Below are 230,686 nucleotides of genomic sequence, written 5' to 3' on the forward strand. Positions count from 1 at the left end.
TTCGTAATATGCCTCTTTAAAATACCATAACTTATGAGTGAGAATGTTTATGATGCCATTGTTGTCGGCTCGGGTATTAGCGGAGGCTGGGCAGCAAAGGAACTTTGTGAAAAAGGACTGAAGGTGATTATGCTGGAACGTGGCCAGAATATAGAACACGTGAAAGACTACACACAGACCAATAAAGCGCCCTGGGAATTTCCCCATCGCGGCAAAGCACCCCTGAGTCTTGTGAAGGACTATCCTGTGCTGAAGCGCGATTATCCGCTGAACGAAATAAATACCGACTGGTGGGCAAGCGACAAAGACTGTCCCTACACAGAAGTGAAGCGCTTCGACTGGTTTCGCGGCTATCACGTGGGAGGACGCTCACTGATGTGGGGCAAGCAAAGCTATCGCCTCAGCGATCTCGACTTTGAAGCCAATGCTAAAGAAGGCATCGCCGTAGACTGGCCCGTGCGCTACAAAGAAATTGCCCCCTGGTATGACTACGTAGAAAAATTTGCCGGCATCAGCGGGAACAAAGATGGCATCGACCACCTTCCCGACGGACAGTTCTTGCCTCCTATGGACATGACCTGTGTGGAGAAGGATGTCGCCGCCCGCATCAAAGAAACCTACAAAGGCAAACGCCACATGATTATCGGCCGCGCCGCGCACGTGACGGGTCCCTTGGCCGGACGCACGCAGTGTCAATACCGTAACAAATGCGGACTGGGCTGTCCCTTCGGTGGATATTTCAGCACACAATCGTCGACCTTGCCGGCTGCGGTGAAGACGGGCAACCTAACCCTGCGCCCCTGGAGCATCGTCACCAAAGTGCTCTACGACAAAGACAAGAAACAAGCAACCGGAGTGGAAGTGCTCGATGCACAGACCAACCAAACCTACGAATACAAAGCCAAAATTGTGTTCCTCAACGCTTCCACGCTAAACACAGCATGGATCATGATGAACTCTGCCACCGACATCTGGCCCGACGGATTGGGCAGTGCCAGTGGCACACTGGGCCACAACCTGATGGACCACCACCTTGGCGTGTGGACCGGCGGCGATGTGGATGGCTATGAAGACAAATATGTTTTCGGAAATCGTCCCAATGGAATTTACATTCCACGCTACCGGAATATGTATGGCGAGAAGCGTGACTATCTGCGTGGCTTTGGCTACCAGGGAGGCGCAAGCCGCGAAGGCTGGGGTCGCAATGTGGCGGAATACAGCATCGGCGCCGAATATAAAGAGGCCCTGAGTGAACCCGGAAAATGGACTATGGGCATGGGTGGCTTCGGCGAAATATTGCCGTATCACGAAAACAAAGTGACGCTCGACAAAACCCGCAAAGACAAATGGGGATTGAATGTTCTCGCCATCGACTGCGAACTGAAAGACAATGAGAACAAGATGCGCAAAGACATGCTGGACGACGCCAAAGAAATGCTGGAAGCGGCCGGTGTGAAAAATGTGAAAGGCCACATAGGCGACGGCACTCCCGGACGTGGCATCCACGAAATGGGAACGGCCCGCATGGGCAAAGACCCGAAAACGTCGGTGCTCAACAAATGGAACCAGGTGTGGGATGCCAAGAACGTGTTCGTTACAGACGGATCGTTCATGACCTCAGCCGCATGTCAGAACCCTTCGCTTACCTACATGGCGTTCACCGCTCGCGCGGCTGACTATGCAGTGAGTGAGTTAAAGAAAAAGAACATCTAATTTTTTAAGAAGCATTATGAACAGAAGAGATGCCATAGCCCGCGTAGGCCTTATCCTCGGCGGAACCGTGATCGGCTCCGAGGTATTCCTCAGCGGATGCGCAAAAAAATCGGAAGTGGCTGCCACCGGCACAACGTTCACGCCGGAAACCATTTCGTTCCTCGACGAAGTGGGCGAAACCATTCTGCCCACCACGGCCGCATCGCCCGGCGCAAAAGAATCGAAGATCGGCGAGTTCATGAAGACCATCGTATCGGACTGCTATGAAGAAAAAGATCAGAAAATCTTTATGGAAGGCATTGGCAAACTGAATGCCGCCGCCGAGAAAAAATTCGCCAACGGTTTCATGGACCTTTCGGCCACCGAGAGACATGACCTGCTGGTGGACGTTGACAAGGAAGCCAAAGACTATGCCGCAGCCAAAAAAGAAGAAGACCCTGCACACTATTTCACCATGGTGAAACAGCTCACGCTGTGGGGATACTTCACATCTGAAGTAGGCTCAACAAAAGCGCTTCGCTTCCTGCCCGTACCCGGAAAATACGACGGCTGCTACCCTTACAAGAAAGGCGACAGAGCCTGGGCTGCAACCTGATCACAGAACTTGACCACAAACAAAATGCTTGATGAGGGATAACTTCATCAAGCATTTTTTTTGCTCTTCCATTTTTTGCTTAGTCTTTCTTAGCAACCATGTGTGTTGCCACGGCCAGGCGATTCCAGGCATTGATGGTGACGATGGTGAAAATGATTTGCGCCACGGTTTGTTCACCAAACAGTGTCACGGCGTGGTTGTAGGTTTTCTCCGAAACACCCTTCCGCGTCATGCGGGTCACTTCTTCTGTAAGCTTCAGGGCTACCTGTTCGGCTTCAGAAAAAAATGGTGTTTCCCACCATGCGCTCACGGCATAGACACGTTGCTCTGTTTCGCCGCCAGCCCGGGCGTCTTTGCTGTGCATGTTGATGCAAAAGCCACAGCCGTTCAGTTGTGAGGCGCGGATACGAATCAGCTCCGCCAATTTGGGATCGATCGAAAATGTTTTTAGCGCTTCTTCCGCAGCATCCATGGCCGTATAAATGCGCGGTTCAATTTTGCCGATGTTCATTCTGGATTTCATGGTGTATTCTATTTGTTTGAATTTTGAATTGTTGGTGATCTCGAATGGTCTGTAAAAATCATGAACGGTTCTGCCATTCATCAAGGCTCCACCGGTAGGCAGGCATGGTGGCCAGCAGGAAGGCGGAAGTGCAGTCTACAAAAACAGCATAGTCAAGAGGAGCCTTCACGCCAAAGGAGTAGGTCATGGCCAGCGCAAACAATAGTGTCAACACAGATGCTCCCACCGCAGCCCATCGCGTCTTGTAGCCCACCAGCAAGAGCAACGCAAACACAACCTCCAGCGTGGTGGCCACTACGGCAAGCAGGGGTACAACGGCCGTTGGTGCAAATGAATTTACTTCGCCTGTGTAGGCCACAAAATTCTGCCACGCATTTGCGTCACCATCCCAAAAGCCCAGCCGGCTGGCCACGGGCGACAGAAAGTTGGCCGCAGTGGCGACTCGCAAAAGCAAGATGGCGAGGTCCTGATATTTTTTCATAGTGTTCATGTTGTGGACTCAAAAATCTATCTTTATTGGACTATTTGAATAGTCCAGGGTAAAGAAGAAAGGTAGTCCAGTCATGAACGTCTTCCGCGAACTCATCACCATCGACAAACACCAGGATGTGCCGGTGTATCTGCAGATCAGCAACGCCATCATTCACAACATCCGCCGGGGCACATTGCGCCGTGGGATGAAACTGCCGGGGTCGCGCGAGCTTGCCGGTTTGCTTAGCATTCATCGCAAGACCATGCTCGCCGCCTACGACGAGCTGATGGCCCAGGGATGGATTGAAATGATTCCGCGCAAAGGCACGTTTGTGGTGCGCGACCTGCCCGACATCAAACCCAAAAAAATAAAGGCGGGCGAAGACGTGGGACAATACCCCACCAAAACACTTTTCGCCATCGACGAAAAAAGCATCGTTCATTTTCCACAGGGAAATTTTCCCGACCCCAACATACTCTGCATCAACGACGGCTTCCCCGACATACGACTGGCGCCCACAGAATTGTTTCTGCGCGAATTCAGAAGCCTGGCCCGGTTGCGTGCGTATAAAAAATATTATCAATACGGAAGTGCGAAAGGTCCCACCTACCTGCGCGAAACACTCGCCCCATACCTGAGCGACACACGTGGACTCCCCATCACGCCCGCCAATGTGCTGGTAACAAAGGGCGCGCAAATGGGAATCTACCTGACGGCACGGCTGCTCATTAAACCCGGCGACAACGTGGTGGTGGGCGAACCCAGCTACTTCGCGGCAACCCGCACCTTCCAGCACGTGGGCGCCCAGATCCTGCGCGTGCCGGTAGACGAAAATGGGATGGATGTGGAAGCCCTGGAGCGACTCTGCAAAAAGAAAAGAATCCGGCTCATCTATGTCATACCCCACCACCATCACCCCACCACGGTGACCCTACCGCCCGACCGGCGCATCCGGTTGCTGGAGTTGGCTGCTCACTATAAGTTTGCCATCATTGAAGACGACTACGACTATGATTTTCATTATGCCAGCAACCCTATTCTGCCCATGGCAAGTCTCGATCATCATGGCAACGTGATCTACATCGGCACACTCAGCAAAACGCTGGCGCCATCCATTCGCGTGGGGTTTATGGTGGCTCCCGAAAATTTTATCAACGCCGCCGCGCATTTGCGGCGGGCCATGGACTGGCAAGGCGACAGCATGATGGAGGTTGCCATTGCAGAATTATATCGCAACGGCGTGATGGGACGACACATCAAGAAAGTGGTAAAAATCTATCACGAACGACGCGATCATTTTTGCCAGCTCATGAAAGACTCGCTTGGCGAAAAGGTGACATTCAAAATTCCAGACGGCGGCATGTCGATCTGGACAACCTTCAACAGTGGCAAACTGACACAGATTGCAGAGAAGGCGGCAAAGAAGGGATTGGTGTTTGCGGATGGAACGCTCTACAACACGCACAAAACAGATTATAATGCTTCGCGAATGGGATTTGCTTCGCTACAGCTGAAAGAACAGGAGAAGGCGATTGCCATTCTCAGCGAGGTGTTATCCTAACCTCAACACAAACTCTCTTCGATCACTTCCATAAAGAGCCTGTCAACATCGATGGTGACGCCCTTGAGCCGGCGGTAGTGTTCGGCCGTGTGATCCATCCAGCAGCGCAGCGCGGCCGAGGGCACGTGATGCACCAGCCAAAAAACGACCTTGCGGTCAACGGTTTCGAGTTTGAAAAATTCGGTGCGCATGTATTTTTTAAGTACTCCTCACCCTACGCAACCGCCGTGCCATGGAATTTTACCGTCTCAGCGAAAGATCTGGTTCATTCGGACCGGGGTAGGGCTGTTTATCAACCCCGAATCGAACAACACGTGCCTAAAGTGTACTAATCCCCCGATATTCAGGGCAATTTTCCAAAAAACAGGGCCACCAACCCCGCAATACGGGTTTCCCTTAGGCCAAAGGCGTCCCTTTGCCGGGTACGAAGAACCTGGATACGCTTTTGACAAATCGAACAACGGTAGTTTTTGCCGACGAAATGCACGGCCTCGAAACAAACAACGCCGGCAGAACTTCAAGACCTTCTCACCAAGGGAAAACGAATTCCCGGAATCGACCTTAAGCCCCGAAACAGCGTTCCCTTTCATCACGTACTCGCGCTTCTGATGCGAAAATACTATCTTCCCCCTCAACAAAATCCAGCGTATAGTCCCCAACCTTACCTCACCCATGAAAACACTCGTCGGCGTCACCTTTATGTTGATCACTGCGTTTGCCGTTTCGAATGCGCAGACCCGTTCCCTTTTTAACGGGAAAGATTTTACGGGATGGCACATCGATGTTCCGGCCATGGACAACAACGACACCACCCGAAATCCATTCATTGTTCGCAACGGCATGCTGGTGAGCCTGGCCGATCCGCAGGGTCATATCATAACCGACGCGGTCTATAAAAACTACAGGCTTCGGGTGGAGTATCGCTTTGCGGGTGTGCCCGGCAATTGCGGCGTGCTGGTGCATGCCTCCACACCGCGGGCGCTCTATGGCATGTTCCCGAAATCGATCGAAGCCCAGTTGATGCACGAAAACGCCGGCGATTTCTGGTGCATTGTGGAAGACGTTGCCGTGCCCGACATGGAGAAACGACGCGGTCCCAAAAAAGACTGGGGCATCACCGAGGGCAAAGAAAGAAGAATCAAAAACCTGACCGACAAGTCTGAAAAGCCGTTGGGCGAATGGAACACCATGATTGTGGAATGCGTGGGCCGCGCCATAAGAGTGTGGGTGAACGGCGACCTGGTGAACTCCGGTTTCGACTGCACCGCCACCGAAGGCAACATTGCCCTGCAAGCCGAAGGATCGGAAGTGGAATTCCGGAAAGTGGAACTGACCCCCATCACAAAACTGACGGAGGGAAAAATAAAATAAACGCGCATGCGTCTTGTGAAGCAGGCTGAAAGGACTCCAGCGCAAACTTTAAAAGTCGTTTGCCTGTTTGTCGTTCTATCGGGCCGAATCTCTTCCACCTATCAGACTAACGCCATGCGCAGCGAACAAATTTTCAACGACTACCTGTCCCTTCTCGATCGCCATCTCAACGATGTGCTGAACGGCACTTCTGAAGATATGTTTGAGCTTCGCGAACTGGCGGGGCAACTCTTCATTCATCCCACACACCTCAGCAACGTTGTGAAAGCGTTGACGGGCAAACATCCATGCTATTTCTACGAACAAAAAATTCTCGCCATCGCCAAAGATCTTTTGCAGAACCCCGCCCTTTCCATCAATGAAGTGGCGCGCAAGCTCACCTACGATCCGTCCAATTTCACCAAATGGTTCAAGACCTATGGTGGCATGAGCCCTTCACAGTATCGCAAACAAATCCCGTTAGGGTCCATGAATCTGCGGGCCGTGGCCTGATATTTTTCTACTCCCTCGCGGGTTAGAACCACGCGCGGAATGACGTTTTGAATTTCGCTTTCCCCGCATTGCGATTCCAACCTTCTTCTTACCTTTAGCCCGGCTTTAGGGGTGTTCTGACGAGGAACTGAGATTAGACCCTTTGAACCTGATCCGGCTAATACCGGCGAAGGGAAAAGTAATTCTTGAAACAATTGGTTTCCCGTTCCGGGGAACTCCTTCTGCCACATACATTCTATACCCTTGTAAAAAGCATGAAGGAACAATTCTGGAAAAACATTTTGGCCGTACGGGAAACATCGCCCCTCGTGCACAGCATCACCAACTTTGTGGTGATGAACAATACTGCCAACGCCCTATTGGCTGCCGGCGCGTCGCCCATCATGGCGCATGCGCATGGCGAGATGCGCGACATGGTTTCTATCGTTGGCGCAGTCGTGATCAACATCGGCACGCTCGACGAATATTTTGTGAAGAGCATGTACCTTGCCGTAAAGCAGGCGCATGCGCTCAACAAGCCTTGGGTGCTCGACCCGGTGGGTGCAGGCGCCACACCCTATCGCGACGAAACATTGCAAGCCCTGTTGTTGCTGCGACCCACGGTGATCCGCGGCAACGCGTCGGAGATCATTGCCCTGGCAAAACACAACCACAACAAAACAAAAGGCGTAGACAGCACACACCGAAGCGATGAAGCGCTTGATGCCGCCGCGTTTCTGCACAGCAAGTTTGGAAGCGTGGTTTGCATCTCGGGCGCAACCGACATCATCACAACACCAACCCAAACCATCAAACTTTCCAACGGCAGTCCGTTGATGGCAAAGGTGACGGGTTTGGGTTGCTCGGCCACGGCGTTGATTGGTGCATTTCTCGCCGTCAATCCGGACCAGGCACTGGAGGCAACCGCGTCGGCCATGGCCTTGCTCGGTGTTGCCGGCGAACTGGCAGCACTGGAATCGAAAGGGCCAGGAAGTTTGCAGGTGAATATTCTCGATAAACTTCACACGCTGACTGCCGCTGAATTTTCTTCGCATGTGAAGGTGAGCGCATGACCCTGGCCTCCATCGCATTTCCCTATTCACTATACCTCATCACCGACGAAGCCGCGTGCCGCGGCCGCGACGTGATGGCGGTGACCGAAGCGGCCGTGAAAGGCGGCGTGGACCTGGTGCAGCTTCGCGAAAAAAATCTGGCCGACGATGCATTTCTGACGCGCGCCCTCCGCATGAAAGACATGCTCGATCGCTACGACGTGCCCCTCATCATCAACGACAACCTCGCCATTGCGCAGGCCTGCCACGCTGCGGGCCTGCATGTGGGAAACACCGACATGCCCCCGCGAACGGTGCGTGCGCGATGGCCTGCCTGCACAGTGCTGGGCTATTCGCTGGAATATGAAAAACAAATTCAGAATGCCGAGGCCATGTGTTCCGACTACCTGGCCCTGAGCCCCGTGTTTGCCACACCAACCAAAACCAACACCATCACCGAATGGGGTCTTGCCGGCACACGAAAAGTGCGCGCACTCACCACCACACCGCTTGTGGCCATCGGTGGCATCAACCTGCACAACGCTGCCGATGTGATACGCGCCGGTGCCGACTGCCTCGCCGTGGTGTCGGCCATTTGTTCGGCCGACGATCCGGCGCGGGCAGCCGAAAGACTGAGAGAAGAAATAGAGAAATCAAAACAGAAACGATGACACCGGAAGACACAACATACATCAGAAGAACCCACACCTACCGCAGTGTGCTCACCATCGCCGGCTCCGACAGCGGTGGCGGCGCAGGCATTCAGGCCGACCTCAAAACATTTTCGGCGCTCGGTTGCTTTGGCACCAGCGCCATCACGGCCATCACGGTGCAAAACACACGCGGCGTCACGGGCATTCACAGCGTGCCACCCGGCATTGTTCAACAGCAAATTGTGGCCGTGATGGACGACATCAAACCCGCGGCCATCAAAATCGGAATGGTGCACACCGCCGAGCTGGCGTTGGCCATTGCGTTTTCCATTATGCCCTACACGGTGCCCGTGATCTTCGATCCCGTGATGGTAGCCACCAGCGGCGACCGGCTCATCGAAAAACAAACCGTGAACGCGATGGAGCGAAGCCTGTTCCCCCACGCCACCCTGGTGACGCCCAACCTCGACGAAACCGAATGGCTCACCGGCCTGAAAGTGAGCAACCTGGAGGACATGAAAGTAGCCGCCACCAGGCTTCTCCAAAAGGGATGCCGCGCCGTGCTGGTTAAGGGTGGCCATTTGAAGGGCGAAACCCTGCACGACTACTTCCTCGACAACACTGGTCGCGAAGAAGTGTTCACCTCTACAAACATCAACACCCTCAACACCCATGGCACGGGTTGCACGCTGGCATCGGCCATTGCCGCGTTCATGGCACGTGGTGCTGACCTTGTTCAGGCCATTGCCGCAGCACGATCGTATGTGCACGCTGCGCTCGACGAAGGCAAAGATGTTCAAACAGGCCTGGGTATTGGCCCGCTCAATCATTTTTACAATCCACATAAACTGATCAAATATGACCTGGAGTGTTAGTGCCTGGAAAACCGCAGAGCCCATCTATGCCGCCATCACACGCATGCCGTTCATTGAAGAACTGATGGCGGGCTCGCTGGCGCAGGAAAAATTCAAATTCTACATCGCACAGGATTCGCACTACCTTGAACATTTTGGCAGAACCCTGTCGCTCATTGCCTCGCGGGCGCATGGCAAAGACACTGTGCTCGAATTTATTCGTTTTGCCGAAGGTGCTTTAGTAGTGGAAAGCGCGTTACACGCCGGCTACTTCGAACAACTGGGCATTGCCGATAAGCCCGCGGTTTCTCCCTCCTGCCATCACTACAATGCTTTTCTGTATAGCACTGCTGCACAAGCTCAGGTAGAGACGGCCATGGCAGCGGTGTTGCCTTGTTTCTGGATCTACAAAGCTGTGGGCGATCACATTCTGCAGCATCAAAACAAAAACGGAAATCCCTATCAGCAATGGATCGATACCTATGGTGGCGAAGCCTTTGGTGTGCTGGTGCAAAAGGCCATCCGCATGTGTGATGAAGCAGCCGAAACCTGCACCCCGGCACAACGCGATGCCATGACCGAAGCGTTTGTCACGGCATGCCGGTTGGAGTGGTTATTTTGGGATAGCGCATGGCGACTGGAACACTGGAGCGTGTGAGACAACCGTTGTTTTATTGCGGAAGCTCCCACGCATGCTGGTCGGGAAAGGGTTGACCTTTGCCGGTTTCGTGATACCGTTTCAGGCTTCGCAGAAACATTGCCCAGTCGTAGCTGCACTGGTAGAACATCCGTGAATAGGCCACCCACTTGTCGTGATTGAAGACCAGCGTGCACGCCTGCTCTGATGTTTTTATGATCTGAAACGTGATGATGGTGTCGATCCATTCCTCTACACCTTCGGTGCAGCGCCACACCACTTTTTCGGCAGGGTCGTTTTTCATCACCTGCATTTCCTTGTAGTAGTCGTCGAAGTAAAAACGGATGGTGCCACCTTCGTCGGGTTCGCCGTTCACATTGGGCGTCCACCATTGGGCGAGGCCATCGAGGGTGGTGAGCGATGCGTAGACAGGCCACGCTTGCTGTTGAATTGTGAGCAGGTGTTTGATGCTGCACATGGCGATGAACGTTTGGGGTTGTCTAAAAAGAAGGGAGATGTTTGCATCATCTCCCTGGTATACTAAGATACATCTTCCCGAAAACCTTTTCGCCTGTTATCGTCTCATTCCCGTTTTGAGGGACGAATAATCATACGCAGCGACTGATCGCGGGTGAAATAGGCCGCCGTCCAGTTGTAGAGTGTCTTCAGGCGGTTGCGATAGTTGATAAGCGACAGCAAGTGTATGAACAACCACATGGCCCATGCGATGAAGCCCCTGAAGAACAGACTGCCCGGCAAATCGGCCACGGCCTTGTTGCGCCGGATGATGGCCATGGACCCCTTGTCGTTATAGGCAAATGCTTTTAAGGGCTTCTGATGAAGTTGAGCTTTTAGATTTTTAGCCAACAGCTTTCCTTGCTGAATGGCCACCTGTGCCAGCTGCGGATGTCCTTCCGGAAAATTGGCGTCGGTGGTCTGAATGCTGGTGTCGCCAATGGCATAGATGGCATCAACACCGGTCACTTTGTTGTGTTCGTCCACGATGAGCCGGCGGCCGCGGCCATAACTTTCTTTGGGTATTCCTTCAAACACTTTGGACGTGACGCCGGCCGCCCAGATGAGAATGCGGGTTTCAATTTTTTCGCCGTTGCCCAAAATCACCGCGTTGTCCACATAGTCTTTCACTTGTGTGTTGAGCTTCACCACCACACCACTTTTCACCAGGGTGTCGTAGGTGTATTGCTGCGACTTCTTGCTCATGGGTGGCAGCAGGGTAGGCGATGAATCGATGAGGTATATTTTGATTTCAGCGCCGCGAAGTTCGGGATAGTCCTTTGCAAAAATATACTTCTGCATCTCGGCCAGCATGCCCGATATTTCTACACCGGTTGGTCCGCCGCCCGCGATGACAATTGCCCCCAAACGCTTTCGCTGTATCAGGTCGGTGGAGCGTGTTGCCTGCTCGGCCACCTGCAACAGGTAGTTTCGCATTTCGATAGCGTCGTTGATAGTTTTCATGGGCATGGCGTTTTTCTTCACGTTTTCCATGCCAAAGAAATTTGTTTCGGTGCCAGTGGCCAGCACCAGATAATCGTAGTCTACCTCACCGGTAGACAGCACGATCTTCTTCTGATCGGGAACAATTTTTTGAAGTTCGCCCATGCGATAGAACGTGTTCCGCTTTCCCTGAAAAAGCTTGCGGAAAGGGAAGCTGATGTTTGACGTTTCCAGAAAGCCCGTAGCCACCTGATAGAGCAACGGAGGAAAAAAGTTGTAGTTGTTCTGATCTACTACGGTGACTTTGAACTCGGGATTGTTGTAGAGCGACTGGGCAAGGTTGATGCCGGCAAAGCCTCCGCCGACGATCACGACATGTTTGCTATATTCTTTCATATCAATACAAAATATATACTATAAATCCGGTGAACACGTCAACGGACGAAACAAAATTCTCCTCTAACAGAAGCACATCTCACATTGCTTAGGCGTCACGTTGACACCCGTCTTGATAACGTTTTGCATGGTGATAAGATTTAGAAAACAAGATAATTTACCCACTCTTTTCACGCACGAATGCCCCGTCAGAACAAAGGTTGCATTGCTATCGTTAGCAATGAACAATGGCTGAACACACCGAAGTTGAGCAAGGTCAAGTCACGCTATAGGCAGGAATTTTCTTCTGTAAAATGGCCAAATCCTGCTACCTTCCGTATATATCCATCGTGATGTTTTCCCATACGAAAACCTTTATGGCTTTCGTTTTGTTATCCACGCGAGAGGAAGATTACGCGTCCAGTTCCCTGAAGCCTTTTCGCCGCGAGCGAACAATCTGGCCCCAAAAACACGCCTCCCCTTTCTCGACACCTCACTTGAGCTCCCTGGTCACAGCATAAAACCGGCGGTATCTTTCACAAAGAAGATGCCCGGGCCGAGGCAAAGTGTGTCTTTTGAGCTACCTTATGAAGCAGAATAAAAAAAGAAAAAAGATAGATGAGACAGTTAAAAATCAGTAAACAGATCACCAACCGTGAAAGCCAATCGCTCGACAAGTATTTGCAGGAGATTGGGAAAGTGGATCTGATCACCTCCGAAGACGAGGTGGAGTTAGCCAAGCGTATCCGCCAGGGCGACCCGATAGCCCTCGAAAAGCTCACCAAAGCCAACCTTCGTTTTGTGGTGTCGGTGGCCAAACAATATCAGAACAACGGCATGACCCTCGGCGACCTCATCAATGAAGGCAATGTGGGCCTCATCAAGGCGGCAAAGCGTTTCGATGAAACCCGTGGTTTCAAGTTCATATCCTATGCGGTGTGGTGGATCCGTCAGTCCATTCTGCAGGCACTGGCCGAGCAGTCGCGCATTGTGCGTTTGCCCCTGAACCGTGTGGGATCGCTCAACAAGATTTCGAAAACCTTATCGGAGCTGGAACAGAAATTTCAACGCGATCCGTCGAACGAAGAAGTGGCCACGGCCCTGGAAGTGTCTACAAAAGACGTGACCGACGCCATGATGCTGTCGGGCCGCCACGTGTCGATTGATGCGCCGTTTGTGCAGGGCGAAGAAAACAGCCTGCTCGACGTGATGGTGGATGGCAGCGAAGAAACCCCGGACTCGGGGTTGCTGGCCGATTCGCTGCAACGCGAAGTCGCCCGCGCGCTGGCCACGCTCACCGAACGCGAGTCGCAGGTGATCTCCTTCTACTTCGGCCTCAACGGATCGAATGCCATGACGCTGGAAGAGATCGGCGAGATGTTGCACCTCACCCGCGAACGCGTGCGACAGATCAAAGAAAAAGCCACCCGACGCCTGCGACATACATCACGCAGCAAATCGCTGAAAGCCTATCTGGGATAACATGCGAAATGTGCCTGGAATTCCGGAGGATTAAATAGTATTCTTACCATAACGCATAGCCGGTTTCTATAGAACCGGCTTCTTGCTTTTTATCTATCTTTGAAACCATCGGGCATTTCCGGTCGAAGAAAAATTATGAAGCGTATTCAAATCAACAAGCTGCACCTTTGGCAATTCGACACACTTACAAAAGAAAACGGTATCCGTCATTTTGTTACCGACCGCAGCACGAACGAAAACGGCGCCGAGTTCACCCTGAGTTATTCCAGCACACCCGACAAAGACCTGGTGCGTCGCAACCGGCACTTGCTGGCCGATGCCATGGGCGTGGCCGATGATCGGTTGTATATGCCCTCACAAATACACAAGACCAACATTGTTCGCGTTACGTCACAAACACCCAAGGAAACATTGCTAGACACCGACGCACTCATCTCCAACGAGCGCGGGGTCTGCATTGCCGTGATGTCGGCCGACTGTGTGCCCATTGTGCTGTTCGACAGAACGAACAACGCAGTGGGTGCTGTCCATTCGGGATGGCGCGGAACCGTGGCGCACATTCTGGAAAAAACTTTGCATGCCATGCACGAAGCTTTTGGCACCACGGGAGCAGATCTGGTGGCGGGCATTGGTCCCTCGGTGAGCCAAGATGCCTATGAAGTTGGCGAAGAAGTGGTGACGTCGGTGCACGCGGCGTTTGGCCACGAAAGCGGCCTCATGATTCCACAGCCCGAAGCCAAAGCCAAGCTGGACCTGTGGCGCGCCAACGAGCTGCAACTGCTGGCCTTTGGTGTGGCGCCTCACAACATCGAAATCTCGAACCTTTGTTCGGTGAAAAACAACGTTCACTTTTTCTCGGCCCGCAAAGGCGACGCCGGGCGTTTTGCCGCCGGCATCATGTTGGTTTAGGATGTCCCATAAATGAATAGTTAACCGCAGCCTGTCACGATAAGGTCAATGAATTTACTCGCTACAGATCACACGCCTGTCTACTGCCTCGACTCGTTCAGCAAAAAAGCAAACGATGCGTTGTTCTATATCGAAGACCTGCAAACCCACCTGCGCGAACATGCTTTTGTGAGCGAGCCACACCGGCACGATTTCTACCTGCTGTTGTATGTGACCCACGGCGGCGGCGAACACGTTATCGATTTTGAGAAATACACCGTGAGCCCCGGATCCTATTTTGTGATGACACCCGGGCAGGTTCACGCCTGGAACCTGGAGCCCGGCACCGACGGCTACATTCTTTTTTTTGTGCCCGAGTTCTATCGCATGGCGTGGTCTGAAAACAGTCTGCTGGAATTTCCTTTCTTTCACTCGCTGCATCCCCACCCCCACATACTTTTGTCGCGCGATGCCGACGCGATGCCACATACAGTGATAACAGAAATGCACCGCGAGTTTCACCGTACTTCACCGGTTGACCTGCGACTCCTTAGAAGCTATCTCGATGTGGTGTTGCTGAAACTCTCACAACACTACCGCACCGAAACAAACCAGGTCGCGTCGCAGGGACTAACGTTCAAGCTGCGGAAGCTTGAAGAGATGATCGACGCACACTACACCACCCTGAAACAACCCCGCGACTATGCCGAAAGCATGCACCTGTCGGCGTCCTATCTCAACAATCTTTGCAAGAAGGCATTGGGCAAAACCCTGAGCGACCTCATACACGAGCGTGTCATTCTGGAAGCGAAGCGCTACTTCGCTTATTCCGACCTGACGGTGGCCGAGATTGCCGCTGCCCTGAAGTTTTCGGAAAGCTCGTATTTCATCCGGTTTTTCAAAAAAGAGACCGGCCTCACCCCCGAGCAATTCAAAGAAAGTCTGATTCGTGCTATAAAATAGCTAAACTGTCTTGCGCAAAAGTGGCCCATGGCCGTTTCATTTGTAGAACCAAATCATCATCGCCATGCGCTTCAAGGATTCCACACTGTTCAGCATGCTCGCCATCCGGTGTCCCCGGTGTCACGAGGGCAAAATGTTTCCTGCGGGAACGCTCTATCATCCAGCCAAATTCATGGTCATGAACAAAACGTGTGCTTGCTGCAGCCAGCCGTTCGAGCCAGAACCGGGCTATTATTTCGGGGCGATGTTTGTGAGCTACGCCATCAACACAGCGTTCTTTGTGGCGGTGTGGGTAGCCTTGTCTGTTCTCACCAAAGAAGTGACCACAGCACAAATGATTGCCGTGTTGTTGATTGTTGTTTTTGGATTATTGCCCATCACCTTCCGCCTCTCGCGCGTGTTATGGATCAACATTTTTGTTCATTATGACCTGACGGCCGGAAAGCAGAAATGCTAATGCCACGCTTCTTAGCACGTCGTTAAAAAACAAGAACGCCCGAGCGCAATCCCCGTATTGAGAAATTGCCTCGGGCGTAAAAAAAAATACTAGCCTAACTATTACAAGAACATTCCGCCCGACGCTTCGATACGTTGCGCCGTGATCCAGCGGGCATCCTCCGAACATAGAAACGCAACCACAGTACCAATGTCGTCGGGCACACCGGTGCGACCGAGGGCCGTGTGGGCTTCAATGTATTGAATGGCCTGGGGTGCATGTTCAAAGATGTGTTTTGTGAAATCGGTTTGAATAATGCCGGGGGCCACAACGTTGGCGTTGATGCCGCGGGGTCCCACTTCTTTTGCCAGGTAGCGTGTGAACACCTCGATAGCACCTTTCATAGACGCATAGGCCGCGAACCCCGGTGTGGAGAAACGCGCAAGGCCCGTGGAGATGTTAACAATGCCGCCCTTGTCGTTCAGAAAGGGCAATGCCTTTTGCGTGAGAAAATAAACCCCTTTGAAGTGCACATTCAGCAAGGCGTCGAACGCTTCTTCTGTGGTGTCGGCGATGGACGCGTTTGACTCGATGCCCGCGTTGTTCACCAGGAAATCGAACCGCTCGTGCCCCGTCTTCTCTTTCAGGTGCGTTGACACAGCCCCGAAGAAGGCATCGAACGAATGGATGTCGGCCGTATCCAATTGAAAGGCGACAGCGTTTCTGCCGAGGGCCTTGATGTCGCCCACCGCGTTGTCTGCTTCTGCTTTGTTGCTCTTGTAGGTGATGATGATGTCGTTGCCTTTTTCGGCCAGTCGCATCGCCATGTTCTTGCCCAGCCCGCGGCTGCCGCCGGTAACGAGCGCAATCTTCTGTCTTGATTCCATGTGATCTGATCTTTAAATGATGACACAAAGATCGACGGCACCAGCCCGGGCAGAATGGTGACAGTTTCAGGAAAAATGGTGAGCATTTCAGTATTTTGACAGAAGCCCATTGAACCCGCGCTCAAAACACGGACGTTATTGCAGGCTTGGGATGGTCAGAAAATCAGGATGGTGTGATAGTGTGAAGTCACACTTATGCCATAGCATCTTCCATGAGGCGGTGTATGCGCATCAGGCCATCAAACTCCTTCCGGATGGTGACGGTTATCTGCTCGGCCGAAAGATCAGCATCGCCGGGGCCAAAGTTTTTTCCGACTCTGAACGTGAAATAGCGGCCGTCGTCGCCGCGGGTGAATTCCCACAAGGCGTCTTCGTTGGGAAATGTATCGACATGGCGCACATCGCCGGCCACTTCAATCCAATGCCCGGCGCCAAGTGCGACAAGTTGTTTGAAGAAGTTGGCACGAAACAACGGGTCCTTCAGTTGATCGTGCAGGTAGCGCCTCACTTCCACGCCGGGCGTTAACGGCTCAGACACCAGCCATATTCCAAAATCGCGTTGGCGGAGCACAAGCTGCAATTGCAGGCGCTCCACGGAGCTTCCCGAGCCATAGCACAACCAAAGTGTACGCAGGCGTTGGTCGCTGTGTTGATGCGGGTCCAGACTGCTCACGGCCTGCGGCGCGTCGTCATCCTGTATCTTCAGCGTGGCCACGTGTGCCTTTACGGACTCATGCAGTTGAAGCAACTTCGACAACACACTCTCGCGTTGCGCGCGCAACTCGGTGGTGTCGTGCAACGCGCTGGCACTGGACAGCACCATGAAATCATCCTTCTTAAAATACTGAAGCTTGAACCGGATGCCCTCCCATTGAAATCCATAGGTGGTCAGGTCCATGAATTGTTTTTTATCGCGACGGTTGGCAATCTCGCGTTGCTTCATCATCGGATAGACCCGTTCATATTCGTCGATGATCGCTTCCGTGAGGGGCTCGGCAAATTCGAAATAGCCCACAAACCACGACTTCAGGTTTTCGATTTCTTTGGCGTCGGTAATTTTATAAAACGCTTCCTCCTGGTCTTTCAACCCTTCGAGCGTGAACGCACCGGAGCCGATGAAGGCCACAGACTTGCGAAAGGGAAGGTCGAAGATGTAGACATTGGCGTGGAAAGTATTGCGCGAATAAATCCGCGCTTCGATGCGGTCCGAAAAATGTGCCCATGTTCTGCGCAGCACGGCCGGCGACGTCAGCACATCGAGGCCGGTCACCAACTCCACTTTGCACTTTACCGGCAAACGGCCGATCACAAAATCAAAGGCAGGCTCCGAAACGGCGGCTGTGCCAATGAAGGCGCGTTCGGCTTGAACCAGAATTTTTTCATTGATGAGCGGAGCAGCAAGTTTCTTAACCAACATAGGCGTATACACAAAACTAAAAACCAAATGTACTACAGCAACCGTTGATTACGACAACCCGTGTAGACATAATTCCTCAAACGCGATCTCATAGCGCGCTCCAGCGCTACGTCCACAATTGCTCCGGGCACCTCACACCAACCTTGCACGGGTGCTGGCTTTGGCATGAAATTTTGACGTGCATCGAAACATGTCCGACGAAGACGCGACGGCAAGTCGTCCTTCACCCATCCGCTTATGACTCCAAAAAAGAAACGAAACATTCGCATCATCATCCTTGTCGTGGTGGTCCTGATTGTGGTCGCACGGGTAATCTTGCCTTATGTGGTGCTGACCTATCTCAATAAAACCTTGGCGGACATGAAAGGCTATCGCGGCCATGTGGAGGATGTTGACATTGCACTGGTTCGCGGCGCCTACACCATCGACAGCATTTATCTGAACAAGGTGGATACGGTTCACAACCGGGAAACCCCATTCTTTGCCGCGAAGGCAATCGACTTGTCTGTAGAGTGGAAAGCGCTCTTTCATGGTTCCATTGTGGGCGAGCTGATTTTTGAACGCCCCATGGTTCGCTTCACAAAAGACAAAGTGGAACCCAAACAAATCCGGAACGACTCCTCCGGCTTCAAACAACTGCTCGACGATTTCATGCCGCTCGAAGTGAACCGCGTGGAAGTGAACGACGCGCAGCTTCAATACAAAGACGAGTTCTCGAAACCGAAGGTGGACATCTCGCTCACGCATGCCTATGCGCTGGCCAAGAACCTCCGGAACAGCTACGACTCCACAGCGTTGCTACCGGCTTCGCTTGCGCTTCATGCCGATCTCTATGAAGGCAAACTTTCGGTGAATGCCAGGTTGAATCCGCTGGCGGACGAACCCACATTTGACGTGAACGCCGAACTGAAAAACACCAACCTGGTGAAGCTGAATGAATTTTTTCAGGCCTACGCAAAAATTGACGTGAACAAGGGCCGGTTTGGACTATACATCGAAGTGGCAGCCAAGCAGGGAAAATTTACCGGCTATGTGAAACCGCTCATCCAGGACCTCGATGTGTTGGGAAAAGAAGATCGGAAGGACAATGTTTTTCAGAAGCTCTGGGAAGGCGTGGTGGGCACCGTGGGCACCATTTTCAAAAATCAATCGAAAGACCAGATCGCCACAAAAGTCGAATTTAAAGGCAATCTCAAAAATCCCGACACCAACGTGTGGACGGCGATTTACAACGTGCTGGAGAATGCCTTCATCCAGGCCCTTCAACCCTCCATCGATCGTGAAATAAACATCGCGTCGGTCGACACAAAAAAGGAAGAAAAGAAAAATTTTCTTCAGAAAATATTCGGTAAGAAAGACGATAAGGACAAAAAAGAAGACGAGAAAAAAGAGAAGAACAAAAAGAAGAGCTGACACTCCCAATCATCCTAATTCAACAGAACCTTTATGCAAAAGCAAGGCAAACCCAAACCTCTCCGCAAGCCACAGGCTCAACCCAGACCTGGCCATCAGGCCAGCATGAAACCGGTGCCCGATTCGATGCCCCGAAAATTCAGACAAGGAAAATTGGCCGGCAAGGTAGCGCTCATCACCGGTGGCGACAGCGGCATTGGCCGCGCCGTAGCAATGCTCTTTGCACAGGAAGGGGCGCGCGTAGCCATTGCCTATCTGAACGAACATGCCGACGCACGCGAAACCAAACGTCAGGTGGAAGTCCACACAGAATGCCTGCTCATTGCCGGCGATTTGCGTAAGGAAACGCATTGCAAAAAAGTGGTCGCCGAAACTGTGAAACGATTCGACAAAATTGACATACTGGTTAACAATGCGGCATTGCATTATGAAAAACAGAAGCTCGAAGAAATTTCGTCCAAACAATTGATCAACACGTTTTCATCAAACATCTTCCCCTACTTCTGGGTCACGCAAGCGGCGTTGCCCCACATGCGCAAAGGCAGCAGCATCGTGAACACATCATCGGTCACGGCTTACCGCGGAAGCGACGCGCTCATTGATTATGCATCCACCAAAGGTGCCATCGTTTCGTTCACACGAAGCCTTTCATCAAACCTGGTGAAGCGTGGCATCCGGGTAAACGGTGTTGCACCTGGCCCCATCTGGACGCCACTGATTGCCTCGTCGTTCAAACCCAAAAAGATCGCGAAGTTTGGAAGCGATGTTCCCATGGAACGCGCCGGCCAACCGGCCGAAATCGCTCCCTCCTACCTCTTCCTCGCCTGCGAAGACTCGGCATACATGACCGGACAATTTCTTCATCCCAATGGCGGCGAAATTGTGAATGGCTAATTGAATCAAAACCTTTTCGGATACCTTCGCGTATAATAACTGCAATTACGAATAATATAAACTATCTTTAGACGAACTGGATTTCCAACCCTCATCTATGGACCTGAAAGCGATATGAGCGAACTCCCTATTGCCCCACCAAAATGGCCCCGCAAGCTCCTGAGATTCTTCCTGAAAGAAGAGTATATCGAAGAGGTTGAAGGCGATATGGAAGAACTATTCTACGACAACGTAGAACACCTTTCGCTGAAAAAAGCTAAGCGGATCTATACGCTGGAGATGATAAGCCTGCTCAGGCCCATTCTGCTAAAGAACATCAAGCACGCATCCCCCCTAACACAATATCCTATGTTCAAAAACTACTTCAAGATCACTTCCCGGGTACTTTTAAAAAACCCGGTCAGTTCCTTCATCAATATTTTTGGATTGGCCATTGCCATCGGTTTTTGCACGCTCATCTATGCCTTCACGCAGTGGACATTGACAAAAGACGAATTTCACAAGAACAAAAATGAAGTCTACCTGGCTACTCATTTTGCCGACATGGACGGCACACTCCAACAGATCGGATCTTCGCCAAGACCATTGGCCGAAATGCTGAAACAGGATTTTCCCGAAATCAAAAAAATCTGTCGCATCGACGAGGGCAACATCGTCATCAAATATAATGACAACGTGTTCCATGAACGCGCACAGTTTGTGGACCCCACCTACCTGGAAATGCTGACGTTCCCTTTAAAATGGGGCACACAGCAATCGCTGGCCGACATCAATAGTATCATCATTAGCGAAGAGATGTCGGTTAAATATTTCGGACAGGAGAACCCGGTTGGGCTGGACGTTATGGTGATTTTTAATGAACACTATAGTAAACCTTTCAAAGTGACCGGTGTCGCAGAAACGTTTCCCAAAGCGAGGGCTATTGAATTTTCTTTTCTGATACCCTACGAAAATCTGCACCTTGCAGACCCGGCCTACAACATGACCGACTGGAGCACGTCGTTGCAAGCCACCCTCATTCAAGTTGACAACCCGTCTGACCTGCACCGCATTGAGGCAAAAATGACAAAATATAAAGGCCTTCAAAATGAAACGCAGAACGACTGGAAAATCTCTTCCTTCGCCTTTGAACCCCTGGCAACGCTCTATGAAAAATCGGACAACATTCGAAACAGCATCTCGGGAAAAGGATACAAAAGCAACCTCAGATCCATTTTCTTTCTGTCGTTCATTGGCACGTTCATGCTCCTGCTGGCCTGCTTCAACTACATCAACATTGCCATCGTTTCGGCAGCAAAACGCTTAAAAGAAATTGGCATCAGAAAATCGATTGGCGCCACCGATGGAAAAGTGACGATACAATTCCTGTCGGAAAATATCCTGCTCACGTTCTTCGCCATGTTGCTGGGTGTGGCGCTGGGAAAATTTGTGGTCATTCCATGGTTTGAACAGCTCAACGATTTTCAAATGGAGTTTGCCTTGCTCGACAAAAATCTGTGGCTGTTCTTTTCCGCTGTGTTGCTGCTCACGGGCCTGATGTCGGGACTTTATCCGGCATACTATATATCCAGATTTCAAACGGCCAGAATTTTTAAGGGCACCGTGCAGTATGGCAAACAAAATCCCGCCACCAAAGTCTTCCTGGGATTTCAGTTGGTGCTGGCGTGTATCTTGATTGTTAGCGCCGTGATGTTCACCCAGAACAGCGACTTCATAGCACAACAACCCTGGGGATACGAACCCGACAATACGCTATACGTGAATGTGCACAACGACTTTGCCTTCGAACAAATGAAAGCCGCGATGGAGCAAAACCCGAACGTTACGCTTATCGCCGGAGCCGATCAACACATCGGCAAGAATCACAACACGGCGGTGATCGAACTGCCGGAGCGCAAATATGAAGTGCAGGAGCTGGCGGTCGGCGCCAACTATATGGAAACAATGGGGCTACAATTTTTGGAAGGTCGCGCGTTCACCGATCACGATGGAAGCGATCTGCAAAATGTTGTCGTGAACGAGCTTCTCGTAAAAAACATGGCCTGGAAAAATCCCATTGGCCAACAGTTCAAAATGGACAGCATGACCTACGAAGTGATTGGCGTGGTGAAGAATTTTCAGAGCTATAGTTTCCGAACTCAAATCCAACCCACAGTATTAAAAGTTGCCCGTAAAGAAGATTTCCATTTCCTGGCCGCAAAAGTTCAGAACGGCACAGCCGTGGAAACTTACAAATCGCTGCAGGCACAATGGGCCAAACTTTTTCCGGAGATTCCCTTTCAGGGAGGACATCAGAAAGACGTGTGGGGTGGCTATTTTGAAACGATGAAAGTACATGGAAAATTCTGGCGCACCATTGCCTTCGTCGCCATCCTGCTGGCAAGCCTGGGGCTATACGGTTTGGTGACGCTCAACATCTCCGGCAGAATAAAAGAATTCAGTATCCGAAAAGTGCTTGGCGCAGAGATATCAAACATCACCTACGCTATTCTAAAACAATACGCCTTGCTGTTTTCCGTTGCCTTGCTCATCGGGGCTCCCATCAGCTATATACTGACAAAAAATCTCATCGATCTGGCCTACATCTATCATGTGCCCATGAACAGCGCGGGCGTGGTTGTAGCCGTCACGATTTTGTTGCTGGTTTTGCTTACCGTGGTTCTCACACAAGTTCGCCGGATTGCAAAATCCAACCCCGTGAGTGGATTAAAAACTGACTAGGTATTGAAGACCCTGGATTGTTCAAGGGCTCTTCAATAGTTGCCGGAGCGACACTGTAATACAAAATCCATCGAACGGCTATAACAAAGGCCTGGCTTTTGTTTATTTGGTATGCAAATCCAAATAATCCTACTGCTATGAACAATCTCTTTCGCGGACTTATTGCCGGCTATGGCGCTAAAAAACTGGGTGGCGGTTGCCTGGGAACAGTTTTAGTTTTCATCGTCATCTGGGTCGCCCTCGGTCAATGTCAATAGAATCATCTCGCGCAGACAACCCTATGAACCCGGGGTTGTAGAAAAAATTCTACCCTGTTGCGTATTCTTCTTCCCAAATATCCATCCCGCTTTCAACCGGGATGGGTATTGAGTTGATGTCTCCACTCGCCGTCATTGCTCCTTGAGGCATTGGGTTGGGTTGACCTTGGCTGCGCGAATGGCCTGGCTTCCCACCGTGAGCCACGCAATGAACAACGCCGCCACGCTGGCGCCGGCAAAATAATACCACTCCAGGTCGATCTTGTAGGCAAAGTCCGACAGCCAGTTGCGCGTCATGAAATAACTCACAGGCACCGCCATCACAATGGCCGCCAACACAATTCTGGTGAAATCGCCCGACAACAAATAGACAATGCCGAATTCGCTTGAGCCCAGAATCTTTCGGATGCCAATCTCCTTTTGCCGACGCTCGGCCGTGAACGCCGCCAGACCAAACAAGCCCAGGCATGAAATGAGAATGGCCAGTGCCGCAAAATAACGCGACAGCTGCGACACACGCTGCTCCGACGCATAGAGCGCCTGATAGTCGTCGTCCAGAAACTTGTAGTCAAACGCGAGTCCCGGGTTTTGGTCCTGGTAGAGTGCTTGAAGCTGGGAAAGCGTCTCCGCTTCCTTGCCCGGTTTAATTTTCACCATGATGTTGCCGGGGCGTGTTTCCAATTGCAACAAGCAGGGTTTCATTTCTTCGAAGAGTGACTCGAAATGAAAATTTTTCGCGACACCAATAATCTCCCGTTCTTCGCCCCACACTTTTATGGTTTTGCCAACGGGTTCTTTCAACCCCATCATTTTTATAGCCGCTTCATTTAGTATTATCTTCTTGCGCTCACCGGTAAGACTTCGCGAGTATGAACGTCCCTCGGCGATTTGGATGCCCAGGGTTTCAATGAAGTCGAATCCAATTTCAAGATTCGAAAAACTTTTCTTGCTGTCTTCGTCGCCCGGCTCCCAATCCACACCGCCCATACCGCCGTGCGCACCCACAACGTCGTGATAGAAATTGGCCGCCGACGTAACATTGGGCAATTTGCGCACGCGTGTTAAAAACGTTTCAACGGTCCGCTCCATTCTACCACCCTCGTCAAAGAAAGCCGGATCGCCCGGGTTCTTCACCATAATCTCGAAGTGCACAACGTGCTCGCGGTCGTATCCCAGGTTTTTCGACTGCACATAATCAATCTGCTTATACACTACCACCACCGACACAATGAGAATGATGGACATAGCAAACTGAAAAACAACAAGGCCCTTTCGCGCCCACACCTCGCCCACCGAACTATTGAGCCTGCCCTTCAGCACCGTGGCCGGTTTGAACCCGGAGAGATACAAGGCCGGATAGCTGCCTGAAAGAAGACCCGTAACAAACGTGATACCCGCCATGGTCAGGATCAGGTTGGTATCTAAGTTCAGGGAAAGGTGTTTCCCGGTAACGATATTAAATTGTGGCAGCAGAATGTCGACCACCAGAATGGCCACCGCCAGCGACAGGAAGGTCATGAACATGGACTCGCCCAGATACTGCAACACCAACGTGCGTCGTGCAGCACCCACCGCTTTCTTGATGCCAATTTCCTTCACCCGTCGCGATGCCTTTGCCGTGGACAGGTTCATGAAATTGATACAGGCAATGGCCAGAATCACGATGGCGATCACGGAAAACAACCTCACATATTCAATACGCCCGCCCACAGGCACGCCGTTTTCGAAACGACCGTATAAATAGCGATCGGCGTAGCGCTGAATCACCAGGGTGTTTTTGGTTGCTTTGTCTTTTCGCTGAATGAAGCCGGCAATTTTTTGCTGGAACGCCGTGGGGTCAACGCCATCGCGCAGCAACACAAAGGTGCTGGGGTCGCTGTTGGTCCACAAGTCAAGACCTGTGCGCGTGTCGAAAAACAAGGTGTAGTTCAACAGCATGTCGAACTTGCTGGAAGCGTTGGCAGGTAGATTCTTAAAAACGCCCGAGATGTGAAAGGATTGTGTGAACTGATCGCGCTCCCACGTCACAATTTTTCCCAAGGCATTCTCGGGCGACTGAAACAACTGCATGGCAAGGTCTTCGGAGATGGCGATGCTTGTCTTGTCGGCAAACAAATCCTTTTTTTCGCCTGCCACATAGGGAAGCGGAAACAATTTAAAATAATCGTTGCTCACAAACTGACCGCCCGCTTTCAGGGTGTTGGCCTCATAGCTCATGATGCCTTTTTCTGTGAACCACTCCGCCGGCACCACGCTGGCGGCATACTCCACTTCCGGCATTTCGTCGGCCAGGGCTTTTGCCAGAATACCTTGAGTGCCGGGGCCCGTTGCTATCTCGCGCGAGTCCACAAAGTTTTGCAGCACCTGATACAAACGCGTATCGTTTGCATTGCCCTTGTTCACCTGCCACTCGTCGTTCACCCAAAGGTAAATCATGAGCGCGCACGCCAATCCCGACGACAGGCCCACCAGGTTAATGAAGAATGTGCTCTTAAACCTTTTGAAATTCCGATAGATCAGAAGAAAGTTGTGGCGTAACATAGGATGAATTTAGAATCAGTTTTTAGTTCGCAAGGTTATGCTGTCGACTTATTGTTCCTTCAAACATTTTGTAGGATTGACCCGGGCCGCTTTCATCGCCTGCACACCCACCGTGAGCCAGGCAATGCAAAGCACCATCACACCGGCCGACACAAAATACCACACGCTCAACGTTGTGCGATAAGCAAAACCTTTCAACCAAGTGTTTGCCATAAAAAAGCTTATCGGCAGTGCGATCACCACCGAAGTGAGTACAATCTTTGTAAAGTCTTTCGACAACAACATAACGATGCCCGTCACGCTGGAACCCAATACCTTTCGAATGCCAATCTCTTTCACCCGACGCTCCGCAGTGAACGTCACCAGCCCAAACAGACCCAGGCAGGAAATGAGAATGGCAAGTGCCGCAAAATATTTCGACAGCGTGGCCACCCGCTGCTCTGACGCATACAGCTTTTGATAGTCTTCGTCCACAAAGCTGAATTCGAACGTGAAGCCAGGGTTGATGCGCTGATGAATCGCTTCAAGTCCTTTTAACGCCTCCTTTTCTTTTGCGGCGTCAACTTTGATCATAACATTCCACGTGCCGCCCGGCGCGACGCGCAGGAAAAGTGGTTTCACATTCACGTGCAACGATTCAAAATTAAAGTCCTTCACCACGCCGACAATTTCCATTGGATCGCCCCACAACTTCACGGTTTGACCAACCGGATTCTGCAGCCCCATGAACCGGATCGCTGCTTCATTGAAAATGATGCGCGCCGTGTCGTTAAAATTTTTGGAGAAAAAACGACCCTCGGCCATGGTAAGACCCATGGTCTCCATCATGCCATAATTCACCGTCATGTTTTCAAATTCCGTCTTGTCGTCGGGGTTTCGGGTGGGCCATTCCACGCCATACGTTCCGCTGTTGTGGCCCATCAGGTTGTGGCCAATGCTGGATGCGTTAATTACGCCGGGAACATTTTTCACTTCCGTCAGAAACGTTTCAAGCGTGTTGTCATCATAAAGCGAACCGGTGCGTGTTATGTTAATGATGTTGTCTTTGCTATAGCCCAGGTCTCTGCTTTGCACATATTCAATTTGTTTGTAGACTACCACAACCGACACGATAAAAATGATGGAGAGCGAAAACTGAAAAACCACAAGGCCCGTGCGTGCCCATTGTTCGCCCAGCGACGACACCATTTTTCCCTTCAATACCAGCGCCGGGTTGAAGCCCGAAAGATAGATGGCCGGATAACTTCCCGCCAGCAGCCCCGCAAACAACGCAATGCCCAACAGCGAAAGAACCAACGGTACATCAAACTGAAGGACAATATGTTTTGCCGTGATGATGTTAAACTGTGGCAACAACAGGTCCACCAACAACACCGCCAGCAGCAACGAAAGCAAGCTCATCAATATAGATTCGCCAAGATATTGCATCACCAGCACGTTGCGTCCCGCGCCGACGGCCTTTTTAACGCCCACTTCCTTGATGCGGCGTGAAGCTTTGGCCGTTGACAAGTTCATGAAGTTGATGCAGGCAATCACGAGAATAAAGATGGCAATGATGGAAAATAATTTCACATAGGTTATTCTCCCCCCGGCCTGCACACCGTTTTCATACTTTCCATAGAGATACACATCCCGGAACGGAACCAGGAACGGTGTGCGGTGTGTGATTTTCTTCTCTGTCTTTTTCGAAATGTAGTCTGCAAACTTGGCGTTGAAGGCATTCACGTCTGCGCCTTTTTTCAGCAGCACATAGCCAAACGTTCCCGTGTTTCCCCATTCGCGAACCCATTCGTTGTTGTCTCTGAATTTCTCGAACGGAATTATATACTCCATCTGGAGTGTTGAGTTTGCAGGCATCTTTTTAAAAACTCCCGTCACCAGGTAGGTAGCGTCGTGATCATACAGAATCGACTTGCCCACCACGTTGTCGGTAGTATTGAAGAGTTGAACGGCGAGCGCGTCGCTAATCACAATGGAATTTTTGTCAACAAGCACCTGCCCTGCATCGCCCTGCAGCAACGGAAAGGAAAACATTTTGAAGATGTCTTTTCCGGCGAAGCCACCCTCCACCTGTATGGATCGTTCACCCACGGTGAGCAAGGAGCGATTCGACGACGTGAGGTTAACGGCATACTCCACTTCGGGCATGTCCTGCGGAATGGTCTCCCCCAACGAACCAGACGTGGTGTAGGATGTCCAGATACCTTCCGACTTCACGCGATTTTCAATCACATGATATAGCCGGTCCGATTTTTCATGAAAGGCATTCATGGCCCATTCGTCTTTCACCCACAGATAGATCAGCACGGTGCACGTCAATCCTGTGGAAAGGCCAATAAGGTTTATGAAGAATGTATTTTTAAAACGTTTGAAGTTCCGGTATATGAGAAGTAGACTGTGCTTTATCATGCGATTCAGTATTTAAAATCCGTAATGATGAAATGTGTACGCGTTGCTTTGATGAACGCCATTATTGTTCTTTCAGACAATTCACGGGATTGATACGTGCAGCTTTAAAAGCTTGCGCGCTCACCGTGAGCCACGCCACACCCAACGCCAGCGCACCGGCACCAATGAAATACCACCACTTCAGTTCAATGCGATAGGCGAATTCATTGAGCCAGTAGTTTGCCAGCAGGTAGCTCAACGGCAACCCGATAATGATAGACAGCAACACAATCTTTGTGAAGTCGGACGTGAGCAAGTAGATAATGTTCGCCTCGCTGGAACCCAACACTTTCCGGATCCCCATTTCCTTACGACGACGTTCGGCGGTGAATGTGGCAAGTCCAAACAACCCGAGACAGGAAATGAGCACCGCCAGGCCCGCGAAATAGCGCGACAAAATCGACACGCGCTTTTCAGCCACATAATGCACCTGATAGTCCTGGTCGAGAAATTTATAGTCGAATGAAAATCCAGGATTGAATGTCGCATAGAATTTTGAAAGTCGCGACAGCGCTTCCTGCGTGTTCCCGTTTTCCAGCTTCACCATGATGCGTAAATTTTCTTCAGGGTTATAGCGAAACAGCAAAGGCTTCACGTTTTCATGCAACGACTCGAAATGAAAATTCTTCACCACACCAATGATCTGCATTTTCTTTCCCCACATCTCGATGTCCTTGCCCACAGGATCGTTCAGCCCCATCACATCGATGGCGGCTTCGTTGAAGATGATCTTGGAGCGTTCGTCGCCAAAGCGTTCGGAGAACGAGCGACCGGCAACAACGGTCACGCCCAGCGTTTCCAGAAGATCGTAGTTCGCGCTCACGTTTTCGAACGGGATGATGTCGGCCGGATTTTTTCCCTCCCATTGCAGCCCGGTGGTATAGTTTTCGGAACGCACAATGCCATGCGATGTGCTGGACGCATTTGCCACACCGGGTATTTTCTTTACCTCCGCCAAAAAGGTCGACAGACTCTCGTTCACTTTGCCTTCGGGCTTGAAGAAGATCAGATTGTTTTTATCGTATCCCAGATTTTTATTTTGAACGAATTCAATCTGCTTATACACCACCAACACGGCAACAATGAAAATGACGGATAGTGAGAATTGAAAAACTACCAGTCCCCGGCGTGCCCACAACTCGCCGACCGACGTGTTCAGCTTTCCCTTCAACACTGTGGCGGGATTGAAACCGGAGAGGTACAAGGCAGGATAACTGCCGGCCAACAATCCGGTCATCACAGCGATGCCCGTCAGGCCGCCCACCATGGTCCAGTTAAAACTCAGCGACAGTTGTTTGCCCGTCATGTTGTTAAACAACGGCAGCAACAAATCGACCGCAAGAATTGAAACTGCGAGGGCCAGAAATGTCATAAGCATAGACTCTGACAAATGTTGAATGATCAGCGTTTTGCGGGCCGCACCAATGGCCTTTCTCACGCCTACTTCCTTGATGCGCGTGGCCGCTTGTGCCGTTGACAAGTTCATGAAATTGATGCACGCAATAACCAGAATAAAAATAGCGATGATCGAAAACAATCGCACATACTCGATGCGACCACCGGCCTCCACACCACCTTCATAGCGACCGTGCAGATAACGATCGGAGTAGCGTTTCAAAAACAACGTGACATGCGACTCGGGATCTTTCTTTTTTATGAAGCCTGCTATCTTTTCGCTTACGGCTTCGTTATGTGTGCCTTCCTTCAGCAACGCATAGGTGTTGCTGCCGAAGTTTCCCCACGACAATCCATTTTCGCCCACCACGTCCTTGTAAATTTCAAACGATAGGGCAAATTCAAATTTATCAGAAGCATTCAACGGCAACGTTTCAAAGACACCGCTCACGGTGAATTGTTTCTTCATGCCCATCAGCTCCCAGTCAATCGTCTTTCCCACCGCACCCGCGATGCTGCCGAATAATCTCTTTGCCAGAACATCAGAAACAACTACGGCGCTTTTGTCGGCGAGAACCGTGTTCCCGTCACCTTGCAGGAACGTATAGGAAAATAATTTGAAATAGTTCACGCTCACAAACTGGCCCACGGCGCTCACGTGCTTTGAGCCAGTGCCAATAGAAAACTCATACGGATCTTTGAAGCCAACTGAAGAGGCGATGTATTCCATCTCCGGAATTTCCTGCTCCAGAGCGGCACCCAGAATCGCCGGCGTAGACGACGATGTTTCAATGCCTTCGGCCATTTTCTTGAACGTCATCACCGAAAATATGCGGTCATCGTTTGCCCGGAACTTGTCGAATGCCAGCTCGTCGCTTACCCAAAGAAAGATGAGAATGGCGCACGCCAGCCCTGCCGACAGACCAATGAGATTGATGAAGAACGTGCTTCTGAAGCGTTTGAAATTACGGAAGACGAGGAGCAGATTGTGTCGTATCATAAAAATGCTTTTGCAGGAAAGTCAACGCCGGCGTGTTCATCCACACCGCGTCGGGGTGATGGTAAACACGGGCCGTGCCATGATAATAATGGCGGATTGCGGGCTAAATTTCAACGTTTTTCTGGCCATCCCTGCATTCACTGCCCATCCATAGAAAAGATTGTGTCCAATTATGGGCACTTTTTATGGTTTTTTGATGACAGGGCAATAGTTTTATTCTTTCTAGAAGCAGACAAGAGAATGTGTAAATCCGCAGGACGCATATTGCTGGTCGACGACGACGAATTTGTATTGCTGTCTGTTAAACTTTTGCTGGAGCCGCATTTTGCCAGCGTGAAAACCACAAACAACCCCGAACGCATCCCGGCCTTGTTCGAACAGGAACAGTTTGATGTGGTGGTGCTCGACATGAACTTCCGGCACGGCGACACCACGGGCAACCAGGGTTTGTTCTGGCTCCGAAAAATTCTGAGCCTTCACCCCGACACACAAATTATCCTGCTCACGGCCTACGGCGACATCCAACTGGCCGTTGACTCTATTAAAGAGGGCGCATTGGATTTTATTGTGAAGCCCTGGCAAAACGAAAAGCTTCTCACCACCGTGAAGACGGCCAACGTGGTGAGCCAGGAGAAAAAGAATGTGAAGTTGCTGAAGTCACAACAGAAGTCGCTGGTCTCGGCCTTGCGCCAGGCTCATGAACCGCTCATTGGAAATTCGCCAGCACTCAACGCCATTCGCAAAACCATCGACAAGGTGGCACCCACCGAAGCCGAAGTGCTCATCCTGGGTCAGAACGGCACGGGCAAAGAAGTGATTGCCCGCGAAATACACGCGCGCTCCAAACGCGCCGACGGAATTTTTATGGCCGTAGATGTGGGATCGCTCAGCGAATCATTATTCGAAAGCGAATTGTTCGGCCACCGCAAGGGCGCGTTCACCGACGCCAAAGAAGACCGCATCGGCCGCTTCGAAGCCGCCGCGGGTGGCACGTTGCTGCTCGACGAAATCGGAAATTTATCATTGCCGCTGCAAGCCAAACTGCTCACCGTCTTGCAACATAAAAAGGTGACCCGTCTCGGCACGCACGAGCCCATCGCCCTCGATGTGCGCATCGTCTGCGCCACCAACTGCAACCTGCACGCCATGGTGAGCGACGGAAAATTCCGAGAAGATCTGCTCTATCGTATCAACACCGTGGAGATGACCGTGCCACCCCTCCACGATCGTGCAGAAGACATTCCCCTGATCGCGACACATTTTCTGAAAAAGTTTTCGGCAAAATACCAGAAGCCCTATCTCAAACTTTCCGAAGCCGCGCTGGCGCAACTGCAAGGCTACCGGTGGCCGGGCAACATCCGTGAACTGCAACATGCCGTGGAGCGCGCCGTCATCATGTGCGAAGGAGAAGAACTTCTTCCCGACGACTTTGGCCGCGATCCGCAAAAGGTGCAGGGCGAGTTTTCGTTCGAGCGGCTCAACCTCGAACAGCTTGAAGCGTGGGCTATCCGAAAAGCCATTGCCAAACATCATGGCAACATCAGCCATGCGGCCGAAGAATTGGGTCTGTCGCGTGGCGCACTATACCGGAGAATTGAAACCTATGGTATTTAAAAAATTCAGGATCAACATCGTTCTTCGTGTGGCGCTGCTCACCGCGTGCATTTTGTTGCTGGCGTGGTGCGTGGTGCAGCAGCGATACCTGCGCAGTGCTTACCTCGGCGTCGCGCTTGTCGTGATCCTGGTGGAATTGGTGTGGTACATCGACCGCTTCAACCGCGACATGAAGGTGTTCATGACCAGCCTGCTGCAACGCGACTTCACCACCCATTTTCAATCGACCGGACGCGGCAAAAGCCAGGACGATTTGTATGAAACATTAAATCAGATATCCGAAGCCTTCAAAAAGATCAGCACCGAACGCGAAACGCAATTCCGCTACCTCGAAATGCTGGTGGAACACGTGCGCGTCAGCATCCTCAGCATCGACGCCGACGGGAATGTGCATCTCGCTAACCAGGCGCTAAAAAATCTGCTACAGAAAAACATTCTCCCCAACATCAAAGCGCTGGAATTGTTTGGAGACGCGTTTGTGAACACGCTGCGCGAAATTCGCTCGGGTGAAACCTTGCTGGTGAAACTGCGGGTGAATCAGGAATTGCTTCAATTGTCGCTGCACGCCGCAGAGTTCAAACTGCAGGGGCGCTACTACAAACTCATCTCCATGCAAAACATCCGCAGCGAACTCGACGCGCGCGAAGTAGAAGCCTGGCAAAAGCTCATCCGCGTGCTGGGTCACGAAATCATGAACTCGGTGTCGCCCATCACATCGCTCAGCGCCACCCTGCACGGAATGGTCACACAAAATCAACAGGTTCTGGAAATACCCGGAAACACCTTGTTCGAATCGTTAGACAAAGGGTTGGAAGCCATCAAAATCCGTAGCGAAGGGCTTTACAATTTCACACAAACCTATCGCAAGCTCACAGGCATTCCCAAACACGCGCCACTGCAAACCGATCTCAAAAAAATTGTGGCCCGTGTGCAATTGCTGCTGCAATCCAAACTGGCTGACAACGGCGTGACGCTCTCCGTACACCAGGTCGATGTCAGCGTTTTTGTTGACCCCGAACTAATGGAACACGTGCTCATCAATCTTATCCTGAACGCCATCGACGCTTTGGCCAACACAAAAAATCCCGTCATCGAAATCAAAACATCACAACACCAAAAAGGAAACACCTGCATCCACGTGATCGACAACGGCGAAGGCATGGACGACGCCACGCTCGAAAAAATATTCATCCCCTTCTTCACCACGCGCAAGCATGGATCGGGCATCGGCCTGGCCATCACCAAACAAATCCTACAGCTGCACCGGGCCGACATTCAGGTGATCAGCGAAGCCGGCAACGGCACGGAATTTAAGATTCTTTTATAACGGAATTCACTACACCACTTTTTCCCACGTAACTGTAAACACGGTTTCGCCGGTTTGGGTTGGAACAGGAGGCGTGCTCACCTGCAAAATATTGTCCTTCACCGTAGCGAAGCGAACCTGTTCCATTCCCAGCCAGTTGGGAAAGAGGCTGCCTTCCACCACGTGCACAATCTCGCCGGGCTGTCGTTCAAAATATCTTCCGAAGTAGGCGAGGTAGCTGAGAAAGGCGCCCTTCGCCTCCTCAGCCGTCCCGCTGTTAATACCATCGGATGCAAATCGTTTTCGATCGTTGCGCATCAATTGCGCATTCATGTTGCCTGCTTCGTCATACATCAACACCCCCGTAGCGTCTTTTCCAAAGTAGTCAATCAGTTCGCCATGTTCTCCTGTGAACGTCCACGAGATCAGCTTCCAGGTGCCCACCACCTTGTCTTTCACCGACTCTCGCATGGCCTATGCTGGTTGGTTGATGGTTTGCAACGAACCTTGATGCGCCAACGTTTTTTGAATCGTGGCCGTAACAAACGCAGCGTCCTGCTCAACGTAACGGTGTCCTCCGGGACGCGACACCAGGGCAAACGACTTGGTCGTCTCCTGCTCCCACTGTTCCACTTGCTGATGTGTTACACGCGGGTCGCTCTGACCGTGAAAGGCGACAATCGAAACGGGCAATGCATCTTCACGCACATAGTGATAGTTGTTGAGCAACTCCAGGTCTGCGCGCAGAATGCGGATGAGTATTTGTTGCAACTCCAGGTCCTCCACATTTTCGATGGCCACGTGCGGGAACATTTCCGCCAATTCGCCATCCGACAACTGGTGATTCACCGTGCGTTTGTCGTACGAGAAAAGACTGGGTGTGGATGACACAAAAAGTTTTTCGGGCAGGGCAAGTTTATTTTTGCGCAGGGCGCGGATGGTTTCGAATGCCACCAGTCCGCCCATGCTATGACCAAAGAAGGCAAAGGGCTTATCCATCAGTGCAGTCAACGCGGGCAACACACCTTGCAACAGATCTTCCAATCTGCGGTAAGGCTGCTCCGCCCAACGCTTGCCGCGACCGGGCAATTCCAGCGCTACAATTTCGAATGTGTTGTCAAATTGTTCTTCCCATCCATGATAAAGCGACGCACTGCCGCCAGCGTCGTGGAAACAAATCAACCGGCGTGTGGCCGAAGGGTTTGGCCGTGTCACTACGAACCACTCGTGTTCCACGGCAGGCTTGGGTTGGGCTACCGCGCTGTGTTTTACCAGGTCTTCGATCAGGCGCTGCTCCGCGGTCTGGGTACGCAGGTTGCCAAAGAGGAACGTGGCATATTCGCGGATGCTGGGGTGCGACCAGAACATGGCCACAGACAGTTTCAGTTCCAGGCTCTTCTCCAACAAGTTTCTCAATTGGATGGCCATGAGCGAATCCACACCAAGTCCTTTAAAGGTCATGGTGTTGCCGATGCGCGATGCAGGCATCTTGATAATCTTGCTCACGTGGCGCGTGATCAGTTGTTCGAGTGCGTCCTTGCGTTCGCGTTCGTCGGCCAGCAGCGTGTAGGTTTCCAGGAAGCTGGTTTCTTTTTGTGACACCACGTCCTTGGTCTCCATGAGGCCTTTGAAATAGTTGGTACGTGCCAGGGCCGAGTAGTACGATCCCATTTGCGCCGCGTCAATTTTCATGATGCCGATTTGTGTGAGGTCGTGTGCGGCAATGGTGTCGTAGACCTCCATGGCATCCTGCATCACGATGGGTTCGAAGCCTTCGGCGCGTGCATATTTTTCAAGCTCGGTTTCGTTGGCCACCATGCCCACGTCTTTGATCACACCCCAGTTGATGCTTTGCGCCGTAAGGCCGCTTTGTCTGCGGCGATGTGCCAGCACATCCAGGAAACTGTTCGCTGCCACATAGCTTGCCTGACCGCTGAGGCCGATGAGCGAAGAAGCCGACGAGAACAGGATGAAACATTCCAACGGCAGGTGCTGTGTGAGCATGTGCAAATTCCAGGCTCCTTTCACTTTTGGCGCCAGGGTTTCCATAAATTCAATCTCTGTTATTTTGTCGATGGCTTTCGCCTCGATAACACCGGCGGCATGAATCACACCCTTCAGCGGCGGCATGGTGTCGCCTATATTTTCGATAACCGATTTCAACTGGTCGGTGTGGCTGGTGTCGGCCTGGAATATTTTAAAATGACAACCTTGCGATTCGTAAGCAAGCATTTTGTTCATTACCGAATCAGACGCCGCACCGGTGCGACTCAGCAACGCGAAGTGACGGGCACCGCGTTTGATCATCCACTCAATGAACACAAAGCCAAGTCCTCTGAAACCCGTCACAAGGTATGTTCCGTTTTCCGAGAAGCGTGCCGGCGACTGTTGTGTGGCTGGCGTCATGGTTCCGGTAAAGGTTCTCAGGCGGGGCACATATTGCGTGCGGCCACGCAGGGCGATTTCGCGCTCTTCGGTAAGGTCTTCCTGCATCAATTGAAGAACCTGATCCAGCTCTTCCATCATCGGGTTAAAGCTGAGGTCGTAGCGCTTGCCTTCATACTGCGGCAATTCGTTGCTGATCACGCGCACCAGACCCGAAAGGGCACCGTGCACCACTTGCGTGTGATGCTTGTCGTTGCCCACCATCTGCATGCCGTTGGTGACCACGGCCAGCTTCGGCGTTTTGGACACAATGCGCGACGTGATCTCCTGCATCGTATAAAGCAAACTGATGCTGCCGTATACCTGTTCGCCTTCCAACTCGTCGGCGGTTAATTCACGCTCACTTGAAGGATAGTAGATACCTCCCATGTGTAGGATACCGTCTATGGCCTGACCGTCGTGCAAAAGATCTTTCACCAGGCGTGCGTAGTCTTCTTTGTCGGCATAGTTCAGTTTGTATTCAACACTACCCGTTTCGTCTTGCGCTTTGCCAAAGGCGCGATCGGGTGTTACGTGAATGAGGTGCAAGCCTGCGGGGTCGATCTTTTCAAGAAGGATGCGGCTCAGTCCATACACATCGCCAAACACAATCCAGCTTTCGGGTTTGCTTTTCACCGCCATTGGTTTTTTCGCGAAGGTGCGTTCCGTCCACGCGATGTCATAGAGCCAGTTCTTCACTTTCTCGTTCTCGCGGCGGATGAGGTCTGCATCAAGAATTTTTCCTTGCAGTCCCGACACTTTCAGCACCACACTGTCTTGAGCACCAAAAATCACGAGGTCGGCTTTCACGGTCAATGTGCCACGCTCGTTGTCGATCTTGGCAGGATAAAGCCGCGCTTCACCACGAACCGGCAAAGAATAGTCAACCTTGCCCAACAATTGCACCTCGTCTACCGAAGTGAGAAACGTGGTGCGATCGGACGACGCGTTCTGCTGTTGCGCCACCGTGAGGAACAACGGTTGGAAGCAAGCATCCAGCAACGCGGGATGCAAGGCATAGCGATGGCCATTCTGACGAATGCTGTCTTCGGGCGTCACAACAAACGACACATAGGTGTCTTCGCCATGCTGTTCCGTCGCCAATTCGGTCAGGCCTTGAAAATATTTTCCGTATTGCAGACCCAGACTGGTCAGTGATTGGTAATAAGCTTTTATGTCTACGGGTGCTGCCGCATCGGTGAAGTGCACCAAGCGGTCTTTGTTCACCAGCGATCCGGTATACATGGTCAACTCGCCATCGGCCAGCAATGTCCATCCCGATTTATCGCCTTGTGGTGCTTTGGCAAAGAACTTAAAAACGTTGTTGCCGTTTTCGTCTTCCACCATGCGCAGCTGCACGGTTTTGCTCTCCCCTTCTTCGAGGCTCACCGACTGAATGAAATTGAGCTTGCGAATAACAGGAATGCCGGCGCCGTGAATTTCCGATGCCGCTTCCAGAATAATTTCCACATAGCCGGCGCCTGGGAACACAGGGGTAGCGTTCACCTGGTGGTCGGCCAGATACGGATATTTGCCCAGGCTGACCTGTGTCTCCCAATACCGAAGATGATCCAGACCGGCCAGCGTTAAATGTTGGCCCAGCAAGGGGTAGCGAAGGCCGGAGTTTTTGTCGCGTTGTTCGGCCGAGCGATCTTCCAGCGCATAGGTGTCGCGTTGGAATGGGTAGTGCGGCAGCGTGATGTCGGGAGCGGTTTCGGTTCCATAGAAATCACTCCAGTTCACGGTAAAGCCTTTTGTATAAAGCTCACCCAGGTTTTTGACTAACGTTTCCTGCTCGGGTTTTTCGCGTAGCAACGAGGGCACCGTGATCACTTTTGCTTTTCCAAATTCTGCACATTCGTTCACCGCGTTGGTCAGCACAGGGTGTGGGCTGCATTCAATGAACACCACATGCTGGTCTTCCATCAGTTGCTGCATCACGGCCGAGAACTGCACAGTGTTGCGCAGGTTGGTCACCCAATAGTCGGCGTTCATTTCCTGGCCTTCCATGCGGCGCGCCTGCACCGTGGAGTATACCGGAATTTCACCGGCCATCGGCTTCACAAAATGCAATGCCTGACGCAGGTCTTCTTTCAACGGATCCATCTGCTGACTGTGTGATGCCACGTCAACTTTCACCATGCGACCAAAGAGCCCTTTGCTTTCAAGTTCGTGCAAAAGTTGTTCGATCGACTGCTTGTCGCCGGCCACTACGGTTGACTTGGGACTATTGGACACGGCCACCGACAATGCGGGGTAGCGTTGAATCATTTCTTCGGCCGATGCTTTATTCAGTTCGGTCACCGCCATGGCACCCCCTTGTCCACTCACTTTTTTCATGAGACGGCTGCGGGTGCAGATAATGTTAGCAGCATCATCAAGGCTGATGGTTCCGGCAACACATGCTGCGGCCACCTCCCCCATGCTGTGACCAACCACAGCCTGCGGGCGAATGCCCCACGACATCCACATTTTTGCCAAAGCAATCTGCACGGCGCACAACGCAGGTTGAATCACATTGATTTCATTCAGGCGGCTCTTCTCGGCCGTGGCCTGCAACTGTTCAATGAGCGACCAGTCGGTGAATTTGGCAAATGCCTTGTCGCACGCCTCAATGGTCTTGCGGAACACGGGTTCCTTCTCCATAAGTTCTTTGGCCATGCCAAGCCACTGCGATCCCTGACCCGGAAACACAAACACCACTTTGTCTTCAGCCGTGAGCGCTTGTGCACCGGTGAGTTCTTGTTCCTCCTTCAGGAAGTCGTCGAGCGCTGTGAGCACTTCTTCCTTTGTATCGCCCGAAATGTTGATGCGCAGATCGAAGTTGGGTTTCAGCAACGCCGTGGCCACACACAGATCGTGGAAGGCTTCGTTGGAAAGTTCTTTTATTTTATCGCTATATTCCTTCGCCAGGTTCTTCAGCGCTTTGGGCGACTTGGCCGACAGCGGAAGGCTGTAGCGGATGTTTTCAAGATCGATAACTTTCGCCGAAGGTTCGTCTCTGTATTCTTCAATGATGGTGTGGGCATTAGTGCCGCCCCAGCCAAACGAGTTCACACCGGCTTTCAGTTTCTCGCCGTTCTTCACGGGCCATTGACCCAATTCGTTTTGAACCTGCAACTTCAGCTCGTCGAACGCGATGGCCGGGTTGGGGTTCTTGAAGTTCAAACTTGGCGGCAACATTTTGTTTTGAATCGACAACACCACCTTGATAAGTCCGGCCATGCCGGCGGCGGCTTCGAGGTGACCGATGTTGGTTTTCACCGAACCCACGCGAAGTTTGTTTTTGCGATTGGATCTGAAAAATTCTCCCAGCGCGCGCGTCTCGGTGGGGTCGCCCAGCTTGGTGCCCGTGCCGTGCGCTTCTATATAATGTATGTCTTCCGGAGCAATGCCCGAACCGGCATAGGCCTCCGTGAGCACTTGCTTTTGACCGGCGATGCTGGTGGCGGGCAAGTTGACGTTGAAACCATTGTTGTTCATGGCCGAGCCTTTCACTACAGCGTAGATCTTGTTGCCATCGCGCTCGGCATCGGACAGGCGCTTCAACAGCAACACTCCGGCACCTTCGCCACGCACAAAACCATCGGCGCCTTCATCGAAGGTGCTGCACTTTCCTTTTTTAGATAGTCCGCCAAACTTCGAGAGCAAAACGTTTTGATCGGGATCGAGAATGTGGTTGATGCCGGCGGCGACAGCAAGTTCGGTACTGCCATCCCACAGACTTTGACACGCCAGATGCAAGGCCACAAGCGACGATGAGCAGCCGGTGTCCATCACCAGACTGGGACCTGTGAACCCAAACGCAAACGACACGCGGTTCGCGATGATGTTTGAGGATTGGCCCACGGCAGAGTGCGATGTGACCGGCGCATTTTTATGTTTACGCAGATGTTCGAAGTCGTTCCAGATGTTGCCCACATAAACGCCAACCTTTCCACCCTGCACCTGCTGGTATGGGATGGTTGAGTTCTCGATGGCCTGCCACACCAATTCAAGCATCAGTTTTTGCGAGGGGTTCATTTCGGCTGCTTCGGCCGGCGAGATATTGAAGAACAACGAATCAAAGTCATGAATATCTTCCAACATCGACGCGTGGCGTTGGTGGGACTTACCTTGTGCGCTGGGATCCGGATCGTAGTAGTCGTCGTTGTTCCAGCGCGACTTTGGTATTTCGGTGATGGTATCCCTACCTTCACAAAGAAGTTTCCAAAAGGCTTGCAAGGTTTCAGCTTGGGGGAAACGGCACGACATGCCGACGATGGCGATGGGGTCTTTCATAACTTGGGGTTGATGGTGATGAGGTGTCTTCATATAAAATATCTTGCTATCGTGAAATAATAATCGAATGTACTTACACCTATGACATCAGTTTTTTTAACAACCGGCGAAACATTACCCCCAAACCTTTTTCAGTGAATTGGCTGCTTCATAAAATATTTTTAATCGTACTCCCCGAATCCGGGGGTACATCAATGACCACCCCAAACCATTGCATAACCCGTTCGTGTTAACATCATGATAACTGCTGCCATCTTCGATTCGAGAGTGTATTCTGAATTACCACGGGTTCAAACGCTTAAGGAAAAACTCCATCCCATGTTGTATCCTGAAACTGAATACGCGTTTGAGAATGAGTTACTTATTAGCCTTGTCTCGCGATTGCTCTTGCAGCGGCTTTTGGAAAAAAAAGGTATTTCAATTCAAAAGTTACATATTCACAAAGGACGCTATGGCAAGCCGCTGCTTACTTCTTCCCTGGAATTCTCAATCGCGCATGCCGCAGGTGTGGCGATATGCCTGGTTTCGGATGAGGGCGCCGTGGGGGTTGACGTGGAACTGATCCGCAGCATTCCTGTTGACGAGTACAAGACAAGCTTCACGCACGACGAGTGGCACCTGATACAGGAAGATCCAACCCCCCAATCATTTTTCAACTTGTGGACACGCAAAGAGAGCTTGTTGAAGCTGCATGGCTTCGGGATGCAGGTGCCCTTGCGCCAGGTGGATGTGCTCCACCTCACGGGCAGTATTTATGCGGAAGACATTATATATAGAGGCGTGTTCGTGCGCCTTGACATCGAGGACTACGTATGTCACGCCTGTGTCCCGGAAAAAGACAGTATTCCGCGCATCGAGATTGTGGCTGTAGAATTATAACCCCACTCCCATCTTCAGACCTCATCCCAATCCTGATTGTGGAAAACTTTTTTGGGCTTCGCTTTTTTTTGTTTCTGTTGAGTACGCTATCTTCCCTCGTTATTATAAATTTTCTTGGCCATTATTTTATTAGCTGTAACCCAACAAACAATTATGCAGTCTTTATTTAAAGCAAAGAACATTGAGATCAGTTACGATCCACAGAACAAGTATCTCTATTGTAACTGGCTTGGATTTCAAAACAAGGAATCCATTGTAAAATCCGGTGGCATTATCCTGGAGCTGTTGCAGCAGAAAGGGGTAAGCAAAGTTCTGAATGACAATTCCCAGGTCACAGGCCCCTGGCAGGAAGCAGCCGACTGGACAGCGTCGGTGTGGTTTCCACAAATGATCGAAAGTGGTCTACAGCATTTCGCCTGGGTTTTCTCTCCCAACATCTTTTCCGAACTGTCGGCAAAAAAAGCCATGCCGTCGTCCGGCATTGTCAAGTCTTTTAACTCGTACAACGACGCTTTGAGCTGGCTGTTGCTACAAAAGTAGGTCGTCACGAGACAGGTGCTGCGGCGATTGGAGTGTCTTGCGAATACACGGCACCTTCTCGTCGCAGTATTGATTTTTAATCTTACGCGTTTGTTTTCTCTCATCCTCAATTCCAACTTGATGGATAACGATATTTCTATGTCGTCACAGAATACATTACACCACGCAGTTGTTGGTCATCCTCTAGGCCACGGCACTACACAAGAAAATAGTCAGTTCTCATAATCCCTTGTGCACACATGCTTCACCAGACTATTGTAGGTCGTGGATGCTCTTTCATTTTTTTCCTTACGATAGTCATGGATAAAAAAAGCCCAGCGTGCTGGGCGAGCACGCTGGGCTGGGAAGGATCATGAAAATGCCGGTGAGCGCCGGACTAACGTTTCAGGATACACATTAACTTCTTTGGGTTGAAGGGAAGCCATCCACTTATCGGATAAGATCTTTCCATTTGTTGAGAACGTGCTGTTTCTTCAGCTTGAGCTTGGTCTCGTCCAGATACTCAACATGTTTATCAGCACTGATCTCCACTTTAAACACTTTGGCAGGCATTTGGGTAACCAGCTCAAGCACGGTTCCCTCTCGTCCGTCAAGAAGTGTTATCGTGTCTCGTTTGCGAATGAGTTGTTTCATTTGTTCGGTTTTTCTTTTAGTGAGCACCATGGGGTTGGAGCTTTCTAATCGATTTACCTGGTTCATTCTCTCTCAAACAGGTTCAAAAATTGTACCGTCTACACGGCTAGTAGTGATGCGTGAATTAGGGATCGTTCATAGTGTTAGGATTTAGGGTTCAGTGCTATAGCACACGATTTTCACCCTACCCCCAACATGACCGAAAAGAATCTAATATTCCCAAATCAGAACGAAGTTTATCCAGTATTGGGAATACTTCAAGCTGTTGCGTTCAAAACTTAAAACCCAAAGCCGGTGAAAAATTCATCGATCGAAGAATTTCAAAACATTTTCCGCAAGCACCACAAAGGGATGTGCGACATGGCTTGCAACATCGTGGGCGATGCCGATGCCGCCAAAGATATTGTGCAGGAAGTGTTTATGAAGCTGTGGACCAACCGCGAACGCCTGGACCTTGACGGCCCCATTAAACACTACCTGGCAAAAGCCACCGCACACACCGCCTACAATCACCTGCGCTTCAATAAGAAAATACATCGCCTCGACGACCACATCACCGAAGATACGCTGGTGGCCTACACCGGCACCGAAACCCTGGAGTTCCAGGAATTTGAACGAAAAGTCAAAGAAGCCATCGATAAGCTTCCACCCCAATGCAGAACCGTGTATGTGCTGAGCCGCCAGGAAAATATGAAATACCAGGAGATTGCCGACGTGATGGGGCTTTCACTCAAAACGGTTGAAAATCAAATGGGCATTGCACTCGACAAGCTCCGGGGTGCATTAAAACCCTTCATGACCATCAAATCGCTGGCGGTCGTCATCCTCATTGTATTGACATTTTGCCTGGCGAAAGCCTATTAAAAAAATATATTACCCCCACCTTTGGGGGTAACCCCTCCTTAATGTGCTATTGATCAGAAGGGTTGAATCACCATGAACACGGACCTTAACTTAACGTTGGAAAAAATATCCGCCTATCTGTCGGGGCAACTCACCGCGGCGGAACGCGAAACGTTCGAAACATGGCTGAACGCCTCTGACGAAAACCGCCAGCTTTTTCACGACACCAAGATTATCTGGGAGGCGTCTAACATCCGGCACACCGTGCGCCACGCCGACACCGAAGCAGAGCTGACGAAGTTTATGCAACGTATTCGCGAGACCGACGCAGCACGCGACAGCAAAATCGTTCACCTCTTTAAAGAACGTCCCTGGATTTGGAAGGTCGCGGCCACCCTGCTCTTCACGGTGCTGGCTTCTTACGTGCTTTTCTTTCACGGCTCCACAACCGAATTTGACTTGTCGAGTGGCAATCGCGTGATGATGGTCTATCTGCCCGACAGCACCAAAGTATGGCTCAACACCAACAGTCGCATTTCATACACAAAAGATTTCCATGGACCGCTGCGGTGGGTATACCTGGAAGGGGAAGCCTATTTTCAGGTGACGCCCAACCCAAACCGACCGTTTGAAGTAATCACCAAAAACACCCTGACGCGCGTGCTGGGCACTTCCTTCAATGTGAACGTAGAAGATACGCTCACCACCCTGTCGGTGGCGGAGGGGAAAGTGCTTTTCGGAAACGTAGAAAATCCCAAAGGCGGCCTGGTGTTGACAAAGAAAGAGTCGGCGTCCTACAGCTCAACGTCTCACATGCTGGAACGGTCGTCCACCCCGGCCCTGCACATCGGTGCCTGGCGGGAGAAAAACAATCCAGACTATGAACAGGAAGCACGTGGCATCGCCACCTATCTCAGCCATCGCCACACTTGGAAGAAAAACCCCATCCACCAATCGGTGATTGAGGGTGAGCTCAAAAACACGGCGGCCATTGTGACCTATAAAAACATCGTGCTCCGGGTCTCATATGCCAAAGCCGGCGGCGCCGAAAGAACCACGCACCTCACCATTTCAGAACCGGTACACCCGGGCGAAACGATTGACTATAAACGACGCCTGCTCGACATCTTCACCGAAACAGCCTACGTGAACATCACGATAGAGTCGGCGGAAGTTGTGCTGGACGATCGCACTCCATAAGCACAACCTGATTACGCCATGGCTATACGCCACGGGGACATGTAACAGAGCATCCCAAGCCTGCATCGGGAGCCGTGCGTCAACATCACTTGACCACGTTGTCATTCACGATCTGTCCTCCATTGCCCCGTGAGGAAAAGCAAAACGTAACATTTTGTTAAAATGCCCTACAACTGCCTCTTGCACGGTGAGCCGTAAGAGATGTTTCTGACGTAGATTATCGTTTGCACCCGCCCTGAATGGCTCTTCCCTGTTTTCCGTATTCGTGCATCCTTCTGTGTGCACGTCGCGTTGAACGTGAGGCTCCGCCGGCCCTTTTTTGGATTTTGCGTTGAAATAGGCTGGTCAATGGGGCAAAATCACGGGCGAAGCTTTATTTTTAAGCTGTAAAAACTACCCTCACCGCAATGTTTGAAATTTTGAACAGGCTTCCCGATCGGTTGAAACGGATCACTACCGGCACCGAGCTTATCCGGGAAATTGACGGCCTTCGTTTCATTGCCATCTTCACGGTCCTCATCCAGCACCTTCACGAGCGTTTTGTTCGCAACACGGTTATCCAGTTTGCCACCCCCGTAGAAGACAACGTGCTTGCTTTTGTGGCCACCCGCGGTTTTGTTGGGGTTTATGTTTTTTTCATCATCAGCGGTTTCATCCTCTGCCTGCCCTTTGCCGCCAAACGTATGGCCGGGGCCACCGAGATGAAACTGAAAAACTATTATGTGCGTCGCCTCACCCGCCTCGAACCTCCCTACATCATCTGGATGTCGATCATGTTTGTCGCGTTCATCTTTTTCAAGCACCAGAGCTTTACCGAGTATTTGCCCCACTATTTTGCCAACCTCACCTATACCCACGGTCTCATCTACCAGGGCTGGTCGCTCATCAACCCGGCCACGTGGACGCTGGAAGTGGAAGTGCAATTCTATGTGCTGGCGCCGTTCATGGCCTGGGGATTTTTCTCCATCAAAAACAAAGTCGTGCGCCGTGCGACCATGGTGGCATTCATCTTCGTGTTCATGGTGGTGCAGCAATATTTTGAATTCTTCCGCCTGCCGTGGTACCTGACCGTGCTGGGATATCTTCACTATTTTCTCACCGGCTTCATCATTACCGACATTTATTTGTGCGACTGGAAAGTGCGCCCCCGGCGAAACACGATCTACGACTTTGTGGCCCTTGCCGCGCTGGTGATTGTGATCATGATCTGGGACTGGGAGTTTAACTTTGTGGACCGCCTTGCCGAAGCAGTACTGTTCTTTGTGTTCTTCTATGCCGTGTTCCGCGGAAATTACGCCAACCGCTTTGTGACCAACCGCTGGATCATGTCCATTGGAGGCATGTGCTACACCATCTATCTTTTGCACTTGCCCCTGGCCGAGTTCCTGATGATTCTCACACGGAAACTGCAAATCACCAACTACTATGAAGTGAACATCCTGGTGCAGGCGCTCATCTTCCTGCCGCTGGTGTTTGTGGTGAGTGTGATCAGCTTCCTGCTGTTCGAAAAACCATTCATGAACAAGGACTGGCCCAAAGTGGTGCTGGACCTTTTTAAATCAAAAACCCGGAGCACTTTATAAAAGCTTTCCGGCATTGAGTCGCCAGCCAAATCCTGATAAAAGCAGCTGAACCAGGTTGGTCGGGCAAGCCGCCGCGTGGTTTTCGGGAATGAAGGCCGTTGATTAAGTGCGGGGCAAATCGTTATCTTTGAAGGCTGCATACCAGCCGGTCCTTTGGAGGACCGAACACAAACTCTCCGCAACCACCGGGAGCCCGACACGCGAAACGCACATGAACGACGAGAACAAAATCGGCTTTGATAAAATACACAAGGTTGTCCTCATTGTGGTGGGTGCTGCCACGTCGTTGTTTTTCTTCTATAAAATTCTGTTCGGCTAATGTCAACCCGGTTCTATACGCTCAAGGATTCCTGGATCGTGCCATGCCTGCTGATCCTGGCCAACGTGGGGTTGCTGTTTCTCACCAATCTTTTTGGTATTGTCATCAACGTGCTAGTGATTGGCATCATTGGTTTCATCTCCATTTTCTACTTCTCTTATAAATATCCGCGCTACAACATATTCTTTCTGCTGGGCGCTGCTTTTCTCATACCGTTTTTTATCAAAGCCTTTGGGCTTTTTGGCATTCCGGTGGGTGAAGCCATTCAGGGACTTTGTTTTGTGATTCTGCTCACCCTCACGTTGAACGGGCGCATCGGGGGCATAAAAACTCTTCCGGGCATTCTGTTGTGCATTTGGGTGTTCTACCTGTTCCTCGAACTGCTCAACCCCAGTGCCACGTCGCGTGTTGCCGGGGCGTTGGCACTGCGGGGCTACATCCCGCTCATCTCGGCATTCTTCATCGTCTATGGCTCAACCGAAACCAAAAGCGATGTGCATCTATTTTATATCGCCTGGTTCAGCCTTGGCCTGATCTGCGGCATGTATGGACTGTATCAGGAGTTTGCCGGCCTGCCGGGGTTTGACTATGCGTGGGCCAGCAGCGACGAAAACCTGTACGGCGCATTGTTCACCTGGGGTCGTCTTCGAAAATTCTCATTCTTCTTTTCACCTTCCGAGTTCGGCATGGTGATGGCCATCACGGGCGTGGCGGCGTTTATCATCTTCTTCTACGAGACAAAGCTGCGGCTGCGCATTTTGTCGGCCGTGACGTGTGTGGTTTGTTTGTGGTCCATGCTCTACACCGGATCGCGCACAGCTATGGTGATGTTGCCGTTGGGCATGGCGATCTTTGCCGGCATCACATTGAACCGGAAAGTCATCATCGTGGTGATGTGTTTTATGCTTGCAGGCACGGCCGTCATGTTTGGCCCTTCGTCGGGCGCCGTCTATGTGATGAGTACGGCCTTCTCGGGCACCGACGATCCCTCCATGAACGTGCGTCTGCGAAACCAACAAACCATACGCGCCTACATTCGCGCCAACCCGATCGGCTTTGGTTTAGGTAGCACAGGATATCTGGGGATGAAATATTCCCCGCACACCTTCATCGGTTCTTTCCCGCCGGATTCGGAGTATGTAAAAATCGGAATTGAAACGGGCTGGGTTGGGTTGCTCTTGTGGTGCACGCTCACCGCCATTCTGTTTGGCTATGGCGTGTCGGTCTATTTCAAAACACGCGACCCCGTGTGGCGTTCGGTGGTGGTGATTGCACTCACCGTATTTTTCATGATGATTGTGGGCCTTTATCCGCAGGAAGTGTTCTTCATTTCACAGGTGCTTTCGTTCCTCTACACAGCCATGCTTGGACTGCTGGCAAAAATCAACGGACGTGTGACTGCTCAGGAACCTAAGCCAAAAGACTCTTTTGACGAGACCTCTGAAATTGACGACGTCGTCTTGCATGACGCATCCTGATGCCCCGATTCGCCCCATCACTGTTCTGCTTGCCCTTGCTGTTTTATTTCTGAAGCGTTAGTCGCTGCGCCTGTTGTTGTGCTTTCAGCGCCAGCTCGGTAGCGAGAAAACAATGCGCTTGCGACATAGCCGTTTCTGTGCGATGCAATATATCCTGCACCAATTGTTCGCCATAAGGCAACGGCTCTGCACTGCAGTCGATGTAGCGTGTTTCTTTTTGATCGACCAGGAAGAGGTGATTGCCACCGGCTCTGCCGCCGATATCAACATTCTTGCGCAGCTCAATGAAACCATCGGTGCCCAGAATGGTGAGGCGGCCATCGCCCCAGGTGTTGAGACCGTCGGGTGTGAACCAGTCCACACGGATATAGCCCGAGCCCTTGTTGCCACGCAACGTCACATCACCAAAATCTTCGAAGTCCGGATATTGTGGATAGTGCACATTGCCCACCTGCGACGCCACCACGCTGGCTTGGGTTGAGCCCGTGAAGAACAGGAACTGATCGAATTGATGCGAACCGATATCACACAGAATTCCGCCGTAACGGTTCTTGTCAAAAAACCATTCGGGCCGCGACTTAAGGTTGATGCGATGCGGACCCAGCCCGATAGTTTGAACAACTTGTCCGATGGCACCGGCTTTCACCAACTCTCCGGCTTTGATGGTGGCCCGGTTTTCGAGGCGCTCGCTATACATGATGGAATAGATCCGCTTTGTTTCTTGTTGCACCTTTCGCACATCTGCCAGTTGCTGCAGGGTTGTGATGCCCGGTTTGTCTACCATAAAATCTTTTCCATGCTGCATCACCGCGATGCCCAACAGTGCACGATCGGAGGGAATGGAAGCGCTCACCACAAGCTGTATGGACTTATCTTCCAGAATTTCCTTCTCGGAACGCGCCGCTTTTGCCTGCGGATATTTCTTGGCAAACGCCTCACCCAAATCCTGCTCTTTGGCATAGAATGACACCAACTCCCCGCCACCACGCATCACGGCCTCCACCTGGCTGTAGATGTGACCATGGTTGAGCCCGATCACCGAAAAGCGGATAGCGCCCGCAGCTTTTGCGATAGTTCCTTTTGTATTCATTTCCGAAGGTCGCGACAAAGTTGTTGCGGGCAGCGCCGCTAATCCTGCTGCCGTTGTCAGGGTATGTTGAAGGAATTTACGTCTGTTCGATTTCATAGGCACATGGGGTGTTTACTACGATAATAGAACATTCGCAGAAAATAATCAACGGAAATATAGACGAGTGATAGGCGAGGCACTGCGATTAACTTAGTGCACAACCACCATTAGCATAGGTAAGCTACTTTCTCTCGAAGAGTTCTTTCGAAAGAAGACTGTATTGTTACTGTCGATGAACAGCGATTAATTCGGGCTTGATTTCCCCTCGAACTTTTTCAGGATTGTGCGATCAATGTAAAACGTTCCAAAGGGAATGAAACTTGCCACCAGCACTTTCCATGTGGTGGTCATGAATTTCCATTTATACTCCACAGCCACACCAATCGCCAGAAACACAAAGAGAATGAACAACACACCATGCACGGGACCAATGGCTTTCACCACGGTTGGATTGCCCATGCTATACTTCAACGGCACGCCGATGAATACCAATAGCACCAGCGAAATGCCTTCCAGAAAAGCGACCAACCGAAGTCGTCCAAGAGATGAATTGAAATAGTGTTTCATAGTGTGTTAGAAAGGTCGGATAAAAGGTCGATGTGCCCACGGTGAAAAGGGCCATGGAATGGCCAGCAATATAACGACGAGGGCCACGGAAAACCAAACCAGCATGGTCCTGAATTTTTCGATATCGTTTGTTCTTCGTTTCGCCAACGCAGACCCTACGGTGATCAGCACCACGGCACAAAACATGGCGCCAATGTGCACGATGGTGAAAAAGATACCATCGGCCTGCACCTGCGCATGTTTCCACGCGGCGAACTGCGCCTTCATGAACGGGCTGGTGAAATACAAATAAAATCCAGCCATCAATTGAAGATGCGCGATGGTGGCTGTCCAGTGCCGCGCGGCATTGTCGCGGGGGCTGAAGGGTTGTTGTTTTGCATAGCCCCATGCGGCGCGGACGATGGCGTAGACCAAACTGACTAACACCAGCCAGCGAAAGCATGAGTGAAAGAGAATGACAAATGAATACATACGCGATACGAATGACGTAAAGGAAAAAAAGAAGGGAATGCCAGGTTAGGATCACCGCCGCCTTTTTCAGGACTTTTCAATCCGCTTGCGAAAAGCAACCGGTGTTAGCCCTTCGTGTTTTTTGAACAGTCGTGTGAAATAAGAAGGATCCAGAAACCCGACGTCTTCTGCAATGGCCGCGATGGAGAGGTCGCTTTGGTGCAACAATACTTTCGCCTCAAGCACAATGGCCTCGTCTATCCATTTGGTGGGCGATTTGCCGGTGACGGCCTTCACCGCTTTGTTGAGGTGGTTGGGACTGATGTTAAGGAAAGCAGCGTAGTCACTCACGCGATGATGGGTGCGAAGGTTTTTGAACAAGAGTTCTTTAAACCGGTTGGTCAGCTGCGCAGCTTGCGTTTGAGTAGCCCTGGCAACGGTGGTGTGGGCTTCTTTCAATTCACAGAGCAACGCGATAAAATTCGATTGAATAATATCGCGGTGGGTGAGTCCGTGTTGTTTGTACTCCTGCAAAATTCTTCTGAACAACTGCTCTACGTGTTTCGCAGACGCGGGTTGAAGTGTGATGCAGGGATTCGCCCATGGTTTCAGAAATTCAAAATCCTTCAGCAACGCGTTCTTGCCAAACTTTCCGATCACACTGTCGTCGTGAAAATTGCAGAGATAACCTTTGTTGATGTCGCGGTGGCGGAACGAAAACACCTGGCCTGCCGGCACCACAAAACATTGTCCTTTAAAAATCTTGTGGGTGTCGCTGCCGATGCTCATGATGGCCTCGCCGGAAGTGAGGTAGATCAGCGAATGCGACGTGGCGCGCACCGGTGGAACGGGCAGCTTGATCACGCGCAGCATCTCCTCCACAAGCACGATAAAAAACTTATCAAAGCCCGACTTCATCATGCTGTCAAGAGAAGCCTCTTGTTGCATGAAGTTGTCGCGAAACGACCCGGTGCTGTACGTTTTTATTTTGGGCTTTGTCACAGCGATCTATCAAACGGGGTGCATTCAATCATTTTTTGTGCGCAAAAATTTCACGATGGCCATCACATCTTCTTCGCCGAGGCCGGCCTTCACGGCATCCTGATAGCTACTATGCACGGGCGCGAACATGGGCGACTGCAGGTGTGCGTCCTTCATAAGGCGGAGATCTTTGGCCATGAGCTTGAGCGCGAACGCCGGTGGAAATGCCTGGCTCAGGATGGACGGTGTTTTGCCTTTCACGGCTGCGCTTGCAAAAGCGCCCTCGTTCATGATGGTGAGCATGTCGTCGGCCTTCACACCGTTTGCTTCGGCAAACAACACGGCCTCGGCCACGCCCTGCAACACGAGGGCCACATAGTAGTTCATGGCCAGCTTCGCATAGCTTCCTGCGCCGGACTCGCCAAGGTGAAGCGACAATTTGCCAATGACATCGAACAAAGGTTTGGCCGTTTCGTAGGCGTCGCGCGGGCCGGCGGCGAGAATGATGAGCGTGCCGTCTTGTGCGGGCTTCACGCTGCCCGAAACGGGTGCTTCCAAAAAACGCATGCCTTTGCTCTGACATAGCGCCGCCAAATAGCGAGAGGTGTCTGGCGACACGGTGCTCATGTCGATGATCAGTTTTCCAGAATGGCCGTGCGTGAGCAATCCGCCCTGGCCTTCGAACACGCTTTTCACCGCCGCGTCGTCAGACACCATGGTGAACACCACGTCGCATTGCGTCATCAGTTGCTCCATGCTTTCGGCGGTTCGGGCACCGGCGTCGACCACTTCGGCGTCTTTGCCGGCGGTGCGATTATAGACTTCTACCGCATAACCCGCCTTCAACAAATTTTTGACGATGGGCGTACCCATCTTGCCCAGCCCAATCCAACCTAGTTTGAGTGTATTCATGCGTCCTTGTTTTCAGTGTCGAAGGTAAACACTGTCGTGGAAACTATTGCCATGCGTGGCGGGAGAGACCTTATAAAAAAATTGAATGCCGGCAAAAAAAACAGCATCCCGCCGCCGTGGGAAAGAAAACTTATTGATAGAGACTGAAGATGGAATCGGCTGGCTTGTTTTCCATGGGCAACACTTCTGCATGAAATCCAAAAGCACCCAGTAGGGCAATGATCTCGTGGCATTGCACGGTGCCACCAAAAGATTTGACACGCAGAATTTTGTCGCAGTCTTCCAGGTCGAACGTGACGCGGTACTCCACAAACGTTTCATGAATGCGGTCAATGAGCATGTTTGCCACGCTGCGGTCGTGAACATTGGTCTTGAAAACTTCGATCATCATTTACGAGTCCGTTTGAATGATTATAGAGTTCAATGAAAATGACGGCAAGCACACAAAGGATATGACTTGCCGTCGGGTTCTTTATTTGTTTTGGTTTGTGTCGTGATTAATCATCCACGACACGCCAAACTTGTCGATCACCATGCCGAAGTAGGCTCCCCAGAACATATTCTCCAGGGGCATGGTCACATTTCCGCCAGCCGAAAGTCCGTTGAACAGTTTGTCTGCTTCCGCCTTGCTGTCGGGGCTGAGGCAGAGGTGAAGGTTGTTGCCTGTGTGCACGGTCTGTCCCATCGACTCCAGTGCATCCGTCGCCATCAGTATGTTGCCATTACCAATAGGTAACGCCACGTGCATGATTTTGTTCTGATCTTCGGGCTTCATCTTTGCGCCGTCGGGCGTGTCCTTGAAACGCTGCACCATCAGGAACTCCCCGCCAAAAACGGACTTGTAAAAATTGAACGCTTCTTCGGTGTTGCCTGGAAAATTGAGATACGGATTTAACGTTACCATAGTTTTATATTTTTAGGTGGGTTATAATTTCTCTTTCACTGATGACTATCAACACCACAAAGGTATGCCTGCTGGCAAAACTCCAGGGTGTTGAACGCGGCAAATAACGGGGTGAATTGCGACACTTTTGAAAACGGTGTGCCGACTTATAGAAGTGGTATTCGAAAATGATATTTCTTTTGTGAAAATGCAAGCCGCCCGGAATGCCGCTGCACAAAATACTGGCTACAACACCAATTGTCGATACAGCCGCGCCAGCATTTCCTCCGCGTCGTCGCAGAGGCCGGGATGAACTTTCGACGTTTGTAAAATGGTGCTGCGCGTGGCCGTGAGCCAGCGGAAACGCTCGGCCATAGAAAGCCTGCCGATGGTTCCGGCATCGTCACCTCCACGACAGATGCGCTCGAATGAATGGATGTGGTGTTTCAGTTCTTCGAAGTCGAGATCACAACACAAGGCGCCCAGCCGTTCTTCATCGAGCAGACAGCGTGCTTCCAAAAACTTTTGTTTGGCGCAAAACAAAATCACACCCACGTTGAGAAACTCTTCGCGCTCAACTTTGGGCACCACCCGGATGACGGCGTATTCAAATAAGAGCTGCTCTTGCATATTGCGCTTCCTTTACAAAAAAATCGGCATTGGCTACGCGGTTCACTAAAAACTGCGTGTAGGCATTCCGGTGTTCAAGTGTTGTGGCAAACGGCGACCCTTCGGTGGTCAGCCATTCTTCGGGTATTAGTGACACAATGTTTTGAATCCTTTCTTTGGTCAGCAGCGGCACAAACGTTTCGCTCACTTTGTCGAGGGCTTTGGCCTGGAGCAGTAGCACGTGGTTCTTCACCAGGGGGAAAGGTTTTTGCGGGTCGCTCCAATCGTTCCAGCTGTGGTGAAAATAGAGTGCAGCACCGTGATCGATGAGCCACAGCTCTTTGTGCCACCACAGCATGTTGGTGTTGCGCGCGGTGCGGTCCACATTCATCAGCAAACAATCAAGCCACACAATTTGTGACGCCAGCGGGTCGTCTATTCGTGTGGCGAGTGGATCGAACGTGATGGACCCCGACAGATAATGCAGTGCAAGATTCAATCCCACACTGGCTTTCAGCAAGTCTTGTATTTCTTCGTCGCCCTCAATGCGTCCGAAGGCGACGTCGAGGTTAGCGAAAACAATTTCGGGAACACGCAGCCCCAGGAGCCGTGCTATTTCGCCACCGATGAGTTCGGCAATGAGCGCCTTCGTGCCCTGGCCGGCGCCGCGAAACTTGAGCACATACAGAAACTGATCGTCGGCTTCGGCAATAGCCGGCAGCGATCCGCCTTCGCGCAGTGGCGTCACATAGCGGGTCACGTTGACGGTCCGAAGCTGGAGTTCTTCATCCTTCATAAGCGGCAAGTGCCTGGCAGGGTTAACGCTGGAGCCCGGCAAATTTCCTAAAAGTACATCGAAAAGCATTACACTTCATTCGGCCATACACCCAACGTTCGAAAAAAATCTGGACCGGCCCGGATCATCACGCGGTCATCCAACCCTGCGGTCCATACGCTTCCTATTGTCCCGATCATATTTTCTATTGTATCGTTCATGTTTATTGGGATGACGAGGTGCTGTCATCCACAAATCCATCCACGGCTTTTGTACCTTCCCATCATAACACCTGAAGCTTATGACCGCACCTGCTTTTATATCCATCTTCAAAACGTCGCTGCAAAGCGAAGCCGATAAGCTATCCATTGAACCTCACCTGGGCAGGATTGAGGGCGTGCGGCGTTGGAGTGTGGACCTGAGTGATGCCGACAAGGTGTTGCGCGTGGTTTCTGAAAAAGATGTTTGCCACGACATCATGGTGGTGAGCCGTGCGCTAGGATATTTCTGCGACATTCTTCGCGACTAGTCCGCTATGCCTGTGGTGCGATGGAAAGGTTTGATTTCAAAAAATCGTTCACAAATTTCTGTTCCGGATCGTATTGTTTCATCAGCTGCCTGAAATCGTCGAGGCGTTCGATGCGCGACTGAAGCACGGCGGGTGTTAGCGTGAACAGTTTTCCCCAGTGTGGTCTTGGATTGAAGGGTGCCAGTTGCTCTTCGATGAGGGGGAGCAACGCCATCACACCATCCCGGTTCTGCTTCCATGTGGTGTGTAAGGCCACGCAAGGTTTCTTATAGCAGGGACTCATCCAGAAGTTGTCGGCATCGATGGTGCGTATTTCGGAGATGAAGATGTGCGGCGCTATTTTTTCATGCAGTGTTTCCATGGCCATCATGGCGGCATAGCCGTGTTCGAGGGGCACAAAAAATTCTGACTGCAATTCCTTGCCTGCGCTGGGTGTGAATCCCATTTTAAAATGCGGCAAACGTTCGAACCACGGACCGGGTACCCCCATCTGCTCGGTGCAATTGCCGGCGGGCTGATCTTCGATGGGATGCATATTTTGTGTAGCGGCTTTGGCTCCAAAAAATTCCGGCGCTATCGTCACAGGTTGCCCGGCCGTGACGCGGCTTTTTATCCAGACTTCATTCACATTCTTATTTTTCCAGTCGGTGAACAAACTCACGCTGTAGCCGCTGGACATGATGGCTTCAAAATTCTTTTCCAGCGCAGCCATGGGCAGATTCCGATACACAACCTGCTGAACATCGAAGGTGGGTTGCAACGCCAGGGTCATTTTTGTCACGATGCCCAGCGCGCCGAGGCCTACCACTGCGCCCTGAAACCGATCGCCGTCTTGTGCCGACAAATTCACCACCTCTCCTGCGCCGTTCACAAATTCGAGGGCCACGACTTGTGTAGACAGGTTGCCGTTCTTCACACCCGAGCCGTGCGTGGCAGTGGCACACGATCCGGCCACCGAAATGTGCGGCAGCGACGCCAGGTTGTGAAGGGCAAAGCCGTTGTCGTGCAGATGCTGGCAAAGTTCTCCATACTTGATGCCCGCTTCCACCGTCACCGTTTGGCCAGCCTTGTCCAGCGACACAATCCGGTTGAGGTTGCTGGTGGAGATTTGCGCGGCATTGCTGTCGGCAATGGTGTTGAACGAATGGCGCGAGCCCAGGCCGCGAACTTTCGCACACTGTTTCACCGCCTCCTGCACGGCCTCGACCGTGGCCGGATAAAAAACATTGCTGGTGCTATACTCCAGGTTTCCCGACCAGTTCGACAAAGGTTTGCCGTCGGGCGTGCAACCCGCCAGGCGCGACAGAGCCGTGCCCGCCACGAGGGCCGTAGAGGTTTTCAGAAACGATCGTTTGTCCATGAGGGTGTTGTTGAGGTGTGAACGCAGCAAGGGTTATGGAACCCCGTAGACAAAGATGCAAAAAACGTCGCGCTATTTCCGTGCAGGCTGGCGTAATTCTGTCCGCCTAAATTTATCCATAGTCCATCGCCAGAAACCGCTTATATAGGAATGCCTCGCGGGTGTTCATTTTTTGGTATCTTTCCTTATTAACATTACCAACACAAACCTTCCGCTCATGAAAACTGCACACGCTTCTTTTCTTTTATTACTGCTCTTGTGCGTATGCACCGCCGCACAAGACAAACCTGCCAAAACCGGCGAATGGATCAGCCTCTTCGACGGCAAAACCTTCAACGGCTGGAAGGCCAATGAAAACAAAGGCACATTCACCATTGCCGACGGCATGATTGTGGTTCATGGCGACCGCGCGCATTTGTTTTACGAAGGCGCTGTCATGAATCATAACTTCAAGAATTTCGAATTCAAAGTAAGTGTCATGACCACCCCCGGATCCAACTCGGGCATTTTCATACACACCGCCTATCAGGAAGAAGGCTGGCCTTCGAAGGGCTACGAAATCCAGGTGAACCAAACGCACACCGACTGGCGCAAAACGGGAAGCCTATACGCCATCCAGGATGTGAAAGAAGCGACGGCAAAAGACAATGAATGGTACACCGAAAGCGTGACAGTGCAAGGAAAGAAAATCACCATCAAGGTAAACGACAAGGTGATCAACGAATATACCGAAGGCGAAAACGGAAAATTGTCGAGCGGCACCTTTGCCCTACAGGGTCACGATCCAAAAAGCAAGGTATTCTTCAAAGATGTGATGGTGAAACCCCTGCCCGACTAGTTCGCTTTCACAAACTCAAGGCGCCATAAACTTCAGCAACACGTCTTCCATTTCTTTGAGCGACGGCGTGGCAAAAACTTCCTGCTCCACCATCAGCAGGTGTTTGGAATAATAGTCAGGATTCTCCGTAATTTCTTTCGGGGTGAAGGCCGGCGAGCAAACAATCATGTGATATTGCTCGTCGGCCACGTCGTAGACCACAAACGGCGCCATGATGTTGGCGTGCGGGTTGGTGTATTGCAACATCACCGGATAGTCGAACAACTCAAAGTCTTTCAACTCGGGAATGAGGTTGGCATCAAAATACTCATACTTCAACACCTTGCAATCGGGGTAGCCCTCGCCCAGGCGGTCGCGCAGTTCTTGCAGCTTGTCGCACATGATTCGGAACGGAATGTGCGCGGGCGAAAATTCACGAATCGATAGCCACTGCTGTGAGGCAAACTCCAAATACTGGAGCGAGCGCTTGCCGATAGTAAGCTTGTAGTCGAAATAGGAATAGCCCGGCACAAAATAGCCGGGATAAAAAAACTCGAAGCCCCGGTTTCTGCAAAAATCCATTTTCAGGTAGATGAGAAATTTGCCAAGGCTGTATTTTTTATACAACGGATCATAGACCGATGTGATGCCCATGCCGCTGGTAGCCCCCACGTCGAAGAAGCCAACGGCGATGAGCTTGTCGCCATCGCGCACCGTCACTTCGTAGGTGTGATAGATATTTTGCGCGATGCTTTTTCCGAACAAAAGCTGGTGGAGCGATGCCGACGGTTCGAAGGCCAGGGGTTGCCGGTAGCGTACATACAAATCTTCCTGCTCCAGCGTGAGCGAGGCCGGGCCGATGTGCACCTGAAACTGTTTGTTTTGCCTGGCCAGTTTTGCCTGCGTGCTGTCGCGCGATGCTTCGTCGAGTCTCACCCGCAGCCACAGGGCGCTGTACATTTGCTGGTGAAAATGGAGGAAGTTTGTCGTGAAAATGCCCTGCCCCATCCTGAACCAGCCCCGCTCAAGGTACGCATCGAGTTCGTGAGGTTCTAGGTGTTCAGGAAAATGAACCTGTGCGTGCATAGGCGTAGGGTGAGCGCAAAAAGTGAGTATACATGTCGGGAAACCCTTCAATCGTCCAAATATAATTCTCCGGGCTTGATTTTCGTGTGCCTCGCCGACACACATTTCGCGTCCCTGTCTTTTCTGAACACGGCAACCCCCGACTGTTTACCTTCTGAAGCACGCCGGAACAGGTTGGTGTTTGGTTGCAGGATTTACCGTAAAATATATAGCTTAAGGTTTTAAACCCTGCCCACTCGGGGGCGTCTAAGAAAAAACAAATGATCGACACATGAAACTGAAAACCATTCTTGTTCTTCTATACACCGCTGCTGCGCCGCTTTCGCTCTGGGCGCAAACGGGTGCCCAGGATTCAACGGGCCTTCCAGGCGACAATTTCAGCCTCGAAGGCGCGCTCGAAATGTTCAAAAAAGCCGGCTCGCCCGAAGAGTTTGAGCGCCTCATCAACACCGAAAACAACGCCGTGAACAACCTCGACCTGAACGGTGACGGCGAAACCGACTACATCAAAGTGATCGACAAAAAAGAAGGCGATGCCCATGCCTTCATCCTGCAAGACGCCGTGTCGGAATCTGAAAGCCAGGATGTGGCCGTGATTGAAGTGGAGAAGAAAGGCAACGACAACGCCGTGCTGCAAATCGTGGGCGATGAAGACATCTATGGCGAGCAAATCATTGTAGAGCCCAAACCCGCAGAAGCCGCCCAACCTGCTCCTGCACAAGCAACGCCCGCACCCGCCAGCAACGTAACGGTGAATGTGTGGGCCTGGCCTGCCGTGCGCTATGTGTATGGACCATCGTATGTGGTGTGGGCTTCGCCGTGGGCCTGGCGGGCGCGTCCCGTGTGGTGGCGCCCCTGGCATCCGGTGCGTTGGCATGTGTTCTACGGCTACCGCGCGGTCTATCGCCCTCACTATGTTGTGGTGCCCCACCACCGGGTGGTCTATGCGCACCGTGTGTACCGGCCCGTGCGCACCACGTCGGTGATTGTTCACAACCGTCATCAGGCGTCTGTGAATCACTACCGTGCCACGCGCACAACGCGCACCGTAACCGGTCCACGCGGTGGGCACGTAAAAACTACGCGCACCACAGTGCACGGCAAGCGTGGTGGTCGCACCAGAACTACACGGGTGCGTACCCGAAACTAAAAACGTTTTTCAGAAAGCAAGCGGAGCCGAATGACAAAGGTCGCTCCGTGTTATTTGAACTGCGCGTCAAGAAATGCGAAAAGCTTGGCGCGCACTTCTTCTGCGTCAAACATCTCTCCATAGTGCGGGGCGCCTTTCACATAGGTCAGCTCGCTCTTCACACCGGCCACGTCCAGATACGACTTCAGCAGATAGGATTGCACGGGCGGCACGTCCTGATCTTTCTCGCCATGCACAATAAAAAACGGCGGGTCGTTCTTATCAACATAGGTGACGGGGCTGGCCTGCTTGCTGATGTCGGGGCGATTCAGGGGCGATGCACCCAACAGCAGACCAACAGGGGTTTTGTCGGGCGTTGTGCTTACCACGTTAACGTCGGCAGCGCCATAGAACAGGAGGAAGTCGCTGGGTCCGTAAAAATCGAGAACCGCTTTGATAACGAAGGAAGGTTTCTTGCCTCCAGCATAAAACTCAGGAATGGTGCTGTTGCGCGACAACGCCAGCAACGACGCCAGGTGGCCGCCGGCCGAAAATCCCATCAACACAAATTTGGACTTATCGAGCTTGTATTTGCCGGCGTTGGCATGAAGGTATTCCACGGCCTGGTTGCAGTCCTGAATCTGTGCCGGAAAGGCGGCCGTGGTGCTGTGGCGATAGTCGATGGAGGCCAAGGCATAGCCTTTGTCGAGCATGGTTTTGATGGTGGTTTTCATATAGCCCATGTCGGCATACTTGTCGTTGAGCATCCAGGCGCCACCGTGCACCCAGATGACCAGCGGTGTGTTGGCCGTGGCTTTTGCGGGAAGATAAATATCAAGTTGATGTTTCTTCAACGTGTCGCCAGCATAGGCAATATTCTGGTGCATGATTGTGCCGGCGGGGAAGATGGCTTTGATGCGCTCGGGCTGCGCCACCACACACAAGCTGGCAAAGACAAACAGGAGGCTGACGCCCATCGAAACAGTTTTCATAGGGATTTTTTTAGCTATTGAAAGCTAACCAAAACACTGGTGAAAAAAGGCAAGGGACGGACTTTTTGTGATGAGAGGACGAGAATCCCTCAGAGCAATTTGTAGGTGTGGGTGGAGCGGAGGTTTCGCAGAATAGATTCGATGTCCTCGCGCAGCTTGGCATAGTGCGTGGCTTTGCAGAGGTAGTCGGAGGCTCCCAACTCAAAGCAGTCTTTCACCTCCTGTTCGGCATTGGCTGTGGAATACATCACCACGGGCAGGGCCTTGAGGGTGTGGTCGCGACGAATTTCAGATAGACATTCCTTGCCGTTGATGAGCGGCATGTTGATGTCCAGAAAAACGATGTCGGGCAGCACGTTGGCTTCGCGCAGCATTCTTAGCGCCTGCAGTCCATCGGAGGCAAAAAGTACAACGATAGACCGGTCAATGTCGCGCAGAATCTCCTGAAAGAGCTCGATGTCGTCTGCATCGTCATCGGCATACAACACACAAATCGCTTTGTCCATCTTTGTCACAGCAACATGGGCGCTTGGTTCGAAGAAAGCTCATGTCGCCCGAAAATAATGGAATTAGAAAATGAAATACAAGCGGTCGCCCATCCCAAGCCTGCATAATTTTCGCAAAGTCACACCGTAATCGATGCTTATGCCTTCTGGAGTGTTAACACGACTGTTGTTTCAACACATCAGGAGCACAACATACCCCTGCTATCCGGGGGTGATGCTCACGCAAAGGTCGCATCACTTCTCCTTTTGCTTGCGATGCCGTTCCTGCTGGGCAGCCGATTCGTTGCCCTCGCGCACCTTCTGCGGTGTGCCGGTTTCCTTACGCGACGTGTCGTAGGACGTGAATTTGCGATCGTTGCCTTTGTCGCCTTTTGTAGACGGTGTTTTCACATCGTGATCGTTCGGGTTTACGGGTTTTGTTTTCATACGGAGAACCCGCTACAAATTCGTGCCATGGCGGCGAAGGCATCGCTGGCATTTGTTGGCTGTTTCTATTCAGGTGCTGGGGATAATGGGTGGTACGGTTGTGTAAGAATTGCCTCAGCCAAGGCGTAGGACAAGTCTTGATCGGATATTTAAAACCCAGTAAAATTTGATTGGTATTCACCTTTAGCCAATTGCTCATTAAAGGCATCCCCCAATTCATGAATGATCTTAATTTGCTCTTCGGCCAACGGGCCAAAACTTTCCTCGGGCATAAGAACCACAATCTTATCCTCCGGTCTTAACCAAAGGCTGAATTTGTGATTCTTGTAGTGAATGATCATCATATTGCTGCTGTATTGTCCACCTGGATGAATGGCTTCTTTGGTTAACCCAAGTTGTTGCAAAATGAAATCAGCAAAGACTTGTTGCATTTCATTGTTTACAGGCGTGAGTTGGTAGACCACGTTCTTATCGGCGTACCTACCTTGCCAGAAGGGCAGAACATCATACTGTCTTACCTGCAATCTGTAATGATTGTCTTTGTCCATTACCCATTCGAAGTAGGTCTTGAACCATTCGCGGTTATCGTAGTTCAACTCAATAGACCGTGTGAGCGTGCGGTCATAAGGAACGAGGTATTCGCTTTTTGTAGCGTAGTCATCATAGACAATCATGCCGTATATATAAGCAGGACCCTCTACGGTTTTGCCGCCCATAAAAACAAGATTTTTTTTATCGGGCGAAACGGCGACCACTCCTCCTGCCGACATAAAATAATAGTCGTCAACAACTCTTTTTTGATTTTGCAGTGTTGTCATCTTCAGGTCGGGTATGTGAAGCAACAATTGTTTATTGATCAGCAGGTAGTCTCCTCCCTTCAGTGTATCTACTCTTTTTAAGTCAGAGTCCATATACACGGGAATGGGCACCCCAGGCTGTCCGTCCTGTTCGTCCAGGAATTGAAAGCCGGCAAAATCGCTATCCTGCGTATGCAAAGTTTTCACAACGGCCTCACCATTCTCTTCATTGATCATGAAGAGGCTCTGACTTCCGGCAATGAGTGTTGGCTTTGGAGCGCCTTCCAGAACATAGACCCGCCACAAATGCGAATAGCCCGTGTTTCCCTGAAGTTCATTCGGATATTCAACGATCTTGTCCTTATGCCATACCGAATACCGGATGGTGCTTTGCTTGACTATTCCGTAGTTCGCATTAAACGTCTGGCCCGACACGGTCTCTGCTTTGACGGTGAAAGGACCATAGTTCAAAATGGTTTCAATTTTACGCTTACTTCTGAAGGCAAATGAAGTTAAAAGAACGACCAATAAAACAAGCGCGGAGAGGATGAGAAGGATTTTCATTTGCGATGTGTCGCACGTCATTTCAACGCGCGCTTCATTAACGGAGGAAGTGGCGTTCGGGTTTTACCGTACTGTATCCCAATTTCAGGGAGACAGCCGTATCGTTGCGTTAAATAACCATGCTCCTCAACGCGCAAAAGATTTATACGTTCAGAGTCATAAACCCCAAATCCCAGCGCTATGATAACCCGAATCTGGCACGGCCGAACCCGCACATCGGATGCCGAAAAGTATCTTGATTTCCTACTGACTGCAGGCACACGCGAATATCTGGACACCTCCGGCAACCTGTCGGTGCGCGTCTGGAAAAAGCTTGACCCAGACTGCTGCCACTTCTGGACCGTGACCGAGTGGACCGACGTGGCCGCCATCAAAGCGTTTGCCGGAGAAGACTATGAACGGGCCAAGTATTATCCTGAAGACGATGGTGTGCTATTGGAGTTTGAGGAAAAGGTGGAACACTATGAATCGTTTCGGGTGTCGCAGCCGTCGTAGAAGGATTTTATATTGGGATACTATGCAGGCAACGTCGATACTAGTCTCCCGTGAATGTGTTTGAGAATTTTCTGACAAATGATGTGTTTTTAAAGGCAAGGGTATAGTCCGGCACTTGTGTCAGCAGTTTAGTGCTCCCGTCATTTCGGATCAGGACATGACAGTCCGCACAAAACATTTCCGGATAACGCGCCGATAAATCTGAAACGGCTTTCGAGCCCTGAAACTTGCCGTTGGGTTTTCTTGCTGTGATATTGATGAAAACGACTTTCCCATGAAAGGGTGAAAGCGCGTCGTGCTGAAGTCGGTAGGACGATGATCCCTGGCCTGTGTGCTTGCCGCCAACGATGTAAAGAAACTTCGTGATGCCATCGTTGTGTAGACTCAGAAGTTTTTGATATATGATGGCATCGCGATAGCCATAGTGTGTGTCTTTATAGTTGAACGTATATTGGGAGATCAGATCTTGCATCATTGTTTTCACCATCCCGACGTTTGGTCCAAAGATGGTCTTGTATTGATCCGGGTGAACGGCCACATCAGCCAGCACTGCTTCGGCCGCTTTCCGGCATTTGTCTTTATCGTAGTAATAAAAGACATTGAGCGCATCAAACTTGTTTCGGTGTGATGACTTCTCTTCGAAAATCTCCCGAAACGAACGTAGCCCCGATGGAAGCGCCGTTGTTTCCTGCTCCTTCAGCAAAACATTTATAGCAAGAACCACCGATTCCTGTTTTATTTCAATGTCGGCACTCCTGAGTTTTATTTTTTGATCGTCGGAAAGCTGTTCATTCCATTGCGCCAATTCTTTGAGAAACTGTTGATGTTCGATTCCCCAATAAAAAGTATGTCTCACAATCTCCCGTAGCAACACGGTGTCCTGTGTGTCCAGATATCGATTAACCAAAAACGCCGTACTGGTGCCTCCTTCAATAGCAAGAACCCGCGTGCCATTAAGCTTATGAAGATGCTGAAGGAATTTGAGCGTGGCCCGAGGCATGTCGATTCGATTGTGGACGTCTTCGCCGATAATCACCACATTATTATTCCCGACATCAAAGATTGCCAGGCCCGATGAAGACTCATTGTAGCCGACATTCAAAACGGCAATTGGGGCAACGGCCTGACCGAACACAAAGAAGCTGTTCAGGCAAGCGATAAAAAGGATTGCATGTGCCGTAATTTTCGTCATAGGAAAGAGAGGTTACGTGGATAACGTAAATTCTGTAATCCTTAGTATGAGTACTTAAAATCTAAAAAGAATACGCTGGTCCTTCGGGCATCGTCGGGGAACAACACCATCACAAATCAATGCACCGATCAAATCCAAACCCCACATGCTCTCCATATTTCAGATAACCCAATTGATTACTTGTTAACGTCGAGTCACCAATCTTAAAATCGGGAACGCCCTGGTGATGGTGGCCGTATATCCAATACTGGGCTTTGCTGGCTTCAATCAGATCGAATAGCTCCACGGCGAACGCTTCGTTCAGGGCGCTGGCGCGAAACTTTTCGGGATAGTTCATGAGGGTGGGTACGTGGTGGGTGATGACCACTGTTTTTTGTGCGGGTTGTTTGAGGGCCTCCGTCAAAAATGTTTTGCTGGCATCGTGCAGTCTGTTGAATGACGCGGGCAGGAAATTTTTTCCGTGGTCCTGAATCACGAGAAAGTCGGACATGGCCTGGTGCACGAGGTGTTCGTTTTCCGGGGAGATGTGCGACCAGAGTGTGGTGCAGATCAGTTTCACGTCTTTGTGTTGCACCACGGTGTCGTTCACCAGGGTCACGTTGCTGCGGATGGCTTCGCGCACGGGGCCGGTGCGGTCTTTGCAGTCGGCGTGATAGTATTCGTGATTGCCGGGAATCCAGTAGGTGTGTTCAAAATGATCGGCCACAAAGTCGAAGAAGGGTTGTTCTTTCTTCAGGCGTGAGAAGGGCATGATGTCACCGGCCAGCAACAGGATTTCGCCTTTGGGTATGAGCGGATTGTTTTTCAGAAAATTGTTATTCTCTGAGAACTCCAGGTGCAGGTCGGAACAGTATTGAATGGTCATGAAAACAAATGTAGTTCACCCCGCTACAATCCGGGTGTTTGCAACGATAAGATTTAAATAAAAACAGGACGTGTCGGTTTTGTTCAATTTTCGGGTGTTCGCAGCGGCCACCTTTGAAGAAAAAAACATAAACGCCATGAACAAAAAAATGCCATTGATCCTGGGCGGTACCGGCAAAACCGGAAGCCGTATTTTGAAACGCCTTCGCGACCGCGGCATCGCCGCACAAACCGGCTCACGCACCGCCACCCCGCCGTTCGATTGGGAAGACCGCACCACGTGGTCGCTGTGTCTGCAAAACGCCAACAAGGTCTACATCGCTTTTCAACCCGACCTCGCCGTGCCTGGCGCCGTGGAAACCATTCAGGCTTTTGCCAACACCGCCGCCACCTTGGGCGTTGAACACCTGGTGTTACTGTCGGGCCGCGGTGAACCGGAAGCACAACAGTGTGAAGACGCAGTGAAAGCGTCGGGGGTGGCGTGGACCATTCTTCGGGCCAGCTGGTTTTGTCAAAACTTCAGCGAAGGTTATCTCGCCGATTCTATTCGTGAAGGGTTTCTCGCGCTGCCCGCGGGCGCCGTTGGCGAACCCTTTGTGGATGCCGACGACATTGCCGATGTGGCCATGGCCGCACTGACAGAAAAAGGTCATCTCGGAAAACTCTATGAACTCACCGGCCCACGTCTCATCTCCTTCGCGCAAGCGGTAGACGAAATTGCGCAGGCCACCGGCATACCTATTCGCTATGAACAAGTTTCGCAGCAGGATTTTGCCACCGCGCTCGCCGAACAACAGGTGCCCCGGGAATATATTAGCCTTCTCTCCTATCTATTCAACGAAGTGCTCGATGGCCGCAATGCATCACTCGCCCACGGCGTGGAGCAGGCGTTGAACAGAAAGCCAACCGACTTTCGTGTCTACATCGAAAAGGTAATGAAGAATCACCCGTGGCACGATCGCGTGAACGAGGTGTGAGATTGATTCAGAACTTGATAGCAAGCAGCGGCACGCCGATATCGGGTGTCGCTGCCACGGCTAGGCTACCATTTCCAGCTTGTTGAATTTGTTCCGGTATTCCACCGGGGTGAGGCCCGTTATTTTTTTGAACACGGTGCGGAAGGCCTTGGTGTCGGTGTAGCCCACGTCATAGATCACCTCGTTGATGTTCTTGCGGCTGGTTTCGAAGTCGCGCTTGGCGGCTTCGATCTTGATGCGCTGCACGTATTCCATCACGGTGTTGCCCGTGGCTTTTTTGAAACGCCGTTCGAAGCTGCGGCGGCCAAAGGCAAATTTGTCAGACAGTTCGTCTACGGTGAGTTTGTCGTGGTAGTTGCCTTCAATAAATTGTTGCACTTGTTTGATGGGCTCGTCCTGATGCGTTTTCTGTCCTTCGAAAATAATGAAGGGCGACTGACTCATGCGGTCGATGTCGATGGCATAGCCTTTGGAGGCCAGCACGGCAATGTCGCGGCCTGCATATTTTTCGATGAGGTAGAGCAGGAGGTTCAGGTAGGAATATGCGCCGCCGCTGGTGTAGATGCCGTCGGCTTCGGTGATGATCTTGTTGTCCATCAGGTTCACGTTGGGATACATGTCGCGAAACGCCGCGGCCATCTTCCAGTGCGTGGTGCACGGCTTGCCGTTGAGCAACCCTGTTGACGCGAGAAAGAACGCAGCGATGCACAGACTGGCCACTTCGGCACCCTGTTGGTATTGCTTTTGTATCCAGGGCACAAACTCCGCGTTACGTGCGGCCGCTTCTTTCTGATCGCCGTGCAAAGAAGGGATTATGATGAGGTCGGTTTTCTTCACCTCGTCGATCAACACATCGGGTGTGATAATAAAAAGACCGTTGCGTTGGCTGGTTCCTTTTTCGAGGCCCACCAGTTGCACGGTGAACATGGGCGCACGTCCCATTTCTCCCAAAAAAGAATTCACCTCCGAAAGAATCTGGTGGCTGCCTTCGATGTTGACGAGGCTGGTGTGGCCGCGGGGAACGAGAATGGATATGTGCTTCATGTTTGTAAAGATAAACGAATGCGAACGCACAAAGATTATGACTGTCGTAATTTGCCTTTTAATTGACGGAATCGCCCCCCGTAAACTGCGTCAATGTCTGCAATTTTGTGTCGGGGTCGTCATAAAAAAACCGGCCTCAAGCATGGCAGCCATTCATTCATACCTGACCTTTTCCGGAAATTGCTTTGAAGCGATGACCTTCTATCAGGAATGTCTTGGCGGCGAGCTGGTGATGCAGACGGTTGGCGAATCGCCGCTGGCCGCGCGGTTGCCGTCGCACATGAAAAACTATGTGCTTAACGCGGTGCTCACCAACGAAACGCTTGTGCTCATGGGATCTGACATGGTGCCTGAGCCGGGGCTTTCGAAAGGCAACGCCGTGTCGATGATGCTGCATTGCAACAGCGAGGCCGAAGCGAAACAATTCTACTCCCGGCTTTCGGAGCAGGGCAAGCAAACGCATCCGCTGGAGCAAACCTTTTGGGGCGCGTTCTGTGGTGATCTCACCGACAAATTCGGCAATCACTGGATGCTGCAGTTCGATAGACCGGAGCCGGCATAATGGGCATTCCAAATTTTTATATTTTAACTCTGAACCTTAAATTACACTAACCACAACCCAACGTCACATGAAACGCATCAACATCATCTACTGGATTGTTACAGGCTTATTTGCCGCCTTCATGATTTTCTCGTCCACTTCCAACATCGTGAGTTCGCCCGAAGCGGTGGCCATGCTGCACGATCAACTGGGCTACCCCACCTATTTCATTCCCTTCATCGGTGTGGCCAAGTTGCTGGGCAGCATCACCATCCTGGTTCCCGGTTTTCCGCGATTGAAAGAGTGGGCCTATTCCGGATTGCTGTTCGACCTGATCGGCGCTACCTATTCGTTCTACTCCATCGGCGAGCCGGTCTCCGCATGGTCACCCATGTTTATTTTCATCGGCTTTGGTTTTGCGTCCTACCTGTTGTATCACAAACGCGCTGCCATGAAGGCCGCACAGGCGTAGGCCGTTCATCACCATCATCGCTCTTCGCGAAACAACCATCGACCACATCATCCATATGAGAAAGACCATTGCCCTTCTCCACACCACGCTCGACGGCTTTCTGGCCGGACCCAACGGTGAAATGGACTGGATACAATACGACGAAGAGATTCAGGATCACGTGGCCGCAAAAATGCACGGCATCGACACCGTGTTCTACGGCCGCGTGACCTACGACATGATGGTGGACTTCTGGCCCGCCGAAGCAAACAACCCCGACGCCACCCCCTATCATCGCGAACATGCACGCTGGATTGGCGAAACCACAAAAATTGTGTTCACCAAAACGATGAAAGAAGCCACGTGGCAAAACACGGTGCTGATACACGACAACATTCCAAAAGAAGTGGAGCGCCTCAAAGCCCTTCCCGGCAAAGACATGCTCATTATCGGCAGCGCCTCCATTGCCCGCTTCTTTTTACAAAAAGGTTTGCTGGATGAACTGTGGCTGAACATCAACCCCGTGATTCTTGGCAAAGGCATTGATTTGTATAAAGACCTGCCGCAGAAAATAAACCTCACCTGTCTCGAGGCAAAGAAGTTTGCCTGCGGCGTGGTGGGATATTGTTATCGCGTTGAGCGGTGATGAATTTACCACGGTTTGCGTGACGTATTCTTTTGCTATCTTGAGCGAGATACTTGCAAGTCATGAAACACGTTGGACTTTTTCTTTATCTCATTCTCCTATTCTCCTGCGAAGGCATTGTCCGTTTTGAAGAGCCTCAACCCGAAGGCGTGAAAGCAGAGGTATCCGTTCCCAAAAAGTTGACCGGTACCTACCAGCTTTTTGATAGCCCCAAAAGCGAATTAATCATCACACGCGAGCGTGTCATTCAAAAAATCACCGTAGACACAACCTTCCGCTTCTCCAGCCTGGATTCTGCCGACCGCATCCAAATACTGGAAGACGCAGCCAGGGATAGCTTGAAAAATGATCCGACATTCTTCACAAAAATTGTAGGCGACACGGTCTACGGCCATTTCGGTTTTGTAGACACGCTCCTCAGCATTCCGGACGGCGATGTGCTCAAAAAATTTAAGGGGTATTATTTACTAAACAGCTGTCGGGGAGAAAACAGCTGGTATGTCACTAAACTGGGCGTTGTGAAAGCCGGGCTCGTACTGGGCAACATTTCTACGGGGCAGGATCTGAAAAGCCTGCAGGCGCTAACCAATGCCCCCTCCGACACCATCTATACCTTTCGCCCCACACGCCGCCAGTTCAAAAAATTTATAAATGAACATGGCGATCGACTTCAAACTCTGTACGTGAAAGTCCCCGCACGTCAAAAGCACTAGCATGAAAATTATTTGTCCATAATCTCGTATTTTGCATACGTGTAGGTCGTGCATCCGCATCGCCCGACTATTCCTGGTTATGAAAAAGATTATCCTTGTCCTTTTGCTAAACACGAGCTGGGTTGGGTTGACCAGCGCCCAGCAGACCGTGCTCAAATACCCGCATTGCAACTGCGTTGAAAAAATTACGCTCACCGAAACCGAACCCAAGAAACCCAACGGTCCCTATGAGTGGGTCTGCAACGAGGTGGTGGTGGAGAAGGGACAGTATAAAGATGGCGTCAAGGACGGTCAGTGGACCAACAAGAGCGGCAAGGGTGTGGTGATTGCCCGCATCGACTATGACAGCGGCAAGTTAAACGGCGACTATGAACTGTTTCACTCCGACGGCACCACAAAACTGGTGGCCCACTTCGATCATGGCGCCCCCGAAGGCACGTGGCAATATTTCAACACACAAGGTAAAATCATCAAGACGGGCGCCTACCACGCCGGCAAGCCCGTGGGCCTGTGGACGATCTACGACAAGCTTGGACGCAAAGCGCTGCTCGACTACGACTTCGACCAAACCTCGATGGCTCCCGGCAGCGTGAATCCATACTACAAAAACGACATCATGATTCACGACGATCAAAGCGGCGAATATGTGATCCTCTATTATCCCGATCGCACGCCCCGCGCCGAGATTCAACCGCTGGGCGGCTACTTGCTGGCCAATGACTATTTTGTTCAATACTTCACCATTCCGCCGGTGATGATGGATACGTATGTTAAATACGATTTCGTGGCCAGCGTAGCCGTGGACCACAACGTGGTGAAAGACATCAACGTGCTGTTTCGCGAAACGATGCCCTACTACCCACACGCTCCCTCCTTTCCCTACATCGTGTCCACAAACGGTGCGGGGAAATTGCAACGCGTCACGCACAGTGTGCTGAACCTGAAATACCTTCGCTCCAAAATCCAGGAAACGCTTTTGCTGATGGGACCCTGGCTGGGCACCACATCCACGCCGGTAGAAATTCACGTTCCGTTTGTGCTGAACGACCTCAAGAAATTTTAATAGCGACTTGACGGATTCCTATCCGCTCAACCAAAGCCTGCGCCCACAACGAAATCGTTGCGAAGCGCAGGGGTTTTCTTTACTCTGACTTTAAACTTTTCACGGGATTCATCCGGGCTGCTTTAATGGACTGATAGCTCACCGTGAGCAACGTGATAACTACGGCACCGGCACTTGCCAGGGCAAACGTCCACCACGACAGATCGGTGCGGTAGGTATAGTGCTGCAACCAGTTTTGCAAGGCGAAGTAGGCTATGGGCACTGCCACCACACACGAGATGATGGTGAGCATAACAAAGTCTTTCGAAAGCATGCGCCACAGGCCAAACACCGAAGCGCCCACCACCTTGCGTATGCCGATCTCTTTGGTGCGCTGCTCCGACACAAACGACGCCAATCCGAAAAGACCCAGACAGCTGATGAAAATGGCGAACACCGCGAACACGGAAGCCAGTTTGCCCACACGCTCTTCGGCGGCAAACTTCAGCGCAAATTGCTGGTCGGCAAACGTGTAGTCGAACGGCGCCGACGGTATCACTTTCTTGAACACGCCTTCAATTTTCGGAAGGGCTTCGGCCACGCTCACGCGGGGATCGATCTTGATGCTGAACCAGCCATGCCATCCCTGCAGGAAATAAACCGTGGGTTCCACCAGTTCAAACGGCGATCCCATCACCATGTCTTTCATGACGCCGAGAATTCTATAATCGCGATCCACATTGTAGGCCTCATTTTTCCAATGCATGATTTGCCCTACGGGATCTTTGATGTTCATGTATTTCACCGCCGCTTCGTTCAACACAAAGCCGCTGGAGTCGGACGCAAACTGATCGGAGAAATCGCGACCCGCCACAAACTGCCAGCCCACGGTGGTGCCAAAAGTTTGCGACACCGACAGCGTGGCAAAGTTCGCTTCCAGGTTTGGATCTTTTCCTTGCCAGGTGAAGCCGCCATTGCCCGACCACACATCGGTGACGCGCCCACCCGAGGTGGCGATCTCCTTCACCACACCGGTTTTCTTCAACTCGTTTCGCAGCACTTCGGTTTGAGAATAGAACTCGTCTGTTTTTCGTTGCACCATCACCAGACCTTCGCGGTCGTAGCCCGTGGGCCGGTCTTTCGCAAACATCACCTGCTTGTAGATGATCATGGTGCCGATGATGAGCGCAATGGATATGCTGAATTGCATCACCACCAAAACCTTGCGGGGCAACGACGCCATTCGTCCTATGCGAAACGAGCCTTTCAATGCGGCGGTGGCATTGAACGACGACAGATAGAATGCCGGGTAACTTCCCGACAACAATCCGGTGATGGCCACGAACAGCGCGCTGCTCACCCAAAACCAGGTCTGTCCCCAGGGCATGTGCATGGCTTTGCCCGTGATGTTGTTGAACCACGGCAGGGCAAGACCTATCAAGGCAAGGCTGAGAAAAAACGCCAGGCCCACCACCAAAAACGACTCACTAAAAAACTGTCCGATCAACTGGCGCCGCAGCGACCCGATCGATTTTCGGATGCCCACTTCCTTCGCGCGTTTTTCCGAACGGGCCGTGCTCAGGTTCATGAAGTTTATGCACGCCAGCAGCAACACAAAACCTCCGATGGCTCCGATGATGCGCACGGCTTGTATGGGACCATTCTCGAGCGTCCCACGCTTGAAGGCAGAATACAAATGCCAGTCAGCCATGGGATGGAGCATTACCACGGGGTTGTACTTCACTTCTTCCTGCATGGCTGGCATTTTCCGGATCACTTTCAATTCGGCCTCGCGTATGTTTTCGTTCACACGTTCCAGGGTTGTGTTCGGTGCTATCTCCGCATAGATAAACAGAAAATGATTGGACCATCCTTGGTCCTTCATCCAGCCGTTGGTGATCATCTTGAGCGACCAGGGAAGAATGACCTTCACGCTTTCAAAATTGCTGTTGTAGGGCAGGTCTTCATAAACACCCGTCACCTTCACATCGGTTTCGGTGTCGATCTGAATCATTTTATTCAAAGGCTCCGCGTCGCCAAACAACGCCTTGGCTGCCGACGCCGACATAAGTATGGAATGCGGGTCGTTCAGCCCCGAGCGTGTGCCGCTCAGCATTTTCAACGACAGCATTTCGGCCGCACCGGCGCCCATGTAGGCGCCCGATTGCGAAATGGTTTTGTCGCCCAGGGTCAGCAGGTTGTCGGATTGCTGGCTTGGCACAATGTGTTTGAAGTTGGCGGCGTAGTTCGTTTCCAGTTCTTCGATCAACGGAAAGGGCAAATGCCGTTGGCCTGTGTAGAACTTGCCTTCGAAGTTTCCACCCTTCATGATCTGCACGATGCGCGGGTAATTTTCATGAACCTTGTTGAACGATAACTCATCGACGACCCACAGGCCGATGAGAATGGCCACGGTCATGCCCGCTGCCAGCCCGCCGATGTTGATGAACGAGTAGCCGGGATTCTTCCGAAGATTCCGCAGGGCGATGGAAAGATAATTTCGAATCATGATGATGTATGGTAAAGTGTTACAGAATCAAAAGACAAAGACTAAAGACTACACCCGGCACCTTGCCAAACCTGTGCCAGCCGTGAAACCGTTGCCTGCGAACGTCATGCGCGTATGTGATACCCGCATATGTTCAAAGGCGACCCGATGCTGTGCGGATTCGATCACACCCTACTCCGACCTCAGTCCGTTCACCGGCTTGGCCATGCCCGCGCGAATGGACTGATAGCTGATGGTGACCAACGCGATCATCACGGCCATCACACCCCCCAGCACAAAAACATCCCATGTGATTTCGATCCTGTAGGTGAAATCTTCCAGCCAGTGTTTCATCATGTACCATGCGAGCGGCGCGGCAATCACGATAGAAATAAACACCAGCTTCACAAAATTGAGCGTGAGCAACCGGAAGATGTTTTTGAGCGATGCACCCAGCACCAGCCGGATGCTGATTTCTTTTCCGCGCTGCTCGATCATGAACGACGACAGGGCAAACAATCCCAGACACGCCACAATGATGGCCAGCACAGCAAACGTTGTGAAGATGTGCCCCATGCGCTGCACGTCTTCATACATACGACCAAAGCTGTCGTCGAGGAACGCATAACGAATGGGTTGATGCGGCGATATTTTTTTCCAGATGTCTTTGATAGAGGCAATCGACGCCGCGAGGTTGCCGGGTTTTATTTTTACCGAAACAATGCTCGGACTGTTCCCCAATTTCAACAGCAACGGATCAATCTTGCCCCGCATGGTGTCGAAGTTAAAGTCTTCTACAACCCCAACAATCGTGAACACTTCCCAGTTTTGTATGCGTTTGCCTACGGGATCGGTCAGCCCCAGTTCCTTTGCCATGCGTTGGTTGATGACGACGGCCGAAGAATCGGAAGCCATTTCCCTGGAGAAATCGCGACCCGCTACAATCTTCATCCCCATGGTTTTCACATAGTCGTGGTCGACCACCCAAAACTGACCACCCACCGACTTGTCTACATTCTGGCGACCTTCAACATAGAAGCCGTTGCCATTTCGTTTGGTGCCGCTGATGGGCAGGTAGTCACTCACCGTCACACTCTGCACCGACGACAATTCCAGCAATTCACTTTTTAAGGTGCTCACTTTTTTGCCCAGCGTGTTTGTGCCCTGCAACAGCAGCACCTGCTCCTTGTCAAAGCCGACATCGCGCGTTAATATGTAGTTTACCTGGCGATAGATAATAAACGTGGAAATGATGAGGACGATGGACGTGGTGAACTGAAAGACCACCAGCACACTTCGTGTGGTGGCATTCTTGCTGCCGCGACTCACGTTTCCTTTCAACACCTGGATAGGTCTGAACGACGACAAGTAGAAAGACGGATAGAGGCCCGCCAGGATACCGATGGCCAGGCAAGAACTTAACAGCAAAGGCACCAACCACCATTCGCCCCAGGGAAAGACGAGCGATTTAGCCGCCAGCACATTGAAATAGGGCAACAGTGCCCACGCCAGCAAAATGCCAAACGCAAACGACAGCACACTGAACAACACGGACTCGATGAGAAACTGATTCACGATGTTGCTGCGATAGGATCCCACAGTTTTGCGCAGCCCCACTTCCTTGGCCCGGTTGGCCGACTTGGCTGTTGACAGGTTCACAAAGTTGATGCAGGCAATGATGAGGATGAACGCCGCCACACCTCCAAACAACCAGACAAAGCGGATGTCGCCGTGTGAGATCGGGTCCTGGATGCCCGCATTGCGCAGGTGTATGTCGGTGACGGGCTGCAATTCATAGTGAATGGCTTCCGCCATTTTTTTGGCTTCCGAGCGTCCCTGGTTCAGCCACAGCGGCAAGAGATATTTGCTCACCACCTTATCCATCTTGTGGGCAAGTTCTTTCGGGTCGGTGCCGGGGCGCAACAGCAGGTAGGTAGGATAGTTGTTGGCTCCCCAATAATTCTGTTCGCCCTCCCAGAACTCGCGTCCTTTCATGGTCACGAAAAACTGAAAGTGCAGGTGTGAGTTTTTCGGAAAGTCTTCGATGACGCCCCCGATCTTGAATGGTCCTTCACGATCGTTGTTCACCACCATGAGCTTGCCTACGGGATTTTCGTTCGGAAAATATTTCTCGGCACGGCTCCGTGTAATCACCATCGTCTTGGGTTGATCGAGGCAATGGGCGAGGTTGCCATAGACCATGGGCACTTTCATGATTTCAAGCAGCTCCTGATCGGCAAAGACAAATCCTTCTTCGAACGTGTTCTCGGTCTGATCGTCGCGGCGAATCTGGTTGCTGCCGGCACCAAACAGTTCGCTGGAATTGTAGCGTCCTGCTTTTTCGATTTCGGGATAATCTTCCTTGATGGAGTTGGCAAACGGCGCCTGCATCCACACACCGCGATTTATTTCTCCATTGTCGTTATACACCTCCACCACACGATATATGCGGTTGGCGTCGGGATACTGAAGGTCGTAGCTCAGCTCGTCGCGAATGAACAGGGCAATGAGCAGACACGCCGCGATGCCCAGGGCAAACCCTCCGATCTTGACGAAGGAATACATTTTTTGTTTGACCAGATTTCGCCATCCGATCTTGAAATAGTTTTGAAACATGGCGTAATGAATTAAGGATAGAATCGATTTTCGAATGGCGAAGGGACGCATGTAGTGCATCACTTCATACCAGTAGTGAAGCTTCGCGCGAAAGGGCGATGTTTGCTTCAACTTCAGTTTGTAGGTTTCAAACAAGTCGCCTTCCACTTCTTCGGCAAGGTCGCTGCGAAGAAAAAACAACAGCAGCCGACGGGCGGCACGCGGGGGCGACAACTGTTTTTTCTCCTTCATAGTGTTTGGTTATGACAATGACTTCTGTAAACCCTTGAGGGTTGCAAATCCGGGAAACTGTTTCCAAAGCGAAATCCTGAAATCGCGCGCTTCGGCCAACACTTTGCGGCCGTAGGCGGTGATGGTATAGATGCGCTTGCGCCGACCGCCCCGTTCGGCAGTGGCTTCACCCATTTTCGAGTTCACAAACCCTTTCTCTTCCAGCCGCGTGAGTGTGGAATGCACCGCACCGATAGACACGGCACGCCCCGCCTGCGATTCAAACTCACCCGCTACCCGGAATGCATAAGCGTCTTCGCCCAATATGCCCACCAGCAGCAGGATCACTTCTTCAAATTCACCTAAACGCGTTTCGATCATATCTTTGTTTCTAGATTGTAGAGGAAATATAGACAATCATTTCTCAATATGTTCTACTATTTAGTATGAAATGAAGAAAAAAATATCGCGACAGGTCAAACGCAGCGCCAATAACATGGCTCCCCGCTTAAGAATCACGACGAATTAAAGAATATACCGGTCCTTTATTGAAAGGATACAGCTAGGACGCTAAAAAATTTTCAGAGGTTACATTCGCTTCACGACACCCCTTGCCGGGAATGGCAGTTCGCGTCGGTTAGATTGCGGATTGATAGAGGGTGGCGCTTATTTACGATTCAGCTTCTTCTCCAGTTTTTCGTAGCGGCCATAATAACTTTCCTTTGCCACGGCGGCTTCGGTATCTTCCACGGCTTTCAGCAGACTCGATCCGTTATTATAGACTTGCCGTGCCACTTGTCGCATAATGGCCCACAGCGGTTCCAGCTTTTGCAGCATGGTCTGGGCCTTCGGGGTGAGTTGCAGCAGGCGCTTTCGTTTATCGTCTTTGCTCACCACAGATTTGATCAGTTTTTTCTGTTCCATCTCCCCCACCAGCGCAATGATAGAAGGGTGGCTGTAGCCGATTTCCTGTGCCAGCGCCACCACGTTCATCGACGAGCGCTTCGACAGAACATAGAGCACCGGAAACCACTTCGACTCGAACGCGATGCCGTTCTCTTTATAGATACGCGTCACGTCGCGGCGCATGCTTTCGCTGAGGCGCATCAGCCGCGTGGAAAGTGCCAGTTCGCCAAGCTCGTCGATCAGATTCATGCCGGTGGATTTTCGTTGGGTTCGGTTGGCGTGTCGAGCACGCGTTGCAGAAATTTCAGATCCAGCCATTGGCCAAATTTGTAGCCCACCTGCCGGATGTGGCCCACCTCTTCAAACCCGAGTTGTGCGTGCAGGTGCAGGCTTGCCGTGTTGTTGGCGTCGATGCCGGCAATGAGCGTGTGCACCTCGCGTGCGCGGGCCTGCTCCACAAGTGCTTCCAGAAGTTTGCGGGCAACACCGCGCTGCCGGAAGTTTTTATGAACATAGACCGAATGCTCTACCGAATATTTATAGGCTGGCCACGCCCTGAACGGTCCATAGGATGCAAAGCCGGCCACCTGCCCGTCAATTTCCATCACCAGCACCGGAATGCCCTTCTCTATTTTCTCGTCATACCACGCCTGCCGCATTTCCATCGTGTGCGGTCTGTAGCTGTAGACCGCCGTGGTGTTCACGATGGCATCGTTATAGACATCCAATATCGCCGACAGGTCGCCTTGCACCGCAGGTCGTAGCAGTTGCTGATTCATGATTTTCAGAAATTATGTAGTTGACTACGCAAATATACTTTTCAACGCCTATTCCAGGCAAGCGAAAAAGTGAATTCGCGGGCCGATGGATACATAAAATGCATTTGCAATTCCCCTCGGGATGACTAATTTGCCCTTCATTGTTTTAAACCTTTCCCCTATGACCACCGTCACCGCTCAAGCGTCGCGTTCCGTCCTGACAAAAGTGCTCACCCCAGCCCTCGTGCTGGTGATGCTAACCGTGGGCGCCGCGCAGGCCCAACTTTCCAAAATAGAAAAAAAGCTTGTGGCCAATGTGGATGCACACCGCGCCGAAGCCCTGAAGTTGCTGGAAGAGGTGGTGAACATCAACAGCGGCACCATGAACTTTGAAGGCGTTCAAAAAGTGGGACAGATTTTCCGCGCCAAACTGGACGCCCTGGGCTTCACCACACAATGGATCGACGGCAAACCATTTCAGCGTGCCGGGCATCTGGTGGCTCGTCATGCGGGAAAAGGAAAAACTATTTTACTTATCGGCCACCTCGACACCGTGTTCGAACTGTCGAGCCCCTTTCAGAAGTATACCGTTGAAAACGATTCGGTGGTGCACGGCCCTGGCGTGGGCGACATGAAAGGTGGCGACGTGGTGATCATCCAGTCGCTCCAGGCACTAAACGATGCGGGCCTGCTCAAAGACATGAGCATCATTGTGGTGATGACGGGCGACGAAGAGCTGAGCGGCGAACCGCTGGCATTGTCGAAATATGATCTGATTGAAGCTGCGAAGGTAGCCGACATCGCCATCGGATTTGAAGATGGCGACGGCCTTCCCGAAACAGCAAACATTTCGCGCCGCAGTTCGTCGGACTGGACACTGAAAGTGACTGGGGTGCCCGCGCATTCTTCGCAGATCTTCACCGACAAAATCGGCGCCGGCGCCATCTATGAAGCCAGCCGCATCCTCAATCTTTTTTACAACGATCTGTCGAAAGAACCCGACCTCACCTTCAACCCGGGTGTGATCCTGGGCGGCTCCACGGTTGAACACGACATCAACAAAAACGGCGGCAGTGCTTTTGGCAAGGGAAACATTGTGTCGAAAGAAGTGATTGTGACGGGCGACATCCGCACCATATCGCCCGAGCAACTGGACAAAGCACGCGAAACCATGAAGCGCATCGTGGCACAACACCTGCCACAAACCAACGCCGAGATCACCTTCGACGAAGGTTATCCTCCGCTGGCGGCCACTCCCGGAAACTATGAACTGCTGAAACATTTTGACAAGGTGAGCCGCGACATGGGCTTCGGACCCGTGACCGCCAACCGTCCCCGCGATGCCGGAGCAGCCGACATCAGCTTCACATCGGGCTATGTAGACATGGCCATCGACGGCCTGGGCCTGGGCAGTGCTGGCGGCCACACCGTTCACGAAATTGCCGACCCGCGCACACTGGCCATGCAAAGCAAACGCACCGCCGTGTTGCTTTATCGCCTCACACGCGAAAAAGTTTCGTCGGGTCGCTAAGCCTTTTACAAAGGTGATCGGTTGATTGTGTTTGATTTTTTATAACCAAACGGCTACCCGTGTGTTAAAGAAAAAAGTATGACCATCACCCTCCAGCTCATTTGGCTTTTCACGTTGGCCATTCCCATCGCCAGCGTGGCCTGGACCGTGACACACGAAGAAGTTTTTCGTGAGCCACGCGAATTTTGCATCCATCGAAGCAAAGCCGGAAAGTCTTTGCTGGAACGTAAATTCTTTTACCTCTTCACCTGCGAATATTGCTTCAGTCACTACGTGACCGTGGGTTTCATTATCCTGACCGACTACAAACTCCTGCTCGCCGACTGGCGTGGCTACCTCATTGCGGGCTTTGCGCTGGTGTGGATCGCCAACACCTACATGAGTCTCTTCGACCGCGTTCGCATGGACATCAAACGCGAGAAAACCGAAATTGAAGTGTTGGAAGAAAATGGAACAACCAAGTCTGCAAAGAAGGCTTAACCTGCCTCAACGATTCCAATGGTGTGAGGTCGCAAGTCGGGATACTTCACCCCTTATTGTACCTGATATTTCCGCTAAATAATGAAAGAACTTTCCATTCTCTCTTGCATGATGCTGTTTGTTGTGGCATGTTCGCAGAAGAAAGACAACATCACGACCATGCACTACCCCGACACAAAGAAAGGAGAAACCGTTGACCACTATTTTGACGAAGCCGTGACCGACCCCTATCGCTGGCTCGAAGACGACACCGCCAAAGAAACTGCGGAATGGGTGACGGCCCAAAACGATGTGACGTTTGGCTACCTCGATAAAATTCCCTTTCGCGCAGCCATACAAGAACGGCTAAAGCGCCTCTACAACTATGAGCGTCTGGGCGCGCCTTCAAAAGAGGGTGACTTTTATTACTTCTCTAAAAACACTGGCCTTCAAAATCAAAACGTGGTCTATCGCAAGAAGACCGAAGACGGCACACCGGAAATTTTTCTCGACCCCAACACGTTCTCGAAAGACGGCACCACAGCACTGGCCGGTTTGTCGTTCACGAGCGACGGAAGCCTGGCGGCCTATCTCATTTCCGAAGGCGGATCGGACTGGCGCAAAGCCATCGTCATCAAAACCGCTGACAAAACCGTGGTGGAAGACACACTTGTTGACCTGAAGTTCACGGGCATTTCGTGGCGGGGCAACGAAGGCTTTTACTACAGCAGCTACGACAAACCAAAAGGCTCCGAGCTGTCGTCGAAGACGCCGCATCATAAATTGTTCTACCACAAGCTCGGCTCACCCCAGAGCAGCGATGTGCTGGTGTTTGGTGGAGAAGAAACGCCGCGGCGCTACATCTTTGCCAGCCTCACCGAAGACGAACGTTTTCTGGTGGTGCACGCCGCCAACAGCACCACCGGCAACGAACTCTATGTGCAGGATCTCCACAATCCGCAAAGCAAACTCACACCTGTCGTGAACAACTTCGACAACAACCATTCGATTGTTGAAAACAACGGCGATGTGCTCATCCTCCGCACCAACCTGAACGCCCCCAACTACAGGCTTGTGAGCGTGCCCGCAGCAACGCCCACCCCAGAGCATTGGAAAGACCTTGTGCCGCAAACCGACAATGTTATTCAATCGGTGGGCACGGCCGGAAAAAAAATGTTTGTGAACTATCTGAAGGACGCCAGCACACTCATCCGGCAATACGACTACAGCGGCACATTCGAGCACGAAGTGAAACTGCCGGGCATCGGCACGGCCGGGGGCTTTGGCGGGAAGATGGAAGACGATCATGTGTATTATACCTTCACGTCGTTCACCTACCCTTCGTCTGTTTTCAAACTTGATATTCCAACCGGTGCCTCCACGCTCTATGAAAAACCCGTGGTAGACTTTAATCCGGAGGCCTATGAAACAAAGCAGGTTTTCTACACCAGCAAAGACGGCACAAAGGTGCCCATGTTTATTGTGTACAAGAAAGGACTGGCGCTGAACGGCAAAAACCCGACGATACTCTATGGCTATGGCGGCTTCGATGTGAGCCTCACCCCCAACTTCAACACCTCGCGCATTGTGTGGCTGGAGAACGGCGGTGTGTTTGCCCAACCTAACCTGAGGGGTGGTGGCGAATACGGCGAAGCCTGGCACGTGGCTGGCACCAAGCTGAACAAACAAAACGTGTTCGACGATTTTATTGCTGCGGCCGAATACCTCACCCGCGAAAACTATACATCACCCGAATACCTCGCACTCGCCGGTGGTTCCAACGGTGGGCTACTGGTGGGTGCCACCATGACGCAACGTCCCGACCTGGCCAAGGTGGCGCTGCCCGACGTGGGGGTGATGGACATGCTTCGCTATCACGTGTTCACCGCTGGCGCCGGCTGGGCCTATGACTATGGCACCGCCAACGATTCGAAAGAAATGTTTGAATACCTGAAACGTTACTCGCCTGTTCATGCCCTGAAGCCAGGCACGGCCTACCCCGCAACCCTGGTCACCACAGCCGATCACGATGATCGCGTGGTGCCTGCGCACTCGTTCAAGTTCGCGGCCACGCTGCAGGCTGCACAAGGGGGAACAAACCCCGTGCTCATTCGCATCGCCACAAAGTCGGGACACGGCGCGTCGAATCTATCCAAAGCCATGGAAGTGGTGGCCGATCAGTATGCCTTCGCATGGTATGCCATGGGGGTGTTGCCTCCCCTGGCGAAAAAGGATATGTAGCGCTCCCGCTATAGCACCATCTTTCAAAAAGCAATGTTCGCGCATTGCTTTTTGTGTTTTTGAAGTATTGATCACAAAACACAATGCCGTCTGTGTTCGTTTATCTTTAGAAAAAAACAATGTCATGCCCGAGCCAAAAACCACCAACTACACGGATACTTTCATTGAAGTAGCCGAAGATTCTCCGGCTAAAAAAGCGGAGATCCCTCCTCAAAAAACGGAGAAGACTGTGGCTGCGCGCCAGTTCGATATGCTCTACGATCATCCCTATCAATACACATCCGACGATGTGATTTTCGCCGTGCATGCCGAGAAAAACAACATCGCCAAAAAAGACTTCACCAGTGCGCGGCGTGAATTTTTCTCAAAAGGCCAGGCGTGCTTTCGTTCGTCGCCGCTCGCCAAGCGCTATGGCTGGGGTGTTCACAGCGATGCGCATGGAAAAATTGCCATCTATCCCCTGGAGTCGGCCGAGTATAAAAAGCTGGCCAAAGACAAATCGTTGCAGCATGTGAAGGCCATGCGTTCCAAACGTGGCTGACATCACGAAAGTCCGGTTGAAATAAACGTCCTACCCAAAGGGAATGATCGGTGTTTTATAGTTCAGTCCGCTCGTGGTGCCGCAGGTGACGTCGAGGGTGATGCCTGTAATTTTCCCGGCCATGGGCGAGGCAAGGAACAAGGCCGTGTTGGCGATGTCGGCCATTAGCGGAAGCGTTTTCAACATCGTGTCTTCTCTGAGCTTTTCCATGAACTCCCGGGTCTCTGCACCACCATGCTGCAACGCTTCCACAAACGGGCGCGAGTCGGGCGAGCCTGCCGACCGGATGTTCACCACGCGCACGCCATAAGGACCAAGCTCAACGGCCATGCTGCGCGACAAACCTTCGATGGCGTTGCACACCGGGCCAAAGCCACCCACCTTCGGATAACCCACGCCCCCGGGTGTCGCCGTCAGCGAAAGAATGACGCCCGATTGTTGTTTCATCATGGCGCGCCCGGCGGCCGTCATGGTGGTGAACTGCGACTCCATGGCGATGCGCAACGGACGCGCAAAATCCTCGCGCGGCATGTCGACAAGCAGAATGTTTTGCACGTCCTGCACGCCAATGAGGTTGAACGACACGTCCACATGACCGAACTGTTTTAGTAATCCATCCATGTGGGTGTTCACAGCATCTTCGTTCAGTGCGTCCACTATGGCAACTTCAGCTTTCCCTCCTGCGCGAACAATTTCGGCAGCCAGTGATTCAATCTTGTCGAGGCGGGGCCCCGTCAGAAACACAGTGGCCCCTGCGTTTGCAAAAACTTTTGCCACAGCGCCCGCAACCGAGCCTCCGGCGCCATAGAACACGGCATTCTTATTTTTGAGCATCGCTTTTTTGGATTGGTGATAGAAACAAAAGTAGGTGCCGGCGTGTTGCTACGGGCGGTGTGATCGAGACAGAATGAAGGTCTATTCCGACATTCGGAGCGCGGTCCTGTTGATGCCAGAGTCAAACTCCGCAACGTCTCACGCTATCGGAATCCGGAAAAACAGGCAGAAAACGTCCATCCAAGTCCTGAAACTTCCGCTGTTGGCTTTTGTTTGTGCCGTTCCGATTATTATACTACCTTATATGATCTAAACCTGCTGCCTTCCCCAGACCGGAAGTGTGCCAGGTTTTTTTTCTATTCTCCATCGTTCAAACATTACCCCCGCTGCCATGAAAAATGTTTTGCTAGTAGACGATGACAAAGTTTTCAACTTCATCAACACACAGATGCTGCGGCAGGCGGGCATTGCCAGCGACATTCACACAGCCATGAATGGCAAACAGGCCATCGACTATCTCAACACGTGCAGTGAAGAAACCGCACCGTTCCCCGACCTGATCCTGCTCGATCTCAACATGCCCATCATGGACGGCTTCGGTTTTCTGGAAGCGTTTCGGTTTTTAGGGCACGAAAAAGAAAATGTGAACATCATTGTGCTGAGCTCTTCCGAAAATCCAAGCGACATACACAAAGCCAAAGACATGGGCGCTTCGTTGTATCTCACCAAACCCTTGTCAACCGAAAGCCTGCGCCGCGCGCTGGAGTTCACGTCCTAAAAAAAAAGAAACCCGTCCACAGCAACATGCCATGCGACGGGCTCTTCCATTAACCTAAATCTTTGCTATCGTTTTGTCCGTTTCGTGAACAGACAGTGTTGCGTCTTAATTGGTGAGATATCCGGTGAATGAAAACTCGGGACTCTCCTGACTAAAAAATCCTCCCAACAATTCCACACCACCACCCACATATTCGCCGGCAAATGTTTCGTTGTCGAAGTGCTGCAAAATCATCACCATGTCGTTGGCAATCGCATCGCCGTTTTCGTCTGCCCCGGTATAGGTGAACTTGAATTTTCCGGAAGCATTGATGGCATAGCTGTAGTTATATTGGCAAAGGAACAAATCCTGACCGCGGCTCACCGTCACCACCACATACATTTTTTTGCCGGGCTTGTCGAATATCACAAAGATGTCGGACAGTGTGAGGTTGTATTGTCCGGACTGAAGACTCTCAGCCGCCGTGTTCCAAAGGCCTGTGAAGTTTGTGGATTGACCAGGCAGTGGATTGCTTCCCGCATCAAAGGGGATGCGCACAGCCAGGTAGTCGGTGCCGATGTAGGATGAAAAGAGAATACTGGGTTTGAAGAAATAGGGATCGGTGAGCACGTCCACGCTTTTGCGCGCGCCGTCAATTTCGGCATAGTAGCGACTGTTGTCGGCATCCCACAGGAACGACTGCACACTGCCGGCATTGGTCTTGATGGGTTGACTCAGCACCAGGCCGTCCATCGAAATCACATACGACACTTTGTTGTTCACCACAGCCGTTCCATCGTCGGAAACGTATTGGGCAGTGAGCGACTTGGCGTTGGCATTGAAGGCAAACGTGATGGCCTTGTCTTTCGACAACGAAAGTTTCAGGGCCTTGTTTGCCGTGCCATAGTGCAGAATGTCTTTGATGCGTCCACCCAACACCAGCGCCTGTTCGGCTGCCGTGGCTTTCAGAAACGTGATGCGCGAGCCGCGTTGAATACCCTCCAGCACAAGGCTATCGCCCACGGTGCCTGCAAAAGCAAACTCGGAATCCGAAATGCGGCCTTCCCCATCGGTGCCGCCATTCACACCGCCGGTGGGATCGGCCGGAAGATGAATGTAGGAGTAGGTGGTGAAACTCAGCGTGGTGGTTTGCAACGTCTTCACCGTCCACAAACTCGACTTGGGTGTGCCCGCGGTGGTCTCGTTAAAATCCGACAGCATGCTCACGGTGCCATCGGCATTGAAGTTGAAATAATAAAAGTAGCGAATGCCCGAACCCGTCAGCAGCGAGGCCTTCCAGCCATTCGGTGCTGATGTGAGCAACGCTGTTTGCTCGTTCACGGCCGCTTGTGTGCGCGCGTCTGTCGACTCGTTGAATACGCGATCGTAGTTGTTGTCACAGCCCGTCACCAGCACGGTCAACACCCATGCTGCGGCGGCAAAGAATATCTGAATCTTGTTCTTCATCGTGCTTTGATTTTAGTTGCTCAACTCTCCCACGCAATAGCTTGACGGCGATTCCACCGGAAACAGTGCCGGAAGAAATTCGCCCGAGCACATCTCGAGGTAGTCGGGATAGAATGTGTTGTTGAAATAGGAATACAGCGCCGTGGCACCAAGGTCGTTCACCAGATAGTCAGCGTTGGCATCTTCACTGAGACGGAAGAACTGCAACACGCCTTCATCGAAGGGATCGGTGGCGCGAAACACAAAGTTTGCTTCCTTATACACGCGCACCTCCGACTTGATGTTGTAATAATACAGCGTGAGCATCAGCAAATCCGTGTCATAGAACGACACCTTGAAGTTGTAGTCCATGGCAAAGTTGTTCGCATGAAGCACATCGTTGTCGGCCACGTAGCGAGCAATGAGCTCGTTCGACTCGGGCATGGTCATGAGGTCGAAGTTCATGGTGGTGTATGTTTTGTTATAACCCCACACATCGAGCAACGGATCGGGCACCGAGCCCCCGCCTCCACCGTTCGACGGTGCCACGGCTTCAATAGCCGCCTGCACGTTCGTCTGAAGCTCGTAGAGGTCGATGTTAAACGCCTTGCGGAAATAGTCCACGATAATCTTTTCTTTCTTGCGCAGCGCGGTGTAGCCATCATTGGTAGTTTCGCAGCTCAGCATGCGCTCATAGCCCTCGCGGCCCATCACCAGCATCATAGACACCATTTCGGCAATGTCTTCGTCGGGCGACACCATGGCATAGTTGGTGATAAATCCCAGTTGACGCGCCTGGCTCACCGATATGGTATTCCAGTTGGCGGTATACTTGCCCGCCGAAACTTCTTTCAACTCTGCAGGATAGGTTATCTGCTGATTCAAAATGTGCGTGAACTCGTGTTCGATCACGTGCGTCATCTCCGTCACTGCATAACGATCGGTTTTCAAAAAGCTGTTCACCACATACAGCACCACCTTGCGTCCGCCTTCGGCTGTGCCCAGCGTGATGGAGCCGTCGAAGTTGTAGCTGGGGCTGCCCACCATCACAAATTGTTTCGGACAATATTTTTTGATGAACGCATCACCGGCCAGACCGGCATAGGTGTCTATCCAAATGCTCTTCACCACTTCCATCACATCCTTCACTTTGGTTTGATCGGGCGGCACCAGCGTTTTGAACAGATCCAGTTCGGATGCGTCCTGTCGGTATTTCACTTCGATGTTGTAGGGCTGTGTGAAGTTTTCGTTCAGCCAGTTGTCAAGCGGTGTCTTGGCGTTGGGGCCGCCAACGTATTCACCATCCGACGCGGGATTGTCATTGTAGGCATCGTGGCACGCCGTGACGGTGAGAAAAACCATCAACAGGGCCAGCACACTATTTTTATGTATATGCTTCATGTCTTTGCGATTTTAATTGTCTTAGCGTGGATTAGGTTGAAGTCCGCCGGTGGAAACCGCCTCGCGGGGAATCTGCAACACCCGGCGTGCATCGTCGGCTTTCAACACGATGTCGGCCTCGTTCTTCACCGTGTGCGTCACCACAATCTTGTGGCGCAGGATATCAAACCAGCGCTGGCCTTCGTGCAAAAATTCGATGCGTTTAAAATCCAGGATGGCCGATAACACCACCTCGCGCGACGTGGACTTGTCGGGATAATAGTCAAACAGTTTTTCCATCCACAAGCCGTCGATGCTGCGGTAGTTCACCACGCGTGTGCTGATCCACGTGTTTAGATCGTCAAGCGATTTGGTGTAGTTGTTCAGCATGAGGTAGGCCTCGGCACGGTTAAACAACACCTCTTCGGCCGTGAACATGGGCACGATGGTGTAGGGAAACCCCGTGGTGGAGTTGACGCCGGTCTGCACAAAGTGCTCCTTGAATTTATAGATGAAATACACGCCCGTGGAGTTATAGAACACACTGAAGGCATACTGTCTTCCCGAAGGGTTGGTGTTATACATCTCGCGCAATTTTGGCGCGCCTGTGGAATAGCGATAGCCCAGGAATGAACGCGCCCACAACGACGACGTTTCGCCCAACAACAGGTTGGCCGCTTCGGTCGAGTTGGTATAGTTGAGCGAAAGATCGGCCGCCGTGTAGGTGGAGTATGTTGTGTTCCAGGGACGCAAGTGCGAATAGAAATCTCCATCCGGAAAAACCGCGTTGGCATGATCCACCACTTTCTGATAGTCGCGCTTGAACAAATAGAAGCGTGATGCAAAAGCGTGTGCCGCCGTCTGTGTGAAGTGATATTTCGGTACGCCCGTGCCTTGTGTGCCTGCGCTGTAGACCTGATCGTTGATGAGTGGCAAACCTTCCACCAGATCTTTCTCGATTTTTTCGTAGACGTCTTTCACCGTGCCGCGATCATATTCTTTGAATGATTGTTTTTCGGGATCAGTCACATAGGGAATGCCGGGGTTCGCGGCGTCGGAGCCCGTGCCGGTATACGTCTTTGCAAACAGCGTCACCAGCATGAAGTGCGAATAGGCGCGGGCCACCAGGGCTTCTCCTTTTTGTGCAGCAAAGTTTGCTGCGTCGGGAGCCGAATCGATAAACTCAAGAACATGGTTTGCTGCGGCGATGGCCGTGTAGCATTCGTTCCAGTAATTTTCGGGCGAGTCTTGGTTGGTCGATGTGCCATCGCGCCAGAAGTAGGGGTCGGTGTTCACCGGCGACTGGCTGCCACTGGCATTGTCTTCCACGTTGTCGCTCATGGCTTCACAGAACGCCATGTAGTTTCCTTTCGGATAGGCCGTGACCAGCAGCTCCGACAACTTCTCCTGCGAATCAAGGGTCGCACGGTTGTCGGGAACTTTCGAGAGAAAGTCGTCACATCCTGCCGCGAGCAGCAGTGTGACGATCAGTAATGTTATTGTATATTTTTTCATAAACATCTTCAGGTTAGAAACTCAACTTCACAGACGCGGTGATTTGTTTTGCTACTGGCATGGCCACACCCCCGGCGCTAAAAAATTCAGGGTCCTGGCCATAGAGTTTTTTGTCGGCATAGACAAGCCACAGGTTGGTGCCCGTGAGTGTGAGCGATGCCGTTTTTATTCCCGTAGTGCCCAGCATTTTCGTGGGCAGGTTGTAGGCAAGCGACACCGTGCGCAGCCGCACAAAGGTGCCGTCCACCACGCGCGCCGACGAATAGTTGTAGGTGTTGTAGGGGTAGGTCGACCCCAGCGAGTAGGCCGTCAACACATCGGCAATGGCGGGCACGTTGGTGTGTTGCTCGTCGCCGCGCATCGCCCAGCGATCCAGAAATTCGCGTGGCATGGCATCCAGGTCGGAATAGGATGTTTTGAATGCAGGGTTGAGCCTGATCTTGTTGCCACCCTGGTAGGTGAGAAACACATTCAGCGTAAACGCTTTGTACTTGAAGATGTTGGTCCAGCCTCCCGAGAATGTTGGGTCGACGGCGCCTTCATACTTCAGGTGTTGGGTGGACAGACTTTGCAGGTACACATCCGAACTTTCCACGCCGTCCTGGTTGATGAACAACGGCACGCCGGTTTTCGGATCGAGTCGCGTGAAGTCTACCGAGAACAATCCCCGCACGGGGTAGCCTTCCATGGCGCCGCCTTCGGGAAACACGAGGTTCACGATGCGCGGCTCGTTCTTCAACTTTGTGATCTCGCTCTTGTTGGTGCTGAAGATGAAGTTGGTAGACCACCCGATTCCGTTGTGTTGAAAGATGGGTGCGCCCAGCGAAAGGTCGATACCGTGCGATTTCATGTCGGCATAGTTCACGGCTTTATACGCCTCGCCGCCAATGCCCGAAGTTTTCACAATGCCGATGAGGTCGAATTGATTCCGACGATAATAATCAAACGTGATGGAGAGTTTGTTGAACACGCTGGTGTTCACGCCGATGTTGGCTTCGTATTGTTTCTCCCACGTGAGGTCGGCGTTCTCCAGGCTCTCGATGGCGATCTGCGATTCGTTTTCATAGAGATAGGGCCGTGGCGACGTGCCGCTGCGAAACACAACCGACGAGTTTGTGGCATTGCCGGCGTTGGCTGTCAGACCATAGCCTCCGCGCAACGTCAGGTAATCTACAAAGCGATACGATTCCATAAACGGTTCGGAGTCGATGTTCCAGGCGCCGCTCACGTTCCAAGTTGGCAGCCAGCGCGCGGTGCGCGATTCTCCCAGACGATTCGACCCATCGAGGCGCCCCACCACGTTCAGAATGTACTTGCCACGGTAGGCATAGTTGCCGGAGCCATAGAAGCTGGCATAACGGTCGTAGGTGTTGCCCATGCCGAAGTAGTTGAAGTTGCCTTCGAGCAATTGTTTAATGATGCGATAGTCTGTGAACGGCACCCCGCCTTTGCTGAACTGAAAGCCATAGCCGTTGTTGAATGCATTGCGGCGATCCACAGAACGAATCTCCTGCCCTGCCACCGCGTTGATGGTGTGAATGCTGTTGACCGTGTGTGTCCAGCTGAGCTGATTCTTGAAGTAGTAGCTGTTCATCTGGTCGTCTACGCGGTTGTAGAAGCCGCCTTCGGGCAACACAATCACAGGGTCGGCATTGGGGAAGTCGGGATTGTAGTAGAGAAACTTGTTGCCTTGTTTCACCACCTGCGAGTTGGCCGCGCGATAGGCTTCGGCCATGTTCGAACCCTCGGCCACACTGTGTTCGGTGCCGGTGGTGACACGACGCACCGAACCGATGAAATCATATTTCAACGACTTGGTGATCTTGTAGCCCACCTCGCCCTGAATTTTCAGATCGAGCTGGTTCAGGTTGATGTAGTTCTTGTCGATCTCGTTCAGGATGTTGAACGGGGCATAGTTCCGGGTGAAATATTCGCGGTTGCCGTTTTCGTCATAGGGTGTGAGCACGCGACTGGTGTTGAGTGCATAGCCAAACGGATTGATGTCGAAATCGCGCGAGTAGGCACCTTCCACGGCGTTGGTTTCGCGGGCCACAGTGCCGGGCACGCGCTGGGTTCGGGTGGAGCCTGTCGCCAGGATGCCCAGCGATAATTTCTCCGACAGCTTGAACGTTCCGCGCGCGTTGATGGTGTAGCGCTTCACGTTGTCGGCAATGGTCCAGCCGTTGTCGTTGTAATAGCTGGTCGAGAAATACAATTGCGATGCTTCCGTTCCCGACGACACGCCCAACGAATGTTCCTGAACAAACGAATTTTTGAACAGCACATCAAACCAGTCGGTATTGGCCTGCGCATAACGATGCAAAAATGCTGCACGGGCTTCGGGGGTATTCTCCAATCCAAAGGAGCCGTCGTTGGTGTTGTAGGATGTGTTGATCAGGTCATACATCTTCCGGTACACACCACCGCTGGGGCTGCGCGACACGTCGGAGTGATTGAGCCAACCCTTGCGTTCCATCTCACCATACACCGCCATCTGGTCCGACGAATTGAGAATGTTGTAGTTGTCGTATGATGGTTTGAGATACGAAGAAAAATTTCCGGTGTAGGTCACCACAGGTTGTCCCACTTTTCCCTTTTTTGTCTTGATCACAATCACACCATCTTTGGCCCGCGCACCATACAAGGCCGTGGCCGATGCATCTTTCAAAATGGTGAAGCTCTCGATGTCGTCGGAGTTAAGACCGGCCACCGATGAGCCGATGAGTGTTGTGGGATCGCCGGTGGTCAGCTGATCGGCCGACACATTCACCACGTCTTCCAGCACTACGCCATCGACTACCCACAGCGGCTTGTTGTCGCCGTTGATGGACGTTGCGCCGCGAATGCGGATTTTGGGTGCGGCTCCAAATGTGCCCGACACGTTCTGCACCGACACGCCCGCCGCTTTTCCTTGCAGCATGCGGCTCACATCGGTGGCGCCGGCGGTTTTCACATCGGCCGCCGCCAGGTTCACCACGGCGCCCGTGAACAAACGCTTGTCCACTTCCTGGTAGCCATTCGACACCACGGTCACTTCATCCAGCCGCTTCACGTCTTCTTCCAGCACCACGTCAATGGTTGTGCGGCCTGCGGCGATCACTTCCGTAGTGGTGTAGCCGATGAAGGAAAAGATGAGCGTGGCATTTTCATCGGCCTGCAGCTGATAGTTTCCCTGCACATCGGTGATGGCGCCTTGTGTTGTTCCTTTCACGGAAACACTCACTCCCGGCAGACCTTGCTTGTCGGTGGCCGAGGTAACTTTTCCGTGTATGCTGATTACTTGTTCGTATGGTGTTGTGCCGAAGGCTTCAGACGCCAGCAAGAGCAGGGTCATCAGAAAAACCATTCCGGCGTTTCTCCATACGCGCCACGACCTTTCGTGGCTGTATTGTTTTGTATTCATGTCAATAATAGGTTAGGGTACTTAAAAAGGATCTTCGATCGCCCCACATACGGGGCGACAAACTCGACGGCATGCGCGACGTTTTTTTTTACGGGGCAGTGAACACAAACGTCCAGTCGCCTTCGGCCGAATTGGTCCTTCCGTTGTCTTCATTGCACGTGGCGCAGGTGAAGGTGAGCGTCAGGGTTTTGTCGGCCAGCACATAGCGAATGCGAACGCCGTCGTCGCGCACCAGCACATCGTTGGTGTCGGTGGCAAACGTCCACAAGCCGGGTTGTGCAGACCACGGACTGGGTGTGGGAAGTTTGCCGGAGACCGCGTAGGCATAGGGACCTTTCGGCGTGGTTTTGTTGAAGGTGCCCGACACGTTCAGGGTGAGGTCGGGCGACTTGAAGTCGGCCGTGCGATCGCCATCCTGCGAAGCACTTTTGATGACCCATGTTTTTGAAAGCCGGGCAAGTTGTTGTTCTTCCACAGAAGGTTCGTCGGCATCGTCGCTGCCGCAAGCGGAGGACATGATTCCGGCGACTATAAACAGGAAGTATATATGCAGTCGTGAAATGACATTCATGATGGTAAGGATAAAAGCGTAAGAGATTATTTTGATCGTCGTCAAAAACATTTCCCGGTCAGGTACAGGTAATACCCAACCGGGAATGTCTTGTTTAGTGTCGGAGTATTTTCGCCTGCTTGCGGGTGCCGTCGACAAAGACAACCTCCACAACATAAATACCCGGAGCCTGTGCCGACAGATCGAACTGCCAACTCTTCGGGGCACTCACATGCTGTACCCGAAAACCTTGCGCGGTGTAGAGGTTCACACCCTGAACACTGTGCCCATCCAAACCCCGGATGGTGAACACGTCGTGGGTTGGATTGGGATAGACGGCCAGTTCATTTCGGAAGCCGTCTTCCACACCCGTCACCACCCACACATACGGATCGGATGTTGACGAGCACCCTTTCGGATTGGTGACGTCGACCGTGTAAGATCCCGACTTCATTTTGTTTTTATGCAAAACCCAGGGCAGCTCTTCGTTGTCGATGGCCGTGCCGTTGTAGTACCATTGGAATTCGTAGAACCCTTGCAGGGGCAGTGCATAGAGCACCGTGTCGTTTTCGGCAATGGTTGCTTTCGGATAGCGTGTTACCGGCACCGGCACACCCGATGAATAGCCGATGGTAGGACATTCTTCGGGGAAAGCTTTCAGAATATAACCTCCGGGTTCTTTGGCATAGAGGCTGTCGTTGTCGCTGTCGGGAACAAGTTCGCCATCTCTGTACCATTCAAACTTTGCCCAGTTGCCATTGAACGCATTGTTCAGCAATGTGGAATCGCCCACGTGGCAGAGCTCGGCATTGTCGCGGCTCTCCACGGCGGGTGAGCTGTGCACATACGTATCAATCAATACCGGGTCGGACAGGCCTTTGCAGCCATCGAGTTCCACTTCGGCGGTGTACCACACGGCGCCTGCTGCAAGAATAGACAGGCGGCTGCCGTTCACGTTTTCCACCAGCGAACCCTGCACATAGTTGTCATCGCCGTTGTAGGTTGACTTATACCATTTGTAGGATGTGTATCCGGCGGGTAGTGTAAGCGTGAGGTCGGCCTCATCGCAATAGAGGTAGTTGGCAATGGAATCGTAGGATGCCTTGTGCCAGCGATGCACGGCGTGGTCGGGATCGGGTTTGATGTTGGGATTGACCGTAGGCAACAGCTCAAATGTTTCGCTGGTAGACTTCAATCCGCCGGGGCATGACTCGTGACGCGCCTTCACCTGGTAGCCGGTGAACTTCGATACTTTCAGCGTGTTGCCGGTGCCCGCGCCGCTGATGGGCACATAGGTTTCCGTGTAGGGCGACGATTCGCCAAACACGATTTTCTTTTCCAGCCACTGCACGTTGATCCATTCCGACGAAACCGAAAGCGTCACTTCTTCGCCTATACAGGCCGTGGCCTTGTCGTAGTCGATATAGAACGTGCGGTCGGCATTGTCCTGGATCACCACCGACGCCGACGTGATTTCCAGATCGGCGCAGCCAATGGGCGTTGCCTTCACCCGGTAATCGCCGGCTGCGGTAACGGTGAGGGTCGACGATGTTTTTCCGCTGATGGGCTTGTAGGTTGTGCCCGATAATTTATACCATTGAAAATTCTCATAGTCTCCAACCACATCCGACGGAAACAAAATGTCGACGGTGGTGCCCGGGCACAAAAATGTTTTGGTGTAGTCGCTCAGTTCCGGATACAGTGTGGCATCGCTAAAACCTTTCAGGTCGACCGTGGTAGACGACTCGCAGCCGAGGTAGTGTGCCACCACCGTAACGTGCATGTTGCCGTCTACCGGAAACACATACGACGCGCCGTCAACCGTCACTTTGTCGTCTTCGGTATAGTTGTAGTCTTTGTGTTTATACCAGGTGTAGTCATAGCCAACATCCAGCAGCGTCAACGTTGCGTTTTCGCCGGGGCAATAGCCACCACTTTCAATGCCGCTCAGTTCAGGTTGTTTTGGCGACAAGTGCTCCACTTCCGTTTCGTCTGACAGGATAGCGACCTCGGGCCACTCGGCAACCGTTACCGCCAGGCTAAAGAATCCGGATTCGGTGTAGAGCTGTATCGAGTTCCAACCGCTGGCATACGACTTGCCATCCTGCAGCCAGTCATAGCTGGCAAACTGATCGGACGCCGACAGGGTGATGACCGACCCGGAGCAAATTTTTCCGGAGCCATTCACCGGCGGAGCATCCACCGAAATCACCGGTTTCTGAAACACCACGGTGCTGGCGGGGCGTGCTTCCGAGGTAACCGTGCATCCCGCGCGAACAGCCTGCACGGCATAGTATACGTTGGTGCCTGTGAGCGTAACCACTTTGGTGGCCGATGTGGAAGAGGCCATGGGTGTTAGTGCCCCCGGCGTGCTGCCGCTCAGCCATTGGTAGGACGACATGCCGTCGGCGGCTTTCAGCGTAAGCGTTTTTCCGACAAGACTTCCCGTGAATGAAACGGCGGCCGACTTCACACGCACGGTGTTTGAAAACACCGACTGACCCGCCACCGGAACCTGCACTTTGTATTGGCCGGCTTCGGTTGCCGGGTACGTCGCGGCGGTGGCACCGGCGATCGGTTCGTTATTTAAAAACCACTGGTAGGACGTGTAGCTGCCTGTCACCGAAAGCAACTCGGTGTCGGGAGCAGCGCAGAGAAATCCATCGGCCGCGTTGACTTTCACGCTCGACAGAATGTCGACACCGATGACGTTTGAAAACAGCCACATGCCGGTGAAGGACATTTTGGTGCCTCCCCACACAAAAACCGGGGTGGTCACGGTGAGGCTGAAGCTTGAGGTGCCATCGCCGTTGTCGGTGAAATTGGAAAATTGTTTCCAGCTGGTGTCGAGCTGATAGGGATTCGACAAGTCGGGCTGGCTGGTGTGGGTAAAAAATCCCGTCGGAGCCGAATTGTTCTTGTACGTCACAGTCACATGCGTACCCGCCGAAACTTCGAAGGGTTCCTCCAGCCCCGCGGGCGATGTGAAGGTCAGCGTCTGGGCACTCAGTCCCCAGCCGCTCACACCAAAGAGAAAAATGAGTAAAAATCTCTTCATGAGTTTTGAGTTTAGGTTAATAGAATTTTTCTGGCTCTGGGCAGAAATGTACGCCCACATGAAGGGGATTGCGGAAAAACCGGCGTGACAAGGTGTGACATCGCCCCTAAAAAGGAAGCCGAAGGTCGATTTCGGGAAAATTTATGCGCCGTTCGCCGGACTTTGGCTAATAGGGTGTGGCTTTATAGCGCTTCAGCAGAATTTTCACATCCTCGTCTTTTTCGAGGTTGAGCTTTTCCCGCAAACGTTGCTTTTTTTTGCGGATCGATTCGGGGGAGATGTTATAGATCTGGGCGATCTCTTTCGAATTGAGGTCGATGAGCAAGTAGGCACAAAGCCGCAGGTCGTTGGGCGACAGGTCGGGATAGGCTTCCTGGAGTTGGCTGAAAAAACGGGGGTGCACTTCCTCGAAATGAAGTTTGAAGTCCACCCACACCTGGTCCATGTTGTTGTTGCCGCGGATAATTTTTTTGGCCTTGTCCAGCGGCGACCGCACCGTTTGACCGTCGGCGGGGTCTATGGCGTTCAGCAGTTTATAGATCGAGTCGAAGATTTCGTTCTTGTTCACCAGGTGCAGGGTTTTGGTGGCCAGCTCGCGGTCTTTGAACGTGAGCTCCTGTTTCATACGTTCCTGCTCCAGGGCGTTGAGCTTTTCGGTGGCCAGAATGTCCTTCTCCAGCTGCTCGCGCTCCACGCGGTTTTTCTCCAGCGTGAGGCGTGTCACTTCCTGATCCCGTTGCAGGATCACGTTTTTTTGCTGCAGGTTTATGTTTTGGGTGCGCAGCGTGTAGAACAACAGCAGGGCAATGATGGTGGCCACAACAACCACCCCAATCCAGAACTGTCGTTGCCGTGTGGCCTCGGCTTGCAGCAATTCAATTTCATTTTCCTTCTTGCCAAATTCGTAGCGCATCTGCAATTCCGAAATCCACTTGGTGGTCTTTTCGCGCAACAGGCTGTCTTTCCAGGCCAGCGTGAGGTTCGAAAATTTCAGCGCGTCACCGTTGCGTCCCGACGCCTCGGCCACACGCGACAGCCACCGGTAGGCCTCCACAATGCTCTCCGTGCTGGAGGTTTCATGAAACCCCGCCAGGCTTTCCTCCAGATACCAGGTAGCCGAATCGTATTGATGACGATTGACATACGTTTTGCCCAGGCCAAGACAGTATTGAGGATAATAGAATTTATCCTTCACCTTCAGGTTCATGGCAAAAGCCTGTTTGTATTTTCGCAGCGCGCTGTCGTATTGGCCGTGGGCATAATAGAGGTTGGCCGTGTTGTTGATGGCGATGCTGGCGTTGAGCGTGTCGGCTTCCGTCTGGAAAATGGCCAGGGCCTCGTCGAAATATTGCAGGGCCAGGCTATCGTTGCCTTTGTTGTTGAGTTCGGTGCCCATGTTGATGTAGTTCAACGCCAGCCGCCGCTTGTTCACCTGCCCGCGACTGATCTCGATGGCCTTCTCATAATACTCAATGGCTTTGTCGGTGGCGTTGTTGGTGGCATACACAATGCCGATGTTGTTGTAGATGGTGTTGAGCAGATCGTCTTTCTTATACTGCTGCGCCAATTCAAGCGATTGCAGAAAGTATTTCAGGGCTTCTTCCTGGGCGTTATACTTAATATAGAGCGCCCCCATGTTGATGTTGCCCAGGATCTCATTCTTCTCGTCGCCCTGCTTGCGCGACTGTGTGATCACCTCGATCAACTCGGTATGCGCCTGTTCAAAATCTAAATCGTTTGTACTTCGGATGGCTTTCCGCAGCAGCGAGTCAAGGTGGGTTTGCGCATCAGAATCCGTCTTGTCCACAGGCCTGGAGCAGGCCACCCACAACAAGACACCCCCAAAAAAAACCATAGCCGAACGAACTATCCCATAGCGTTTCATACGTACACTCTTCTCGTAAAAAAAATCAAAAAGCCCGGCTCTGACTCCTCAACTCCAATGATCCAGAAATAATAGAATTGCAAGCTAACATATTCTGCGGGATGGTTGCAAGACTGGGGTGGTCTTTGGAGTTGTGGCGCTGACCAGCACTATCATCGTCGCACACAAGTGCTTCTGCAATCTCTGAGAAGAATATTCTGATAGATCGGCAGGACAGAATTCGCGAGGTTAATTTCCACCTCAGCTCTACAAATCCTCGGAATACTGAAAACCCTGACTTCGTGCTACTAAGCCAGTACGCGACGCGGGGGTAGGGAACTCTTAAATCGAGATGCCAATCAATCGTACTGTCGGATATCAACTCATCAACAACGCTTCCAGGTAAATCTCGACGGTTAAATTTTTTATGATTTTTTTTTCAGAACTTGATGATTATCCAAGTTATTAATTGAAACTACACACTCAAAACGAATTAAGAGTTGAAAAGTCTCAAAACCACTCGGGCCACATAGAGCGGTTTCATACCATTCCGAGACTTAAGAAGAATGACTATTATGTCATTGACATTGGGCTTGACGGCGACGCTCCGAAGCAATTTATTAAAGCATACTTTTTCGAACGCGACAGTAACGTTAAAAGAACCAATCGCGCCTCGTGGACACCGTACATAGCAAAGAGCGCAGAAAAATGGTATCCTCATGAGTCTGTCACGGAGTACATGATAAATAAAATTGGCATTGCACTAGGGTTAAACATGAATGCTGTGAAATTGGTGGTGGCTAAAGGACAGATTCGATTTCTGAGCAGATATTTTCTCAAGCCAAATGAGGTATTGATCCACGGTGCAGAAATATGCGGGGAATACCTCGACGACCTTGACATGGCAACAGAAATCGCGAATAGCAAAAAAACTTCTCGTGAGCTATTTACCTTTGAATTCACCTGCGAAGCTATTCGATTTGTGTTTCCTGAAATTTGCGAAACCCTCATACTACACTTTATCAAAATGATTGTTTTCGATGCTATTGTCGGTAATAACGACCGCCATTTCTACAACTGGGGAGTGATCAATACAATCAAAAAAGGTGGAAAACTGGCCAGGTTTGCACCCATCTATGACTCGGCACGCGGGCTATTATGGAACGAGAGTGAAGAAAATCTCGTTAAACACATGGTTCTTCAAACCCAAGGAGGAAAAAAATTAGTAAATTACATCTCCCTAGCAACCCCAAGAATAAGTGTTGAGAATGACGCAAACGTTAACCACTTTGGATTAGTAACTTTCGTAAAGACTTTAACACGTGAATACGCTGAAGTTGTAGACGCCCTCGTCTCGCATTCGCAGGAACAGAAAGTTTTAGGAATGCTAAATGTCGATATTTTCAACTACTTCAGTAGAGAGAGACAGGAGTTAATTTCAATAATTTTGAAAGAAAGATTTGAAACACTGAGAAACTGTTGATATGATTAAGAAGATTTCAAACTTGTTTAATAAAGAAGAAATGGATTTCAACTTGCCATCCAATGACAAGACCGTATTTACGTTAATGGTAGACAAGATCCAAATCGGAAAACTACGTTGCTATAATGGCTTGTGGGAGTTTACCTACTCTGAGGAGTTCAAGAACAATCAACACGAATACAAACGAATTGCAGGATTTCCTGATTTGGATAAAACCTACCAGAAGGAAACACTCTGGCCGTTCTTTCTAACACGCATTCCCGGTCTCAAGCAACCGGCAATAAAAGAAATCATCGAAAAAGAGAATATTGATTCTCGCAATGAGGTAGCGTTATTAAAACGTTTCGGAAAACATTCCATCGCCAATCCATACGAACTGATACCCGGCTAACTCTCTATTTTGTTAAGAACTTGTTAACCTAAAAATAAAGGCCTTTCTCCAAACGTCTCAAGGAGTATATAATCATCAGGCCATGACCATCCCCACCCTCGCCGGCATCATCGACAGACGCATGCTCATCAACTATCGCGTAGACCCCACCGTCCTTCAAAACATCCTGCCACCACCCTTCCGCCCGGTTGTGGTAGGCGGGTTTGGGATGGCCGGCATCTGCCTGATCCGACTAAAGCATGTTCGTCCCAAAGGACTGCCGGAGTTCGCAGGATTGTCATCCGAAAACGGCGCACATCGCATAGCCGTGACGTTGACCGAAAACGGCGTGAGCAAACAGGGCGTCTACATTCCCCGGCGCGACACGTCGTCGGCATTCAACACGTGGGTAGGTGGCCGCTTGTTTCCGGGCGTTCATCACCGGGCCGCATTCACCGTGAACGAACGGCAAGGACATCTTGCCGTGTCCTTCACCAGCGCCGACGGAACCTTCCTGTCTATCGATGCCGAAGAATCGAACCACTGGAACCCCAACAGCGTTTTCGAAAACCTGGAACAGGCATCCGACTTTTTCAAGAACGGCTCGCACGGCTATTCGCCCGACACCCGCGGCGCCTACGACGGCCTTGCGCTGAAAGCCTTTGCGTGGAAAGTGACGCCGCTTCAGGTTCAAGGTGTCCGCTCCAGTTTTTTCGAAGACCGTTCGCGCTTTCCGGAAGGCGCTGTCACATTTGACAACGCCCTGTTGATGAAAAACATCGCGCACGAATGGGATAGCCTCGCCACCCTGCGCACGGAAGCATAGGGCACGTTGTCGCATTCAAAATTTGCCATTCATACCGCCACCCGACTGACATGCTAAACTTCGGCGGGCGATGTGGTGCTTTTCAGTATCTTTAGTTGCGGCAATAACATGCCGCACCACAACCCGAAAACACCACATCATGAAGCATGTTTTGACCGTTCCGTTTATGCTGGCGGCCGCGCTTTCCTTCGCCCAACCCAACCCTGCAACCACGCCGGTTGTGAAACTCATCACGCTGGACCCCGGACATTTTCATGCCGCGCTGGTGCAAAAATCCATGTATCCCCAAGTCGACTCGGTGGTGCACGTCTATGCTCCCGAGGGCAACGACGTGGCCCTTCACCTGCAACGCATCGAAGCCTTTAACAAACGGGCCCTGGCTCCTACGCATTGGAAAGAACAGGTCTATACCGCACCCGACTACTTCGAAAAAATGCTGGCCGAAAAAGCCGGCAACGTGGTGGTGATCGCCGGCAACAACAAACTAAAAACCGAATACATCGACCGCTCGCTCAAGGCCGGCTTCCATGTGCTGGCCGACAAACCCATGGCCATCAACCACGATGGCTTCGAGCGTTTGAAGAAAGCCTTTGAAACCGCGCGGCAACAAAAACATCTGCTCTACGACATCATGACCGAGCGCTACGAAATCACCACACTGCTGCAAAAAGAATTGTCGCTGTTGCCCGACGTGTTTGGAACACTGGAGAAAGGCACGATCGACAATCCCGCAGTTACCAAAGAGAGCGTGCATCATTTCTACAAATATGTGGCCGGCAGTGTGCTCACCCGCCCCGCGTGGTTCATGGATGTGTCGCAGGCTGGCGAAGGCATTGCCGATGTCACCACCCACCTAGTAGACCTTGTGCAGTGGGAATGTTTTCCCAATCAAACGCTCGACTACACCAAGGACATCAAGGTGCTGAAGGGAACACGCTGGCCCACCGAAATGACCTTGCATCAATTCACGGCCATCACCAAACAAAACGCTTTCCCCGACTATCTCAAAAAAGACATTGTCCGCGACAGCGTGCTGAATGTGTTTTGCAACGGTGCCATCAACTATACACTCAAAGGAGTTCACGCCAAAGTCTCTGTCACCTGGGCCTATCAGGCAAAGGTTGGCGGCGACACACACTACTCCATCATGCGCGGAACCAAAGCCAACCTCGTGATCCGGCAAGGTGAAGCCCAAAAGTTTTCTCCCACGCTCTACATCGAACCAATAAAGACAAACGCCAACTATGAAGCGTCGGTGCTGCAACAGTTCAAAAAGCTGGAAGCCAAATTTCCCGGCATCGCGTTGCAGAAATCCGAAAATGGCTGGGAGGTGATCATCCCCGAGAAATACAAAGAAGGTCACGAAGCACACTTTGCACGGGTGACGGAGAAATTCCTCGAATACCTTCGCGACAACACCATGCCCGCGTGGGAGGTGCCGAACATGATCGCGAAATACTACACCACCACGCGCGCATTGGACATGGCACGAAGCGGGAAGTAACCTCCGGGAAGCGCTATCACCACAACATCGGATGCTGTGGTTTGTTTTTGATAAACCAGCCCTCGCATGAAACCATATCTCTATCTGGCCAGTCTGCTGATTTGCTGTCTGGCACACGGCCGCTTGCAGGCACAAGCCTTGTATGACGTGCCTCAGAAAACAAAAACACGTTGGAGCAGTTTTGAAAATCCCGGTGCACAAAGCGGCATGGGTGGCCGCGAAAACAAGGGCGGCAAGGGTCACGCCTTCGACGAGATTGCCGCCAAGGGCTCGAAGGTGTTGCTCGACTACAAAGGTGCCGGTGTGGTGCAACGCATCTGGCTCACCGTGAACGAACGCTCACCAGCAATGCTCCGATCGATGCGACTCGAAATGTATTGGGACGGTGCAAAAACACCGGCTGTGTCGGCGCCACTCGGCGACTTCTTTGGCGTGGGTTTAGGGCGGAGGGTTCCGTTTGAAAGCGAGTTGTTCTCCGATCCCGAAGGACGCTCATTCAATTGCGTCATCCCCATGCCCTTCAACACCGCGGCACGCATCGTCATTCTGAACGACGCAGACATTCCCGTCACGTTGTTCTATGATGTTGACCTGACTACCGTCGACAAACACGAGAAACCGGTCTTCTTTTTCCACGCCTATTGGAATCGTGAACTGAAGACCACGCTGGGACGCGACTTCGTGGTGCTTCCTGCCGTGTCGGGCAAAGGAAGATTTCTGGGCATGAACGTGGGCGTGATTGCCGACAGCGTGTATGAAACCAGCTGGTGGGGCGAAGGTGAAGTGAAAATATTTCTCGACGGCGATTCAGACTTTCCCACGCTCACCGGAACCGGCACCGAAGACTACATCGGCACTGCCTGGGGCCAGGGCCAGTATGCCCACCGTTACCAGGGCTGCCCACTGGCCGACGCGAAGAACCGGCAGTGGAGTTTTTACCGCTATCATGTGCCCGACCCCATCTATTTTCAAACGCAGTGCAAGGTGACCCTCCAGCAAATTGGCGGCGAGATGACCGACTTTGTGCGACGCCTGAAAAAGAACGGCGCCGTGTTGCAACCCGTGAGCGTGGCCGGTAGCACATTTCACAAACTGCTCGAAATGAATCCCGTTCCCGACCTCATGGACCCCACCTTCCCGCAAGGGTGGACCAACTATTATCGCGAAGACGATGTGTCGGCCACAGCCTACTTTTATCTTGACAAACCTGCCAACACATTGCCCGCTATTGCCGCGTTGCCGGCGCGTACGAAAAACCTTCTTGCCACAAAAAAATAGCAGAGCTTACTGAACAAAAAAACAGTCAGGTCATTCAGGCCTGACTGTTTTTTTCGTTTGTGATTTTTATTTTTCCCAGGCGGCACCGCGCACTTCACGGCGCTGCAACAGATCTCCATCCAAAACCACCACGGCCACCCATGGCGTGTTGGTTGAGTTTGTCTTTGCCTTCCATTCAAGCGTAGTGATTGCTCCGGGTTTTAATGTGACGACCTTCTCTTGCGCAGACAACAACAGGTTGTCGGTGCGCAAGGAAAACTTATGGACGCCCGAGCCTTGTGCCATTACGCGAATCGTTACTTCACCACGGGCTGAGGTTGTCTGTGTAGCGTCGAAGCTGGTGCTTACAGTGCGAAGGTCAAGTGTGTAGCTGCCGCCCGGCAGCAAGGTTTGTTTTTGGGCGCGGCCTTTTTGAATCACCTCATAAGTTCCCTCGGGCAGGGTGGTGCGGAAGTGTCCCGTGGCGTCGGGTGACAACGTTGTCTTTTGTTTTGAACGTGCTTCAACAAAAGTTACTTCACCATCGGCTTGTCCTTGCACCAGGGCCGGGCCGGCAAGGTCTTTGAGCAACCAGACCCAGCGTGCCACCGGGTGCACCCAGATCTCTTTATAGGTCCAGGTGTTTTGCACAGGCCAATAGGGTGCGTCGGCTTCGGCTCGGCTTTGAATGCCCACCGGAAGTCCACCCACCATGTCGCCCGACGAGGGTGTATAGATGGGAGGAAAGTCGTAGCCTTCGCCCCACATGGTGCTTTGTGAAAACGGATTTTTGCCGATGATCCATTCCAGTTGTTGTGTGGACAGTTGCGCCGATGAAAGGTCACCACGAAGGTGTGCTGCACTGGCCAACGCCTGTGCTTGCGGGAGTATGGTTCCGAAATGTCCACGATAGTCCATCCACACCGGGAACAAGCGGAGGTAGTGTCCTTTTCCGAGAGGCACGCCATTGAGCACTTGCTTGCGGAAAGATTCCTTACGGCTTTCGGGAACATTGATGTATTCCTGGTCGGTGTAGACCGACGCGGGCATCACGCCATAGGGTTCAGTATACGTCGCCAGATTTTTCAAGTACTCTGAATACAACGTCACAGCCGAATACCATTTCATCCAGTTTGCATCGTTGGGGAAGGCTTCGCACAAAGCCGATAGGGCCAGCGTTGGGCCTTGTTCACGACCGCGATGACAATAGTGCATTATGCGTTCTTTTGTGGTGTTGGTGTAGAAGAAACCGGTCATCGGCACATCCCAATCCGTGCGGCTGCGTTGCTGGGAATCTACAATGAAGCGCGACAGTTCGATGGCTTTGTCAGCATACTTTTTGTTGCCCGTGGCCTTCCACAAATCTACCGAAGCAAGAATGGCTTGTGAAGCCAGTTCATGTTGCACGTTGTCCGAATCGAAGGAGCCTCTCCAGATTTCGGTCGAGGGTTTTATGCTGGCCATGCCTTGCACGGCGAAGGTCCAGTCGGCTTCTGCCATTTTCAAGGCATACTTTGCCAGGCGATCGTCGGTGTCTTTCATTACCCGGAAGGCGATGGCTTCCACGGCGGCCGCCTGAAAGTTGGTCATGGGGCTGTTGCGCGCGGTGGCGGCAATGTCGTCGAAGTCGCCGAGGATGTTGTTGGTGCGCCGGCTGCTGATGGAGCCGCCGTTGCGATAGCCATCGCCAAAGCTGGTCTTGGTCACCCAGTCCAGTCCCCACAACGCTTCTTCGAGCACACGCTCAAACAACGCGGGGTTGTTGTTTTGCGTCTTCAATTTCTCGGCCAGGGTAAACAACCCATAGGCAATCTCGCCGGTATTCTCCAATCCTTGCGTGAGGTCGCCGGCGTCGTGCCAACCCCCGTTGATGTTCATGCGTTTGTCGCCGTGCACACAAGTCCAGTCGCGGTGACATGCACCGTGCACACCGGGAATTTCCGTGCCACAGCGTTCGGCATAAAAAAAATTGAGCGCCTTCCACAACGTGCGTTCATACACGTCGGCCTCGATGCGGAACGGTTGTGTGGACACGCCGCCGGCGGCCACAATGTAGTCGCCCGGTGTGCGCACTTCCGAAAAGTCCATCACCTGAAATTGGCCGATGTGCGAGCGCATTTGTGTGATGGGCTTTGTCAACACGGTTTCGCCGGTGTGCTGATCGATTAACCGAAAATCTTTTGCCGTCATGTTGCTGGCGATGGCGCGTTTCGCAGCGCCGGTCTGATAGCCGGTGTGGCTAAAGGATATTCTTCCGGGCCACACATCCCAGCCTTCAATCTTGTCGGGCTCCACGCGTTCAAGTTCCAGTTGGTCAAAATGAAACTGTATGGTGTCGGCTTCGTCGGGTGTGTTGCCCGAGAGGCCATACGACATTTCGAAGCTTGTAATTTTGTCGCGGGCCACGTTGCCAATCTCCCACACCACGTGGTTCCACTCGTGGTTGCGCAGGATCAGCGATGTTTCCCCTTCCTGTCCAAACAACGCCGGAAGTTTTTCCACGCCGTCGTTATAGAGGCGAAAGTCAAGTGCCGTGGTGTAGAAGCCGGGCAGGTCGGGATAGATCCAGATGGAAATGCGATTGAACGACGACCAGTCTTCGTCTGCAAAATGACGTCTCACCCCAGACCTGCCCCAGCCGCGTCCGCTTTTGGGGGCGGGTCCTTGCAGGCGTGTGGGGGTGACCATGCGCAGCGATTGTTTACCGTCGTGTTTGCGATCCGCGTCCAGGGCCATCGTTGCCACGGCTTCGCTGTCGTCCACAATCTTGATCACCTTGCGGGCGTCCACCACTTCGCCGCCCGCGGTGGTGAAGGCATGCCAGTGTGTGAGGGTTTCCATATCGTCGAGCACACGGCTTTCCAGCACGGGCTTGTTCAACCACCGATAGGTGGCCGAATCTTTCAGGTTTGCCGTGAGGGGTTCGCGAATAAATTGAAAGGCCGCCAGGCAGAGCGTGCCCAGCAACAAAAGCAGGGAGAGACGGAGTTTCATGTTTTGGGTTGTGAAATCAATTCGTGATAGTAGAAGATCATGAAGATAACAATCTGTCGTGGCGTCTATGGACGAGTGTCGTCAAAAAAATTTAAACGGCATCGTGTGTCACACAAGGTTCGTTTTTCGTCTTGTTATTTCCTGTGTGCGTTGTGCGAAATTATGTGAAGTGATAACAAGGGCAGGCGGGGCATTGAAAGCACCTCCGCTTTTCTGCTTCTGCCGAGAATCTTTTCCGGAATCGAAACGTTATTCCACATTCACCCCGCACGCCATGAAGCAACAGACCATCCCAACCCTCAAGAGCGACGCCTACCATAAGACATACTTCAAACACGACGTGCCTGCACCGTTGGCGGCATCCGACCAGCGGCATTTTGAAATACACCACCGCTGCGCGTTGCCCGACGTGATCAACGCACACCGGCTGGATTTTTATATGTTGTTTATGGTGGTCCAGGGCGAGGGCATCCACACGTTTGGCACGAAGGAATATTATATCCGCGAAAACATGTTGTGTTTTGTAGCACCCCACATGGTGCAGTCGTGGCGCGCCGAAAAAAAAGATCAGAAAGGCTACTTTGTAGGCTTTTCGGAAACGTTCTTCCACGAAGGCTTCGAAAACAAACACTTTCTGCAGGAGCTTCCGTTTTTCCAGCTCAACGGCAATGCTGTGCTCGCACTCACCGAGGCCCAGACGCAATACTACCTCACTCAGCTTCGCTTCATGCACGAAGAGTTTCTGCATGCCACCACACATTCCCCGCAAATATTGCGCAGCCAGTTGCAGCTGCTCATCCACAAAGCCCATGCCCAGGCCCTCGAACAAGGTCATGCCTTCGACACCGCACATGCCGCAGGAATCAGGTTGGTAAAATCCTTTAAAGAGCTATACCTCCACGATTTCCGCGCCCTGGGCGACGGCACGGGTCTGGCTTTAAAAAAAATAGCGGTGTATGCCGACACTCTTGGCGTGTCTCAAAATCACCTGAACGACACCGTGAAAAGCATTACCGGCAAATCGGCAGGGCAACTCATTCGCGAACACCTGGCCAACCATGCCACCATGTGTTTGCTGCATGCCGACAAAAGCATTAGCGAGATTGCTTATGCGCTGGGGTTTGAAGACCCCTCCTACTTTGCACGGTTCTATAAAAGTCAGACCGGCAAATCGCCATCCGAATTCAGAGTGTCCGAAAACCTGTAGAAAGTACCAGCCTTCCCGTAGTCTCTCCTGAAAACCCCGCGCGATGTGCGTGACCTTTGTCAAGTCAAACGACTGACAAAGTTTAACACTCAAAATCAAACGACTATGGACTACAGACAATTGGGTGGCGCCGGCATGCGCGTGCCCGTATTAAGTTTAGGCACCGGGACTTTTGGCGGCACCAACGATTTTTTTAAACGCTGGGGCACCACCGACGAAAGAGAAGCCACACGCCTCATCGACGTGAGCCTGGCCCACGGCATGAATTTCTTTGACACGGCCAACGTATATTCTATGGGCGACGCCGAAAAAATTCTCGGCCACGCGCTCAAAGGCAAGCGACACGACGCCATCGTGTCGACCAAGGCCACGTTCAGCATGGGCGCAGGCACCAACGACCAGGGCTCGTCGCGTTATCATATTCTGAAGGCGGCCGACGAAAGTCTGAAACGGCTCGGCACCGACTACATCGATCTCTACTTCATGCACGGCTTCGACGCCACCACCCCCATCGACGAAACACTGCGCACACTGGACGACCTGATCCGGAGCGGAAAGGTGCGCTACGTCGGCGCGTCTAACTTTGCGGGCTGGCAATTGATGAAGGCACTCTCTGTTTCAGAGCGCGAACACCTGTCGCGCTATGTGATTTATCAGGGCTACTACTCGTTGATCGGTCGCGACTATGAATGGGAATTGCTGCCGCTCATACAGGATCAGAAACTGGGACTTCAGGTGTGGAGTCCGTTGGGTTGGGGAAGACTAACGGGAAAAATCAAATCAGGACAACCGTTGCCCGAAGGCCGCATAAAATCAGGTGGCGACGCGGGTGGCCCCAACGTACCCGACGCTTTGTTATTTAGCGTTCTTGCCGTGCTGGAACAACTGGCAGAAGAAACCGGAAAGAGTGTTTCGCAGATCGCGCTCAACTGGTTGCTGCAACGCCCCACCGTATCGAACATCGTGATCGGTGCCCGTAACGAAGAGCAGTTGATTCAGAATTTAGGGGCCGTGGGATGGAGCCTCACACCGGAACAAGTGCAACGCCTCGATGCAGCCGGTGCACAAAAACCGATGTACCCTCATTGGGTCGGCGCGCGCTAGGCGTTTGACATGCCACACACGCATCCCTTTCAACAAATCGCCTCGACAAGTCGGGGCGATTTTGTTTTATAAAAGATTCTAAACATGCATTTCCATTCACGCAAATTGCGGCAAAGTCATGCAAATGCGCGCAGTATCGACAGTACGTCCTCCGAATGCGGAAGAAATACTATTATCTTGTTAACACTCCTCTTCGCGACGACGATGGCTGTGTGAGAAATTTTGAATGAAGCAGGAGTGGTGAAAGCTTGTGATCTTTTCACGAAGCATACCTCCAGCGAAAAAAATGTTTCATCTCGACATACCTTCTCGTGCCATGCAAATTACCAAACTGATCTCTCCCGGTCGCGCCATATTCGCGATCGGCATCCTCGGCCTCGGCTTTCTTTGTGTGCTGACAGGCGACTTCATCATTGGCCGGCCGCCAGCATGGTCAGAAAGTCTTTCGGCCATGAAGCCCGCGTTGGGCTATGTGTCGGGGGCAGTCGTCGTGCTGGCTTGTGCAGCGATCTTGGCGTCGAAGAAAGGCGATGCCGGTGCACTGATCATCGCGCTGCTCATTCTCCTGTTGTCGGGCTTGCGTTTTCTGCCCACGGTGATGACCGACTGGCTCGGTGGCTATAAAACCATGGCGTTGCTGGGAGGCGCGCTCATTGTGGCCTGTTCGTTCGGGCTGGAAGGAAGAACCGATACGTTGATGTTTATGCAGAGAAAAAAAACGACCGACACCCTCATCGCCGTGGGATGTTTTCTGCTCGCAGCGTTTTTTATTGCGGGGGGATATGCCCATTTCAAGTATGCCGACTTTGTGATCGGCTTCATTCCGGAATACATTCCGTTTCACGCCTTCTTCACCTATTTCTGCGGCATATGTTTGGTGGCCGGCGGTGTTGGCATTTTAATTCCCGCCACGCGAATGTTGGCCGCGCTCCTTTCGTCCATTATGTTGTTGGGTTGGTTTCTGTTGCTACACATTCCCCGCTTTGTTGCCAACCCCGGCGATCCCAGCGACCGCATGGGGCTTTGTGAATCGTTTGCCTTTGCGGGAATATTTTTTGTGCTCGCCGGAATTTCGGTCAGGAAAAAATAACCAGGAGTTTCCCAATCGCTCCAACCCCGACCCTGCACTGGCCGAATTATTTCTTCACAAGTTTGCCAGAGCCCGTGTTCGTGAGCCTTATAATATCGGGATTGCCTTTGTAGTACACATCGCCCGACGACATAATAAAAACGTTCACCACCTTCGACGCATTCACTTCTGTGGGCAGAGCGTTCATGGAGCTTACATACACACTGTCGGCCAACAAGTCGAACGCCTTCACACTTGTGGCATTCACGTTCGATACCTGAAAAAAAGGTACCGTTCCAGAAAATTTATACGTTCCCGTGTTCTGGGCCGTCAATCCGAGATAGCCATGGATGGTGATGTTCTGCAAATTGACCGAGCCGGCATGAATGACCATGCTCAACGTGTCGGCCACAAGGGGCGCATCGTTCTCTACCGAGCACGCATTACAATTCAACCGCGTCAGGCTATTGACCGACATGGTCATCTTGCCTCCCGTGGCATTGACCACCAACACACCATTTGACACCGAATACATCGCATCGGCCAACGACGTAGAAATAACACGGTTTTCCGCACCACTCACCAGGTTGAACGTGACGTAGCCGTTGGATTGAATCGCGCTGAACGCCGGCAATACTTTCGCGGGATATTCCCTGGGTTCGCAGCACACCAGCAAAAGACCGCCAACCACCAGCACAAGCGAAGACCAACACGTTTTCATATCAGGAATGTATTTGACCTTTCAAAGTACGCTATCGCCGGGGTGGCGTGTGAATAAGAATGGGGTAATTTCTTACACGATTAGGTTATTGCGCCTTCTGTCGCGCGCCATCGGAGGTCATGATTTAGCTACCATTGCTTAGAAACGACATACAGTTTGCCTGGCGATAAGCCAAAGTTCATCCACAGATAATCCAGAGCTTTATAAGACTGGATTATCTGTGGGTTATCACTGGCTCATATGTGGGTTATCTCTGGGTTATCCTACCTTGTGTTTGGCTGCGACTGTCGAACTGGCAGGACCTCAATACCAACACCTCACTTCGCAAACAACGTCCGAAAACAATTCCACGGCGTGTTCTCTGCGTTTGCTTTGGCATCGTCTTTCTTCGCGTAGTAGCCTTTCAAAAAGCTTTCAGCATCCGACCACACGGTTTGAATGATGCCCTGATAATTTTCTTTCACTTCGGGTGTTGCATCGCGGCGGAAGGCGGCCATGTCGGCAACCTGGGCTGCTCCCACCGTAGTGTTTCGCCAGGGGCAGGTGGCCACTTTAAATCCTTTGTTGGCAAAGATCACGGCGGTTTTGTCGGGACGTTCATAGTGCCAGTCGCAGATCATCACGTCTTTTGGAATGAGGTCGATGGCCCGGTGGGTGTTGTTGTGGCTGGCTTCCCACATGCCGAGGCCGGTGATCTTTCCCTCCAATAAACGGTCGCCCCAAATCCACAGCTCACGATTTTTTTCATGCAGGTGATCGCGCAACGTGCGCACTTCGCCTGCATAGAGTTCGGCTTTGTCGCGACCGCCGCAGCGCGGACATTTGTCGTCGCCCAGGTAGAACACTTCGTCCATGCCGGCGTGAAAGGCGGTGCTTTCGAAGGCATCACAAATTTCGTCCATCATCGAGAACACCACCGCGTGCACGTCGGGATGCAACGGGCAGTAGCTTTTGCAATAGAGACCGTCGGCATTGGGCCATGCATATTTCGCGGGCATTTTCACATGGGGTGTTTCGTCAAACTGTGGATAGACGCGCAAGAGGTTATAGACGGTGCCAGCCCACGACTGGTGGCCCAGCAAATTGATTTGCGGAATGAGGCGGATGCCGTGGTCTTTGCTGGCCTTCACCAGCTTCTTCACATCGGCTTTCGACAGCGCCGCAGAGTCGCGCAGTTCGGGATGTTGTTCGAATTGATAGTTGAAGTCAACCCGAAGAATCAGCACGTTCACCTGGCGGGGTGCAAGCTCTTCGTTGATAAACTTCACAAAGGCATCGACGTTGGCCGCTTTGGGTGCAGCGATACAAAAGCCGCGTGTGGGAAATGTGGCCAAAGGCTTCTGCGCAACAGTGTGAAGGTTGGCCAGCAACATGAGCAGGGCCAGAATGGTGAAGCGTTGCAGGGTCATAGTGGGTATTGGGGGTTAAGATCGTTAAGGCACAGCCAAGATATCAACTCCGGAGCAACGATTAAATTTTCGGGGCCGCACACACGAACACACTTTCAACACAACGGCCAAAATTTTATCAGTGGTAATATTAGGCGATGAAAGTATGCGTGTTCTAAAAACACGTGTCGCAAAATGCCCTGCATTATGTCGGATTTGCACAGCGCACGGCGCAAGGGCGTGCTGTACTTTTGAATCATCAAGTAAAACAAAAAGTCAAAAACACATAAACACTAAAACGTATGGAAACCCTTGCTATTCAAACAACCAACACACCTTCAAAAGGTGCCCTGTGGACCGGTCGCATCATCAGCGGTCTTGTTATTCTGTTCCTGCTTTTCGATTCGATCATGAAGGTGATTCGCGAGTCGCATCACGTGGAAGGCACGGGCAAGTTTGGCTTTGCCGACAGCTTTGTGCAACCACTCGGCATCATCCTGCTGGTGATCACCATGCTCTACATCATTCCGCGCACGGCCGTCATTGGCGTATTGTTCCTTACCGCCTACTTTGGTGGCGCCGTGGCCGTCATGATTCAACACGGTGAGAATTTTATTTTCCCCATCGTGTTCTGTGCACTGGCGTGGATTGGGTTGTTGTTGCAATACCCATCGTTGCGCGGTTTTCTTCAATTGAAACGTCGCTAGGATTTTTCACTTTCCTCCAGGTTGTCTCTACCCGGCGCATGAAAATGGCCGGGTAGCTTTTTTTAACAACTGACCTTTTGTGCCACACCCGGCGAAGACGTAACTTGTTTTCAGTACACCCTAACATTCGCGCTATGCAAAACCGCACCATGCCGACAAGCACCGTCATTCCCGTGCTTGCCTATCCTGATCTGGCCGAAGCGATTGACTGGCTCACAAAAGCTTTCGGATTTTCAACACGGTGGACGGTGGGCGACCACAGGGCACAGCTCAGCCTGCAAGGGGGCACCATTGCCGTTACAAAACAACCCGACGGCACCACGCTCGAAAATCCGGCGGCGGCCTGGTCGATCTCTATCATGATTCGTGTGGTGGATGTTGACGCGCATCACGAACAAGCGCGCCTGCACAACGCCCGCGTGCTCCATCCGCCCATCGATTTTCCCTATGGCGAACGTCAATATTCCGTCATGGATTTTAACGGCTATGTGTGGACATTCTCACAGTCCATCCAGGACCTGCGTCCGGAAGACTGGGGTGGCGTGAGCGTGAACCTTTGAATTGGTGGACGCGAAGATTTAATTCAAAACCTGCTTCTTGAACAGGTTGGGACTTATGCCCACTTCTTTCTTGAACAGGCGCGAGAAGTAGGGTGGATTTTCAAATCCCAAATTGTAAGCAATCTCCGACACCGTGTTGTCTGACGCCAGCAGCATATTTTTTGCTTCCGTCATCAGAAAAATATGGATCAGTTCCAGAGCTGTTTTTCCGGTTTCCTGTTTCAGGAGGTCGCTGAGGTAGCGTCCGGAGATGTTCAGTTCGGCGGCCACATATTTCACGGTGGGCAGTCCTATGGTCTTCAGGTGACCATCTTCAACATAGTGGGTCAGCATGTCGTTGAAGCGCGACACGATTTTTCCCGACAGATCGGTGCGGTTAATGAATTGACGTTTGTAGAAGCGCTGCGAATATTTCAAGATGGAGTCGATGTGCGTGAGGATGATGTCGCGGCTGTATTCGTCGGGGTTGTTGTTATACTCTGTTTCAATTTTGTTATACAACTCCCAAATAATTTGTTCTTCCTTGGCCGAAAGATGCAAGGCTTCGTTGGTTTCGTAGTCGAAGTAGCTGTATTTTTTTATCTCGTGATAGAGCGGGTAGCCGTTCAGGATGTCTTCGTGAAAAAAAATCAGGAAGCCGTCTTCGTGCAGCTCCACGTCTCTCAGCTCGATGACCTGGCGTGGTTTGAAGAACGACATGGACCCGTGATCGTGATCGTATTTGGTGCGGCCATAACGAATCACGCCCGACTTCAGTTTTTTGAAACCGATGGCATAGAAGTCGCTGGTGAACTCCGCATTCGACAGCGAGCATGTGCGCAGCTGGCCACACTTGATCAATCCTATCAACGGGTTGGATGGCGGCTGAAATCCATTTTCACGGTGCAGTTCGCTGATGCTTTTGAAATGTTTCATACGTGTGTTTGAAAGATTTTGCAGAAGCCCCGACGTGTTTCTGAGAACGCCGGAGCTTCCACAAGTTGCCTACGATAACAAAGCGCAGGTCAAATTAATTTACTTTCCGTGTGCTTTTTCTGCCACTTCCTTCCATTCGCCCCAGGTGGCCAGGCGGTCGGAATACACCTGGGTGACCCATGGCAACGCCATTTTGCCCAGGAACAACCGCAGCGGAGGGTTGGCACTGTCAACCAGTTTCAGAATGGCGTCGGTGGTAGCTTCGGGAATGCCGAAGATATCGTCGGTGAGGCCGGCCTGAAAATCGGATTTCACTTTGTTGTAGGCGTCCAGCGGTTGCGTGTGCAACGACGAGGGTCCGGCCCAGTCGGTCGAAAAACCGTTGGGTTCCACCAGCGATACCTTGATGCCGAAGTCTTTCACTTCTGCCGCCAATGTTTCGCTCAAACCTTCCACTGCCCACTTCGATGCGTTATACAAGCCAAGCACCGGCAGCGTCACCATGCCCAGCACGCTCGATATCTGCACGATGTGACCGTGACCTTGTGCGCGCATCACGGGCAATGCGGCCTGTGTTACCCACAACAAACCGAACACGTTTGTTTCGATCTGGTCGCGTGCTTCTTTCTCGCTGGTTTCTTCAATGGAACCGAAGAGGCCATAGCCCGCATTGTTGATCACCACGTCGATGGTGCCGAAGTGTTCTTTTGCTTTTTTGATGGCGGCAAAACATTGCGCCCGGTCGTTCACATCCAGTGCCAATGCCAGCACGGTGCTGCCGTATTGTTTCACCAGGTCTTTTAGTGTTTCGGTGTTGCGTGCTGTGGCGACTACGCGGTCGCCGCGTTTCAAGAAGGCTTCTGCCCAAATTCTTCCAAATCCCTTGGAAGCACCTGTAATAAAGATTGTCTTTGCCATGTGTTGAATTTGTTAAATGATAAGACAAAGCTATGGGGGTGAGGGGCGGTGGGGCTTATACAAAAGTGGGGGATGTGGATACGAAATGACGTTGTGGCTTGCACGTTTTGATAGGTCGGTTTAGTGTTGGTGTTTTTTGGCGCATTTCATAGCCCGCTCAGGGGCCGCGGGGCCCCGCATATTCCCATCAGGGCTTAACCATACCCGCACATGCCATGGCCAGGCCGAAGGTATGCTTATGCCCTGATGGGAATATGCTGAGGGTGGGGGTGGGTGCGTGTGTGAATGTGGTGGTGGTGGGACTTCGGTGTTTATTTTTTGGTCCATGGCACTTTATAATGAAGGCATAAAAAAACCTTGACGCCATTTGGCTCCAAGGTTTTTGTGTGTTGGTAGGTGGGGTGTTACTTTTTCTTCTTTGTGATCTTGTTGTATCGGAGGAGGCCTTCGAGGTAATAGTAGTCGGCGTAGATGATGGGGGTGTCGATTTCGCTTTTGGCGGGTTTGTGGCCGGTGGAGTGTTTTAGGAGGAAATAGTGGTTGCCTTCGGGGGCAAAGTATTCGGGGCTTGACAGGCTTTGCAGTACGTCTTCGGCGAAGGTGAAGTAGGCTTTGCTTTTTTCTCCTTTCACGTAGCCGCTCAGTTCAAGCAAGGCCGAGGCGGCAATGGCGGCGGATGATGCGTCGCGTACGTCGTTGGGGATTTCGGTGGAGTTAAAGTCCCAGTAGGGAATTTTGTCATTGGGTAAGTTGGGATGGTGTGTGAAGAAGTCGGCGATGTGCACGGCTTGGTCGAGGTATTTTTTGTCTTTTGTTTCTCTGAACATCACCACGTAGCCATAGAGTCCCCAGGCCTGGCCACGGGCCCAGGCCGATTCGTCGGCGAAGCCTTGGGCGGTTTTGCGGGCAATGACGTTGCCCACCGAGTCGTAGCAAAGCACGTGGTAGCTGCTGTAGTCGGGGCGGTAGTGATTCTTCAGGGTATTGTCGGCATGGGTCACGCTGAGGTCATAGAACTTTTTGTTGCCCGAGGCTTTGGCGGCCCAGAACAAAAACTCAAGGTTCATCATGTTGTCGATGATGACGGGATATTTATAGCCGTGAAAGTCGTTCCATGATTTGATCACGCCTACTTTCGGGTTGAACCGTGTCGACAGCGATTGGGCGCCGGTGAGCAGAATGGGTTTGTAGGCCGGGTTGTTGGTGAGGCGCAGGCCGTTGCCAAACGAGCAATAGAGCATGAAGCCCAGGTCGTGTGTGCCGGTGTTGTATTGTTCTTTCTTCACGGCGAGGGTCCACTTTTCGGCTGCGGCTTTCATGGCGGGGTCTTTTGTGTATTCGTAGAGATACCACAGGGAGCCGCCGAAGAAGCCCGTGCACCACCATTCGCTTTTCATTTTTTTGTAGGTGCCGTCGGGGTTCACCGATTGGGGAAACAACGTGGTGTCGGTAAATTCCGTGAGCAGGCCTTTGTATTGGTGGAGGCTCAGCTTCATTTGTTTGTCCACATCAATTTTTGGTTGAGCGGTTGCCACCACGGCGCAGGCCAGCAGCAAAATCAGTAGCGTGTGTTTCATAGGGGTTGTAGTATGCGTAGTTAAAAGTTTGGGTTCGTTCCATTCGCCACCGTGCAAAGCTTCCGATGACACCTTTGTCTGTTCTGTAGCGGATCACATCCCACTTCAGGTCATGTCATGTTCATGTTCGCTCTTACCCTAACATGACGAAACACAGCGGTGTATCCCTGATAATATTTGTCATTATTTAGGATTGATGCAACTACTATTTTACGGCCATCTTGTCCCGTACCCGCCGATTCGCGTGCGATCCTGCATTTAACGTCCCTCAGCAGGCTGCGTGGCGTCTTTATTCCTTTTGCTTTTGAGACAGCCCTTACTGCCACGGCCCAACCCTCCATTTCCGGAATGGCAACCTGATGAACAGGATGACGACGGATGCTACTGGCGGGGTTCCCCCTTCACCACAAAAAAAGCCCGCCGAATTTCTCCGGCGGGCCGATCGCCCAAACCCCTACTCACTCCTGTTCACACGACCGCTTACTTTATTTTCCTTCCGCTAAAATCCATTTGGCAATTTCGTCCTTGCGTTTGAAGACCACACCCTTTTGCTTCAGGGCATACTGAAAAAATTGTTTTGCTGCGGCCACCATGGCGGGCGATCCGCCGATGCGATCGTGAAAGCTTATGGACATCTGGCGACGCTTCACGGCGGCTTCGTCATAGAGCTGGTCAAACTCAAGCTTCAATTGGTTGAGAAACTGGTCGGCCGAAAAGTTCTTTCCCTCCACCAGCAGAATGTCGTTGCAACGGATGGTGTAGGGCACCACAGCAAACGGCTTACCGTTGACGGTGGTCACAAAAGGTTCGTCGCGACTGAGGTCGTCTATGTGGTAGCGAAAGCCAAGTTCCTGCAGGATGGCCAATGTGTTTTCGCCGCGGCGCAGCCAGTTGGCGTTGTAGCCCACTGGTGTGGCGCCCGTGGCGTGCTTCACGGCCTGCACGCCATCGTCGATAAACTTCTTCTCTTCCTCGCGCGACATGGCATATTGCGTGCTCCAACGCATGCCGTGGGCCGCAGCCTCATGGCCTCGCAACACAATTTCTTTGGCCAGCGCAGGATTTTTCAACACCGCCTCCCCTACCATGTGCGAGGTCACCTTGATGCCGAATTTATCCCACAAGTCCAGCATGCGCGGAATACCTTCTTCATAGCCGTAGGCATACCACGTTTCGGCCGGCAAGTCTCTATAGCCCGCCTGCATGTTTTGTGGAAAAGGACTTTCAGCGTTGGCCGGTTGCCCTCCGGCCTCAAACTGCATCGACACGGAGATGACCAGGCGTGCCCCTTCGGGCCAAAATTTTTTTCCAACTTCACGATCCGCGTGCGCCCCTACGCCGCGCGCAGCTGCGCCTTGTACCAACAACAAGCCCGCGGCACCGGCCACGCCGGTGTTCTTCAAAAAATTTCTTCGCGTCGTCATGGCTTGTTCTATTTTTTCACAAGTGTGTCCAGCGCATAACCATTGTGTTGCAGGCCCGACAGGAGAATCCCAAAAAAGAAGGCGTGAATGAGCTGCGAGGGAATGGCACCCCAATCCTCGATCATGCCTGCACCAAAGATCAACATCACCATCACCAGGCCCCCGGCAACCAGCGCGGGCCTTGTTAATAATCCAAGTATTAACAACGTGCCAATCACAAATTCAGCCACCGGCAACGCATAGCTGAAGGGAAGCACCATGATCTTTGGCAGCATCGATTTCTCAAATTGTCCTACCATCCATCCACTAAATCCAGTGAGTTTTGGCAGACGCACCAGGCCGTGCGCAAACATGCTGGCGCCAACGGCCAATCGCAGCAACGCAAATGTCAGTTCATTCTCTATCATCGTTATTTTAGTTTAAAGTTGTTTAAGGTTTCGCGTTTTGTAGTTCTATACGGTTACTACAATTTTACCTTTGGTCCGGCCGGTTTCCAGTTGCAGATGCGCCTTGCCCATTTCGTCGAATGGAAAAATATGCGACACATGCGATTTCACAATGCCCGCTTCCAGCCACTGCGCCACCTGACGCATGCCGTCGCCGTTCGATTGCACGAGGAAAAAATACGCGTTCGCATTTTTCGCACGGGCAAGGTCCACCACGTGGGGCGGCACAGCGGTGGGGATGCTGATCAGCGTTCCTCCGGGCTTCACCACCGCTACCGAACGCTCCAGTGTCTCGCCGCCCATCGTATCGAGCACAAAGTCCACATCGTGAACCGTGTCTTCAAATCGTTCGCGTGTATAATCAACATGGTGGTGTGCACCAAGCGACCGTATAAAGTCTTTGTTCGCCGACGATGACGTGGCAATCACGTGTGCTCCGAGGTGCCTCGCCATCTGCACAGCATAGTGCCCCACCCCACCAGCACCGGCGTGGATGAGAACCGATTGGCCGGGCTGTATTTTTGCGCGTTGTGTCAATGCCTCCCAGGCGGTGAGGGCCGCCAGGGTTGCCGCCGCTGCTTCTGGGTGGTCGATGTTTACCGGTTTTCGTGTGACGTGCGCAGCGGGTGTGGTCACGTATTCGGCATACGCCTTTCCATGCCCGGGAAAGTTTACCATACCAAACACTTCGTCGCCTGCAACAAAGTCCTTCACCTGGTTGCCCACAGCGGCGATCGTACCCGAAATGTCCCATCCCAAAATCAACGGCATGTATTCTTTCAGCCTGCCCGACATCCCCTTGCCCGCACGGGTTTTCACATCCACGGGATTTATGCTTACGGCTTTCACCTGCACCAGCAATTCGTTTTCGAGGGGCACGGGTTGGGGCGGCGTTACCTGCACCAGGTGTTCAATACCACCAAACTCATTCAATTGTATGGCCTTCATAGCGTCAGTTGTTTTTTTTGTGCAACAAAGGTGAACTCAAAACACGGGGCATCTCTTGTATTATTATGGGTTTTGCCGGTACTTTTGCAGGATCATGCAAACCGAGAATCTTTACGCTCCTTTTGATATGGAGTATGTGGAAGTAAAAGAGTGCCCCATCGTGGAGCACCGGCACACCTTTTTTGAACTGGTTTATGTGCTGGACGGCACGGGCGTGCAGTCCATCAACAAAAACAAGATGCCATTCGGGCCCGACAAAATGTTTTTGCTGATGCCACAAGACACGCATGCGTTCGAGATCACCAAAGTTTCGAAGTTCTTCTTCATAAGGTTCACCGACGTGTACCTGAAAAATCAGAACAAGGAATGGCTGCAACGGCTGGAGTTCATTTTTCAAAACAACAGTCACCTGCCCGGCTGCATTCTCAAAAACAAACCCGACAAGATGCTGGTGCGTGCCCTGGTGGAAGGCCTCATTCGCGAGCAGGTGAACCAGAAAGAACTTCACCGCGAACTGGTGCAGCAGCTGGTCAACACGCTCATCACCATCGTGGCCCGCAACCTGGCGCTTATGCTTCCTGAAATCAAGCCGCTGCAAACACAGCAACGCCTTTCGCAGGAGATGGTCAACTATGTGCACCAGCATATCTACCTGCCCGAATCGCTTAAGGCCGAAAAAATTGCCGACCGTTTCAACGTGGCCCCTACCTACATCAGTGAATATTTCAAAAAACTCACGGGCCAAAGTTTGCAGCAATACATCATCGTCTACAAGCTGAAGCTGGCCGAAATCCGTTTGCAATACAGCGACATGCGCATGAACGAAATCGCGGCCGAGCTCAACTTCACCGACGAAAGTCACCTGAACCGGATGTTCAAAAAACACCGCGGCAAAAGCCCGTCCGAATTTCGAAGGGGTGTGCTCAAGGCCCGCGCCTGAGGTCTTCGGTCATAAAAAAATAATACCACTGCAAAGTCGTTTCAGTAGACGAGCCGTAATTGTCATGACCATTCAACTTTCATTGTCATGCCCATACACCGCGAGTTTTTAGAAACGATGCTGAACCGGCGAAAAATCACCATTACCCCCTTGCGCTTGCAGGTGTTGGAATGTATCCTGAACTACCGCGAAGCATTCACCATCGAGCAGGTGTGTCATGACCTTGAACACACCACCAAAGTTGATGCGGCCACGGTTTCGCACCTGCTCATCCAGTTCAATCGCAGCGAACTCATCACCCGGTTGGAAGACGAAGAGGTTGGCCTCCGGCGATCGGGCCGGAAAGTGGTTCGGTATGTCTGGCTTAGCCATTACATCCGAACAACCAACCGGCTGTCGGGTCCGCTGGTGGAGTTTAAGAAGAAGCGGAGAAAAGCCGATCGCCCCGGATAACAGAGCCTAATGCTACACCAGCACCGAGCCTCCATCCACCACAATCACTTGCCCCGAGCTGTAGGGTTGCTTCATCAGATACAAATAAGTTTGCGCCACTTCGTCGGGCTCACCCACCCGTTTCACCAGTAACGATTGCCCTACCGCCGTGTAGAGGGCTTCGCGGTCGGGAGCACTCATGCTGTTCCACAGGTCGGTGCGGACCACGCCGGGCGATACGATGTTTACGCGAATAGGCGCCAACTCCACCGCCATGGCGCGCATAAATCCTTCCATGGCGCCGCAGATGCTTGCCCCCAGCGACCATCCTTTTCCGGGACGCGCGCTGGCGATGCCGCTGGTGAGTGTGATCGATCCACCGGGTTGAATGAACGGGTGGGCATATTTCACCGACAGAAACGCTCCCCAATAGCGTATGCTAAAATAGTTTCGGGCAAACGCAACCTCCGTTGAATCGATCGGACTCAGGCTTATGTTTTCGCCTGCCGTGAATACGAGGTGATCAAATTTTCCCACGGCTTCGAAGAACGCCTTGATTTCAATTTCGTTTGTCACGTCGAGTGTGTGACCTTTGCTGTTGGCGGGCAACTGGGCGAGGGCCGCGTCGACACGCTGGCGGTTGCTGGATGCAATCACCACGCGTGCACCTTCTTCTGTCACTGCTTTTGCCGTGGCAAGTCCCAACCCCGAGCTTCCGCCCACCACAACAACTTTCTTGCCGGCCAGCGGCGATGTTTTTCCTTTTGTGTCCATGATTTCTGTTTTTTTCGGCACAAAATTCCGGATGCCACCGCTGTCACGGTTTACCAAATGGTAAATAAGAAACAAGGCTACTTAAAATTTCTGCGAATGCGACTTAACGATTGTTGGGTCACGCCCAGGTAGGCGGCCACGTCGGCAAGGGAAACCTGGCGGGCGATGTCGGCTTGATGTTCCATGAACAAGGCATAACGTTCGAGGGAAGGATGACCCAGGTAGAGGTTCCGCAGTTTCACTTTGTCGAGCAAACCTTGTTGAATAATGTGTTCGATGCGGCCTTCGAGGTAGGGAATTTTTTCGTAGAGCTTTTGCAACTCTGCTTTGGTGATGCGCAGCACGTCGCCGTCGCAGGCCGCCTGTATGTGCTCTTCGGCCACGACGCCTTGTTTGAAACTTTGCAAAATGGTGCAGAACTGATTTTGCTTTAGAAAATAATGAACAACACGTTCGCCTTGTTCGCGCACCATCACAATCTTCAAAACGCCGCGGCAAACAAAAAACATCTCCTTGCAAACGTGACCACCCTCAAAAAGATAGTCGCCCTCGCGCACAGTCTCTTGCCGAAAGGCCTCCAGAATAATTTCCTGGTCTTCTTCGGAAAGGCTTCCAAAACGTTGCAGATAGGTGAGCAGGATGTTTTTCATGAGCGAATGACGACAATATGCGAATCGAACTTCATGTCACCAAACCCTTCGCGTGCAAACTTTCTCCACCGTGTCAACACATAATTCATCAATTCTGGATATTTTACCTCCCGATAGCACCATCGTCGCCTGGGGAAGGTGGCGTGCTCACCCTAAACCACCACAAACGCTATGGCTCAGCCGGAAAAAACACAGGGACAACTTGTGCGCTCGCTCGGATTGTTTTCTGCCTTCATTCTCACCGTCAGTTCCGTTATCGGGTCGGGCGTTTACAAAAAGGTGGCGCCGATGTCGTCCGAGTTGTTGTCGGCCGATCTGGTGTTGGTTTGCTGGGTGCTGGCAGGACTCATCACGCTGTGTGGAGCGTTAAGCAATGCGGAGGTGGCCGGGTTGCTGGCCGATTCGGGTGGGGAGTATGTGTACTTCCGTAAAATCTACAATAAGTTTTTCGCGTTCCTGTTTGGCTGGTCGGCCTTTGCCGTGATACGCTCGGCAGCGGCGGCGTCTATTGCCTATGTGTTTGCGCACTCGTTCAATGCGCTGGTCGCGCTTCCGGAATTGCCGGAGTCGTGGGCCAGCATTTCGGTGATGGGCGTGTTTACGCCGTTCGACAACTTTGGTGTGAAGTCGCTCACGGTGTTGCTCATCGTGGTGTTGTCCTACAATAATTATATCGGTCTCAAATTTGGCGAGGGGCTCAGCAAAGGCGTCACCATCATTGTGGTGTGCAGCATCTTCCTCATCATTGTGCTGGGGCTCACGCTGGGGGGTGGCAGCTGGGCAAACTTCACCACGCCCGCCACTGGGTTCGTGCAACGCTCGTGGACAGACAGCGCGTTTATTCAAAGCATTTTCGCCGCCATGCTTGCCGCGTTCTGGGGCTATGAAGGGTGGACGGCCACAGGGTATATAGGCGGTGAAATAAAAAATCCGAATCGTAACCTTCCTCTCGCCCTGGTGTTCGGCGTTTCGTTTGTTATGCTCGTCTACATCAGTATCAACTTCACCTACCTGTTTGTGTTGCCCATCGACGAGATCGTGGCCGTTCACAAATCGCAAAACACAATCGCGGCCGTAGTCGTGATCAAACATTTTCTTGGCGAGACCGGGGCGTTGTTCATCGCATTGCTCATATTGCTCACCACGTTTGGATGCACCAACACCACGTTGCTGGGGCCTCCCCGACTCTACTATGCCATGGCGAAAGAAGGTATGTTTTTCAAGGCTGCGGCCTACATCCATCCCAAGTATAACACTCCCTCCAAAGCCATCTGGATTCAGGCGGTATGGTCGTCGTTGCTGGTGTTTTCGGGAAGCTTTGATCAGCTAACGGACATGCTGGTGTTTGCCGCCTTCATCTTCTATGGTGCCACCACACTGGGCGTGTTTGTGCTTCGTTTCAAAATGCCCGACGTGCCCCGTCCTTACAAAGCGTGGGGCTACCCCGTGGTGCCGGCCATTTTTATTTTGTTTTGCATCGCGCTCATCACCATCACGCTGGTGTCCAAACCGCGTGAGGCCCTCATTGGCCTAGCGCTCATGGCCAGTGGTCTGCCCTTCTACTTTTACTGGAACAGGGGCGAGAAGCAGGCTCGCTAAAAACGTATCTGACATGACGTGCGTCTGGGTGGTGCGTTGTAAAATTTCTTTAGAAGATCAGCCGGTAGTTTCCACAGAGCGTTCCTTCAATTGTTCGAGCTTCATCTTTTCTGACGACTTCAGTTCGCGGCGGCGCAAAAAGGGCATGAAGGCCAGGGCGATGCACAGGGTGATGGCACCTTGCAACAGCAACGTGTTGGCTGCTCCCACATAGTGCGACAACGACCCGATGAGCAGACTGCCAATGGGCTGCATGCCGAAGAAGGCCATGGCATAGTAGCTGATGACACGCCCCCGCATGGCAGGCACCACCGCCATTTGAATGAGCGTGTTGCTGATGGTGGTTTGCGACATCATGCCGAACCCCGTCAGCACCAGGAATGGCATGGCCAGTGGCATGCTGGAAATGTGTGAAAAGGTGAGCAGGCCCAGGCCAAACAACAGCGTATTCACAAACAGAATGCGTTTCAGCTCCGTGCCCGGCTTTAGCGACGCCAGAAAGAACGCGCCCGCAATGGCACCGAGTCCAACAAAACTGTTCAGATACCCAAACGTAGCCGCACTGCCGTGGTAGATCTCCTTGGCATAGACAGGCAACAACGTGACATAGGGCAACGACAACAAACTGATGAGGGCCAGCATGAGCATGACCCTGCTGATGGCCGGTGTTTCCTTCAAATAGACAAATCCATTCTTGAGGTCGGTGATGGCGTTGTTGAGACGCTCCGTTTTTTTATAGACCGGCAGGCGCATAAACAGCAGCGAAGCAATCACCGCCAGAAAGCTGCAGGCATTGATGAAGAAACATACCGAAGCACCAAGGTTCTCCAACACAATGCCCGACAAGGCCGGGCCGATGAGGCGCGCCAGGTGCACCATAGACGAGTTGAGGGCGATGGCGTTGGGCACGTGCTCTTTATTGTTCACCATGTCGTAGACCATGGCTTGCCGTGCCGGCACATCGAAGGCGTTGATGATGCCTAGCACCACACTGAGCGTGAGAATATGCCACACTTCATAGTGGCCCGACAGGATGAGCCCGGTCACACACAAGGCCTGCACCAAAGACGCTACCTGGGTCAGCAACAACACCCGGTAGCGATTGTAGCGGTCGGAAACCACGCCACCCAGGATAGAGAGCAGAAACGACGGAAACTGGGTGGCAAAAACGGCCGTGCCCAGCATGAACGACGACCCCGTCTTTTCATAGACGAGCCAATACACGGCGGTGCGCTGCATCCATGTGCCGATGAGCGAAACCGATTGTCCTGAAAAATAGAGCCGGTAGTTCCGGCTTTGAAAAGCTTTGAATGCCTGAATCTCTCTCATGCTCCTGTGCTGTGCACCCTCTTCTGCAAACTGCGTGCAAACTAATCCATCGCGGCCGTTCTATCGCTACCGTGTGCAAAACGGGGAGCGCTGTTTTTATTTTTCGGGAACGGTTTTAGTCCTTTCCGTTTATGGCGGATAACTTCCATTCGTGGCCCCGCATTTCCGGTCCGGCGGAATTTGATTTCAGAAACCGGCAATTCCCTCTTCAGCAATTTCGTTCTACCTTTGCCCGTTCCTAATTTTTTAGTACTTCATGACGGCACTCATCCGATACGGCAAGCAAACTTTTTTTATTTCCCTGTTGATGCTGGCCACCGCCACCATCGCTTTTTCACAACAACAACCCAAAGACCGGTCCGATTCGGGCCGAACCTACCGAAGAGATCGCGGCAATGCCATGACCTTGTTTGCCGATTCGGCCAGCGCCACGTCGGCCGAATTCATGTTGCACCTGGAGAGCGCCTATCAACGCATGGATTCCATTCAGGGCGAAACCAAACTGAGTCCCGAAATTATGATCACGGGCCTGAAGCTGCGCGAGAGCGACACCGTGATTCAGTTTGTGAACAAAAGTCTTTCTACTTACGACCAGACGCTGAACCTGCGCAACCTCGAGATGCTGAAGATTCTCCTGGAAAATGTGCAACGCGACCTGCGACACTATAATGAAGATTTCAAAGAACGCTACACCGACCTTGAAGCCCTGCGTACACAAATGCGATCATTCCGTCGAGACACGGTGCTTCGCCAATTGTTTCGCGACTCGGTTGCACGCAAAAAATTTCTGCCTCAATTGCAAAGCCTTCGCGCCAAACGACGCGTCACCGACAGCCTGCTGCGCACCAGCCTCACCACCGTGAACGCTTTTAAAACACAAGCCTCGGCCGGCTCCATCCTCTCGGCACAACTCATGAGCCGGCTCGACAACCAACTGAGCATGGCGAGCAAGACCGTGTTTTCGAAAGAGGTGAACTACCTCTGGGAACACGCCCCTGCCGTGGCCAAAGAAAAACAGAACCTCCGCGAAATTTTGCTCGGCGACCAAACCGCCCTGAATTTATATTTCACCACCTCGGCCGAAAACAGATTTGTGCGCTACCTCATCGGCATCGCATTTCTGTGGTGGGTGGTGCGCAACCTGCGCATTCTGAAACGCGAAGGTAAAGTGGATACCCTGAAGCCTTACGACATCACGTATGTGACACACCAGCCCATCGCCTCCACATTTGCCGTGATCTTCACCATTGCGCCGCTCTTCGACCTGCATGCGCCGGCGGCCTATGTGCAATCGGTGCAGCTCCTGTTGCTGATCGCGCTCACGTTTCTTTACCGGAAGCAGTGGCCGCGCACGTTGTTCACCTATTGGCTTGGTGTGGTGGTTTTGTTCCTATTGTTCAGTGTCACCAGTCACATCATTGTGCCGTCGGTGTGGCAACGGCTGTTCATCATTGCCATGAATGTGGCGGGCGCAGGACTGGCGTGGCTGTTCCTGAAAGCCTTGCCGGCCAACATTCAACTGCGACGCTTCCTGAAGATCGTTTTGATTTTGCAGATCGGGTTGCACGTGCTGGCCATCATCTTTAACATCTATGGACGCATCACATTGTCGCAAATGCTGGGCGCTACGTCCGTGTTTGCCGTGACGCAAGTCATTGGCTTGTCGGCGCTTGTGGAGATTCTTATTGAAGCGCTCCTGCTGCAAATTCACACCAGCCGTGTGAAGAATGCGTTGGAGAACGCGTTTGATCATGCGCCCATCGTACACAACTTTCGCAAGCCGCTGCTGTGGATTGTGGTCGTGATGTGGCTCATTGTGTTCACGACCAACCTGAACCTGTACGACACCCTGTTCAACAACCTGTCTTCCTTGTTGAATGAGACGCACAACATCGGCAGCACCACGTTCACGTTTGGCAGCATCCTGTTGTTCTTCCTCATCATCTGGCTCGCCCACTTCCTGCAACGTTATGTGGGCTATGTGCTGGGCGACATCGGCGACGACGACGGCGAAGGTCTTGCACACCGCTCAAAACTTTTGATGACGCGCCTCATCGTGCTGAGCGCCGGCTACCTGCTGGCCGTGTCGGCTTCGGGCCTGCCAGTCGACCGGATCACCATCGTGCTCGGTGCATTGGGTGTGGGGATTGGCTTGGGCTTGCAGAACATTGTCAACAACTTTGTGTCGGGCATCATTCTCATTTTTGACCGTCCGCTCAAAGTGGGCGATTCGGTAGAAGTAGGAAGTCACGCCGGGCGTGTAAAAGAAATCGGGCTTCGTTCCAGCACGCTGGCCACCACCGACGGTGCCGACATCATCATTCCCAACGGAGATGTGCTTTCACAACATATTGTGAACTGGACACACGGCAACACCTTTAAACGCATCGACCTTGTGCTCACCGTGCTCACCTCGGACGATAAAGAAACCGTGATCGCCCTCATCAAAGAAGTGATCCGCTCCACCGACCGCATTCTCAAAAAACGCGACCCCGTGGTGTTGGTCGACAGTGTGAAAGATGGTGAAATGACGTTGAGAATTTATTTCTGGTGCGAAGATGTGCTGAAGGCCGACATCACAAAAAGCGATGTACGCTACCAGCTTCACCAGGAGTTTAAAGTTAAGGGTATTGGCACGAAATGATTTTCGGCGCCACTACCTACTTCGTGAATTCACGCTTTGCCGCTTCAATCTGTTCCTTTATTTTATTTCCGCAGCCCTTGTTGTTTTCTGACGAACGATCGAAGAAATAGACCAGCATATCGCCAATGGTTTCGTCCTGAAAAGAAGGTGCTTTTGCAACACCGGTGATCGGGATGTCGAACTCAAGGTCGCGCAGCGTGTAGTCGTTTCGGTGGTCGATGGAGCGGGAGTTCCAATGATTGATTTGTTTCAGCACCACACGGTCTTCCTCCACAACAATCTCGCTGAAGTAGCCGGGGCGATAGTCGTCGCCCGCGTTGCAGTGGTGCGCCTGCTTGGCAATGGTGTCGGCGATGGTGAGGTAGCGGGTCACGCTTTCGGAATAGGTTGATTGTTTGGCAGAGGTATTCCAAGTGTAGCCACCCGGCGGTGTGTTCTGTTTGATGAAGTCCTCGACCCTTGCCTCCTGTTCGCGTTTTTCGCAGTATAGACCTGCATAGACCAGGCGATCGTTTTCTATTTCGAAGGTGACCTGCAAATATACGGCAGAAGCATGTTTTTCTTGCTTGGGGAGTTTGCGATCGAGAAAAAGCTTCAGCTTCACCGTGTGGTAGCTCACAACAAGCATGGTGCTGAATCCATCGAACGAGTCACCCGCCGCCTGCCTGTCTTTTTCCTCCATCGTCTCCAGTATGACGAGCAACGTCTGCACCTCGCGAAGGGCATTTAGAATTGAAAGTGTCTCCATATTTTATTCAGTGCGGTCGTAGTAGGAACGGATCTTTTCTTCTTCGAGATCCAGCAGATTTTGATGCCGGCGCACCACGGCTTCGTCGGTGGTGTCGTCTTTGTTTATGCGGTCGAGCAGGTCGCGCTGTTGTTCGAGCAGTTGCAGATAGATCTGGCGGTATTCGTCCTGCTCGGGATCGTCGGTACCCTCCACATGTTTTGTGTCGCGTTCGAACCGGTCTTTCAGGTGTTGCAGACGGGAGTTGACTTTCACTTTTTCGCTGTGCGCGCCGTCGAGGGTTTGTAGAATTTGCACGGCAAGTTTTTTACGCAGTATGGATTCCTGTTGTTCAAGAGGCAGCGCATTGTCGCGATCCTCCATGTTCACCCACCGGATGATGAGCGGCAACGTGAGGCCTTGCAGCACCAGGGTGATAAGGATGACGGTGAAGGTGATGAAGAGAATGAGGTTGCGCTGGGGAAACATTTCACCGTTGGTGAGGTAGAGCGGAATAGACAAGGCCGCCGCCAGCGACACCACACCCCGCATGCCCGCCCACCCTAATATAAGCGGCCCCCGCCATCCCGGCTGGTTGTCGGCCGTGGTGATGTAGCGGCTGATGAACACCGTGAAGTAGGACGCAAACAGCGTGCACAACAACCGGGTGACGATGAGCACCACAGAAATAAGAACGCCATAGCCAATGGCAGACGCTACACTGATTGATCCCAGCTCCTGGATGATCACAGGCAACTCCAGACCGATGAGCATGAACACCAGACCGTTCAGCACAAAGCCCAGTGTAGACCACACGTTGCTCCCCCGCAGCCTGCTTCGATAACTTAGGAATGAATGACTTCGCATAGACAGAAAGAGACCACCACTAACCACCGCGAGCACACCCGAGAAATGAAACGCCTCGGCCGTGACATACATCACATACGGTGCCGTGAGTGTGAGCACGATGTCGATATTAACCGTTGTGGGCAACCACTTATGAATGGCGTAGTAGATGAGCGCGATGACCAGCCCCACCGCGATGCCCATGGCGATGACCAGAACAAAGCTCACGGCCGCTTCGTGAAAAATGAAACGCCCGGTGTCTACAGCGATGAGCGCAAACCGAAACACGATCAAGCTTGAGGCATCGTTCAACAAACTTTCACCTTCGATGATGGAAGACACCCGGCGCGGCACCGTTACATATTTCAACACCGACGTGGCCGACACTGCATCGGGGGGCGACACAATGCCTCCCAGTAAAAATCCCAAGGCCAGCGTGAACCCGGGAATGACCGCGCTCGACACCAGCGCCACCACAAAGGAGGTGACAATGACAATGAGAAACGCAAAGCTGGAAATGACACGACGCCAGCGCCACAGTTCCTTCCAGGACGTGTTCCACGCCGCTTCGTAAAGCAGCGGTGGCAGAAAAATCACAAAGATCAGTTCGGGGTCAATACTCATCACGGGAATGCCCGGCAAGATGCTCAGCAGCAGCCCACCCAAAACCAGCACAATGGGATAGGCGATCTTCAGTTTCTGCGCCAGCATGACCAGCAACAGAATGGCGATGATGAGAAAGAGGTATTGAATGAACGGTTCCAGCATAGTCCGGCAAAGGTTTTTTTTAACGCGCACAGCGTCACGTTTAACGCATAGGTTTTGAACGGCTAAGCTATCACAAAAATCGTAATGTTCCAGCCGCCAACACGCCCGCGCGACGCTCAAATCATGGTTTGACCCTTACATTCCGTAGCGGATTTTTTCCATCACAATCGATTTGTTCGTGCGCCTTCCACGATGCCGTTCCTTCCGGCCGCTTGTGTACAAAATCCGGGTTAAGCCCTAAAAAAATTATTACCTTTCAAGGGTACCCTAACCGCTTTGCCGTCTATCGTAATGAAAAAGATTACCATACCCTATTTTCCCATGGGCCTGAAGATTGCTTCCCCGGTGCTGGCGCTTGCCGGAATATGGCTCATCGTACAATCGCATCCCGTGTGGGGTGTGCTGCTGGTGTTGCTCTGTGTGATCATTTTCACGACGCGGTATGTGACAGAAATTGATTTGCAGAAAAAAGTTTGTCGTGACTATTTGTCGGTGGCCGGCGTGGCATTCGATAAAGAAGAAAAACGATTCAACGCCGCCGACCGCATCCTCATCACCAAGGGCAACTATGCCAAGCGGGCAAATACCATCGTGCAGTCGCGCACGGTGAACTGGACGGACTACACCGGAACTCTCGTGTTTGACAACGACGACACGCTTGACCTGCTCACCCACACCAGCAAGCGCGACCTCATTCTGGGTCTGAAAGAGTTTGCTACGTTCCTCAACGTGGGCATCGAAGACCGCTCTACCAGCCATTACTATTGGGTGGACATCGCACAAGTTGAAAAAGAATAAACTACCTATAGACTACAACAACCCATGAAACACACATTTGTCCTTTTGCTTTTTGTATCGGTTTCGTTTCTCGCGGGCGCCCAGCGTTTTGGCAAGACCCTGAAGAACACACCCGGCATTGTTTCGTACACCTATCGCAACAGCTTTAAAATTGATGTGGCCCTCACGTTAGACACGATCAAAACGCTGGGCATAACCGACATTGAGTTTTCGAATCTCTTTGGCAAAACCGCCGCCGAACTGCGCGCACTTCTCGATGCCCGCGGCATGCACTGCTCGTCGTTTGGCGTGAGCTTCGACGACCTGAAAAACAAAACCCGCGAAGTGGGCACCAATGCCAAAACGTTGGGTGCTTCGTTTGTGCGGGTGGCGTGGGTGCCACACGAAAACCGGACCGTAGACGCGGCCTTCATCAAAGAAACGGCCGATGCCTTTAACGCGGCCGGCAAGGTGCTGAAAGATGAGTTCAACCTCAGCTTCTGTTATCACAACCACGGCTATGAATTTGTGGCGTACGAAAATGGAACGTTGTTCGACTACCTCGTGGCCAACACGGATGCAGCCTACGTGAATTTTGAGTTGGACATTCTCTGGGCGTTTCATCCCGGCCAGGACCCCGCCAAGCTGATCAAGAAATATCCGAAGCGCTTCAAACTCATGCACGTAAAAGATCTGCGCAAGGGTGTGAAGGGTGATTTCACGGGCGGCACGTCGCCGGAAAATGATGTGGCCCTCGGCACCGGGCAGATCAACATTGCCGAAGTGATTAAAGCCGCACAGCAATCGGCCATCGAACATTTTTATATTGAAGACGAAAGCAGCGCCGTGAAAACACAGGTGCCCGCCAGCCTGAAATATTTGAAATCGCTCTAGCCAATCCGGAAAATAACAATCATCCCGACCCATGAGAAAAAACTATATCTCCCTCCTTCTATTATTTGTGCTCTGCGCGGGCACCGCCTTGGCGCAACCCGCCGAACGACTCATCAAAGTGTTGGTAGCACCCAACCACAGCGACTGGACTTACAAGAACGGCGAGAACGTGAAGTTTGATGTGACCGTGCTGGAGAACAGCAACCCGTTGAAGAACGTGAAAGTGTATTACGAAATCGGCCCTGAAAAAATGACGACGGTCAAAAAAGATTCGGCGCTGCTGAAAGACGGCAAGCTGACGCTGGACGGCGGAACCCTGAAGAGCGCCGGTTTTCTGCGCTGCACGGTGACGGCAATCGTGGATGGTGTGAGCTATCGCAACCTGGCCACCGCAGGCTTTGAACCATTGACCCTTAAACCTACCGTTGAACTTCCCGCCGACTTTGTGCAGTTCTGGGATAAGGCAAAAACCGAACTGGCTACCGTGCCGATGGATGCGCGTCTCACCCTGTTGCCCGAACGTTGCACCGAAACGGTGAACGTCTATCATGTGAACCTTCAGAACTATGCGAAGGGCACACGCCTCTATGGCATTTTGTGCGTGCCCAAAAAAGAAGGCAAGTATCCGGCATTGCTGAAAGTTCCGGGTGCCGGCGTGCGGCCCTACAACGGCGATGTGGTGATGGCCGACAAGGGCGTGATCGTGTTCGAGATCGGCATCCACGGCATTCCTGTGAACATGGACCCTGCCGTGTATACATCGCTGGGCAACGGCGCTTTGAAGGGCTATCAAAACTACAACCTCGACGACCGCGACCGCTTCTATTACAAACGTGTTTACCTCGGTTGCGTACGCGCCAATGATTTTATTGTGAGCCTGCCCCAATTCGACGGCACACATCTGGCGGTGAGCGGCGGCAGCCAGGGAGGCGCCTTGTCGGTGATCACGGCCGCGCTTGATCCGCGCGTGAAATGTCTCGGAGCATTCTATCCGGCATTGTGTGATGTGACTGGCTATCTGAAAAATCGCGCCGGTGGATGGCCGCATTATTTTGACACGAACAACATCGCGTTCAACAACAAGAAAGAAAAAATTGAAACGTGTGGGTATTATGATGTGGTGAATTTCGCGAAGCAGCTGAAACAGCCGGCGTGGTTTAGCTGGGGCTTTAATGACGAAACCTGTCCGCCCACATCGATGTATGCCGCCTACAATTCTGTGACAGCACCCAAATCTCTGTTGCTGGCGTTGGAAACCGGTCACTGGACCTATCCGGAGCAGCAGGAAAAAATGACGGCGTGGCTTCTGGAGAAACTGACCGCACACTGACACCTCTTTAAAACCCGGGGGTAATGCACTATCTTTCGTACATGACCCCCCGGCTTCTCTTTCTCTGTTGTTTGATGACGACCGTCATGGCCACCGTTGGCTATGGACAAGGCGCGCGCCGCCCCAAGATTGGGGTGGTGCTTAGTGGCGGGGGTGCCAAAGGCATGGCCCACATCGGCGTGCTGAAGACCCTGGAGGAAGCCGGCATTCGCCCCGACTACATTACCGGCACCAGCATGGGCAGCATCGTGGGCGGCCTCTACGCCATCGGCTATTCGGCCGACGACCTGAAAGAAATCGTGACGGCCATCGATTGGGATGGCGTGCTCACCAACAAGATTCCCCTCGACGAAATCGCCATCGAAGAAAAGCCCTACTATGGCCGCTACATCCTGGAACTTCCGCTGCAGAAGAAACTGAAAGTGGGTCTGCCCGGCGGCATCATTGAAGGCGAGATTCTGGACGAGTTGTTGTTTGACCTCACGCGACCCGTGCACGACATCGACGACTTCCGTCAATTTCCCATCCCGTTTTCGTGTGTGGCCACCGACATCTCTACGGGTCAACCCGTCGTGCTCCATAAAGGCAACCTCGCCCAAAGCCTGCGCGCCAGCATGGCCATCCCCACCGTCTTCACACCCGTGGAGATCAACGACACGCTGCTGGTGGACGGCGGACTGGTCCGGAATTTTCCGGTGCAGGAAGTGATCGACATGGGGGCCGACATTGTGATTGGTGTGTTCGTGAGCAGCGACCTGAACAAAAAAGAAAAACTAAAGAACTTTATCGCCATACTTTTTCAATCGTCGTGGGTGCTGAGCGCGTATGACACGCGGAAGCAAAAAGAAAAAGTGGACTATTATGTAGAACCCGAACTCGGCGCCTACAGCACGGGCAGCTTCAAAGATTCGAAGGCCATTATTGATCTCGGGTTGGCGATGGGGCAAAAACTTATGCCGCGCTTCCGCAAGCTGGCCGACTCACTGAACGCCTTTGGGCCGCAAGCTACCCTGCAACGTCCTGTGTTGCGCGATGCCTACGTGATCGGCGAGATTCGGGTGGAGGGAAATGAAACGATATCGACCGACCTCATCAAAGGAAACCTGCGCATCGAAAACAACTCCACGGTGTTTGCGCATGAAATTGAAAGCCGGATTGAACTGCTCTATGGCACGGGCTACTTCAACACCATTGGCTACCAACTCAAAAAACAAAACGACCGCTACGACCTCGTGGTGAATGTGGCCGAAGCACCCACCGGAAAAATAAAAGCGGCCGTGCACTACGACACCGAAAACAAGGCGGGCGTGAATCTGAACGTGACGCTGCGCAACTTCCTGTTGCCGGCCTCGCGCGCCATTGTGGAAATTGACCTGGCCGAGTTTCCACGAGCCAATCTCAACTACCTGAAATACATCGGCCGGAAACAAAATGCTGCGGGCATGTTCAACGGTGTGTTCAGCAGCTTCTCTCCCGCCGTGAAAGGCGCCGATTCTAAAAGCGAACTCTATACCATCCATCAATATGCACTCACCGGAACGTTGTTTGCCACAGCCGTGAGCAACCGGACCATTGGCCTCAACCTGACCCAGAACTTTATCGACCTGAAACCCAAGATTGCCGACCCGTTCACGTTGAACATCCAGTACATTAAGAGCTCTGCCACCGATGTGCAGCTTTTTGTTCAGCACAACAATCTTGAACGTCCATTCTATCCCCGAAAAGGCGGGAAGGGATTTGTTACGCTCACACAATACTTCAACCCGTCCAGCAAAATAGCCTATCGCGACGACAGCATTCAGTTTGCCACCCGAGCCACACAGCCTTCGTTTTTGCAGGTGGATGTGGGCTACCTGAAAATTCTTCCGGTGCACAAGCGCCTCTCCATCATCGCCGACTCGCACCTGGCGTGGTCTAACATCGCAAGCGACCAGCTTCAAACTTCGGTGATTGGCTACACCTACCTCGGTGGTTTCAGACCCCGCATTGTGAACTCGCATGCTTTCTATGGCGCCGGCAACTTTGACTATTCGCTGACGAGCTACTTCCTGGCCAAGCTCGATGTGCAATGGCAACTGACCTCGCATGTATTTTTCACCGCCGGTGCAAACTACGTCACCATCGAACATCCCATGGACTGGTTTCAAGACACATATCAACCGAACGGCGATTTGCTGGGAACGTTGTGGCGATTGGGCTATGGGGCATCGTTGGGCTACAACAGTCCCATCGGTCCGATATCCGTATCCGCGACCCTGGACAGTGAGAAGAAAACCCTGCTCGGAAATTTCAGCCTTGGTTTCTTTTTCTAAAAAACACGCAGCACAAAAAATAGATTATTCTTAATATCAAATTCTCTCGTTATGAAAAAGAAAATCATCCTGGTGGCGTCGATCGTGATCGTCCTTGTGGTGATTTCTGTGGTGGCTTTTCGCTATTATAACCTCATCAACTTTAAAGATTCGCTCACCGAACTGGTAGAAACTAAAACACACGGGCAATACAAATTGGTGATCGGCAAGGCAAAAATGGATTTGTCGAAGCTTCATTTTGAGCTGAAGAATGTGTCGCTGGTGAAAACGGAGAAGGCCGATGCAAAAGGTGTGGAGTCGGTAACGATACCCCTGGTGGAAGCCGAAGCCGGATCGCTCCGGTCGTTGCTGCGCACGGGACAGATGGTGATTGAAAAACTAGCCATCGAAGAGCCCGTACTGAAAATGACGGCGGGCAGTCCCGACAGCACACAACACCGCGAGCAGGTGGCCCACAGCCTTGTAAAAATTTTCCCCGCCATTGAAGCCGTGCTGGACAAGTTTCTCATCAAGTCGTTCACCCTCCGGCGCGGAGCCGTGCACATTGAGAAAGAAGGACAGCACATGATCAGCCTGAGCCTTATCGACTTCATGGTGCGCGACTGGAACATGAAGCAGCTCAGCGACAGCAGCCAGATACGCCTGAACCTGAAAGGCCAGCAAATGATGTTTGGGAAAACTAACCTCTCGTTTTCTGAAATTGAATTTAAATATCCCGAACACTTTCTGGAATTTCACGACCTCGTGCTGGAATCGGCCGACACGGTGAGCCATTCAAAAATCAAGATCGAAGGAAAGTCGGTGCTCATTCAGGGGCTGGATTACCAGGAGCTTTATGCCCACCAGCGCTACAAGCTGAAGAAGATTCACATTCAGCAACCCCGCATCACCGGCAGCCTGCACCTGGATGGCAAAGCCCACAAGGTGAAACATCCGATTAAGGAAATTCTGGAGCAAGTGTTTGGAGAAGCGCATCTTGACAGCGCCATTCTGTCGGACGCCGACATTGACCTCACGTTGCATCATTACAAGGACTCTATCAAAACACACTTGCCGCACGTGGACCTGGCCCTCAGCAATTTTGAGGTGCGCCCCGACACATCGTCGCTGCTGGTGGATGGTTTGCGAATAGACCTGAACGAAACGTCTATCAAACTCAACAACAACGTGACACTGCACTGCGACGACCTGTTGTTTTTGCGCGGCCACTTTCTTTCCATCACACACGCCACCCTGGTGGACAATGCCGCCAACAAAGTGTTTATGGAATGCGAACGCGTGGACGTGAGCCGGTTTGGGCTGATCGACTTTGTGTTTAGCCGGAAGCTTCACCTCGCATCGCTCACGCTCGAAAATGCCGACATCACCATCACTCCACACTACCTCAACCTGTTCCCGAAATTATCGGCTGCCCGCCGCGACACCACACAAACCAAAAAGAAAACCCTCGACATGAACATCGGTGGCCTGCACGTGAAGCACGCCAACATCCGCTATGCCGACGGCAAAAAAAACATGATTCTGAAAGATGCCAGCCTCGATGTGGGCGCGTTCACCGACGTTTCGTTGTCGACGCTGAGGTCGAAGCTCGCCTATTTCCGCGCCGGCAGTGTGTTGTATGACAACCCAAAAGACAGCACGCACCTTCAGGTGAAGGGCCTTCTGCTATCGAAAACCAGGCTCTCCCTTGGCGCGTTGGATTTGAAGTGGAAGACCTTTATGGCCGTGGGCCAGTCGCTTAGCATCAACGACTATGTGTTTGATACCGAAGCACTGGGTCGTGTGGAATCGAAAACGATACGCATCGAGTCGCTGGCCGTGAAAGGACGATTGCCCGCAGGCAAGGTGCACAAACCGGCGACACCAAAAAAAAATATATCGCTCGTGGTGAACGACGTCCAGATCGGGAAACTGGAAGCCGACGTGCACATGAAAGACCAGCACATCGCCTTCAACGCCAAAGAGCTTTCGGGCCGGGGCATCCGTTTTCAGGAAGGCAAAATGCACTACCAGCACGTGATTGGGCGCATCGACAACATCCACTATCAGAAACCGGAAACAGACGTGCGTGTGGCCTCGATGGACTTCGACTTCTTTGGCAAGAGCCGCATCACCAACGCAAAGGTGCACCACAAAAATCACGACATCGCATTGACGTCGGCCATGCTGGGTGAAATTAAACTGGAAGACCATGCCACCACCGTTGCGTATGTGACGCTGGCAGGCACCACCGTGCAACAGGATGACCAACCTCTGTTCACGACCGACAGCGTGTCGCTTCGAGGCATCGTTCTGCCGCATGAAAAATCGCCGCACATCGGCGCGATGTTTGTCTATCGACCAATCATTCACCTCCACGCGCCGTCGCCTGCAAAAAAAGAAAAAACCAAATCATCAAAACCGCTGTCAACCGATGTGGTCGACAAGTTCGCGGCGTACGACGGCACCCTGACTACCGCCAAAGGCCAGACGTTTCGCTTCACCAAACTGCACGGCAGTCTGACCACGCCACACCGCAGTGTGCGTCTCGAAGGCGGCAAGTTCGACACCGAGAAGGCCGTGCTCCGTGTAGACGGACTGGATGTGGAAGAAAACAAGATCGCGGTAAAACTATTCACCATCACCCCACAAGATGCGTATGTGAAGAACCTGAACGTGTCAGCAAGTTTGTTGACTGGCGAATTGCACGATATCGCCCTCACCGGCTTTAACCTCGACAGCCTGCTGGAGCGGAAGAAGCTGGTGGCGCAGGCCATGAATGTGGACCGGTTTGCACTGCACATCAGCAAAGACAAACAGTTGCCCAGCGGAACGTTGAAAGATAAACCGTTTTTACTTCACGAAATGATGTCGCCAGCGGTGCACGTGAAGCAACTGAACGTGCGTGAAGGCTTTATACAATACCGCGAAACATCCGACAAGACCCACCGCGAGGGCGTGGTGGAACTTCACAAAATAAACCTCGCCGCCACCAGCCTTGGCCCCGACAACTATCTATCGGACGGCATGGTACTGAATGCCTCCACGCGTCTCTACGACAAAGGTGAAATCAATCTGAAATACACGTACCTCTCGCCCACCCAATTTGGCTTGAAGGTAGACCTGAAACCTTTCGACCTCACGGTGCTAAACCAGATCATCGTTCCCGCCCAGGCCCTGGAAATAAGGTCGGGCTACCTCGAAGGCCTGCAGTTCGATGTGATTGCCGATCGCAACAAGGCTGTGGGCAATGCCACGATGAGCTATAAAAATCTGCACCTCGAAATATTTTCAAAGAACGATCCCGAGAAGAAAAATCTCGGCAGCAGTTTGCTCACGCTGCTGGCCGATGGCATTGTGTTGAGACATAACAAGGAAAACGCAACGGCGCCGATAGAGCAGGAGCGCATCGCCACAAAATCGGTGTTCAGCTATTGGGTGAAGATTGCCACACACGGCGCCATGAACGTGGTGCGTCATGGCAAGAGCCGCAAGAATGTGGCCGCGGCATCCGGAAAGAAATAAACGAAACGTGCGCGCTCGCATAGGGTGATCTTTTTCAGGAGTGCGACCTATCTATCTAACCCATAGACCAGCCTCTGAATTACGCTGACATTCCCCCAGCTGGGGCGGCATGGGACCATTATTTTTTGTGGCGGTTAGCCAGAAATGAAACATTTGGTTTACTTTGTGAGCAACGCAAATTGGAACTTCGGGCCAACACCGCATGGACGCAAACGGGCTGGCCGTGGCGGGTTCAGGCCCGGGCAGACGCGAAAAAGCGGTTTGCAGTTGCTACGGCTACAAAACTCATTAACATGGCAAATATCTGGATTAGAAAACCGCTTCAGCAATTGATGCAGGAAACGACTGACAAGGCTGTTGGCCTGCGGCGGACTTTGGGAAGATTCAACCTCATCATGCTCGGCGTGGGCGGCATTATCGGCGCCGGCATCTTTGTGCTCACCGGCCAGGCGGCGGCTAACTATGCCGGGCCGGCCATCATCGTTTCGTTTGTGGTGGCGGGCGTTGCCTGCGGATTTGCCGGACTTTGTTATGCCGAATTTGCCTCGATGATCCCCATTGCGGGAAGTGCCTACACCTATGCCTATGCTACCCTCGGTGAATTTATCGCCTGGATCATTGGATGGGATTTGATATTGGAATACCTCTTCGGCGCAGCCACTGTGGCTGTGGGTTGGTCGGGCTACATCGTGAGTTTTCTCAAAGACTTTGGCATCGTGATTCCCGAACGACTATGCAACGCGCCATTCATCTACGACACCGCGACGCACGAGTGGATACAAACGGGCAGCCTGGTGAACTTCCCCGCCATGTTCATCATCGCCGTCATCACCGTGTTGCTGGTGATCGGTATCCGCGAGTCGGCGAACTTCAACAACGTAATTGTGGTCATCAAAGTAACGGTGATCCTGCTGTTCATCGGCTTCGGCCTCAGCTATGTGTCAATGGACAACCTGCACCCGTTCATTCCTGAGAACACCGGCGTGTTCGGCAAGTTTGGATGGAGCGGCGTCTTCCGCGCCTCGGGCATTGTGTTCTATGCCTATCTCGGCTTCGACGCCGTGTCGACTGTGGCACAGGAAGTGAAGAACCCGCAACGCGACATGCCGTGGGGTATTCTCGGATCGCTCATTGTGTGCACGGTGCTCTACATCACCGTAGGCTTTGTGATGACGGGCATGGTTTCCTACACCGAACTGAACACCGCTGCTCCCATTGCCGTGGCCGTTGACTCAGCAGGCAGTGCCTTGCAGTGGCTGAGAACACCGATCAAGATTGGCGCTATCGCCGGTTTGAGCTCGGTAATCCTTGTGATGCTGATCGGTCAGTCGCGCATCTTTTTCTCCATGGCCAACGATGGCCTCTTGCCCAAGAGCTTTGGCAAAACACACTCGAAATTCAAAACGCCCTACATCACCACCATCGTCACCGGCGGTTTGGCCATGATCATCACCGGCTTGTTTCCCATCAACCTGCTGGGCGAACTGGTATCGATCGGCACCTTGCTCGCCTTCGTGCTGGTGTGTGCCGGCGTGCTGATGCTGCGCTACAAGAGCCCCGAAATACCACGTCCGTTCAAAACACCATTTTTCCCCGCAGTGCCCATCCTGGGTATCCTCACATCCCTTGGCGTGATGGCTACATTGCCCGGCGACACCTGGATTCGTTTGATTGCTTGGATGGCCATTGGTGTGGTGATTTACTTCACGTATAGTATTAAGAAGAGTAAGCTCAATAATTAGTATTGAGTCTTTAGTCTTTAGTCCTGAGTATCGAGTGTTCAATAGTAGTACTCAATACTCAGGACTAAAGACTATAGACCAAACTACGGCTTCAGATACTTCACAAAAAACTCCGCCGTCGCCCTGTCGATCTTCACCGCGTTTGAATATTTCATCCAGTGATGCGTGTCGTCAACAACCACCAGGGTTTCTAAGGGAACACCTTTCTTCTCCAGGCGCACCACCAGGTCGGTGCTTTGATTGAAACGCACATTGCGGTCATCGTCGGCGTGGATGATGAGCACGGGCGATGTCCAGGTGGAAACATAGGCGACCGGCGATGATTGCCATGCCACATCCTTGGCGCGCTGAAAGTCGGGAATCTTTTCGTAGTGGTCGTCGCGGGCATCGAAATCTCTGGCCGTAATAAAATCGTGCACGCCGTGAATGTCTACGCCGGCGGTAAACAATTTTGAGTCACGGGCCAGCGCAAGGGCCGTGAGAAAGCCGCCATAGGAGCCGCCATAAATACCGATGCGCGATGGATCTACGTTAGGTTGTTTGCTCAACCATTCGCCCGCTGCTTTCACATCGAGGTATTCCGATGCTCCGGATGCACCGGCGCGTGCCGGCTGATGAAAATCAAATCCATAACCAATGCCAAGCCGATAGTTTACCGACACCACCACAAACCCCAGGCTGGCGAGGTATTGATTGAGCGCATAGGCATTTGAATAATATTCAGAATAATGCCACCCCAACAACATCTGTCGTGGTGGTCCGCCGTGCACATACACAATGGCAGGCTTCTTTGCGACACCCGATGGCGGCGTGAACACATCGGCATGCACCGTCGCACCATCGCTTGCCGTGAACGTCACCTTGGAAGGCGTCACCAATTTATTGAGCGGAAAATCTTTTGGTATCAGATCGGCAGCCAGCGGTTGCATGCGTTTGGTTGCCCCCAGCAACGGCATCACTACGGGAAGCGGCGGACGTTGGGCGGTTGCGCCAATGCACGCAAGCGTGGCACCATCGCCGGTGATGACGGGTGTCCACTCCAGGCCATTGCCAGGTGTCAACACTTCGGGCGCAGCGCGATCCACGGGCACGCGCACAATGTGGCGACGGTCGAGATCGAGCGCATCGGGGCCGGTGTTGGCGCTGAACGTGAGCCATTTTTTGTCGGCACTCAGGCGAATGTGTTCTGCCATGAAGTTGCCGGGGGTGAGCAACATTTCCTTACCACCTTGCGCTGGGATGGAGTATAGATGCGGCCATCCGTCGTGGTAGGAAAGAAACACCACGCGGTTGCTGGCACCCCAATGCAGGTTGGTGCCTCCGTGTGTGGTGGGAAGCGAACCTCGCAGTGTTTTAGGCGCAGCCCAAAGCAATGATGCTTTGCCCGACGCAGCATCGGCCACCCACAGCGACCAAGGGTTGTGCCGGCGCGTGAGCAGGGAGTCGGGCGTGCCGCCTGGTGACGGCAGGCGTACAAAAACAAGTTTCGAACCATCGGGCGACCAACGTGGTGAGCGATCGCGCGCGAAGGCCGGGGCGATCCATTGCAGTGGCGTGGCAGCGTCTTTGAACACACCAACAAGTGCATGATCGCCGCGCGTCGTCACAAACGCCAGCCGGCTTCCATCGGGCGACCACTGAAGATCGCTCACGGTGCCGCGTGTGGTGAACAAATTTTTCGACGCGGCCGATCCATCGATGGGCACCGTGTGCACCTGATCGCTCTTCACAAACACCACCACATCGCTCTTTGGCGACAGTGCGGGGTCGTCGCCTTCGGCCAGTGTCTTTGCTTCGCCACCTGCAAAGGGGATGCTGATGAGCTGCACCTTCAACGGCTCTGCGGCAAACGCCGGGTTCACGGGCAACGCTCCGTCCCAGTTGGAACCATGTTCGCCACCCCGCACATAGACCACCCACTGGCCATCTGCAGAAATCGACAGGCTTGTGATTTCCTGTGCATCATCGGCGGTGTAGTGTGTGAGCCTGCGCGGTTTAAAATCGGGCCCTTCGGCCACATACACGTTGCGCTTCCCCTGCTCGTCTACAGCCCACGCTATTTTGGAACCACTTGATGAAGCGGTCAGCTCGGTGGGAAAGGGATAGGATTTTACAGATTCAAGCGTGAAAGACTGGGCATTGCCCATGCGACACACAGCCAGGAGGATGGCGAGTTTCGGAAAGAAATATTTTGCCATGCGGGTTCAGGGATAAGATCAAATCCAAGATAACAGGAAATGAAATGATCATCCAGCGCAGGAACAGGTTGATGCGGATTTATTTTATGAAAGGAAAGCAACCCGGCACACGGCACGGCGGAATCGTTGACGAGGACACCCTTCTTTTTGCTGACTACTACAACTCAATTTCTTCTTTCAGGAATTTAATAAAGTACTCATAGTATTCGGGGCGTTCCGGATGGTTGAGGATGGCTGCGTACTGCTGGCGATGCAGGCCTTCGGGGGTGACACGCACCGTGCGCAGCGCAGGGTGTGTGAGGTAGGGTTTCAATGCCCAACGCGCCATCACCAGCACGCCCATGTCGGCCTTCACCATTTCTACCGAAGCCTCTGTTAGCGGAAGAATGGTGAGGTTGGCGGGTTGCACACAGGCGGGACTTAGCACCCGCTGATACACGGTGACAGTGCTCAAGGGCTCGGAGTGGATGATCAGATTTTCGGTTTCGAAGTCGCTCGCCACCACAAATTCTTTTTTTGTCCACGGGTGTGACTCAGGCACCAGGGCCAGCATCTCGTCCTGGAACAGCTCTATGTACTCAATCTTATCGTTCACGATGGGATCGCACGTGATGGCCAGGTCGATTTCACCTTGCAGCAATTTCTGTATGGGGCGGTGTGTTGCCTCGAACGCAATCTTCACATTGATGTTCGGAAAGTCGACGTTGAATTTTTTGAGCACGGCCGGCACCCAGTGATAGCTGGTATAGCATTCGGTGCTCATACGGATGGTGCCCGTTTCGCCCTTGATGAGCTGCTTCACTTCGCGCTCGATCTTGTCCATCTCCTGCAGCACGGCATAGGCCGACGCGAGTATCTTTTCACCCACATCGGTGAGCACAAGCTTCTTGCCGATGCGATGAAAGATCTTGGCGCCCACCTGCAATTCGGCTTCACGCAACTGGTGACTGAGGGCACTGGGGGTAAGGTGAAGTTTATCGATGGCGTTGGCGATGCTGCCTTCTTCTACAATGGCTTTGATGAGGCGCAGGTGACGGATTTCCAGGTTCATGTGCTAAAATTACGATTCCCCTAAACGTAAAGAACACCTGGCTAGCCTGAATATTTTTCACCATCAGCCCTCTTTTATTTCACTTTTCCTGCACGGTAGTCCAACCTACTTTTGAGAAATCACCAAAACTCAAACACTGCCATGAACGAACAACTGAAGCATTACCAGGACAAACTAGCCTTCGAAATTGACTCGGCCGATGTAGCCGATTTTTTTAGCCGCCCGTCCGCCACCGAGAAGCTGGTGGTGATCGATGCCCGGGGCAACGATGCCTTTCAACACGAACACATTCCAGGCGCCATCAGCTTTCCACACCGCACCATGAACGCCGACACGGTGAAAACCCTCGACAAAGACACAACCTATGTTACCTACTGCGACGGCATCGGTTGCAATGCATCTACCAAAGGCGCGCTGAAGCTGTCGACCTACGGCTTTAGGGTGAAAGAACTGATGGGCGGCCTCGACTGGTGGAAACGCGATGGCTACTCTACCGAAGGCCTAGCCGGCGTGGAACGGAACATGAGTGTTCAATGTGCTTGCTAGGAACAACTTTCTGAACAACCAGCCCTCCTCCCTGCCAGGACGGGCGTCTTCAATAGATGCCTGTCCTTTCTTTTTGTGGGTTGTTTCGCCTTCGATCGTTTTGCAGCGCTCAACCGTCTAAAAGGGAAACATCATACAACATGAAAAATTTAACGAACAAGGTAGCGGCCGTCTTTGCCGCCTCGGGCGAGATTGCCGGCGTGGTGGCGAAAGCCTTTGCGCAACATGGTGCAAAAGTTTATGTGTCAGCTCGAAAGGCAGAAGCGGCCATGGCGCTGGCCGACGAAATAAATCAACAGGGCGGCCAAGCCGAAGCCGCTGCAGTAGATGCCCTGAATGAAAACGAGGTGGACAAACACCTGGCGCACATTGCGCAAACTAACGGTTCGCTCGATGTGGTGTTCAATGGCATCGGACTGAACATCGCCGAGATAGGAGGAGGTCTGCCCACTACGCAACTTCCTTTGGAACACTTTCTGAAAACCTTTGAAGTGCATTGTGGCTCACAGTTCCTAACCTCGCGACTGGCCGCGAAACACATGATTGCCTGCCAGGCCGGTGGCACCATTCTCACCCTCACGGCGGCCTTGTCGCGACTGAAACTCCCTTTCACTTCCGGCAGCACAGCGGCGTGCTGTGCCATTGAAGGCCTGACGCGCGTGATGGCGGCCGAATTTGGAAAACACGACATCAAGGTGATTTGCCTCAACGTCGCCGCGCTGCAAGAGACGCGCAGAATAAAAGAAGTGAACCTGTGGAATGGCCGCATGCTGGGAATGGAAGCCGCTGATGTGGCCACGCGGTCAACACAATTTAACCTTCTGAAAACCGGAGTCACCCTCCAGCACGTGGGCGAGGTGGCGGCCTGCCTGGCTTCGGACTATGGCGTCACTTTCAACAGCCATATTGTGGATGTGGATTGTGGAAGATCCAACGTAATCTGAATATATTGAAGGGCCGGACGGCTGCGAAGGCCCTTCACCACACACAACATTGTCAACACCAAAATTGACGCTATGGAAAACGACCCGCTCCTGGACCGCGCGCTACAAGGTGACATCAACGCGTTTCAAACCTTGTTCGCTGTGTTTCAGCCTTCTTTAAAATCCTACCTCTATCGCCTGCTCACCAACCGCGACGATGTGGACGATGTGACGCACGACACCTTCATTAAGGCTTTCGATAAAAGAGCAACCTTTCAGCGCCATGCCTCCCTGAAGACCTGGGTGTTTAAGATCGCCACAAACCTGGCCTACGATCATCTGCGAAAACTGAACCGCTGGCCCGTCGACGCGCAAGACCAGGGCGAACGCCTGGCAAAAAGCTCACCCGAAATCATCCAGACGTTTCGACACATCCATCGCACAGCGGCCAGTGGCAACTATGAAATGAAAGAACACATCGACTTTTGTTTCACCTGCATTTCAAAAACACTGGTGATCGAAAAACAGGTTGCGCTTATTCTGAAAGACATCTACGATTTTCCCGTCAAGGAAATTGCCAGCATCCTCGACAAAACCGAAGGCGTGGTGAAGCATCTGCTTGTGGAGTCGAGAAGCACCATGAGCGAAATTTTTGAACACCGGTGCGCACTCATCAACAAAGAAGGTATTTGCCATCAGTGCAGCGAAATGAACGGCATCTACAATCCCAAGCACGATCAACACCAACAACGCATGGCCCTAATGCCCGACCATACCGACGTGGCCGATCGCGAAGCGCTCTATACATTGCGGGCTGCGTTGGTGAAGGCCATTGATCCGCTTCACAGCAGCGGCACCGACTTGCAGGACGCGCTCATGCAATGTACCCGCAGGGCCATCGGAGAATAGACCACTTTCTAGTTCCTTTAGTTGGCTTGATTGTCAACAATCCGGCACCGTCACGCTATTCGTTACGTATTTTTTTCTCCGACGCACGTCCATAAAGCCTTACCTTTGTGATGACGACATTGTGCGATTCGCTCTAAAAACATCTCTTGTTTTGAACCGGCAACGTTGGCATGAAAGGAATTTTGACCTATGGCCAGGTGGCTTCCGAGCGAAATGCCCGGAAGACGCAAATTAAGTGTCGTGGCGCAGGCAACCTTTTCTTGAAACGCTCCGTCTTGGGAGGAAATTTAAAAATTACTTGGAAGACCCTTCACAGCTAACGGCCATCATCCAGGGCTGCCTTAACGGCAGCCGCGAAGCCCAGAAGATGCTTTACCAGCATTACTATGGCTATGCGATGAGCGTTTGTCTGCGCTATTCACAAACCCGCGAAGAGTCGAAAGAAATTCTGAACGACGGGTTTATGAAGGTGTTTACGCGGCTCAGCCTTCGCGACGAAAAAAGCGCGTTCAAGTTCTGGCTGCGGAAGATCATGATCAATGCCGCCATCGATCATTATCGAAAACACAACAAACACTATCATCACGCCGACGCTGCGGAGTCTATGGCGTGGATGCCCTCTACACAAGACGACGCCATTGGTGAGCTTTCGCATGCCGAGCTGATTGAAATGGTGCAACAGTTGTCGCCGGCCTATCGCGCCGTGTTCAACCTGTTTGTGATTGACGGCTACACACACGAAGAGATTGCCATTCAACTCGACATCACAGTAGGCACTTCAAAGTCGAACCTGTTTAAAGCACGGGAACACCTGAAGGCCATGTTTAAAAAAAATAATATCAAGCGGTATGCCTAACGTTAACGACAACGAATTCGACAAGCTCTTCCAGGAGGCTGCTGCGCACATTGCGCCGGAGTTCGACCCGGAAGACTGGGACCGGCTGGCACAGCGGCTTGAACGGGAAGAAAAAGCAGCGCGCGCCAGAAGCACGTCCTTGTATGCCGTGGTGGCCCTGTTGCTGCTGTCATCGCTCGGTTCGCACTGGCAGAACGCCACCCAAAACAACGTAGGCTTTGGATGGTCGGACACACCATCGTCTGCTGCACAGGGCACATCGACAGAAGAAAAGAACGCTGACACAGACAAAACATCAATACAAATACAGTCCGAAAGTTTGCCGACCAAGGCCACACAAGATGAGAATGGAGAAAATGCAGCCGGCACCAAAAACATAATACCGGAGCAAAGCGACAAAAACGCAGCTGGCGAATCGACGGTGCAAAAGCAAAGCACTGCGTCTGTTGTAGATGCGAAGGAGACGAAAGTAACAACTGTGATTGATGGCAAGACTACGCAGGAACAAAAATCCTCAAGTCCTGGTAATGCAAACGCGCAGCAGAGGGTAGTCAATTCCACTAAAAAGTCTACATCGGATGGTTCGGCCGATTTAGCTGGAAAATCCAAAAAACTTCAATCGACAAGGCCCATCGCTTTCACCAAACAAAACGAAGCAAAGACTCAACATGAGACTACACCACGTCAGTCAACTGAGAAAAGTGCGTCTGATGATCAAGCCAAGACTCTGAACGTGAATAAGGATTCTTCACCCAACGCAAGCGCTTCTTCTACTGACTCCGGCAACGCCAGTCCAAAAACAAATCGGGCTACGGTTCAGCACAATAGTGTTGCGTTGGCATCTGCAGGTTCGCTGGCTTCGAACAAAAAACAGGTCCAGCAAAATACATCAACCGAAATAGCGCGTCCTGAAACGACCGATGCCATTCAAAAAAACGGCGCAGAAAAAACAACTGAAGCGGAGACAACCAATACCCCGATCGTGAGCGCAGCAACGCCGGCAACAACCGACCAGCCCGCTACAGCAGCGCCTGCTTTCACGAACGAACACCAGACACCGGCATCCACCAACCGACCCCTTTCTCACGAACCGATTGTGATCGACACGACAGACAAGATCGTTCCCGTTCGCCTGGCCAACGCTACCGATTCAACCGGAACCCGCGTGGTCTACGACGAAAAGAAAAACGTGACGCATCGCTGGTTCTTGAAACTACCCGTATCGCCCGACTTCAGTTCTATTAATTATGAAACACCCGGCAAGCCGGGCATAAACATCGGGCTGCTGGCGGAGTATAGTTTGTCCAGACATTTTTTCGTGAGCACAGGCGCTATCTGGTCGAAGAAAATATACGACAAAGAAAATCCTGACAAGACCTACAGCTCGGGAGGGTATTCTGCAAAAGCGAAGTCCATGCGTGGCGATTGCCGTGTGCTGGACATTCCCATAAACGTGACGTATTACATTTTCCCCGAAGCCAAAACCAGTTTGTTTGTCACGGTCGGGTCGTCGTCCTACATTATGTTGAACGAGGAGTATGTATACACGGTGTGGGCCAACCAGAGAGATTATGAGTACACCGAAAACTTTAGCAATAAAAATCGTGAATGGTTCAGCATGCTGAATATCTCGTTCGGCATTCAGCGGATGGTCGGCGAGCGATTCTTTGTGCAGGCCGAACCGTTCATTAAAGCTCCCGTGTCGGGTGTTGGAGAAGGAAAGGTAAATCTGGCAAGCACGGGAGCATTTTTTTCTTTGAAATACAGACTTAGCAAATAACTATAAACAATGACTCAAAAGACCTCTCTTTTTAAAATCGCGCTACTCCTGTTGTGTTGCTCGGGCTGCACCTACCGCACAGAATCGGATCTGGTAGATTGTGAAACCGATCACCCGGTGGTGACTCTTGAAAGCAAAACCGATCCCACGGGTTGCAACACACACGACGGCGTTATTTCACTGACCGTGACGTCGGGCACGCCTCCCTATCAGTTTAGCCTGAATGGCGGAGACTTCCAGGACGCCAACGCGTTTACCCAACTCGACGGCGGGTCTTTTACCATCGGCGTCCGTGACTTTAATGGTTGTGGACATGAAACAACGGTATCGCTGGTGGTCGCATCGAGCGATCTGGCCGCCACCGCTGCCACGGAACAAAACACCGAGTGCACTTCAGGAAACGGAACCATCACCGTGACGGCGTCGGGTTCTAACGGCCCGTTTGAATACAGGCTTGACAACGGCAGCTTTGGCACCGACAACACTTTCGTAGGATTAAAACAAGGTCTCTACAATGTGACCATAAAAGATGCTGAAGACTGTTCGCTGTCGCTTAGCACCACCGTGGGTCGTGGGCAAACCGGCATCAGCTGGAACAGCGAGGTGAAAACCATCATCGCTACCAATTGCGCCATCACCGGGTGTCACGTGAAGGGTTCGCAAAATCCCGACCTCTCTGTATTCGCTAACGTGAAAAGTAACGCCGGCAACATCAAGAGCCGCACGTCGAGTCGTGCCATGCCACCCGACGGCCGCACCATCTCACAAACAGAAATCGACAAGATTGCCTGTTGGGTAGACGACGGCGCGACGGAAAACTAAACACAACGCCAGATTCAATACACAATAAGCACCCTTAAAAAGGTGCGCTGGAAATTCCATGTCCAAAACAACCCAAATCAAATGCATCATGAACGTTAAACTCTTTCTCCTCCTGCTGTGCGTCGTGCCGGTCTTGCACGCGCAGGCCCAAAAGTTTGTCACCGAAAAAACTTCCGTCGGTTTCTATTCGCATGCCGCCATCGAAGACATCAAAGCCGAAAACCTGAAAGCATCCGGCCTGTTCGATCCGGCCACAAGCGACATTGCCTTTGTGGTGCCCATCGGCGAATTCAAGTTTGAGAAGTCGCTCATGCAGGAACACTTCAACGAAAAGTATATGGAAACCGAACGCTATCCCAAAGCCACGTTTCAGGGGAAAGTGACCGGCTTCGATGCCTCCGCCGGCGTGTCGCAACCCGTGGTGGCCAAAGGCAAGCTCACGATTCACGGCGTGACCCAAACCGTGGAAATTCCCGGCGAGCTGGAAAAGCGGGGCGATGCATTGCTCCTGAAAGCCAAGTTCGTGGTGAAGCTCGTCGACTACAAAATCGATATCCCAAAACTGTTGTGGCAAAACGTTGCCGAACAAGTGGAGGTGACGGTTCAATTTTCATTCAAACCCCAAACACTTTAGTCGCTCATGAAACACATTTCACTTCTCGTATTGCTCGCGTGTGTAGGTCCGCTGGCTGCGCAGGCACAAGATGATTTGCTCAACCAACTGGAAAAAACAACCGACGCGCCAACCTATGTATCACAAACCTTCAAAGGCACGCGACTGGTCAACGGCCATTCGGTGGAAACCATAGGCGCCGGCACGCTTGAGTTTATATTCTCTCACCGCTTCGGCCGGCTGAACGGCGGCCTCTATGAGCTGTTCGGATTGGATGACGCGTTTGTGAGGATTGGGTTGGAGTATGGCATCACCGACAACCTCGGCGTGGGTATCGGCCGGAACTCGGTCGACAAAACGGTTGACAGCTACCTGAAGTATAAACTGCTGCGCCAGCGACCGGGCGGTTCGCCCCTCACGGTGACGGCCTTTGGAAGCGCAGCCTACAAAACTTCGCCAAAGGACGACGATGTGCCTCCGGGATTTAAGACCTCCGATCGGTTGGCCTACACGGCGCAATTGCTGGTGGCACGCAAGCTCACGTCTAAACTATCGCTTCAGCTCATGCCTACGGTGGTGCACAAAAACTTTGTGGGCGAAGGTTCCGGGCGCAACGATCAGTTTGCCCTGGGTATGGGTGGTCGCATTCGTCTCACACGCAGCGTATCGGTGAACGCCGAATATTATTACCGCATTCAGCCCGAGGCCGGCACACCTTATAAGGACGCGTTGGGTCTGGCCATCGACATCGAAACCGGTGGTCACGTGTTCCAGATCGTGCTCACCAACACACGGGGCATGGTGGAGCGCACGTTTGTGACCGAAACCGACGGCGACTTCTTTGATGGCGACATCCACCTGGGCTTCAACGTGACGCGCGCCTTTCAACTGAAGAAGCAGAAATAGCCCATCCCAGACCAAAGATCCTCTCTTCTCTTTTTTCAACACACGAAATCACACAAATACTTATTGTTTCACTAAATTTAACAACCCATGAAATCAACATTCGAAACGTTTAGAAACCTGACCGGCACCGTCATCAAAACCGGCGCGCTTGCCCTGCTCATCGTCGTGGCCAGCTGTAGCAAAGACGACAATAACGAAGAACCCGTGAAGCCGGATCCAAAAGTGGAACTCACCATCCACCCCACCCTGGGCAACTACCTGACCGATGGCGACGGCAACACGCTGTATTACTTTTCGAACGATGTGGCCGGAGCAAACACCTGCACCGGCGGCTGTGCCACCAACTGGCCCATTTTTTTTGAAGACGCACTCACACAAGACTTCTTGGGAGAAGGACTTTCTCTTGACGACTTCGCCTCCATCACCACACCGGCCGGCAAGCAGACTACCTACAAAGGATGGCCCCTCTACTATTATGCTCCCGGTGGCGTGCGCGAAGCGGCCAACCAACAAACCGGCGAAGCCGTTGGTGGCGTGTGGTTCGTGGCAAAACCCGACTACACCATCATGATCGGTCGCGCACAACTGGTAGGCCAGGACGGCAAGAACTACAACGCCAACTACGAGGAAGGCACCGGCGCCGTAGCATACTTCACCGACGCACACGGCAGAACCATCTATTCCTTTGCGTTTGACAAAAAGGACAAAAACAACTACACCAATGGCGACGGCAGTCACGACGCCGTTTGGCCGATCTATAGCGAAGCACTTGAAGGCGTTCCGTCCACACTTGATCTCAATTTATTCGGAACCATCACCGTGTCGGGTGCCAAACAACTTACCTACAAGGGATGGCCGCTCTACTACTTTGGCAACGACGCCAAACGTGGCGACAACAAAGGCGTGAGCGTTCCCCAGCCTGGCGTGTGGCCCGTGGCGGTGAAGGATGCTGACGAAGCACCGCTGTAGCAGATATTCTTTTTATAGTAAAAGCCCGCGAGCTTGTGTGACAGATGTCGCCTGGTTCGCGGGCTTTTTGTTTTTTTGAGAATTGCCCTGCCGAAGGTCTTCCATTTTGAATGATGCTCAGCAAAATACACTTAACATCACCACTGCAAAAACATTCCCATTTATCTTTCCTGTTAGCCGCGCATTCACGCGTTCATGTTTGACATCAGCACACTTTCTGAAAATTTCTTTTAGCGTATCGAAAAAAAATCACTTCAGCATCATTCATTTCCATCACACATAACACATCCCAAACCTGTCGTTCACCGAAAAACAAATGCACTAGCAGACATTTCGATGGGCGACGTAAGGGATGCGTGGGCTTCGTGGTACATAGTTGAATAATCGTGCGAGATGTGGCTTCAGGTCTTGTTTTTTCTCAGCATGGTCCATGATAGTTGGGGAATCGAACAAGTGGAATTTAACGTCAGCAAACGTTTGTCCTCTATCTTTTAACCCAAACAAAAAATCTATGAAATCAAAACTGTTAGTGTATGGGATGATGGTAGGTGCTGCCTTGATCGGCAGTGCTTACAAGGGCCACGACGGAAAACCGCGTTGGTATGGAAACGATCATTTCAAGATCAACCATCGCGACAACGTGGTGACGGTAGCCATGGCGAAGATGCCATGGGAATCTTTTTCTGTTGACCTCGAAGACCTTCGTGCCTCCGAAGGTGTTATCGCTTTTGAAGTGAAATCGAAAGTGCCCGTTACGTTGCGCGCCGATGGTTTCACCCGCAACAACACGCAAGTGGAGCTTTTCAACGAGCAGCTTTCAGGTGATGCGTATCAACAAGTATCCTACACCTTCTCGGGTCGCGACGCCGGCATCAGTCACATTCTGTTTTATGTTGATCCGGGAAAGGAATTTCACGGCGACCTGGAGTTCCGGAATGTGCAGTCGATGGCCAGTACCGAGGGCGCTGTGATCCGCACGTTCCCCAATCCTACCTCGGGCGAAATCACGGTGCAGCTTCCCGACAACAAATTCAATCTCATCAGCCTCTACGATGCAGCGGGCAACGTGGTGTTGACACGACAGCCCGATGGCCTCACCACAAAAATCAATCTCGCCAACCAGCGCGCGGGCCTCTACCTGCTGAAAGCGCGGAGCAACACGGCGATGCTCACCACCAAAATCATTGTTGAACAATAACCGACCGCCATCATGAGACTATATCTATCCCTGTTAGGGTTATGCCTGTTGCTGTGCACAAATGTATTCGCACAAAAAATAAACCTCACCTCCGCGATGCTCTCCTACTACAATGGTCAGGGGAACTCCGCCATCGGGTTCACCGAACTGGTCGATGAACAGTCGCTCATCACCGGAACACTCACCGACAATTCCTACACACCACATCCCAGCACGTTGTGGATTCCCAGCTGGGGCGCCACACCTTCCGTGCAGGTTAACCTGGGCAGTACCTATGCCGTGTCGCACATTGCGCTCTACGACAGCTGGAACGCGGCCAACCTCACAGTGAAATATGACAACGCCGGTTCATGGGTCACGCTCTTCACGTGGGACATGAGCTATAGTGAAAAATGGAAAGCCGTGAACGTGAATGCCTCCACCAGTAAGCTGTTGTTTGAGTTTGCCGGACTTAATGCACAGATCGGCGAGATCGCCATCTTCGGCTCGGCAGCGTCCGACACACAAGCGCCAACGGTTCCCGGAAGTCTCTCCGCTCCTTCCAAAACCGCCGCGAGCGTGAACCTGAGCTGGACAGCCTCGACCGACAATATTGGCGTGGCGGGCTATGAAGTGTATCGCAACGGAACGCTCTATAGCACCGTGACCACCACCACAGCGTCCGTCACCGGGCTCACGGCGTCGACAGCCTACACGTTTAAGGTGCGCGCGAAAGATGCAGCGAATAATTTCTCTGCATTCACTTCCGATTTGTCCGTGACTACCAATGCAGCAACCGACACCCAAGCACCCACTGTGCCGTCGGGACTGGCATCGTCGGGTGTGACGGCTGGCGCTGTTACGTTGAGTTGGGGTGCTTCCACAGACAATGTGGGCGTGGCCGGCTATGAAGTATATCGCAATGGAACTTTGCTGACGACGGTAACAACACTTACCACTACCGTTACGGGACTGACGGCCTCCACCGCCTATGTATTTAAAGTGCGCGCGAAAGATGCCGCCAACAATTACTCTGCCTTCACATCAGACCTGAATGTGACCACAACCGCGGCAACCGATACCCAAGCGCCCACCGTGCCCGGATCGCTTGCCTCGTCAAATCTTTCCGCCACGGCCGTGACACTGAGCTGGACGGCGTCTATCGACAACGTGGGTGTGACCGGCTATGAAGTCCACAAAGACGGAACCCTGAACACCACCGTGACAACGACCACCGCCACCATCACCGGACTGTCGCCCTCTACAACCTATGTTTTCAGAGTACGTGCAAAAGATGCAGCCAGTAATTTTTCAGGCTACAGCACACAAATCAGTGTGACCACCCTTAGCGGCGGACCCTGCACACCGGGCAAGCTAACACTCACAGCTTCCATGATCAGCGGCGACGGAAATCCTACGGCACTCCTCGATGAGCAAACCCTGGCCGGCGATCCGGCAGGCGGCACGGGAGGCGCAACCTCCACAGCATGGTTCAACGGTTGGAACAGCGCTTCGTATCCGGCACGTGCCACGCTGAACTTCGGTACAACGGCAACACTAAGCGCCATTTATCTTCGCGACGTCAACGACCAGGGAACATTCACGGTAGAAGTTGGCAGCCCCGGCAACTGGAGCACGGTGGCCACCGACAACCTCACGGGCTACATGAGCTGGAACCAGCACAGCGTGAATGCATCGTCGCAGTATCTGCGCTTCACCATGGGAAGCTATTCTTCCAACGTGAGCGAAGTGGTGATCTATGGTTGTCTTGGTCCGGTGGTGCCCGACACAACACCTCCCGGCGCCATTACCACCTTGAGCACGGGCACTGCCTCCAGCACATCCGTTCAACTCGCGTGGACAGCCACGGGCGACGATGGCAACACCGGCTCTGCTTCGTCCTATGACGTGCGCTACAGCACCAGTGCCATCACGGCGGGTAACTTTGCCAGTGCCACACAAGCCACTGGGGAACCTGCACCCTTGTTTGCCGGCAACGCGCAGTCGTTTTTTGTGAGTGGCCTTAGTCCCTCCACTACCTACTACTTCGCCCTGAAGGCGATTGATGAAGCCAACAACACATCGGCCATTTCCAACGTGGTATCGAAAGCTACGTCTGCGGCGGGCACCACGGGCACCATCACCATAGATCAGTTCATCGGCACCAATGCATTTGTTGACGACCCCCTCGACAAAATGCAGGTGGCCGGTTTTGTGCGTGAATATCACAACTGGAATTGGGATGAAGGCGACATCTGGTCGGGCGGTGGCAACTGGGCCTATCCCGGCTATCCCAACAACCAGATCAAATGGGCACCGAGCGAAGCCGGCGGAGGCGGCTGGAACTTCGACACGTTCTATACCAACGTGCTGGCTGGGGGCATCACCATCTCACCCTGCATTCAGGGTTCGGTTGCTTGGCTGCAGGGTGGCACCAATTTCCCCGGCGACGACAAGCCCGTGGACGAAGCGGGCGCCAGCACCACCAACCCCAACTCGTATGAAAAGAAAGCACACCACATGTTTCAGTTTGCCGCGCGCTATGGTTCCACACACGTGGCCGACAACAAGCTGACACTGGCCGCCGGCCAACCGCGCAACACCGGCATGGGCCTGGTGAAATACGTCGAAGACTGGAACGAGCAGGACAAAAACTGGATGGGTGCCAATGCACAATTCTCGGCACAGGAATATGCCGCCATGGCCAGCGCCAACTACGACGGCCACGCCAACACCATGCACCAGGGCAGCGGAACGTTTGGTGTGAAAAATGCCGACCCCAACATGAAGCTTGTGATGGGTGGAATTTTTCAACTCAACCTTCCCTACATCCAGGACATGAAGGCGTGGTTTCAGGCTAACCGCGCCGACGGAAAGTTTGCGGCCGATGTGATCAACGTGCACGACTATGCGTGGCTCAACCCGTGTGGTCCTTGTGGTGGCCCGGCAAAGAGTCCAGAAGAACACGACTATAAAAATCTGTTGCTGCCCTTCACACAATACCGTGATGCAAACCTGCCCGGTCTTGAAGTGTGGATCTCTGAGTTTGGCTGGGACACCAATCAATCGTCGTCGTTGCGTGTGCCGCTCATTGGCCCCTTCGACGCACAGGAAGTGCAAGGTCAATGGATGGTGCGTGCCTACCTCGCCTTTGCTGCCGCGCGGGTCGACCGCGCCATGCAATACATGCTGCGCGACGTGAACCCCAACGACGCCACGCACTTCTCCACTTCGGGCCTTGTGGCACAAAAGAACGACTGGACACCAAAGAAGTCATGGTATTATGTGTATACATTAAAAAATACGTTGACAGGCATGGTGTTCCTGGGCGAGCAAGCCACATCCGATCCGAATGTGCTCATATACAAATTCAAGAGTGCCACGGGCAACAACGGCGCGTATGTGGTATGGGCTAAGACCCGTCAGAACTATACGGCAACCGGATTCAGCGTATCCCTCTCGGGAAGCCCCACGTCGGCCACGAAAGTGGAGATGGTGCCCGGCGACACCGATGGTGTGAGCTCGTCGCTCACCATCACCGGCGGACAGGTTTCGATTAATGTGAGTGAACGACCTGTGTTTATCAAAGTCAATTCAATTCAATAAACGTTGTCTACATGCAAAAACGGCGCGGGAGAAATTTCTCCTGCGCCGTTTTTTTTGTATGCTGCTTTAGAATAGAAGCTAGTTCAACCGTTTCACAAACGCTGCATCACATCTCTCAATATTTCCTTCAGCGTCGTGAAGCTGTCGGGCTTGGTAATGAAGGTCCATGCGCCCAGTTGCAAGGCTTTGTTCTTGTCCTGCTCCACAGAAGATGTGGAGTAGATGATGACAGGAATGTCGCGATAGTGGTGGTCGTTCTTCAATTTATTGAGAAACTCCCAGCCGTCCATCACGGGCATGTTAATGTCCAGGAAGATGGCTTCTACGTCGATGTTTTTTTGCTGAAGCAACCGCAAGGCCTCTTTACCATTCTCCGCCAGGTGGCATGTAATGCTCTTGTCTATCGAGGCCAGTGCTTCCACAAACAACTCGCGGTCGTCGAGATCGTCGTCGGTCAACAAAATGTTCCGGTGGGCGGTCATGCGGGCAAACGTTTTTCGTGATGAACTCTTGGCAAACAGATGGTGAAGGTTGCACCCTGATTTTCGCCCCCCTGCGCAGCAATGGTTCCGCGGTGGCGTTCAACTATTTTCTTGCACAAGGCCAGTCCAAGCCCCGTGCCTTCAAAAGTATCTTTCGAATTCAAACGCGTGAATGCGTTGAAGATGCGATCAGCGTATTGCTGATCGAACCCGATGCCATTGTCGGCCACCACTATGGCGGCATAGTCCTTTCCCTCCACCACCAACTCCTGCGAGGTGATGGTGATGACGGGATGCTCGCGCGAAAACTTCAGCGAGTTGTTGATGAGGTTATAAAACAACTGGTAAATCAACACGGGTGCACCGTCTACCGTGGGCAGATGTTCCCTGGTGATGGTGGCGTTCTTTTGCTGAATCACCACTTCCAGATCTGTTTCAATGCTCGCGATGATGTCGTTCAGGTCTACGCGCGTGATGGTCTGCTCCGATTCGTTTAGCGAAGAATACCGCAACACGCCGTCGATCATGGACAGCATGCGCGCAGACGCCTGTTGCATTTTGTCGAGGTAGTTTTTTCCGCGCTCCGGAATTGACTGACTAAACTCTTCCTGCAATCGATTCACAAAGGTTTTAAATTTCCTGACGGGCTCTTTCAGGTCATGACTGGCCACGTGGGCAAACTGCTGAAGGTCTTCGTTTGACCGCTGCAGCTCGGATGTTCTTTTTTCGACCAGCACTTCGAGAGTCTCTGTGAGCTCGCGATACTTTTTTTCGCTTTCTTCTATTTTTTTCCGTGCCATAACCTGGTCGGTCACTTCAATGGCGAAGTTCAACACCCCTTGTATGTTCCCGCGAAGGTCATACCAGGGTTGATTGATCAGATTAAAATAACGGTCCGTAGACTCGCCATATCTTTGTTTGTCACGAAACACCACACCTTGCTCGTTCTGGCAGATCGTCTTTCCATTTTTATAAACATCTTCCAACATTTCAATAATCCCCTGACCTTCCAGTTCCGGCAAGGCATCGCGAAGTTTCATGCCTGTGAAATCGACGTCGCCAAAGATCTCTTTGTTTTTTGGGTGAAACAGTTCATAGACAAAATCAGGTCCTTTAAACACGTTGATGATGGCGGGCGCTTGCAGGAACAGCTGATAGAATTGCTGCTCGGTTTCACGCCTAACCTGGTTCACGCGAATGTGATTGTTGATGCGCACCAACAGTTCTTTCGCCGAGAATGGTTTGATCAGATAGTCGTCGGCCCCGGCATCGAGACCCTCCACTTTCGCTTCTTCGCCGGCCCGCGCCGACAAAAAGATGACGGGTATATTTTTTAGTTCGGCGTGACTGCGCAGCCGCTTCAGCAAACCAAAGCCATCGAGCTTCGGCATCATGATGTCTGAAAGCAGAAGGTTGGGTTTGTGCACTAGTATCTTTTCATAGGCATCTTCGCCGTCTACCGCGGTGATCACCGCGAACTTGTCGGACAGCAGCCGGTGCACGTAGGCGCGCATGTCGGCGTTGTCGTCGGCCAGCAGCACTTTGTTTTTCCGGGCACCGTTCGCCGTTTCCATTGGCTCCTCAGGTTGCGTGGCTTCGTCGTGCGACCATTTCAAGGCTTCGCCCACAAACGTGGTGGAGTGGTTGAGCGATGGCCCGGAGGTGTTGTTGAGTTCAATTCTGTCGGCCATCAAATGATCTTTGCCAACCGGCATGTGTATCGTAAAAACCGATCCTTCACCGGGCTTGCTCTCCACCCGAATGGTGCCGTGGTGCAGCTTCACCAGCTCTTTCACCATGGCCAACCCGATGCCGGTTCCCTCCTGGCTTCTGCCCCCGCTGTTCTCGACGCGATAGAAACGGTCGAAAATTTTATCGAGCTGATCTTCCGGGATGCCCACACCGGTGTCTGACACCGACACGCTTATCAATTGTCCTTCCTGTTGTATGTCTACCACAATCTCGCCGTCGCGACTATACTTGAACGCGTTAGACACCAGGTTGAGAATGATGCGTTCCCACATGTCGACATCCACATAAACATCGCCGCTGATTTCGCCCCGGTGAATGTGCAGGTGCATGCCCGCGCGTTCGATGGCCGAGCGAAAGGTGCTGGCCAGATCTTCGGTGAGGGCCGCGATGTCGACACGGCTAAATCGCCCTTCCATGCGACCGGCTTCGATCCTCGAAAATTCCAGCAAGGTGTTCACCAGCTTTTGCATCCGCAGCGCGTTTCGATGGGCCACGTCAAGCCGGACCTTATTTTCCGGATTGGTGTGCGGATCGTTCAGCGAATCTTCGAGCGGCGCCAGCAGCAACGTGAGTGGCGTACGGAATTCGTGGCTGATGTTTGAGAAGAATGTGGTTTTGGCTTTGTCGATTTCGGCCAGTGCCTTGGTTCTTTTCCGCTCTTCTTCTAACACGTGAACATCCGAAAAACTTGTCGCTATCTGGTCGGCCACCAGCGAGAAGAAGCCAAGGTATTTTTCGTCGAACAAACGATAGGGATTGAGTCCCACCACCAAAACACCATAAGGATCTTTGCTGCCCGTTTGCACAATGGGCAACACGATCACTTTTTCGGGCGGCTTTGTCCACGCGCCGCTGGGCAGCACGCCAATTTTCTGCGTCACGTTTTCCACCACCTGCACTTTGCGTGTAGCCACGGCTTTGCTTAGCACAACAGCGATTTCATGGTCTGCCCTCAGGTCTACCTCTTCCGCAAACGACGCGGCATGTTGGCCCAATGGCGTGGCCTTGATGAGCCGGGCTTTGTGGTTGGCGATTGTTCTGAAAACCGCGAAGGGAAAATCGAATGGGTTTTCGGTGAGGGTGGCAATGGCGCCTTCTATCACCTGCTCATGCGTTTGTGTGTCGGTGAGGTTCTTGCCCAACTGCGTGAGGGTTCGAAGCTGCCGCTCGCTGATGATCCGCTCGGTGTCGTCGGTGTTGGCACAGATCATTCCGGCCGGGCCGCCGTCGTCGCCTGGAATGGGAGTGTATGAAAATGTGTAGTAGGTTTCTTCCGGGTAGCCGTTGCGTTCCATAATGAGCAACTGCGATTCCACATAGGTGCCCTCGTCGTTCTCCATCACTTTCTTCAGCAGGGGTTCGATGTCGCGCCAAATGTCTTTCCAAACCTCCGAGGCGGGCAACCCCAGGGCACGAGGGTGCTTGCCGCCTACAATTGCTTTGTAGGGATCGTTATACAGCTTGATCAGTTCCTTGCCCCACCCGATCCAGATCGGTTGCCGCGAGGTGAGCATGATGCGAATGCAGGTGCGAAGGTTCTGGGGCCAGGAAGTAATGGGACCAAGGGAAGTTTTCGACCAGTCAAACTCACGGATGCGTTCGCCCATCTCGCCACCACGGGCCAAAAATTCCGGTCTGACAATTTGAGGATTCACATTCTCCATAGGGCAGCAACAGGGAGGGTAATGTTAAACATTGCTAAGATAAAACATATCGGAATAAAGGCATTGCCCTCAAAAACAACGAAGGGGGATGTTTGTTTTGGAAAGCGACCGGAAGCCGGGTTTAGTAAATCCATTCATGGGCGAGGTGGTGGTAAACAACAAAAGGTGCCGACGGCACCTTTTGTTGTTTGAACTTTTGAATTTCGGATCGCCTTTTTTTATGCGAGCGTGGGTTTGCGCAGCACGAACCGGTAGTAGGGACGCGTGCCCGCTTTGAGCGTTGTGTGAAAGGGTGAGCCCACCACGCCGGCAAATTCGCAGAAGAGTTTTTGCCATTTGGCGGGGACGAGTTTCCCGATCAGTTCGCGTTTCTCGGGATCTTCGGCTTCGATGGCGCGCACCACGTTGTCGCTGATATTTTCTTCTTCCACACATTCCAGGCCGCTGGAGGAAAGCTGTTCCTTGAAAATTTTCATGTTTTCGAGCGAGTTCCTGAAATCTACCAGCAGCAAGTAGCCTCCCGGGCTTAGCACACGTTTCGCTTCGGCGAGGAACGTGGCCACACAGCCATAGCCGTGACAGGATTCTACATTGATGACCACGTCGATGGAGTTGTCGGCCAGCGGAATGGCTTCGGCGCTTCCCTGGATGAATTTGAGGTTGGGCGCTACGTGAATTTTGTTGGCCAGGACCACGGAATTTTTGGCGATGTCCATGCCGGTATAGGATGCGGGTTTGAGGGCGCGCACGATGTAGTTTGCCCCGCCGCCGCGACCGCTGCCGATTTCCAGCAATTTTTTTCCTTCCACGTTTGCCTTGGAGGCCAGGTAGTGATACATCTGCATGGAATAGCGTTGGCGGCTGGCCTTTTCACAAATGTCGCTTGGTTTTTCGTTTTCGTTGGCCATGTAGCCATAGTTCATGAAGTGCCAATCGGACGCCGGAATGTACTTCGCCAAAAGCTCATAGGTGATTTTCGCGTTCAGACGTTTGAACCACGGATAGCCTTTCAGGAGACGAATTGTTTTGTTGATCATAGAATGTAGAGATTAGGATAAAAAGTATGTTCTACCGCAGAATGGGATTGGTGTGGAAGAACAGTATAAAGGACGATGCTTTCGCTGAGGTCGGTACAAAGGGCAGAAGGTAAGGATCTCAGAAACTTGTTTGCTTAGCTTGACAAACACCCGACACGCGAGAATCCTCTGAATGCCCAACGATTTTAAATAATAACTTTGTCACAGCGCTTTCTGGGCGGGATTGGTGGAGTGTTGATTGATACAATATCACCCTATAAAAGGATAAATCCTATAGTTTTTACGATTTGCTTTCGGGCATTCGCAGCATAGTGGAAATTGCCGTATCTTTACGCATCCTTCCTGTTTTGAGAAAAGTTTAGCGCGCTAGGCCCTTCCCATTCAACACCAAGGTCCTTTTTCAGAACTCATTATTCACTAACCAACACTACATGGCCCGTTCCCAAGAATCATTCAACAAAAAAGAACTCGAAAAAAGAAGAGTGCAGAAACGCAAAGAGAAAGAGCAACGCAAAGAAGAACGAAAGTCCGAACCAAAGTCGGACAGCTCGTGGGAGAACATGGTCGCCTACGTCGACGAAAACGGGAACATCACCGACACGCCTCCCGATCCCACCCGCAAAAAAGTAATCAACACCCTCGACATCGTGACCGGTTCGCGCAACACCGGCAGCGTAGTTTCTGCAAAGACCAGAAAAGGGAAAGTTATGTTTTTCAACACCTCGAAAGGATTTGGCTTCATCAAAGACACTGAAACCGGCGAAAGCATTTTTGTGCCCAGCAAGAGTCTGATGAACCCCATCAAAGACAACGACATGGTTACATTCGAAACCGAACAAGGTCCCAAGGGCCTGAACGCGGTGAAAGTGAAATCACTGAAATAAAAAACTCCAGGCATAAAAAAAGCCCCGACAAGTCGGGGCTTTTTTTATGTGCTGAAGCGGCTTAGTCAACCAGCTTTACTTTCACGGCATTCAAGCCTTTCTTGCCTTTTTCTACCTCGTATTCCACTTCGTCGTTTTCACGGATCTCGTCGATGAGACCTGACGAATGAACAAAAATATCTTGTTCGTTTGCGTTTGAGGGCTTAATAAATCCAAAACCTTTGGACTCATTAAAGAATTTCACTGTTCCTTGCATTGTAATATTGTTTATAAAAAGATCATCGTATACTGCAGCCAGCCCGATAATTACCAGTAACAATCACATTAATTTTTGTTTGCGAGACGCGAACGAAGAGTAACGAACGGTAGGGGAATTAAAGATGGGAAAAAGACCACGATGTATCAGCCTTGATTCCAGTAAACTTAAACTACAGCACAAAGGTAGTCCTTTGCCTGTGCTAAACCTACGTTATCCAAAAGTATTTGGCGTGTTCGCTACGAAACCTCGCTTTCAGCCTCCAGAGGCTGTTCCACTACAGGCACGCGCACAATGTGCAACACAAACCGGTTGTCGAGTGTGAACTCAAACGTGTTCTTTGCCAGTTGTTCGCTGGCCTTGCGCGACATGTTGAGCATGCTCAGCAGGTCTTGCGCCGTGATCGAGTTCTTGATGTTGTTCTTGGCTTTGCCCAGGTGAGCGTGTAGCACAAACGAAAAACTTTTCTCCTTTGGCGCCAGCGCCTTAAACTCATGTGCATAGAGTTTATACTGTTGCGGGCCTTCGGATGCAGCCAGCATAAGGTGTATGATGGCCGGGCGGTATTTGTTCCATAAGGAAAGGTAAGCTGTTGGGGTCATGGTGCTGAAAAGGTTGATATCCATTGTGAGGGCTTTTTTTAAAGGTCAATGCGATTTTTTAGTCCAGGTATGTTCTGATCGAATGGCTATGGACAATGGCCTGTAGCCTCCGGGTTGCCCTCTCTTTTATCGTATGATGGGTGATCTGCCTGCTGCTCGTTGGGTTGCATCATGAGTTAACAATTAAAATACGTTTGCCAGAAACGCGCTGCCGGCACATTCATTCGCCAGCCTTTCTTCACAACTTCAGGCCCCAGGTCAGCCTAAGCCTCTATACCAAAAATGCATTTTACAATCCGCTGCATGCACCGCAAGGTGCGCAGCACTTCCCGTTCAAAACAAAAAGCGCTGCTCCAGGTTCCACCTAGGCGGGTCTCACGCCGAGCTGCTTCAGCAGCTTGCCGTGTTTCACCAGCGCCTGAAAGAACGTGCGTGTGCTTTTGTAGGGAAGTCCAAACTCAGCCGCCGTGTCGCGCACGATACCGGAAATCTTCCTGTAGTGCACGTGGCAGATGTTGGGAAACAAGTGATGTTCGATTTGAAAATTAAGACCGCCCACATACCACGAAAACCAGCGGCTTCGGTTGCCAAAGTTGGTGGTGGTGAGCAATTGGTGCACGGCCCAGTTGTTTTCCAGCGCGTTGGCTTCGTCAGGCAACGGAAAGGCTGTTCCTTCGATGACGTGCGCCGGCTGGAAAATGATGGCCAGGATGAAACCGGCAATGTAGTGCATGATGAGAATGCCCAGCATGATTTGCCACCACAAAAGGGGCGTCACCAGCAAAGGCAGCACAAAAATATAACCGATGTAGAGCAGTTTGGTGAAGATGAGGATGAACCACTCTGCCGTGATGTTTGCATTCTGGCGTTTGGCCAATCCCGATTTCTGATAGCGCACGATGCGCACAAAGTCTTTGAAGAACAGCCACACAATGGTCATGAGGCCGTAGAGAAACCACGCGTAGATAAATTGATACTTGTGCACTTTTTTCCAGGCCGTGTGGGGCGTCATGCGAAGGGCGCCGCGGGGGCTGATATCTTCGTCTTCCTCGTGCACGTTGGTGAAGGTGTGATGCAACACGTTATGCTGCATTTTCCAGTTGAAGGCGTTGGCGCCGATGAGGTTCAGCGAATAGCCGATCACAATGTTGATCCAGTTGCGTTTTGCATAGGCACCGTGGTTGGCATCGTGCATCACCGACAGGCCGATGCCGGCCAGACCAAGGCTCATCACCAGCAACGCCGGCAGCAACATCCAGGATGTTGACACCACGTTTGTTACAATCAGCACATAGGGACCTATGTAGGCCGCGAACATGCAAATTGTTTTGATCACCATTTCCAGGTTGGCATGGCGACTGATTTTGTGGTTCTTGAAATACTCGTTCACGCGCTTGTTCAGCGTGACGGAGAAATCGCGATTGGTGTTGGCAAACGTGATGGTTTTGGGGTTTTGCATTATTCGATTTTATAATAAGAATGGCAATTCTGACGAAGATCCTTGCGCACAATGTCGTGCATCTTCTGTACTGTTGTTAACACCAGGCGTGAACATTAAATTTCACAGCGTCAAATAAACCGGCATTACTAATTGTGGAAGGGATTAAGAAACTACTATTCCGCGGGAAAGAATTAGGGCAGTGTTATTAAAAGAATCCGCAATTGATGCTGTAAAGATACCTCGAATAAAGTTACCAACCTACACTTTCCCAAAAGGGCACGATGAATTGAAAGCGTCACAAAACCACAATATGCAGCTGCATTTGTCGTTAGATAACGCTCTGTGAAGCGCGCGCGAATGTTGCCCGCACGTTTGTCTCAGATTAGGATGTGCTTTAAATGCTGTTTCGGACCAAAATAAAATCACAACCAACCCGAAACACGAATCGCATCACGACACCGAAACCGGTTTCATCACGGTGGTGTCTTCTGTTCCCTTGCGAAACGGTTGCCGTTGCCAATAGGTTAACGCGCGCCACGCCCACTCCAGCGGACCAAAATGAAAGTAGCGCAGCCAGAGCGGACTCACCACCAGCTGAACCAGCCAGACGCCAAACACCACATAGTAAAGCTCATGCCGCATCAGCTTCCCATACATGCCAAAGCCGATGCCCAGAAAAACCGTGTTGCAAATGAGCGTTTGCATGATGTAGTTCGTGAAAGCCATTTGTCCCACCGCCGCCAGCGCGCGTTGCAGCAAGGGAAAAACGCCCGACTTGATGAACAGCATGATGACACCGATGTGCCCGATGGTGGTGAACAGTCGCCCGAGGTCGTAGGTGATGCTGGTGACTTCGCGCGACATCACGCTGAAGTGCTCACGCAGCATGTGGGCGGTTTCAAAATAATTCACGGTGAGGCCCACGGCATAGCCCACACCCACCATGCCAAGATAGTAGGCGTTGGTGCGGGTGGCTTTGAAAATGCCGTTCTTCAAAAACGCCATGCCCATCAACATCATGGCCAACACGTCAAAAAAGAAGTAACGATACATGATGAACGTTTCCATGAATTGATTGATGGATGCCTTGAACCACACGATGTCGAAGTAGCTGCCGTGGCGCCCGGCAATATCTTCCTTGATTTTTTCGGCCGATGGTTTTTGTTCCGCCAGGATGCCCTGCCACGTTTCGATGGCTTTGGTTTCTATGGGTGTCAGGGTTTGTCCGGCTTTTTGTTTTTGTTCGGCGGCCGTGGCATGCTGAAATGCATAGTTTGCTACCAGGTAGTCTTTCACAGACAGCAACGTGAGAAACGACAACAACACCACTGCGCCGATCATAAGATGTTTTGGTTTCCACACTCTGAAACTGAAAGCAACCATGCCCACCAGCGCATAGGCATAGAGAATCTCGCCATCCCACAGCAACACATAGGCATGCAGAACGCCAAACAGCAACAGCCACGTGATTCTGCGAAAGTAAAGATCGGTGACCGACACGCCGTGCACCGTTTCGGTGGCGCGGCTGGTGAACAGGATGATGCCGGCACCAAACAGCATGGAGAACATGCCGCGCATGGTGCCTTCAAAAAACATGGAGCTGATCCACCACACCCGCAGGTCCCACCCTTCGGCACCACCCGACACGGTGGGATCGAAATAGGCATGCGACAAACCGAAGCTGGTGATGTTCATGAGCAAGATGCCGAGCAAGGCAACGCCGCGTATGGTATCCATGGCGTTGATTCTGCCGCTACCGACGGTAGGCGCAAAAACTTGAGAGGTTGACATGGGATGAGAGGGGTTAGAGGGTACTTCGGGAATGAATATAAAAAAAAGTAAACCGATATGCCAGCCCTGAAAACAGTGTGATGCATACGGAACGTTAATTTTTTTTAACGTCGGAACACGCATCCTAAACCAGCCGCTCGTGGTGACGGGCGTTGGTTCTTTTCTTGAAAATGAGGTTATTTATCATTCGGTCACCCAAGCTTATGCATTCCATTGAATCGTTATACTCGTTAGTGCAGTGTATGTCGAAATCGGAGAAGCGGTATTTCCGTTTGAACACCGACATACAGAAAGGTGAGAAGGCCTACATTGCATTGTTCGATGTTCTGGAATCGTGCCACGAGGTTTCGTCGCTTCACGCCGCGGTGGCACGCGCCTTTCCCAACACCCGCGTGGAGCCCGCCCGCAAACATCTTTACAAGGTGTTGATGAAAAGCCTTCGCCAATACACGCGCGAAGACATTGACGTGAAACTTATGAACCTGTTGCAGGACAGTCGCATTCTCTACAACCGCGGGCTGGTGAAAATGAGTTTCGACCAGTTGGCCAAGGGAAAACAACTGGCGCTGGTGCACGAAAAATTTATGTACTACGCCCTGCTGGCCAAGCAGGAACTTCATTCTCTGGAGCGTCTGCAATTTGCCGGCACATCGGAAGCGGCCCTCATCGAAAAGCAGGAAATGCTGGGACGCATGCTGGAACAGGAAAGCAAGATCAGCAAACACGCCATGCTCTTTGAAGTGTTGTTGCTGCGCTATCGGAAAAATGGCGTGGCGCGAAGCGCGAAAGACATTACGGTGCTCAATGACTTGTTGCTGGAAGAATATCAACTGCTGAAGGACGCGCGCTACAAATCGTTTCACGCCGACCAGCTTCACCTGCACTTTCAGTCGACCTATTTTCAGATGACGGGCGATCCGCAAGGCAGCCTGGACGTGTTTCATGAGCTGAACAGCCTGTTCCAAAAAAACCGCCACCTCTGGAAAGACACACCGCTCTATTACCTGCAATTGCTGGAAGGCATTCTCTATGACCTGCGCTGGATGGGCAAGTATGACGACATGGACTTTTTTCTTGGCGAACTGAACACACTGGCCGAGCTGAGCGAAGAGCTTCACCTGGTGGTGAAATACAAAACGGTGGAATATGACCTGCTCCGAAAGGTAGACCAGGGGTTGTTTGCCGACGCGTGGCGCGTGCTGGAACACCATAAGGCCATGATCGCGAAAGAGGCGCATCAGCTTCCCTTTTACATGGAGCTGGCCTTGCAGTTGGCCATGGTGCGAACCTATATGACGCACGGCCACTATTCGCCGGCGCTGAAGATCATCAACAAAATATTGAACCTCCCTCCCGATGCCGTGAACCCTTCGCTGCACACGCTGTTTCAGTTGCTGAACCTGCTGGTGAATGCCCTGATGGACGACGTGACCTATCTCTCGCACGCCCTCCGCGCCGTGGAGCGCAAATTGAAATCGGAGCGCAAGCTGTTTGAAACGGAACAGCTCATTTTGTCGACGCTGAAAAAGTGGGTAGCCCACAAACCGGTTGCCGCGCTGGAGGCTGGACTGGTTACCCTGGCGGAGAATCCTTATGAACACCAACTGATCCGCGAGCTGTGTTTGAAATTCTGGTTTGGGAAAATGAAGTTTCAGAAAGATGTTGGCGCGCGCCGGTATGCGGTTGTTAAAAAGTGAGTTTGCCTGCATGACAGATACAGCGTTCGCATTTCACAGCTTCCGCACCCTGACCGTGAATGCGCTTGCGGGATTCGCTATGAAGAGCATGTCGAGTTCCGCTTGTGAAAATCCGTTTGCTTTCAGGGCTGGGATAAACTGTGTGAAGATGCAGTTGTAGTCTTTGTAATTGCCTCCGTTTGGTTCGCCCACGTTATACCATCCCGAGTCTTGCGACACCAAGACGCGGTGAAGAAGTTTTTCCTTCTTCATGTTTTGAAGACGCTCCACATTTTCCTGCACCGTTTCGGGATTGACGCCGTCGAACGACACCCAGCTTTCTTTACGGGCGGCCTCCACGTGATAGGCCTTGTCGGTTTCGTTTTGGGCGTGCACCCAGATGCGCGCAGCGGGCGACACACCGCGTGCAGCAAGAATGACAAGCTGTTCGCGTGCAGCGTTGCCGTTGCCCGTGTGCACGGCGAGCGTGAGGCCGGTGGCGAGGTGTGTGAGGGCGGCGCTGTCGATGATTTTGCGTTGGGTGTTGGTTAGGGGTGCTTTGTCTACGCTGGTTTTGATGAAGCCGGGGCGGATGCCGGTGCCTTCGATGCCGTGGTGAAATTCGTCGGTCCAGCGGGCGGCGAGTTGTTCGGCGGTTTCGGTGTAGGCGTGTTTGGGGAGGAAACGTTCTTCCACGGCCCCGTAGTAGCCCGTGTTGGTGATGATGTTAAGGCCTGTGGCATCGGCGAGGCGTTTGAGCAGGAGCACATCGCGACCGAGGTAGGCCGGTGAACAATCGATGAAGGTTACACAGCCGCGTTTCTTCACGTCCTGGAGAAAGGGCAACGCGCGGGCAAACACTTCGTCGGCCACGTAGCGGTCGCGGCTGTATTTTTCGGCGCCGATGAAGTCGGCGAGTACGTGTTCGTGGGTGAGGGTGAATTTCAGGTCGCGTGGGCGAAGGGGGCCGTTGACGCCGATGATTGTTTCGTCGGCGGCGCGGGCTGCCGTGACGTGTGGAAAGGTGGCGGCGGTGGCTACCGTTGCTATCGTTTTGTGAATGAATTTTCTGCGGTTCATAAAGGGCGGGCTCTTTTGGTGCGCCATTGAATAACGTGAATAAAAACAACTCTTAGAACCGCCTTTGGACGAACTGCGATGTTTGCCGGACATACAACCACGTTTGCTTTGGAAGTCGCATACCAAGAGGCGGACTTACGAAGTTTTTGCTTTTGCTTTCGGTGTCTGGTTCGGGTTACATTTATTGATCAATGCTGTTGACATGAAAATAAATTTGCTTGTACTCAAAACTTTTAACCCGAAAGCCCTATCTGAGTTTTACGAAATGCTTGGGATCACATTTGAACATCACCGGCATGGGAATGGACCGATGCATTATGCTGCGAACATCGAAGGTGTTGTCTTTGAGATCTATCCTCTTTCCCACGACAAAACCGTTGACAACACGTTGCGTCTGGGCTTTACTGTCGAAAATTTAGATGGTGTGATTGAAAAGATTACTCAGCACACAGGAAGGGTTACGAAGGTTCCGGCGATCACAGAATGGGGGCGGATTGCCGTTGTTGAGGACTTGGATGGGCGGAAGATTGAATTAAAGGAAGCGGCAATATGACAGTGCTTCCTTATGGAAAGTGCAACAATCCACTAAAAAGAAAGCCAGGTTACTCGTGATGTTCAAGGCTCACCAAGAGGAACGTGCTGCCTCTTTATTAATCATCGAATTTATCTATACATAAAACAACACACCATTTCCCTATGAAAACCATCACGTCTCTCCTGTTATGCCTTATCGCATTCACCTCCCTGTCTCAAATAACGACCACACCCAATCAGGCAGCCGCTTCTGCCCCGGGTAGCCGGTTCATTGAAGTTACCGGTGTAGGTGAAATAAACGTCGATCCCAACATCATATATCTGTCCATAGAATTGAAAGAATATAAAAAAAGCGGGAAAATCGTTTCGCTTGAGCAGTTGGAAGACCAATTAAAAAAGGCTCTTCAGGTTGTAAGCATTCCCGTGGAGAATTTGAAAGTGACCGCCTCGTCGGGCAGACAGAGTGCCTTAAAAAAGATGAATGCCGATTTGTTGATCAGCAAGCGTTACATGCTCAAGTTAACAAACATTGATCTCCTGAACCCACTTCTTGGAGAACTGGCCAATGTCGAAATTTTATCAGTGGCCGTCACGGAAGTGACGCACACAGAGATCGAAAAATATAGAACGGAAGCTAAAGTGAAGGCCGCTAACAATGCGCTCGAAAAAGCGACGCTACTGACATCAAGCCTGAACGGCAAACTGGGACCTGTGCTGGAGATAAGTGAGATGAACTTCAACGACCGTCTGGTATTGCGAGGAAAGATTGACTATCAGCCGCGATTCGAAGACACTTCGTACTATGATTCTGACAAGCCGCAAAACGATGTTGCTTTTGAGCAGGTTAAAATATCGTATACATTAATCGCAAAATTCAGAATCGAGTAATGACTGGAGCGACTATTTTTTTCGCAAAGTTGCTGAGAACAAGAATCACACGCATGAATTAGCTCTATTGGCGTTCTTTTGAAACGCTGCTTAATAATAACTTCAACGCTACTACTTGTATGGCATAGCACCCGCGACCTGCGTTAGCGATAGGAACGGAAAGCCCGCAGTGCGGCGGGTTTGGGGGTGGGCGGACTTGCAGTGGATAGCGCGGGCCGAGGATACGAGGCAACGCCATGACTACTGTGCATCACTGATCTTTTAAACTCTTTGCCGGATTGGCCACTGCGGCTTTGATGCTTTGGCTGGCGATGGTGAGCAGGGTGGCCAGCAAAACGATGACGCCGGGCAGAATGATCATCCACCAGCGGATGTCGATTTTGTAGGCGAAGGTTTGCAGCCAGTGCCAGGTGATGTAGTAGGCCAGCGGGAAGGCGAAGGCGCAGCTGATGGCGATGAGCTTGATGTAGGTTTTGGAGAGCATGACCACGATGTTCCACACGGTGGCGCCCAGCACTTTGCGCACGCCGATTTCTTTTGTACGCTTCACCATGGCCAGCGACGCCATGCCGAAGAGGCCGAGGCTGGCCACGGTGATGGAGATGACGCTGAAGAGGCTCAGCAATTTTGCAAAGAGCTCGTCGGCACGGTATTGCTCTTCGAAGAAGCGGTCCATGTAGTAGTAGATGAACGGATCGTTGGGATAGTGTTTGTGCCAGATGGTCTCCATGGCTTTGAGGTAGTTGCCTTCGCGCGATTCCACATTGAAAGAATAGTAGCCGTATTCGTTGGGGTGGCGGTGGAAGAACACGATGGGGTCGACGGGTTTGTGTACCGACTCGTGGTGGTAGTCTTTCCAGACGCCGACCACGGTGGCGATTTCATGGTCGCCGGTGGTGATGCGGGTGTTCACGGCATCGGTGGGTGTGCTGTAGCCCAGGGCGCGTGCAGCCGTCTCGTTGATCATGACGGTGAGGCCGGTTTCTTTGGCGTTGAAGTTTCTTCCGCCCAGCAAGGTGAGTCCGAACGTTTCCTGATAACCTTCGTCGATCCACATGATCCAGAATGATTGTTTGTGTTCGGTGCCGGAGCCCACGGGGTGGATGTCTTCGTCGTGAAAGCGAATTTCCTGACCAGGAATGTTCATGGACGCGGTGCCAGACCGGAGGGCTGCGAGTTGCAGCATGTCGTTGCGGAAGGCGTTGAAGCGCGTGCGTCGCAGGGAGTCGGAGTTGGTTGAGGCGGGCGCGCGCAGGGTGACGGTGTGCCGCGTGTTGAAGCCCGAGTCGAACGCGCGCATGAACGAGAGTTGGCGGCCAGCAATGAGCGTGATGCCCACAATGGCCACGGCCAGAAACAATTGAAAGATCATGAGCCCCTGGTGCAGCAGGTTAGCCTTGCCTTTGCCCGTGCCCAGTTTGTTTTTGAGAATGAGCGCCGGTTTGTATTTGGATATGAAATGCGCGGGATGGAATGCGATGAGCGTGGTGCCCGTCACAAACCCCACAAAGTATAGGCCCCACGTGGTGGGTTGGGTTGGCATGAAGGCGATGTTGGTGAACAGCAGCGCTGCAAAAGGACCGGTGAACAACAGGTAGAGCCCGCAGCCGATCACAAACGTGATGCACGAAAGAATAGCAGCTTCCAATAAAAATTGTCCACTGATGGCGGTGCGTGATGCGCCAAACACTTTGCGCACGCCAATTTCATCGGCGCGCTCGAGTGAGCGTGCCAGCGAGAGGTTGACATAGTTTATCCACGCGGCCAGCAAAATGAACACGGCCAGCGACAACAAGGCATAGAGGATTGTTTTGCGTGTGGCCGGTTTTGCTTCGCCCGACAATTCGTTGGCGGTGTGCAGGTTTTCGTAGGGGCGCAGTTCGTAGCGCGCGGTGTGTCCACGCTTTTCCAGGGTGGTGATGTGTTCGTTGGCCATGGCGGTGAGGCCACGGTTCACGGCGGCGATGTCGGTGATGTTTTCTTTGAGGCGCACATAGGTGAACGTCCACGGTGCGCTGAAGTTTCCGTCTTTGGAGACCCAGCCGTAGTAGGGCATGGTGGACCAGGAGAGCAGAAAGTCAAAATCGAGCGACGCGCTGGCGGGAATGTCTTCGAACACGCCGGTGACGGTGAAGGGCAGGCGTTCGTTGAAGTAGAGTATTTTGCCCATGGGGTCGGCGTCGCCAAAATAGACGCGGGCCTGCGACTTCGAGATCATGACGGAGCTTGGCGGTGTGAGCGATTGATCGGCGGAGCCGCTGACGATTTTGAGGGGAAACACTTTCAGAAACGAACTGTCGACGTAGAGCATGTTCTGGTCTACGATGCGCACGTCTTCGGTGAAGATGTAGGCCTTCTCGTTGTAGACCCGCGTCACGGCTTCCACTTCGGGCGCATATTCGTGCACGAGCAGAGCGGTGCGGTCGTGGGTGCGTGCGGTTTGCAGCACGGGTTGCCCCTGCTGGTATTCGAAGTAGTCGATGCGATAGATGCGTTCGCCGCCGGGATAAAATTTGTCGTAGCTAAACTGGTAGCTCACATAGTTGGTGAGCGCCAGAAAAATGGCAATGCTGATGGAGAGACCCACGATGTTGATGGTCGCGAAAAGTTTGTAGCGCAACAGGTTTCGCAGGGCGGTGTTCCAATAGTGTTTCAGCATAGGATGGACGGTTTGAGCAGTTCGAAGGTAGCGTTTTATATAGGTTCGCCGGAATCAACGTTTCTTCTTCCACAAAAGCTTTTCAACCTCCACGCCCAGGAACACAACGCTCGACACGGCGAGGGTGAGCAACAGTTCGCCAAAGGTGAGCGGCTGTGTTTTGAAGATGGTGTTCAGAAACGGAACGTAGATCACGGCCAGTTGCAAACCTATGGTGATGGCCAGCGCGCCCAGCATGGGTTTGTTAGACAGCAGGCCGATGCGAAAGATTGAGCTGTGTTCGGACCGGATGGCCACCACGTGTCCTAGTTGGCTGAAGCAAAGCACAGTGAAGGTCATGGTTTGCCAGTGCATGTCGCCGGTGTGCAGGGCCAGGGCCTCCATGGCGAGTGTGACGGCGCCCATGAGAAAGCCAAACACAATGATGTGTCGCCCCATACCGTTGGCAAAGATGTTTTCTTTCGGGCTCCGGGGTGGGCGGTTCATGATGTCTGGTTCGGAGGGTTCGGACGCCAGTGCCAGGCCGGGTAGCCCATCCGTGATGAGATTCATCCAGAGGATGTGGATGGGCAACAGGGGAATGGGCAAGCCCACGAGCGGCGCGAGGAACAGGGCCCATATTTCACCAGAGTTGCCCGTCATGATATACTTGATGAATTTGAGGATGTTGTCGAAGATGCGACGACCGTGTTTCACCGCTTTCACGATGGTGGCAAAGTTGTCGTCGAGCAAAATCATGTGTGAGGCTTCTTTCGACACTTCGGTGCCGTTGATGCCCATGGCGATGCCGATGTCGGCGTTCTTGAGGGCGGGTGCGTCGTTCACGCCGTCGCCCGTCATGGCCACAAATTGGTTTCGGGCTTGCAGGGCGCCGATGATGCGCAGCTTTTGTTCGGGATCGACACGTGCATAGACGCGCACATTTTCTACGACGGCGGCAAACGCTGCATCGTCGAGTTTTTTCAGTTCTGCGCCTTCGAGGATCACGTCGGTGGCAGCCGACACGATGCCCAGGTTTTCGGCCACGGCTTTGGCGGTGAGCTTGTGGTCGCCGGTGATCATGACGGGCGTGATGCCAGCGGCCTTGCATTGGGCCACGGCCTCGCGGGCTTCTTCACGGGGCGGGTCCATCATGCCTGCCACGCCGATGAAGGTGAGTGACGTTTCGATGGTTTCGGGTGTGACTTCGGAAGGCATGTCGCTGAACACGCGCACGGCATAGCCAAGTGTGCGGTAGCCGCGTTGTGCCATGGCGTTGGCTTCGTCTTCGAAGGCGGCGATGGAGGCTTGTTGTTCGGGGATCAGTTTGGTGAACAATATGTCTACCGCGCCTTTCACGATGGCCACCACACCGGCGTTGGTCTGGTGCAGCGTGGTCATGCTTTTGCGGCGTGAGTCGAAAGGAAGCTCGCCCAGCCGGGGATATTTTTCTTCGAGCACAAAACGTTCGTGCCCGTTGTCTTGTGCATATTGGGCCAGCGCCACTTCGGTTGACTCTCCTACCCAAACACCTTCCTTGTCTTTGGTGACATCGTTGTTGAGGCCGATGGCTTTGTGGAGCACGTTTTGATTTTCGAAAATGCCCAGCGACGATGCCGCATCATTTTCAAAAATTTCCTGCACCGTCATTTTGTTCAGCGTGAGCGTGCCGGTTTTGTCGGAGCAGATGAAGGTGACCGAGCCGAGGGTTTCTACGGCGGGAAGTTTGCGAATGAGGGCGTTGTTTTTCACGAGGCGTTTTGCCCCCAGCGCCAGCGCGATGGTGACCAGCGCCGGCAAGGCTTCGGGAATGGCCGCTACGGCCAGCGAGATGGAAGTGAGCAGCATGGTGGTCCACGCTTCGCCGCGCAGCCAGCCCACAAAGAAGAACACCACGCAGAGCAAAAGAATGATCACCGTGAGTCGTTTGCCAAAACCGTCGAGTCGTTTTTGCAAGGGTGTTTTGATCTCTTCGGTCTGGATCATTTTGGCGATACGGCCCAGCTCGGTTTTCATGCCGGTGGCCACCACATAGCCGGTGCCGCGACCGTTGGTGACGTGGGTGCCCTTGTAGCCGATGTTGACCCGGTCGCCCAGCGAATATTCACCATCCTGAAGCGTGTCGGGTGTCTTTTCAATGTTCACCGATTCGCCGGTAAGCGACGACTCGTCTACTTTGAGTGCATAGGCTTCGATGACGCGGATATCGGCGGGAATGATGTTGCCGGCTTCGAGCTGCACCACGTCGCCGGGCACCAGTTCGGAAGCAACAACGTCGATGGGATGCCCGTCGCGTAGCACGCGCGCGTGGCTTGCGGCCATGTTCTCCAGTGCTTCCATGGCTTTTTCGGCGCGATATTCCTGTGCCACACCCACGATGGCGTTGATGACCACGATGGCCAGAATGACGATGGTGTCGGTGAGGTCGCCCATCACACCCGAGACCACGGCGGCAGCCACGAGGATGATAATCATGAAGTCGGTGAGCTGCTGCCACAGCATGTGCCACACGGTTTTTCGCTTCTTGGCTTCGAGCGAGTTTTTGCCATGTTCCAGCAGACGTTGTTGCGCCGTGGCGTTGTCGAGGCCAGCCGTGCTGGTTTTCAGTGTCTGGGCAATGGTGGTCAGTGACTGCAGGTGATAATGCATTCGATGGGGGGATTTGGGTTACGCTAGCGCGAGGCTATCTTCCAAAGATACGTATCCTTTCCAGCCATGATGCGCCCGTCTGTATAAAACTGGCTGTTAATTACCCCGGTAATGCGTCAGGAAAAAACTGTTTGGATGTTGACAAATGCAGGACAGCAGCACTTTGGAAAAAGAATTCACTTTCGTTCCAAGAGCCAGCGGATAGGCGACGACTTTTTTTCGTAGGCAAGACCATAGCGCACAATGCTTTTCTCTTTGATGAACTCCACGGCCTCGTCTACAGAATCGGTGACCAGGATCAGCTTGAGGTCCTCGGCGGTGATGGTTTGTTTGAGCTTCATCCATTCGAGATGATCGACCAGGTCTTTGTAGAAGTCGCGGTCGAAGACAATGATGGGAAAACGCAGGATCTTTTTGGTTTGGGTGAGGGTGAGTGCTTCAAAAAATTCGTCCATGGTTCCGAAGCCACCGGGCAGCACGATGAAGGCGAAGGAGTATTTGATGAGGAGTGTTTTTCGCACAAAGAAGTAGCGAATGTTCACCCACTTGTCGAGGTAACGGTTGGGAGCTTGTTCGGTGGGCAACACAATGTTGCAGCCCACCGAGCGGCCGCCGACTTCTTTAGCGCCGCGGTTCGCGGCTTCCATCAACCCCGGACCACCGCCAGTCATGACGGTGAATCCCAGTTGTGCCACGCGCGCCGCCACGTGACGCGCCTCAGCATAGTAGGCGTGCTTTTCGTCGAAGCGCGCCGATCCAAAAAACGTGACGCATGGCCCCACGAAATGCAATGCCCTAAAGCCTTTTATAAAATCAAAAAGAATTTTTATCACAAACGTCAATTCCTCCCACCGCGATTGCGGTCCGGAAAGAAACCGAATCTCTTCCTTTGTCTCGGCCATGATGACGTTTATGAAAATGCTTCTTCTACTTTTCCGGTGAACTCGTGCAACGAAAGCTCCTTCAGTTCGTGTTCGTGGCGGCGTTCCCAACGCAGGATGGTTTCCAATAGCTCGGTGGCCGTGTCAAGTTCCAGCGTTTCGGCATAGCGGACGCTGGCTTCGTAGGCACAGGCTTTGTAAGCGCTGATACGTTGCAGGCAGTTGATAAGCAGCAGGTCCTGCACATGATGCGTCTGTGCGAACTTTAGCCGCACAAACGTTTCTTCTACCAGTTCGTCGATCACATTGGTGTGGCAGGAGATGGGCTCGTGGTTGAGATAGGAAAACACACGATCGATCTTCGACTGTTTGAGTTCGCAGCTTTCGGCATAGCGACGCAGGAGGTTGCGCAGCTTTTCCGACTGCACAATGCCCAACATTTTGATGAGGCTTCCCTTCAGTTTTCGTTCGCTGCAATACAAGTTTTCAAGTTCGAGCACGAGGGCGTCTTCCAGGGTGTTGATCGTGTTTTTCATAGTCGTGGGGTTTTGGATTTAATGAATTGACTCGTCTCCCTTTTGCAGGGGATGTTGGGCCACCCAGTGTTTGAGATCCTCTTTCAGCAACTCGATGCGTGCAGAGAGGGCGACGGCTTCATTCATGATGGCATCGTGCTCGTGATAATATTGCGTGTCCCATTCGCTTTTTGTTTCCAGCATTTTCGCCAGGCGGCTTTCGTGGTTACGCAATTTTTTCCGCATATCTTCGATCACCTCCACGGTGTAGAAGAAGATCAGGTTTTGCAGGTGATCTATTTCAGTCTTGTCGGGCCGCACCACGCCCACAGCAGCATGTTCGTCGAGGAGCTTGTGAAAAAATGCCAGTTCACTTTTCCAGTGCATGGTGGCCGATAGCCAGGCAAGCGTTTTGGCGTGCTTGTCAAGCAAGGCCGGCTGCAACGCATAGTTCTTGGTAACTCCGATGATGGAAATCATAAGCTTGTTTTTTTACGAAAGGTAGCAGACACACAGCGGCGCCGTTATGAGGTTTGTTTTACTGAAACCTGATTTTGGTCACACGCCCACCCCGTCCTTCGGGTGCTGACATAGATTATGCTTTTACCTGACTTTTGTCATGCGCCTGCCCTCGCGATGGCGGTAGCTTTCGGATATAACAAAAACGCCATGTACCCTCAAAAAATGAAAGCCGCAGTCGCTACCCGTTTCGGTGGCAAACTTTCCATTGAAGAAGTGCCTGTGAAACGCCCGGGCAAAAATGAAATCCTGGTGAAAGTGATGGCCTGCGGTGTTTGTCATACAGACTTGCACGCCGTGAGTGGCGACTGGCCCGTGAAGCCCAAGCTTCCCTTCATTCCCGGCCACGAGGGCATTGGCTATGTGGCCGCACTCGGTGAGGACGTGAATTATATGAAGGAGGGCGACGTGGTGGGCGTGCCGTGGTTGTATACGGCCTGCGGGCACTGTGAACATTGCATCACGGGGTGGGAGACTTTGTGTGGTCAGCAAAAAAACACCGGCTATGGTGTGGACGGAAGTTATGCCGAATATGTGGTGGCCGATGCCCGCTATGTGGGTCGCTTTCCCACCAACATTGATTTCATTGCCATGGCTCCCATTCTCTGTGCGGGGGTGACGGTTTATAAAGGTTTGAAGGAAACCGAAGTGAAGCCCGGCGAATGGGTTTCCATTTCGGGCATTGGCGGGTTGGGACATGTGGCGGTGCAATATGCAAAAGCCATGGGCATGCACGTGGCGGCCATCGACGTGGCGGACGACAAGCTTGCGCTGGCGAAGTTGCTTGGCGCGGATGTGGTGGTGAATTCGACACGACAAGATGCCGGCGAGTTTATCAAAAAAGAAACTGGTGGCGTGCACGGCTCGCTGGTGACGGCGGTTTCGCCGGTGGCCTTTCGTCAGGCATTGAACACGCTTCGCCGCAAAGGCACCCTGTCGCTGGTCGGTTTGCCTCCCGGAAGTTTTGACCTGCCTATTTTTGAAACGGTATTGAATCGTTTCACCATTCGCGGCTCCATTGTGGGAACACGCAAAGACTTGCAGGAGTCTATCGAGTTTGCGCTCGATGGAAAAGTGAAAGCCACCGTGCACGCGGCAAAGCTCGAAGACATTAACGACGTGTTCGATAATATGAAAACCGGCAACATCGAAGGACGCGTGGTGCTGAATGTTGGCTCATAGAAATTTATTCATCTCTAAAACTATACATCATGAATTACATATCCGGAGAAGAAGCGGTCAAGGTTATTAAACCCGGCGATCGCGTTTACATACACGGTGGCGCGGCCACTCCCCTCTATCTGTTGAAGAAACTTACCGAACGCGCCGCCGAGTTGTGGAACGTGGAATTGGTGAGCATCAGTCTGCAGGGCAAGGCACTGGTGACGGACCCTCAATACAAAAACAGTTTCCGAATGAACTCGCTGTTTGTGTCGGAGAATGTGCGCGAAGCCGTGAATGACGGACGGGCCGACTATGTTCCCATTTTCCTCAGTGAAATTCCGTTGTTGTTCAAACGAAACATTCTTCCGCTCGACGTGGCCCTGGTGCAGGTGTCGCCGCCCGACAAACATGGCTATTGTTCGCTGGGCGTTTCTGTAGACATTGCCGCCACGGCGATTCAAACTGCGAAACATGTTGTGGCGCAGGTGAACCCGCGCATGCCGCGCACGCTGGGCGACGGCATTGTGCATTGCAGCGCATTCAACGCCATGGTGCTGATGGAACAGGAACTGCCGGAGATCATTAACAACAACCCGCACGAAGAGATTTCGCACCGCATCGGCATGTATTGCGCCGAGCTTGTGGAAGACCGCGCCACCTTGCAAATGGGCATCGGTTCCATTCCCGATGCCGTACTCAAATGCCTGACCGGTCACAAGGGTCTGGGCATTCACACCGAAATGTTTTCCGACGGCATCATTCCGTTGCTTGAGCAGGGTGTGGTGACAAACGAACACAAAAAGAAATACCGGAATAAAACGGTAACTTCATTCTTATTGGGAAGCCGAAAACTCTACGACTTTGTTGACGACAACCCGTCGGTGGTGGTGCTCAACATAGACTATGTGAACGACACGGCGGTGATCCGCACCAATCCGAAAGTGACGGCCATCAACAGCGCCATTGAGGTGGACATTACGGGCCAGGTTTGTTCCGACTCGATTGGCACCTATCATTTCTCGGGCGTGGGTGGCCAGATGGATTTTATGCGCGGGGCAGCGTTGTCGGAGGGTGGCAAGCCTATCATTGCATTGCCTTCCATCACCAAGAAGGGCGAGTCGAAAATCTCGGCGTTTCTGAAACCCGGTGCCGGTGTGGTGACGACGCGGGCGCACGCGCACTATATTGTGACGGAATATGGCATTGCCTATCTCTATGGCAAGAACATGCGGCAACGCGCAAAGGCGCTGATTGACATTGCACACCCCAATCATCGCGAGGCCCTGGAGAAAGCCGCCTTCGAACGCTTTCACAACTATGAATTTGAACGCACATACTATTGATGGGTAACGACGAACATCATCGTTTCGCATAGACCATTTCACTTCCCGGACGCATGTCGACATTGATCATTCAAACTTTGAAACTATGCTGGGCACTCTTTCCAAAAAACAATGTGAGCGCGTGTTGCTTGCGGGGTTGATAGGCCGCGTGGGATGCCACGCCGGCGGCAAGGTCTATATCGTGCCGCTGACCTATGTGTTTGATGGCGGCATGATCTATGCCCATTCGAAAGAAGGCCTGAAGGTGACGATGATGCGCAAGAATCCAAATGTATGTTTCCAGGTGGACCAGGTCGACAATATGACCAACTGGCGAAGCGTGGTGTTGTGGGGAACGTTTGAAGAAGTGAAGACACCAGCCGCACAAGACAAGGTCCTGAAGTTGCTGGTCGACCGGTTTGAAGCGTTTCACACCAGCGAATCGGTGAAACCTGTCTTCCACACCGCCGAGCACCAGCCCCTGAAAGAAAAAAAGCCTGTGATCTTCCGGATCGTCGTAGACGAAATGACAGGTCGATTTGAAAAGAACACGTCCGAAAATATCATCTAAAAAAAACGCTATGAAAATAACCATCCAGACCCCGGGCTTTACCGGCAAACCCGAGTTGCTCAAATTTGCCGAAGAGCATGTTCAAAAGTTCAGCCACCTGAGCGACCGCATCATGGAAGGCAAAGTGGTGCTGCACATCGACAAGTCGGACGAGAAGAAGAATAAGGTATGCGACATTCGTCTTGCCGTGCCGGGCAATGATCTGTTTGCCACCAAAACCGCGGGCAGTTTCGAAGAAGCCATTGCCGACACGTGCCAGGCCCTGCGCAAACAAGTTGAAGGCTGGAAAGAACTTCCAACCCGCTCTGCATAAACGACCATTCTTTGTCACCTGTAAAATCAATCGGTCCCCCACAAAAAACAGTGCATCCTTGAACACATCCATTTTTCCTCCTCCGGATTTTCGAAGCAAACTTATTCAACAATTGCCCGGTGTGTATTACATGGTTCAGTATACAGATCATTGGGAAGTGATTTCCGCCACGGAACAAACCTCCGAGCTGCTGGGTTTCACACCCCGTGAAATTTACATTATGTCGTGCAACTTTTTTGAACGGGTCATTCATCCGGAAGACTTCACCATGGTGAGCGAACGGAAACAAAATTCGTTTGAAGAAGGAAAGCTGTTTGTGTTGGAATATCGAATCTATGACAAGTTCAAGTCCCTGAAATATGTGCGCGACCAATATACCTGTTTCAAAAGTTCGGACGGCACGTGGCTGATGGAAGGCTACCTGAGCGAGATCGCGCAAACGGGCATACGCGACCGGCTCATTCAACAGCTACGGGCCTATCGCGACGCCGTTGATGTGAACATGATCTCGTCTATCACCGACACCAAAGGAAAGATTGTGTATGCAAACGAAAACTTTTGCCGGATCTCCAAATACACCATGTGGGAACTGGTGGGAAAAAATCACCGGATCGTGAACTCCGGCCACCACAGTAGCGAATTTTTTGCAGACCTCTGGAACACCATTTCGGATGGCAAGCTGTGGCAAGGCGAAATTCTCAACAAGGCCAAAGATGGCACGCTCTATTGGGTCGACACCGTGATCATTCCCATCTTCGACGAGAGCAGGAAGATTGTGAACTACCTGTCGCTGCGCATGCCCATAGACGACCGCAAGGATGCCGAGGCGCACCGGAAAAATTATGTTCACCTCCTGGAAAAAATTGCCTTCATCGTGGCCCACGAGGTGAGAGGACCGTTGTGCAGCATTCTGGGCTTGGTGAACCTGCTGGTACTGCCCGACAACACCCCCGAGCAAACCGCGATGGCCATCGGCTATTTGAAAGGCTCGGCCGATCAGCTCAACGCCATCACACAAAAACTTTCGCGCTTTGTGTGGGAGAACGAGATCGAGTTGAAGGTGAATGCCTATAAAGAATAGCAGGCCGAACCCAAAAACCTGACATAAATCAGGTTTTGCGCTGACACCCCTCACACCGGCGCCCGGGGGCTTCCGCTATTTTTGATACATCAACAAACCAACAACACCATGAAAAACATACTTGTCCCCTGCGATTTTTCCAAGCCCGCCATCAATGCCTTCCGGTTCGCATTGGATATTGCCGCGCAATCGGCTGGCACTGTACATTTGGTTAACGTGGTTGAGCTTCCGGTGTTGCACGACACAGTGCTTATGCCGGTGTTGAATTTTGAACAGACGTTGCTGAACGACTTGCGGGCGCATGCCGAAAAGTCGTTTGAAAAAATAACCAGTAAATATTCTAACGAGGGCGCGAAGGTGGTGACGAACGTATCGTTCGGGCCGGTGTATGGTAAAATACTGGATTACATTGCCGACAAAAATATCGACGTCGTGGTGATGGGATCGCACGGCAGCAGCGGCCTGCGCGAGCTCTTTATTGGTTCGAATGCCGAACGCCTGGTTCGTAATTCGCCGGTGCCCGTGCTGGTGTTGAAAGATTATTTCAAAGGTCCTGTGAAAAACATTGTGTTCCCCAACAATCTCGACACCGATTCGCAGGAAGAACTCACATTGAAAGTGAAGGCTCTTCAGGATTTCTTCAAGGCACACCTGCACATTGTGTGGATCAACACACCGCTGAACTTTACATCCGACACGATTACGCTAAAGAGAATGGAAGCGTTTGCCAAGCGGTTTATGCTCAAGAACTATACCCTCAGCATTTTTAATCACACCGACACCGAAGAAGGCATTCTCGAATTCAGCAAAAAAATACAAGGCGACCTCATTGCCATGGCCACACACGGCCGCACGGGCATAGCCCACCTGGTGAACGGAAGCCTGGCCGAAGATGTGGTGAACCACACCAAAGGCATGGTGTGGACCTACACACTGAAGAACGAACTGGTAGAAGCTTAGTCACAAACGGTTTTTACGGATGAACACAAGCGTTGTTGAATCGCTCCGTTGCTTTCATTGTGGTGAACCGTGCGACGACATCCTCTATTTTGAGGACAGACCGTTTTGCTGCGAAGGCTGCAAAACGGTCTATGAAATTCTGGACACCCACAACCTCTGCGACTACTACCAGCTTGATGGCCATTCGGGCCTCACCCTCAAAAATGCAGTTGCGGGATCGTATGCCCACCTCGACGCTCCCGACGTGCGCCGGAAACTCCTGACGTTTGATTCGCCTGAATTGTCGAAAGTGAACTTTCAGGTTCCGTCCATCCATTGCGTGTCGTGCATCTGGCTACTGGAAAATTTGCGGAAGCTGAACGCCGGTGTGTTTAAAGCGGAAGTGAGCTTTGGACGGAAAACTGTGACCATCGATTTTGATCCGTCGCGTGTGAAACTTTCGGAGCTTGCTCACCTCATGGCCTCGGTGGGCTATGCACCGGTGATCCGGCTCGATGAAACTGAAGTAGCCAAAAAACCAACCCATCGCGGACTTCTCTACAAGCTTGTGATTGCGGGCTTTGCGTTTGGCAACATCATGCTCTTCAGCTTTCCGGAATACCTGGGACTAGAAGCAAACGATGATGTTCTGAAATCGCTGTTCTCGTGGCTGAACCTGGCGTTGTCTGTTCCCGTGTTTTTTTATAGTGCTTCAGAATATTTCACATCGGCTTGGAAGAGTTTCCGCCAGAGGCAAATCAACATTGATGTGCCCATTGCAGCCGGCCTGCTGGCGCTGTTTCTGCGCAGCACCTTCGACATTCTCACAGCAACCGGTCCCGGCTATCTCGATTCGTTTTCCGGTTTAGTATTCTTTCTGCTCATTGGCCGGTGGTTCCAGGGGAAAACCTATGAGAGCCTGGCCTTTGACCGCGACTTCAAATCGTATTTCCCACTGGCCGTGAACCGGCTCGCAGGAAAGGATTGGACGTCGGCCATTATCTATGAGCTGAAGAAAGGCGATGTCATAAAAATAAGAAGCATGGAGATTGTTCCCTCCGATGCCGTGCTGAACGACAGCGATGCTTTCTTTGACTACAGTTTTGTGACGGGCGAGGCAAAGCCAGTGAAGGTGAAACGAGGCGACCTGGTGTATGCCGGCGGACGCCTCATTGGGAAACCGGTGGTGCTTACGGTGGAGAAGAGCACGTCGCAAAGTCACCTGACCAGCCTTTGGAACAACGAAGCTTTCCGGAAAACGGAAGAGAGTCAGTATAAAAAAATCATTGATCGTTCGGCACGGAAATTCACGTGGGTGGTGATGGCGCTGGCGGTGGTCACAGCAGGCGTGTGGCAGTGGTATGCGCCACAACACATGTGGCTGGTGCTCACCTCGGTGCTGATGGTGGCGTGTCCGTGCGCGTTGGCGCTGGCGGCGCCCTTCACCTATGGCAGCATGTTGCGTGTGTTTGGTCAACACGGTTTCTTTCTGAAAAATGCCGATGTGATTGAACGGCTGGCGTGCATCGATGCCGTGGTGTTCGACAAGACGGGCACGGTTACGCACGGTCGCGAACCCGGCGTGGAATTTGTGGGCGACCTCGATGCCACTGAACTTGGTGCGGTGAAGTTGCTCACCGGTGCCTCCACGCATCCGCTCAGCACCATTGTTTCGAAATCCATTCACCGACCGCTTCACGAAAACATCACACAGTTCAAAGAGCTGCCGGGCAAGGGTGTGCAGGGGATGATCGGTGACCGATTTGTGCAGGCCGGGTCGGCTAACTTTGTCGGGTTCCGGGAGAACCTTGATCCCCGGGCGTCTTATGTGTTCATCGCCATCGACAACAACATAAAAGGTTATTTCATCATCACGGTTAAAATAAGACCCAATCTCAAACACATGCTGTCACGGCTGGGCACAACCTGTGCGGCGTTGCTCTCGGGCGATAACGACGCCGACCGGGGCAGCATGCGCGCGGTGTTTCCGGCGTCGGCATCGCTGCTGTTCAACCAGGACCCGCACCACAAGCTGGCGTTCATCCAAAGCCTGCAACAGCAAGGCAAGAATGTGTTGATGGTGGGCGATGGCCTCAACGACTCGGGTGCGCTGAAGCAAAGCAACGTGGGCATTGCAGTTTCAGACGACAGCGGCATTTTCACACCCGCCTGCGATGGCATTCTGGACGGCAAGCAACTGCCGCAGCTCGACAAATTTATGGCGCTTGCCAAATACTCGTCTATCATTCTGAAAATCGCTTTTGGCATTTCGTTCTTCTACAACACCATTGCGCTCGGCGTTGCCGTGACCGGTCACCTCACGCCGCTGGTGGCGGCCATTCTTATGCCGGTGAGCAGCATCAGCGTGGTGGGCTTTTCAACTTTTGCTGTCAACGCCGTGGCCCGGCGCAAACTGGGCGCGGTCAACTAAAAAATTATATACTCATGGGAATCATTGTCGCCCTCATCGCCGTCAGCCTCACCCTCGCCGTGGGCTTTCTGGTGTCTTTTTTATGGAGCCTGAAACACGGTCAATTTGACGACACTTATTCGCCTTCGGTGCGCATGCTGTTCGAAGACAAACCTCAACCCAATCCTGCAAACGACGTCAAAAAATGAATCCATCCAACGCTTCCCTCCTCCTCAAAAAATATGACGTGCCCACCCCACGCTATACGAGCTACCCCACTGTGCCCGCCTGGGACACCGAGAACTTTTCGGACGATCGCTGGCAGGACATTGTGCATCGCGCCTTCGAAGAGTCGAACGACAACAAGGGCATAAGCCTCTATATTCACCTGCCGTTTTGCGAAAGTCTGTGCACCTATTGCGCCTGCAACACCCGCATCACACGCAACCACGCGGTGGAGATTCCCTATATCCGTGCCGTGCTGAAAGAGTGGGAACAGTATAGAAAGATTTTCGGCCGGGCACCCGTGTTGCGCGAACTGCACCTGGGCGGCGGCACCCCGACGTTCTTCTCCATCCAAAACCTGCACTGGCTCATCACCTATTTGCTGGAGGATTCGGTGATCCACCCCGACTTTGAATTCAGCTTTGAGGGTCACCCCAACAACACTACTGAAGAACACCTGCGCATGCTGTTCGACCTGGGGTTCACCCGCGTGAGCTTTGGCGTGCAAGACCTCGACGAAAAAGTGCAGCAAACCATTCACCGTATTCAGCCATTCGAAAACCTGGAACGCGTTACCCGGCTTGCCCGCGAGATCGGCTATGAATCGGTGAGCTTCGATTTGATCTATGGCCTGCCGTTCCAGACGCCGTTCACCGTGTCGGACACGATCGATAAGATTCTCACGCTGCATCCCGACCGGCTGTCGTTCTACAGCTATGCGCATGTGCCCTGGCTCCGCCCCGGACAGCGCGGCTATGAAGACGCCGATCTTCCTTCACGCTACCTGAAGCGCCACCTCTATGAAGTGGGGCGCCACAAATTGCGGAAGGCCGGGTATGCCGACATTGGCATGGATCACTTTGCGTTGCCCACCGACGATTTGTTTAAGGCACACGTGCGGGGAAACCTTCACCGGAATTTTATGGGCTATACCACACACCAGACCGACCTGCTGGTTGGCCTGGGCGCGTCGGCCATCAGCGACTCGCGCTATGGCTATGCGCAAAACACAAAGAAGGTGGAAGATTATCTCGAAGCCATCCGCACCAACGGCCTGGCCGTTTGCAAGGGGCACCTCATGTCTGACGAAGACATGCTGCTGCGGCAATGCATTTTGCAGATCTGTTGCCAGGGCGAATTGAATGGTGAACTGCTGGGCCAGGTGATTGACAAAACCATTCTCGACGCCCTTGGCGAAATGGAACAGGAAGGCATTCTCTATTTGTTTGACGGCGGCCTGAAAGTGACCACCGCGGGCGAACCCTTCATCCGGAACATCTGCCGTGTGTTCGACAAACGCATGGACCGCATCGATGCCGGAAAAGAAATTTTCAGCAAGGCGATATAAACCAGGCACGCATCGCCGGGTTGTGCTCTGCTGTCATTGATGTTCGAGGTGTGTCACGTTCAGCTTAAGCCACGTGAAGTCTCCATCGTTCAGTTTCCAGGTGACCTCGCACTGTGCAGGAACAAGACGGCCATTCATTTTTTTATAGCCGGTGATGTTCACCTGCCACACTTCTTTTCTGAACACACCGTCGAAGTCGCCAAAGCGATCGGCCACAACGCTGGCCACGCGGCCGTCTGATAGGAATGTGAACGTGCCCATGGCCGTCACACCTTTGTAGGACATGGTGGCCGTTGCGCGAAGCGGGGCAATTTCTTTCCAGTGCATGTAGGGTTGTGTTGCGGCTTCCGGATACCAGATCATTTCGCTGAGAAAACGAAGCATGGAGCCCTGATCGATTTCGGGGCCGGAGGTATTTGCCATGGTATAGATGAAAAGAGGTTTGATGAGCATGTTCCCCACACCTCCTGCATACTGGTCGCGGCCGGCAATAAACACAAACGGCGCAGCCTGGATGGTGGCTTTCCAGAGGAATGCAGGTGGATTGACCGAACAATATTGTTGTGCCTGAAAGTTCATCCAGCGGCCGTCGCGTGTTGTTCGCATGGCACCGGTGTGTTTCACCCGGGCAACCGCGTAGGTGCTACTGAATGCCCCCGACACCAATAACCATTTCTGAACAATGACCGGGAGCCCGGTGTCGCGTTTTGACTGCGGCATCACCGGCGTCGCATTTTTTTTAAGAACCGAAATTTCCACTTCCGTCTTCTCATCAAATTGCGTGTGCGCCATTTTCAAAACGATGATCACCGCGAGGATTATATTGAAAAACGTTCCGTATTTAACATCCTGCCAATAGAACACAATGAGCGTTTGCGACAACCCCACGCCGACCAGCGCGACCAGCCCATACCAACCGACATTCATCCGGTAGAGCGTAGCGGCGCCCACCAGCAGAATGCAGACGAGCAACCATAGAAATCCGAAGAATTTTGCCAGGGGTCCGGCCGGCGCGAAATGCGATTTCCCTTTCAGCAACATGGGTGGCCCGAGGTTCCATTCTTTGGAGAACCCCATGAGGTGAATCAATCCATGAATCACCAGAAGGCCAGGAAATAATAAGCGAAGCATAGATTCCGTATGTTTTTTTTATTGACGACGACTATCGATCTCGTGCAAACACAACGGGCAAAGCCGGCGGAAATTTATGCCGTCGGATTTCTTTTATGCTGCCGGGCCGTTCACCCGGTCCATGATGTCCTGCATCATTTCGATCTGCACTTTTTGAATCTCCAGAAGCTCGTGTTGCTGGTGGATCATGAGGTGGTCGATCTTTTCGTGAAGGATTCTGATTTCGAGTTCTGATTTCAGGTTTATCATGTAGTCCTTCTTGGAGCGCTCGCGATCTTTTTCTTCCTGGCGATTCTGGCTCATCATGATGAGCGGTGCCTGCAGTGCCGCAAGGCATGACAGGATGAGGTTTAGCAGGATGAAGGGATACGGATCGAACGATCGGTTCTGAAACCAGAAGGCGTTCACGGCAATCCAGAGCAGCAGAAACGCAAAGAAGCTTCCGATAAATTTCCAGCTGCCTCCAAAGGCCGCAATGCGGTCGGCCATGCGTTGACCAAACGAGAGTGGCTCTTCGAGGTCGTTCACCTTGTCGGTGATGGTATCCTTGTTTCGCAAGGCATCGAGCACGGTCGACTCAAGTTCCGACAGTTCGCCTACTTCCCGGGCCAGGTAGCCGGCAATGTATTTCTGGCGATAGATGTTCAACTCCGTGAGCGCACAATGGTTGTCGGACGTGAATTCGGGATGATGGGCCTGGATCACGGTGAGCACCGGTGCCTGAATAGTGCGCGCCGATACTTTTTCGCTCAACGGAAATGCTTTTCCTGAAAGGTCACTGATAAAACTTTCCATACGCTATTAAAAAAAAGACATCACGTTACGCTAAGGTAAACACAAGTCCCCTGGCTGTTGCTGACAAAAATCAGGTTTTCGTGAAGCAATCGTCACCCGTCAGCGTTCGGTGCCACAATACTTTTAGGGCAGAAATAATTCTGTGAAATAACCGTAAGGAATATGCAAATCGAACAATTCAGCTATGACAACAAGATCGTGAAGGCTTTCATGATCGCCACCGTTGTGTTTGGACTGGTGGGCATGCTGGTGGGGTTAACGGCCGCGATACAACTGGTGTATCCGGTATTTAACTTCGACCTGCAGTACACCTCGTTTGGACGAATTCGTCCGCTGCACACCAACGCCATCATCTTTGCCTTTGTGGGCAACGCCATGTTTGCCGGTGTGTATTATTCCATGCAGCGCCTGTTGAAGACGCGCATGTTCAGCGATGCCCTCAGCTGGATTCATTTCTGGGGATGGCAGCTCATCATTCTGGCCGCGGCCATTTCGCTGCCGCTGGGCTACACTACTTCTAAAGAGTATGCCGAGCTGGAGTGGCCCATCGACATTGCCATCACGATTATCTGGGTGGTGTTTGGCTGGAACATGATCGGCACCATCATCAAACGCCGCGAGCGGCACATGTATGTGGCCATCTGGTTCTACATCGCCACGTTTATTACGGTGGCCGTGTTGCACGTGGTGAATTCGTTTGCCATTCCGGTCACGTTCTTCAAAAGCTATTCGTGGTATGCCGGTGTGCAGGATGCCCTGGTGCAATGGTGGTATGGCCACAACGCCGTGGCGTTCTTTCTCACCACACCATTTCTGGGCATGATGTATTATTTTCTTCCGAAGGCCGCCAACCGTCCGGTATATTCCTATCGTCTTTCCATCATTCACTTCTGGTCGCTGATTTTCATCTATATCTGGGCCGGTCCTCACCACTTGCTCTACACGTCGCTTCCCGACTGGGCACAATCGCTGGGCGTTGTGTTTTCGATCATGCTCATCGCGCCATCGTGGGGCGGCATGCTCAATGGTTTGCTCACGTTACGCGGAGCATGGGACAGAGTTCGCGAAGATGCCGTGCTGAAATTCATGGTGGTGGCCGTTACCGCCTATGGCATGGCTACGCTGGAAGGACCGCTGCTGTCGCTCAAGAACGTGAACGCCATTGCGCACTTCACCGACTGGATTGTGGCGCACGTGCACGTGGGTGGTTTGGGGTGGAACGGGTTTATGATCTTTGCCATGCTCTATTGGATCACGCCGCGCATGTGGAACACAAAACTCTACTCCCCGCGTCTGGCCAACACACACTTTTGGTTGGGAACCCTGGGCATCATCTTCTATGCACTGCCCATGTATGTGTCGGGTGTGGTGCAAAGCCTGATGTGGAAAGAATTTAGTCCTGAAGGATTTCTGGTCTACAAAAATTTTCTTGAGACCACCGTTGCCATCCTGCCCCTTCATGCGCTCCGTGCCGTAGGTGGCGCGTTGTATCTGACGGGTGCGATCATCATGACCTATAATCTGATCAAGACTGCCTATGCCGGAAGTTTCATAGCCAACGAACCAGCCGAAGCCGCGCCGCTCGAAAAAGCCTATGTGGCCACCGGCGGATGGCACCATCGTCTGCTGGAACACAAGCCCGTTATCTTCACGGTGCTCACGCTGGTGGCGATCCTGATTGGTGGTGCGATTGAAATGATTCCGACCTTTCTCATCAAATCCAATGTGCCCACCATATCCAGCGTGAAGCCTTACACGCCGCTGGAGTTGCATGGTCGCGATATTTATATCCGCGAAGGTTGTGTGAACTGTCACACACAAATGGTGCGGCCGTTCCGTTCGGAGACCGAGCGCTATGGCGAATACTCGAAGTCGGGTGAGTTTGTCTATGACCACCCGTTTCTCTGGGGTTCGAAGCGCACCGGTCCCGACCTGGCGCGTCTCAACGGAAAGTATTCCAACACGTGGCACTACAATCACTTGCTTGCACCCGATGCCGTGTCGACAGGTTCCATCATGCCGGCCTACCCGTGGTTGTTTGAGCAAACGCTTCACAAAGAACTGACCAACGGAAAAATCTCGGCCATGCGCACGCTCGGTGTTCCCTATGAAATTGGCTACGAAGAAATTGCCAATGACGAACTGGAAGAACAGGCACACGCCATCGCCGGCACGCTCAAAACCGACGGTATAGATGTGGCCGAAGATGCCGAGGTGATTGCACTCATTGCTTACCTGCAGCGTCTTGGCAAAGACATCAAAATTGAAAAGACTGCCGACGCTCAACTTGCTCCCAAACCTTAACCTGAATTGCTATGTATAAGAATGTTCTTCAAAGCATCGATAACATCGCCCTCTGGCCGGTCATATCGTTTGTTATCTTCTTCGTGTTTTTTCTCTGCCTGCTGGCGTGGGTTTTCACGGTCGATAAAAAAATGATCCGCAAAATGAGCGAGCTGCCCCTGGAGGCCTCCGACCGTATTGACGAAAACGCTGAAAACCTGATAGTATGAAAAAGATGATGTTACTTCTTGCCGGCTTGCTGACGTCAGCTGCGGTGTGGGCGCAGGAACCCGTTCAAAAAACATTCTGGGACGACCCCGTGAATCACCCTTCGGCGCCGCTCTATGCCGTGCTCACATTTGTGCTCATTGGTGTTGTGCTGGTGTTGCTGGTGGCCATTGTGCTGCTCAGGGCTTTTAATGTTTTAGTGGAGCAGGCCGAGAAAGACAAGGCAAAAGCATTGGGCGTGCCCTATGTGCCCCGCCCTTCGTTCTGGTCCAGCCTGAAACAGAAGCTGAACAACTCCGTGCCCATCGAACACGAACAGGACATTGACATGGGCCACAGCTTCGACGGCATCCGCGAGTTGGACAATCACTTGCCGCCGTGGTGGAAGTGGCTGTTTATTGGCACCATCGGATGGGCCGCCATCTACGTTGTGGTGTTTCACTTCTCGGCAACCCTTCCGCTGTCGATCGAAGAATATCAGAACGAAGTGGCCGCGGCCGAGCTTGCCAAACAACGGTTGCTGGCGTCACAACCCGAGGCCGTGATTGACGTGGAGAAACTTGAATACAATGCCGACGCGGCCATCCTGAAAAAGGGACAACAGATTTTTGAAGGCAACTGCGTGGCCTGTCATCGGAAAGACGGTGGTGGCAACACCATCGGCCCGAACCTCACCGACACGTATTGGCTTCACGGCAACGGCATCAAAAATATTTACACTACCGTGAACGGCGGCTTTGTGGAGAAAGGCATGCCCGCCTGGGGAAAGGCGCTTAGTCCCACAGAAGTGCGCGACGTAACATTCTTTGTGTTCAGTTTGCAGGGCACCAACCCGCCCAACGCCAAAGCACCACAGGGCGAGCTTGTGGAACCTGTGGCACCCCAAACCGACAGTGTTGCCGTGCGCGCATCCCTATAATATGACCTCATGAAAACAGAAGGCATAGATCTGTATCACTACGAAGAAGAGTTCCGCGACAACATTGCCACGGTAGACGAGAAAGGAAAGCGCATTTGGATCTATCCAAAGAAACCTTCCGGACCGTTGCACCGGTGGCGGATTGTGGTGTCGGTGGTGTTGTTGGCGTTGTTGTTTGGCGGACCTTTCCTCACCATTGGTGGAAAGCCCTTGCTGTTGTTGAATTTTTTTGAGCGTCGTTTTGTCATCTTTGGGCAGCCGTTCTGGCCGCAGGACTTTGTGCTGCTGGCCATCACGCTCATCACGTTTTTTGTGTTCATCATTTTGTTCACCGTGGTGTTCGGGCGTGTTTGGTGCGGATGGCTTTGCCCGCAAACACTGTTTATGGAAATGGTGTTCCGCAAAATAGAATACTGGATCGAAGGCGATGCGCCCGCACAGCGACGATTGGCCAACGGCCCCTGGAACCTTGACAAGGTGCTGAAGAAAACTGCGAAGCACATTCTCTTCATCCTCATCTCGCTGTTGATCGCGCACACCGTGATGGCCTACATGCTGGGTGTTCAGCAAACCTATGCCATCATCACGCACTCGCCGCTCGAAAATCTTACGGGGTTTATCGCGCTGTTTGTGTTCACGCTTATCTTCTATGGTGTGTATGCCAAATTCCGCGAGCAAGCGTGCATCGCAGTGTGCCCCTACGGGCGACTGCAGGGTGTGTTGCTGGTGAAAGATTCCATTGTGGTGGCCTACGACTGGCTTCGGGGCGAACCGCGCGGACACGTGAAAAAAGTTGCCACAGCTGCAGCTCCCAAAGGCGATTGCATTGACTGCAAACTTTGTGTTCACGTGTGCCCTACCGGCATCGACATCCGGAACGGCACACAACTGGAGTGCGTGAACTGCACCGCCTGCATCGACGCGTGCGACGATGTGATGATTAAAATCGGGAAGCCCAAAGGCCTTATCCGTTATGCATCCTATACGTCTATTAAGGAAGGTGTTCAAAAATTGTTCACCGGTCGTGTCATCGGCTATTCGCTTGTGTTGATGGCGTTGCTGGGCGTGCTCGGGTTCACGCTGGCCACGCGGTCGGACGTGAAGACCACGGTGCTGAAAGTGCCGGGAACACTCTATCAAAAAACTGCCGACGGTTTCATCACCAACCTCTACAACATCGAGTTTGTGAACAAGACGTTTGACGACATCACCCTCGAAACCCGCATTGAGTCTCCCGCCACGGCCGTGCTCGAAAAAGCCGATGGCAAACAAATCGTGGTGAAGGCCGAAGGCCTGGTGAAAAACATTGTGTTCATCAAAATTCCCGAGAAGGATGTGATCAGTGCCCGCACCATTATCCGCCTGGGCATTTATCAGAACGGAAAACGTATTGAAACCTTGAAAGTCAAATTTATCGGTCCCGTCACCAAATCGTCGGACATGAACAGCCGGTTGAAGGATGACCAAAATGAATAGTCCACTAAAAACAAACTTGTTATGAATTGGGGTAAGTCAATCATTCTGTCGTTTGTGTTGTTCGCCATCTTTATTGGCGTGCTGGTAACGGTGTGTGTTCGCCAGGAAGTGAGCCTGGTGTCGAAAGAGTATTATAAGGAAGAGCTGGATTTTCAGCACCAGATGGATCGCGAACGAAACACGGATGCGTTGGTGGTGAAACCCGAAATCAGGCTCACCGAAAACCACGCGCTGCAAGTGACCTTCGCCCTATTCGACCAGTTCGAAAAAGGCAAATTGGTGCTCTACTCCCCCGGCGACGCCCGCCAGGACAAAACATTTGCGTTGACAAACGCCAGCGCAGCCGACCAAACCTTTTCGCTCAGCGATTTCAAGAAAGGGAAATACATCGCGCGCATGACGTGGACGATGCGCGGCCAGGATTACTATTACGAAACTGTAGTCATCCTTTAGTATGTGGTATACCGCCCTGCTCATCGGCCTCACCGGCAGCCTGCATTGTGCAGGCATGTGCAGCCCGTTGCTGATGGCGGTGACCAACCTAACCCCGCAAGCTGCCCTGAACCGGATTGTCTACAACGGTGGCCGCGTGTTCACCTATGGTCTTCTTGGTGCGCTCTTTAGTGGCGCCGGGTCGTTGCTACCCCTTGCGCGCTATCAGAATATTTTGTCGGTAGGTTTTGGCGTGGCGTTGGTGCTCGTCGCCGTGCTGCGGATTGAGCGTTTCAAAATTCCCGGTGTGACCCCGGCAACCCACGCGCTCACAACGTGGATAAAATCACGATTTGGTTTCTTCCTGCATCGGAAAAACGTTGTGTCCATGTTCAGCATGGGCATGCTCAACGGGGTGTTGCCTTGCGGCATGACCCTGATCGCCTTCAGCTATTGCCTGCTTCTGAGCGGCCCGATGGACGGCTTCAATTTTATGCTGCTCTTTGGTGTGGGCACGTTGCCGGTGATGCTCGGGTTCGCGCCACTGTTGCTGGCGGGGGTTAAGAAACTTAACCTGAGCCTGCAGCGCGTCACCACGGGACTGATGATTTTGTCGGGCGTTATTCTGGTGGCGCGGATATTCCTTCATGCCGGACTGCAGGCCAGCCAGGGCCACGGCGAAATGATCGACATTGTGCTGTGCCGCTAGCGGGCCACGTTCCAACGCACCACCTTCTCCAGTTTTGTTTGTGATTTGATCCGGATTTTTCCACCCTCAATTTCAATGAGTCCTTCGTCCTTGAAATCGGACAAGACACGGATCACCGACTCGGCTGCTGTGCCCACCATCTTGGCCAGGTCCTCGCGCGAGATCTGGATATTTTCCTTCACGTCTTTCAGCTGTATGGTTTTGAGCAACGCTTCGGCTGTGCGCTGGCGCACAGAGTTGTAGGCCAGGTTCACCAATTGATTTTCTTTGTCGGCCACCTTTTTGCAAAGCAGGGAGATGAAGCTGGCGGAAACATCGGGACTTTGAAACAGCGACAGGAAATCGCTTTTGGGAATGACGGTGAGTTCTGTGTCTTGCAAGGCCACGGCCGACTCCTGGTAGGTGGTGCCCTCCAGGATGGGTTCGAAGCCAAAGAAGTCGTTGGCGTTGACCAGCGCGGTAATGAGTTCCTTGCCGTCGGGGTGCGACTTGAATATTTTCACACTGCCCGACTTCACATAATATACATTCAGCGGGGCGTCGCCTTCGGCAAAAACCTCGCTTTTCTTTTTGAACGCTTTCACTTTTTTGTCCTTGCCAAGCTCCTTCATGTTCAGCACCTGGCGTGCATCGCGTATGAAGGTGTCGAGGCCTTCGGCGGTTGACTCGTAGAGCTTTTGTTGCATGGCGGTTTTGCGCAGGCGGGCTTCAATGGCGTTCAGCAGGTCGGTGTCGTCGAACGGTTTGGTGAGGTAGTCGTCGGCGCCCAGGTTCATGCCCTTTCGGATGTCGGTCTTCTCTGTTTTCGCGGTGAGGAAGATGAAAGGGATACCGGCGGTTTCTTCTTTTTTGCTGAGGATGTGCAACACGCCGTAGCCGTCGAGTTCGGGCATCATGATGTCGCACACAATGAGGTCAGGCTGTTCTTTTTGCGCTAGGTCAACGCCCACTTTCCCGTTGGGTGCCGTCTTCACGTCATAGCCGGCCAGGGTGAGGATCTCAGAGGTGTTTTCCCGAACGTCGGGATTGTCTTCGATGAGCAGGATTTTTTTCATTTGGGTTGATCGTTTGTAGAAATTGGGATGGCCACTATAAACCGGGTTCCTTTGCCATATTCGCTGGTGAACGAGATGGTGCCCTTTAATAAATCGATGTATCGTTTCACAATGTTCAGCCCCAGGCCGGTGCCCTGCACGTTGCCGGCATTGCTGGCCCGGAAGAACCGGTCGAACATGTGCTTCTGATCTTCTAACGGAATGCCGATGCCTTCGTCTCGTACTTCAAAATTCACAAAAGGTCCGTTGTTCATGCAGGTTATGTAGATCGGTTTGTTCACGTCCGAGTATTTGCTGGCGTTGGTGATGAGGTTGAACAGGATGTTACGCAAAATGCGGGCGTCGCACACAATCTCCGACGCTTCCATTCTACAATCCAGCACAAGGTGTTGTCCTTCTTTCAAAAAACCGCTGATCTCTTCCTCGATCTCATCCAGGAATTCTTTTGGATAGATCACTTCGTGCACCACGTCTTCCCTCCCCTCTTCCAGTTTGCCCAGCGACAGGAAGTCGTTCAAAATTCCCGTGAGCTGATTCACCGACGATTTGATGCGCTGAACGTGTTTATGAATCTTGTCGGGTTCGCCACGATCGTTATACTGATCGATGAGCGATGCCGAGCTGAGCACCGTGCTGAGCGGCGTTCTGAATTCGTGTGAGGCGATGGATACAAATTTTGTTTTCAGCTCGTTCAGCTCTCTCTCTTTCTCCAGCGACTTTCTTACTTCTTCTTCTGCCTTCTTCCGTTCGTTCACCTCGTCTTCGAGTTTCAGGATGGTGTGGTTGAGGGCTTCGGTTCGCATCTCCACCTTTTTTTCCAGCTCGGCGGCATACACGATCAATTGTTCTTCGCTGCGCTTCAGGGCGTCTTCTGTTTTTTTGCGGAGCGAAATGTCGCTGATGAATGCCATCACCAGCAGTTCGCCTTTCACCTTGGTGAAGCTTAGCGAGATCTCCACCGGAAATTCGGACCCGTCTTGTCGCAAGGCCGTGAGGTCGCGGCCGACGCCCATGCGGCGGGGAAAAGGGTTTGAATTGAACGCGCTTCTGAAATGGACGTGGCCTCCGCGATAACGTTGTGGCAGCAGGTCTTCCAGCATCAGACCGGTGAGGGCGTCGGTGCCGTAGCCAAACAATTGTTCAGCCATGGGGTTGGCCACCACAATTCTGCCCCGTGTGTCCACCATGATGATGCCTTCGGACATGCTCTGAAAAATTTCACGAAAGGCTTCGTTGGTGATAAGGCCTCCCTCCGGTATGTTCCCCATAGACTGCAATTTAGGATTGATGTCGTTTATAAACCTGACAAAAATCACCTTTTTCCTTGATTTTCATCTACAAAACCGGCGGCAATACTCCTTAGGTTCGCATAAGTTTTCATTTTTTTGAAGGCCATTCTACTATGACTAAGGACATACTTTGCACTATAGACTTTTCAGAAGCTTCTCGCCAAGCCTTGAAGTGGGCCGTTCAGTTTTCGAAAACGCAACACGCCAACCTCATCATTCTCTATACCTACAGGCTCACCAAGAACATGAACGGCGAAGTGGTGGTGTGGAAGAAAAAAATGGAAGAAGAAGCCCAGCAGAAATTTATCTCCTTTGAATCCGATTTTCTGAAGGCGTCGGGCGTTCACTACGACTTCAAGATTGAAGTGGGTTTTGTGTCGGACAGGATTGAAGACCACATCCAGAAAAATGAGGTCAGCTTTTTGGTGATGGACAAAAACATGTGCGCCAGCAGCAAAGACACCTTCGACGATCTGGTTGAACACATCAACGTGCCGTTGGTTGTGATTCCGTGAATAGCAGACCAAGGTCGCAACGGATCAGTATTGTTCCAGGAATTCATCTAACGTACTCTCGTCATTCAGAGTCAGAGTTACACATAGCCAGACAGCGCGTAGCCATCACCCAGATTGGTTTACTTACCAATGAAGTGTTTTACCGCGTTGATCCGTAGAAGTTTTATCATCACGAATGATGTGAATATTTGATCGACTGCTACTCCCCTTCATACTATTGGTTACAAGAAGTTTATAAAAAAAATCAGGAGCTGACTCCGTTTGTATTTTTCAACTGAACGATTTCGATTCACTGTCCACAAATTCCGGACACTTCACATTTCGGACACCTCGTTAAATTGCGCGCCCGTGGCGTTTCTGTTGCTTGAAATCGTTTGGCAAAATTTTCGCTGGTGGCCAAAACATCCTAAGGCCTGAACAAAGCATTCGCTTTTCCGAAACTCTGTCGTTTCGCCTGTAACCATTTTGTATGTAAGAAGTAATTCCTTTCACAAAACCCTTCCCCTATGAACAAATCCATTTTCCTTTTCAGCATGATGTGCCTGCTTGGAGCGACCGTCGCCAACGGTCAGGCAACAGCCGTGGCCGTTAAAGGCACTCCGTATCTGGACGACAAGTATGTTGATGGCGTGGTGTTCTACGCCAGCAAAAGCCTGACGGTGCCCATTCGTTACAATGCTTTCCAGGATTTAATTGAGTATCAGCAAAACGGCAAACCCCTGGTGCTGGATCCTACCACCACCATTAAAAAAGTGCAATTGGGAACCGCCGTCTTTGTGCCGCAGGCCTACGACAAGAAGCTTGGCTATTTTGCCATGCTCGACAGCGGCAAGGTGACGTTGTATTCGAAAAAGAAAATCATTCTCCTGCCCGGCCGCAAAGGTGGAGCCCTCGATGGCAGCGATCAGCCACCCGAATACAAACCGAACCCCGATGTGTTCTACTACAAAATTGGGGATGGCCCGCTGCAAGAAGTCAGCAGCATCAAATCGATGATTGCCAGCCTGCCCGACAAGCAGGACGAACTGACCCAATTCGCCAAAAAAGAAAAGATATCGCCACGCAAGGAAAAGGAGATGCTTCAATTTGTTCAGTACTACAATTCGCTGAGCAAAGAATAAAAAACAGGTTGATAGAACGCTTCTTTCGTGCTATGGCACAAGTCGCCCGTTGGTATCGGGCGACTTGCTATTTTTTATAGTTGACGATTCGTTGTCTACTTCGTATTCCTGAAATTTCTTTCCAGAAAAACCAACACACTATCAAAGCGCTCCTGCGGTTTGGTGTGGCCGCCCTCCACCACGATGTGCTTGTGCGCATACGGAAACTTCACGGCGTCCAGTTGTTTCATCATGGCATCTGCCATTTCGCGCGATGGCCACATTTCGTCGCGGGTGGCCGAGAGGAAGAGGATGGGGCCGTGGATGTTTTCAATTTTTATCCGCGCCCTCGACACGGCTTCCTTGTCTTCGATCATGATATCGAAGGCGCCGCGAAGGTCTCCCTTCATGGCCGAAGGCACGGCCGCCCAGGGCATGGGAACAAATGGCACCTCTTTGCCCGCGTATGTCCACGACGAGGTGGTTGCATTGAGCGTGAGCGCGGGAAACACAGCATAGCCCGGAACGATGCCCACCACACCGTTGATGTCGGGATATAAACTCGCCAGCAGCAACGCCAGCTCAGCACCTTTGGAACCTCCGATGATGGCGATGCGATGGCTATCAATGTTCGGATTTTTTGCGGCCTCCACCATGGCGTCGTGCACGGCCTCCACTGGAATGCGGTCGAGTTGGGATGGAAGACCGTCCATGCCGAAGTAGCCGACAGCTAAAAATGCATAGCCCTTTTCCAGAAATTTGTTGCGTGTAGTTTCCCAGCGGTCGCTGGTCCAGGCATTGCCGCCTTCGGAGCCACCAAGGCCGACAATCAGGGGTTGGTTTGGGCCATCGCCCAGATAGAGTTGTGTATTGACTTTGCCCTGGTGATCGGGTGTAGAGTTGCAGGCAAAACAAAGCAGCAGGGCAACGCACGTGCTGAAAAACAAAAACTTCATGGGGTGCAGGGTTGGGTTGAACGAAGACTCAAACCTAGCCCCGCGGGGCGATCAGAGCGTCCGGGCCGTTACGTCCGAACCACTTTGCTGCGACGGTTGCTCCTTTTTCGCATTTTTCAACACGCTGTGGTAACGCGACGGGGTGAGGCCGGTAAATTTTTTGAACGCTGCATTGAATGCCGTTTTTGAATTGAAGCCCGACTCGAGGGCCATGGCCAGCAACGTGAAATGACTAAAGGCGGGATCGGCCATTTTGGCTTTCACTTCGTCTACACGATAGGTGTTCACAAAATCGAAGAAGTTTTGTTTCTGGAGTTGGTTGAGCACTTGCGACAGGTGGTTCACGGAAATGTGAAGCTGATCGGCCAGCGCGCGGGCGCTCAACTCGCCGTCGAGATAAGGTTTGCGTTCGCGCATGAGCACGAGCAGGCGCGTGTGGTGGTCTGTTGCCTGCTGCTGGTCGAGACCCGAACGCGCATAGGCTGCATCGGCCGATTCGTCTGTCGTGTCAAGTTTGCCGGACGCGACATCGGGTGCATCCGAAAACACTGCGGTCTGCCGAAAGCCATAATATCCCAGCATGAAGATGAACGCCACGTAGCCTGCCTGCAACAACACGGATTGAAGGACCTGCCATGTGCCGCCATGCCCCACCGTGAAAATGCCCACAGGCAACAACACAAGATCAATGACCAGCCAAAGCCCGAACACTTTATTGAGCCAGTCGAGGTTGACACGCTCGGTGTTCGACAAGGCCTGAGATGTGCGCTTCTTGTAGTCGCGAAGAAGCATGTAGAACCACAGCAGGTAAAACGGATCGGTGACCAGGAACAGGACCACAAAGATGGCCCATGGAACAGACACCGCACCGTTGATATACATGACGCCGTGAATGATCTCCGTTTCGTTCTGATAGAACACAAAGGCGTTGTAATACAAAAACGTGAGCACATAGGCGGTGAAGGGCAGCAGGGTCAGCACGGTGATGGTCAGCGGCAATCGCTTGCTGGTGGTGAGCACGTGCATATAATAAAAGAACAACGGCCCTGCCAGCAGAAATGAGCCACGGCCCAACAACATCCAGGGCCGATCCGAAAACGCGCCGGTCGATTCCAGATAGAAGTAGCCCTGGCTCACGACGAAAAAGATCAGGTAGCCGATGAGAAATTTATCGGCCGCGAGTTTGTTTTTCTTGCTCAGCATCAGGCTCAGCAGAAAAACAGCAATTGCCATACCCGACACAATCAGCAGCGGCATTCTCAGCAGGTTTTAAACTGCTTGCAAAATACAAAGAATGCCGGCATGAAAAGAAAACTTTAACGCGACCGCTGTACTGAGAACAACATCGCTATTCGGATCTTAGAATTGTTGCCGGGTTTGTGTTGGCGCCGCGAAAAATCTGGAAACTCACGGTGAGCAACGCCATGCCACACAACATGGCAAAGGGCACCACAAACAAATCCCACTGCAGGCCAATGCGAAACGCAAAACTGCCGAGCCACACATAAAGACCATACCACGCCAACGGCAACCCGATGACGCCAGCAACCATGACCAGCCGCATGAACTGCCACGACAGCAGCGACATAATGTTTTCGGTAGATGCTCCCAACACTTTCCGGATACTGATCTCCTTCCGTTTTTGCGCCGTAGTGAACGATGCCAATCCCCACAACCCCAGGCACGAGATGGCGATGGCCAGGCCTGCAAAGAGACCGAATATTTTTCCAAACTGCTGATCGTCCTGATACTGTCGATTAAAAAAGTCGTCGAGGAAATAATAGTCGTAGGGGTTGCCCGGAAATACTTCCCGGAAGCGTGCGCCGATTTGTTGAATGGCTTCTTGCATATTGTTCCCGTCGAGGTGAATGGAGAAGGCTGATCGCGACACGGTGTCGGCCTTGAAGACGAAGGGACCATAGTCGGTTTTGAGCGAGCTCCAGTTGTAGTTCTTCAACACACCCACAATGGCCACGGTGTCGGTTTCCAGCAATATGCGCTCACGCAAAGCCTGCTCGGGCGATCCCAGGCCCAACGCCGTTACCGCGGCTTCGTTGATGAGCACCGACTCCATGTCGGAGCGGATGTTGGGATTGAAGTTTCTTCCGGCCACCAGCGTCATGTTATAGGTGTCTACAAAATCCGGATCAACCCACACCACACTGCCTCCTTTCGAATCGCTGCGCTGATCGCCAGCGCGCAGCAGCGTAGCGCCCCAGTTGTAGCCTCCACCCGGAATGGCGGCGGACGTGGTCACGTTTATCACACCGGGAATTCTGCGAATGTCGTTCTTCAACATCACGAGCCGGTCGTTTGCATGCGCACCCTGAACAACGGTGGGTCCCTGCACAATGAGCATCTGATCGACGGTGAGTCCTTTGTGCTGCGTGCGCATGAACATGATCTGACGGTAGACGCCAAACGTGCCGGCAATGAGCACAAGCGACGATGCAAACTGAAACACAACCAACGTTTTGCGCAGCCCAAAACCATCGCGTTCCGATTTTGCTTTCAGCATGGCCGTGATTTTGAATGACGACAACACAAATGCCGGATATAAACCGGAGATGACCGAGCCCACCACAAACAACGTCACCAGAATCAAACTCAACCGCGGATCGGCAAAATTGAATGAAAGATCTTTCCCGGTGATTTGATTCAACACGGGCAACAACGCCAGCGCCAATACCATGGCCAGCACAATGCCGAGGAAGTTAACAACAACCGACTCCAACATAAATTGTCGTATGAGCTCACTGCGCAACGCACCGATGGCTTTCTTGATGCCCACCTCATGCGCCCGCTCCATGGCCTGCGCTGTGGAAAGATTGACGTAGTTGATCCAGGCAATGGTTAAAATAAAAACAGCGATGACGATAAAAAAATAGAGCGTGGTGAATCCCGTAGTTGGATTAGGTTCGCCTTTCACACCGGGATGCAGGTGAATGTCGCGGATGGGCTGAAGACCGATCACAATCTTCACATGATCTTCTTCAAAACGTTTGTTGATGTATTTGTCGGCCAATGCCGGAAGCTTTTGGGTGACCGCGTCAACGTGTGCTTCTGGGTAGAGTTCAACGTAGGTCACAAAGTTGTTCCAGCCCCATTCGCTCCCGGCGCTGTATTGTCCGTTTGTTTTCAACACGTTGTGCAGGGGTACCAGCACATCGAAGGTGAGGTGCGAATTGCGTGGCACATTGTCGATCACGGCCGACACCTGGTAGTCGCCATCGCAGCGGCCTCCTGAAATGGTCAACACCTTTCCGATTGCATCTTCGCCCGGACCAAAATACTTTTCAGCCAGCGCCTTTGTCACCACAATGGAATTCGGATTGTCGAGTGCCGAAGTCAGATCGCCGGCAGTGGCGTTGTAGGTGAAAGCGTCAAGAAAAGTGGAGTCTACCATTTGCAGGTTGGTTTCGTGGAAGGAAACCGGGTCGCCTGTGGCCGGTTGGTAGGTGAGCACCACACTGCCGCCGTGCAACGGGTGTGTGCGGATGTAACGTTTCACCTCGGGCACTTCTGCCAGCATGGACGGCCCCAGTCCATAGGTAGATGTGAGGGTTGTGAACTTGAGGACGTCATTCTGGTAGACAGTCCGGTCTACACGATAAAGTTGGGATGCGTGTTTATGATAGGAATCGTAGCGGCTTTCATAGTCGACATAGTTCAGGATGACGAGGCATGCCGCCACGCCTAGGGCGAGGCCGAAAATATTGATACAGGAAAACATCTTTCGCTTCAGGAGGTTGCGAATGGCCAAAACGAAGAAGACTCTCGGCATACGATTCGTTGTTTAAGGTGTAATGAAACACAAATGCCCCGTGTGGGTGCGAAACGGTAACTCACGAAACTTGGAATGGTTACATCCCTGCCGGGTGTGTTCTAAAAAACACCTCGCGCCGTCTTCTCCGGCCTAACCCTGCTCCCAACGCCGCATTTCTTTAAATTGCTTCACTATTTTTTTTCTGCTTGTAAGATTTCACCCCCTGCATTGTACTAATACAACAAACTGAAGCCTTTTGTGACAGACCCGGAACAGAAACAGATTCTTGAACAATGGCTCGACCAGCACAAAGGCCTGCTTTTCAAAATCGTGAGGGCTTATGCGTTGACAGCCATGGATCGCGACGATCTTTTTCAGGAGATCGTTATCCAGGTGTGGCACTCCATTCCGGCCTTCCGGCACGAAGCGTCCGTTACCACGTGGCTTTATCGCATCGCCCTCAACACGGCCATCAAATGGACGCGAAAGGAACGAAAACACACGCAGGCCGAAGCGCTCGACGATGTTCATCATCTGCTATCCGAAAACAAAACGACAGATGAACGACTGACGTGGCTCTATGAAGAAATTCACAAGCTCGACGAAATCGACCGCTCCGTCACGTTGTTGCTGCTCGATGGTTTCAGCTATAAGGAGATGGCGGCCATGCTGGGCATCAGCGAATCGAATGTGGGTGTGAAAATTAACCGTATCAAAAAACAGCTTATCACTCAATCCAAAAACTATGACAACCCTGGAATTTGAAGATCTGCAACGCATCTGGGATGCGGAACACAACAAGGCTCTATTCGCGATCGACGAAACGGCGCTGCACAACCGCATTCTCACGAAGCAGAGGAAGGCACGTGCCATCACACACATCAGCGAGTTGTTGCTCATTGTGGTGAACCTGGCCGCGGGTGGGTTTGTGTTTGGCATTACCTACTTCAATGCGCGCAGTAGCTTTTTTATGTATGGCATGGCGGTGTGGATGCTGGCCACGGCGGTGTATGTAGCATTGAGTCGCTTGCGCAGAATCCGGGGGGACCGGCAATTTGATCGCTCGCTTCATGGCGACCTTCAGTATGCTATTTCTGTTGCCGGTTATCAGGTTCGGTTGTCGCATCTTATGCGGTTGAATGTGATTCCGATCGGTGTGTTTATTGCGCTTAGCATGTGGGAAGGCGGCAAGCCGTGGTGGATTGCGGGGGTGACGTTGGTGATGTTGTCGGTGGTTTATTATTTCAGCGGGTGGGAACACCAATATTATAAATCACGGAAACGTGAGTTGGAAATTCTGCAGGACAAATTGGTGACGAATCAATAGCGTCATGAAACTAGCACTATTGGTGGTGATGGTTGTTTTAACATCGTCCATTGTGTTTGATCGGAATGATATGGAGTCTTCGTCGTTGGAGGATGCGCGCGTGGGGGATTATATTGATGGGGAAATGTGTGGCGAACACGAAAGATGCTGGGATGTTCAACGGAGTTTTTGTTTTGAAAGCGCGGTTTGTTTTTAAGAATGATGGCGGCATTGGAAATGTGCAATGTGCCTCAGATCAGGTGGCTCCGCTGGAGCCGTTCAAAGGAGTCAGTTTCTTTCTATAGACAGGAAACTCCTCCGGAGTTGTTTCCGGAGGAGTTATTGCTATGACATGGAATTCTTTTACCTATCGAGTAGCCACGGTTCGGCACGTTGTCCATCTTGATGATGGCTTCATAAACCACCTCATTCGAGTCTTACACTTTCAATGGCCACTCCGTGTTTGCGATCCAGTTCTGTTGCCGGGATGGAGGGGCCGATGGAGAACTGTAGTGCTTCAACAGCGCTCAGGTTGAGGGGTGATTGTTTGCTGCTTTCGAAATAGTATGGAAGGAATGATGGGTATGGGCGTGGAAGGGTGACCAGCTTCACGGGGTGGAGTTGGTTCAGGTTGAGTGTGGCTTCTGTTGCGTTGGGGTCAAGGGTGACCGTGGCGCCATAGGCTGTTCCGTCGTTCATCACCAACGCGACCTGAAGTGTGCAGGGGCGGTCGTTCAGGGCTCTGCCTTTCACGATCAGTTTTTTGCGGAGGGGCAATTCGTCTTTGCGTGCGGCGATTTTGCGGGCAAAGGTGTAGCGGAAAGAATAGTCGTAGATTTTTTCGCCGTTCTTGTTTTCGGGATCGCTGTTGAGCAGGTGTTCAACGTTGACCACAAATTCGCCATCGCCCGGTTTGCCGTTGGGCATAAGCCCCGATGTTTTGCTCCATTGGCGCATCACGTCGCGGGCGTCGGTGATGGCGTTGAACAGGTAGAGGTCGTTTGTGTTCGACACCACGGGAACCTGGTAGGCGTTGTCATCATAAAAATCCCATTGCAGGGGCAGGCCCGTCAGTCCGGATGGATAGGTGTGCACTGCGTCTTTTTCTTTCACGGTGATGTAGTAGCGCAGAAATCCCACGTTCAGTTGGTCGCCGGGAATGGTGGCCACATACCGATAACCTTTGTCGCGCTTCATCGCATAAGTCTGCGGGCGCCCCACGCCGAACACAATCAGTTCAACTGCTTCCGGCTCGGACGCAGATACTACCGATGCCTCCACGTTCAATGCTTTTGCTTCTTTCACTTCCGAGGGTGGTGTGTGCAAAACATAGGTTTTGTCTAACACGGCGGCGGGTGCAGAAAATTCTTTCAATACAATGTTCTTCCATTTCTCATCGCCCTTGCGCGAGGCCGTGCTGTTCCTTTCTTTCAGCAAGTAGGTGCCGGGCAGAATGGTGAACGTATTGTTGCTGGCCTTGGTCGTGTAGGTATTGTTGTCGTTGAGTGCGGTCACGCTGAAGTCGCTGCCCAGGTCGGGCAACGTCACGGCCATGGGCCACGCGCGGGTGTTCAGCACGGCCACTTCTTTTTTGAGGCTGTTCTTTCCAAACACATTGCTCACCCAAATGGCATCGGGCAAAATTTCGAGGCGCCACACTCCTTTTTCGAGACGGTCCAGAAAGTAAGCACCAAGCCCCTCGTAGCGCACCAGGTTCGAGTTGCCGGCTCCGGCAATTTCCTCCAGGGTTTCCGGATGCGGAACGGGCGACGTGGTGGTGTTGGTGTGAAAAAACTTTTTATCGGTGATCACCTCCGCCAGGTCCTGCTCATAGCTCACCCGAAACCCGTCGAACGCGGCGTTGGCGGGATAGCGGCCATAGCTTTTGTAGAGGGGAACGGTGTGAAACACCTCCGATGCAATTTTCAAGCTCAGCGCTTTTTGCGGTGCATACACGAGGTTCATGTAGTGCGTGTTGTATTCCGTGTTGGCATAGGCCATAAACGTAGGATCGTAGGCAAAGTGGGTCGCCCACTGAATGCCGGCTTCGCGAAAACTGCGGGCCATGGCGGGGTAGATATACGAACGTCCCACATCGGCGGCGTCGAACTCATAGACCACCTTCGCGATTTTTTTAAACCCGGGGGCATTGGCAAATGGAATCACATAGTGGTCTACGTTCGGCAAAAAATTTCCCTGGATCTCGTGTTGCGAGCCAAGGCCCGTGGGGTACCACTGAAATGTTCCGCCTTGTATGTCGCTCTTGAAGTAGGCATCGGCCAGCTGAATGCTGTGGCTGATGTTGTAGAAGATCGGTTTCTTGCATCCTGTTTTGCGCATCGCTTTCACCATGCGGTTGATGAACGTGGTCACCGAAGCGGGTGTGCCGTCGTGATGGGGTTCGTTGCTGATCTCGAATGCAACCAGGTCTTCATCGTCTTTGTAGGCCACCTTGGTGTAGGGGTTCACGTGATTGAGAAACTGGTACAGGTAGTTTTCCTGTGCGCGAATGGCACCTTCATTTGTGAGGCAGTCTGCCTTGCCATATTTGGCTGCGAAGCCGGGCGTGTTTCCATCGGGTTCGGGATAGCCGTTGTTCCAATAGGCAATGGGTGTGATCAGCAGTTTCATGCCGCGCGCTTTCATTTTCATGAGCATGTAGTCAAACAAGCGCAGGTGTTCGTTTCCTTCCAGCAGGTTGCCCAGCGAGTCGCTGATTTCGGTATCCCACACGTGCACGCGATAGGCATCGAAACCCAATCGTGCAAAGTGGTAGACATCGGCGTCGATGGCTTTTTCAAGATCCACGTTCAACGTCTTGGCGGCACGATAGGCGTGTGCAAACGGCGCGGTGTAGTTCACGCCAAAGCCGTGCACTTCCTTTTTTGAATCGCCCCAGCGCATCACGCCCTGCTCGTCTACATAGACCGTGTTCGATTTCTTTTGCGCAACGGATGGTGTGGACAACCATGTGACCAGCAGGGATGCCAGTATAAATGTATAGTGTATTAAAGGATGTTTCATGATAAACTGGTTTTCACGCGCCGCGAAAATTGTCGGCGCGTTGTGTTCAAAACATAAGTGCTGCGCGAATGCCTAGTTGTAGGTCGCGGTCATGAAGTTGAAAGCGGGCAACGCGTTGCCGCTGAAATCGAAGTAGGCGTTGTTTTCCCACGACGAACCTGTGCCCCACAAGTCTTTCATGTCGGAGCTGATCCATGCCGGCTCCCAATAGATGATGCCCGAGGCGCCACCGGTTTTTAATTGTTGTGTCATCGCTTTCAGGATGGCCAGCTGTCCTTCTTTTGTGAAAGGAAATCCGGTGATGGGTGTTTGTGCTCCGAACTGATTGTTGTAGGAGTCGTTGCCTTGTGTGGTCCACGGATAGGCCGTTTCCAGCATCATCACGTCTTTCTTGTATTTTGCTTTGAAGCCCGCCACGGTCGAGCCCAGGCTGCTCACACCAATGGTGGTGTGCCACAGGGGATAGTACGAAAATCCTACGATGTCGAATCCGGTGACGCCACCTTGCGTGGTCATGTTGTCGAACCACCACGTCACGTTTTTGGGATCGGCCACGTGCAGGATAATTTTTGTTTTGATGGTGGATGTTGCCGCCACATCGTTCACGGCACGGATGGCATTGTTGATTACGGCCCCCAGGTTTTGCCAGTTGCCATCACAAACGTTGCATGCCGGGAAACCCGACGGTGCGTCTGTGTAGAGCATGCCACAATTGGTTTCGTTGCCGATCTGCACAAACTCGGGCATCAATCCCTTTGCGTTGAGATAGCGCAAGGTTTTTGAGGTGTAGTTGTAGACGGAATCTTTCAGCACACCCAGGTCGCGGATGTTCTGCCACGCGGCGGGAATTTTTTGATTTTGCGGATCGGCCCAGGTGTCGGAATAATGAAAATCCAGGAGCACCGATTGGCCTTGTTCTTTCGAGAGACGAATGGATTTTTCCACATCCAGTAAATCATTATACAATTGTGTGCCGCTGGCGCCGTACACTTCTTTTGTCCATGCCGGGTTGTGCCACAGCCTCACGCGCACCAGTGTGTTGCCGTGGTCTTTAAAAATCTTGTACGGACTTCTCACTTCGCCCTGATCTTTGTAAACACCGTTGTGGTCGAGCACCTGGTTCACAAACGAAAGATCAGCGCCAAATTGAAACGTGCCGGTTTCGGCTGGTGTGTCGTCCACGGCGGGTGAATCGTCTTTGCACTTCAGGCAACAAAACGCCGCGAGCGTCAACAAACCGAGTATGCTTTTTCTGAATTTCATTGCTAACAATTTGGTAAAAAGTAAAGGGAAGAGGCCGCTTTGATTTTTCACAAAAACAAACCCCTTCCTTATAATATCAATCAAAGGCCTGCATCGGTCATTCCATCACAATGGTGCCGTTGTTCAGGTCCACGGTGATTTTGTGTGAGGCCGTGGTGCCCACAAACTTAAAGTTTTTGTCGCCATCGTTCACGGCCTGCAGCAACGGATCGACAGCGCCGGTGAAACTTGCCGAGTTCACGGTACCCGCACCCCAGTCGGCCTTGGTGAAGAAGCGGAAGATGCCGTTGTTGTTGAATGTTGTGCTGGTGGTGAACACGCCGTCTCTCAGCCACGTGAGTTGCACGGCCTTGGCCAGATCCCAACCCTGCACCGCGTCGCCGATCATCATCAACGCAGGTTTCTCAACGGCTTCCATGGTGATCACTTTCAATTTTGTATCGGCAACGATTCTGAAAAAGCCTGACGTGCCGTTGAAAATAAAATTACCGTCGCCATCGCCGGCTTCAATCAGGTTGGCGTCTACACTGCCGCCGGCAAAGAAGGGCCAGTTGTAGGGCTTTGCATCCCACGACAAGGTGGCAAAGAAACGGAACTTGCCTCCCTTGTGAAACTCGGCAATGGTTTCATACTTGCTCGGCGCCACACTTCTGGTCTCCACCGCCAGCGGCAGATCCCATCCCAGCAGCGCATCGCCGATCATGTAGATGGGCGGAAACGTTGTGGCATAGGGTGTCATCTTTGTGCTCTTCACGGTGGAGAAGAGCGGCGCCACGTTGGCGTTGATGGTTGACTTTACCCGAAATTCTACCGATGCTTCTTCGTCGGGATCAAAACCGAGGTCCAGCAGTTTGCTGTTCATGGCGCCCACCAGCACGGTGGTGTTCAAGGTACCGGTCGTGCCCAGGTCTATGGCTCCGGCAAAGTTGTTGCCTGCCTTGTCTACCTGCAACGTGTAGGTGGTGGCGGCCTGAAAACCAAAATCGGGTGCGGTCCACGAAAACTCTTCGAGGGGCTTGGCGGCATCATCCAGGGTCAGCACATAGCTGGTTTTGGATGGATCCTGTAGCGTGTTGGCTGCCACATCGTCTTTCAGCTTTGCCTTGATCACATCGTCTTCGCAGGCCATCATGCCCAGCGCGACGATCATATTCAGGATTAGAATGAATGTATTTTTCATGTTCGTTTGCTTTAGGGATTAGTAACCAATGACCACCTGACGCAGGTTTGTGTTGGCCGCCAGATCCGATGCGGGAATGGGAAAGAGATTGCGGAAGGCTTCTGTGGCCGTGCCCGCTTTTGTATTTCCTTTCCAGTTCCACAGATACGTGCCGCCGGTCAACAGGCCGTAGCGAATCAGGTCGGTGCGACGATGACATTCCCACAGCAGTTCGCGCGCGCGTTCGTCAAGCACAAACGCGGTGTTTAATTGACCGGAGGTGATGTTGCCCGAAGCGTTGCCATAGGCTCTTGTGCGCAAGGCGTTCACAAAGTCAAGCGCTTGTGTGGCCGTTCCTCCTGTTCCTCCACGCAGCACGGCTTCGGCATACATGAGGTATGCATCGGCCAGGCGGAACATCGGAAAGTCGATGTCTACAAAATCGGGATTGCCACCACTGGGTGCCGGGCCGCCGGCGAGTGTCTTGTTCTTGAACTTTGTTACGGCATAGCCATCGGTGAATGTGCCCACGTCGTTGATCTCAAGTTGCTGACCACTGGTGTAGAATTGCGCGCGCACATCGGTGGCGCCACTGGGGTCGGCAAACTTGGCTACAAACTCGGGTGTTACGCGGTTCTGTGCCCAGCCACCGTTCACACCAAAGTCGGCGGGCACCATGGAGCCACCAATCTGTCCGTGAACAATAAACGACATGCCGCCATAGGTCTGTGTGTTTTTGGCGTCGTGGTTTATCGGGAAGATAATTTCCGGGCTGGTGTTGTTGTCGGCGCGGAAGTTCAGGAGGTAGTTTGCCGCGAGTGCATACTTGCCCGACGTAAATACTTTATTCAGTGCCGTGATGCATTCGGTGTAGCGCGGCGACTTGATGTAGGTTTCGGCGTTGAGATAGAGTTTTGCCTGCAACATCCACAGCGCGCCTTTGTCGGCACGGCCATATTCGAAGCGCGGTTCGCCCAGTTCGTTTTCAATGGCCGTCAACTCGGAGTCGATGTAGGCAAACAGTTCTTCGGGATTGGTTTGCTTCGGAGAGAATGCGCCGGGAATATCCGTTTCGGTTACGAAGGGAGGATAACCAAACAAATCAAGCGCATGATAATACGACAGCGCGCGGAGAAAGCGTGCTTCGGCATGAAACTTCTTCACGTCGGCATCGGTGGAACCTTGTGATGCGCGGATGAATTCGTTGCAATATGAAATGGTGAGCATCATGCGTGTATACATGGCCGAGATAAAAGAGTTTGTCGCCGTCCAGGTTTGCCAGTGCAGGGGACGAATGCCGCCGTCTTCGGCCCAGGTGTAGACTGCTTCGTCGGTAGGAAGCTCTTGCAAATTCCAGTAGGCACGGAGATACACGCCAAAGCCCACATCGAGATTCGAAATGTCGGAGGCTTCGCCGGGACCAACCTGGCCAGCCACCACATAGCTCGAATACAGTTTTGCCAATCCCATTTTATAGTCGGCCGGTGTTTTATAGGCATCGGCCGAGGTGACCGAGTTGGGGCCCAGCGATTCCGGGTCGAGGTCGCTAACACAGGAGGTAACCATGAAAAGCATGGCAACGCCCGCGGTGATGAGGTTTACTATTTTCTTTTTCATAGGTCGATTAGTAAGTAAGGTTAACGCCCAGCATGAACACCCTGGAGCGCGGATACAAATTGTTGTCGATGCCGTTGTTCACCTCCGGATCGAGGCCTTTATACTTCGTGATGAAGAAGGCGTTTTGCACCGTGAAACTGATGCGTGCCTTCAGCTTCTGGGTGAACAGTTTGTCTACACTATAGCCCATGCTGATGTTGTCCATCTTGAAGAACGATGCGTTGTAGACATAATAGTCTGAAAATGTTTGCAGGCTATAGAACTGTGTGTCGTTCACGCTGGCGGGCAGGTTGTTGAAATAGCCCGTGGAGTAATAGAAGTTGGAATAGTTTGCACCGGTGAACACGTTGTTATAAACATAGTTGCCCAGGCTGAGACGACCCGACATATAGAAATCGAATTTCTTATAGTTCACGCGCGTGTTCACGCCGAAGAGGTGATCGGGTTGTGGTTTGTGATAACGATACTTGTTGTTTTCGCTGGCCGTTACGTCGCCGCCTTGTCCGGAGCGATCCACATATAATCCTTCAACGGGTTTGCCTTCTGCATTATAAACCTGCTGATACACCAGGAACGTGTTGATGGGATAACCCACCTGGATGTTCTGAATGTTTTTCTGCAAGCCCAAACTTCCGGTGGCGATGCCGGCATAGGTTGGATCGTCGGTTTTCAACAGCTTGGTCACTTCGTTGTCGTTGTGCGTGTAGTTGACGCCCACGTTCCATTCGAGGTTTTTGGTTTGCACCACCTTGGCGTTCAACGTCACCTCGATGCCTTTGTTGACGAGGTTGCCCACGTTGGTGATGAGGTAGTTTGAAAAGTTGCTACCGGCTGCCACAGGAATGGAGTTGATGAGGTTGCTGGTGTTGCGCTGGTACACGTCGATGGTACCGGTGAGTTTGTCTTCCAGCAAACCAAAGTCAAGACCAATGTCGGCCTGCCCGGTGGTTTCCCACTTCAGGTTAGCATCGTAGGGTTGCGGACGATAGGTGTTGGTGAAGGAATTGCCAAACTGATATTGTGACGTTGACGAACTCAGTTGATAGGTAGACAAGTAAGGATAAGGGTTGTTGCCCGACACATCCTGTTGACCCGTCACGCCATAGCTGGCGCGCAGCTTCAGGTCGGAGAAAACTTTTGAACCCGTCATGAACGATTCCTTGCTGATTCGCCACGCCACCCCTGCGGCCGGAAAAACGACCCACCGGTTTTGTTTGGCAAAGCGCGACGATGCATCGTCGCGGAAAGAAAGTGTGACCAGGTATTTTTCATTGAACGCGTAGTTTACACGACCAAAGAACGAGAGCAACACATTGGGATTGGAAACAAACTGACGGGGCACCGCTTTGCCTTCGGCGTTGGTTTGATAGTCGGTGTATACGCTCTCGTTGCCATTGCGTCCGAAGTTGGAGCCATCGCGGTCAAAGCGCTGATAGGAATAACCCAGTGTGACATCGAACTTATGGTTGTCGATTTCCTTGGCATAGTTGGCATACAAATCCAGCAGTCGCGACTTGTTGATGCCGGTGTAGTCGATGCGCTGGCCGCCGCCGTTGGCAAACGTGAAGGCTGCATCGTTGGTGGCATTGTTGTGGCCTTTGGAAGTGGTGTAGTCCATGCCGGCGTTCACGGTAAGTTTCACGGCGGGAAGGAACGGAAGACGGTAGTCAACTTTCACGTTGCCGAGGCCGCGATACACATTCGAGCGGTTGTCGGTTTGCATGAGCAAGGCCACGGGGTTGCTGGTGGCCAGCGTGATGGGATCGCCGTTAGGATCGAGTGTGGTGGCCGAAGCCGGTCCCACCCATGCAAAATAACCACCCCAACGCGTGCTGCCGTTATAGACCGGTTGCGTGGGGTCGTAGGCCACGGCTGCTCCCACTGCGCCGGTGTTGCCAAAGTTTTGTTGTGTATAGCTTCCTTTAAACGACACGCTCACATCGAGGTCGCCATCCAGAAAACTGGGTGTGAGGTTCACGTTCAAGGAGCTGCGTTTGAAGTCGGTAGTTTTCAGAATACCTTCCTGATCGGTGTAGCCATACGACACGCGATAGGGCAACACTTTATAAGTGCCCGACACGCCGATGTTGTGATCGTGCGACACGGCGGTTTGATAGATTTCTTTTTGCCAATCGGTGTTGGCGGTGCCTTGCCGTTTTGCAGCATCGGCCGTGAAGCCCGACAGTTTTCCTTCTGACAGCAACTCGCTTGCTTTGGCGCGTATCTCGTCGCCGCTAAGCACATCTATATATTTCATGGCGTTGGCCACCGACACACTGCCGTTGTAGGTGATCTGCGGTTTGCCATTCTTGCCTTTTTTTGTAGTGATGATGATGACACCGTTTGACGCGCGCAGACCATAGATGGCGGTGGCGGAAGCATCCTTTAATACAGTATAGCTTTCGATGTCGTTGGGGTTGATGGCCGCCAGTGAGTTTGACAAGCCACCGATGGCCGTGTTGTCAACAGGAAAACCATCGATCACAATGAGGGGATCCTGGCTGGCCTGTATGGAGCCGTTGCCGCGAATGCGGATGGTTGATGCGCCACCGGGGGCACCGTCGTTGGTGCTTACCTGCACACCGGCGATTTTTCCGATGAGCATGTCCTGCGGCGACGACATGATACCTTTATTAAGGTCGCGCGGGGTGACCGACGCCAGCGAACCGGTCACGTCTTTCTTTTCCTGCTGGCCATAGCCCACCACCACAATTTCGTTGAGCGCCTGCACATCGGGACTCAAAACAACGTCGAGGGTGGTTTGGCCTGCCGCCGCCACTTCCTGCGAAGCATAGCCGACAAAAGAAAAAACCAACGTCGCGTTTGTGCCCACCGTGATGGTATAGAATCCCTCACCGTTTGTGACCGTTCCGTTCAACGTTCCTTTCTCCAGAACATTGACACCCGGCAGCGGAGTGTTGTCATCGCCGGAGAGAATTTTCCCCCGGATGATTTGGTTTTGGGCCATCGCAGCGAGGCTGCCCAGCATCAAAAACCAGATGGTTGTTAGTAGCTTTAGATTCATAAGTTTGTGTTATGTCAAACGATTGCAAATTGGCTTCAAACGATTGCAACGGACGCAAAAAATCATACAGGAATGGATAGATTTCTTACCCGGCGCTATTACAAATCCTGCTTTTTTAGCCATGAAACCGGCGGAATGTGGCAAGGCATTCTAAAAATGAAGATTGTGACGGGTTGCGGATTTTCGGGCATCGCAACGTTCAATGTCCAGCCTGAACCGGCGCTTTTTTGCTACACTATTTTGCGCTAAAATTCGGTAACTTCAATAGACGTGGGTGCGATGATCCGGAGCATTTTTCTTTTTTTAGGTGTGGTGGCAAGCTGCTTTTTGGCGCAGGTTCAGGTTGGGCGCGCGCAATCCACCTTCTTCTCCACCCTCACCACCCGCAAGGGCCTGCCCTCGAACATCATCAGCGCCATTGCCCAGGACAATCACCATTTTATCTGGATTGGAACGGCCAATGGCGTGTGTCGCTATGACGGCTATCGTTTCAAGGTTTTTAAACGCGAAGAGTCTCTTCACTCCCTGCCTGCCAACGAAACCAGTTCATTGTTGGTGGATGGCGACGACCTGTGGGTGGGCACATGGCAAGGGCTCTGCAAGATCAACACCCTCACCTTCGAAGTGACGCGCATCGACCTGAAGGGCAACAACGTGGTGCGCACTCTATATAAAGACGCTCACCACAATCTCTGGATCGGCACCACCACCGGGCTGGTGCGCTTTAACCGCCAGAACAACCAGTTCAAAACCTTCACCACCGAAAACAGCCGCCTGAGCCACAACACCATTCGCGCCATTCACGAAGATGCCCGCGGAACCCTGTGGGTGGGCACCTACGACGGGCTCAATCAATTTGGACCGAACGAGATGTTCGAATCGTTTGACCTGAAAGGCGACTACAAGCCCGCGCTGAAAAACAATCTCATCTGTGACATCAAGCCCGTGAATGGTGTCGACTCCTTATTATGGATCGGAACAGAAACCGGTCTTTGCCTCTTCAACACGCGCTCGCATCGCTACACCGCCTACACGGCGGCCAATTCGAAGTTGAGCAACGAAGTGGTGAAGAACATCTATTCCGACGCCGAAGGCACACTTTGGCTGGGCACTGATTTCGGGCTAAACCTGTTCGATCCCAATACCAACACGAACCGCGCTTACTTTCACAATCCACAGGTTTCGTATTCCATTGCCAGCAACGTGATCTGGCAGATTTTTGAAGACGATGGCGGCGTGATCTGGCTGGTGACTTCAAATGGTCTGAGCCGCATCGACAAGCACCAGAATTTTTATCGCTACCACGAAGTGACGCACCAAACGCATCAGCAAACCGTGGGCAACCAGGTGAAGGCCATGCTGGTGACGCGCAAGGGTGTGATCTGGCTGGCCACCATTCACGGCGTGATCCGCGAAGATCCTGAAACCAAAACGCGCACGTGGTTCGACATCGACTCGCCCCCGGCCAGCCGAATCCTGCTGAACAACGTGAACACGTTAAAGGAAGATGACTATGGCCGCATCTGGATTGGCACCGCGGGCGGCATCAACGTGTGGGATGAAGGTCAGAAAAAAATGTATGCACTCACCGCGCGCTCCGACAACGGACTCACGTCGAACTACATTGCCAACTTCATTCAAGGTTCCGATGGTTCGTTTTGGGTGAGCGCGTGGGAAGGCGGTTTGTTTAAAGTGGTGAGTGGTTTTCAGAATCTCGATGCCATTCGCTTCGAACTGGTGGGCGATTTCAGTTCCGAAAAAAACACCTATGCCCTGAACGCCCTCTGGGCCATTCGCGACAACGCATTGCACCGCATCGATGTGAACACGTTCATAACAAAGAAGATCAAGGGCTTTGACGATGTGGCGCAGGGCAAAGACATCTACAGCCTTTATGCTTCGCCCAAGGGGAGCCTGTGGGCTGGCACGCAAAACGGGTTGATCGAATACAAACCCCAGGCCGACTCTGCATTTTTCTATCCCATCATCACGGGCAACGATGTGGACCTCAACACCATCATTGCCGACGTGCACGGCAACGTGTGGGCGGCGGCCAACAACTTTGTTATCAAATTTAAAACGGCCGATCACACGTTCGAAATATTTCCCCTCGACAAAGAGCTTCCGCTGAAAACATTTTCAAACAGCTGTGCAGCACGCACGTTGACCGGTGAGATTCTGTTTGGAGGCGACAACGGCTACATCAGCCTCTCCCCTTCCATCCGCCCCAACACCTACACGCCCAACATTTACCTGACCGGCCTCGAGATCAACAACCACGTGATCTTTGCCCGCGAGGTGCTCGACGACAACGTGTTGCTGAATGAAGACATTGCCTTTGCCAAAACGCTTACGCTGGAATATGCCCAACGCTCTATCGCCTTCGAGTTCTCGGCCCTGCATTATTGGCAACCCGACATCAACGTGTATGCCTACAAGCTGGATGGCTTTGACGACGACTGGAAGTATGTGTCGGGTTTGAAAAATTTCGCCGTCTACTCCAATCTTTCGCCAGGCAGCTATACGCTGCACGTGAAGGGCACCAACAACTATGGCCTGTGGAGCGACAAGTTGGCTTCAATGCAAATTGTGGTGAAGCCTCCGCTGTTTCTCAGCCCCATGTTTATCATCCTGTATGTGATTCTGCTCATTGTGCTGGGCGTGGTTGCGCTGCGCATCTACCTGGTGAGAATTCATTTGAAGAACGAGGTGAAGATTGCGCGGCTGGAAAAAGAACATGCCGAAGAGATTGTTCAAACCAAACAACAGTCGTTCACCAACATTTCGCACGAGCTGCGCACGCCCATCAGCCTCATCATTCCGCCCATTCAACAAATCATTAAACACGGCAACCTGGATGAAGAAGACCAGAGCCTGATTTTGCTGGCCGAGAAAAATTCGCAACGCCTGCTTCGCCTCATCAACCAAATTCTGGATTTCAGAAAGCTGGAACATGAAAACCAGTCGCTGAAGATCACGCAGTTTGATTTGATTCCGTTCTGCAAAGAATTGTATTCGCTATTTTCGGACAAAGCCGCGCGCAAAGAAATAGAGTTCACGTTCCACACACCGCTGGAAGAATGTTTGCTGTGGGCCGATACCGAAAAGGTGGAGACCATTTTGTTTAATCTTTTATCGAACGCGTTCAAGTTCACGCCCAAGCGTGGCACCATTGCCGTGACCATCGACGAAGTGGAGCCGCGAAAGGGGTTTGAACAGGGAGCTGTGCAAATCACCGTGTCGGACTCGGGCATTGGCATTGCTCCGGCCGAGCAGTCGAAAATATTTGAGCGCTTTTATCAAACACGCGAGGCCCGCAAGATTGAAGACGGGTCGGGCATCGGCCTCACGCTGGTGGCCGAATATACCAAGTTGCTGCGCGGCGATGTGAGCGTGGAAAGTTCCAAAGGCAAAGGCACGTGCTTCACATTGTGTTTCCCCTTGGGCAGTGCGCACTTTCCCATCGACAACCGCGAGCCCAACAAAGAGATCAGCATCCTTGCCACCAAGGCCGCCGCCGAAAACGAAGACCATCGCTATGAGTTTGGTCTGCGGTCTGACAAGCCCCTCATTCTGATTGTGGAAGACAACACCGACATGGTGAACTTTATCCAGATCAGCCTGAAAGAAAAATATAACTTCATTACCGCCGAAAATGGCGAGGAAGGGTTTCAGAAGTGTCACAACTTCATTCCCGACATCATTGTGAGCGACATCATGATGCCCGTGATGGATGGGCTGGCCTTTTGCCGCAAGGTGAAGGCCGATCCGAAGACAAGCTCTGTGCCCATCATTCTGCTGACGGCAAAAAGCCTAACGTCTCAAAAAGTGGAAGGCATTCGCGTGGGCGCCGACATCTACCTCACCAAGCCGTTTGAGATTGAAGTGCTGGAAGCACACATCGACCACCTGCTGGAACGCAAGGCCGAGCTGTCGGAATATTTCAGACACGAGCTCATCACCGAACCGCTGGCCGACTCGGGAAAAGAAAACGAAGACAACCGTTTCCTGAAGAAAGTGATGAACACCATTGAAGCCAACATCTCCAACTCCGAATTCAGCGTGGAGCTGCTCAGCGAAGAAATGGGCATGAGCTCAACCCACCTCTACCGCAAACTGAAAGCGCTCACGCATTTGTCGGCCAACGAGATCATCAAAAAATATCGCATCAAAAAAGCGTCGCTGCTGCTGAAGAACAAGGAAGGCAACATTTCGGAAATCATGTATGACGTGGGCTTCTCCAACCTGTCGTATTTTTCCAAATGTTTCAAGACGGAATACGGTCTCAGCCCCAAGGAGTATCAGCAAAAGATGAGCAAAACCACGTTCGATCTGGAAGAAGATCTGCAACCCGAAAACGACCGTCCCCACGCCTGATCAAAAACAAAACGCCCGCTCCAACCGGAACGGGCGTGAAGACAGGATTGGGATGGCCGCCCGATAAAATATACCGAACGGCCTATCCCAAACTTTTCTTAAATGTGACTTAACAACACCGGCCAAAGCGATGACTCGAATCGCTTCCGGAAGACACCGCTGTGTCCTACTTTGAGCCGCGTGTAGCGGGTTGTGTCAATTTTTAAAATGCGTGTGGGCGCATTCGGAAAAAAATTCATCATGAGCGAAACAGTTTTGTCGTTGGCAATGTAGTCGTCGCTGAAGTAGATGGCGGTGATGGGTGTTTTGATTTTATAAAACCGGTCCGTCTTCAGGTGTCGCGCAATGAAACCGCCGTAGTAGTTTTTGCTGAGGCACCACGAACGCCATTCGAGCAGCGCATTGGGCGGCAGGTTTTCGCCCCAGCCTATTTTTTTCATCTGGCCATAGCCATAGTAGCGAATCATGAGCGGGCCGATCACAAACCACAACAACCAGATGACGGCTTTCATTGGATACGGAAAGTAGCGCCAATAGCCAAGCGCCGCGTTGATGGCGATGATCTGCTTGATGTGTTGATGCTGATCCAGAAAACCCACCAGCTGCGCGCCGATGCTGTGGCCTATCCACACGATGTCGCGACAACCGCGTTCTTCCACCAAATAGTTCAACATCGTGTTCATGTCGAGCGTGCCCCACTCGTGCAGGAAGATGGCCGACTGTTTCAGATCTGGCGGGGCCGACTCCCCTATGCCGCGGTAGTCGAACAACAGCACGGTGTAGCCGCCCTTCACCAGGTAGTTTGCAAAATTGAGATAATACTCCTTCTTAATACATGTGGCGGAACTGATCACTACCGTTCCGCGCACATCCGTTTCAGGTATTCCAAGCAGTCCGTGCAACACATAGCCATCGGATGCTTTCAACATTAGTTTTTCCAAGAGGGTTTTTGATTAAAGCGTGAATCAAAATAGTCAGACGGGATTCATGTCCTCGTTGCACAGTCGTGCGAGTTTGTAGAAAAAGAGATACACATTTTCGAAGCGTTCCTTGCCGGGGAAACGAAATGTTCGCTTGGGCCGATCACTATTCCCAGTGATGGTGTGGTGGGGAGGAGAGGGATTTTTTTTCATGATGCTTGTGTGTTTTATTTTATAACATCACAAATCTGCGTTGAAAAAAAGTGAATGTATGGTGATGTGGTTGCAGTGACGGGTATGCTCGTTGCATTTGTGATGCACACAAAAAGTTGATGCATTTTTTTACCACTATGCCGACATGCGATCGGAATATTCGCGCGGTGACACGCCGTATTTTTTCCGGAACCGTTTTGAAAAATAGGATTGCTCCGAAAAACCAACCGCATACGCTATCTGCGACAACGTGTCGGATTTGTTTTCGATGAGCTTCGCGGCATGTTGCAAACGCAAGTCGCTTATCAGCTCGCTGGGCGATGTGTCGAGAATCATCTTCACTTTGCGAAACAGCTGTGCGCGACTGAGGCACATTTCGTCGGCAAGTTTTTCTACACCAAACGCTGTATCCCCCAGATGCCGGTAGATGATTGCCGTGATGTTGTCGATGAACCTTGCTTCGATGCTCGATGGCACCGGCAGTTGCGTGGCCGGTGCAGCATGGGGCGCGTTTTCAAATCGCTTGCGGTAGTGTGTGGCCAGGTTCTTTCTGTTGTTGATGATGCCCGCCACGCGTGCTTCCAGTTCCTGCATGGAAAATGGTTTTGCCAGGAAGGCATCGGAACCCAGTTGAAGCGCGGCGATTTTTTCGTCGTGGCCCACTTTTGCGGTGAGTAGCACCACGGGAATGTGATGTGTGCGCTCATCCTGCTTTAGCCGTTTCAAAAATTCAACGCCGTCCATCTCGGGCATCATCACGTCTGACAAGATCAGGCTTGGCATTCGCGCGGTCGCGATCTGCAATGCTTCACGGCCGTTGGTGGCGGTGAAGATGTTGAATGCGTTTTTGAAATGATCGCCGATGAACCGACGAAGTTCCTGGTTGTCTTCCACAATCAACAACGACTCCGCGAAATGCTCCACCGGTTCGTCGTCGCTGTCGCGCACCGACAATGTGGGCTCGGGCACCAGCGACGAAGGAAGAATGACAGCCGGCAATGCGTCGGCCGACGATCGCACCAAGGGCAACACCACTTCTACTGATGTGCCCTGTTCCAGTTCGCTGCTCACGGAAATGGAACCGCCGTGCACGTTCACCAACTCCCGCACCAGGGCAAGACCAAGGCCTGTGCCCGGCATGCTGGTGTTTTCCATTTCGCCCGATTGATAGAAGGGCGTGAAGATATGCGGCAGGTCGTCGGCCGAAATGCCCTTGCCAGTGTCGGCAATGCAAATGAGCAAATTGTTCAGGGCATTGTCGACCGTGATGTAGATGGCAATGGTTTCGTTTGCCGGTGTGAACTTGAAGGCGTTGGACAACAGGTTGGTCAGAATTTTTTCCAGCTTGTCAGGATCGAATGCAAACGGCATGTCGGGCACCGACAAGGTGTAGGTAAACGAAATGTGCTGGCTTTGCGACCACGCCTCGAACGACGCGAGCAACGGTGTGAGGAACTTTGTGAGGTCGCCGTCTTGCCTGTGAACTTCCATTTTGCCCGCTTCCAGTTTGGAAAGATCCAGCACCTGGTTCACCAGTTCGGCCAGGCGGTTGGCGTTGCGCATCACCAGCTTCAGATCGTCTTTGTCGTGTTGGGTGAGGGTGGGCGACTTTAGTTTTTCTTCGAGGGGCGCCAGGATCAGGGTGATGGGTGTCCGGAACTCGTGCGAGATGGAGGTGAAGAAACGCGAGCGGATGGCATCGGCTTCCTGAAGTTTTTCGTTCAGTTGTTTTTGTGTGACCAGTAATTGCCGGGCCTTGCGGTTGCGCAGGCGCTGAAGCCTGAAGATGACCCCTCCTAGTATGAGCAGCAACACCGCCACCATCACCAGACCTTTTCGCCACAGCGCCTCGGTTTTCTTTTCCTGCTCCAGCAGCATGATGGTCTGCTCTTTCTTTTCGGTCTGATAGCGTGTTTCCAGTTCGGCAATCTGTTTGTATTTCTCTTCGTTCATGGTGCTGTCGCGGGCAGCCATGTAGGCGTCGACATAGTGGCGAACGTCGTCCACTTTTCCCTGGTGAATTTTGAGGTCGATCAGCCCTTGATAGATGTGAGCCTTTTGTACAATGAGTTTATTTTTGATAGACACCTGCAGGGCTTCCGTCAGATACTTTTCGGCGTTGGTGTAGTCTTTGAGTTGAATATAAATGTTTCCCAAATCGCCCAGCACGTTCAGTTCGGCGGCATGGTTCTGCACCTCGCGTGCCGCCCCGAGTGCGCGCAGCTCGTAGGCGATGGCCACCGTGGGATTGGTCTCGTGATTGATCCACCCCAGCTGACACAGAATGTGCGGAAGGAAATAGCGCACGTTGTGTTTGTTGGCCAGCACCAGGCTTTTTTCAAGGTAGATGCGTGCACTGTCTTCTGCCTGGTGAACGTAGTGCCACATGCCTACGGAACAATAGACCTTTGTGAGCAGTGACATGTTGCGGGTTGCCTGTGCTGCACGTATGGCTTGTTCATAGTAGTGTTTTCCTTTTTTCTGATCGCCCAGGTTCACATAGATGTTTGCCAGCACGCGACAGGCTTCCCCTTTTTCATTGAGGTCGCCACGCTGCTCGGCCAGGGTGAGTGCCTTCATGGCATGATCGATGCCATTGTGATAGTTGGCCGACAACTGGTGTGCCATGGCCAGGGCATTGTGGGCCCTGATCACACCGGGTTCAAAGTTCAGCGAGGTGGCCAGCGTCAGGGCGGATGTGCCATAGTCGAGAATCTCGTTGTTGCTCACGCCGATGTAGGCTCGCGAAAGACTTGTCAACAGGTTTACCCGCTGGGTGTCGGTTGCGTTGTGTTGTTGCAGTAGCCGCTTCAGGCTGTCGATTTGAATGTCTTTTTGTTGCGCATGCCCCACAGCCGTGCACATCACGCAGAACCCCGCGATCAGAAATCTTTTCATACGTGTAAAAAATGATTGCTTTAAGTTAACGGCTCCGGTAACGGTTATTAATCGCCGGAGCGTAACAAATGTTGCAACACGTTCGCGGCAACAGCCCACAACAGGGGACTATGCAACCAAATTACCCTGGAATGCAACCAAAGGAAACCGCATGATGCATGTTCAGAATGAGACGCATGGTTGAGGTCATACCCATATTCCGGTATGCGCATCCGCATCGATTTTTATTCTGCGCGTGTTCTTGCAAGACGCAGGCCGAAGCTTTAACTTCATTACCCTCGCCTGCCCGAAACCGTGATAGACCGCCATTGCGACGGCGCTGTTATAAAAGAACATCCTATGAGAGCGGCCTACACTATCTATCCGAAGATCAGTTTCTTCATCGTCTTCCTGTTTTTACTTTCTTTCGTCGCCTTCTATCCGCGCTATTTCGCCACGCTTCACGCATCGCCCTGGCACATCCACGTGCACTATGTTCTGATGATGGTGTGGACCGCCATGCTCATTGTTCAACCGTGGCTGATTTCAAAAAAGAAGTTTGCCGCGCACCGCGCCTTTGGCCGGCTTAGCTATTTTTTGGTGCCGCTGGTGGTGGCCTTTGGCTACCTGATGTTGCGCAATGGCTATTATCAATCCATCGCCGATCTGCAACATGAGGTAGACGCCGGCACAAGCACAAAGACGCCAGCGGAAATCGTGCACCTGGCCCGCACCTACACCGGATTGCCCGTCTATTATTTTATGGTGCTGATCCTGTTTTATCCGCTGGCCATTCTCAACAAAACCAAACCGCTGGTGCACGCCAAATACATGGTGGCTGCATCACTGAGCATCATCGGCCCGATTATGGATCGCGCTATCTACTTCACGACCGTAAATACAGGCAACACACCGATCTTTGGCCCGGAGTATGTTTCCTTTTTTATCATCGATGCCATCCTACTGTATGTGCTCTTTCTTGACTACAAGAACAAAACATCGACACTGCCTACCCTTGTTTGTCTCTTGGTTTTTGTTGGGGAGCAGATTGTTTATGCGTTCTTTCTGGACTCCGGGGCGTACCAACTCTTTTCCGGGTTGCTGCTGTTCTAACTCTGGCGCCGGAGCGTAGTGCATTGTCGCCAGCCTCCAAGACATATCAACCAATTCACAAAATGGCGGCATTCCCACCGATTTAAACGGTTGCAGTGGATGTTCAATCACAAAACGCAACCTAATTTAATAAGTATACGTTTGTTTACTTATGTTTGTGAAACGATTTGCCCATGCGCCCCAAGGACCTCGATAAAGAAAAAGCCATCCGCACCATGGCGCTCCAGATCATTGCTGAAGAAGGCCTGGAAAATCTCAGTATGCAGAAACTGGCGAAGGCGGCCAACATTTCGCCGCGCACCATCTATATAAAGTATGAGAACAAGGAAGACCTGCTCATTAAACTCTTTGTGGAAGAAGTGCTGGGTGCCTATGAACAGGCCACGCTGAAAGACTTTCGCGAAACGATGGACTTCGAGACTGGTGTGAAAAAAATCTGGCTCAACCTGTTTGCCTATTGCAAAACCAACAAGGAGGCGTTTGTGCTGATGCAGTATGGCAAATCGTCGCCGCTGCTGAACAAAGCCTTTCAGGAAAAAAACATTACCGAAGGGCAGTTCTTCGCTCCCATTCACCGCTTTCTGAAACGTCACGCCAAAAACGGCACCATCAAGAGTTTCCCCATTGCCGTGCACCGTGCCCTTTTGTTTTCTCCCATACTCGACCTGGTGAACGAATATTTTGAACACAAAGACCGGCCGCGCCAGATCGTGACCGAAAAGGTGATCCTGGAATGTTGCGACATGGTGATCAAGGGAATGCTTCTGTAAGAAAAATCAACATTTAATTATTTAAGGAAATGAACATCCTCAAAAACAAAACCATCGCCATTGTGGGCGGTGGTCCGGGCGGGCTCACGCTTGCCCGTTTGCTGCAACTGAAAGGTGCCCACGTGAACGTGTATGAACGCGACGTGAACAAGGACGTGCGCGTGCAAGGTGCAACCCTCGACCTGCACGAGGAGTCGGGACTGAATGCCCTTCGCCATGCCGGGCTGATGGACGCGTTCAACGCGAACTTCCGCCCCGGTGCCGACAAGATGCGCATCGTTGACAAACATGCTACGGTGCTGGTAGACGAACCGGTGAACACCACAGAATTGTCGCGCCCGGAAATTGATCGCGGCCCACTCCGGAAAATACTTTTGGAATCGCTGGACCCCGACACCGTGATCTGGAACAGCTACCTGTTGTCGCTCACCCCCGTTGCCACAGGCTGGCAACTTCAATTTCAAAACGGCACAACGGCAACGGCCGACATCGTGATTGCCGCCGACGGAGCAAACTCTAAAGTGCGGCCCTTCATCACACCGCTGAAACCTTTCTACTCTGGCGTGACGATGGTGGAAGGCAGCGTGTATGATTCGGCAACGGCCGCACCCCGCATGCACGCCCTGCTGGACGGTGGAAAAATATTTGCGATGGGCGACGAAAAAACACTGATCGTTAGTTCTAAAGGCGATGGCAGCCTTGTGTTTTACACCGGTTCGAAAACCGCCGAAAGCTGGCACCGCACCAACGGCATCGACTTCAACGACAGAGCCGAAGTGAAGGCGTGGTTTCAACAGGAGTTTCCCGGATGGAATGATGTGTGGCTCGAACTGTTTGACACCTGTTCTTATCCCCTCACGCTCCGCCCGCAATATTGCATGCCGCTTGACCAGACCTGGACCGCTCAACCCAACCTGACCATGTTGGGCGATGCCGCCCACGTGATGCCGCCCTATGCCGGCGAAGGTGTGAACATGGCCATGCTCGACGCGCTGGAACTTAGCCAGTGCCTCACCAACGATGCCTTTGCCGATGTGCAAACCGCCATTGCGCACTATGAAAAACACATGCTGCTCCGCTTCGCCGAGGTGGCCCAGATGACGCTGGACCAAACCGCTTCGCTGCATTCGGCGAACGGGCTCGCGGGAATGATTGAGATGTTTACGGATGCTGAACGCCGCGACTAAACTACTTCGCGTTCCACGCAGGCTTTGCCTTCAGCACTTTTTTGTAGACGGGGCAATCGGCTGTGTGGGCGCCGGGCAGGATGCCGATGCTCATCAGGAACTCGTTCACGATTTCGCCACCGGTGAACCGAAACGTTTTCTTGAAGAGCTTCACCCATTCTTCCTTTGACCTGGGATGATTGACCATGAGCCAATTTTCGAATGAGCCGTGCTCCTTCTGAAGCTTCAGAATTGTTTTTGCGTTTTCGATGGCGGCATTAATTTTCAGGCGGTTGCGGATAATGCCCGGATCGCCCATGAGTCTTTCGCGATCGGCTTCCGAATAGCCGGCCACTTTTTTGATGTGGAAGTTGTGGTAGGCCAAACGGAAGGTCTGCTCTTTTTTCAGGATCGTTTCCCAGCTCAGACCGGCCTGGTTGATTTCCAGGATTAACCGGCAAAACAGTTCATTGTCGTCGTGGATGGGGAAGCCGTAGTGATGGTCGTGATATTTTTTGTGAACGACTTTCTTTTCGTCGGTCATGAAGGCTATGTAGCTGCAATAGGACATGAGTGCGGTCGTTGAATTAAAAAACTATGTAAACGGAATGTTCACTGAAACGACTGGCGAAATTCCACGGGCGAGACTTTTGTTTTTTGCTTGAACACTTTGTTGAACGACTGCGGATGCTCAAAGCCCAGCTTGTAGGCAATCTCTGCCACCGACAGCGTGCTGGTGCTTAAGAATAATTTCGCTTTTTCTATCAGTCGTGCGTGAATGTGTTGTTGGGTGTTCTGGCCTGTGAGCGCCCGCAGCATGTCGCTGAGGTAGCGCGGTGAAACGTTTAGCTGTTCCGAAAAATGTTGAACGGATGGCAAACCGGTGACCAGTGTTTTTTCGTTTTCGAAATAGTCGGACAACAACGTTTCGAAGCGCGACAGCAAATCGTTGCTGGCCATTTTGCGGGTGATGAACTGCCGGTTGTAGAAACGCTTGCTGTAGCTCAGCAACACATCGATGTGCGACAACATCACGTCCTGACTAAAATGATCGATGGCCGACGAAAGCTCCAGCTCGATGTTTTTGAACACACCGATGATGATCTCTTTTTCTTTCTCCGACAGGTAGAGCGCTTCTGCCACCGCGTAGGAGAAGAAGCCATACTTTGCGATGTTTTTTCCCAGCGGATGATTGCGGATGAAATCGGGATGAAACAACAGGGTGTAGCCTCCATAGTCTGCCTCGCCCTCGCCGGCAGAGATGACCTGGTTTGGTGAAATGAAAGAGAGGCCGCCTTCGTCGAAATCGTAATACTGCTGGCCGTAGCGGATCTTGCCTTTGAAACTCTTCTTGTAGGACACCTTGTAGAAATTAAGGATCATTCCTTTCGAAAGCTCGGACGTGTCGGCGGTGATGGTGCCATAGTCTACCAGGCTCACCAGCGGGTGCAGCGGCTTCGGCAAGCCGAGGGCCGCGTGCAACGCCGAGATGGAATTAAAGACCTGGGGTTGGTTTGCTTCTTTCGCCACGTTCAAAAACCTGTATGCTTTTCCAAAAACACTAAGCTATCAACATTTTCAGACATGCTAAACGTTTGCCGGTTCGGGCGTGTTGAAAAACAGATGTTTCAGCCCGATGCGAAAGGCTTCGGTGCCCTGCGTTTGCCGTTGTTCAAAAATACGGTTGGCGTCGTTGCCCGCGCGGTAGCGCAGTTGATCTTTGCCGTCGGTGGCCGCTTCATAGACCACCTCGGCAATGGTTTCGGGTGCTGTGAATTCGACGAGGGTGCCGTTGGCAAAAAGCTCGGACAATCTTTTGAACAACCCGTCGTAGGCTTTGTCTGACGCCACTTCCATCACGTTCATGTAGTTGCTTTTTATGCCTCCGGGCGCCACGGTTTTGATGCCGATGTTGAATTGTGCCAGGTCATAGGAAATGCTTTCGCTCCATCCTTCCAACGCCCACTTCGTTGCATTGTAGACACTGGACAGTGGATTGGACGAAAAGCCGCACACCGATGTGGTGGTGATGAAGAGGCCACTCTGTTTTTGGCGGAAGTGTGGGATGAACGCTTTGGTGACGCGAAGCACGCCCAGCAGGTTTGTGTTTATCTGCGCAACAATCTGTTCGTCGGTGCAGGCCTCCAACGGACCCACCAGTCCAAAGCCGGCGTTGTTGAACACCACATCCACATCGGCCAGCGCGAGAGCATCGTGCACCGTGTTTTCTATCTGCTCTACGTTGGTGACATCCAGTGGCAGCAGCGTGACATTCGGCAGCCGCGCCAGTTCGGTTTCCTTTTCGGGTTTGCGCATGGTGGCGATCACGTTCCAACCGTTGGCGTGAAACAACAGTGCGGTGGCTTTTCCGAGACCGGCCGATGCACCGGTGATAAAAATTGTTTTCATGGTTATGCTGATGTTTGATTATGCATCAAAGGTCAACACCCGGTGGTGGCGCACTGTAGCCGAAATGGTTTGTGTTGTAGTCGAATTGACGGGCGGTGCAGGCCTTCAAAGATGGCGACTACTTCGACACATTGAAGGCGTTGATCGCATAAGCCGGCATGGCCACGGGGTGTCGCATACCTTCGCTTAGATTTATCCGTTATGGAAGCGCTAAAGAATTTACACTATTTTTTTCGCACATCAGCTCTGACGCGATCGTTTGTTTGATAGCGAAAGAAATTTCTAACACATGCACTGTTGGGTTTTATTTTAATGATAGTTTGAACTTTGAGGCTGGGCAGCGGGAGACGCCTGCTGCTGCCAGACCTCCTTTCCAGACATTTGCGCCCCTGAATGACCCCGATTCCGGCATTCACCACCATCTCCAGTCTAGCTCCTAACCTCCTGTCAATCAAGACAGACCGGCATCTTTCGTCCCGTCAAAGCGTGTCTTTCTAAAAATTAGTAAAAAAACTTTCGCATTCCTGTCCAATCCTGAAAGTGTGATTGTCTTCCTGCCATAAAACGATAAACAAACATCAACATGGAAAAACGACTTAACATTTTCGAAACAGGACCCAACGCAGTGAAGACTCTTTTTGGTATGGGCGCTTATTTAAAGAAGGCATCGATTGAGGCATCGCTTCACGAACTGATTGTGTTCCGGATTTCGCAAATTAATGGATGTGCCTATTGCCTCGACATGCACTATAAAGATGCGCGCGCCAAAGGTGAAACCGAACAACGGCTCTATGGCCTCAGCGCGTGGCACGAAGCTCCTTATTACACACCCCGCGAACGCGCTGCCTTTGCGTGGGCCGAAGCGGTGAACAAGTGCGAGGTGCCCGACGAAACGTATGCCGCCGCAAAGCAGGAATTTTCGGACCTGGAACTGGTGGACCTCACGCTGACCGTAGCCTCTATCAACGCCTGGAACCGGATCAACATTTCGTTTCCCCAGGCGGTGGGCACCTATCAGGTTGGACAATTCGGATAATCTGACACACAAACTTAACTTCACCCATCCAAAACCAGCGAACCGATGAAAGATTTGCTTTCAGCCCTTCGTCATCATCCCAAGGGCGATGCCGACGAAGCCGACAAACCCCGCGAGGCCGCCGACGTGCACCTTCACCAAACCAGCACCAGCGATGGCGATGAGTATGTGGACGAAGCACTGCGCATGCACGAGCAACCTTTTGGCTCGCCGGAAGAATAATTTTTTCTGACGGCACACCACCGAACGTTTCGATTTTTACACGCATTAAAAAAAACAAATAATCATGAACGAATTTCTTTTAGTGATTCACCGCGATCTGAAGAGCAAAGACGCGAGCCCATCGCCCGAGCAAATGCAGCAGGCCATTAAACCTTTTCAGGATTGGATCGGCAGCATTGCCGCCCAAAACAAACTGGTGAACCCGCCCAAGCGCTGGGATGCCGACGGACGCGTGGTGAAACAAAACAACGTGGTGCTGAACGGACCCTATGCCGAAATTAAAGAATCGGTGGGCGGCCTGTTCCTGATCCGCGCCAACGACTATGACGATGCCGTGGAGATTGCCAAGGGCTGTCCCATCATTCAATGGGGTGCCGTGGTGGAAGTGCGCATGGCTGTGCCTACCACCTGATGTGATGAACCGAAATGCCTTTGTATTTTCGCAAAGGCATTTTCTTTTTTTCTAAAGCATGAACGACCAGGCACTCATTCCCCACCTCTTCCGCACCGAATATCGCAACATTGTGTCGGTGTTGTGCTATCGGTTTGGCATTGCGCACATTGAAGAGGCCGAAGACCTGGTGAGCGACACCTTTTTGGCGGCCACCGAGCAGTGGAGCCTTGACGGTGTTCCCGAAAACCCGCGGGCGTGGCTTTATGCCGTGGCCAAAAACAAAACCAAGAACCACATTAAACGCGATGCGTTGTTTGAACAAAAGCTGGCTGTGGAAATAAAATACAACGCAGAAAAATCGGAAGCGTTCGACATTGACCTTTCGCAAAAAAACATTGCCGACAGTCAGCTGGCCATGATGTTTACGGTGTGCAACCCCGTGAACTCGCCCGAGTCGCAGATTGCCCTGGCCCTGAACCTGCTCTGCGGTTTTGGCAGCCCGGAAATTGCCGACGCATTTCTCACCAACAAAGAAGTGATCTACAAACGCCTTCAGCGCGCCAAAGAAAAACTGAAGGAGGCCCACATAAAAATTCAACAGCCCACGCTCCCGGAAATTGCCGAGCGTCTCGACACCGTGATGACCACGCTGTATCTTTTATTTTCCGAAGGCTACTACTCCACCTCACAAAACACCACGCTGCGCAAAGACCTTTGCCTGGAAGCCATGCGGCTGAATGCGCTGCTCATTGAAAACGCCACCACCAACCGCCCCTCGGCCAATGCGTTGCTGGCACTCATGTGTTTTCACGCCTCGCGCTTCGATGCGCGCCTCACTGCCGACGGCGAAGCCATTCTCTATCAAGAGCAAGACGACACCCTGTGG

The 230,686-nt window shown here is 52.2% G+C and carries 193 protein-coding genes and 1 riboswitch (1 of these 194 running past the window's edge); of the genes, 102 read left to right on the forward strand and 91 right to left on the reverse strand.

Features of this window, described 5'->3' with window-relative positions:
* Positions 1-33 precede the first annotated feature (33 nt).
* Entirely contained in the window at positions 34-1,713 is a 1,680-nt protein-coding gene (locus JI741_RS03870) for a GMC oxidoreductase (RefSeq protein ID WP_202007557.1), read from the forward strand.
* Positions 1,714-1,729: 16 nt separating this feature from the next.
* Positions 1,730-2,308, forward strand: a complete 579-nt coding sequence (locus tag JI741_RS03875; RefSeq protein WP_202007558.1) for a gluconate 2-dehydrogenase subunit 3 family protein — start codon at positions 1,730-1,732, stop codon at positions 2,306-2,308.
* Positions 2,309-2,387: 79 nt separating this feature from the next.
* Here the strand turns inward: JI741_RS03875 and JI741_RS03880 are convergent, their stop codons facing one another.
* Both JI741_RS03880 and JI741_RS03885 read right to left on the reverse strand, forming a co-directional pair.
* A complete protein-coding gene (locus tag JI741_RS03880; RefSeq protein ID WP_202007560.1) occupies positions 2,388-2,831 on the reverse strand; it encodes a carboxymuconolactone decarboxylase family protein in 444 nt (147 codons plus the stop codon).
* Between the two features lie 58 nt (positions 2,832-2,889).
* Positions 2,890-3,312: a DoxX family protein gene (locus tag JI741_RS03885; protein WP_202007562.1), complete on the reverse strand. Its 423-nt coding sequence runs from the start codon at positions 3,310-3,312 to the stop codon at positions 2,890-2,892.
* A gap of 82 nt (positions 3,313-3,394) precedes the next feature.
* Between JI741_RS03885 and pdxR the strand changes: the two genes are divergently transcribed.
* Positions 3,395-4,864: a MocR-like pyridoxine biosynthesis transcription factor PdxR gene (gene pdxR, locus JI741_RS03890; protein WP_202007564.1), complete on the forward strand. Its 1,470-nt coding sequence runs from the start codon at positions 3,395-3,397 to the stop codon at positions 4,862-4,864.
* Between the two features lie 2 nt (positions 4,865-4,866).
* Here the strand turns inward: pdxR and JI741_RS03895 are convergent, their stop codons facing one another.
* Entirely contained in the window at positions 4,867-5,055 is a 189-nt protein-coding gene (locus JI741_RS03895) for a hypothetical protein (protein ID WP_202007566.1), read from the reverse strand.
* A 481-nt stretch (positions 5,056-5,536) separates the two neighbouring features.
* Here JI741_RS03895 and JI741_RS03900 point away from each other — a divergent pair, with 481 nt between their 5' ends.
* The 6 genes from JI741_RS03900 to tenA all read left to right on the forward strand — a co-directional run bounded on the left by JI741_RS03900 (position 5,537) and on the right by tenA (position 9,923).
* Positions 5,537-6,235, forward strand: a complete 699-nt coding sequence (locus tag JI741_RS03900) for a 3-keto-disaccharide hydrolase (protein WP_202007568.1) — start codon at positions 5,537-5,539, stop codon at positions 6,233-6,235.
* Positions 6,236-6,349: 114 nt separating this feature from the next.
* A complete protein-coding gene (locus JI741_RS03905; RefSeq protein ID WP_202007570.1) occupies positions 6,350-6,727 on the forward strand; it encodes a helix-turn-helix domain-containing protein in 378 nt (125 codons plus the stop codon).
* Positions 6,728-6,824: 97 nt separating this feature from the next.
* Positions 6,825-6,919: riboswitch (TPP riboswitch) on the forward strand.
* A 62-nt stretch (positions 6,920-6,981) separates the two neighbouring features.
* A complete protein-coding gene (thiM, locus tag JI741_RS03910) occupies positions 6,982-7,779 on the forward strand; it encodes a hydroxyethylthiazole kinase (protein WP_202007572.1) in 798 nt (265 codons plus the stop codon).
* Positions 7,776-8,429, forward strand: coding sequence for a thiamine phosphate synthase (gene thiE, locus JI741_RS03915; protein ID WP_202007574.1), 654 nt, complete (start codon positions 7,776-7,778; stop codon positions 8,427-8,429). Before thiM ends, thiE begins: the two co-directional genes overlap by 4 nt.
* Complete coding sequence (thiD, locus tag JI741_RS03920) at positions 8,426-9,286, forward strand: bifunctional hydroxymethylpyrimidine kinase/phosphomethylpyrimidine kinase (RefSeq protein ID WP_202007576.1); 861 nt, start codon at positions 8,426-8,428, stop codon at positions 9,284-9,286. The genes thiE and thiD overlap by 4 nt, the downstream gene beginning before the upstream one ends.
* Positions 9,270-9,923 carry a thiaminase II gene (tenA, locus tag JI741_RS03925; protein ID WP_202007578.1) on the forward strand — a complete coding sequence of 218 codons (654 nt, stop codon included), beginning with the start codon at positions 9,270-9,272 and terminating at the stop codon, positions 9,921-9,923. The genes thiD and tenA overlap by 17 nt, the downstream gene beginning before the upstream one ends.
* A 13-nt stretch (positions 9,924-9,936) precedes the next feature.
* Here tenA and JI741_RS03930 read toward each other — a convergent pair whose 3' ends face one another.
* A complete protein-coding gene (locus JI741_RS03930) occupies positions 9,937-10,380 on the reverse strand; it encodes an SRPBCC family protein (RefSeq protein WP_202007580.1) in 444 nt (147 codons plus the stop codon).
* 104 nt (positions 10,381-10,484) lie between these two features.
* On the reverse strand, positions 10,485-11,756 hold the full coding sequence (locus tag JI741_RS03935) for an NAD(P)/FAD-dependent oxidoreductase (RefSeq protein ID WP_202007582.1): 1,272 nt from the start codon (positions 11,754-11,756) through the stop codon (positions 10,485-10,487).
* A 597-nt stretch (positions 11,757-12,353) separates the two neighbouring features.
* On the opposite strand from JI741_RS03935, the gene JI741_RS03940 reads away from it, so the two are divergent.
* From JI741_RS03940 to JI741_RS03955, 4 genes are all read left to right on the forward strand, one after another.
* The gene (locus JI741_RS03940; protein ID WP_202007584.1) at positions 12,354-13,217 is read left to right on the forward strand and encodes a sigma-70 family RNA polymerase sigma factor; all 864 of its coding nucleotides are present in this window, start codon (positions 12,354-12,356) and stop codon (positions 13,215-13,217) included.
* Positions 13,218-13,352: 135 nt separating this feature from the next.
* Entirely contained in the window at positions 13,353-14,126 is a 774-nt protein-coding gene (gene pgeF, locus JI741_RS03945; RefSeq protein ID WP_202007586.1) for a peptidoglycan editing factor PgeF, read from the forward strand.
* Positions 14,127-14,174: 48 nt separating this feature from the next.
* Positions 14,175-15,068: a helix-turn-helix domain-containing protein gene (locus JI741_RS03950; protein ID WP_202007588.1), complete on the forward strand. Its 894-nt coding sequence runs from the start codon at positions 14,175-14,177 to the stop codon at positions 15,066-15,068.
* A gap of 64 nt (positions 15,069-15,132) precedes the next feature.
* Complete coding sequence (locus tag JI741_RS03955) at positions 15,133-15,525, forward strand: DUF983 domain-containing protein (protein ID WP_236675858.1); 393 nt, start codon at positions 15,133-15,135, stop codon at positions 15,523-15,525.
* 101 nt (positions 15,526-15,626) lie between these two features.
* On the opposite strand, the gene JI741_RS03960 is transcribed toward JI741_RS03955, so the two are convergent.
* Positions 15,627-16,391: an SDR family NAD(P)-dependent oxidoreductase gene (locus JI741_RS03960; RefSeq protein ID WP_202007590.1), complete on the reverse strand. Its 765-nt coding sequence runs from the start codon at positions 16,389-16,391 to the stop codon at positions 15,627-15,629.
* A 193-nt stretch (positions 16,392-16,584) separates the two neighbouring features.
* Entirely contained in the window at positions 16,585-17,808 is a 1,224-nt protein-coding gene (locus JI741_RS03965; protein WP_202007592.1) for a phospholipase D-like domain-containing protein, read from the reverse strand.
* A gap of 237 nt (positions 17,809-18,045) precedes the next feature.
* Here JI741_RS03965 and JI741_RS03970 point away from each other — a divergent pair, with 237 nt between their 5' ends.
* From JI741_RS03970 to JI741_RS03980, 3 genes are all read left to right on the forward strand, one after another.
* Positions 18,046-19,221, forward strand: coding sequence for a DUF748 domain-containing protein (locus JI741_RS03970; protein ID WP_202007594.1), 1,176 nt, complete (start codon positions 18,046-18,048; stop codon positions 19,219-19,221).
* Positions 19,222-19,254: 33 nt separating this feature from the next.
* The gene (locus tag JI741_RS03975; protein ID WP_202007596.1) at positions 19,255-20,115 is read left to right on the forward strand and encodes an SDR family oxidoreductase; all 861 of its coding nucleotides are present in this window, start codon (positions 19,255-19,257) and stop codon (positions 20,113-20,115) included.
* Between the two features lie 114 nt (positions 20,116-20,229).
* Positions 20,230-22,836, forward strand: a complete 2,607-nt coding sequence (locus tag JI741_RS03980; RefSeq protein ID WP_202007598.1) for an ABC transporter permease — start codon at positions 20,230-20,232, stop codon at positions 22,834-22,836.
* A gap of 389 nt (positions 22,837-23,225) precedes the next feature.
* Here the strand turns inward: JI741_RS03980 and JI741_RS03985 are convergent, their stop codons facing one another.
* The 3 genes from JI741_RS03985 to JI741_RS03995 form a co-directional block, all read right to left on the reverse strand.
* Positions 23,226-25,634 carry an ABC transporter permease gene (locus tag JI741_RS03985; protein ID WP_202007600.1) on the reverse strand — a complete coding sequence of 803 codons (2,409 nt, stop codon included), beginning with the start codon at positions 25,632-25,634 and terminating at the stop codon, positions 23,226-23,228.
* A 48-nt stretch (positions 25,635-25,682) separates the two neighbouring features.
* A complete protein-coding gene (locus JI741_RS03990) occupies positions 25,683-28,043 on the reverse strand; it encodes an ABC transporter permease (RefSeq protein ID WP_202007602.1) in 2,361 nt (786 codons plus the stop codon).
* Positions 28,044-28,104: 61 nt separating this feature from the next.
* Entirely contained in the window at positions 28,105-30,477 is a 2,373-nt protein-coding gene (locus JI741_RS03995) for an ABC transporter permease (RefSeq protein WP_202007604.1), read from the reverse strand.
* A gap of 240 nt (positions 30,478-30,717) precedes the next feature.
* Here JI741_RS03995 and JI741_RS04000 point away from each other — a divergent pair, with 240 nt between their 5' ends.
* Positions 30,718-32,091: a sigma-54-dependent transcriptional regulator gene (locus JI741_RS04000; RefSeq protein ID WP_202007606.1), complete on the forward strand. Its 1,374-nt coding sequence runs from the start codon at positions 30,718-30,720 to the stop codon at positions 32,089-32,091.
* The gene (locus JI741_RS04005) at positions 32,009-33,418 is read left to right on the forward strand and encodes a sensor histidine kinase (RefSeq protein WP_202007608.1); all 1,410 of its coding nucleotides are present in this window, start codon (positions 32,009-32,011) and stop codon (positions 33,416-33,418) included. Before JI741_RS04000 ends, JI741_RS04005 begins: the two co-directional genes overlap by 83 nt.
* A gap of 9 nt (positions 33,419-33,427) precedes the next feature.
* Here JI741_RS04005 and JI741_RS04010 read toward each other — a convergent pair whose 3' ends face one another.
* Together JI741_RS04010 and JI741_RS04015 are read right to left on the reverse strand one after the other, a co-directional pair.
* Positions 33,428-33,868 (reverse strand): lipocalin-like domain-containing protein, encoded by a 441-nt coding sequence (locus JI741_RS04010; protein WP_202007610.1) that lies wholly within the window; start codon positions 33,866-33,868, stop codon positions 33,428-33,430.
* A 3-nt stretch (positions 33,869-33,871) separates the two neighbouring features.
* Positions 33,872-40,102: a type I polyketide synthase gene (locus JI741_RS04015; protein ID WP_202007612.1), complete on the reverse strand. Its 6,231-nt coding sequence runs from the start codon at positions 40,100-40,102 to the stop codon at positions 33,872-33,874.
* A gap of 237 nt (positions 40,103-40,339) precedes the next feature.
* Between JI741_RS04015 and JI741_RS04020 the strand changes: the two genes are divergently transcribed.
* Positions 40,340-40,981 (forward strand): 4'-phosphopantetheinyl transferase family protein, encoded by a 642-nt coding sequence (locus tag JI741_RS04020; RefSeq protein WP_202007614.1) that lies wholly within the window; start codon positions 40,340-40,342, stop codon positions 40,979-40,981.
* 114 nt (positions 40,982-41,095) lie between these two features.
* On the forward strand, positions 41,096-41,521 hold the full coding sequence (locus tag JI741_RS04025; protein ID WP_236675859.1) for a hypothetical protein: 426 nt from the start codon (positions 41,096-41,098) through the stop codon (positions 41,519-41,521).
* Between the two features lie 429 nt (positions 41,522-41,950).
* On the opposite strand, the gene JI741_RS04030 is transcribed toward JI741_RS04025, so the two are convergent.
* Positions 41,951-42,154, reverse strand: a complete 204-nt coding sequence (locus JI741_RS04030; protein ID WP_202007618.1) for a hypothetical protein — start codon at positions 42,152-42,154, stop codon at positions 41,951-41,953.
* Positions 42,155-42,448: 294 nt separating this feature from the next.
* On the opposite strand from JI741_RS04030, the gene JI741_RS04035 reads away from it, so the two are divergent.
* The 4 genes from JI741_RS04035 (at position 42,449) to JI741_RS04050 (ending at position 47,577) form a co-directional block, all read left to right on the forward strand.
* Positions 42,449-43,018 carry an RNA polymerase sigma-70 factor gene (locus JI741_RS04035; protein WP_202007619.1) on the forward strand — a complete coding sequence of 190 codons (570 nt, stop codon included), beginning with the start codon at positions 42,449-42,451 and terminating at the stop codon, positions 43,016-43,018.
* Between the two features lie 72 nt (positions 43,019-43,090).
* Positions 43,091-44,197, forward strand: a complete 1,107-nt coding sequence (locus JI741_RS04040) for a FecR domain-containing protein (protein WP_202007622.1) — start codon at positions 43,091-43,093, stop codon at positions 44,195-44,197.
* A 407-nt stretch (positions 44,198-44,604) separates the two neighbouring features.
* Positions 44,605-45,780: an acyltransferase family protein gene (locus JI741_RS04045; protein WP_202007624.1), complete on the forward strand. Its 1,176-nt coding sequence runs from the start codon at positions 44,605-44,607 to the stop codon at positions 45,778-45,780.
* Positions 45,781-46,098: 318 nt separating this feature from the next.
* Complete coding sequence (locus JI741_RS04050) at positions 46,099-47,577, forward strand: O-antigen ligase family protein (protein WP_202007626.1); 1,479 nt, start codon at positions 46,099-46,101, stop codon at positions 47,575-47,577.
* 43 nt (positions 47,578-47,620) lie between these two features.
* Here the strand turns inward: JI741_RS04050 and JI741_RS04055 are convergent, their stop codons facing one another.
* The 9 genes from JI741_RS04055 to JI741_RS04095 form a co-directional block, all read right to left on the reverse strand.
* Positions 47,621-48,763, reverse strand: a complete 1,143-nt coding sequence (locus tag JI741_RS04055) for a Gfo/Idh/MocA family protein (RefSeq protein WP_202007628.1) — start codon at positions 48,761-48,763, stop codon at positions 47,621-47,623.
* A 186-nt stretch (positions 48,764-48,949) separates the two neighbouring features.
* A complete protein-coding gene (locus JI741_RS04060) occupies positions 48,950-49,273 on the reverse strand; it encodes a DUF3817 domain-containing protein (RefSeq protein WP_202007630.1) in 324 nt (107 codons plus the stop codon).
* A gap of 6 nt (positions 49,274-49,279) precedes the next feature.
* Entirely contained in the window at positions 49,280-49,744 is a 465-nt protein-coding gene (locus tag JI741_RS04065; RefSeq protein WP_202007632.1) for a hypothetical protein, read from the reverse strand.
* Between the two features lie 66 nt (positions 49,745-49,810).
* Positions 49,811-50,725: a helix-turn-helix domain-containing protein gene (locus tag JI741_RS04070; protein WP_202007634.1), complete on the reverse strand. Its 915-nt coding sequence runs from the start codon at positions 50,723-50,725 to the stop codon at positions 49,811-49,813.
* Between the two features lie 24 nt (positions 50,726-50,749).
* Positions 50,750-51,616, reverse strand: coding sequence for an NAD(P)-dependent oxidoreductase (locus JI741_RS04075; protein ID WP_202007636.1), 867 nt, complete (start codon positions 51,614-51,616; stop codon positions 50,750-50,752).
* Positions 51,617-51,746: 130 nt separating this feature from the next.
* A complete protein-coding gene (locus JI741_RS04080) occupies positions 51,747-52,007 on the reverse strand; it encodes a hypothetical protein (protein ID WP_236675860.1) in 261 nt (86 codons plus the stop codon).
* A gap of 81 nt (positions 52,008-52,088) precedes the next feature.
* Positions 52,089-52,520: a VOC family protein gene (locus JI741_RS04085; RefSeq protein WP_202007638.1), complete on the reverse strand. Its 432-nt coding sequence runs from the start codon at positions 52,518-52,520 to the stop codon at positions 52,089-52,091.
* Positions 52,521-52,745: 225 nt separating this feature from the next.
* Positions 52,746-53,129 (reverse strand): DUF3037 domain-containing protein, encoded by a 384-nt coding sequence (locus tag JI741_RS04090; RefSeq protein WP_202007640.1) that lies wholly within the window; start codon positions 53,127-53,129, stop codon positions 52,746-52,748.
* On the reverse strand, positions 53,107-53,904 hold the full coding sequence (locus JI741_RS04095) for a HipA family kinase (RefSeq protein WP_202008109.1): 798 nt from the start codon (positions 53,902-53,904) through the stop codon (positions 53,107-53,109). Before JI741_RS04095 ends, JI741_RS04090 begins: the two co-directional genes overlap by 23 nt.
* Positions 53,905-54,184: 280 nt before the next feature.
* Here JI741_RS04095 and JI741_RS04100 point away from each other — a divergent pair, with 280 nt between their 5' ends.
* Positions 54,185-54,412, forward strand: a complete 228-nt coding sequence (locus JI741_RS04100) for a hypothetical protein (RefSeq protein WP_202007642.1) — start codon at positions 54,185-54,187, stop codon at positions 54,410-54,412.
* 4 nt (positions 54,413-54,416) lie between these two features.
* Here JI741_RS04100 and JI741_RS04105 read toward each other — a convergent pair whose 3' ends face one another.
* Entirely contained in the window at positions 54,417-55,772 is a 1,356-nt protein-coding gene (locus JI741_RS04105) for an FAD-binding protein (protein ID WP_202008110.1), read from the reverse strand.
* A gap of 217 nt (positions 55,773-55,989) precedes the next feature.
* Here JI741_RS04105 and JI741_RS04110 point away from each other — a divergent pair, with 217 nt between their 5' ends.
* Entirely contained in the window at positions 55,990-56,610 is a 621-nt protein-coding gene (locus JI741_RS04110; protein ID WP_202007644.1) for a 3-keto-disaccharide hydrolase, read from the forward strand.
* Positions 56,611-56,625: 15 nt separating this feature from the next.
* Here the strand turns inward: JI741_RS04110 and JI741_RS04115 are convergent, their stop codons facing one another.
* Positions 56,626-57,675, reverse strand: a complete 1,050-nt coding sequence (locus JI741_RS04115) for an arginyl-tRNA--protein arginylyltransferase (protein WP_202007646.1) — start codon at positions 57,673-57,675, stop codon at positions 56,626-56,628.
* Positions 57,676-57,946: 271 nt separating this feature from the next.
* Here JI741_RS04115 and JI741_RS04120 point away from each other — a divergent pair, with 271 nt between their 5' ends.
* Positions 57,947-58,825, forward strand: a complete 879-nt coding sequence (locus tag JI741_RS04120; protein ID WP_202007648.1) for a hypothetical protein — start codon at positions 57,947-57,949, stop codon at positions 58,823-58,825.
* Between the two features lie 50 nt (positions 58,826-58,875).
* Here the strand turns inward: JI741_RS04120 and JI741_RS04125 are convergent, their stop codons facing one another.
* From JI741_RS04125 to JI741_RS04140, 4 genes are all read right to left on the reverse strand, one after another.
* Positions 58,876-59,796, reverse strand: coding sequence for an alpha/beta hydrolase (locus JI741_RS04125; RefSeq protein ID WP_236675861.1), 921 nt, complete (start codon positions 59,794-59,796; stop codon positions 58,876-58,878).
* 89 nt (positions 59,797-59,885) lie between these two features.
* Positions 59,886-60,302, reverse strand: coding sequence for a response regulator (locus JI741_RS04130; RefSeq protein ID WP_202007650.1), 417 nt, complete (start codon positions 60,300-60,302; stop codon positions 59,886-59,888).
* Positions 60,303-60,536: 234 nt separating this feature from the next.
* On the reverse strand, positions 60,537-60,728 hold the full coding sequence (locus JI741_RS04135) for a hypothetical protein (protein ID WP_202007652.1): 192 nt from the start codon (positions 60,726-60,728) through the stop codon (positions 60,537-60,539).
* Positions 60,729-60,877: 149 nt separating this feature from the next.
* Positions 60,878-62,089 (reverse strand): hypothetical protein, encoded by a 1,212-nt coding sequence (locus tag JI741_RS04140; protein WP_202007654.1) that lies wholly within the window; start codon positions 62,087-62,089, stop codon positions 60,878-60,880.
* A gap of 180 nt (positions 62,090-62,269) precedes the next feature.
* Here JI741_RS04140 and JI741_RS04145 point away from each other — a divergent pair, with 180 nt between their 5' ends.
* The gene (locus JI741_RS04145) at positions 62,270-62,584 is read left to right on the forward strand and encodes an antibiotic biosynthesis monooxygenase (RefSeq protein WP_202007656.1); all 315 of its coding nucleotides are present in this window, start codon (positions 62,270-62,272) and stop codon (positions 62,582-62,584) included.
* Between the two features lie 40 nt (positions 62,585-62,624).
* Here the strand turns inward: JI741_RS04145 and JI741_RS04150 are convergent, their stop codons facing one another.
* Both JI741_RS04150 and JI741_RS04155 read right to left on the reverse strand, forming a co-directional pair.
* Positions 62,625-63,776, reverse strand: coding sequence for a TraB/GumN family protein (locus tag JI741_RS04150; protein WP_202007658.1), 1,152 nt, complete (start codon positions 63,774-63,776; stop codon positions 62,625-62,627).
* Between the two features lie 109 nt (positions 63,777-63,885).
* Positions 63,886-64,641 carry a metallophosphoesterase gene (locus tag JI741_RS04155; RefSeq protein ID WP_202007660.1) on the reverse strand — a complete coding sequence of 252 codons (756 nt, stop codon included), beginning with the start codon at positions 64,639-64,641 and terminating at the stop codon, positions 63,886-63,888.
* Between the two features lie 136 nt (positions 64,642-64,777).
* Here JI741_RS04155 and JI741_RS04160 point away from each other — a divergent pair, with 136 nt between their 5' ends.
* Positions 64,778-65,617: a Rossmann-fold NAD(P)-binding domain-containing protein gene (locus JI741_RS04160; protein WP_202007662.1), complete on the forward strand. Its 840-nt coding sequence runs from the start codon at positions 64,778-64,780 to the stop codon at positions 65,615-65,617.
* Between the two features lie 60 nt (positions 65,618-65,677).
* Here JI741_RS04160 and JI741_RS04165 read toward each other — a convergent pair whose 3' ends face one another.
* Entirely contained in the window at positions 65,678-66,661 is a 984-nt protein-coding gene (locus JI741_RS04165; protein ID WP_202007664.1) for a GlxA family transcriptional regulator, read from the reverse strand.
* A gap of 142 nt (positions 66,662-66,803) precedes the next feature.
* Between JI741_RS04165 and JI741_RS04170 the strand changes: the two genes are divergently transcribed.
* The 5 genes from JI741_RS04170 (at position 66,804) to JI741_RS04190 (ending at position 70,075) form a co-directional block, all read left to right on the forward strand.
* On the forward strand, positions 66,804-67,223 hold the full coding sequence (locus tag JI741_RS04170; RefSeq protein ID WP_202007666.1) for a VOC family protein: 420 nt from the start codon (positions 66,804-66,806) through the stop codon (positions 67,221-67,223).
* Between the two features lie 67 nt (positions 67,224-67,290).
* Complete coding sequence (locus tag JI741_RS04175; RefSeq protein ID WP_202007668.1) at positions 67,291-67,674, forward strand: DoxX family protein; 384 nt, start codon at positions 67,291-67,293, stop codon at positions 67,672-67,674.
* 55 nt (positions 67,675-67,729) lie between these two features.
* Positions 67,730-68,299 (forward strand): dihydrofolate reductase family protein, encoded by a 570-nt coding sequence (locus JI741_RS04180; RefSeq protein WP_202007670.1) that lies wholly within the window; start codon positions 67,730-67,732, stop codon positions 68,297-68,299.
* A 62-nt stretch (positions 68,300-68,361) separates the two neighbouring features.
* A complete protein-coding gene (locus JI741_RS04185; protein ID WP_202007671.1) occupies positions 68,362-69,012 on the forward strand; it encodes a hypothetical protein in 651 nt (216 codons plus the stop codon).
* A gap of 79 nt (positions 69,013-69,091) precedes the next feature.
* A complete protein-coding gene (locus tag JI741_RS04190; protein ID WP_202007672.1) occupies positions 69,092-70,075 on the forward strand; it encodes a toxin-antitoxin system YwqK family antitoxin in 984 nt (327 codons plus the stop codon).
* Between the two features lie 79 nt (positions 70,076-70,154).
* Here JI741_RS04190 and JI741_RS04195 read toward each other — a convergent pair whose 3' ends face one another.
* The 5 genes from JI741_RS04195 to JI741_RS04215 form a co-directional block, all read right to left on the reverse strand.
* Positions 70,155-72,563: an ABC transporter permease gene (locus JI741_RS04195; RefSeq protein WP_202007673.1), complete on the reverse strand. Its 2,409-nt coding sequence runs from the start codon at positions 72,561-72,563 to the stop codon at positions 70,155-70,157.
* A gap of 171 nt (positions 72,564-72,734) precedes the next feature.
* Entirely contained in the window at positions 72,735-75,389 is a 2,655-nt protein-coding gene (locus tag JI741_RS04200) for an ABC transporter permease (RefSeq protein ID WP_202007674.1), read from the reverse strand.
* A 9-nt stretch (positions 75,390-75,398) separates the two neighbouring features.
* Complete coding sequence (locus tag JI741_RS04205; RefSeq protein WP_202007675.1) at positions 75,399-75,749, reverse strand: PadR family transcriptional regulator; 351 nt, start codon at positions 75,747-75,749, stop codon at positions 75,399-75,401.
* A 285-nt stretch (positions 75,750-76,034) separates the two neighbouring features.
* Complete coding sequence (locus JI741_RS04210) at positions 76,035-76,523, reverse strand: MarR family winged helix-turn-helix transcriptional regulator (RefSeq protein ID WP_202007676.1); 489 nt, start codon at positions 76,521-76,523, stop codon at positions 76,035-76,037.
* On the reverse strand, positions 76,520-77,053 hold the full coding sequence (locus JI741_RS04215; RefSeq protein ID WP_202007678.1) for a GNAT family N-acetyltransferase: 534 nt from the start codon (positions 77,051-77,053) through the stop codon (positions 76,520-76,522). The genes JI741_RS04210 and JI741_RS04215 overlap by 4 nt, the downstream gene beginning before the upstream one ends.
* 160 nt (positions 77,054-77,213) lie before the next feature.
* On the opposite strand from JI741_RS04215, the gene JI741_RS04220 reads away from it, so the two are divergent.
* From JI741_RS04220 to JI741_RS04235, 4 genes are all read left to right on the forward strand, one after another.
* Positions 77,214-78,563, forward strand: a complete 1,350-nt coding sequence (locus JI741_RS04220; protein ID WP_202007680.1) for a M20/M25/M40 family metallo-hydrolase — start codon at positions 77,214-77,216, stop codon at positions 78,561-78,563.
* A gap of 78 nt (positions 78,564-78,641) precedes the next feature.
* Complete coding sequence (locus JI741_RS04225; protein WP_202007682.1) at positions 78,642-79,043, forward strand: hypothetical protein; 402 nt, start codon at positions 78,642-78,644, stop codon at positions 79,041-79,043.
* A gap of 81 nt (positions 79,044-79,124) precedes the next feature.
* Positions 79,125-81,263, forward strand: coding sequence for a prolyl oligopeptidase family serine peptidase (locus JI741_RS04230; protein ID WP_202007684.1), 2,139 nt, complete (start codon positions 79,125-79,127; stop codon positions 81,261-81,263).
* Between the two features lie 124 nt (positions 81,264-81,387).
* On the forward strand, positions 81,388-81,804 hold the full coding sequence (locus JI741_RS04235; protein WP_202007686.1) for a DUF6157 family protein: 417 nt from the start codon (positions 81,388-81,390) through the stop codon (positions 81,802-81,804).
* Positions 81,805-81,834: 30 nt separating this feature from the next.
* On the opposite strand, the gene JI741_RS04240 is transcribed toward JI741_RS04235, so the two are convergent.
* Positions 81,835-82,638 carry an SDR family NAD(P)-dependent oxidoreductase gene (locus tag JI741_RS04240; RefSeq protein ID WP_202007688.1) on the reverse strand — a complete coding sequence of 268 codons (804 nt, stop codon included), beginning with the start codon at positions 82,636-82,638 and terminating at the stop codon, positions 81,835-81,837.
* A gap of 331 nt (positions 82,639-82,969) precedes the next feature.
* On the opposite strand from JI741_RS04240, the gene JI741_RS04245 reads away from it, so the two are divergent.
* Positions 82,970-83,356 carry a response regulator gene (locus JI741_RS04245; protein WP_202007690.1) on the forward strand — a complete coding sequence of 129 codons (387 nt, stop codon included), beginning with the start codon at positions 82,970-82,972 and terminating at the stop codon, positions 83,354-83,356.
* Between the two features lie 105 nt (positions 83,357-83,461).
* Here the strand turns inward: JI741_RS04245 and JI741_RS04250 are convergent, their stop codons facing one another.
* The 7 genes from JI741_RS04250 to JI741_RS04280 all read right to left on the reverse strand — a co-directional run bounded on the left by JI741_RS04250 (position 83,462) and on the right by JI741_RS04280 (position 96,572).
* On the reverse strand, positions 83,462-84,802 hold the full coding sequence (locus JI741_RS04250) for a DUF4302 domain-containing protein (protein WP_202007692.1): 1,341 nt from the start codon (positions 84,800-84,802) through the stop codon (positions 83,462-83,464).
* A gap of 12 nt (positions 84,803-84,814) precedes the next feature.
* Positions 84,815-86,182, reverse strand: a complete 1,368-nt coding sequence (locus JI741_RS04255; protein WP_202007694.1) for a zinc-binding metallopeptidase — start codon at positions 86,180-86,182, stop codon at positions 84,815-84,817.
* A gap of 21 nt (positions 86,183-86,203) precedes the next feature.
* Entirely contained in the window at positions 86,204-87,676 is a 1,473-nt protein-coding gene (locus tag JI741_RS04260) for a RagB/SusD family nutrient uptake outer membrane protein (RefSeq protein ID WP_202007696.1), read from the reverse strand.
* Between the two features lie 13 nt (positions 87,677-87,689).
* The gene (locus JI741_RS04265) at positions 87,690-91,079 is read right to left on the reverse strand and encodes a SusC/RagA family TonB-linked outer membrane protein (RefSeq protein ID WP_202007698.1); all 3,390 of its coding nucleotides are present in this window, start codon (positions 91,077-91,079) and stop codon (positions 87,690-87,692) included.
* An 88-nt stretch (positions 91,080-91,167) separates the two neighbouring features.
* Positions 91,168-91,596, reverse strand: coding sequence for a hypothetical protein (locus JI741_RS04270; RefSeq protein WP_202007700.1), 429 nt, complete (start codon positions 91,594-91,596; stop codon positions 91,168-91,170).
* Positions 91,597-91,744: 148 nt separating this feature from the next.
* Positions 91,745-94,687 (reverse strand): T9SS type A sorting domain-containing protein, encoded by a 2,943-nt coding sequence (locus tag JI741_RS04275; protein WP_202007702.1) that lies wholly within the window; start codon positions 94,685-94,687, stop codon positions 91,745-91,747.
* Between the two features lie 166 nt (positions 94,688-94,853).
* Positions 94,854-96,572 (reverse strand): tetratricopeptide repeat protein, encoded by a 1,719-nt coding sequence (locus JI741_RS04280; protein WP_202007704.1) that lies wholly within the window; start codon positions 96,570-96,572, stop codon positions 94,854-94,856.
* A 448-nt stretch (positions 96,573-97,020) separates the two neighbouring features.
* Between JI741_RS04280 and JI741_RS04285 the strand changes: the two genes are divergently transcribed.
* The 5 genes from JI741_RS04285 (at position 97,021) to JI741_RS04305 (ending at position 102,012) form a co-directional block, all read left to right on the forward strand.
* Positions 97,021-98,034, forward strand: a complete 1,014-nt coding sequence (locus tag JI741_RS04285; RefSeq protein WP_202007706.1) for a HipA domain-containing protein — start codon at positions 97,021-97,023, stop codon at positions 98,032-98,034.
* Between the two features lies 1 nt (position 98,035).
* Positions 98,036-98,425: a HipA N-terminal domain-containing protein gene (locus tag JI741_RS04290; RefSeq protein ID WP_202007708.1), complete on the forward strand. Its 390-nt coding sequence runs from the start codon at positions 98,036-98,038 to the stop codon at positions 98,423-98,425.
* Between the two features lie 82 nt (positions 98,426-98,507).
* Positions 98,508-99,230 carry a DUF2071 domain-containing protein gene (locus JI741_RS04295; RefSeq protein WP_202007710.1) on the forward strand — a complete coding sequence of 241 codons (723 nt, stop codon included), beginning with the start codon at positions 98,508-98,510 and terminating at the stop codon, positions 99,228-99,230.
* Between the two features lie 139 nt (positions 99,231-99,369).
* Positions 99,370-100,734 (forward strand): putative oxidoreductase C-terminal domain-containing protein, encoded by a 1,365-nt coding sequence (locus JI741_RS04300; protein WP_202007712.1) that lies wholly within the window; start codon positions 99,370-99,372, stop codon positions 100,732-100,734.
* Between the two features lie 66 nt (positions 100,735-100,800).
* The gene (locus tag JI741_RS04305; protein ID WP_202007714.1) at positions 100,801-102,012 is read left to right on the forward strand and encodes a glycoside hydrolase family 172 protein; all 1,212 of its coding nucleotides are present in this window, start codon (positions 100,801-100,803) and stop codon (positions 102,010-102,012) included.
* A gap of 66 nt (positions 102,013-102,078) precedes the next feature.
* On the opposite strand, the gene JI741_RS04310 is transcribed toward JI741_RS04305, so the two are convergent.
* Positions 102,079-104,985, reverse strand: a complete 2,907-nt coding sequence (locus JI741_RS04310; RefSeq protein ID WP_202007716.1) for a glycoside hydrolase family 9 protein — start codon at positions 104,983-104,985, stop codon at positions 102,079-102,081.
* Positions 104,986-105,259: 274 nt separating this feature from the next.
* On the opposite strand from JI741_RS04310, the gene JI741_RS04315 reads away from it, so the two are divergent.
* From JI741_RS04315 to JI741_RS04325, 3 genes are all read left to right on the forward strand, one after another.
* A complete protein-coding gene (locus tag JI741_RS04315; protein WP_202007718.1) occupies positions 105,260-106,192 on the forward strand; it encodes a helix-turn-helix domain-containing protein in 933 nt (310 codons plus the stop codon).
* Between the two features lie 105 nt (positions 106,193-106,297).
* Positions 106,298-107,296 carry an aldo/keto reductase gene (locus JI741_RS04320; RefSeq protein ID WP_202007720.1) on the forward strand — a complete coding sequence of 333 codons (999 nt, stop codon included), beginning with the start codon at positions 106,298-106,300 and terminating at the stop codon, positions 107,294-107,296.
* A 316-nt stretch (positions 107,297-107,612) separates the two neighbouring features.
* Positions 107,613-108,386: a DoxX-related protein gene (locus JI741_RS04325; protein ID WP_202007722.1), complete on the forward strand. Its 774-nt coding sequence runs from the start codon at positions 107,613-107,615 to the stop codon at positions 108,384-108,386.
* 46 nt (positions 108,387-108,432) lie between these two features.
* On the opposite strand, the gene JI741_RS04330 is transcribed toward JI741_RS04325, so the two are convergent.
* Together JI741_RS04330 and JI741_RS04335 are read right to left on the reverse strand one after the other, a co-directional pair.
* Entirely contained in the window at positions 108,433-109,086 is a 654-nt protein-coding gene (locus tag JI741_RS04330; protein WP_202007724.1) for a GIN domain-containing protein, read from the reverse strand.
* Between the two features lie 317 nt (positions 109,087-109,403).
* Positions 109,404-110,495 carry a family 20 glycosylhydrolase gene (locus tag JI741_RS04335; RefSeq protein ID WP_202007726.1) on the reverse strand — a complete coding sequence of 364 codons (1,092 nt, stop codon included), beginning with the start codon at positions 110,493-110,495 and terminating at the stop codon, positions 109,404-109,406.
* Positions 110,496-110,776: 281 nt separating this feature from the next.
* Between JI741_RS04335 and JI741_RS04340 the strand changes: the two genes are divergently transcribed.
* Positions 110,777-111,181, forward strand: coding sequence for a DoxX family protein (locus JI741_RS04340; protein WP_202007728.1), 405 nt, complete (start codon positions 110,777-110,779; stop codon positions 111,179-111,181).
* Between the two features lie 134 nt (positions 111,182-111,315).
* Positions 111,316-111,741: a VOC family protein gene (locus JI741_RS04345; protein ID WP_202007730.1), complete on the forward strand. Its 426-nt coding sequence runs from the start codon at positions 111,316-111,318 to the stop codon at positions 111,739-111,741.
* A gap of 18 nt (positions 111,742-111,759) precedes the next feature.
* Here the strand turns inward: JI741_RS04345 and JI741_RS04350 are convergent, their stop codons facing one another.
* The 6 genes from JI741_RS04350 to JI741_RS04375 all read right to left on the reverse strand — a co-directional run bounded on the left by JI741_RS04350 (position 111,760) and on the right by JI741_RS04375 (position 117,969).
* On the reverse strand, positions 111,760-112,656 hold the full coding sequence (locus JI741_RS04350) for a helix-turn-helix domain-containing protein (RefSeq protein WP_202007732.1): 897 nt from the start codon (positions 112,654-112,656) through the stop codon (positions 111,760-111,762).
* A gap of 99 nt (positions 112,657-112,755) precedes the next feature.
* On the reverse strand, positions 112,756-113,574 hold the full coding sequence (locus JI741_RS04355) for an SDR family oxidoreductase (protein ID WP_202007734.1): 819 nt from the start codon (positions 113,572-113,574) through the stop codon (positions 112,756-112,758).
* A gap of 404 nt (positions 113,575-113,978) precedes the next feature.
* The gene (locus JI741_RS04360; protein ID WP_202007736.1) at positions 113,979-115,151 is read right to left on the reverse strand and encodes a glycoside hydrolase family 88 protein; all 1,173 of its coding nucleotides are present in this window, start codon (positions 115,149-115,151) and stop codon (positions 113,979-113,981) included.
* A 485-nt stretch (positions 115,152-115,636) separates the two neighbouring features.
* Entirely contained in the window at positions 115,637-116,575 is a 939-nt protein-coding gene (locus JI741_RS04365; protein ID WP_202008112.1) for a polysaccharide deacetylase family protein, read from the reverse strand.
* 8 nt (positions 116,576-116,583) lie between these two features.
* Entirely contained in the window at positions 116,584-116,982 is a 399-nt protein-coding gene (locus JI741_RS04370) for a DoxX family membrane protein (RefSeq protein ID WP_202007738.1), read from the reverse strand.
* A gap of 45 nt (positions 116,983-117,027) precedes the next feature.
* Positions 117,028-117,969: an NADP-dependent oxidoreductase gene (locus JI741_RS04375; RefSeq protein ID WP_202007740.1), complete on the reverse strand. Its 942-nt coding sequence runs from the start codon at positions 117,967-117,969 to the stop codon at positions 117,028-117,030.
* Positions 117,970-118,063: 94 nt separating this feature from the next.
* On the opposite strand from JI741_RS04375, the gene JI741_RS04380 reads away from it, so the two are divergent.
* The gene (locus JI741_RS04380; protein ID WP_202007742.1) at positions 118,064-118,909 is read left to right on the forward strand and encodes an AraC family transcriptional regulator; all 846 of its coding nucleotides are present in this window, start codon (positions 118,064-118,066) and stop codon (positions 118,907-118,909) included.
* Positions 118,910-118,996: 87 nt separating this feature from the next.
* Positions 118,997-119,362 (forward strand): hypothetical protein, encoded by a 366-nt coding sequence (locus tag JI741_RS04385; RefSeq protein ID WP_202007744.1) that lies wholly within the window; start codon positions 118,997-118,999, stop codon positions 119,360-119,362.
* Positions 119,363-119,374: 12 nt separating this feature from the next.
* Here the strand turns inward: JI741_RS04385 and JI741_RS04390 are convergent, their stop codons facing one another.
* Together JI741_RS04390 and JI741_RS04395 are read right to left on the reverse strand one after the other, a co-directional pair.
* A complete protein-coding gene (locus JI741_RS04390) occupies positions 119,375-120,115 on the reverse strand; it encodes an SDR family oxidoreductase (RefSeq protein ID WP_202007746.1) in 741 nt (246 codons plus the stop codon).
* A gap of 77 nt (positions 120,116-120,192) precedes the next feature.
* Positions 120,193-120,765, reverse strand: coding sequence for a Crp/Fnr family transcriptional regulator (locus JI741_RS04395; protein ID WP_202007748.1), 573 nt, complete (start codon positions 120,763-120,765; stop codon positions 120,193-120,195).
* A gap of 171 nt (positions 120,766-120,936) precedes the next feature.
* Here JI741_RS04395 and JI741_RS04400 point away from each other — a divergent pair, with 171 nt between their 5' ends.
* Positions 120,937-122,364 carry an APC family permease gene (locus JI741_RS04400; protein WP_202007750.1) on the forward strand — a complete coding sequence of 476 codons (1,428 nt, stop codon included), beginning with the start codon at positions 120,937-120,939 and terminating at the stop codon, positions 122,362-122,364.
* A 57-nt stretch (positions 122,365-122,421) separates the two neighbouring features.
* Here the strand turns inward: JI741_RS04400 and JI741_RS04405 are convergent, their stop codons facing one another.
* On the reverse strand, positions 122,422-123,693 hold the full coding sequence (locus tag JI741_RS04405; RefSeq protein ID WP_202007752.1) for an MFS transporter: 1,272 nt from the start codon (positions 123,691-123,693) through the stop codon (positions 122,422-122,424).
* 256 nt (positions 123,694-123,949) lie between these two features.
* On the opposite strand from JI741_RS04405, the gene JI741_RS04410 reads away from it, so the two are divergent.
* Positions 123,950-126,337 carry a mechanosensitive ion channel family protein gene (locus tag JI741_RS04410; RefSeq protein WP_202007755.1) on the forward strand — a complete coding sequence of 796 codons (2,388 nt, stop codon included), beginning with the start codon at positions 123,950-123,952 and terminating at the stop codon, positions 126,335-126,337.
* A 16-nt stretch (positions 126,338-126,353) separates the two neighbouring features.
* Here the strand turns inward: JI741_RS04410 and JI741_RS04415 are convergent, their stop codons facing one another.
* Entirely contained in the window at positions 126,354-127,085 is a 732-nt protein-coding gene (locus tag JI741_RS04415) for a hypothetical protein (protein WP_202007757.1), read from the reverse strand.
* A 3-nt stretch (positions 127,086-127,088) separates the two neighbouring features.
* Positions 127,089-128,678, reverse strand: a complete 1,590-nt coding sequence (locus tag JI741_RS04420) for a Na+/H+ antiporter (RefSeq protein WP_202007759.1) — start codon at positions 128,676-128,678, stop codon at positions 127,089-127,091.
* Positions 128,679-128,969: 291 nt separating this feature from the next.
* Here JI741_RS04420 and JI741_RS04425 point away from each other — a divergent pair, with 291 nt between their 5' ends.
* The 6 genes from JI741_RS04425 (at position 128,970) to JI741_RS04450 (ending at position 139,237) form a co-directional block, all read left to right on the forward strand.
* The gene (locus JI741_RS04425) at positions 128,970-129,476 is read left to right on the forward strand and encodes a hypothetical protein (RefSeq protein WP_202007761.1); all 507 of its coding nucleotides are present in this window, start codon (positions 128,970-128,972) and stop codon (positions 129,474-129,476) included.
* A gap of 24 nt (positions 129,477-129,500) precedes the next feature.
* The gene (locus tag JI741_RS04430) at positions 129,501-130,349 is read left to right on the forward strand and encodes a sugar phosphate isomerase/epimerase family protein (RefSeq protein ID WP_202007763.1); all 849 of its coding nucleotides are present in this window, start codon (positions 129,501-129,503) and stop codon (positions 130,347-130,349) included.
* A gap of 31 nt (positions 130,350-130,380) precedes the next feature.
* Positions 130,381-131,679 carry an acetylxylan esterase gene (locus tag JI741_RS04435; protein WP_202007765.1) on the forward strand — a complete coding sequence of 433 codons (1,299 nt, stop codon included), beginning with the start codon at positions 130,381-130,383 and terminating at the stop codon, positions 131,677-131,679.
* 23 nt (positions 131,680-131,702) lie between these two features.
* A complete protein-coding gene (locus tag JI741_RS04440; RefSeq protein ID WP_202007767.1) occupies positions 131,703-133,991 on the forward strand; it encodes a patatin-like phospholipase family protein in 2,289 nt (762 codons plus the stop codon).
* Positions 133,992-134,042: 51 nt separating this feature from the next.
* Complete coding sequence (locus JI741_RS04445; RefSeq protein WP_202007769.1) at positions 134,043-137,495, forward strand: AsmA family protein; 3,453 nt, start codon at positions 134,043-134,045, stop codon at positions 137,493-137,495.
* A gap of 293 nt (positions 137,496-137,788) precedes the next feature.
* The gene (locus tag JI741_RS04450; RefSeq protein ID WP_202007770.1) at positions 137,789-139,237 is read left to right on the forward strand and encodes an amino acid permease; all 1,449 of its coding nucleotides are present in this window, start codon (positions 137,789-137,791) and stop codon (positions 139,235-139,237) included.
* A gap of 83 nt (positions 139,238-139,320) precedes the next feature.
* Here the strand turns inward: JI741_RS04450 and JI741_RS04455 are convergent, their stop codons facing one another.
* On the reverse strand, positions 139,321-141,435 hold the full coding sequence (locus JI741_RS04455; RefSeq protein ID WP_202007772.1) for a S9 family peptidase: 2,115 nt from the start codon (positions 141,433-141,435) through the stop codon (positions 139,321-139,323).
* A gap of 157 nt (positions 141,436-141,592) precedes the next feature.
* On the reverse strand, positions 141,593-142,486 hold the full coding sequence (locus JI741_RS04460; protein ID WP_236675862.1) for a LysR family transcriptional regulator: 894 nt from the start codon (positions 142,484-142,486) through the stop codon (positions 141,593-141,595).
* A gap of 141 nt (positions 142,487-142,627) precedes the next feature.
* Between JI741_RS04460 and JI741_RS04465 the strand changes: the two genes are divergently transcribed.
* The 11 genes from JI741_RS04465 (at position 142,628) to JI741_RS04515 (ending at position 155,593) form a co-directional block, all read left to right on the forward strand.
* Positions 142,628-143,032: a rhodanese-like domain-containing protein gene (locus JI741_RS04465; RefSeq protein ID WP_202007774.1), complete on the forward strand. Its 405-nt coding sequence runs from the start codon at positions 142,628-142,630 to the stop codon at positions 143,030-143,032.
* 140 nt (positions 143,033-143,172) lie between these two features.
* A complete protein-coding gene (locus JI741_RS04470) occupies positions 143,173-143,976 on the forward strand; it encodes an SDR family NAD(P)-dependent oxidoreductase (protein ID WP_202007776.1) in 804 nt (267 codons plus the stop codon).
* Between the two features lie 72 nt (positions 143,977-144,048).
* A complete protein-coding gene (locus JI741_RS04475; RefSeq protein WP_202007778.1) occupies positions 144,049-144,864 on the forward strand; it encodes an RNA polymerase sigma factor in 816 nt (271 codons plus the stop codon).
* A gap of 298 nt (positions 144,865-145,162) precedes the next feature.
* A complete protein-coding gene (locus JI741_RS04480) occupies positions 145,163-145,720 on the forward strand; it encodes an RNA polymerase sigma factor (RefSeq protein WP_202007780.1) in 558 nt (185 codons plus the stop codon).
* Entirely contained in the window at positions 145,713-147,500 is a 1,788-nt protein-coding gene (locus tag JI741_RS04485; protein WP_202007782.1) for an outer membrane beta-barrel protein, read from the forward strand. Before JI741_RS04480 ends, JI741_RS04485 begins: the two co-directional genes overlap by 8 nt.
* Before the next feature lie 9 nt (positions 147,501-147,509).
* Positions 147,510-148,322: a SprB repeat-containing protein gene (locus tag JI741_RS04490; protein WP_202007785.1), complete on the forward strand. Its 813-nt coding sequence runs from the start codon at positions 147,510-147,512 to the stop codon at positions 148,320-148,322.
* An 88-nt stretch (positions 148,323-148,410) separates the two neighbouring features.
* Positions 148,411-148,956, forward strand: a complete 546-nt coding sequence (locus tag JI741_RS04495; protein WP_202007787.1) for a YceI family protein — start codon at positions 148,411-148,413, stop codon at positions 148,954-148,956.
* Between the two features lie 6 nt (positions 148,957-148,962).
* Positions 148,963-149,841, forward strand: coding sequence for a DUF5777 family beta-barrel protein (locus JI741_RS04500; RefSeq protein ID WP_202007789.1), 879 nt, complete (start codon positions 148,963-148,965; stop codon positions 149,839-149,841).
* A gap of 87 nt (positions 149,842-149,928) precedes the next feature.
* Entirely contained in the window at positions 149,929-150,810 is an 882-nt protein-coding gene (locus tag JI741_RS04505) for a hypothetical protein (protein WP_202007791.1), read from the forward strand.
* A gap of 511 nt (positions 150,811-151,321) precedes the next feature.
* On the forward strand, positions 151,322-152,008 hold the full coding sequence (locus tag JI741_RS04510; RefSeq protein ID WP_202007793.1) for a T9SS type A sorting domain-containing protein: 687 nt from the start codon (positions 151,322-151,324) through the stop codon (positions 152,006-152,008).
* A 12-nt stretch (positions 152,009-152,020) separates the two neighbouring features.
* Positions 152,021-155,593 (forward strand): fibronectin type III domain-containing protein, encoded by a 3,573-nt coding sequence (locus tag JI741_RS04515; protein ID WP_202007795.1) that lies wholly within the window; start codon positions 152,021-152,023, stop codon positions 155,591-155,593.
* A gap of 92 nt (positions 155,594-155,685) precedes the next feature.
* Here the strand turns inward: JI741_RS04515 and JI741_RS04520 are convergent, their stop codons facing one another.
* The 3 genes from JI741_RS04520 to JI741_RS04530 form a co-directional block, all read right to left on the reverse strand.
* Complete coding sequence (locus JI741_RS04520; RefSeq protein ID WP_202007797.1) at positions 155,686-156,075, reverse strand: response regulator; 390 nt, start codon at positions 156,073-156,075, stop codon at positions 155,686-155,688.
* Complete coding sequence (locus JI741_RS04525) at positions 156,072-159,482, reverse strand: ATP-binding protein (RefSeq protein WP_202007799.1); 3,411 nt, start codon at positions 159,480-159,482, stop codon at positions 156,072-156,074. The genes JI741_RS04520 and JI741_RS04525 overlap by 4 nt, the downstream gene beginning before the upstream one ends.
* Before the next feature lie 227 nt (positions 159,483-159,709).
* Entirely contained in the window at positions 159,710-160,528 is an 819-nt protein-coding gene (locus tag JI741_RS04530) for a class I SAM-dependent methyltransferase (protein WP_202007801.1), read from the reverse strand.
* 431 nt (positions 160,529-160,959) lie between these two features.
* On the opposite strand from JI741_RS04530, the gene JI741_RS04535 reads away from it, so the two are divergent.
* Positions 160,960-161,412, forward strand: a complete 453-nt coding sequence (locus tag JI741_RS04535) for a cold-shock protein (RefSeq protein ID WP_202007803.1) — start codon at positions 160,960-160,962, stop codon at positions 161,410-161,412.
* A gap of 61 nt (positions 161,413-161,473) precedes the next feature.
* Here JI741_RS04535 and JI741_RS04540 read toward each other — a convergent pair whose 3' ends face one another.
* The 4 genes from JI741_RS04540 to JI741_RS04555 all read right to left on the reverse strand — a co-directional run bounded on the left by JI741_RS04540 (position 161,474) and on the right by JI741_RS04555 (position 165,502).
* Complete coding sequence (locus JI741_RS04540; RefSeq protein WP_202007804.1) at positions 161,474-161,668, reverse strand: cold-shock protein; 195 nt, start codon at positions 161,666-161,668, stop codon at positions 161,474-161,476.
* Between the two features lie 239 nt (positions 161,669-161,907).
* Positions 161,908-162,294: a hypothetical protein gene (locus JI741_RS04545; RefSeq protein ID WP_202007805.1), complete on the reverse strand. Its 387-nt coding sequence runs from the start codon at positions 162,292-162,294 to the stop codon at positions 161,908-161,910.
* Positions 162,295-162,634: 340 nt separating this feature from the next.
* A complete protein-coding gene (locus JI741_RS04550; RefSeq protein ID WP_202007806.1) occupies positions 162,635-163,729 on the reverse strand; it encodes a fatty acid desaturase family protein in 1,095 nt (364 codons plus the stop codon).
* A 432-nt stretch (positions 163,730-164,161) separates the two neighbouring features.
* Positions 164,162-165,502: a DUF418 domain-containing protein gene (locus JI741_RS04555; RefSeq protein ID WP_202007807.1), complete on the reverse strand. Its 1,341-nt coding sequence runs from the start codon at positions 165,500-165,502 to the stop codon at positions 164,162-164,164.
* 242 nt (positions 165,503-165,744) lie between these two features.
* On the opposite strand from JI741_RS04555, the gene JI741_RS04560 reads away from it, so the two are divergent.
* A complete protein-coding gene (locus JI741_RS04560; RefSeq protein ID WP_202007808.1) occupies positions 165,745-167,199 on the forward strand; it encodes a hypothetical protein in 1,455 nt (484 codons plus the stop codon).
* A gap of 33 nt (positions 167,200-167,232) precedes the next feature.
* Here JI741_RS04560 and JI741_RS04565 read toward each other — a convergent pair whose 3' ends face one another.
* The gene (locus JI741_RS04565; protein WP_202007809.1) at positions 167,233-168,258 is read right to left on the reverse strand and encodes a phosphotriesterase family protein; all 1,026 of its coding nucleotides are present in this window, start codon (positions 168,256-168,258) and stop codon (positions 167,233-167,235) included.
* A gap of 64 nt (positions 168,259-168,322) precedes the next feature.
* On the opposite strand from JI741_RS04565, the gene JI741_RS04570 reads away from it, so the two are divergent.
* Complete coding sequence (locus JI741_RS04570) at positions 168,323-168,811, forward strand: VOC family protein (protein WP_236675863.1); 489 nt, start codon at positions 168,323-168,325, stop codon at positions 168,809-168,811.
* Between the two features lie 143 nt (positions 168,812-168,954).
* Positions 168,955-169,680 carry an SIMPL domain-containing protein gene (locus JI741_RS04575; protein WP_202007810.1) on the forward strand — a complete coding sequence of 242 codons (726 nt, stop codon included), beginning with the start codon at positions 168,955-168,957 and terminating at the stop codon, positions 169,678-169,680.
* 250 nt (positions 169,681-169,930) lie between these two features.
* Here the strand turns inward: JI741_RS04575 and JI741_RS04580 are convergent, their stop codons facing one another.
* From JI741_RS04580 to JI741_RS04600, 5 genes are all read right to left on the reverse strand, one after another.
* Positions 169,931-172,339, reverse strand: coding sequence for an ABC transporter permease (locus JI741_RS04580; protein WP_202007811.1), 2,409 nt, complete (start codon positions 172,337-172,339; stop codon positions 169,931-169,933).
* A gap of 54 nt (positions 172,340-172,393) precedes the next feature.
* A complete protein-coding gene (locus tag JI741_RS04585; RefSeq protein WP_202007812.1) occupies positions 172,394-174,967 on the reverse strand; it encodes a calcium-translocating P-type ATPase, PMCA-type in 2,574 nt (857 codons plus the stop codon).
* Between the two features lie 176 nt (positions 174,968-175,143).
* A complete protein-coding gene (locus tag JI741_RS04590) occupies positions 175,144-175,869 on the reverse strand; it encodes an LOG family protein (protein ID WP_202007813.1) in 726 nt (241 codons plus the stop codon).
* An 8-nt stretch (positions 175,870-175,877) separates the two neighbouring features.
* Positions 175,878-176,384 carry a DUF892 family protein gene (locus tag JI741_RS04595; protein WP_202007814.1) on the reverse strand — a complete coding sequence of 169 codons (507 nt, stop codon included), beginning with the start codon at positions 176,382-176,384 and terminating at the stop codon, positions 175,878-175,880.
* Positions 176,385-176,402: 18 nt separating this feature from the next.
* A complete protein-coding gene (locus JI741_RS04600) occupies positions 176,403-176,843 on the reverse strand; it encodes a hypothetical protein (RefSeq protein ID WP_202007815.1) in 441 nt (146 codons plus the stop codon).
* A gap of 189 nt (positions 176,844-177,032) precedes the next feature.
* On the opposite strand from JI741_RS04600, the gene adhP reads away from it, so the two are divergent.
* From adhP to hemN, 9 genes are all read left to right on the forward strand, one after another.
* Positions 177,033-178,064 carry an alcohol dehydrogenase AdhP gene (adhP, locus tag JI741_RS04605; RefSeq protein WP_202007816.1) on the forward strand — a complete coding sequence of 344 codons (1,032 nt, stop codon included), beginning with the start codon at positions 177,033-177,035 and terminating at the stop codon, positions 178,062-178,064.
* A 29-nt stretch (positions 178,065-178,093) separates the two neighbouring features.
* Positions 178,094-179,389, forward strand: a complete 1,296-nt coding sequence (locus JI741_RS04610) for an acetyl-CoA hydrolase/transferase family protein (RefSeq protein ID WP_202007817.1) — start codon at positions 178,094-178,096, stop codon at positions 179,387-179,389.
* 85 nt (positions 179,390-179,474) lie between these two features.
* Positions 179,475-179,939: a pyridoxamine 5'-phosphate oxidase family protein gene (locus JI741_RS04615; RefSeq protein WP_202007818.1), complete on the forward strand. Its 465-nt coding sequence runs from the start codon at positions 179,475-179,477 to the stop codon at positions 179,937-179,939.
* A 10-nt stretch (positions 179,940-179,949) separates the two neighbouring features.
* Positions 179,950-180,252, forward strand: coding sequence for an HPF/RaiA family ribosome-associated protein (locus tag JI741_RS04620; RefSeq protein ID WP_202007819.1), 303 nt, complete (start codon positions 179,950-179,952; stop codon positions 180,250-180,252).
* Positions 180,253-180,310: 58 nt separating this feature from the next.
* Entirely contained in the window at positions 180,311-181,333 is a 1,023-nt protein-coding gene (locus tag JI741_RS04625; protein ID WP_202007820.1) for a PAS domain-containing protein, read from the forward strand.
* Between the two features lie 108 nt (positions 181,334-181,441).
* Entirely contained in the window at positions 181,442-182,293 is an 852-nt protein-coding gene (locus tag JI741_RS04630) for a universal stress protein (protein ID WP_202007821.1), read from the forward strand.
* Between the two features lie 19 nt (positions 182,294-182,312).
* The gene (locus tag JI741_RS04635; protein WP_202007822.1) at positions 182,313-184,703 is read left to right on the forward strand and encodes a heavy metal translocating P-type ATPase; all 2,391 of its coding nucleotides are present in this window, start codon (positions 182,313-182,315) and stop codon (positions 184,701-184,703) included.
* A 14-nt stretch (positions 184,704-184,717) separates the two neighbouring features.
* On the forward strand, positions 184,718-184,891 hold the full coding sequence (gene ccoS, locus JI741_RS04640; RefSeq protein WP_202007823.1) for a cbb3-type cytochrome oxidase assembly protein CcoS: 174 nt from the start codon (positions 184,718-184,720) through the stop codon (positions 184,889-184,891).
* On the forward strand, positions 184,888-186,255 hold the full coding sequence (hemN, locus tag JI741_RS04645) for an oxygen-independent coproporphyrinogen III oxidase (protein ID WP_202007824.1): 1,368 nt from the start codon (positions 184,888-184,890) through the stop codon (positions 186,253-186,255). Before ccoS ends, hemN begins: the two co-directional genes overlap by 4 nt.
* A 33-nt stretch (positions 186,256-186,288) precedes the next feature.
* On the opposite strand, the gene JI741_RS04650 is transcribed toward hemN, so the two are convergent.
* Both JI741_RS04650 and JI741_RS04655 read right to left on the reverse strand, forming a co-directional pair.
* A complete protein-coding gene (locus JI741_RS04650; protein WP_202007825.1) occupies positions 186,289-187,386 on the reverse strand; it encodes a DUF6544 family protein in 1,098 nt (365 codons plus the stop codon).
* Between the two features lie 93 nt (positions 187,387-187,479).
* Positions 187,480-188,181 (reverse strand): DUF1003 domain-containing protein, encoded by a 702-nt coding sequence (locus JI741_RS04655; protein ID WP_202007826.1) that lies wholly within the window; start codon positions 188,179-188,181, stop codon positions 187,480-187,482.
* A gap of 162 nt (positions 188,182-188,343) precedes the next feature.
* Between JI741_RS04655 and ccoN the strand changes: the two genes are divergently transcribed.
* Genes ccoN through JI741_RS04685 form a run of 6 tightly spaced genes read left to right on the forward strand, consistent with a single transcriptional unit; the run spans position 188,344 to position 194,228 of the window.
* Positions 188,344-190,485 (forward strand): cytochrome-c oxidase, cbb3-type subunit I, encoded by a 2,142-nt coding sequence (gene ccoN / locus JI741_RS04660; protein ID WP_202007827.1) that lies wholly within the window; start codon positions 188,344-188,346, stop codon positions 190,483-190,485.
* 11 nt (positions 190,486-190,496) lie between these two features.
* On the forward strand, positions 190,497-190,694 hold the full coding sequence (locus JI741_RS04665) for a hypothetical protein (RefSeq protein ID WP_202007828.1): 198 nt from the start codon (positions 190,497-190,499) through the stop codon (positions 190,692-190,694).
* Entirely contained in the window at positions 190,691-191,611 is a 921-nt protein-coding gene (locus JI741_RS04670) for a cbb3-type cytochrome c oxidase N-terminal domain-containing protein (protein WP_202007829.1), read from the forward strand. Before JI741_RS04665 ends, JI741_RS04670 begins: the two co-directional genes overlap by 4 nt.
* A 9-nt stretch (positions 191,612-191,620) precedes the next feature.
* Positions 191,621-193,087, forward strand: a complete 1,467-nt coding sequence (gene ccoG, locus JI741_RS04675) for a cytochrome c oxidase accessory protein CcoG (protein ID WP_202007830.1) — start codon at positions 191,621-191,623, stop codon at positions 193,085-193,087.
* A 21-nt stretch (positions 193,088-193,108) separates the two neighbouring features.
* The gene (locus tag JI741_RS04680; protein WP_202007831.1) at positions 193,109-193,540 is read left to right on the forward strand and encodes a FixH family protein; all 432 of its coding nucleotides are present in this window, start codon (positions 193,109-193,111) and stop codon (positions 193,538-193,540) included.
* 1 nt (position 193,541) lies between these two features.
* Positions 193,542-194,228 (forward strand): sulfite exporter TauE/SafE family protein, encoded by a 687-nt coding sequence (locus tag JI741_RS04685; protein WP_202007832.1) that lies wholly within the window; start codon positions 193,542-193,544, stop codon positions 194,226-194,228.
* Here the strand turns inward: JI741_RS04685 and JI741_RS04690 are convergent.
* Together JI741_RS04690 and JI741_RS04695 are read right to left on the reverse strand one after the other, a co-directional pair.
* On the reverse strand, positions 194,225-195,283 hold the full coding sequence (locus tag JI741_RS04690; protein ID WP_202007833.1) for a response regulator: 1,059 nt from the start codon (positions 195,281-195,283) through the stop codon (positions 194,225-194,227). The genes JI741_RS04685 and JI741_RS04690 overlap by 4 nt on opposite strands.
* Positions 195,280-196,551, reverse strand: coding sequence for a PAS domain-containing sensor histidine kinase (locus JI741_RS04695; protein WP_202007834.1), 1,272 nt, complete (start codon positions 196,549-196,551; stop codon positions 195,280-195,282). The genes JI741_RS04690 and JI741_RS04695 overlap by 4 nt, the downstream gene beginning before the upstream one ends.
* A gap of 134 nt (positions 196,552-196,685) precedes the next feature.
* Here JI741_RS04695 and JI741_RS04700 point away from each other — a divergent pair, with 134 nt between their 5' ends.
* Together JI741_RS04700 and JI741_RS04705 are read left to right on the forward strand one after the other, a co-directional pair.
* Positions 196,686-197,087 carry a universal stress protein gene (locus JI741_RS04700; RefSeq protein WP_202007835.1) on the forward strand — a complete coding sequence of 134 codons (402 nt, stop codon included), beginning with the start codon at positions 196,686-196,688 and terminating at the stop codon, positions 197,085-197,087.
* 506 nt (positions 197,088-197,593) lie between these two features.
* Positions 197,594-198,208, forward strand: a complete 615-nt coding sequence (locus JI741_RS04705) for a hypothetical protein (protein ID WP_202007836.1) — start codon at positions 197,594-197,596, stop codon at positions 198,206-198,208.
* 95 nt (positions 198,209-198,303) lie between these two features.
* Here JI741_RS04705 and JI741_RS04710 read toward each other — a convergent pair whose 3' ends face one another.
* The 3 genes from JI741_RS04710 to JI741_RS04720 all read right to left on the reverse strand — a co-directional run bounded on the left by JI741_RS04710 (position 198,304) and on the right by JI741_RS04720 (position 202,927).
* Complete coding sequence (locus JI741_RS04710) at positions 198,304-199,143, reverse strand: acyl-CoA thioester hydrolase/BAAT C-terminal domain-containing protein (RefSeq protein ID WP_202007837.1); 840 nt, start codon at positions 199,141-199,143, stop codon at positions 198,304-198,306.
* A 51-nt stretch (positions 199,144-199,194) separates the two neighbouring features.
* Positions 199,195-200,400: a helix-turn-helix domain-containing protein gene (locus JI741_RS04715; protein ID WP_202007838.1), complete on the reverse strand. Its 1,206-nt coding sequence runs from the start codon at positions 200,398-200,400 to the stop codon at positions 199,195-199,197.
* Between the two features lie 91 nt (positions 200,401-200,491).
* Positions 200,492-202,927, reverse strand: a complete 2,436-nt coding sequence (locus JI741_RS04720; RefSeq protein ID WP_202007839.1) for an ABC transporter permease — start codon at positions 202,925-202,927, stop codon at positions 200,492-200,494.
* Between the two features lie 240 nt (positions 202,928-203,167).
* Between JI741_RS04720 and JI741_RS04725 the strand changes: the two genes are divergently transcribed.
* Both JI741_RS04725 and JI741_RS04730 read left to right on the forward strand, forming a co-directional pair.
* Positions 203,168-203,674, forward strand: coding sequence for an RNA polymerase sigma factor (locus tag JI741_RS04725; RefSeq protein ID WP_202007840.1), 507 nt, complete (start codon positions 203,168-203,170; stop codon positions 203,672-203,674).
* Positions 203,655-204,236, forward strand: coding sequence for a hypothetical protein (locus JI741_RS04730; protein WP_202007841.1), 582 nt, complete (start codon positions 203,655-203,657; stop codon positions 204,234-204,236). The genes JI741_RS04725 and JI741_RS04730 overlap by 20 nt, the downstream gene beginning before the upstream one ends.
* Before the next feature lie 405 nt (positions 204,237-204,641).
* Here JI741_RS04730 and JI741_RS04735 read toward each other — a convergent pair whose 3' ends face one another.
* From JI741_RS04735 to JI741_RS04755, 5 genes are all read right to left on the reverse strand, one after another.
* Positions 204,642-207,239, reverse strand: coding sequence for a cellulase family glycosylhydrolase (locus JI741_RS04735; RefSeq protein ID WP_202007842.1), 2,598 nt, complete (start codon positions 207,237-207,239; stop codon positions 204,642-204,644).
* Between the two features lie 72 nt (positions 207,240-207,311).
* On the reverse strand, positions 207,312-208,502 hold the full coding sequence (locus JI741_RS04740; protein ID WP_202007843.1) for a glycoside hydrolase family 53 protein: 1,191 nt from the start codon (positions 208,500-208,502) through the stop codon (positions 207,312-207,314).
* 97 nt (positions 208,503-208,599) lie between these two features.
* Positions 208,600-209,682, reverse strand: a complete 1,083-nt coding sequence (locus JI741_RS04745; RefSeq protein ID WP_202007844.1) for a SusE domain-containing protein — start codon at positions 209,680-209,682, stop codon at positions 208,600-208,602.
* An 18-nt stretch (positions 209,683-209,700) separates the two neighbouring features.
* Positions 209,701-211,278: a RagB/SusD family nutrient uptake outer membrane protein gene (locus JI741_RS04750; protein WP_202007845.1), complete on the reverse strand. Its 1,578-nt coding sequence runs from the start codon at positions 211,276-211,278 to the stop codon at positions 209,701-209,703.
* 7 nt (positions 211,279-211,285) lie between these two features.
* Positions 211,286-214,303, reverse strand: coding sequence for a SusC/RagA family TonB-linked outer membrane protein (locus tag JI741_RS04755; protein ID WP_202007846.1), 3,018 nt, complete (start codon positions 214,301-214,303; stop codon positions 211,286-211,288).
* Positions 214,304-214,375: 72 nt separating this feature from the next.
* Between JI741_RS04755 and JI741_RS04760 the strand changes: the two genes are divergently transcribed.
* A complete protein-coding gene (locus tag JI741_RS04760; protein WP_202007847.1) occupies positions 214,376-214,552 on the forward strand; it encodes a hypothetical protein in 177 nt (58 codons plus the stop codon).
* Between the two features lie 30 nt (positions 214,553-214,582).
* Positions 214,583-218,680, forward strand: coding sequence for a hybrid sensor histidine kinase/response regulator transcription factor (locus JI741_RS04765; protein ID WP_202007848.1), 4,098 nt, complete (start codon positions 214,583-214,585; stop codon positions 218,678-218,680).
* A gap of 98 nt (positions 218,681-218,778) precedes the next feature.
* Here JI741_RS04765 and JI741_RS04770 read toward each other — a convergent pair whose 3' ends face one another.
* From JI741_RS04770 to JI741_RS04780, 3 genes are all read right to left on the reverse strand, one after another.
* The gene (locus JI741_RS04770) at positions 218,779-219,621 is read right to left on the reverse strand and encodes an alpha/beta hydrolase family protein (protein WP_202007849.1); all 843 of its coding nucleotides are present in this window, start codon (positions 219,619-219,621) and stop codon (positions 218,779-218,781) included.
* Between the two features lie 33 nt (positions 219,622-219,654).
* Complete coding sequence (locus JI741_RS04775) at positions 219,655-219,813, reverse strand: hypothetical protein (protein WP_202007850.1); 159 nt, start codon at positions 219,811-219,813, stop codon at positions 219,655-219,657.
* A 135-nt stretch (positions 219,814-219,948) separates the two neighbouring features.
* Positions 219,949-222,711: an ATP-binding protein gene (locus JI741_RS04780; protein WP_202007851.1), complete on the reverse strand. Its 2,763-nt coding sequence runs from the start codon at positions 222,709-222,711 to the stop codon at positions 219,949-219,951.
* A 339-nt stretch (positions 222,712-223,050) separates the two neighbouring features.
* Here JI741_RS04780 and JI741_RS04785 point away from each other — a divergent pair, with 339 nt between their 5' ends.
* The 3 genes from JI741_RS04785 (at position 223,051) to JI741_RS04795 (ending at position 225,760) form a co-directional block, all read left to right on the forward strand.
* Positions 223,051-223,803 (forward strand): hypothetical protein, encoded by a 753-nt coding sequence (locus JI741_RS04785; protein ID WP_202007852.1) that lies wholly within the window; start codon positions 223,051-223,053, stop codon positions 223,801-223,803.
* A 173-nt stretch (positions 223,804-223,976) separates the two neighbouring features.
* Positions 223,977-224,573, forward strand: coding sequence for a TetR/AcrR family transcriptional regulator (locus JI741_RS04790; protein ID WP_202007853.1), 597 nt, complete (start codon positions 223,977-223,979; stop codon positions 224,571-224,573).
* Between the two features lie 29 nt (positions 224,574-224,602).
* Positions 224,603-225,760, forward strand: coding sequence for an FAD-dependent oxidoreductase (locus JI741_RS04795; RefSeq protein WP_202007854.1), 1,158 nt, complete (start codon positions 224,603-224,605; stop codon positions 225,758-225,760).
* 1 nt (position 225,761) lies between these two features.
* Here JI741_RS04795 and JI741_RS04800 read toward each other — a convergent pair whose 3' ends face one another.
* The 3 genes from JI741_RS04800 to JI741_RS04810 are packed head-to-tail and all read right to left on the reverse strand — an operon-like array spanning position 225,762 to position 228,148.
* Positions 225,762-226,310 (reverse strand): DNA-3-methyladenine glycosylase I, encoded by a 549-nt coding sequence (locus JI741_RS04800; RefSeq protein WP_202007855.1) that lies wholly within the window; start codon positions 226,308-226,310, stop codon positions 225,762-225,764.
* 41 nt (positions 226,311-226,351) lie between these two features.
* Entirely contained in the window at positions 226,352-227,269 is a 918-nt protein-coding gene (locus JI741_RS04805; RefSeq protein ID WP_202007856.1) for a helix-turn-helix domain-containing protein, read from the reverse strand.
* A gap of 57 nt (positions 227,270-227,326) precedes the next feature.
* Positions 227,327-228,148: an SDR family oxidoreductase gene (locus JI741_RS04810; protein ID WP_202007857.1), complete on the reverse strand. Its 822-nt coding sequence runs from the start codon at positions 228,146-228,148 to the stop codon at positions 227,327-227,329.
* Positions 228,149-228,731: 583 nt separating this feature from the next.
* On the opposite strand from JI741_RS04810, the gene JI741_RS04815 reads away from it, so the two are divergent.
* From JI741_RS04815 to JI741_RS04830, 4 genes are all read left to right on the forward strand, one after another.
* Positions 228,732-229,184 (forward strand): carboxymuconolactone decarboxylase family protein, encoded by a 453-nt coding sequence (locus JI741_RS04815; protein WP_202007858.1) that lies wholly within the window; start codon positions 228,732-228,734, stop codon positions 229,182-229,184.
* 45 nt (positions 229,185-229,229) lie between these two features.
* Entirely contained in the window at positions 229,230-229,406 is a 177-nt protein-coding gene (locus JI741_RS04820; protein ID WP_202007859.1) for a hypothetical protein, read from the forward strand.
* 64 nt (positions 229,407-229,470) lie between these two features.
* Complete coding sequence (locus JI741_RS04825; protein ID WP_202007860.1) at positions 229,471-229,818, forward strand: YciI family protein; 348 nt, start codon at positions 229,471-229,473, stop codon at positions 229,816-229,818.
* Positions 229,819-229,876: 58 nt separating this feature from the next.
* Positions 229,877-230,686, forward strand: partial view of an RNA polymerase sigma factor gene (locus JI741_RS04830; protein ID WP_202007861.1) — the 5' portion only. 423 nt of this gene lie beyond the right edge of the window; 810 of the gene's 1,233 nt are visible here — the first part of the coding sequence; its start codon is at positions 229,877-229,879; its stop codon lies beyond the right edge, outside the window.

It is taken from the genome of Chryseolinea lacunae (assembly GCF_016735595.1).
Taxonomy (GTDB): Bacteria; Bacteroidota; Bacteroidia; order Cytophagales; family Cyclobacteriaceae; genus Chryseolinea; species Chryseolinea lacunae.

Bases quoted from the DNA above. Each gene is read 5' to 3' on its own strand.
- JI741_RS04610 (WP_202007817.1), top strand. From the start codon at position 178,094: ATGAATTACATATCCGGAGAAGAAGCGGTCAAGGTTATTAAACCCGGC.
- JI741_RS04590 (WP_202007813.1), bottom strand. From the start codon at position 175,869: ATGGCCGAGACAAAGGAAGAGATTCGGTTTCTTTCCGGACCGCAATCG.
- JI741_RS04145 (WP_202007656.1), top strand. From the start codon at position 62,270: ATGATAACCCGAATCTGGCACGGCCGAACCCGCACATCGGATGCCGAA.
- JI741_RS03985 (WP_202007600.1), bottom strand. From the start codon at position 25,634: ATGTTACGCCACAACTTTCTTCTGATCTATCGGAATTTCAAAAGGTTT.
- JI741_RS04090 (WP_202007640.1), bottom strand. From the start codon at position 53,129: ATGCAAGAGCAGCTCTTATTTGAATACGCCGTCATCCGGGTGGTGCCC.
- JI741_RS04585 (WP_202007812.1), bottom strand. From the start codon at position 174,967: ATGCATTATCACCTGCAGTCACTGACCACCATTGCCCAGACACTGAAA.
- JI741_RS04175 (WP_202007668.1), top strand. From the start codon at position 67,291: ATGAAACGCATCAACATCATCTACTGGATTGTTACAGGCTTATTTGCC.
- JI741_RS04550 (WP_202007806.1), bottom strand. From the start codon at position 163,729: ATGCAAAACCCCAAAACCATCACGTTTGCCAACACCAATCGCGATTTC.
- JI741_RS04820 (WP_202007859.1), top strand. From the start codon at position 229,230: ATGAAAGATTTGCTTTCAGCCCTTCGTCATCATCCCAAGGGCGATGCC.
- JI741_RS04375 (WP_202007740.1), bottom strand. From the start codon at position 117,969: ATGAAGGCCATACAATTGAATGAGTTTGGTGGTATTGAACACCTGGTG.
- JI741_RS04730 (WP_202007841.1), top strand. From the start codon at position 203,655: ATGACAACCCTGGAATTTGAAGATCTGCAACGCATCTGGGATGCGGAA.
- JI741_RS04795 (WP_202007854.1), top strand. From the start codon at position 224,603: ATGAACATCCTCAAAAACAAAACCATCGCCATTGTGGGCGGTGGTCCG.
- JI741_RS03895 (WP_202007566.1), bottom strand. From the start codon at position 5,055: ATGCGCACCGAATTTTTCAAACTCGAAACCGTTGACCGCAAGGTCGTT.
- JI741_RS04435 (WP_202007765.1), top strand. From the start codon at position 130,381: ATGAGAAAAAACTATATCTCCCTCCTTCTATTATTTGTGCTCTGCGCG.
- JI741_RS04250 (WP_202007692.1), bottom strand. From the start codon at position 84,802: ATGAAGAACAAGATTCAGATATTCTTTGCCGCCGCAGCATGGGTGTTG.
- JI741_RS03965 (WP_202007592.1), bottom strand. From the start codon at position 17,808: ATGTTGGTTAAGAAACTTGCTGCTCCGCTCATCAATGAAAAAATTCTG.
- JI741_RS04505 (WP_202007791.1), top strand. From the start codon at position 149,929: ATGAAATCAACATTCGAAACGTTTAGAAACCTGACCGGCACCGTCATC.
- JI741_RS04295 (WP_202007710.1), top strand. From the start codon at position 98,508: ATGACCATCCCCACCCTCGCCGGCATCATCGACAGACGCATGCTCATC.
- JI741_RS04710 (WP_202007837.1), bottom strand. From the start codon at position 199,143: ATGAAGTTTTTGTTTTTCAGCACGTGCGTTGCCCTGCTGCTTTGTTTT.
- JI741_RS04680 (WP_202007831.1), top strand. From the start codon at position 193,109: ATGAATTGGGGTAAGTCAATCATTCTGTCGTTTGTGTTGTTCGCCATC.
- JI741_RS04040 (WP_202007622.1), top strand. From the start codon at position 43,091: ATGAACACGGACCTTAACTTAACGTTGGAAAAAATATCCGCCTATCTG.
- JI741_RS04540 (WP_202007804.1), bottom strand. From the start codon at position 161,668: ATGCAAGGAACAGTGAAATTCTTTAATGAGTCCAAAGGTTTTGGATTT.
- JI741_RS04260 (WP_202007696.1), bottom strand. From the start codon at position 87,676: ATGAAAAAATATACAATAACATTACTGATCGTCACACTGCTGCTCGCG.
- JI741_RS04380 (WP_202007742.1), top strand. From the start codon at position 118,064: ATGCAAACCGAGAATCTTTACGCTCCTTTTGATATGGAGTATGTGGAA.
- pdxR (WP_202007564.1), top strand. From the start codon at position 3,395: ATGAACGTCTTCCGCGAACTCATCACCATCGACAAACACCAGGATGTG.
- JI741_RS03880 (WP_202007560.1), bottom strand. From the start codon at position 2,831: ATGAAATCCAGAATGAACATCGGCAAAATTGAACCGCGCATTTATACG.
- JI741_RS03980 (WP_202007598.1), top strand. From the start codon at position 20,230: ATGAGCGAACTCCCTATTGCCCCACCAAAATGGCCCCGCAAGCTCCTG.
- JI741_RS04425 (WP_202007761.1), top strand. From the start codon at position 128,970: ATGAAAAAGATTACCATACCCTATTTTCCCATGGGCCTGAAGATTGCT.
- JI741_RS04630 (WP_202007821.1), top strand. From the start codon at position 181,442: ATGAAAAACATACTTGTCCCCTGCGATTTTTCCAAGCCCGCCATCAAT.
- hemN (WP_202007824.1), top strand. From the start codon at position 184,888: ATGAATCCATCCAACGCTTCCCTCCTCCTCAAAAAATATGACGTGCCC.
- JI741_RS04030 (WP_202007618.1), bottom strand. From the start codon at position 42,154: ATGAAACAACTCATTCGCAAACGAGACACGATAACACTTCTTGACGGA.
- JI741_RS04335 (WP_202007726.1), bottom strand. From the start codon at position 110,495: ATGACCCTGCAACGCTTCACCATTCTGGCCCTGCTCATGTTGCTGGCC.
- JI741_RS04810 (WP_202007857.1), bottom strand. From the start codon at position 228,148: ATGAAAACAATTTTTATCACCGGTGCATCGGCCGGTCTCGGAAAAGCC.
- JI741_RS03990 (WP_202007602.1), bottom strand. From the start codon at position 28,043: ATGATAAAGCACAGTCTACTTCTCATATACCGGAACTTCAAACGTTTT.
- JI741_RS04735 (WP_202007842.1), bottom strand. From the start codon at position 207,239: ATGAAACATCCTTTAATACACTATACATTTATACTGGCATCCCTGCTG.
- JI741_RS04385 (WP_202007744.1), top strand. From the start codon at position 118,997: ATGCCCATACACCGCGAGTTTTTAGAAACGATGCTGAACCGGCGAAAA.
- JI741_RS04100 (WP_202007642.1), top strand. From the start codon at position 54,185: ATGACCGCACCTGCTTTTATATCCATCTTCAAAACGTCGCTGCAAAGC.
- JI741_RS04535 (WP_202007803.1), top strand. From the start codon at position 160,960: ATGGCCCGTTCCCAAGAATCATTCAACAAAAAAGAACTCGAAAAAAGA.
- thiM (WP_202007572.1), top strand. From the start codon at position 6,982: ATGAAGGAACAATTCTGGAAAAACATTTTGGCCGTACGGGAAACATCG.
- JI741_RS03930 (WP_202007580.1), bottom strand. From the start codon at position 10,380: ATGTGCAGCATCAAACACCTGCTCACAATTCAACAGCAAGCGTGGCCT.
- JI741_RS04005 (WP_202007608.1), top strand. From the start codon at position 32,009: ATGGCAACATCAGCCATGCGGCCGAAGAATTGGGTCTGTCGCGTGGCG.
- JI741_RS04315 (WP_202007718.1), top strand. From the start codon at position 105,260: ATGAAGCAACAGACCATCCCAACCCTCAAGAGCGACGCCTACCATAAG.
- JI741_RS04360 (WP_202007736.1), bottom strand. From the start codon at position 115,151: ATGAAACACACGCTACTGATTTTGCTGCTGGCCTGCGCCGTGGTGGCA.
- JI741_RS04055 (WP_202007628.1), bottom strand. From the start codon at position 48,763: ATGAAATCGAACAGACGTAAATTCCTTCAACATACCCTGACAACGGCA.
- JI741_RS04650 (WP_202007825.1), bottom strand. From the start codon at position 187,386: ATGCTTCGCTTATTATTTCCTGGCCTTCTGGTGATTCATGGATTGATT.
- JI741_RS04050 (WP_202007626.1), top strand. From the start codon at position 46,099: ATGTCAACCCGGTTCTATACGCTCAAGGATTCCTGGATCGTGCCATGC.
- JI741_RS04515 (WP_202007795.1), top strand. From the start codon at position 152,021: ATGAGACTATATCTATCCCTGTTAGGGTTATGCCTGTTGCTGTGCACA.
- thiD (WP_202007576.1), top strand. From the start codon at position 8,426: ATGACACCGGAAGACACAACATACATCAGAAGAACCCACACCTACCGC.
- JI741_RS04655 (WP_202007826.1), bottom strand. From the start codon at position 188,181: ATGGAAAGTTTTATCAGTGACCTTTCAGGAAAAGCATTTCCGTTGAGC.
- JI741_RS04445 (WP_202007769.1), top strand. From the start codon at position 134,043: ATGAAAAAGAAAATCATCCTGGTGGCGTCGATCGTGATCGTCCTTGTG.
- JI741_RS04715 (WP_202007838.1), bottom strand. From the start codon at position 200,400: ATGCCGCTGCTGATTGTGTCGGGTATGGCAATTGCTGTTTTTCTGCTG.
- JI741_RS04020 (WP_202007614.1), top strand. From the start codon at position 40,340: ATGATAACTGCTGCCATCTTCGATTCGAGAGTGTATTCTGAATTACCA.
- JI741_RS04210 (WP_202007676.1), bottom strand. From the start codon at position 76,523: ATGAATCTGATCGACGAGCTTGGCGAACTGGCACTTTCCACGCGGCTG.
- JI741_RS04755 (WP_202007846.1), bottom strand. From the start codon at position 214,303: ATGAATCTAAAGCTACTAACAACCATCTGGTTTTTGATGCTGGGCAGC.
- JI741_RS04555 (WP_202007807.1), bottom strand. From the start codon at position 165,502: ATGTCAACCTCTCAAGTTTTTGCGCCTACCGTCGGTAGCGGCAGAATC.
- JI741_RS04255 (WP_202007694.1), bottom strand. From the start codon at position 86,182: ATGAAGCATATACATAAAAATAGTGTGCTGGCCCTGTTGATGGTTTTT.
- JI741_RS04290 (WP_202007708.1), top strand. From the start codon at position 98,036: ATGATTAAGAAGATTTCAAACTTGTTTAATAAAGAAGAAATGGATTTC.
- JI741_RS03935 (WP_202007582.1), bottom strand. From the start codon at position 11,756: ATGAAAGAATATAGCAAACATGTCGTGATCGTCGGCGGAGGCTTTGCC.
- JI741_RS04130 (WP_202007650.1), bottom strand. From the start codon at position 60,302: ATGGACAAAGCGATTTGTGTGTTGTATGCCGATGACGATGCAGACGAC.
- JI741_RS04790 (WP_202007853.1), top strand. From the start codon at position 223,977: ATGCGCCCCAAGGACCTCGATAAAGAAAAAGCCATCCGCACCATGGCG.
- JI741_RS04300 (WP_202007712.1), top strand. From the start codon at position 99,370: ATGAAGCATGTTTTGACCGTTCCGTTTATGCTGGCGGCCGCGCTTTCC.
- JI741_RS04280 (WP_202007704.1), bottom strand. From the start codon at position 96,572: ATGAAACGCTATGGGATAGTTCGTTCGGCTATGGTTTTTTTTGGGGGT.
- JI741_RS04370 (WP_202007738.1), bottom strand. From the start codon at position 116,982: ATGATAGAGAATGAACTGACATTTGCGTTGCTGCGATTGGCCGTTGGC.
- JI741_RS04510 (WP_202007793.1), top strand. From the start codon at position 151,322: ATGAAATCAAAACTGTTAGTGTATGGGATGATGGTAGGTGCTGCCTTG.
- JI741_RS04195 (WP_202007673.1), bottom strand. From the start codon at position 72,563: ATGATTCGAAATTATCTTTCCATCGCCCTGCGGAATCTTCGGAAGAAT.
- JI741_RS04815 (WP_202007858.1), top strand. From the start codon at position 228,732: ATGGAAAAACGACTTAACATTTTCGAAACAGGACCCAACGCAGTGAAG.
- JI741_RS03995 (WP_202007604.1), bottom strand. From the start codon at position 30,477: ATGATACGACACAATCTGCTCCTCGTCTTCCGTAATTTCAAACGCTTC.
- JI741_RS04270 (WP_202007700.1), bottom strand. From the start codon at position 91,596: ATGTCCTCCGCTTGCGGCAGCGACGATGCCGACGAACCTTCTGTGGAA.
- JI741_RS04575 (WP_202007810.1), top strand. From the start codon at position 168,955: ATGAAAACCATCACGTCTCTCCTGTTATGCCTTATCGCATTCACCTCC.
- JI741_RS03950 (WP_202007588.1), top strand. From the start codon at position 14,175: ATGAATTTACTCGCTACAGATCACACGCCTGTCTACTGCCTCGACTCG.
- JI741_RS04470 (WP_202007776.1), top strand. From the start codon at position 143,173: ATGAAAAATTTAACGAACAAGGTAGCGGCCGTCTTTGCCGCCTCGGGC.
- JI741_RS04150 (WP_202007658.1), bottom strand. From the start codon at position 63,776: ATGACGAAAATTACGGCACATGCAATCCTTTTTATCGCTTGCCTGAAC.
- pgeF (WP_202007586.1), top strand. From the start codon at position 13,353: ATGAAGCGTATTCAAATCAACAAGCTGCACCTTTGGCAATTCGACACA.
- JI741_RS04240 (WP_202007688.1), bottom strand. From the start codon at position 82,638: ATGCTCAAAAATAAGAATGCCGTGTTCTATGGCGCCGGAGGCTCGGTT.
- JI741_RS04010 (WP_202007610.1), bottom strand. From the start codon at position 33,868: ATGCGAGAGTCGGTGAAAGACAAGGTGGTGGGCACCTGGAAGCTGATC.
- JI741_RS04545 (WP_202007805.1), bottom strand. From the start codon at position 162,294: ATGGATATCAACCTTTTCAGCACCATGACCCCAACAGCTTACCTTTCC.
- JI741_RS04565 (WP_202007809.1), bottom strand. From the start codon at position 168,258: ATGAACCGCAGAAAATTCATTCACAAAACGATAGCAACGGTAGCCACC.
- JI741_RS04765 (WP_202007848.1), top strand. From the start codon at position 214,583: ATGATCCGGAGCATTTTTCTTTTTTTAGGTGTGGTGGCAAGCTGCTTT.
- JI741_RS04185 (WP_202007671.1), top strand. From the start codon at position 68,362: ATGAAACACGTTGGACTTTTTCTTTATCTCATTCTCCTATTCTCCTGC.
- JI741_RS04595 (WP_202007814.1), bottom strand. From the start codon at position 176,384: ATGAAAAACACGATCAACACCCTGGAAGACGCCCTCGTGCTCGAACTT.
- JI741_RS04745 (WP_202007844.1), bottom strand. From the start codon at position 209,682: ATGAAAAATACATTCATTCTAATCCTGAATATGATCGTCGCGCTGGGC.
- JI741_RS04125 (WP_236675861.1), bottom strand. From the start codon at position 59,796: ATGAAAACTGTTTCGATGGGCGTCAGCCTCCTGTTTGTCTTTGCCAGC.
- JI741_RS04530 (WP_202007801.1), bottom strand. From the start codon at position 160,528: ATGATCAACAAAACAATTCGTCTCCTGAAAGGCTATCCGTGGTTCAAA.
- JI741_RS04200 (WP_202007674.1), bottom strand. From the start codon at position 75,389: ATGAAGGAGAAAAAACAGTTGTCGCCCCCGCGTGCCGCCCGTCGGCTG.
- JI741_RS04320 (WP_202007720.1), top strand. From the start codon at position 106,298: ATGGACTACAGACAATTGGGTGGCGCCGGCATGCGCGTGCCCGTATTA.
- JI741_RS04350 (WP_202007732.1), bottom strand. From the start codon at position 112,656: ATGAAACATTTCAAAAGCATCAGCGAACTGCACCGTGAAAATGGATTT.
- JI741_RS04205 (WP_202007675.1), bottom strand. From the start codon at position 75,749: ATGATCGAAACGCGTTTAGGTGAATTTGAAGAAGTGATCCTGCTGCTG.
- JI741_RS04325 (WP_202007722.1), top strand. From the start codon at position 107,613: ATGCAAATTACCAAACTGATCTCTCCCGGTCGCGCCATATTCGCGATC.
- JI741_RS04180 (WP_202007670.1), top strand. From the start codon at position 67,730: ATGAGAAAGACCATTGCCCTTCTCCACACCACGCTCGACGGCTTTCTG.
- JI741_RS04275 (WP_202007702.1), bottom strand. From the start codon at position 94,687: ATGAAGAGATTTTTACTCATTTTTCTCTTTGGTGTGAGCGGCTGGGGA.
- JI741_RS04695 (WP_202007834.1), bottom strand. From the start codon at position 196,551: ATGGGGAACATACCGGAGGGAGGCCTTATCACCAACGAAGCCTTTCGT.
- JI741_RS04635 (WP_202007822.1), top strand. From the start codon at position 182,313: ATGAACACAAGCGTTGTTGAATCGCTCCGTTGCTTTCATTGTGGTGAA.
- JI741_RS04060 (WP_202007630.1), bottom strand. From the start codon at position 49,273: ATGAAACACTATTTCAATTCATCTCTTGGACGACTTCGGTTGGTCGCT.
- JI741_RS04780 (WP_202007851.1), bottom strand. From the start codon at position 222,711: ATGAAAAGATTTCTGATCGCGGGGTTCTGCGTGATGTGCACGGCTGTG.
- JI741_RS04160 (WP_202007662.1), top strand. From the start codon at position 64,778: ATGAACAAAAAAATGCCATTGATCCTGGGCGGTACCGGCAAAACCGGA.
- JI741_RS04265 (WP_202007698.1), bottom strand. From the start codon at position 91,079: ATGAATACAAAACAATACAGCCACGAAAGGTCGTGGCGCGTATGGAGA.
- JI741_RS04170 (WP_202007666.1), top strand. From the start codon at position 66,804: ATGGCAGCCATTCATTCATACCTGACCTTTTCCGGAAATTGCTTTGAA.
- adhP (WP_202007816.1), top strand. From the start codon at position 177,033: ATGTACCCTCAAAAAATGAAAGCCGCAGTCGCTACCCGTTTCGGTGGC.
- JI741_RS04495 (WP_202007787.1), top strand. From the start codon at position 148,411: ATGAACGTTAAACTCTTTCTCCTCCTGCTGTGCGTCGTGCCGGTCTTG.
- JI741_RS04415 (WP_202007757.1), bottom strand. From the start codon at position 127,085: ATGGAGACACTTTCAATTCTAAATGCCCTTCGCGAGGTGCAGACGTTG.
- JI741_RS04345 (WP_202007730.1), top strand. From the start codon at position 111,316: ATGCAAAACCGCACCATGCCGACAAGCACCGTCATTCCCGTGCTTGCC.
- JI741_RS04665 (WP_202007828.1), top strand. From the start codon at position 190,497: ATGTATAAGAATGTTCTTCAAAGCATCGATAACATCGCCCTCTGGCCG.
- JI741_RS04000 (WP_202007606.1), top strand. From the start codon at position 30,718: ATGTGTAAATCCGCAGGACGCATATTGCTGGTCGACGACGACGAATTT.
- JI741_RS04340 (WP_202007728.1), top strand. From the start codon at position 110,777: ATGGAAACCCTTGCTATTCAAACAACCAACACACCTTCAAAAGGTGCC.
- JI741_RS04670 (WP_202007829.1), top strand. From the start codon at position 190,691: ATGAAAAAGATGATGTTACTTCTTGCCGGCTTGCTGACGTCAGCTGCG.
- JI741_RS04615 (WP_202007818.1), top strand. From the start codon at position 179,475: ATGCTGGGCACTCTTTCCAAAAAACAATGTGAGCGCGTGTTGCTTGCG.
- JI741_RS03955 (WP_236675858.1), top strand. From the start codon at position 15,133: ATGCGCTTCAAGGATTCCACACTGTTCAGCATGCTCGCCATCCGGTGT.
- JI741_RS03960 (WP_202007590.1), bottom strand. From the start codon at position 16,391: ATGGAATCAAGACAGAAGATTGCGCTCGTTACCGGCGGCAGCCGCGGG.
- JI741_RS04620 (WP_202007819.1), top strand. From the start codon at position 179,950: ATGAAAATAACCATCCAGACCCCGGGCTTTACCGGCAAACCCGAGTTG.
- JI741_RS03940 (WP_202007584.1), top strand. From the start codon at position 12,354: ATGAGACAGTTAAAAATCAGTAAACAGATCACCAACCGTGAAAGCCAA.
- JI741_RS04220 (WP_202007680.1), top strand. From the start codon at position 77,214: ATGACCACCGTCACCGCTCAAGCGTCGCGTTCCGTCCTGACAAAAGTG.
- JI741_RS04560 (WP_202007808.1), top strand. From the start codon at position 165,745: ATGTCGAAATCGGAGAAGCGGTATTTCCGTTTGAACACCGACATACAG.
- JI741_RS04330 (WP_202007724.1), bottom strand. From the start codon at position 109,086: ATGAAAACGTGTTGGTCTTCGCTTGTGCTGGTGGTTGGCGGTCTTTTG.
- tenA (WP_202007578.1), top strand. From the start codon at position 9,270: ATGACCTGGAGTGTTAGTGCCTGGAAAACCGCAGAGCCCATCTATGCC.
- JI741_RS04500 (WP_202007789.1), top strand. From the start codon at position 148,963: ATGAAACACATTTCACTTCTCGTATTGCTCGCGTGTGTAGGTCCGCTG.
- JI741_RS04155 (WP_202007660.1), bottom strand. From the start codon at position 64,641: ATGACCATTCAATACTGTTCCGACCTGCACCTGGAGTTCTCAGAGAAT.
- JI741_RS03905 (WP_202007570.1), top strand. From the start codon at position 6,350: ATGCGCAGCGAACAAATTTTCAACGACTACCTGTCCCTTCTCGATCGC.
- JI741_RS04390 (WP_202007746.1), bottom strand. From the start codon at position 120,115: ATGGACACAAAAGGAAAAACATCGCCGCTGGCCGGCAAGAAAGTTGTT.
- JI741_RS04065 (WP_202007632.1), bottom strand. From the start codon at position 49,744: ATGTATTCATTTGTCATTCTCTTTCACTCATGCTTTCGCTGGCTGGTG.
- JI741_RS04490 (WP_202007785.1), top strand. From the start codon at position 147,510: ATGACTCAAAAGACCTCTCTTTTTAAAATCGCGCTACTCCTGTTGTGT.
- JI741_RS04305 (WP_202007714.1), top strand. From the start codon at position 100,801: ATGAAACCATATCTCTATCTGGCCAGTCTGCTGATTTGCTGTCTGGCA.
- JI741_RS04395 (WP_202007748.1), bottom strand. From the start codon at position 120,765: ATGAAAAACATCCTGCTCACCTATCTGCAACGTTTTGGAAGCCTTTCC.
- ccoS (WP_202007823.1), top strand. From the start codon at position 184,718: ATGGGAATCATTGTCGCCCTCATCGCCGTCAGCCTCACCCTCGCCGTG.
- JI741_RS04450 (WP_202007770.1), top strand. From the start codon at position 137,789: ATGGCAAATATCTGGATTAGAAAACCGCTTCAGCAATTGATGCAGGAA.
- JI741_RS04235 (WP_202007686.1), top strand. From the start codon at position 81,388: ATGCCCGAGCCAAAAACCACCAACTACACGGATACTTTCATTGAAGTA.
- JI741_RS04215 (WP_202007678.1), bottom strand. From the start codon at position 77,053: ATGAATCAGCAACTGCTACGACCTGCGGTGCAAGGCGACCTGTCGGCG.
- JI741_RS04740 (WP_202007843.1), bottom strand. From the start codon at position 208,502: ATGAAATTCAGAAAAAGCATACTCGGTTTGTTGACGCTCGCGGCGTTT.
- JI741_RS03970 (WP_202007594.1), top strand. From the start codon at position 18,046: ATGACTCCAAAAAAGAAACGAAACATTCGCATCATCATCCTTGTCGTG.
- JI741_RS04785 (WP_202007852.1), top strand. From the start codon at position 223,051: ATGAGAGCGGCCTACACTATCTATCCGAAGATCAGTTTCTTCATCGTC.
- JI741_RS03900 (WP_202007568.1), top strand. From the start codon at position 5,537: ATGAAAACACTCGTCGGCGTCACCTTTATGTTGATCACTGCGTTTGCC.
- JI741_RS04420 (WP_202007759.1), bottom strand. From the start codon at position 128,678: ATGCTGGAACCGTTCATTCAATACCTCTTTCTCATCATCGCCATTCTG.
- JI741_RS04825 (WP_202007860.1), top strand. From the start codon at position 229,471: ATGAACGAATTTCTTTTAGTGATTCACCGCGATCTGAAGAGCAAAGAC.
- JI741_RS04430 (WP_202007763.1), top strand. From the start codon at position 129,501: ATGAAACACACATTTGTCCTTTTGCTTTTTGTATCGGTTTCGTTTCTC.
- JI741_RS04365 (WP_202008112.1), bottom strand. From the start codon at position 116,575: ATGACGACGCGAAGAAATTTTTTGAAGAACACCGGCGTGGCCGGTGCC.
- JI741_RS04520 (WP_202007797.1), bottom strand. From the start codon at position 156,075: ATGACCGCCCACCGGAACATTTTGTTGACCGACGACGATCTCGACGAC.
- JI741_RS04690 (WP_202007833.1), bottom strand. From the start codon at position 195,283: ATGAAAAAAATCCTGCTCATCGAAGACAATCCCGACGTTCGGGAAAAC.
- JI741_RS04750 (WP_202007845.1), bottom strand. From the start codon at position 211,278: ATGAAAAAGAAAATAGTAAACCTCATCACCGCGGGCGTTGCCATGCTT.
- JI741_RS04075 (WP_202007636.1), bottom strand. From the start codon at position 51,616: ATGAATACACTCAAACTAGGTTGGATTGGGCTGGGCAAGATGGGTACG.
- JI741_RS04135 (WP_202007652.1), bottom strand. From the start codon at position 60,728: ATGAAAACAAAACCCGTAAACCCGAACGATCACGATGTGAAAACACCG.
- JI741_RS03870 (WP_202007557.1), top strand. From the start codon at position 34: ATGAGTGAGAATGTTTATGATGCCATTGTTGTCGGCTCGGGTATTAGC.
- JI741_RS03975 (WP_202007596.1), top strand. From the start codon at position 19,255: ATGCAAAAGCAAGGCAAACCCAAACCTCTCCGCAAGCCACAGGCTCAA.
- JI741_RS04310 (WP_202007716.1), bottom strand. From the start codon at position 104,985: ATGAAACTCCGTCTCTCCCTGCTTTTGTTGCTGGGCACGCTCTGCCTG.
- JI741_RS04110 (WP_202007644.1), top strand. From the start codon at position 55,990: ATGAAAACTGCACACGCTTCTTTTCTTTTATTACTGCTCTTGTGCGTA.
- JI741_RS04225 (WP_202007682.1), top strand. From the start codon at position 78,642: ATGACCATCACCCTCCAGCTCATTTGGCTTTTCACGTTGGCCATTCCC.
- JI741_RS04440 (WP_202007767.1), top strand. From the start codon at position 131,703: ATGCACTATCTTTCGTACATGACCCCCCGGCTTCTCTTTCTCTGTTGT.
- ccoN (WP_202007827.1), top strand. From the start codon at position 188,344: ATGCAAATCGAACAATTCAGCTATGACAACAAGATCGTGAAGGCTTTC.
- JI741_RS04245 (WP_202007690.1), top strand. From the start codon at position 82,970: ATGAAAAATGTTTTGCTAGTAGACGATGACAAAGTTTTCAACTTCATC.
- JI741_RS04045 (WP_202007624.1), top strand. From the start codon at position 44,605: ATGTTTGAAATTTTGAACAGGCTTCCCGATCGGTTGAAACGGATCACT.
- JI741_RS04080 (WP_236675860.1), bottom strand. From the start codon at position 52,007: ATGATGATCGAAGTTTTCAAGACCAATGTTCACGACCGCAGCGTGGCA.
- JI741_RS04720 (WP_202007839.1), bottom strand. From the start codon at position 202,927: ATGCCGAGAGTCTTCTTCGTTTTGGCCATTCGCAACCTCCTGAAGCGA.
- JI741_RS04465 (WP_202007774.1), top strand. From the start codon at position 142,628: ATGAACGAACAACTGAAGCATTACCAGGACAAACTAGCCTTCGAAATT.
- JI741_RS04705 (WP_202007836.1), top strand. From the start codon at position 197,594: ATGAACAAATCCATTTTCCTTTTCAGCATGATGTGCCTGCTTGGAGCG.
- JI741_RS04105 (WP_202008110.1), bottom strand. From the start codon at position 55,772: ATGGACAAACGATCGTTTCTGAAAACCTCTACGGCCCTCGTGGCGGGC.
- JI741_RS04120 (WP_202007648.1), top strand. From the start codon at position 57,947: ATGAAACTGAAAACCATTCTTGTTCTTCTATACACCGCTGCTGCGCCG.
- JI741_RS04455 (WP_202007772.1), bottom strand. From the start codon at position 141,435: ATGGCAAAATATTTCTTTCCGAAACTCGCCATCCTCCTGGCTGTGTGT.
- JI741_RS04700 (WP_202007835.1), top strand. From the start codon at position 196,686: ATGACTAAGGACATACTTTGCACTATAGACTTTTCAGAAGCTTCTCGC.
- ccoG (WP_202007830.1), top strand. From the start codon at position 191,621: ATGAAAACAGAAGGCATAGATCTGTATCACTACGAAGAAGAGTTCCGC.
- JI741_RS03885 (WP_202007562.1), bottom strand. From the start codon at position 3,312: ATGAAAAAATATCAGGACCTCGCCATCTTGCTTTTGCGAGTCGCCACT.
- JI741_RS04190 (WP_202007672.1), top strand. From the start codon at position 69,092: ATGAAAAAGATTATCCTTGTCCTTTTGCTAAACACGAGCTGGGTTGGG.
- JI741_RS04580 (WP_202007811.1), bottom strand. From the start codon at position 172,339: ATGCTGAAACACTATTGGAACACCGCCCTGCGAAACCTGTTGCGCTAC.
- JI741_RS04685 (WP_202007832.1), top strand. From the start codon at position 193,542: ATGTGGTATACCGCCCTGCTCATCGGCCTCACCGGCAGCCTGCATTGT.
- JI741_RS04230 (WP_202007684.1), top strand. From the start codon at position 79,125: ATGAAAGAACTTTCCATTCTCTCTTGCATGATGCTGTTTGTTGTGGCA.
- JI741_RS04600 (WP_202007815.1), bottom strand. From the start codon at position 176,843: ATGATTTCCATCATCGGAGTTACCAAGAACTATGCGTTGCAGCCGGCC.
- JI741_RS04400 (WP_202007750.1), top strand. From the start codon at position 120,937: ATGGCTCAGCCGGAAAAAACACAGGGACAACTTGTGCGCTCGCTCGGA.
- JI741_RS04760 (WP_202007847.1), top strand. From the start codon at position 214,376: ATGGATAGATTTCTTACCCGGCGCTATTACAAATCCTGCTTTTTTAGC.
- JI741_RS04165 (WP_202007664.1), bottom strand. From the start codon at position 66,661: ATGAAGCACATATCCATTCTCGTTCCCCGCGGCCACACCAGCCTCGTC.
- JI741_RS04355 (WP_202007734.1), bottom strand. From the start codon at position 113,574: ATGGCAAAGACAATCTTTATTACAGGTGCTTCCAAGGGATTTGGAAGA.
- JI741_RS04115 (WP_202007646.1), bottom strand. From the start codon at position 57,675: ATGCACGCACAGGTTCATTTTCCTGAACACCTAGAACCTCACGAACTC.
- JI741_RS04405 (WP_202007752.1), bottom strand. From the start codon at position 123,693: ATGAGAGAGATTCAGGCATTCAAAGCTTTTCAAAGCCGGAACTACCGG.
- JI741_RS04775 (WP_202007850.1), bottom strand. From the start codon at position 219,813: ATGAAAAAAAATCCCTCTCCTCCCCACCACACCATCACTGGGAATAGT.
- JI741_RS04410 (WP_202007755.1), top strand. From the start codon at position 123,950: ATGACGGCACTCATCCGATACGGCAAGCAAACTTTTTTTATTTCCCTG.
- JI741_RS04085 (WP_202007638.1), bottom strand. From the start codon at position 52,520: ATGGTAACGTTAAATCCGTATCTCAATTTTCCAGGCAACACCGAAGAA.
- JI741_RS04015 (WP_202007612.1), bottom strand. From the start codon at position 40,102: ATGAAAGACCCCATCGCCATCGTCGGCATGTCGTGCCGTTTCCCCCAA.
- JI741_RS04140 (WP_202007654.1), bottom strand. From the start codon at position 62,089: ATGAAAATCCTTCTCATCCTCTCCGCGCTTGTTTTATTGGTCGTTCTT.
- JI741_RS03875 (WP_202007558.1), top strand. From the start codon at position 1,730: ATGAACAGAAGAGATGCCATAGCCCGCGTAGGCCTTATCCTCGGCGGA.
- JI741_RS04800 (WP_202007855.1), bottom strand. From the start codon at position 226,310: ATGTCCTATTGCAGCTACATAGCCTTCATGACCGACGAAAAGAAAGTC.
- JI741_RS04095 (WP_202008109.1), bottom strand. From the start codon at position 53,904: ATGAAGGATGAAGAACTCCAGCTTCGGACCGTCAACGTGACCCGCTAT.
- thiE (WP_202007574.1), top strand. From the start codon at position 7,776: ATGACCCTGGCCTCCATCGCATTTCCCTATTCACTATACCTCATCACC.
- JI741_RS04475 (WP_202007778.1), top strand. From the start codon at position 144,049: ATGGAAAACGACCCGCTCCTGGACCGCGCGCTACAAGGTGACATCAAC.
- JI741_RS04485 (WP_202007782.1), top strand. From the start codon at position 145,713: ATGCCTAACGTTAACGACAACGAATTCGACAAGCTCTTCCAGGAGGCT.
- JI741_RS04460 (WP_236675862.1), bottom strand. From the start codon at position 142,486: ATGAACCTGGAAATCCGTCACCTGCGCCTCATCAAAGCCATTGTAGAA.